General features: G+C 49.6%; 227 protein-coding genes, 10 tRNA genes, 1 other RNA gene and 2 pseudogenes (1 of these 240 running past the window's edge). 155 read left to right on the top strand and 85 right to left on the bottom strand.

Features of this window, described 5'->3' with window-relative positions; translation table 11 throughout:
- Positions 1 to 40 precede the first annotated feature (40 nt).
- Both KQY15_RS04495 and KQY15_RS04490 read left to right on the top strand, forming a co-directional pair.
- Positions 41 to 295: a type II toxin-antitoxin system Phd/YefM family antitoxin gene (locus KQY15_RS04495; RefSeq protein WP_217667570.1), complete on the top strand. Its 255-nt coding sequence runs from the start codon at positions 41 to 43 to the stop codon at positions 293 to 295.
- Entirely contained in the window at positions 288 to 551 is a 264-nt protein-coding gene (locus KQY15_RS04490; RefSeq protein ID WP_217667568.1) for a Txe/YoeB family addiction module toxin, read from the top strand. The genes KQY15_RS04495 and KQY15_RS04490 overlap by 8 nt, the downstream gene beginning before the upstream one ends.
- A gap of 86 nt (positions 552 to 637) precedes the next feature.
- Here KQY15_RS04490 and KQY15_RS04485 read toward each other — a convergent pair whose 3' ends face one another.
- Complete coding sequence (locus KQY15_RS04485; protein ID WP_217667566.1) at positions 638 to 937, bottom strand: type II toxin-antitoxin system RelE/ParE family toxin; 300 nt, start codon at positions 935 to 937, stop codon at positions 638 to 640.
- A complete protein-coding gene (locus KQY15_RS04480; RefSeq protein WP_217667564.1) occupies positions 934 to 1,176 on the bottom strand; it encodes a type II toxin-antitoxin system ParD family antitoxin in 243 nt (80 codons plus the stop codon). Before KQY15_RS04480 ends, KQY15_RS04485 begins: the two co-directional genes overlap by 4 nt.
- 294 nt (positions 1,177 to 1,470) lie before the next feature.
- Between KQY15_RS04480 and KQY15_RS04475 the strand changes: the two genes are divergently transcribed.
- The 4 genes from KQY15_RS04475 (at position 1,471) to eno (ending at position 5,880) form a co-directional block, all read left to right on the top strand.
- Positions 1,471 to 1,641, top strand: a complete 171-nt coding sequence (locus tag KQY15_RS04475; protein WP_217667562.1) for a hypothetical protein — start codon at positions 1,471 to 1,473, stop codon at positions 1,639 to 1,641.
- An 82-nt stretch (positions 1,642 to 1,723) separates the two neighbouring features.
- Positions 1,724 to 2,665, top strand: a complete 942-nt coding sequence (locus tag KQY15_RS04470) for a YihY/virulence factor BrkB family protein (protein ID WP_217667560.1) — start codon at positions 1,724 to 1,726, stop codon at positions 2,663 to 2,665.
- Positions 2,666 to 2,890: 225 nt separating this feature from the next.
- On the top strand, positions 2,891 to 4,528 hold the full coding sequence (pyrG, locus tag KQY15_RS04465) for a CTP synthase (protein ID WP_217667558.1): 1,638 nt from the start codon (positions 2,891 to 2,893) through the stop codon (positions 4,526 to 4,528).
- A 59-nt stretch (positions 4,529 to 4,587) separates the two neighbouring features.
- Positions 4,588 to 5,880, top strand: a complete 1,293-nt coding sequence (eno, locus tag KQY15_RS04460) for a phosphopyruvate hydratase (RefSeq protein ID WP_217667556.1) — start codon at positions 4,588 to 4,590, stop codon at positions 5,878 to 5,880.
- Between the two features lie 79 nt (positions 5,881 to 5,959).
- On the opposite strand, the gene KQY15_RS04455 is transcribed toward eno, so the two are convergent.
- A complete protein-coding gene (locus tag KQY15_RS04455; RefSeq protein WP_217667554.1) occupies positions 5,960 to 6,478 on the bottom strand; it encodes a DUF1569 domain-containing protein in 519 nt (172 codons plus the stop codon).
- A 103-nt stretch (positions 6,479 to 6,581) separates the two neighbouring features.
- On the opposite strand from KQY15_RS04455, the gene KQY15_RS04450 reads away from it, so the two are divergent.
- The 11 genes from KQY15_RS04450 (at position 6,582) to KQY15_RS04400 (ending at position 17,234) form a co-directional block, all read left to right on the top strand.
- Positions 6,582 to 7,247, top strand: a complete 666-nt coding sequence (locus tag KQY15_RS04450) for a hypothetical protein (protein WP_217667552.1) — start codon at positions 6,582 to 6,584, stop codon at positions 7,245 to 7,247.
- Positions 7,248 to 7,342: 95 nt separating this feature from the next.
- Entirely contained in the window at positions 7,343 to 7,648 is a 306-nt protein-coding gene (ftsB, locus tag KQY15_RS04445) for a cell division protein FtsB (protein WP_217667550.1), read from the top strand.
- Positions 7,648 to 8,400, top strand: a complete 753-nt coding sequence (gene ispD / locus KQY15_RS04440) for a 2-C-methyl-D-erythritol 4-phosphate cytidylyltransferase (RefSeq protein ID WP_217667548.1) — start codon at positions 7,648 to 7,650, stop codon at positions 8,398 to 8,400. Before ftsB ends, ispD begins: the two co-directional genes overlap by 1 nt.
- A complete protein-coding gene (gene ispF, locus KQY15_RS04435; protein WP_217667546.1) occupies positions 8,397 to 8,879 on the top strand; it encodes a 2-C-methyl-D-erythritol 2,4-cyclodiphosphate synthase in 483 nt (160 codons plus the stop codon). Before ispD ends, ispF begins: the two co-directional genes overlap by 4 nt.
- The gene (gene truD / locus KQY15_RS04430) at positions 8,876 to 9,931 is read left to right on the top strand and encodes a tRNA pseudouridine(13) synthase TruD (protein WP_217667544.1); all 1,056 of its coding nucleotides are present in this window, start codon (positions 8,876 to 8,878) and stop codon (positions 9,929 to 9,931) included. The genes ispF and truD overlap by 4 nt, the downstream gene beginning before the upstream one ends.
- Positions 9,932 to 9,946: 15 nt before the next feature.
- Positions 9,947 to 10,699, top strand: a complete 753-nt coding sequence (gene surE / locus KQY15_RS04425) for a 5'/3'-nucleotidase SurE (protein WP_217667542.1) — start codon at positions 9,947 to 9,949, stop codon at positions 10,697 to 10,699.
- Positions 10,700 to 10,701: 2 nt separating this feature from the next.
- Positions 10,702 to 11,340 carry a protein-L-isoaspartate(D-aspartate) O-methyltransferase gene (locus KQY15_RS04420; RefSeq protein WP_217667540.1) on the top strand — a complete coding sequence of 213 codons (639 nt, stop codon included), beginning with the start codon at positions 10,702 to 10,704 and terminating at the stop codon, positions 11,338 to 11,340.
- Between the two features lie 22 nt (positions 11,341 to 11,362).
- Positions 11,363 to 12,256 carry a DUF368 domain-containing protein gene (locus KQY15_RS04415; RefSeq protein ID WP_254795404.1) on the top strand — a complete coding sequence of 298 codons (894 nt, stop codon included), beginning with the start codon at positions 11,363 to 11,365 and terminating at the stop codon, positions 12,254 to 12,256.
- 72 nt (positions 12,257 to 12,328) lie between these two features.
- Positions 12,329 to 13,210, top strand: a complete 882-nt coding sequence (locus KQY15_RS04410; RefSeq protein ID WP_217667538.1) for a peptidoglycan DD-metalloendopeptidase family protein — start codon at positions 12,329 to 12,331, stop codon at positions 13,208 to 13,210.
- Positions 13,211 to 13,359: 149 nt separating this feature from the next.
- The gene (gene rpoS / locus KQY15_RS04405; RefSeq protein WP_217667536.1) at positions 13,360 to 14,361 is read left to right on the top strand and encodes an RNA polymerase sigma factor RpoS; all 1,002 of its coding nucleotides are present in this window, start codon (positions 13,360 to 13,362) and stop codon (positions 14,359 to 14,361) included.
- 53 nt (positions 14,362 to 14,414) lie between these two features.
- The gene (locus KQY15_RS04400; RefSeq protein ID WP_308160223.1) at positions 14,415 to 17,234 is read left to right on the top strand and encodes a M14 family metallopeptidase; all 2,820 of its coding nucleotides are present in this window, start codon (positions 14,415 to 14,417) and stop codon (positions 17,232 to 17,234) included.
- Positions 17,235 to 17,260: 26 nt separating this feature from the next.
- On the opposite strand, the gene KQY15_RS04395 is transcribed toward KQY15_RS04400, so the two are convergent.
- Both KQY15_RS04395 and mutS read right to left on the bottom strand, forming a co-directional pair.
- The gene (locus tag KQY15_RS04395) at positions 17,261 to 18,427 is read right to left on the bottom strand and encodes a benzoate/H(+) symporter BenE family transporter (protein WP_217667534.1); all 1,167 of its coding nucleotides are present in this window, start codon (positions 18,425 to 18,427) and stop codon (positions 17,261 to 17,263) included.
- Positions 18,424 to 21,033 (bottom strand): DNA mismatch repair protein MutS, encoded by a 2,610-nt coding sequence (gene mutS, locus KQY15_RS04390; protein ID WP_217667532.1) that lies wholly within the window; start codon positions 21,031 to 21,033, stop codon positions 18,424 to 18,426. Before mutS ends, KQY15_RS04395 begins: the two co-directional genes overlap by 4 nt.
- Before the next feature lie 32 nt (positions 21,034 to 21,065).
- Between mutS and KQY15_RS04385 the strand changes: the two genes are divergently transcribed.
- From KQY15_RS04385 to KQY15_RS04290, 20 genes are all read left to right on the top strand, one after another.
- Positions 21,066 to 21,566 carry a nicotinamide-nucleotide amidohydrolase family protein gene (locus tag KQY15_RS04385; protein WP_217667530.1) on the top strand — a complete coding sequence of 167 codons (501 nt, stop codon included), beginning with the start codon at positions 21,066 to 21,068 and terminating at the stop codon, positions 21,564 to 21,566.
- A gap of 53 nt (positions 21,567 to 21,619) precedes the next feature.
- Complete coding sequence (gene recA, locus KQY15_RS04380; protein ID WP_217667528.1) at positions 21,620 to 22,663, top strand: recombinase RecA; 1,044 nt, start codon at positions 21,620 to 21,622, stop codon at positions 22,661 to 22,663.
- Positions 22,664 to 23,004: 341 nt separating this feature from the next.
- Positions 23,005 to 25,611 (top strand): HzsA-related protein, encoded by a 2,607-nt coding sequence (locus KQY15_RS04375; protein ID WP_217667526.1) that lies wholly within the window; start codon positions 23,005 to 23,007, stop codon positions 25,609 to 25,611.
- Positions 25,612 to 26,343 carry an SH3 domain-containing protein gene (locus KQY15_RS04370; protein ID WP_217667524.1) on the top strand — a complete coding sequence of 244 codons (732 nt, stop codon included), beginning with the start codon at positions 25,612 to 25,614 and terminating at the stop codon, positions 26,341 to 26,343. It begins immediately after the preceding gene.
- Positions 26,313 to 26,954: an outer membrane beta-barrel domain-containing protein gene (locus tag KQY15_RS04365; protein ID WP_217667522.1), complete on the top strand. Its 642-nt coding sequence runs from the start codon at positions 26,313 to 26,315 to the stop codon at positions 26,952 to 26,954. Before KQY15_RS04370 ends, KQY15_RS04365 begins: the two co-directional genes overlap by 31 nt.
- A 16-nt stretch (positions 26,955 to 26,970) precedes the next feature.
- On the top strand, positions 26,971 to 27,462 hold the full coding sequence (locus tag KQY15_RS04360) for a TlpA family protein disulfide reductase (RefSeq protein WP_217667520.1): 492 nt from the start codon (positions 26,971 to 26,973) through the stop codon (positions 27,460 to 27,462).
- Positions 27,428 to 27,676: a DUF4266 domain-containing protein gene (locus KQY15_RS04355; protein WP_217667518.1), complete on the top strand. Its 249-nt coding sequence runs from the start codon at positions 27,428 to 27,430 to the stop codon at positions 27,674 to 27,676. The genes KQY15_RS04360 and KQY15_RS04355 overlap by 35 nt, the downstream gene beginning before the upstream one ends.
- Positions 27,663 to 28,802 (top strand): DUF3570 domain-containing protein, encoded by a 1,140-nt coding sequence (locus tag KQY15_RS04350; RefSeq protein WP_308160222.1) that lies wholly within the window; start codon positions 27,663 to 27,665, stop codon positions 28,800 to 28,802. Before KQY15_RS04355 ends, KQY15_RS04350 begins: the two co-directional genes overlap by 14 nt.
- 12 nt (positions 28,803 to 28,814) lie before the next feature.
- Complete coding sequence (locus KQY15_RS04345; RefSeq protein WP_217667514.1) at positions 28,815 to 29,348, top strand: AraC family transcriptional regulator; 534 nt, start codon at positions 28,815 to 28,817, stop codon at positions 29,346 to 29,348.
- The gene (locus KQY15_RS04340; RefSeq protein WP_217667512.1) at positions 29,333 to 31,201 is read left to right on the top strand and encodes a hypothetical protein; all 1,869 of its coding nucleotides are present in this window, start codon (positions 29,333 to 29,335) and stop codon (positions 31,199 to 31,201) included. The genes KQY15_RS04345 and KQY15_RS04340 overlap by 16 nt, the downstream gene beginning before the upstream one ends.
- Entirely contained in the window at positions 31,201 to 34,089 is a 2,889-nt protein-coding gene (locus KQY15_RS04335; RefSeq protein WP_217667510.1) for a tetratricopeptide repeat protein, read from the top strand. The genes KQY15_RS04340 and KQY15_RS04335 overlap by 1 nt, the downstream gene beginning before the upstream one ends.
- Positions 34,076 to 34,780, top strand: a complete 705-nt coding sequence (locus tag KQY15_RS04330) for a tetratricopeptide repeat protein (protein ID WP_217667508.1) — start codon at positions 34,076 to 34,078, stop codon at positions 34,778 to 34,780. The genes KQY15_RS04335 and KQY15_RS04330 overlap by 14 nt, the downstream gene beginning before the upstream one ends.
- 2 nt (positions 34,781 to 34,782) lie before the next feature.
- Complete coding sequence (locus tag KQY15_RS04325) at positions 34,783 to 35,172, top strand: hypothetical protein (RefSeq protein ID WP_217667506.1); 390 nt, start codon at positions 34,783 to 34,785, stop codon at positions 35,170 to 35,172.
- 12 nt (positions 35,173 to 35,184) lie between these two features.
- On the top strand, positions 35,185 to 35,844 hold the full coding sequence (locus tag KQY15_RS04320; protein WP_217667504.1) for a MotA/TolQ/ExbB proton channel family protein: 660 nt from the start codon (positions 35,185 to 35,187) through the stop codon (positions 35,842 to 35,844).
- Entirely contained in the window at positions 35,828 to 36,352 is a 525-nt protein-coding gene (locus tag KQY15_RS04315) for a biopolymer transporter ExbD (RefSeq protein ID WP_217667502.1), read from the top strand. The genes KQY15_RS04320 and KQY15_RS04315 overlap by 17 nt, the downstream gene beginning before the upstream one ends.
- Entirely contained in the window at positions 36,349 to 36,873 is a 525-nt protein-coding gene (locus KQY15_RS04310; RefSeq protein WP_217667500.1) for an ExbD/TolR family protein, read from the top strand. Before KQY15_RS04315 ends, KQY15_RS04310 begins: the two co-directional genes overlap by 4 nt.
- Complete coding sequence (locus tag KQY15_RS04305) at positions 36,870 to 37,799, top strand: AgmX/PglI C-terminal domain-containing protein (protein WP_217667498.1); 930 nt, start codon at positions 36,870 to 36,872, stop codon at positions 37,797 to 37,799. The genes KQY15_RS04310 and KQY15_RS04305 overlap by 4 nt, the downstream gene beginning before the upstream one ends.
- A gap of 17 nt (positions 37,800 to 37,816) precedes the next feature.
- Entirely contained in the window at positions 37,817 to 39,025 is a 1,209-nt protein-coding gene (locus KQY15_RS04300; protein ID WP_217667496.1) for a hypothetical protein, read from the top strand.
- Positions 39,026 to 39,027: 2 nt separating this feature from the next.
- On the top strand, positions 39,028 to 41,448 hold the full coding sequence (locus KQY15_RS04295; RefSeq protein WP_217667494.1) for a LamG domain-containing protein: 2,421 nt from the start codon (positions 39,028 to 39,030) through the stop codon (positions 41,446 to 41,448).
- Positions 41,449 to 41,471: 23 nt separating this feature from the next.
- A complete protein-coding gene (locus KQY15_RS04290) occupies positions 41,472 to 43,049 on the top strand; it encodes a general secretion pathway protein GspF (protein ID WP_217667492.1) in 1,578 nt (525 codons plus the stop codon).
- A gap of 21 nt (positions 43,050 to 43,070) precedes the next feature.
- On the opposite strand, the gene KQY15_RS04285 is transcribed toward KQY15_RS04290, so the two are convergent.
- Together KQY15_RS04285 and KQY15_RS04280 are read right to left on the bottom strand one after the other, a co-directional pair.
- Positions 43,071 to 43,883, bottom strand: a complete 813-nt coding sequence (locus KQY15_RS04285; RefSeq protein ID WP_217667490.1) for a substrate-binding periplasmic protein — start codon at positions 43,881 to 43,883, stop codon at positions 43,071 to 43,073.
- Positions 43,884 to 44,024: 141 nt separating this feature from the next.
- A complete protein-coding gene (locus tag KQY15_RS04280; protein ID WP_217667488.1) occupies positions 44,025 to 45,005 on the bottom strand; it encodes an FAD:protein FMN transferase in 981 nt (326 codons plus the stop codon).
- A gap of 132 nt (positions 45,006 to 45,137) precedes the next feature.
- On the opposite strand from KQY15_RS04280, the gene KQY15_RS04275 reads away from it, so the two are divergent.
- Entirely contained in the window at positions 45,138 to 45,611 is a 474-nt protein-coding gene (locus KQY15_RS04275; protein ID WP_217667486.1) for a phage tail protein, read from the top strand.
- A 163-nt stretch (positions 45,612 to 45,774) separates the two neighbouring features.
- On the opposite strand, the gene KQY15_RS04270 is transcribed toward KQY15_RS04275, so the two are convergent.
- Positions 45,775 to 46,062, bottom strand: coding sequence for a hypothetical protein (locus KQY15_RS04270; RefSeq protein WP_217667484.1), 288 nt, complete (start codon positions 46,060 to 46,062; stop codon positions 45,775 to 45,777).
- Between the two features lie 161 nt (positions 46,063 to 46,223).
- The gene (locus tag KQY15_RS04265; RefSeq protein ID WP_217667482.1) at positions 46,224 to 46,709 is read right to left on the bottom strand and encodes a hypothetical protein; all 486 of its coding nucleotides are present in this window, start codon (positions 46,707 to 46,709) and stop codon (positions 46,224 to 46,226) included.
- Between the two features lie 727 nt (positions 46,710 to 47,436).
- Between KQY15_RS04265 and KQY15_RS04260 the strand changes: the two genes are divergently transcribed.
- From KQY15_RS04260 to metH, 4 genes and pseudogenes are all read left to right on the top strand, one after another.
- Positions 47,437 to 47,658, top strand: coding sequence for a TA system antitoxin ParD family protein (locus KQY15_RS04260; RefSeq protein ID WP_012518669.1), 222 nt, complete (start codon positions 47,437 to 47,439; stop codon positions 47,656 to 47,658).
- Entirely contained in the window at positions 47,645 to 47,941 is a 297-nt protein-coding gene (locus tag KQY15_RS04255) for a type II toxin-antitoxin system RelE/ParE family toxin (RefSeq protein WP_217667480.1), read from the top strand. Before KQY15_RS04260 ends, KQY15_RS04255 begins: the two co-directional genes overlap by 14 nt.
- A gap of 139 nt (positions 47,942 to 48,080) precedes the next feature.
- Complete coding sequence (locus KQY15_RS04250) at positions 48,081 to 49,007, top strand: homoserine O-succinyltransferase (protein ID WP_217667478.1); 927 nt, start codon at positions 48,081 to 48,083, stop codon at positions 49,005 to 49,007.
- 42 nt (positions 49,008 to 49,049) lie between these two features.
- Positions 49,050 to 52,735 (top strand): annotated as a pseudogene (gene metH / locus KQY15_RS04245) (methionine synthase).
- Between the two features lie 95 nt (positions 52,736 to 52,830).
- On the opposite strand, the gene KQY15_RS04240 reads toward metH, so the two are convergent.
- On the bottom strand, positions 52,831 to 56,457 hold the full coding sequence (locus tag KQY15_RS04240) for a hybrid sensor histidine kinase/response regulator (RefSeq protein WP_217667476.1): 3,627 nt from the start codon (positions 56,455 to 56,457) through the stop codon (positions 52,831 to 52,833).
- Positions 56,458 to 56,655: 198 nt separating this feature from the next.
- Here KQY15_RS04240 and KQY15_RS04235 point away from each other — a divergent pair, with 198 nt between their 5' ends.
- Positions 56,656 to 57,417 carry a substrate-binding periplasmic protein gene (locus tag KQY15_RS04235; RefSeq protein WP_217667474.1) on the top strand — a complete coding sequence of 254 codons (762 nt, stop codon included), beginning with the start codon at positions 56,656 to 56,658 and terminating at the stop codon, positions 57,415 to 57,417.
- On the opposite strand, the gene KQY15_RS04230 is transcribed toward KQY15_RS04235, so the two are convergent.
- Positions 57,414 to 57,920: a TIGR00645 family protein gene (locus KQY15_RS04230; protein WP_217667472.1), complete on the bottom strand. Its 507-nt coding sequence runs from the start codon at positions 57,918 to 57,920 to the stop codon at positions 57,414 to 57,416. The genes KQY15_RS04235 and KQY15_RS04230 overlap by 4 nt on opposite strands.
- 193 nt (positions 57,921 to 58,113) lie before the next feature.
- On the opposite strand from KQY15_RS04230, the gene KQY15_RS04225 reads away from it, so the two are divergent.
- The 14 genes from KQY15_RS04225 (at position 58,114) to KQY15_RS04160 (ending at position 70,198) form a co-directional block, all read left to right on the top strand.
- The gene (locus KQY15_RS04225) at positions 58,114 to 58,860 is read left to right on the top strand and encodes a hypothetical protein (RefSeq protein WP_302850291.1); all 747 of its coding nucleotides are present in this window, start codon (positions 58,114 to 58,116) and stop codon (positions 58,858 to 58,860) included.
- 2 nt (positions 58,861 to 58,862) lie between these two features.
- On the top strand, positions 58,863 to 59,330 hold the full coding sequence (locus tag KQY15_RS04220; RefSeq protein ID WP_217667470.1) for a regulatory protein RecX: 468 nt from the start codon (positions 58,863 to 58,865) through the stop codon (positions 59,328 to 59,330).
- A 10-nt stretch (positions 59,331 to 59,340) separates the two neighbouring features.
- Positions 59,341 to 61,962 (top strand): alanine--tRNA ligase, encoded by a 2,622-nt coding sequence (alaS, locus tag KQY15_RS04215; RefSeq protein ID WP_372449309.1) that lies wholly within the window; start codon positions 59,341 to 59,343, stop codon positions 61,960 to 61,962.
- A gap of 246 nt (positions 61,963 to 62,208) precedes the next feature.
- The gene (gene csrA / locus KQY15_RS04210; protein ID WP_217667466.1) at positions 62,209 to 62,409 is read left to right on the top strand and encodes a carbon storage regulator CsrA; all 201 of its coding nucleotides are present in this window, start codon (positions 62,209 to 62,211) and stop codon (positions 62,407 to 62,409) included.
- Positions 62,410 to 62,568: 159 nt separating this feature from the next.
- A tRNA-Ser gene (locus KQY15_RS04205) sits at positions 62,569 to 62,658 on the top strand.
- Positions 62,659 to 62,672: 14 nt separating this feature from the next.
- Positions 62,673 to 62,749: transfer RNA gene (locus KQY15_RS04200), tRNA-Arg, on the top strand.
- A 53-nt stretch (positions 62,750 to 62,802) separates the two neighbouring features.
- A tRNA-Arg gene (locus KQY15_RS04195) sits at positions 62,803 to 62,879 on the top strand.
- 53 nt (positions 62,880 to 62,932) lie between these two features.
- A tRNA-Arg gene (locus KQY15_RS04190) sits at positions 62,933 to 63,009 on the top strand.
- Positions 63,010 to 63,211: 202 nt separating this feature from the next.
- Positions 63,212 to 64,543 carry a PqiA/YebS family transporter subunit gene (locus tag KQY15_RS04185; RefSeq protein WP_217667465.1) on the top strand — a complete coding sequence of 444 codons (1,332 nt, stop codon included), beginning with the start codon at positions 63,212 to 63,214 and terminating at the stop codon, positions 64,541 to 64,543.
- Entirely contained in the window at positions 64,540 to 66,213 is a 1,674-nt protein-coding gene (gene pqiB, locus KQY15_RS04180) for an intermembrane transport protein PqiB (protein ID WP_217667463.1), read from the top strand. Before KQY15_RS04185 ends, pqiB begins: the two co-directional genes overlap by 4 nt.
- Positions 66,210 to 66,776 carry a PqiC family protein gene (locus KQY15_RS04175; protein WP_217667461.1) on the top strand — a complete coding sequence of 189 codons (567 nt, stop codon included), beginning with the start codon at positions 66,210 to 66,212 and terminating at the stop codon, positions 66,774 to 66,776. Before pqiB ends, KQY15_RS04175 begins: the two co-directional genes overlap by 4 nt.
- A gap of 225 nt (positions 66,777 to 67,001) precedes the next feature.
- On the top strand, positions 67,002 to 67,250 hold the full coding sequence (locus KQY15_RS04170) for an oxaloacetate decarboxylase subunit gamma (protein ID WP_254795403.1): 249 nt from the start codon (positions 67,002 to 67,004) through the stop codon (positions 67,248 to 67,250).
- 12 nt (positions 67,251 to 67,262) lie between these two features.
- Positions 67,263 to 69,044 carry a sodium-extruding oxaloacetate decarboxylase subunit alpha gene (gene oadA, locus KQY15_RS04165; protein ID WP_217667459.1) on the top strand — a complete coding sequence of 594 codons (1,782 nt, stop codon included), beginning with the start codon at positions 67,263 to 67,265 and terminating at the stop codon, positions 69,042 to 69,044.
- Between the two features lie 23 nt (positions 69,045 to 69,067).
- Complete coding sequence (locus KQY15_RS04160) at positions 69,068 to 70,198, top strand: sodium ion-translocating decarboxylase subunit beta (protein WP_217667457.1); 1,131 nt, start codon at positions 69,068 to 69,070, stop codon at positions 70,196 to 70,198.
- A gap of 34 nt (positions 70,199 to 70,232) precedes the next feature.
- On the opposite strand, the gene KQY15_RS04155 is transcribed toward KQY15_RS04160, so the two are convergent.
- Together KQY15_RS04155 and KQY15_RS04150 are read right to left on the bottom strand one after the other, a co-directional pair.
- On the bottom strand, positions 70,233 to 71,315 hold the full coding sequence (locus tag KQY15_RS04155; protein WP_217667455.1) for an anhydro-N-acetylmuramic acid kinase: 1,083 nt from the start codon (positions 71,313 to 71,315) through the stop codon (positions 70,233 to 70,235).
- 12 nt (positions 71,316 to 71,327) lie between these two features.
- Entirely contained in the window at positions 71,328 to 72,668 is a 1,341-nt protein-coding gene (locus tag KQY15_RS04150; protein WP_217667453.1) for a peptidoglycan DD-metalloendopeptidase family protein, read from the bottom strand.
- Positions 72,669 to 72,815: 147 nt separating this feature from the next.
- On the opposite strand from KQY15_RS04150, the gene tyrS reads away from it, so the two are divergent.
- Both tyrS and acnA read left to right on the top strand, forming a co-directional pair.
- Positions 72,816 to 74,018 carry a tyrosine--tRNA ligase gene (gene tyrS, locus KQY15_RS04145; protein ID WP_217667451.1) on the top strand — a complete coding sequence of 401 codons (1,203 nt, stop codon included), beginning with the start codon at positions 72,816 to 72,818 and terminating at the stop codon, positions 74,016 to 74,018.
- 164 nt (positions 74,019 to 74,182) lie between these two features.
- Positions 74,183 to 76,897, top strand: coding sequence for an aconitate hydratase AcnA (gene acnA, locus KQY15_RS04140; protein ID WP_217667449.1), 2,715 nt, complete (start codon positions 74,183 to 74,185; stop codon positions 76,895 to 76,897).
- 44 nt (positions 76,898 to 76,941) lie between these two features.
- Here acnA and KQY15_RS04135 read toward each other — a convergent pair whose 3' ends face one another.
- The 6 genes from KQY15_RS04135 to KQY15_RS04110 all read right to left on the bottom strand — a co-directional run bounded on the left by KQY15_RS04135 (position 76,942) and on the right by KQY15_RS04110 (position 82,552).
- Positions 76,942 to 77,634: a transporter substrate-binding domain-containing protein gene (locus tag KQY15_RS04135; RefSeq protein WP_217667447.1), complete on the bottom strand. Its 693-nt coding sequence runs from the start codon at positions 77,632 to 77,634 to the stop codon at positions 76,942 to 76,944.
- Positions 77,635 to 77,817: 183 nt separating this feature from the next.
- Entirely contained in the window at positions 77,818 to 79,158 is a 1,341-nt protein-coding gene (locus tag KQY15_RS04130; protein WP_217667445.1) for a DUF4397 domain-containing protein, read from the bottom strand.
- A gap of 119 nt (positions 79,159 to 79,277) precedes the next feature.
- Positions 79,278 to 80,096, bottom strand: a complete 819-nt coding sequence (locus tag KQY15_RS04125; RefSeq protein ID WP_217667443.1) for an NAD-dependent epimerase/dehydratase family protein — start codon at positions 80,094 to 80,096, stop codon at positions 79,278 to 79,280.
- Positions 80,097 to 81,407 carry a mechanosensitive ion channel family protein gene (locus KQY15_RS04120; RefSeq protein WP_217667441.1) on the bottom strand — a complete coding sequence of 437 codons (1,311 nt, stop codon included), beginning with the start codon at positions 81,405 to 81,407 and terminating at the stop codon, positions 80,097 to 80,099. It abuts the gene before it with no gap.
- A gap of 9 nt (positions 81,408 to 81,416) precedes the next feature.
- Positions 81,417 to 82,319, bottom strand: coding sequence for an AEC family transporter (locus KQY15_RS04115; RefSeq protein ID WP_217667439.1), 903 nt, complete (start codon positions 82,317 to 82,319; stop codon positions 81,417 to 81,419).
- Complete coding sequence (locus tag KQY15_RS04110; RefSeq protein ID WP_217667437.1) at positions 82,319 to 82,552, bottom strand: GIY-YIG nuclease family protein; 234 nt, start codon at positions 82,550 to 82,552, stop codon at positions 82,319 to 82,321. The genes KQY15_RS04115 and KQY15_RS04110 overlap by 1 nt, the downstream gene beginning before the upstream one ends.
- Positions 82,553 to 82,669: 117 nt before the next feature.
- Here KQY15_RS04110 and KQY15_RS04105 point away from each other — a divergent pair, with 117 nt between their 5' ends.
- From KQY15_RS04105 to KQY15_RS04095, 3 genes are all read left to right on the top strand, one after another.
- A complete protein-coding gene (locus tag KQY15_RS04105; protein ID WP_217667435.1) occupies positions 82,670 to 83,941 on the top strand; it encodes a DEAD/DEAH box helicase in 1,272 nt (423 codons plus the stop codon).
- Between the two features lie 258 nt (positions 83,942 to 84,199).
- Positions 84,200 to 85,348 (top strand): hypothetical protein, encoded by a 1,149-nt coding sequence (locus KQY15_RS04100; RefSeq protein ID WP_217667433.1) that lies wholly within the window; start codon positions 84,200 to 84,202, stop codon positions 85,346 to 85,348.
- Between the two features lie 70 nt (positions 85,349 to 85,418).
- Complete coding sequence (locus KQY15_RS04095) at positions 85,419 to 85,637, top strand: hypothetical protein (protein ID WP_217667431.1); 219 nt, start codon at positions 85,419 to 85,421, stop codon at positions 85,635 to 85,637.
- Here KQY15_RS04095 and ppiC read toward each other — a convergent pair.
- The 4 genes from ppiC to KQY15_RS04075 form a co-directional block, all read right to left on the bottom strand.
- Complete coding sequence (ppiC, locus tag KQY15_RS04090; protein WP_217667429.1) at positions 85,634 to 85,912, bottom strand: peptidylprolyl isomerase PpiC; 279 nt, start codon at positions 85,910 to 85,912, stop codon at positions 85,634 to 85,636. The genes KQY15_RS04095 and ppiC overlap by 4 nt on opposite strands.
- Before the next feature lie 143 nt (positions 85,913 to 86,055).
- Entirely contained in the window at positions 86,056 to 87,168 is a 1,113-nt protein-coding gene (aguA, locus tag KQY15_RS04085; protein ID WP_217667427.1) for an agmatine deiminase, read from the bottom strand.
- Positions 87,165 to 88,052 (bottom strand): N-carbamoylputrescine amidase, encoded by an 888-nt coding sequence (aguB, locus tag KQY15_RS04080; protein ID WP_217667425.1) that lies wholly within the window; start codon positions 88,050 to 88,052, stop codon positions 87,165 to 87,167. Before aguB ends, aguA begins: the two co-directional genes overlap by 4 nt.
- Before the next feature lie 126 nt (positions 88,053 to 88,178).
- A complete protein-coding gene (locus tag KQY15_RS04075) occupies positions 88,179 to 88,811 on the bottom strand; it encodes a peroxiredoxin-like family protein (protein ID WP_217667423.1) in 633 nt (210 codons plus the stop codon).
- Between the two features lie 154 nt (positions 88,812 to 88,965).
- Here KQY15_RS04075 and KQY15_RS04070 point away from each other — a divergent pair, with 154 nt between their 5' ends.
- Positions 88,966 to 90,147, top strand: coding sequence for an FAD-dependent oxidoreductase (locus tag KQY15_RS04070; protein WP_217667421.1), 1,182 nt, complete (start codon positions 88,966 to 88,968; stop codon positions 90,145 to 90,147).
- A 33-nt stretch (positions 90,148 to 90,180) separates the two neighbouring features.
- Here the strand turns inward: KQY15_RS04070 and KQY15_RS04065 are convergent.
- The 9 genes from KQY15_RS04065 to lolB all read right to left on the bottom strand — a co-directional run bounded on the left by KQY15_RS04065 (position 90,181) and on the right by lolB (position 95,594).
- Positions 90,181 to 90,255 (bottom strand) — tRNA-Gln (locus KQY15_RS04065).
- A 25-nt stretch (positions 90,256 to 90,280) separates the two neighbouring features.
- A tRNA-Leu gene (locus KQY15_RS04060) sits at positions 90,281 to 90,365 on the bottom strand.
- A gap of 18 nt (positions 90,366 to 90,383) precedes the next feature.
- Positions 90,384 to 90,460 (bottom strand) — tRNA-Met (locus tag KQY15_RS04055).
- A 175-nt stretch (positions 90,461 to 90,635) separates the two neighbouring features.
- Complete coding sequence (gene ychF / locus KQY15_RS04050) at positions 90,636 to 91,727, bottom strand: redox-regulated ATPase YchF (RefSeq protein ID WP_217667419.1); 1,092 nt, start codon at positions 91,725 to 91,727, stop codon at positions 90,636 to 90,638.
- A 37-nt stretch (positions 91,728 to 91,764) separates the two neighbouring features.
- Positions 91,765 to 92,367 (bottom strand): aminoacyl-tRNA hydrolase, encoded by a 603-nt coding sequence (pth, locus tag KQY15_RS04045; RefSeq protein WP_217667417.1) that lies wholly within the window; start codon positions 92,365 to 92,367, stop codon positions 91,765 to 91,767.
- Positions 92,367 to 92,984: a 50S ribosomal protein L25/general stress protein Ctc gene (locus tag KQY15_RS04040; RefSeq protein WP_217667674.1), complete on the bottom strand. Its 618-nt coding sequence runs from the start codon at positions 92,982 to 92,984 to the stop codon at positions 92,367 to 92,369. The genes pth and KQY15_RS04040 overlap by 1 nt, the downstream gene beginning before the upstream one ends.
- A 151-nt stretch (positions 92,985 to 93,135) precedes the next feature.
- Positions 93,136 to 94,071 (bottom strand): ribose-phosphate pyrophosphokinase, encoded by a 936-nt coding sequence (locus KQY15_RS04035; RefSeq protein WP_254795434.1) that lies wholly within the window; start codon positions 94,069 to 94,071, stop codon positions 93,136 to 93,138.
- A 69-nt stretch (positions 94,072 to 94,140) separates the two neighbouring features.
- Positions 94,141 to 94,992 (bottom strand): 4-(cytidine 5'-diphospho)-2-C-methyl-D-erythritol kinase, encoded by an 852-nt coding sequence (ispE, locus tag KQY15_RS04030; protein WP_217667413.1) that lies wholly within the window; start codon positions 94,990 to 94,992, stop codon positions 94,141 to 94,143.
- Positions 94,989 to 95,594 (bottom strand): lipoprotein insertase outer membrane protein LolB, encoded by a 606-nt coding sequence (gene lolB / locus KQY15_RS04025; protein WP_217667411.1) that lies wholly within the window; start codon positions 95,592 to 95,594, stop codon positions 94,989 to 94,991. Before lolB ends, ispE begins: the two co-directional genes overlap by 4 nt.
- A gap of 79 nt (positions 95,595 to 95,673) precedes the next feature.
- On the opposite strand from lolB, the gene hemA reads away from it, so the two are divergent.
- The 6 genes from hemA (at position 95,674) to kdsA (ending at position 101,844) form a co-directional block, all read left to right on the top strand.
- Positions 95,674 to 96,921, top strand: coding sequence for a glutamyl-tRNA reductase (hemA, locus tag KQY15_RS04020; protein ID WP_217667672.1), 1,248 nt, complete (start codon positions 95,674 to 95,676; stop codon positions 96,919 to 96,921).
- A gap of 18 nt (positions 96,922 to 96,939) precedes the next feature.
- The gene (gene prfA / locus KQY15_RS04015; RefSeq protein ID WP_217667409.1) at positions 96,940 to 98,031 is read left to right on the top strand and encodes a peptide chain release factor 1; all 1,092 of its coding nucleotides are present in this window, start codon (positions 96,940 to 96,942) and stop codon (positions 98,029 to 98,031) included.
- A gap of 1 nt (position 98,032) precedes the next feature.
- A complete protein-coding gene (prmC, locus tag KQY15_RS04010; protein ID WP_217667407.1) occupies positions 98,033 to 98,863 on the top strand; it encodes a peptide chain release factor N(5)-glutamine methyltransferase in 831 nt (276 codons plus the stop codon).
- 125 nt (positions 98,864 to 98,988) lie between these two features.
- Positions 98,989 to 100,560 (top strand): DUF3369 domain-containing protein, encoded by a 1,572-nt coding sequence (locus KQY15_RS04005; protein WP_217667405.1) that lies wholly within the window; start codon positions 98,989 to 98,991, stop codon positions 100,558 to 100,560.
- Positions 100,561 to 100,594: 34 nt separating this feature from the next.
- Complete coding sequence (locus KQY15_RS04000; RefSeq protein ID WP_217667403.1) at positions 100,595 to 100,972, top strand: SirB2 family protein; 378 nt, start codon at positions 100,595 to 100,597, stop codon at positions 100,970 to 100,972.
- 23 nt (positions 100,973 to 100,995) lie between these two features.
- Positions 100,996 to 101,844 (top strand): 3-deoxy-8-phosphooctulonate synthase, encoded by an 849-nt coding sequence (gene kdsA, locus KQY15_RS03995; RefSeq protein WP_217667401.1) that lies wholly within the window; start codon positions 100,996 to 100,998, stop codon positions 101,842 to 101,844.
- 75 nt (positions 101,845 to 101,919) lie between these two features.
- Here the strand turns inward: kdsA and KQY15_RS03990 are convergent, their stop codons facing one another.
- Positions 101,920 to 104,694 (bottom strand): hybrid sensor histidine kinase/response regulator, encoded by a 2,775-nt coding sequence (locus tag KQY15_RS03990; RefSeq protein WP_254795400.1) that lies wholly within the window; start codon positions 104,692 to 104,694, stop codon positions 101,920 to 101,922.
- Between the two features lie 200 nt (positions 104,695 to 104,894).
- Here KQY15_RS03990 and KQY15_RS03985 point away from each other — a divergent pair.
- The 3 genes from KQY15_RS03985 to KQY15_RS03975 all read left to right on the top strand — a co-directional run bounded on the left by KQY15_RS03985 (position 104,895) and on the right by KQY15_RS03975 (position 105,246).
- Positions 104,895 to 104,970 (top strand) — tRNA-Phe (locus KQY15_RS03985).
- A gap of 62 nt (positions 104,971 to 105,032) precedes the next feature.
- Positions 105,033 to 105,108 (top strand) — tRNA-Phe (locus KQY15_RS03980).
- A 62-nt stretch (positions 105,109 to 105,170) separates the two neighbouring features.
- Positions 105,171 to 105,246 (top strand) — tRNA-Phe (locus tag KQY15_RS03975).
- A gap of 19 nt (positions 105,247 to 105,265) precedes the next feature.
- Here KQY15_RS03975 and KQY15_RS03970 read toward each other — a convergent pair.
- Positions 105,266 to 105,466: a hypothetical protein gene (locus KQY15_RS03970; protein ID WP_217667397.1), complete on the bottom strand. Its 201-nt coding sequence runs from the start codon at positions 105,464 to 105,466 to the stop codon at positions 105,266 to 105,268.
- Between KQY15_RS03970 and KQY15_RS03965 the strand changes: the two genes are divergently transcribed.
- The 5 genes from KQY15_RS03965 (at position 105,465) to KQY15_RS03945 (ending at position 110,855) form a co-directional block, all read left to right on the top strand.
- On the top strand, positions 105,465 to 107,627 hold the full coding sequence (locus tag KQY15_RS03965; RefSeq protein ID WP_217667395.1) for a prolyl oligopeptidase family serine peptidase: 2,163 nt from the start codon (positions 105,465 to 105,467) through the stop codon (positions 107,625 to 107,627). The genes KQY15_RS03970 and KQY15_RS03965 overlap by 2 nt on opposite strands.
- Before the next feature lie 235 nt (positions 107,628 to 107,862).
- Positions 107,863 to 109,071 (top strand): phosphopentomutase, encoded by a 1,209-nt coding sequence (locus KQY15_RS03960; RefSeq protein WP_217667393.1) that lies wholly within the window; start codon positions 107,863 to 107,865, stop codon positions 109,069 to 109,071.
- Between the two features lie 9 nt (positions 109,072 to 109,080).
- Positions 109,081 to 109,782 (top strand): purine-nucleoside phosphorylase, encoded by a 702-nt coding sequence (gene deoD, locus KQY15_RS03955; RefSeq protein WP_217667391.1) that lies wholly within the window; start codon positions 109,081 to 109,083, stop codon positions 109,780 to 109,782.
- Between the two features lie 28 nt (positions 109,783 to 109,810).
- Positions 109,811 to 110,281, top strand: coding sequence for a xanthine phosphoribosyltransferase (gene gpt / locus KQY15_RS03950; RefSeq protein ID WP_217667389.1), 471 nt, complete (start codon positions 109,811 to 109,813; stop codon positions 110,279 to 110,281).
- Positions 110,282 to 110,285: 4 nt separating this feature from the next.
- Positions 110,286 to 110,855, top strand: a complete 570-nt coding sequence (locus KQY15_RS03945) for a nucleoside deaminase (RefSeq protein ID WP_217667387.1) — start codon at positions 110,286 to 110,288, stop codon at positions 110,853 to 110,855.
- 20 nt (positions 110,856 to 110,875) lie between these two features.
- Here the strand turns inward: KQY15_RS03945 and KQY15_RS03940 are convergent, their stop codons facing one another.
- From KQY15_RS03940 to queF, 11 genes are all read right to left on the bottom strand, one after another.
- On the bottom strand, positions 110,876 to 111,799 hold the full coding sequence (locus tag KQY15_RS03940; protein WP_217667385.1) for a tetratricopeptide repeat protein: 924 nt from the start codon (positions 111,797 to 111,799) through the stop codon (positions 110,876 to 110,878).
- Positions 111,800 to 112,026: 227 nt separating this feature from the next.
- Complete coding sequence (locus tag KQY15_RS03935) at positions 112,027 to 112,575, bottom strand: PEP-CTERM sorting domain-containing protein (protein WP_217667383.1); 549 nt, start codon at positions 112,573 to 112,575, stop codon at positions 112,027 to 112,029.
- A gap of 61 nt (positions 112,576 to 112,636) precedes the next feature.
- The gene (locus tag KQY15_RS03930; RefSeq protein WP_217667381.1) at positions 112,637 to 115,855 is read right to left on the bottom strand and encodes a S8 family serine peptidase; all 3,219 of its coding nucleotides are present in this window, start codon (positions 115,853 to 115,855) and stop codon (positions 112,637 to 112,639) included.
- A gap of 506 nt (positions 115,856 to 116,361) precedes the next feature.
- Positions 116,362 to 116,580 (bottom strand): VF530 family protein, encoded by a 219-nt coding sequence (locus KQY15_RS03925; protein ID WP_217667379.1) that lies wholly within the window; start codon positions 116,578 to 116,580, stop codon positions 116,362 to 116,364.
- Between the two features lie 70 nt (positions 116,581 to 116,650).
- Positions 116,651 to 117,658 (bottom strand): isocitrate dehydrogenase, encoded by a 1,008-nt coding sequence (locus KQY15_RS03920; protein WP_217667377.1) that lies wholly within the window; start codon positions 117,656 to 117,658, stop codon positions 116,651 to 116,653.
- A gap of 158 nt (positions 117,659 to 117,816) precedes the next feature.
- Positions 117,817 to 119,505 (bottom strand): hypothetical protein, encoded by a 1,689-nt coding sequence (locus KQY15_RS03915; protein ID WP_217667375.1) that lies wholly within the window; start codon positions 119,503 to 119,505, stop codon positions 117,817 to 117,819.
- Positions 119,492 to 119,890 carry a DUF3192 domain-containing protein gene (locus KQY15_RS03910; protein ID WP_217667373.1) on the bottom strand — a complete coding sequence of 133 codons (399 nt, stop codon included), beginning with the start codon at positions 119,888 to 119,890 and terminating at the stop codon, positions 119,492 to 119,494. Before KQY15_RS03910 ends, KQY15_RS03915 begins: the two co-directional genes overlap by 14 nt.
- Positions 119,890 to 120,705 (bottom strand): flap endonuclease Xni, encoded by an 816-nt coding sequence (xni, locus tag KQY15_RS03905; protein WP_217667371.1) that lies wholly within the window; start codon positions 120,703 to 120,705, stop codon positions 119,890 to 119,892. The genes KQY15_RS03910 and xni overlap by 1 nt, the downstream gene beginning before the upstream one ends.
- Positions 120,706 to 120,707: 2 nt before the next feature.
- A complete protein-coding gene (ppnN, locus tag KQY15_RS03900; RefSeq protein WP_217667369.1) occupies positions 120,708 to 122,066 on the bottom strand; it encodes a nucleotide 5'-monophosphate nucleosidase PpnN in 1,359 nt (452 codons plus the stop codon).
- 36 nt (positions 122,067 to 122,102) lie between these two features.
- On the bottom strand, positions 122,103 to 123,656 hold the full coding sequence (locus KQY15_RS03895; protein WP_308160225.1) for a diguanylate cyclase: 1,554 nt from the start codon (positions 123,654 to 123,656) through the stop codon (positions 122,103 to 122,105).
- 422 nt (positions 123,657 to 124,078) lie between these two features.
- Complete coding sequence (queF, locus tag KQY15_RS03890) at positions 124,079 to 124,924, bottom strand: NADPH-dependent 7-cyano-7-deazaguanine reductase QueF (protein WP_217667366.1); 846 nt, start codon at positions 124,922 to 124,924, stop codon at positions 124,079 to 124,081.
- Positions 124,925 to 124,993: 69 nt separating this feature from the next.
- On the opposite strand from queF, the gene syd reads away from it, so the two are divergent.
- A complete protein-coding gene (gene syd / locus KQY15_RS03885) occupies positions 124,994 to 125,551 on the top strand; it encodes a SecY-interacting protein (RefSeq protein ID WP_217667364.1) in 558 nt (185 codons plus the stop codon).
- Here syd and KQY15_RS03880 read toward each other — a convergent pair.
- The gene (locus KQY15_RS03880) at positions 125,539 to 126,315 is read right to left on the bottom strand and encodes a DUF2310 family Zn-ribbon-containing protein (RefSeq protein ID WP_217667362.1); all 777 of its coding nucleotides are present in this window, start codon (positions 126,313 to 126,315) and stop codon (positions 125,539 to 125,541) included. The two genes, syd and KQY15_RS03880, sit on opposite strands and share 13 nt — an antisense overlap.
- On the bottom strand, positions 126,302 to 126,601 hold the full coding sequence (locus tag KQY15_RS03875; RefSeq protein WP_217667360.1) for a hypothetical protein: 300 nt from the start codon (positions 126,599 to 126,601) through the stop codon (positions 126,302 to 126,304). The genes KQY15_RS03880 and KQY15_RS03875 overlap by 14 nt, the downstream gene beginning before the upstream one ends.
- A 198-nt stretch (positions 126,602 to 126,799) precedes the next feature.
- Here KQY15_RS03875 and KQY15_RS03870 point away from each other — a divergent pair, with 198 nt between their 5' ends.
- Positions 126,800 to 127,168 carry a DUF3192 domain-containing protein gene (locus KQY15_RS03870; protein ID WP_217667358.1) on the top strand — a complete coding sequence of 123 codons (369 nt, stop codon included), beginning with the start codon at positions 126,800 to 126,802 and terminating at the stop codon, positions 127,166 to 127,168.
- 43 nt (positions 127,169 to 127,211) lie between these two features.
- On the opposite strand, the gene KQY15_RS03865 is transcribed toward KQY15_RS03870, so the two are convergent.
- Positions 127,212 to 127,439 carry a DUF2789 domain-containing protein gene (locus KQY15_RS03865; RefSeq protein ID WP_217667356.1) on the bottom strand — a complete coding sequence of 76 codons (228 nt, stop codon included), beginning with the start codon at positions 127,437 to 127,439 and terminating at the stop codon, positions 127,212 to 127,214.
- Positions 127,440 to 127,608: 169 nt separating this feature from the next.
- Here KQY15_RS03865 and KQY15_RS03860 point away from each other — a divergent pair, with 169 nt between their 5' ends.
- Both KQY15_RS03860 and KQY15_RS03855 read left to right on the top strand, forming a co-directional pair.
- The gene (locus tag KQY15_RS03860; protein ID WP_217667354.1) at positions 127,609 to 128,265 is read left to right on the top strand and encodes a GNAT family N-acetyltransferase; all 657 of its coding nucleotides are present in this window, start codon (positions 127,609 to 127,611) and stop codon (positions 128,263 to 128,265) included.
- A 17-nt stretch (positions 128,266 to 128,282) separates the two neighbouring features.
- Positions 128,283 to 128,600: an Mpo1-like protein gene (locus tag KQY15_RS03855; protein WP_217667352.1), complete on the top strand. Its 318-nt coding sequence runs from the start codon at positions 128,283 to 128,285 to the stop codon at positions 128,598 to 128,600.
- On the opposite strand, the gene KQY15_RS03850 is transcribed toward KQY15_RS03855, so the two are convergent.
- Positions 128,597 to 128,893: a DUF3301 domain-containing protein gene (locus KQY15_RS03850; protein WP_217667350.1), complete on the bottom strand. Its 297-nt coding sequence runs from the start codon at positions 128,891 to 128,893 to the stop codon at positions 128,597 to 128,599. The two genes, KQY15_RS03855 and KQY15_RS03850, sit on opposite strands and share 4 nt — an antisense overlap.
- Positions 128,894 to 129,002: 109 nt before the next feature.
- On the opposite strand from KQY15_RS03850, the gene KQY15_RS03845 reads away from it, so the two are divergent.
- From KQY15_RS03845 to KQY15_RS03835, 3 genes are read left to right on the top strand one after another with little or no spacing between them, the layout of a single operon-like run.
- The gene (locus KQY15_RS03845; RefSeq protein ID WP_217667348.1) at positions 129,003 to 129,323 is read left to right on the top strand and encodes a YqcC family protein; all 321 of its coding nucleotides are present in this window, start codon (positions 129,003 to 129,005) and stop codon (positions 129,321 to 129,323) included.
- A complete protein-coding gene (gene truC / locus KQY15_RS03840) occupies positions 129,320 to 130,132 on the top strand; it encodes a tRNA pseudouridine(65) synthase TruC (protein WP_217667346.1) in 813 nt (270 codons plus the stop codon). Before KQY15_RS03845 ends, truC begins: the two co-directional genes overlap by 4 nt.
- Positions 130,114 to 130,560 (top strand): flavodoxin, encoded by a 447-nt coding sequence (locus tag KQY15_RS03835; RefSeq protein ID WP_217667344.1) that lies wholly within the window; start codon positions 130,114 to 130,116, stop codon positions 130,558 to 130,560. Before truC ends, KQY15_RS03835 begins: the two co-directional genes overlap by 19 nt.
- Here the strand turns inward: KQY15_RS03835 and KQY15_RS03830 are convergent.
- Together KQY15_RS03830 and cysZ are read right to left on the bottom strand one after the other, a co-directional pair.
- Positions 130,547 to 131,839, bottom strand: coding sequence for an MgtC/SapB family protein (locus tag KQY15_RS03830; RefSeq protein ID WP_217667342.1), 1,293 nt, complete (start codon positions 131,837 to 131,839; stop codon positions 130,547 to 130,549). The two genes, KQY15_RS03835 and KQY15_RS03830, sit on opposite strands and share 14 nt — an antisense overlap.
- Positions 131,840 to 131,853: 14 nt before the next feature.
- A complete protein-coding gene (gene cysZ / locus KQY15_RS03825; protein WP_217667340.1) occupies positions 131,854 to 132,615 on the bottom strand; it encodes a sulfate transporter CysZ in 762 nt (253 codons plus the stop codon).
- A 234-nt stretch (positions 132,616 to 132,849) separates the two neighbouring features.
- Between cysZ and KQY15_RS03820 the strand changes: the two genes are divergently transcribed.
- The gene (locus tag KQY15_RS03820) at positions 132,850 to 133,044 is read left to right on the top strand and encodes a hypothetical protein (protein ID WP_217667338.1); all 195 of its coding nucleotides are present in this window, start codon (positions 132,850 to 132,852) and stop codon (positions 133,042 to 133,044) included.
- A gap of 62 nt (positions 133,045 to 133,106) precedes the next feature.
- Here the strand turns inward: KQY15_RS03820 and dapD are convergent, their stop codons facing one another.
- The 3 genes from dapD to map are packed head-to-tail and all read right to left on the bottom strand — an operon-like array spanning position 133,107 to position 137,384.
- Positions 133,107 to 133,931, bottom strand: coding sequence for a 2,3,4,5-tetrahydropyridine-2,6-dicarboxylate N-succinyltransferase (gene dapD, locus KQY15_RS03815; RefSeq protein WP_217667336.1), 825 nt, complete (start codon positions 133,929 to 133,931; stop codon positions 133,107 to 133,109).
- A gap of 9 nt (positions 133,932 to 133,940) precedes the next feature.
- Positions 133,941 to 136,565 carry a bifunctional uridylyltransferase/uridylyl-removing protein GlnD gene (gene glnD, locus KQY15_RS03810; RefSeq protein ID WP_217667334.1) on the bottom strand — a complete coding sequence of 875 codons (2,625 nt, stop codon included), beginning with the start codon at positions 136,563 to 136,565 and terminating at the stop codon, positions 133,941 to 133,943.
- Positions 136,566 to 136,595: 30 nt separating this feature from the next.
- Positions 136,596 to 137,384, bottom strand: coding sequence for a type I methionyl aminopeptidase (gene map, locus KQY15_RS03805; protein ID WP_217667670.1), 789 nt, complete (start codon positions 137,382 to 137,384; stop codon positions 136,596 to 136,598).
- 322 nt (positions 137,385 to 137,706) lie between these two features.
- Here map and rpsB point away from each other — a divergent pair, with 322 nt between their 5' ends.
- The 14 genes from rpsB to KQY15_RS03735 all read left to right on the top strand — a co-directional run bounded on the left by rpsB (position 137,707) and on the right by KQY15_RS03735 (position 152,181).
- Positions 137,707 to 138,435, top strand: a complete 729-nt coding sequence (gene rpsB, locus KQY15_RS03800) for a 30S ribosomal protein S2 (protein ID WP_019674885.1) — start codon at positions 137,707 to 137,709, stop codon at positions 138,433 to 138,435.
- A gap of 103 nt (positions 138,436 to 138,538) precedes the next feature.
- Positions 138,539 to 139,411, top strand: coding sequence for a translation elongation factor Ts (gene tsf / locus KQY15_RS03795; RefSeq protein WP_217667332.1), 873 nt, complete (start codon positions 138,539 to 138,541; stop codon positions 139,409 to 139,411).
- Between the two features lie 104 nt (positions 139,412 to 139,515).
- Positions 139,516 to 140,256: a UMP kinase gene (gene pyrH / locus KQY15_RS03790; RefSeq protein ID WP_217667330.1), complete on the top strand. Its 741-nt coding sequence runs from the start codon at positions 139,516 to 139,518 to the stop codon at positions 140,254 to 140,256.
- A gap of 49 nt (positions 140,257 to 140,305) precedes the next feature.
- On the top strand, positions 140,306 to 140,863 hold the full coding sequence (gene frr, locus KQY15_RS03785) for a ribosome recycling factor (protein ID WP_217667328.1): 558 nt from the start codon (positions 140,306 to 140,308) through the stop codon (positions 140,861 to 140,863).
- Positions 140,864 to 140,990: 127 nt separating this feature from the next.
- The gene (gene uppS / locus KQY15_RS03780; protein WP_217667326.1) at positions 140,991 to 141,752 is read left to right on the top strand and encodes a polyprenyl diphosphate synthase; all 762 of its coding nucleotides are present in this window, start codon (positions 140,991 to 140,993) and stop codon (positions 141,750 to 141,752) included.
- 5 nt (positions 141,753 to 141,757) lie between these two features.
- Positions 141,758 to 142,618: a phosphatidate cytidylyltransferase gene (locus KQY15_RS03775; protein ID WP_217667324.1), complete on the top strand. Its 861-nt coding sequence runs from the start codon at positions 141,758 to 141,760 to the stop codon at positions 142,616 to 142,618.
- Positions 142,618 to 143,811 (top strand): 1-deoxy-D-xylulose-5-phosphate reductoisomerase, encoded by a 1,194-nt coding sequence (ispC, locus tag KQY15_RS03770; RefSeq protein WP_217667322.1) that lies wholly within the window; start codon positions 142,618 to 142,620, stop codon positions 143,809 to 143,811. Before KQY15_RS03775 ends, ispC begins: the two co-directional genes overlap by 1 nt.
- A complete protein-coding gene (rseP, locus tag KQY15_RS03765; RefSeq protein ID WP_217667320.1) occupies positions 143,811 to 145,166 on the top strand; it encodes a sigma E protease regulator RseP in 1,356 nt (451 codons plus the stop codon). Before ispC ends, rseP begins: the two co-directional genes overlap by 1 nt.
- A gap of 26 nt (positions 145,167 to 145,192) precedes the next feature.
- The gene (gene bamA, locus KQY15_RS03760) at positions 145,193 to 147,694 is read left to right on the top strand and encodes an outer membrane protein assembly factor BamA (RefSeq protein ID WP_254795398.1); all 2,502 of its coding nucleotides are present in this window, start codon (positions 145,193 to 145,195) and stop codon (positions 147,692 to 147,694) included.
- A 16-nt stretch (positions 147,695 to 147,710) separates the two neighbouring features.
- Positions 147,711 to 148,232 (top strand): OmpH/Skp family outer membrane protein, encoded by a 522-nt coding sequence (locus tag KQY15_RS03755; protein WP_217667318.1) that lies wholly within the window; start codon positions 147,711 to 147,713, stop codon positions 148,230 to 148,232.
- Between the two features lie 4 nt (positions 148,233 to 148,236).
- The gene (lpxD, locus tag KQY15_RS03750) at positions 148,237 to 149,292 is read left to right on the top strand and encodes a UDP-3-O-(3-hydroxymyristoyl)glucosamine N-acyltransferase (RefSeq protein ID WP_217667316.1); all 1,056 of its coding nucleotides are present in this window, start codon (positions 148,237 to 148,239) and stop codon (positions 149,290 to 149,292) included.
- 2 nt (positions 149,293 to 149,294) lie between these two features.
- Complete coding sequence (gene fabZ / locus KQY15_RS03745; RefSeq protein WP_217667315.1) at positions 149,295 to 149,747, top strand: 3-hydroxyacyl-ACP dehydratase FabZ; 453 nt, start codon at positions 149,295 to 149,297, stop codon at positions 149,745 to 149,747.
- Positions 149,728 to 150,519, top strand: a complete 792-nt coding sequence (gene lpxA / locus KQY15_RS03740; protein WP_308160221.1) for an acyl-ACP--UDP-N-acetylglucosamine O-acyltransferase — start codon at positions 149,728 to 149,730, stop codon at positions 150,517 to 150,519. The genes fabZ and lpxA overlap by 20 nt, the downstream gene beginning before the upstream one ends.
- A gap of 417 nt (positions 150,520 to 150,936) precedes the next feature.
- Positions 150,937 to 152,181 carry a tyrosine-type recombinase/integrase gene (locus KQY15_RS03735; RefSeq protein WP_217667313.1) on the top strand — a complete coding sequence of 415 codons (1,245 nt, stop codon included), beginning with the start codon at positions 150,937 to 150,939 and terminating at the stop codon, positions 152,179 to 152,181.
- Between the two features lie 12 nt (positions 152,182 to 152,193).
- Here KQY15_RS03735 and KQY15_RS03730 read toward each other — a convergent pair whose 3' ends face one another.
- The 20 genes from KQY15_RS03730 to KQY15_RS03635 form a co-directional block, all read right to left on the bottom strand.
- On the bottom strand, positions 152,194 to 152,760 hold the full coding sequence (locus KQY15_RS03730; protein WP_217667312.1) for a hypothetical protein: 567 nt from the start codon (positions 152,758 to 152,760) through the stop codon (positions 152,194 to 152,196).
- 14 nt (positions 152,761 to 152,774) lie between these two features.
- Positions 152,775 to 153,266 (bottom strand): single-stranded DNA-binding protein, encoded by a 492-nt coding sequence (gene ssb / locus KQY15_RS03725; protein WP_217667310.1) that lies wholly within the window; start codon positions 153,264 to 153,266, stop codon positions 152,775 to 152,777.
- 413 nt (positions 153,267 to 153,679) lie between these two features.
- A complete protein-coding gene (locus KQY15_RS03720; RefSeq protein ID WP_217667308.1) occupies positions 153,680 to 153,970 on the bottom strand; it encodes a hypothetical protein in 291 nt (96 codons plus the stop codon).
- Between the two features lie 2 nt (positions 153,971 to 153,972).
- The gene (locus tag KQY15_RS03715) at positions 153,973 to 154,434 is read right to left on the bottom strand and encodes a hypothetical protein (protein ID WP_217667306.1); all 462 of its coding nucleotides are present in this window, start codon (positions 154,432 to 154,434) and stop codon (positions 153,973 to 153,975) included.
- Positions 154,431 to 155,159 (bottom strand): hypothetical protein, encoded by a 729-nt coding sequence (locus KQY15_RS03710; RefSeq protein WP_217667304.1) that lies wholly within the window; start codon positions 155,157 to 155,159, stop codon positions 154,431 to 154,433. The genes KQY15_RS03715 and KQY15_RS03710 overlap by 4 nt, the downstream gene beginning before the upstream one ends.
- The gene (locus tag KQY15_RS03705) at positions 155,156 to 155,953 is read right to left on the bottom strand and encodes an HNH endonuclease signature motif containing protein (RefSeq protein WP_217667302.1); all 798 of its coding nucleotides are present in this window, start codon (positions 155,951 to 155,953) and stop codon (positions 155,156 to 155,158) included. The genes KQY15_RS03710 and KQY15_RS03705 overlap by 4 nt, the downstream gene beginning before the upstream one ends.
- Positions 155,950 to 156,183 (bottom strand): hypothetical protein, encoded by a 234-nt coding sequence (locus KQY15_RS03700; protein WP_217667300.1) that lies wholly within the window; start codon positions 156,181 to 156,183, stop codon positions 155,950 to 155,952. The genes KQY15_RS03705 and KQY15_RS03700 overlap by 4 nt, the downstream gene beginning before the upstream one ends.
- Entirely contained in the window at positions 156,180 to 157,247 is a 1,068-nt protein-coding gene (locus tag KQY15_RS03695; RefSeq protein ID WP_217667298.1) for an MT-A70 family methyltransferase, read from the bottom strand. The genes KQY15_RS03700 and KQY15_RS03695 overlap by 4 nt, the downstream gene beginning before the upstream one ends.
- Complete coding sequence (locus KQY15_RS03690) at positions 157,244 to 157,387, bottom strand: hypothetical protein (RefSeq protein WP_217667296.1); 144 nt, start codon at positions 157,385 to 157,387, stop codon at positions 157,244 to 157,246. The genes KQY15_RS03695 and KQY15_RS03690 overlap by 4 nt, the downstream gene beginning before the upstream one ends.
- Positions 157,384 to 157,716 (bottom strand): hypothetical protein, encoded by a 333-nt coding sequence (locus KQY15_RS03685; RefSeq protein ID WP_217667294.1) that lies wholly within the window; start codon positions 157,714 to 157,716, stop codon positions 157,384 to 157,386. Before KQY15_RS03685 ends, KQY15_RS03690 begins: the two co-directional genes overlap by 4 nt.
- Positions 157,713 to 157,970 (bottom strand): DUF1317 family protein, encoded by a 258-nt coding sequence (locus KQY15_RS03680; protein ID WP_217667292.1) that lies wholly within the window; start codon positions 157,968 to 157,970, stop codon positions 157,713 to 157,715. Before KQY15_RS03680 ends, KQY15_RS03685 begins: the two co-directional genes overlap by 4 nt.
- A gap of 160 nt (positions 157,971 to 158,130) precedes the next feature.
- Positions 158,131 to 158,667, bottom strand: coding sequence for a hypothetical protein (locus KQY15_RS03675; RefSeq protein ID WP_217667290.1), 537 nt, complete (start codon positions 158,665 to 158,667; stop codon positions 158,131 to 158,133).
- An 8-nt stretch (positions 158,668 to 158,675) separates the two neighbouring features.
- Complete coding sequence (locus KQY15_RS03670; protein WP_217667288.1) at positions 158,676 to 158,858, bottom strand: helix-turn-helix transcriptional regulator; 183 nt, start codon at positions 158,856 to 158,858, stop codon at positions 158,676 to 158,678.
- A 21-nt stretch (positions 158,859 to 158,879) separates the two neighbouring features.
- Positions 158,880 to 160,007: a DUF1351 domain-containing protein gene (locus KQY15_RS03665; RefSeq protein ID WP_217667286.1), complete on the bottom strand. Its 1,128-nt coding sequence runs from the start codon at positions 160,005 to 160,007 to the stop codon at positions 158,880 to 158,882.
- A 2-nt stretch (positions 160,008 to 160,009) separates the two neighbouring features.
- The gene (locus KQY15_RS03660; RefSeq protein WP_217667285.1) at positions 160,010 to 160,912 is read right to left on the bottom strand and encodes a RecT family recombinase; all 903 of its coding nucleotides are present in this window, start codon (positions 160,910 to 160,912) and stop codon (positions 160,010 to 160,012) included.
- A 14-nt stretch (positions 160,913 to 160,926) separates the two neighbouring features.
- On the bottom strand, positions 160,927 to 162,006 hold the full coding sequence (locus tag KQY15_RS03655) for a PD-(D/E)XK nuclease-like domain-containing protein (protein ID WP_217667283.1): 1,080 nt from the start codon (positions 162,004 to 162,006) through the stop codon (positions 160,927 to 160,929).
- Positions 162,003 to 162,614, bottom strand: coding sequence for a hypothetical protein (locus KQY15_RS03650; RefSeq protein WP_217667281.1), 612 nt, complete (start codon positions 162,612 to 162,614; stop codon positions 162,003 to 162,005). Before KQY15_RS03650 ends, KQY15_RS03655 begins: the two co-directional genes overlap by 4 nt.
- Positions 162,611 to 162,994: a hypothetical protein gene (locus KQY15_RS03645; RefSeq protein WP_217667279.1), complete on the bottom strand. Its 384-nt coding sequence runs from the start codon at positions 162,992 to 162,994 to the stop codon at positions 162,611 to 162,613. The genes KQY15_RS03650 and KQY15_RS03645 overlap by 4 nt, the downstream gene beginning before the upstream one ends.
- Positions 162,995 to 163,140: 146 nt before the next feature.
- Positions 163,141 to 163,530: a hypothetical protein gene (locus KQY15_RS03640; protein WP_217667277.1), complete on the bottom strand. Its 390-nt coding sequence runs from the start codon at positions 163,528 to 163,530 to the stop codon at positions 163,141 to 163,143.
- Between the two features lie 9 nt (positions 163,531 to 163,539).
- The gene (locus KQY15_RS03635; RefSeq protein ID WP_217667275.1) at positions 163,540 to 164,190 is read right to left on the bottom strand and encodes a LexA family protein; all 651 of its coding nucleotides are present in this window, start codon (positions 164,188 to 164,190) and stop codon (positions 163,540 to 163,542) included.
- A gap of 83 nt (positions 164,191 to 164,273) precedes the next feature.
- Here KQY15_RS03635 and KQY15_RS03630 point away from each other — a divergent pair, with 83 nt between their 5' ends.
- From KQY15_RS03630 to KQY15_RS03430, 42 genes are all read left to right on the top strand, one after another.
- Positions 164,274 to 164,468 carry a Cro/CI family transcriptional regulator gene (locus KQY15_RS03630; protein ID WP_217667273.1) on the top strand — a complete coding sequence of 65 codons (195 nt, stop codon included), beginning with the start codon at positions 164,274 to 164,276 and terminating at the stop codon, positions 164,466 to 164,468.
- Between the two features lie 11 nt (positions 164,469 to 164,479).
- Entirely contained in the window at positions 164,480 to 164,983 is a 504-nt protein-coding gene (locus KQY15_RS03625; RefSeq protein WP_217667271.1) for a phage regulatory CII family protein, read from the top strand.
- A 710-nt stretch (positions 164,984 to 165,693) separates the two neighbouring features.
- Entirely contained in the window at positions 165,694 to 166,632 is a 939-nt protein-coding gene (locus KQY15_RS03620; RefSeq protein ID WP_217667269.1) for a hypothetical protein, read from the top strand.
- Positions 166,604 to 167,221: a replication protein P gene (locus KQY15_RS03615; RefSeq protein ID WP_217667267.1), complete on the top strand. Its 618-nt coding sequence runs from the start codon at positions 166,604 to 166,606 to the stop codon at positions 167,219 to 167,221. Before KQY15_RS03620 ends, KQY15_RS03615 begins: the two co-directional genes overlap by 29 nt.
- Positions 167,222 to 167,312: 91 nt before the next feature.
- A complete protein-coding gene (locus tag KQY15_RS03610; RefSeq protein ID WP_217667266.1) occupies positions 167,313 to 167,717 on the top strand; it encodes a hypothetical protein in 405 nt (134 codons plus the stop codon).
- The gene (locus KQY15_RS03605) at positions 167,714 to 168,013 is read left to right on the top strand and encodes a hypothetical protein (RefSeq protein WP_217667264.1); all 300 of its coding nucleotides are present in this window, start codon (positions 167,714 to 167,716) and stop codon (positions 168,011 to 168,013) included. Before KQY15_RS03610 ends, KQY15_RS03605 begins: the two co-directional genes overlap by 4 nt.
- A 17-nt stretch (positions 168,014 to 168,030) precedes the next feature.
- The gene (locus KQY15_RS03600) at positions 168,031 to 168,252 is read left to right on the top strand and encodes a hypothetical protein (RefSeq protein ID WP_217667262.1); all 222 of its coding nucleotides are present in this window, start codon (positions 168,031 to 168,033) and stop codon (positions 168,250 to 168,252) included.
- Positions 168,249 to 168,863 carry a hypothetical protein gene (locus KQY15_RS03595; RefSeq protein WP_217667260.1) on the top strand — a complete coding sequence of 205 codons (615 nt, stop codon included), beginning with the start codon at positions 168,249 to 168,251 and terminating at the stop codon, positions 168,861 to 168,863. The genes KQY15_RS03600 and KQY15_RS03595 overlap by 4 nt, the downstream gene beginning before the upstream one ends.
- Positions 168,860 to 169,297, top strand: a complete 438-nt coding sequence (locus KQY15_RS03590) for a hypothetical protein (protein ID WP_217667258.1) — start codon at positions 168,860 to 168,862, stop codon at positions 169,295 to 169,297. Before KQY15_RS03595 ends, KQY15_RS03590 begins: the two co-directional genes overlap by 4 nt.
- Before the next feature lie 2 nt (positions 169,298 to 169,299).
- Positions 169,300 to 169,893, top strand: a complete 594-nt coding sequence (locus KQY15_RS03585) for a hypothetical protein (RefSeq protein WP_217667256.1) — start codon at positions 169,300 to 169,302, stop codon at positions 169,891 to 169,893.
- Positions 169,894 to 169,901: 8 nt separating this feature from the next.
- Positions 169,902 to 170,459 (top strand): hypothetical protein, encoded by a 558-nt coding sequence (locus KQY15_RS03580; RefSeq protein WP_217667254.1) that lies wholly within the window; start codon positions 169,902 to 169,904, stop codon positions 170,457 to 170,459.
- A complete protein-coding gene (locus KQY15_RS03575) occupies positions 170,456 to 170,788 on the top strand; it encodes a hypothetical protein (protein ID WP_217667252.1) in 333 nt (110 codons plus the stop codon). The genes KQY15_RS03580 and KQY15_RS03575 overlap by 4 nt, the downstream gene beginning before the upstream one ends.
- Positions 170,772 to 171,167, top strand: a complete 396-nt coding sequence (locus KQY15_RS03570; RefSeq protein ID WP_217667250.1) for a hypothetical protein — start codon at positions 170,772 to 170,774, stop codon at positions 171,165 to 171,167. The genes KQY15_RS03575 and KQY15_RS03570 overlap by 17 nt, the downstream gene beginning before the upstream one ends.
- Positions 171,168 to 171,349: 182 nt before the next feature.
- Complete coding sequence (locus KQY15_RS03565) at positions 171,350 to 171,778, top strand: crAss001_48 related protein (protein WP_217667248.1); 429 nt, start codon at positions 171,350 to 171,352, stop codon at positions 171,776 to 171,778.
- Positions 171,775 to 172,131 (top strand): Gp49 family protein, encoded by a 357-nt coding sequence (locus KQY15_RS03560; RefSeq protein ID WP_217667246.1) that lies wholly within the window; start codon positions 171,775 to 171,777, stop codon positions 172,129 to 172,131. Before KQY15_RS03565 ends, KQY15_RS03560 begins: the two co-directional genes overlap by 4 nt.
- A 27-nt stretch (positions 172,132 to 172,158) precedes the next feature.
- Positions 172,159 to 172,647 (top strand): lysozyme, encoded by a 489-nt coding sequence (locus KQY15_RS03555; RefSeq protein ID WP_217667244.1) that lies wholly within the window; start codon positions 172,159 to 172,161, stop codon positions 172,645 to 172,647.
- A complete protein-coding gene (locus KQY15_RS03550) occupies positions 172,634 to 173,128 on the top strand; it encodes a hypothetical protein (protein ID WP_217667242.1) in 495 nt (164 codons plus the stop codon). Before KQY15_RS03555 ends, KQY15_RS03550 begins: the two co-directional genes overlap by 14 nt.
- A complete protein-coding gene (gene lysC / locus KQY15_RS19325) occupies positions 173,025 to 173,270 on the top strand; it encodes an Rz1-like lysis system protein LysC (RefSeq protein ID WP_443627105.1) in 246 nt (81 codons plus the stop codon). Before KQY15_RS03550 ends, lysC begins: the two co-directional genes overlap by 104 nt.
- Before the next feature lie 7 nt (positions 173,271 to 173,277).
- On the top strand, positions 173,278 to 173,592 hold the full coding sequence (locus KQY15_RS03545; RefSeq protein WP_217667240.1) for a phage holin family protein: 315 nt from the start codon (positions 173,278 to 173,280) through the stop codon (positions 173,590 to 173,592).
- Positions 173,592 to 174,125, top strand: a complete 534-nt coding sequence (locus KQY15_RS03540; RefSeq protein ID WP_217667238.1) for a terminase small subunit — start codon at positions 173,592 to 173,594, stop codon at positions 174,123 to 174,125. Before KQY15_RS03545 ends, KQY15_RS03540 begins: the two co-directional genes overlap by 1 nt.
- 84 nt (positions 174,126 to 174,209) lie before the next feature.
- Positions 174,210 to 175,610 carry a hypothetical protein gene (locus KQY15_RS03535; protein ID WP_217667236.1) on the top strand — a complete coding sequence of 467 codons (1,401 nt, stop codon included), beginning with the start codon at positions 174,210 to 174,212 and terminating at the stop codon, positions 175,608 to 175,610.
- A gap of 5 nt (positions 175,611 to 175,615) precedes the next feature.
- Complete coding sequence (locus KQY15_RS03530; RefSeq protein ID WP_217667234.1) at positions 175,616 to 177,841, top strand: hypothetical protein; 2,226 nt, start codon at positions 175,616 to 175,618, stop codon at positions 177,839 to 177,841.
- A complete protein-coding gene (locus tag KQY15_RS03525) occupies positions 177,838 to 178,011 on the top strand; it encodes a hypothetical protein (RefSeq protein ID WP_217667232.1) in 174 nt (57 codons plus the stop codon). The genes KQY15_RS03530 and KQY15_RS03525 overlap by 4 nt, the downstream gene beginning before the upstream one ends.
- Positions 178,012 to 178,111: 100 nt before the next feature.
- Positions 178,112 to 179,014 carry a hypothetical protein gene (locus KQY15_RS03520; protein WP_217667231.1) on the top strand — a complete coding sequence of 301 codons (903 nt, stop codon included), beginning with the start codon at positions 178,112 to 178,114 and terminating at the stop codon, positions 179,012 to 179,014.
- 2 nt (positions 179,015 to 179,016) lie between these two features.
- On the top strand, positions 179,017 to 180,036 hold the full coding sequence (locus tag KQY15_RS03515; protein WP_217667229.1) for a N4-gp56 family major capsid protein: 1,020 nt from the start codon (positions 179,017 to 179,019) through the stop codon (positions 180,034 to 180,036).
- A 64-nt stretch (positions 180,037 to 180,100) separates the two neighbouring features.
- Positions 180,101 to 180,625, top strand: a complete 525-nt coding sequence (locus tag KQY15_RS03510; RefSeq protein ID WP_217667227.1) for a hypothetical protein — start codon at positions 180,101 to 180,103, stop codon at positions 180,623 to 180,625.
- Positions 180,626 to 180,639: 14 nt separating this feature from the next.
- A complete protein-coding gene (locus tag KQY15_RS03505) occupies positions 180,640 to 181,290 on the top strand; it encodes a phage adaptor protein (protein ID WP_217667225.1) in 651 nt (216 codons plus the stop codon).
- A gap of 1 nt (position 181,291) precedes the next feature.
- Complete coding sequence (locus tag KQY15_RS03500; RefSeq protein WP_217667223.1) at positions 181,292 to 182,890, top strand: hypothetical protein; 1,599 nt, start codon at positions 181,292 to 181,294, stop codon at positions 182,888 to 182,890.
- Between the two features lie 2 nt (positions 182,891 to 182,892).
- Positions 182,893 to 183,525 (top strand): hypothetical protein, encoded by a 633-nt coding sequence (locus KQY15_RS03495; protein ID WP_217667221.1) that lies wholly within the window; start codon positions 182,893 to 182,895, stop codon positions 183,523 to 183,525.
- Positions 183,526 to 183,617: 92 nt separating this feature from the next.
- Positions 183,618 to 183,992 carry a hypothetical protein gene (locus KQY15_RS03490; protein ID WP_217667219.1) on the top strand — a complete coding sequence of 125 codons (375 nt, stop codon included), beginning with the start codon at positions 183,618 to 183,620 and terminating at the stop codon, positions 183,990 to 183,992.
- Positions 183,993 to 184,931: a hypothetical protein gene (locus tag KQY15_RS03485; RefSeq protein ID WP_217667217.1), complete on the top strand. Its 939-nt coding sequence runs from the start codon at positions 183,993 to 183,995 to the stop codon at positions 184,929 to 184,931.
- A 2-nt stretch (positions 184,932 to 184,933) separates the two neighbouring features.
- Positions 184,934 to 185,146: a hypothetical protein gene (locus KQY15_RS03480; RefSeq protein ID WP_217667215.1), complete on the top strand. Its 213-nt coding sequence runs from the start codon at positions 184,934 to 184,936 to the stop codon at positions 185,144 to 185,146.
- A gap of 24 nt (positions 185,147 to 185,170) precedes the next feature.
- The gene (locus KQY15_RS03475) at positions 185,171 to 185,542 is read left to right on the top strand and encodes a hypothetical protein (RefSeq protein ID WP_217667213.1); all 372 of its coding nucleotides are present in this window, start codon (positions 185,171 to 185,173) and stop codon (positions 185,540 to 185,542) included.
- 54 nt (positions 185,543 to 185,596) lie between these two features.
- Complete coding sequence (locus KQY15_RS03470) at positions 185,597 to 186,040, top strand: hypothetical protein (protein ID WP_217667211.1); 444 nt, start codon at positions 185,597 to 185,599, stop codon at positions 186,038 to 186,040.
- A gap of 492 nt (positions 186,041 to 186,532) precedes the next feature.
- Positions 186,533 to 188,737, top strand: coding sequence for a fibronectin type III domain-containing protein (locus KQY15_RS03465; RefSeq protein ID WP_217667209.1), 2,205 nt, complete (start codon positions 186,533 to 186,535; stop codon positions 188,735 to 188,737).
- The gene (locus tag KQY15_RS03460; protein WP_217667207.1) at positions 188,730 to 190,385 is read left to right on the top strand and encodes a hypothetical protein; all 1,656 of its coding nucleotides are present in this window, start codon (positions 188,730 to 188,732) and stop codon (positions 190,383 to 190,385) included. Before KQY15_RS03465 ends, KQY15_RS03460 begins: the two co-directional genes overlap by 8 nt.
- An 87-nt stretch (positions 190,386 to 190,472) precedes the next feature.
- Complete coding sequence (locus KQY15_RS03455; RefSeq protein ID WP_217667205.1) at positions 190,473 to 191,891, top strand: hypothetical protein; 1,419 nt, start codon at positions 190,473 to 190,475, stop codon at positions 191,889 to 191,891.
- A complete protein-coding gene (locus KQY15_RS03450; protein WP_372449308.1) occupies positions 191,891 to 192,343 on the top strand; it encodes a GNAT family N-acetyltransferase in 453 nt (150 codons plus the stop codon). The genes KQY15_RS03455 and KQY15_RS03450 overlap by 1 nt, the downstream gene beginning before the upstream one ends.
- Before the next feature lie 2 nt (positions 192,344 to 192,345).
- The gene (locus KQY15_RS03445; RefSeq protein ID WP_217667201.1) at positions 192,346 to 193,182 is read left to right on the top strand and encodes a hypothetical protein; all 837 of its coding nucleotides are present in this window, start codon (positions 192,346 to 192,348) and stop codon (positions 193,180 to 193,182) included.
- Positions 193,182 to 193,709, top strand: a complete 528-nt coding sequence (locus KQY15_RS03440; RefSeq protein ID WP_217667200.1) for a hypothetical protein — start codon at positions 193,182 to 193,184, stop codon at positions 193,707 to 193,709. Before KQY15_RS03445 ends, KQY15_RS03440 begins: the two co-directional genes overlap by 1 nt.
- A gap of 11 nt (positions 193,710 to 193,720) precedes the next feature.
- Positions 193,721 to 194,680, top strand: a complete 960-nt coding sequence (locus KQY15_RS03435; RefSeq protein WP_217667198.1) for a hypothetical protein — start codon at positions 193,721 to 193,723, stop codon at positions 194,678 to 194,680.
- A gap of 61 nt (positions 194,681 to 194,741) precedes the next feature.
- Positions 194,742 to 202,124, top strand: coding sequence for an LPD38 domain-containing protein (locus KQY15_RS03430; protein ID WP_217667196.1), 7,383 nt, complete (start codon positions 194,742 to 194,744; stop codon positions 202,122 to 202,124).
- A gap of 4 nt (positions 202,125 to 202,128) precedes the next feature.
- Here the strand turns inward: KQY15_RS03430 and KQY15_RS03425 are convergent, their stop codons facing one another.
- Both KQY15_RS03425 and KQY15_RS03420 read right to left on the bottom strand, forming a co-directional pair.
- Complete coding sequence (locus tag KQY15_RS03425) at positions 202,129 to 202,488, bottom strand: Rap1a/Tai family immunity protein (protein WP_217667194.1); 360 nt, start codon at positions 202,486 to 202,488, stop codon at positions 202,129 to 202,131.
- 10 nt (positions 202,489 to 202,498) lie between these two features.
- On the bottom strand, positions 202,499 to 202,936 hold the full coding sequence (locus tag KQY15_RS03420) for an Arc family DNA-binding protein (RefSeq protein WP_217667193.1): 438 nt from the start codon (positions 202,934 to 202,936) through the stop codon (positions 202,499 to 202,501).
- Between the two features lie 53 nt (positions 202,937 to 202,989).
- On the opposite strand from KQY15_RS03420, the gene KQY15_RS03415 reads away from it, so the two are divergent.
- The 3 genes from KQY15_RS03415 to KQY15_RS03405 all read left to right on the top strand — a co-directional run bounded on the left by KQY15_RS03415 (position 202,990) and on the right by KQY15_RS03405 (position 204,494).
- A complete protein-coding gene (locus KQY15_RS03415) occupies positions 202,990 to 203,190 on the top strand; it encodes an Arc family DNA-binding protein (RefSeq protein ID WP_302850295.1) in 201 nt (66 codons plus the stop codon).
- A gap of 74 nt (positions 203,191 to 203,264) precedes the next feature.
- Positions 203,265 to 204,185 carry a phage antirepressor N-terminal domain-containing protein gene (locus KQY15_RS03410; RefSeq protein ID WP_217667189.1) on the top strand — a complete coding sequence of 307 codons (921 nt, stop codon included), beginning with the start codon at positions 203,265 to 203,267 and terminating at the stop codon, positions 204,183 to 204,185.
- Between the two features lie 9 nt (positions 204,186 to 204,194).
- Positions 204,195 to 204,494: a hypothetical protein gene (locus KQY15_RS03405; protein ID WP_217667187.1), complete on the top strand. Its 300-nt coding sequence runs from the start codon at positions 204,195 to 204,197 to the stop codon at positions 204,492 to 204,494.
- Positions 204,495 to 204,543: 49 nt separating this feature from the next.
- Here KQY15_RS03405 and KQY15_RS03400 read toward each other — a convergent pair whose 3' ends face one another.
- Positions 204,544 to 204,765 (bottom strand): hypothetical protein, encoded by a 222-nt coding sequence (locus KQY15_RS03400; RefSeq protein ID WP_217667185.1) that lies wholly within the window; start codon positions 204,763 to 204,765, stop codon positions 204,544 to 204,546.
- Positions 204,766 to 204,888: 123 nt separating this feature from the next.
- Here KQY15_RS03400 and lpxB point away from each other — a divergent pair, with 123 nt between their 5' ends.
- From lpxB to tilS, 5 genes are all read left to right on the top strand, one after another.
- On the top strand, positions 204,889 to 206,064 hold the full coding sequence (lpxB, locus tag KQY15_RS03395) for a lipid-A-disaccharide synthase (RefSeq protein ID WP_217667183.1): 1,176 nt from the start codon (positions 204,889 to 204,891) through the stop codon (positions 206,062 to 206,064).
- Positions 206,051 to 206,644 carry a ribonuclease HII gene (gene rnhB / locus KQY15_RS03390; protein WP_217667181.1) on the top strand — a complete coding sequence of 198 codons (594 nt, stop codon included), beginning with the start codon at positions 206,051 to 206,053 and terminating at the stop codon, positions 206,642 to 206,644. The genes lpxB and rnhB overlap by 14 nt, the downstream gene beginning before the upstream one ends.
- Positions 206,644 to 210,114 carry a DNA polymerase III subunit alpha gene (dnaE, locus tag KQY15_RS03385; protein WP_217667179.1) on the top strand — a complete coding sequence of 1,157 codons (3,471 nt, stop codon included), beginning with the start codon at positions 206,644 to 206,646 and terminating at the stop codon, positions 210,112 to 210,114. Before rnhB ends, dnaE begins: the two co-directional genes overlap by 1 nt.
- A 17-nt stretch (positions 210,115 to 210,131) precedes the next feature.
- Positions 210,132 to 211,088, top strand: a complete 957-nt coding sequence (gene accA, locus KQY15_RS03380; protein ID WP_217667177.1) for an acetyl-CoA carboxylase carboxyl transferase subunit alpha — start codon at positions 210,132 to 210,134, stop codon at positions 211,086 to 211,088.
- Between the two features lie 118 nt (positions 211,089 to 211,206).
- The gene (gene tilS / locus KQY15_RS03375) at positions 211,207 to 212,523 is read left to right on the top strand and encodes a tRNA lysidine(34) synthetase TilS (RefSeq protein ID WP_217667175.1); all 1,317 of its coding nucleotides are present in this window, start codon (positions 211,207 to 211,209) and stop codon (positions 212,521 to 212,523) included.
- Here the strand turns inward: tilS and KQY15_RS03370 are convergent.
- Both KQY15_RS03370 and KQY15_RS03365 read right to left on the bottom strand, forming a co-directional pair.
- Positions 212,477 to 213,448, bottom strand: coding sequence for a GGDEF domain-containing protein (locus tag KQY15_RS03370; RefSeq protein ID WP_217667173.1), 972 nt, complete (start codon positions 213,446 to 213,448; stop codon positions 212,477 to 212,479). The two genes, tilS and KQY15_RS03370, sit on opposite strands and share 47 nt — an antisense overlap.
- A gap of 121 nt (positions 213,449 to 213,569) precedes the next feature.
- A complete protein-coding gene (locus KQY15_RS03365) occupies positions 213,570 to 214,718 on the bottom strand; it encodes a patatin-like phospholipase family protein (protein WP_217667171.1) in 1,149 nt (382 codons plus the stop codon).
- An 81-nt stretch (positions 214,719 to 214,799) separates the two neighbouring features.
- Between KQY15_RS03365 and KQY15_RS03360 the strand changes: the two genes are divergently transcribed.
- Together KQY15_RS03360 and ffs are read left to right on the top strand one after the other, a co-directional pair.
- On the top strand, positions 214,800 to 215,687 hold the full coding sequence (locus KQY15_RS03360; RefSeq protein WP_217667170.1) for a DUF3014 domain-containing protein: 888 nt from the start codon (positions 214,800 to 214,802) through the stop codon (positions 215,685 to 215,687).
- 173 nt (positions 215,688 to 215,860) lie between these two features.
- Positions 215,861 to 215,957: signal recognition particle sRNA small type (ffs, locus tag KQY15_RS03355), an RNA gene on the top strand.
- A gap of 29 nt (positions 215,958 to 215,986) precedes the next feature.
- Here ffs and KQY15_RS19145 read toward each other — a convergent pair.
- Positions 215,987 to 216,142 (bottom strand): annotated as a pseudogene (locus KQY15_RS19145) (DUF2496 domain-containing protein); the annotation flags it as partial.
- Positions 216,139 to 216,399, bottom strand: coding sequence for a late competence development ComFB family protein (locus tag KQY15_RS03345; protein ID WP_217667168.1), 261 nt, complete (start codon positions 216,397 to 216,399; stop codon positions 216,139 to 216,141). The gene KQY15_RS03345 and the pseudogene KQY15_RS19145, both read right to left, overlap by 4 nt.
- A 127-nt stretch (positions 216,400 to 216,526) precedes the next feature.
- Here KQY15_RS03345 and KQY15_RS03340 point away from each other — a divergent pair, with 127 nt between their 5' ends.
- Positions 216,527 to 217,624, top strand: a complete 1,098-nt coding sequence (locus tag KQY15_RS03340) for a tryptophan 2,3-dioxygenase family protein (RefSeq protein ID WP_217667166.1) — start codon at positions 216,527 to 216,529, stop codon at positions 217,622 to 217,624.
- Here KQY15_RS03340 and KQY15_RS03335 read toward each other — a convergent pair.
- From KQY15_RS03335 to dinG, 4 genes are read right to left on the bottom strand one after another with little or no spacing between them, the layout of a single operon-like run.
- Entirely contained in the window at positions 217,595 to 218,533 is a 939-nt protein-coding gene (locus KQY15_RS03335; RefSeq protein WP_217667164.1) for a histone deacetylase family protein, read from the bottom strand. The genes KQY15_RS03340 and KQY15_RS03335 overlap by 30 nt on opposite strands.
- Entirely contained in the window at positions 218,533 to 219,087 is a 555-nt protein-coding gene (gene priC, locus KQY15_RS03330) for a primosomal replication protein PriC (RefSeq protein WP_217667162.1), read from the bottom strand. Before priC ends, KQY15_RS03335 begins: the two co-directional genes overlap by 1 nt.
- Positions 219,084 to 219,869: a sulfite exporter TauE/SafE family protein gene (locus KQY15_RS03325; protein ID WP_217667160.1), complete on the bottom strand. Its 786-nt coding sequence runs from the start codon at positions 219,867 to 219,869 to the stop codon at positions 219,084 to 219,086. Before KQY15_RS03325 ends, priC begins: the two co-directional genes overlap by 4 nt.
- 29 nt (positions 219,870 to 219,898) lie before the next feature.
- Positions 219,899 to 221,956, bottom strand: a complete 2,058-nt coding sequence (gene dinG, locus KQY15_RS03320; RefSeq protein WP_217667158.1) for an ATP-dependent DNA helicase DinG — start codon at positions 221,954 to 221,956, stop codon at positions 219,899 to 219,901.
- Positions 221,957 to 222,502: 546 nt separating this feature from the next.
- Between dinG and KQY15_RS03315 the strand changes: the two genes are divergently transcribed.
- The 3 genes from KQY15_RS03315 to KQY15_RS19220 all read left to right on the top strand — a co-directional run.
- Positions 222,503 to 225,166 carry a TonB-dependent receptor plug domain-containing protein gene (locus KQY15_RS03315; protein ID WP_217667156.1) on the top strand — a complete coding sequence of 888 codons (2,664 nt, stop codon included), beginning with the start codon at positions 222,503 to 222,505 and terminating at the stop codon, positions 225,164 to 225,166.
- 61 nt (positions 225,167 to 225,227) lie between these two features.
- Positions 225,228 to 226,190, top strand: a complete 963-nt coding sequence (locus tag KQY15_RS03310) for a class I SAM-dependent methyltransferase (protein ID WP_217667154.1) — start codon at positions 225,228 to 225,230, stop codon at positions 226,188 to 226,190.
- Between the two features lie 74 nt (positions 226,191 to 226,264).
- A protein-coding gene (locus KQY15_RS19220; protein ID WP_217667152.1) for an alpha/beta hydrolase family protein crosses the window boundary here: on the top strand, positions 226,265 to 227,355 show its 5' portion. The gene runs 841 nt beyond the window's last position; only the first 1,091 of its 1,932 coding nucleotides appear in the window; its start codon is at positions 226,265 to 226,267; its stop codon lies off the right edge, out of view.

The raw sequence follows: 227,355 nt of genomic DNA, 5'->3' as shown, positions 1-227,355 counted from the left end.
AGGCTATACTTGTCCCGTGAAACGTACATGTGGAGGTTGTATGAGAATTGTGTCTTTTACAGAAGCAAGAAATAGCCTGAAAGCGGTTTTAGATTCCGTTGTTAATGACGCAGATACAGCAATCATTACCCGGCGTGATTCGGAAGATGCTGTTGTTATGTCGCTAGACTACTACAACAGTCTGATGGAAACGGTGCACTTACTGCGCTCACCTGCCAATGCTGAGCATTTGAATCGCTCAATTAAACAATTCAAGGCAGGCAAGGTAAGCTGCAGAGACTTGATTGATGAGTAGTCGTTTATTGTCATGGACTGACGAATCCTGGAACGATTACCTGTATTGGCAAACTCAGGACAAAAAAACACTCAAACGAATAAACAAGCTTATAAACGATGTTAAACGCTCACCATTTGAAGGCATTGGTAAGCCAGAGCCGTTAAAGGAAAACCTAGCTGGTTTTTGGTCCCGACGTATAGATGATACGAACAGGTTGGTGTACGCAGTTGATGATAATGCGATTACGATAATCTCGTGCCGTTATCACTATTAGATTCGACCCTTGGACAAGGCAGCTAACAAGTTACTACACCGGAAAAATAACTCGCTGGCGCTCGTCATTTTCTGGTAAGCAAAGCGTTATGCGCCAAGTATCGGATTAACATCCATACTCTTATGAAGAATACGGATGATTTTAATTTGTTGACTGCCAATCTGTTGAAAAAAGATGACGTGGCTACCTTGAGGGAATTTACGATATCCGATTCTGATTTCATCGCATGTTTTACCGATGTCGGGGTTTTCTGCTAAAAGCCAAAATGAATCATCAAATTGTTTTAAATAGATATTTCGTTGCTCTTTTCCCCAGCGACGCTGGGTGAACAATGCGATATCTCGCAAATCGGTTTTAGCAGCAACGGTGAGATTAAATGGCTTCATCGAGAGTTTTCACTATCAAGTTCATTGATAAAGCTATCGAGGTCATATTCTGCGTCACCGCTTTGTTCGCCTTCGACAAGTAGTTGACGAAGTGAGTTAAGTTTGGTTTCTTGGTTTTCGAGTAAGCGTAGTGCTGAGCGAATGACTTCACTCGCTGAGCCGTAACGCCCATTTTTGATCTGGCTTGCAATAAAGCCCTCAAAGTGTTCCCCAATAGTTATACTTGTGTTCTTGGCCATGTGTAGCTCTCCGGATACCAAAAGATACCTAATTATGGTATTGAGTGGAATTTTGAGCAAGGCGTATAACAAACAAATTTTATCGCCAGTAAAAACGCTGGCGGCGTGGCTCAACTCGCAACAGGTTGCTCGCATCTGGGGCGGGCTCTAACTAAGCCGTATACCGGCTGCCAAATCCTTTTTGCTGTGGCTTAGTCATCGGTGATAGCGGGTGCTCGCTGGCCTTCTGCTATGCTTTAGCAGAGCGCTTCCTGACGAAGGCCTTAGCATACTTTTTAAGAACAGGAGCACAACATGGACCCTTTTGTACAGGCCGCTATCATACTGGCGGTGCTTGCCGTGGCTTCGGCAATGATCGGTTACATTGTCGTTGGTAAAGCGATTACTATGCTATTTTTTATAATAGCGTCAGGTATTTATCTATATCTCAGCTATGACGAAATTATAGCGGGGCTGCAGCAATAGCAACCGGTGCTTGTCTTCGGTATACATACATCAGGTACAAACGCCAAGAAAAAGCCAGAGTTGACGTTAATCGGAGAGTTGTGTGAAGAGCTTTATCAAAAATATCTACAACAAACTGCCGGCGCCGGTGCGTCACTGGCTTAGCATTCTGGGGGCCGCTATTCAGAACTGGCTTGGCAGTCAGGCCTTCATTTATGCCGCAGCACTGGCATTTTTTACCGTGTTTTCAATTGCCCCGATTCTGGTTGTGGTGGTGGCGCTGGTGGGGTTGATTATCGGTGAGAGTGCTGTGCAGGGGCAACTGTTTGCTCAGCTTGAGGGCACACTTGGCCCGCAGGCCGCAGGCGTTGTGCAAACAGCGGTAGTTAACTCGCAAATTGACCAGAGCGGCATCTGGCCAGCATTAATCGGGATTATCGCCACGATAGTTGGTGCAACTACAGTGTTTGCTCAGATGCAGCAGTCATTAAATCAGATCTGGGACGTTGCGCCGCGGCCTTCAAAAAATAACCTGTGGATTTTTATTAAAAGCCGGCTGTTGTCATTGACTATTATTCTGGCGATAGGCTTTATTATGCTGGTGTCACTGCTGTTGTCGGTGGCGCTGCGCAGCGTAATGGCCTATGCCGAGGGCTGGCTGCCGATACCAGGCTGGATGATGGTAGGCATGGAACTGGCGCTGTCGTTACTTGTTATCACCCTGCTGTTTGCCGCTATGTTTAAAATATTACCAGACGTGTTGTTATCCTGGCGTGACGTGTTACTGGGCGCGTTTATTACCGCGTTATTGTTTACGGTTGGCCGGTCGTTAATCTCGATGTATCTGGCTTATACCGCCACTGCCTCGGCCTACGGTGCCGCAGGTTCACTGGCCCTGCTGCTGCTTTGGGTAAATTATTCGTCGATGATTCTGTTGTTCGGGGCAGCTTTTACCCGGGCGCACCTTGAGGGCAGAGGCAAGCCGATCCGTCCCAAAAGCACCGCGGTATGCGTGCACCGGCAATTAATTGATGAGGTAAAATAGCAATGCTGGCTACGCCAGGTTAAAGCGCTGGCGCCAGCCCTGACTGAATAAATTACATTCGCCTGCAGCTTTGCATTGAGTGGCTGGCAAGCCTTTGCTATACTTTCCGCCCGTCCTGATACCAATTCTTGCACACCCGTAGTCGCCCGGCATTTACCTGCTGGCAGCCTGGTGTTGTTGCACTGTTGGTATTTATCTATTGATTAACATTGTCTCAGGGGTCTCATGACTACAAGATATATCTTTGTGACGGGTGGTGTGGTTTCCTCCTTAGGTAAAGGCATTGCGGCAGCATCGCTGGCGGCAATTCTGGAAGCGCGTGGCTTAAAGGTTACCATCCTCAAACTTGACCCCTATATTAACGTCGACCCGGGCACCATGAGCCCCATTCAGCACGGTGAAGTGTTTGTTACCGAAGACGGCGCTGAAACTGATCTGGACCTTGGCCATTACGAGCGGTTTATCCGCACCAAAATGACCAGACTGAACAACTTTACCCAGGGCCGTATTTACGCCGAAGTGTTACGTAAAGAACGCCGTGGCGATTACCTTGGTGCCACAATTCAGGTTATTCCACATATTACCAATGAAATTAAAAACCGGGTGGTGCGCGGCGCAGAAGGTTACGATATTGCAATCGTTGAAATTGGCGGCACCGTTGGTGATATTGAATCGCTGCCATTTTTGGAAGCCATTCGCCAGCTGGGTACTGAAGTAGGCCGCGAGCGCACCTTATTTATGCATTTGACGCTGGTGCCATACCTGGGCACGGCCGGTGAAATTAAAACCAAGCCCACTCAGCATTCAGTTAAAGAGCTACGCTCTATTGGTATTCAGCCTGATATTCTGGTGTGTCGCTCAGACCGCGCTATTCCGGCCAACGAACGGGCGAAAATTGCCTTGTTTACCAACGTCGAAGAAAAAGCCGTTATTTCTTTAAAAGACGTCTCAAGTATTTATCAGATACCGGCGTTGTTAAAATCGCAAAGCCTGGATGATTTAGTCTGCCGCCGTTTTTATATCGAAGCCCCTGAAGCCAACCTGGTAGAGTGGGAGCAGGTGCTGTATCAGGAATCGAACCCGATGGGCGAGATTACCATTGGTATGGTAGGTAAATATGTTGAATTACCTGATGCCTATAAGTCAGTAAACGAAGCTTTGGGCCATGCCGGCCTGAAAAACCGGGTAAGTGTTAATATTAAATACATTGATTCGCAGGATGTGGAAAGCAAAGGCGTGGCAATTCTGGCGGGCTTAGATGGTATTCTGGTACCAGGCGGTTTTGGCGAACGTGGTGTAGAAGGCAAGATCCAGGCGGCGCAACATGCCCGTGAGCAGGGCGTGCCTTACCTGGGTATTTGTTTAGGTATGCAGGTGGCATTGATTGATTATGCCCGCAATGTTGCGGGCATGACCGGCGCGCACTCTACCGAATTTAATAAAGAAACGCCTTACCCGGTTGTCGGGTTAATAACGGAATGGCTGGATGCAGCCGGTTCTGTGGAAACCCGCTCTGATGACTCAGACTTAGGCGGCACCATGCGCCTGGGCAGTCAGAACTGTAACCTTATTGAAAATACCAAAGCCCGTGAGATTTATGGCAAAGCAGTTATTCAGGAGCGGCATCGTCATCGCTATGAAGTGAATAACAACTTACGGCCAAAACTAGAAGAGGCGGGGTTAGTGGTGTCTGGCTTGTCGGCTGATAACCAGCTGGTAGAGATGATTGAAATACCGTCTCACCCGTTTTTTGTTGCCGGTCAGTTCCACCCGGAATTTAATTCGACCCCACGTGATGGTCACCCGCTGTTTCAGGCGTTTGTCGCTGCGGCGTACAAATTCCAGAAAAAGCAACGCGTATAACTTTTGCTAAGCCGGGACAATATCCCGGCTTTTTCGTTTTCGAACAGGGGATTGATAGCATGTCTGAGATAGTAAAAATTATTGCCCGTGAAATTATGGACTCACGCGGTAACCCAACAGTAGAAGCCGATGTGTATCTGGCCAGCGGCGCCATGGGCCGCGGCTGTGCGCCGTCAGGGGCCTCTACCGGTTCGCGTGAAGCATTAGAGCTGCGCGACGGTGATAAAAGCCGTTACCTGGGCAAAGGCGTCACCAAAGCGGTCGCCAATATTGATGGCGCTATTCAGAATGCACTAAAAGGCAAAAATGCCTACCAGCAAGCTGAAATTGACCAGATCATGATTGATCTGGACGGTACCGAAACCAAAAGCAAACTGGGCGCCAATGCAATACTGGCGGTGTCTCTGGCGGTGGCCCGCGCTGCCGCTGCCGATAAAAAAATCCCGTTGTACCAGCACATTGCCGAGTTAAATGGTACGCCTGGCGTGTATAGCATGCCGGTACCAATGATGAATATCATCAACGGTGGCGAGCATGCCGATAACAACGTCGATATTCAGGAATTTATGGTACAGCCGGTTGGCGCTAAAACCTTTGCTGAAGCGCTTAGAATGGGTGCCGAGATTTTCCACAGCCTGAAAAAAGAGCTGCAAAAGCGCGGCCTGAATACGGCAGTAGGCGATGAAGGTGGCTTTGCGCCGGATTTAAAGTCAAACGAAGAAGCGCTGACGGTAATTGTTGAAGCGGTAAAAGCCGCTGGCTATGAAATGGATAAAGATGTCACGTTAGCGCTGGACTGTGCGGCGACTGAGTTTTATAAAGACGGTAAATATGTGTTAGGTGGCGAGAACAAGAGCTTTGATTCATTTGGCTTTAACGACTACCTGGCCGGCTTAACCCAGCGCTACCCAATAGTATCGATTGAAGATGGCCTGGACGAAAGCGACTGGGACGGCTGGCAGGATTTGACCAATAAAATTGGCAGCAAGGTACAGCTGGTCGGTGACGATTTATTCGTTACCAACACCAAAATTCTAAGCCGCGGTATTGAGCAGGGCATTGGTAACTCTATCCTGATTAAGTTTAACCAGATTGGTTCGTTAACCGAAACCCTGGCCGCGATTAAAATGGCTAAAGATGCTGGCTTTACTGCCGTTATCTCGCACCGCAGTGGCGAAACAGAAGATGCCTTTATTGCTGATTTAGCAGTAGGCACCGCCGCCGGCCAGATTAAAACCGGTTCGCTGTGCCGCTCGGATCGGGTTGCGAAATATAACCAGTTACTGCGTATCGAGCAGGAGTTGGGCAGCAAAGCACCATACAAAGGCCGCAGCGAAATTAAAGGTCAGTAATAACAGCTTGTTGCTATGTAGTGCTTGAATTAATAAAGCCACCTCAAGGTGGCTTTATTGTTTTTTGCTGGCGACAGCATCAGCTGATGCTGATTTCATTTAAATGGCTTTGCAGGTGCAGGTAATGCACGCTGTAATACTGAGCTTTGGTCAGGCTGCCAAAGGCAAAATGCGGCTGCATCGCCCCTTGCCAGTCCATAAACTGCTGTACCGTGTAAATCAGTTCCCGCAGTGCCACGTCGTTAGGCAGGGCCGGCTCCAGCGCCGGTGCGCCTGGAATGGCTTCATCCAGCGGGTGATGCAGTTTACCGGTTGCGGCAAAAGCGTTAACAGCCAGCTTGCCAATCGTGTACTGGAATAATGGCGAGCGGGCTTCTGGATAACCATAAATGGAATAACGGATACTTTGGCTGCAGTGTTGCAATATCTGACTGACATTCCAGCTGCCACTGCTGGTTAAGCGCTCTGGCGGCAGGGCTTTCAGCTGTACCAGAATATCAGCCAGCGGATAAGGTCGCAGCGTTGCCACCAGCTTGCTGGTTAAAATAAGCGCTATCGGTGTCAGGACACTGGCTTTTATAAATTGTCGTCGGTTCATCGGTTATCGCTGTTGCATTGTAAAGCGTTAAACTAGCATTTTTTATCTGTTTGCTGCCACTTTTTACTTTTACAAGCGCCGGCCGATTGGCTAACATCAGCGAATGATTGAGCCCCTGAGCAACCAGCCACATTTCTGGCAGGTATCCAGCGATAACCAGACTTATACCGAGCTTTGTAATGCTTTGTATGAGCGCGAGCTGCTGCGCCTGGCAAAAATGAGTCAGGATCAACTGCCGTTGTTGCAAAAGCGGCTGGCGGCGCTGCCTTTTTATATCCGCCGGGCCGCGGCTAATATCGTGACTTACCGCAGCGAGCTACAGCTGGACAGTCAGAATGCTTCCTGGTTTCACAAGCAACTGGGCCGCTGCCCGGCGCGCAAACAGCAGGCTGATCCGATTGCTAATTTTTACCAGAAAGCAGCCAGGCCTGGCTTAATTGTGCCGGTGTATATTGAACAGCTGACCCTGGAGAAAATTGTACTGGACAGTGTCGACGAGGTTGACGCTGTTGGTGAGCGCTTACACTGCAACGAGCATGGCTGGTTCAGTTTTAATGGCACGCCTCTGCAAAACGACAATGCCAGTATGTTTTTGTTAAAGCCAAATAAAGCCATCATTACTGCCGCCAGCTGTGGTCATCAGTGGTTAAACAATGAGAAAAAGGCTCCCAGGGTATTGAGTTTGCGGGAATTATTGTTAACCAGTCGTTTAAACTGGCAGAACTTTGCCAGGCCATACCAGGCCAGCGTTGAGCGTAAAACACCATAAATCACCAAATTTTTCGTGCTGGTGCGACAATTAAGGCTTTGCAGCGCGGTTGCAAGCCAGCATAATATCGTCATGTTAGTAACAGACCCTGGCCTATGCGACCGCTTATTGGAATACTGCTGATCCTGTTTTGCCTGCTGCAATACCGTTTGTGGTTTGGTCAGTATAGTGTGACCGACTACCTGCAGCGGCTGGATGAGATCGCCACCCAGCGAGCCAGCAATCAGGAATTGCAAAAACGCAACCGGATGCTGATGGCCGACGTAACCGACTTGCAGCAGGGATTGGAGGCGATTGAAGAGCGGGCACGCAACGAGCTTGGTTTAATCGCTGAAGACGAAGTGTTTTTCCGGATAGTGCAAACTGACTCGCAGCAGGTTCCGGCAAAGGACAACCCCTGATGGCCCGGCCCAAGCCGGCAATTGCCGCTGTTATCCCCGCCGCCGGCGTTGGTAAACGAATGCAGGCAGCTATTCCTAAACAGTATTTAACCCTGCACGGCAAAACTATTCTCGAACACAGTGTCGGCCGCATTCTTGGTCACCATCAGGTTGCTGCGCTCTGGTTGGCGCTGGATAAGGTCGATCCTTATTTTTCCTCGTCGTCACTTAACTCTTCACCACTGAGCGATAGCGCGGTAAAACGGGTTGACGGTGGCAGCGAGCGGGCGCACTCGGTATTAAATGCCCTGCAGCAGATAGACGCAACAGCTTACCCCTGGGTATTAGTGCATGATGCCGCCAGGCCCCTGATCCGCGATGCTGATATCACATTATTAATTGATAGCTGTTTGCAAGCAGGGTATGGCGGCATTCTGGCCAGCCCGGTGCGCGATACGATGAAGCGCGGAAAGGCAACAACGGCTGCGGTTCAGGTTGCAGGTACCGTCGATCGGGAGCAGCTATGGCATGCCCTTACCCCGCAGTTTTTTCCAACCAGGCAACTTTGTCAGGCCCTGGCCGATGCGCTGGCAGCAGGCGTTAATGTTACCGATGAAGCATCGGCAATGGAGTGGGCCGGCCAGCAGGTGCTGCTGGTAGAGGGGCAGGCAGACAATATTAAAATTACCCGGCCGGCTGATTTAGCACTGGCGGCCTATTTTCTTGATCAACAACGTCTTGAGCAGCAACATCTGGAGCAGACAGGCAGATGAATTTTCGGATAGGCCATGGCTTTGATGTCCATGCATTTGGCGGGCCCGGCCCGGTCACCCTGGCGGGTGTTAAAATTGAGTACCCGTTGGGTTTAGTGGCGCACTCTGATGGCGATGTGGTGCTGCACGCTGTTGCTGATGCCTTGTTAGGCGCACTGGCGCTGGGTGATATTGGCCATCACTTTCCGGATAACGACCCGGCTTATAAAGGAATTGATAGCCGGTTTTTATTACGCAAAGTATTTGCCGATGTCAGCAAAGCTGGTTATCAGCTGAATAACCTGGATGTGACTATTATGGCACAGGCGCCGAAAATGGCGCCCCATATCAGTAGCATGCGTCAGCATCTGGCAACTGACTTAGCGGCAGACATCAGCCAGATTAATGTTAAGGCGACTACCACCGAACAACTGGGCTTTGTTGGTCGCAAGGAAGGCATTGCCGCCGAAGCGGTTGTCTTACTGGTTAAGCCGCAATGAGTGCGGCAAACCCCGGCTTACCACAATGGCATTATTTGTATGGCAAACCTGAAATTACTGCCACAATTCGCGGTACACCAGAAGATTTTATTGTTGACGAACAGCTGAACTTTACGCCAAGTGGCAGTGGCGAGCATGTGTTGCTGCAAATTGAAAAGCGGGGTCAGAACACCCAGTATATTGCCCGCCAGCTGGCCAGGCTTACCGGCTTGCGGATGCGTGATATCAGTTATGCCGGTTTAAAAGACCGTCATGCCCTGACCCGGCAGTGGTTTTGCTTTAAGTGGCCAATTAAGCAAGAGCTGGGCTGGCAGCAATGGCAAATTGAAGACAGCCGCATTTTGCAGGTGGTACGGCATTACCGCAAACTGCGGCTGGGGGCATTAAAAGCCAACCATTTTCAGTTAACGCTGACAGATGTCAGCGAGCCAAAGGAGTTAATAAAACGGCTGCAACTGATTCAAAACGGCGTGCCAAATTATTATGGTGAGCAGCGCTTTGGCCGGGCAGGTGCAAACCTGGCTTTGGCCGACAGTTTGTTTGCCGGCGAAAAAATAGCCGACCGCCAGATCCGCGGCCTGGCATTGTCGGCCAGTCGCTCTTATTTATTTAATACGGTGTTATCTGAACGGATAGCCCGCGGCTTATTTAATCAGGTGCTGGACGGTGATATTCTGCAACTGGATGGCAGCGGCTCAATTTTTCAGGTAGAAACCGCTGACAGTACCTTGCAGCAGCGCCTGCTTGCCGGTGACGTGCACCCGACTGCGCCGTTAGTCGGGATAGAGGGGGCACAGGTAAGCCTGCAGGCGGCAGCACTGGAGCACCAGGCACTGCTACCCCACCGGCAGTGGTGTGAAGGCCTTAATGAGTACCGGTTGCAAGGGGCCCGGCGCAGTATCCGCCTGCAGCCACAGCAGCTGAATGCGGTAACAACAGCCAACAGAGTGACCTTAAGTTTTGCCTTGCCAGCGGGTTGTTTTGCAACCAGTGTGCTGCGAGAATTAGCCTGCTACCGGGATGGCAGCCGGCCACTGAGCGAATTAGAGTAACAATACGGAGTCGCTATGCGAATTTTACTCAGCAATGATGACGGCGTATACGCCAAAGGCATCCAGGTTTTGCAGCAGGCCCTGAGCCAGATAGCAGATGTTATTACGGTTGGCCCCGACCGCAATTGCAGTGGTGCCAGCAATTCGTTAACGTTACTTAATCCGCTGCGTACCCAAACGCTCGATAACGGTTTTATTGCCGTTAATGGCACGCCGACCGATTGTGTGCATCTGGCAATAAGCCAATTGCTGGACCATACGCCAGATCTGGTTGTCGCTGGCATTAATCATGGTGCTAACCTCGGTGATGATGTGTTGTATTCGGGTACCGTTGCAGCAGCTACCGAGGGGCGTCATCTGGGGTTGCCGGCGATTGCGGTATCGCTCGCTGGCAGGGAAGAAGCACACTTTGCAACCGCAGCCCATGTCACAGTAGAAGTGATAAAAAAGCTTAAGTCGCACCCGCTGCCGGCCGATCAGATTTTAAATATCAATGTGCCTGCTATTGCCCTGAGTGAATTAAAAGGCATTATGGTTACCCGGCTTGGCCGACGACATAAAGCGGAAACCATGAGCAGTGATACTGACCCATGGGGCAGGAAAATATACTGGTATGGTTCGTTAGGGCCTGAGCTGGATGCCGGCGAGGGTACCGATTTTTACGCAATTGCGAATGGCTATGCGTCAATTACGCCGCTGCATGTCGATATGTCAGCGTATAAAAGTATGGATACATTAGAACAGTGGTTAGCGGGGATCAGGTTGTAATTATGGCAGTAGCAACAGCCCGCAGTGCAGCGGTATTAGCACAGAAGTTACGTAGTGAAGGGATCAGCGATAACGCGGTATTGCAGGCGGTATCGCAAGTGCCCCGGCATTTATTTGTAGAAGCTGTGCTGGCCCATAAAGCCTATGAAAATACTGCACTGCCAATTGGTCAGGGCCAGACGATTTCTCAGCCCTACATAGTTGCGCGGATGACTCAGCTGTTGCTGCAGGATAAAGCGCCGGGCAAGCTACTGGAAATTGGCACCGGCTCGGGCTATCAGACCGCTATCCTGGCACATTTATTCAGCCACGTATGCTCGGTGGAAAGAATAAAAGCTCTGCAATTTCAGGCTAAACGCCGGCTACAGCAACTTGATTTACATAACGTATCAATGAAACATGGTGATGGCTGGCTTGGCTGGCCCAGCAAAGCCCCTTTTGACAGTATTATTGTCACCGCGGCGGCAGCTGAAGTACCGGCAGCCTTGCTGCAGCAGTTAACGGATGGCGGCCGGCTGGTTATTCCGGTTGGTGCCAAAGAGCAAGTGTTGCGGGTATATCAGCGTAATGCTGACACGTTCAGCAGTCAGGACATTGAAGCCGTGCGGTTTGTGCCGCTGGTGCCAGGTGCATTAGGGTAAACAGGCCGGAGCCTTAAAACGGATGATAAAAACATACCTGCAATGGATAATTAAAGGCCTGGCAATGGGTGCCGCTGATGTGGTGCCAGGGGTGTCAGGTGGTACGCTGGCGTTTATTCTGGGAATTTACGAGCGTTTGCTGGCAGCGATTAGTTCAGTCAATATGGCTGCAGTAAAACTGCTGTTACAAGGGCGTTTCAGGGCGTTATGGCTGCATATCGACGGCACCTTTCTGTTGTGTTTATTCGCTGGCATTTTACTCAGTGTTTTCTCCCTTGCCAATGTTATCAGTTATCTGCTGGTACACCGGCCGGTGCCACTATGGGCTTTTTTTAATGGGTTAATTCTGGCGTCGTTACCGGTGTTATTGCGTAGTGTCAGCTGGACCGCGCTGCGGGCATTGTTGTTTCTGGTTGGGATAATGTTTGCCGTATTTATTGGCATGTTGGCACCCGTGCAGCTGGAGCCTGCGGCTTACATGTTTTTTCTGGCTGGTGCTGTTGCTATTTGTGCGATGATTCTACCGGGCATTTCAGGTAGCTTTATTTTGCTTATCCTGGGTATGTATGGTCCGGTGATGCTGGCAGTAACAGAGCTGCAGCTTGGGGTAATCGCGTTGTTTGCCACAGGTTGTATTGTTGGTTTATTGTGTTTTTCACGGTTTTTAAACTGGTTGCTGCAGCATTTTCATGATGCTGCGCTAGCGCTGTTAACCGGGGTGGTGGTTGGCGCGCTTTACCGGATCTGGCCCTGGCAGCATAACCAGCAAATGATTAGCCCCTGGCACTATCAGCAGCAGGTAGCAAACGCCGACATTCTGCCGGCAGTGGTTGCAGTGGTGGCCGGTATTGTAATGATGACCCTGTTACTTAACTTAGAACGCTTGTTTAGCGGCAGTAGCCAGGGTAACGGGTAAAACGACTGGCAAGATAAGGAGTGGCATATTAATCGGATAACCGGGCTGGCGTTAAATGCAGTATTGCTAACCATGTTATTGATGGTACTTGCTGCGTGCACCTCAAGTTCAGGCCCGGCACCGGTAACGACCCTGGAACTGAGAGAAAACCCTTACCGGGAACGAAACCGCGGTAGTCTGGCAGCCAGTCAGTATGTGGTGCAACGCGGTGATACTCTTTACTCTATTGCATTTCGGGCCGGGTTAGATGTCCGCACCCTGGCCAGTCGCAACAATATAAAAAGCCCCTATATTATTTACCCCGGGCAAGTTTTGCAGCTGGTCGCTTCTTCTACGGGGCAGGTTGCAGCGAAAAAATCACAGCCAACCAGCAAATCGGCAACTAATACCAGCGCCAGGCCACAGCCTGGACAAGTCAGTAAAGCAACCGGCACGGCGAAAACAGCAACGACCAATTCAAAACAAGCAAAATCAAATAGTTCAGCAAATGCCACTAAACCTGTTGCGTCGTCAAATCAAACACGTTATGTTCAGACAGTACCCGCAGCTGAAGACAAAAAAACCGCGAATAATACCTCAGTTGGAAACAAGGTGCAATGGCGCTGGCCGGTGAAAGGTAAAATAGTTTCGCGTTTTTCAGCCAGCGAGCATGGCAACAAAGGCGTGGATATCGCCGGGCAGGAAGGCAGCAGAATAAATGCCGCCGCCGATGGTCAGGTGGTATACGCCGGAAGTGCCTTACGCGGCTATGGCAACCTGATTATCATTAAACACAATGACGATTATTTAAGTGCTTACGCCCATAACAAACGAATTTTAGTTGCGGAGCGGCAACAGGTCAGGGCCGGCCAGCAGATTGCAGAAATGGGCAGTACCGATGCAACGGACAGCCGGTTGCATTTTGAAATACGTTTCCGGGGTAAGTCAGTTGACCCGTTGCGATATTTGCCCTAGCAATCTGATGCCATGGTGATAATTAAGGCCAAAACAAAGAATTACAGTGACAACGAGATCAACCAGCAAGGTTGGCATTTTTACACAAGCACGAAGGCAGGAAGGTAGCTGAGTCAGGCCCGATACCCGGCAGACGTGGGAGAAAGGATATGGGACTTAAAAGTGATGACGTTGTAGAGTCAGATGTTGATTTGAAAGATGACGAGCTGGCGGAGGATGTCGCCACGCTCGACGAAGAAATGGAGCCGGATGTCAGCGACCTGGCCGGTGAAGAAATTATTGCTGACGAAGTGTTTGCCAAAGACGATAGTCAGAAGTCGATGGACGCCACCCAAATCTATTTGGGAGAAATTGGTTTTTCACCGCTGTTAAGCGCTGAAGAAGAGGTGTATTTTTCCCGGTTGTCACTTAAAGGTGACGCCGCCGCCCGCAAGAGAATGATTGAAAGTAACCTGCGGTTAGTGGTTAAAATTGCCCGTCGTTATATTAACCGCGGTTTAGCGCTGCTGGATTTAATTGAAGAGGGAAACCTTGGCTTAATCCGGGCGGTAGAAAAGTTTGACCCTGAGCGTGGCTTCAGGTTTTCTACTTATGCCACCTGGTGGATCCGCCAGACAATTGAACGTGCCATTATGAATCAGACCCGCACCATCCGGTTGCCTATTCATGTGGTTAAAGAACTGAATATCTATTTGCGGGCAGCCCGCGAATTATCGCAAAAGCTTGATCATGAACCTACTCCGGAAGAAATTGCGGCAGCACTTGACAGGCCAGTAGCCGAAGTGCGCAAAATGCTAAAATTGAATGAGAAAATAACATCAGTTGATATGCCCGTTGCCGGCGCCTCTGAAAAGCAGTTGCTGGATGTTATTGCCGATGAAAAAGAACAGGGACCGGAAGGCGAGTTACAGGATGAAGATATCCGTCAGCATCTGGTGTTGTGGCTTGACGAGCTGAACCCGAAACAGCGTGAAGTGTTAGCCCGCCGCTTCGGTTTATTAGGTTACGAGCCTTCTACCCTGGAAGATGTTGGCCACGAAATTGGCTTAACCCGCGAGCGGGTCAGGCAAATTCAGGTCGAAGCGCTGCGCCGTTTAAAGGAAATTGTTACCCATCAGGGTTTGAATATTGAAACCCTGTTTCAGGAGTAAGTTGATATTAAACCGGGTAATCAGGAAAAACGGGCGCTCAGGCGCCTTTTTTTGTGTCACTAACCCTGCTGGCAATGGCTGACAACCGCCTTATCAGGCAACCTGCTGGTCGCAACTGGCCGCTGCAACGGTTGCATCTTTTTGCAGGCCCGCTTAGCGTAAGGTTATTAGCATACCGTAATATTAAAACAGGGTTTTTCATGTCGATACTAAAAGTTTCCGCACTGACTGCTGCATTAAGTTTGTCAGCCTTGCCCAGCCAGGCCGTGCCTGTGTTCCCAAACAGCGATTACAGCAACAGTGTGGCATCTGTTGAACAAATACTGGGTTATCCACTGGGCAGCCGGATCTCTGAGCCAGCGGCGATAAAACAATATTTCGAGCAGCTGGCGGCAGCACACCCTAAGCGGATAAAGCTGGTACCCTATGCCCAAAGCTGGCAGGGCCGGCCACTGTTTTATGTGGTAATAGGCAGCGAGCAGCATATTAGTCAGCTACCTGATATTCAGCAGCAAATGCAACAACTGGCAAACCCGCAAAACATCAGCGACGGGCAGGCCGAACAATTGATTGAGCAGCTGCCAGCCAGTGTCTGGATAGCCAACAGTTTGCACGGCAATGAAATAAGCCCGGCGGAATCTTCGATGGCGCTGGCCTATCATTTGCTGGCCGATCAAAGCCCGCAAACGGCTAAGCTGCTTGCAAATACCCTGGTGTATATTGACCCGCTGCAAAACCCGGATGGCCACAATCGTTTTGTCAGCCGTTATTATGCCACGGTTGGCCTCGCCCATTCGGCTGACCGCCTGTCGGCTGAACACAATGAGCCATGGCCGAATGGCCGCACCAATCACTATTTATTTGATATGAACCGTGACTGGATTTCGTTGACCCAACCGGAAACCCGCGGCCGGGTAAAGGCGCTGCAGCAGGTGTATCCGCTGGTGTTTGTCGACTCGCACGAAATGGGCGGCGATATGGGCTATTACTTCAGCCCGGAGGCTGAGCCGTATAACCCCCACATTCAGGCCAACCAGCGCCAGAGTCTGCAGTGGCTGGGTGAAAACAATGCCCGTTGGTTTGACAAATTTGGTTACGACTATTTTACCCGGGAAATATTTGATGCGTTTTACCCGGGTTATGGTGCCAGCTGGCCTTTGTATCATGGCAGTATTGCCATGACTTATGAGATGGCATCGGCCCGTGGCCACAACTATCGTAAGGCCGACGGCGAAATATTAACTTTTGCCGATGGTGTGCAGCGTAATTTTGTCGCCTTTATGGCCACCATTGAAACTGCCAGTCAGCGGGCGCCCCAATTACTGAAAAATTTTTATCAGTATCGCAAAGACGCCATTAAGCAAGGCAGCTCCGGGGCGGTGCGTAGTTTTATTTTTCCGGCGGAGCGTGACAGTGCCGGCCATACCAAACTCAGCGCAATTTTAACTGAGCACGGCATTACTGTGGCTAAGGCAAACGAGGCGTTTAAAGCCTGTGGTCAGAGCTATCAGGCGGGCAGTTATGTTATCAACACCGCCCAGCCAACCTACCATTTAATTCGCACGCTGCTGGATGACACCGTGCCAATGGACAAAGACTTTATCGCTAAACAGGAGCAGCGGCGGGCCAATAATCTGCCAGATCAGATATATGATGTGACGGCCTGGTCATTACCACTGATGTATAACCTGCCGGTCGACAGCTGTAACCGCGCGGTGAGTGTCGCCAGCACAGTTGTCAGCAGTGAACGGGTGCTGGCGGGTAGCGTCACTAATCTGCAGGCCGAATTTGGCTATATAGTGCCGTGGGGTGATATGGCAGCGGCCAGGTTTGTCAGTGCGGCATTACAGCAGGGCTTAAAAGTGAAGAGCAGCGATTTGCCGTTTACCCATCAGAACGGTAAGCAGTATCCTTCAGGTAGCCTGATTATCAGCAAAGCCGATAACGGGCCGCAACTGGCTGAGCAGATGCAGCAACTTGCGACATTAAGCGGCGCCGCAGTAACCGGTATAAACAGCAGCTGGGTAACTGATGGCCCCAATTTTGGCTCTTTTAACGTTAAAACCCTGCATAAGCCGAACATTGCCATGTTGTGGGACGAGCCGGCCAATCCGCTGAGCGCTGGCAGTGCCCGTTTTATTGTGGAACGCAACCTGAACTATCCGGTAACGGCTATCCGACCGGCGCAGTTAACCGGGGCAGATCTAAGTCATTATCAGGTATTGGTGGTGCCGGCCAGCAGCCGCGGCAGTTATCAGCAAGCATTGGGTAGCAGAGGCCTGGCTAACCTGCGTAGCTTTGTTGAGCGCGGCGGGGTACTGATAACACTGGGCAATGCTACCGATATGTTGCTGGCAGGCGATAGCCCGTTGTTAAGCAGCAAGCGGGAATATAAAGTGCGTGAAGGCGACGCGAAAAAAGCAGAAACTGACAGCAAAGTTGCCGGTAGCATTATCAAAACTCCACAAGAGTATCAGCAGTGGCTGGTGCCGGAAAAAGCTGATCCGGACTGGGTGCCCGGCTTTATTGCCCGGGCTGAGGTGGACCAGCAGCACTGGCTGACGGCCGGTGTGCCAGCATCTGTTAATAGCCTGTATGTAGGTAATCAGGTGTATCAGCCACTGACCATCGCTGACGGCCGCAATGTGGTCAGGTTCGCGCCGGCAGAGCAGCTGCTGGCTGGCGGCTTTGTCTGGGATGAAAACCGGCAGCAAATTGCCAATAAACCATTAGTGATGGTGCAGGAAGTAGGCAGAGGACAAGTGATCAGCTTTACCCAGGAGCCTAATTTCCGTGCCTACGTTGACGGGATGCACTTACTATACATTAACGCGATATTCCGTGGCGCTGCTCATGCTAACCCACTGCGTTAATTAACTGCCGTCAGCCAGCGCCGGCATTAGCTGGCGCTTTCTCGTTTTTGGATCAATACCGTTACTGCGCCGGCAATTAAACCCCAGAATGCCGAGGCGAGATCAAAAAAGCTGGCGCCAGATGCTGTAACCAGCAAGGTAATGACCGCCGCATCGCGGTATTTTGGCTCGCTGGTAGCGGTGGCCAGGTTCGCAGCGATAGTGCTGATCAACGCCAGGCCGGCCAGCGCGGCCACCATTTCTATTGGGAAGGCGGCGAAAAGAGCCACAACGGTGGCACCGGCCAACCCGGCCAGCAAATAGCAGACTCCGGCAGCAATACCGGCAATATAGCGTTTTTGTGGCTCTGGGTGCGCCTCAGTGCCGGTACAAATGGCCGCAGTAATTGCCGCCAGGTTAATTGAAAAGGCGCCCCAGGGGGCCAGCAGCAAAGTACTGAGCGCCGTGCTGCTAATCAGCGGTGACACCGGCGTGTTATAACCACTTGCTCTTAGTACCGCAACACCAGGGATATTTTGTGAGGCCATGGTTACCAGCAACAGCGGTAAGCCGACGCCAATTAAGGCACTGACTGAAAACTCCGGGGTAACCCACACCGGCTGTGCCAGGCTAAGGGTTACCGCCGATAAATCGAGGCTGCCACCCAACACTACGGTAATAATACCGCTTAACAGCACCAGTAAAATGGCGTAGCGGGGTAAATACACCTTGGCGATTAAATACACCAGACACATGCTGCCGACCAGCAGCCACTGGCTTTGCATAGAGCTGAAAATAGCAAAACCAAACTGCAGTAAAATACCGGCCAGCATGGCACTGGCCAGAGGCAGCGGAATAAGCTTTGTCAGCTTTTCAAACCAGCCGCTAATGCCAATGAAAAGCCCCAGCACTGCGGTGAAGATAAACACGCCGGTAGCCTGCTCAATACTCAGCCCCTGCAAGCTGGTCGCCAGTAAGGCGGCGCCAGGGGTTGACCAGGCCGTGATAACCGGAGCTTTGTAATACCACGACAACCCAATACAGGTGGCTGCCATACCAATACCCAGCGCTAATAGCCACGAAGCCATCACCTCGTTGCTGGCACCGGCGGCGCAGGCGGCCTGAAACACAATAGCTACCGAGCTGGCAAAACCAACCAGTACCGCAACAAAACCAGCTACAACAGCCGATAGACTTAAATCTTTTAGTATCATTCAGCGTCCTTCGCATCCCGGCTAAGTTGGTACAGTAAGTCCAGGGCCTGGCGGGCACTGAGCTCATCCGGGTTAATGGCTGCCAGCTGCTTTAGTAACGGATGTTCGGCTGGCATTAAGTGGAGTTGTTGCTGAACCCCGGCTTCGCGTTGGTTGTGCACGTGGCTGGCAGCTGTTACGTTTAGCTGGGCCCGGCCTTGCTGCTCTAACTGGCTGAGCTTTTGTTTGGCTTGATTAATCACCGCCTTAGGTACCCCGGCCAGCTGGGCGACCTGTAAGCCAAAGCTTTTACTGGCTGCACCGTCCTGTACATGGTGCATAAATACAATATCATCACCGTGCTCTACCGCATCCAGATGCACATTGACTACGCCATCCAGGGTATCGGCCAGTTCGGTTAGTTCAAAGTAGTGGGTGGCGAACAGGGTCAGGGCTTTAATTTTGCTTGCCAGGTAATCGGCACAGGCCCAGGCCAGACTTAAGCCATCATAAGTACTGGTGCCACGGCCAATCTCATCCATCAATACCAGGCTATGCTCGGTGGCGTGGTGCAAAATGGTTGCTGTTTCACTCATTTCCACCATAAAGGTTGAGCGACCCGAGGCCAGATCATCAGAGGCACCAATCCGGGTGAAAATCCGGTCAACCGGCCCCAGGCTGGCTTTTTCGGCTGGAACAAAACAACCGATATACGCCATTAACGCAATCAGTGCTGTCTGGCGCATATAGGTTGATTTACCGCCCATGTTCGGCCCGGTAACCATCAGCATCCGCCGGCTGGCATTCAGGCTTAACGGGTTAGCAATAAAGGGTTCACTCAACACCTGTTCCACCACCGGATGGCGGCCTTGTGTTAATTCAATCCCACTGTCGCTGCGCAGTACAGGCCGGCAGTAGTGAAGGCTCACCGCGCGCTCGGCAAAGGTGCAAAGCACATCCAGTTCTGCCAGAGCCTGAGCCAGTTGCTGCAACTGGCTTAAAAACGGGCTTACCTGTTCAAATAATTGCTCGTACAGTTGTTTTTCCAGCGCCAGTGCCTGGCTCTGGCTGCCTAGCACTTTATCTTCATACTCTTTTAGTTCAGGTATAATGTAGCGCTCATTGTTTTTCAGGGTCTGGCGGCGGACATACTCCGGCGGTACCCTGGTGTCACTGCTGCGGCCGGTTTCAATGTAATATCCGTGTACCCGGTTAAAGCCAACTTTCAGTGAGGCAATACCGGTGCGTTCACGTTCGCGCAATTCCAGCTGCTGTAAATAGTCAGTGGCGCCGGTTGCCAGCGCCCGCCAGTGATCTAACTCGCTGTTATAGCCATCAGCAATCACGCCGCCATCACGGATCAATACCGGCGGCGCTTCTACAATCGCCTCGGTTAACAGCTGTTGTAATTCTGGCAGTGGCTGGCTGTCGCGGCCGATCCGTTGCAGTAAGCTGGTACTGGCGAAGCTTAAGTCCTGCTGCAGGGCCGGCAGCTGCGCCAGTGCCTGACGTAGTCTGGCAAAATCCCGCGGCCGCGCGCTGCGCAAGGCAAGGCGGGCAATAACCCGTTCAATATCGCCGATATTCTTTAAAACCGGTTGTAACGTTTCGACATCGTCGGTCAGTTCCTGCACGGCGTCCAGCCTGGCATTAACATCGGCCTGATTACGCAGCGGCGCATGGATCCAGCGTTTCAGTAAGCGCGAGCCCATTGCGGTCTGGTTTGTATCCAGCACCGAGGCCAGGGTATTGTCATAACCGCCACTGAGGTTCTGGGTCAGCTCTAAATTCCGCCTTGTGGCAGCATCGAGCACAATATAATCGTCAGCCCGCTCCAGCGCGATCGCGCGGATATGCGGCAGGCTGGCGCGTTGGGTATCTTTTACGTATTGCATCAGACAACCGGCAGCCATCAGCGCAACCGGCGCGTCATCCACGCCAAAGCTGAGTAAGTCTTTGGTACCAAATTGCTGGCATAACAGGCGCTTGGCGGTGGCCAGTTCAAACTCCCACTCAGGCCTGCGGCGGGCGCCTTTGCGATGCTCGCACAGCTGCTCACTGCTGAACAATTCCGGGTAAAGGATTTCAGCCGGATTAAGCCGTTGCAGTAATGCCGCTAAATCGCTGCTGTTGGCTACCTGGTTAATCAGAAAACGGCCGGCGCTTAAGTCCAGCTGGGCCAGGCCATACCGGCCGCGCTGCTCATAAACAGCGCAGAGTAAATTGTCCTGGCGCTCATTTAGTAACGCTTCGTCCGTAACAGTACCGGGGGTGACAATCCGTACAACTTTGCGCTCTACCGGGCCTTTGCTGGTTGCCGGATCACCAATTTGCTCACATATTGCCACCGATTCACCCAGTTGCACCAGCCTGGCAAGATAGCCTTCAACGGCATGGTAGGGCACCCCGGCCATCGGGATTGGCTGGCCGGCGCTCTGGCCCCGTTTGGTCAGCGAAATATCCAGCAGCGCCGCCGCCTTCTTTGCATCATCAAAAAACAATTCGTAAAAATCACCCATCCGGTAAAACAGTAATATCGACGGATGTTCACTTTTCAGTGCCAGATATTGCTGCATCATTGGGGTGTGACTGCTTAGGGCTTGCTCCGGTTTCTGGTCTGACGGCATAATGTAACTCTGTTTTCCCTGTTGGATTGGCTATGGTACCTGCAACTGATACTCTGCAGCTGGCTGCCGAGCTTGGTGCGTTATTATCACGGAAAAAATGGTTCGTCACCACTGCTGAATCCTGCACCGGCGGCGGCATTGCTTATTACTTAACCGCTATTGCCGGCAGCTCTGCCTATCTGGACCGCAGTTTTGTTACCTACAGCAACAAAGCAAAACAGCAGCTGCTCGGAGTGCGCAGTGCCACTTTATTACAATTTGGCGCGGTAAGCGATGAAACGGTTAAAGAAATGGCCACTGGCGCGGCTGCGGCTGCGAATGCCCAGTTGGCAATAGCGGTATCTGGCATTGCCGGGCCCTCTGGCGGTTCATCCGCTAAGCCGGTAGGCACTGTCTGGTTTAGTTTCTGGCTCAATGGCCAGCTTAGCAGCCAGTTGCAGCAGTTTAACGGCAACCGCGAACAGGTACGCCAGCAAGCGATTGATTATGCGCTTAGCCACAGCATCTTATTATTGACAGCCTTGCCAAACTAGACTACTGTACGAGCATACAGTATTTATGCAAGCCGAATTTTCTGGAGTGAACAATGGACGACAATAAGCAAAAAGCCCTGGGCGCCGCCCTGACTCAAATCGAGCGTCAGTTTGGTAAAGGTTCTATTATGCGCCTGGGTGACAGCACGGCGCTGGATATTGCCTCAGTATCAACCGGCTCACTGGGTCTGGATATTGCCCTTGGTATAGGCGGCTTGCCGTACGGCCGGATTGTCGAAATTTATGGCCCTGAGTCATCAGGTAAAACCACACTAACGTTGCAGGTTATTGCTGAAGCACAAAAAGCCGGTAAAACCTGTGCTTTTATTGACGCTGAACACGCGCTGGATCCGGTTTATGCCAAAAAGCTGGGCGTAAAAGTAGAAGATTTGCTGGTATCACAACCGGATACTGGTGAACAGGCGCTGGAAATCTGTGACATGCTGGTGCGCTCGGCCGCAGTAGATATCGTAGTCGTCGACTCAGTAGCAGCGTTAACGCCTAAAGCGGAAATTGAAGGTGACATGGGTGACAGCCACATGGGCTTGCAGGCCCGGTTAATGTCACAGGCGCTGCGTAAGCTTACCGGTAATATTAAGCGCTCTAACACCTTATGTATTTTTATTAACCAGATCCGGATGAAAATCGGCGTGATGTTTGGTAACCCGGAAACGACTACCGGTGGTAATGCTCTGAAGTTTTATGCGTCAGTGCGACTGGATATCCGCCGGATTGGCTCGGTAAAAGAAGGCGATGAAATTACCGGTAATGAAACCCGGGTAAAAGTTGTGAAGAACAAAGTGGCACCACCGTTTAAACAAGCTGAGTTTATTATTCAGTATGGTGCCGGTATCAATAAAAATGGCGAGCTGATTGATTTAGGCGTAGCCCAGGGGCTGGTAGATAAATCAGGTGCCTGGTATGCCTATCAGGGCAATAAAATTGGCCAGGGTAAAGCAAACGCAATGAAGTTTCTGACCGAAAACCCGGCAGTGGCAGATGAAATTGAAACAGAATTACGTAGCCGTTTGCTGTTAAAGCCGGGCGAAAAGGTGATTGAAGAGGCCATCCCGGCCGATTTTGAGAATGACTTGTAATACTTTTGTACTAGAAAAAAGCCAGCAAATTTGCTGGCTTTTCTGCTTTTTCAGCCGGCTGAAAATGGCACAAGTAAGCAAAAGCTGCAATGGATGCTTCACGTTAAATCATTGAGACAGCGGATAAAGCGTAAATCCGCCGGTAAAACGGTGTTGATATAACCGCAACAACAATCTGAACCGTTTGCTGAACCGGAAAATTTTGTCTTGCCCTGCCATATAGCGACCGGTAATCTGGTACGCCTGAATTTACTAAAACACTTAATTTGTTAACATTTACCAATTAACATTTATGTAATTAATATTGTTGTCATCGCTGTCGGTGGCGGGTACTGCTCATAATGATTAAACACACCTTACTGTTGCTGGCCGGCATACTGAGTCTGCTGGGTTGCGATGCCGACATCAGTGTCCAGGATGAACCTAACGACCCGGTAGCTCAGGAATACCCACTAGCCTATGTCGCCAGGCCATTGCTGGATGAACAGGGTGAACCTTATCAAATCACGCTGACGACACCAGAGCAGTTTAATCCCGGTGCGCGGCTTATGCTTAAGCAAAATGCGTTTGCCCAGTCGGCTGAACGCGAGCTGCTGACGGAACGCTTTGCCGGTATGCTATACGATGTTAAAGATTTAGTGGTGTCACCAGACGGCGATACCCTGCTTTTCGCGTTGCGACCGCCTGAACTGGCGGATGTGCCGGAAGAGTTGCAGCCCAAATGGAGTATCTGGCGATACAGCCGCAGTACCGATACGGTAGAGCCGGTCATTAGCGACCCGCTACGCGCCGAGCAAGGGCATGATATTAGTCCGGCTTTTCTGGCCGATGGCCGGATTGTATTCAGTTCCAGCCGGCAGCAAAAAGCCCGGCAAATTCTCCTCGATGAATTTAAACCACAATACAGTGGTTTACATGAAGATTTGCAGGGGCCGGCGTTTAATTTGCATGTAATGAATGCCGATGGCACTGAGATTGAACAAATCAGTTTTAACCTTAGCCACGATCTGTATCCGGTTGTCAGGCCTGATGGTCATATTTTGTATAGCCGCTGGGATAACCAGAGTGATCGGAATATGTTTAACTGGTATCAGATGCGCCCGGACGGATCTGCTAATCAGTTAGTTTACGGCTGGCACTCCCATCAGACCGGACCGGCTAACAGCCAGGTCGAATTTACAAAACCCCTGTTGCTGGCAAATGACAGTGTTGCGGCGTTATTACAGAGCAGACAGCAACAGGCTTTGAATGTAATGCCAGTGCAAATTGCGTTATCGCTGGCCAGCGACAATGAGCAACCGCTGTATCAGGAAGTGCTGAATTTGCCGGCGCAGACACCATTGCTGCCGTGGAATTTTGATAACTCCAGCCGACCCGAGCCAGCGGGGCTGGTGCAGAATGTCTTTGCGTTACAGGATGGCTCTGAACGGTTTCTGGTTAGCTGGGCACCCTGTCAGGTTGTTGTTGATGAACAGCTGACAAGTTGCACCCTGGTTGCTGATCCGACAGAGTATCCGCTGGCCGAGCCCAGGTTTGGCTTATGGTTATTTGATCTGGCAAAGCAAACTCAGATACCGGTTAAGCTGGGGACTGAGCAGCAATTATTAAGCGAAGCTGTGGTGCTGCAGGACTATCCGCGACCGGCATTTTTGCCTGCAAACCCCGAGGCCGACCCTGCGCTGGCCGGGGCAGGCGAAGCGATTCTGGATATTCGCAGTGTTTACGATATCGGCGGCGAGCCTGTGCGGCCAATTAGTCAGTTAGCAGATCCGATGCAAACCAGCGCCAGTCAGCGTCCGGTCCGCTACCTGAGCCTGATCAGAGGGGTACCGATCCCGCCTGAAGAGCTGCGCGAAGTACCGAATTTTGCGTTTGGGGTAAACCGGCGGCAATTAATGCGCGAGCTAGTAGGTATTACCCCGGTGCAGCCAGATGGTTCAGTGCGGGTGAAAGTGCCGGCTAATGTGCCGCTGGCATTGAGTTTACTGAATGCTGATGGCCAGGCTGTGTCAGCACAGCACCAGCAATGGATAACCCTGGCGGCTGGCGAAACCCTTAGCTGCAATGGCTGCCACACACCCAGTAATACCCGGCCCCATGGCAGGTTAAGTGGCGAGTGGCCAACCATTAACCCCGGGCCTGCCAGCGCCATGGGGTCTTTTACCAATGCTAATCCGTTGCTACCGCCAAATGCCGGCGAGACGATGGCCCAAACCATGGCCCGTTTACTGGGCGAACAAACCTTAACAGCGGATTTGGAATTTGAAGATATCTGGACTGATCCGGCGTTACGCCAGCCTGATCCGGCTGAACTGAATCAGTTTGCAGCGCTTGCAACCACTAATCCGGTAGGCCTTGATTGTTATACCAGCTGGCAGGCGGCCTGTCGTCTGCGAATTGATTATCCGACCCATATTCAGCCATTGTGGCAGCTGGACCGGCGCCAGTTCGACCCGGTAACCAATGAACTCGTTCGCGACAACACCTGTGTCAGTTGTCATAGCCGAACCGATGCAGCTGCCGCCACCATAGTACCGGCGGCGCAGCTGGAACTGACCGAACAGGCATCTGACCTGCAGCCAGAGCATATGACCAGCTACCGTGAACTCCTTACTAATGACAATGAACAGGAAGTAATAGGCGGTGTACTGGTCGATCGCCTGGTGCAGCAAGTGGATGGTGCAGGCAACCCGGTGTTTTTACGGGATGGCGACGGCAACCTTATTCTCGATGAGAACGGTAACCCGATACCAGTGATGGTCGCGGTACCTGTACCGGCAAGTATGCGGGCAGGCAGTGCGCTGGGCAGTCAGCGCTTTTTCGATCTGTTCAGGCAAGGCGGCAGCCATCAGGGCTATTTGTCAGCGACTGAATTGCGATTAATCAGCCAGTGGCTGGACATGGGAGCACAGTATTATAACTCACCTTTTTCCGTGGAGTTTGATTAGATGCGTTGGTTCGGTTTGCTTTTGGTATTGCTGGTTACGCCTGCTCTGGCCCAGCAAAATGCGGTGGACGGACAGCAGGTTATTGTTCAGAAAGATTTTGTTGATCTTCGAACCGGGCCTGGTCGCGGTTACCCGGTGGTCCAGGTTGCCCTGAAAAACGACAGTCTGCAATTGTTAAAGCAGCGAACGGCCTGGGTGAAAGTGCAATACCGGCAGCAGCAGTTATGGTTGGCCGCCTCAGATTTGGTGCATCTGAACCCGGTTGGCGCAGCGCAAAGTGTTGCCGACTTATGGCTGGCAGAAAGTACGCCGGCAAGCTGGCAACTTGGATTGGCTGCCGGTGACTTTGCTGGCACCAGTTATTACCAGCTAAGTGGTAGTTACCTGTTTTCAGATGTTGTGGCACTGGAGCTGAGTGCGGGCCAGGGCAGTGGTCAGCAAGCCAGCAGTCAGCAATATTTATTGCAACTGAGTATCAGCCCATGGCCGCAATGGCGGCTGTCGCCTTATCTTGCGTTGGGTGGCGGGGTGCTGCTGACCCGGCCAAGAACAGTACTGGTGCAGACGCCGGAGCGCAGCAGCCCGCTGGCCACTATGGAGCTGGGATTAAATTATCCGCTTACCCGGCGGGTTCAGGCTAACCTGCGCTATCGCAGATCGCTGGTCAGTACCGACCGCGATGTAAATGAAGAGACGAATACATGGTTAATTGGATTGCGCCTGGCGTTCTAGCCAGTGTTTTACTGGTGATTAGCTCAACCGCTGTTGCCCGTCAGAACAGTGACAGTAACAGCCGGATTGAGCCGGATATTACTCAGTCAGAGGTGATACCGGCCAGACTGGACACCGAGAACTTTGCGGTTGGCCTGCGTGGCGGCGCCCTGGCAATTGAGGATTTCGGCACCAGTGGCCTGGCGGCGTTGCAGCTCAGTTATCATATTAATGAAGATTTTTATATCAGTGCTGAATATGCCATGGCAAAAGCCGGCCTGACTTCATATGAGCGGCTGAGCGGCGCGGCGCCGCTGTTAACGGACGATGAGCGGCAATGGCACTATTATGGCGCTGAGCTGGGGTATGTGCTGCTGCCTGGCCAGGTATACCTGGGCCGTGATTATGCAATTAATACTGGCTGGTCAGTGTTTGGCGGCGCCGGCAACGTTGATTTTGCCGGTGACACCGTTTTTGCCTTTAAGTTTGGCAGTCAGTTCAGGTTGTACCTGACCGACTGGGCAGCACTGGATTTGGTGGTTACAGACTACGTGTTTGAAACCACGATTTTGGCGGAAAACAAAACGACCCATAACCTGAGTATGGCGCTGGGCCTTGCAGTCTATTTTTAATAAACGGGAAAGTTGTATGAAACCACTGTTATTAAGTTTGTTGTTAACTGTGCTGTCATTAAGTGCCCTGGGTGTCAAAGCTGACTCACGGGCAACCGCACCTGATTTCACCCTTAAAGCATTATCGGGTGTAAATTTGCGGCTGGCGGAGCAACGGGGTGACATCATTGTCCTGAACTTCTGGGCCAGTTGGTGTGGTCCGTGTCTGCAGGAGATGCCGGCGCTGGATAAACTTGCCAGCAAGTACCAGCCACTTGGGGTACAGATCTGGGGGGTAAATGTCGAAGCAGACAGTAGTGCAGCCCAGAAATATCTGAGCAAGACCCGGGTTGAGTTTCCTATCTTGTTTGATACTGAAAATAGTGTCTCAGAAAGCTATCAGGTGCAGGCAATGCCTACCACCGTGATCATTAATAAAGATGGTAACGTGCACAGTGTGCATCGCGGCTATAAGCCTGGTTACGAGCAGAAATATGAAAATGATATTAAAACCCTGCTGCGCAACTAAGCTACTGACAGCCATGCTGATGTTATTCAGCCTGGCTGGCTGCGCCAGCATAGAACCCTGGGTAAAACCCTATGAGCGGGCCGAACTCGCTGATCCGATAATGGCGTTTGGCCGTCATCCGGTTGCTATTCAGCACAGTGCCCATGTGCGCGACTCGCGGGAAGCGGCCAAAGGCGCTGATGGCAGTGGCGGAGGCGGTTGTGGCTGTAACTAACGCTAAGCTCATTGCAGTATCAGCTTTGCTGTTCAGCGGCTCATTGTTTGCTGCGGTATTGCCAGACAACCGGATAGATCTGATGCAGCACAGTTATCAGGGCGGTGGGGTGTCAATTGACGGCCCGGCACTGATGCTGCGCAGCAAAATTGGTCAGCAGGTTTCTGTTTCTGGTTTCTATTATGTTGATACCGTTTCCGGTGCCTCAATTGATGTGCTGGCCACCGCCTCTGCTTACAGTGAAACCCGGATAGAAAGCCGGCTTGGTGTTGATTACCTGACCGGCAACAGTATTTTGTCGCTTAATTATGCGCAAAGCGATGAAGACGACTACAACGCCAAATCGGTTTCGCTGGGCGTGGCCCACGATACGTTTGGTGGCATGACCACTTTAAGTCTGAATGCCGCTCTGGGCGATGACGAGATTGGCCGAAATGGCGATGAAAGTTTCAGTGAGCAGTTGCGCCGTTACAGTTACAGCCTTGGGGTAACGCAAGTACTGACCACCCGTTGGATCAGTGCACTGAATGCCGAAGTGGATATGGAACAGGGCTTTCTGAATAATCCTTATCGCAGTGTCCGTTTTCGCGACCCGTTGTCGGAGCTGGGCTACGGTTATCAGTTTGAGCGCTACCCCAATACCCGTAACAGCTTTGCCCTGGGGCTGGTAAATAAGTTTTATCTGCCTTACCGGGCAGCGTTAACGGCATCGCTGCGTCATTATCAGGACAGCTGGGATATCAGAGCTTTTGATGCCGAACTTGAATATGTTCATCCGCTGGGTGAGCGCTGGATACTGGACAGCCACGTGCGCTGGTATCAGCAAGGTCAGGCGTCATTTTACGCTGACTTATTTGAATTTGCTGATCAGCAGAATTTTATGGCCAGAGATAAAGAGTTAAGTGAGTTTAATAACCTGAGTATCGGCGTTGGTGCCAGTTACCGCTTTGCCAGCTGGTCATGGTGGCCGGCAGCCAAGCCGGAGTTAAATCTGGAATGGGACCATATCCGCTTCAATTACCATAATTTTCGTAACGTTACCGTTGCTGGGGCTGAAGCGGGTGCTGAACCGCTGTACCGGTTAACAGCAAACGTCTATCGGGCTTTTTTCAGTATTTATTTTTAGTGGGGTTGCAGCATGAATTGTTATTTTGTCAGATCGGTACTGCTGAGCATAATGTTGCTGGCCATGCCTTCATTATCCGCCGCAGCCACTACTGAACCGCCGGCAGAGCAGCAGCTGGAGCAATTAAAGCAGCAGGCAATCGCGCTTAACCGGGAACTGTTTATCCTGGAGGAGGAGTTATTGTTTCCGCCGCAAACCCAGTTGGCGGTATTTGTGTCTGTTGACGCCGGCAGCTTTTTTCAGCTAGACAGTATTCAGCTGAAGTTAAATGACGAAGCTGTTGACGCTCATCTGTATACCGCAAGTGAGCTGGAAGGCTTGGCACGTGGTGCCATTCAACCGTTATACAAAGGTAATATCCGCGCCGGTGAGCATACCTTAACTGCAGTATTTGTTGGCATAGGCCCGGAAGAACGTGACTACCGGCGGGCAATCAGCCACCGCTTTACCAAAGCAGATGAAGCCGTGCTGCTGGAACTGAAAATTACCGACAGCAGTGCCAATTACCAACCTGATTTCAGTGTGGAAGTATGGTCCGGCAACTAAGTATTATGCTTAGCGGCCGGCTGCTGCTGTTAGTGCTGGTCGCTGCGCTGTCACAAACCGCGATGGCTGAATCGTTACTGCGCACGGAAAAGCAATACCGGCTGGCAGCCTGGCACTTTTATCAGGATGATTACTATCAGGCGCTTTTGCAGTTGTCGATGACAGCAGAAAGCCCGGCAAAAACCAGTTTGTTGCAAGCCGGGCTGCTGTTGCAACTGGATATGCCCGCAGCCACTGCGCGTTTGCTGCAACAGCTGTTGGATGATCAAACGTTAAGTGGCAAATTGCCCCGGCAGCTGAGAAATGTCGCGTTGCTGCAATACAGCCGTTTCTTGTTTGAGCAGCAGCAAAGCGATCAGGCTGAGCACTATCTGGGCCAGCTAAGCGGACCGCTTGACGATCTCTCTGGTGAAGCCGAACTGCTTAAACAGTTACTTAACTGGCCGGCTATTAACACTGCGGATAGCGGGGTATTTGATCGCTTAGCAGGCCACAATGAATTACCGTATGTGGTCATTAACCAGATCCTCGCGTTGCGCCAGCAGCAACAACCCCAGCCGGCACTGGTCATGCTTGAACAGCTGAACAACCGGTTACAGCCTGAAACAGCAACCGGGTTCTGGCGCCAGTTATTTCGCTGGCGCTGGTCCGATCCTTTAATAAGTAGCGACAGTGAGCGTCAGGCGCTGGCTGATTATCTGCAGTTATTGCAGGCGGGTTTGCTGGTAGACCAACTGCAATGGGCGGATGCGCAGCAGGTGTTAAGTCAGTTTGCCAGCAACAGTGTTCTGACATTGCCGGCCATGATCCTGTATCGCGACGTGCTGACTGAAAACCGGCAAATACCCAGCCTGTTAAGTGTGTTGCAACAACTGATCGACCGCTACCCTTATGCAGATGCCAGCTGGCTGGCTGCGCACCAGCTGGGTAACCAGTTTGAGCGCGCTCTGGCGCAGCAGGATGCGCTGGCTGCTTACCGTTGGGCTGATCAGTATTATCAGCAACAATTAACCATCAACAGCGGGCATGCCAGGCCGCTGACATTATCACAACTGGCAGAAAGCTCTGGTCTTAGCGGCTGGCAAAGCTACCAGTTACGCCAACAGCCAGGTCTGTTTCAGCTTAATAGTCAGCTTAACGCTTTGCAGCAGTTGCAACAGCTGCAGCAGCAGCGGTTAGACCGGCTGAAAAAACTCGGTGAGGTTATCGACTTTAAACTGGCACAACAGCAGCAATTATTAACCAGTGCGTTGCCCGACTTATCCGCCAGACAACAAGCGCTGCAGTTACAGGCAGAGCAACTGGCTGCCAGTATTGCTTCGGCTAAAGCAGAGCCAATGGCGATGCAGTTATGGCTTGGCGACAGTGAACAAAACTACGCCCAGCTCCACGTTATGTTAAGCAAAGCACGCGGGCGGGCCGACGCGCTGAGCGCGGCCGGGCGTGATGTGGCTGATGCCAAACAGCGCTTAAGCCGGTTAGAGGGTATTTTACAGTGGCATTACCAGTACAACAGGGCGCAGCGGCACTGGCAGCTGGATAAACAACAGCAGCAACTGACAGCAGAACTGGCCAGGATCGGCCAGGCCCTTGAGCGGTTAAGCCGGCTTGATGGTAAAACGGAACGTTTACTGCTGCAGCAGCAACAGCTTGCCGCAATGACAGTACAGGAAAGTCAGTTTGGCGCTGCCCTTTTTGTCCAGCAACAGCAGCTGTTGGCCGGGCTGAACAGTGGCCTTGAACAAATACGACTGGCCGAGCGGGAGAAATTGCTGGAAATGCGCCGCTTCAATACCCAGGCTATTGCCCGGGTCATGGAGCAATTATTACTCACCTCACAGGAGGAGCAATAATGCGCGCCATATCTGGTAAATTAACGATTAACACCCTGGCAGTTTTGCTGCTTACTTCACTGTTGGCTGCATGCAGCAGCGCGCCTGACAAAACAGTACGCCGGCCAACGCTGGCAGAGCTGGCAGCGTTTGACAAGGCCGCCCTGGCTGAACCACAGCGGGTTACCGCAGCGCAGTTGCAACAGGTATATCAGGATTTACTGGCATTGGCACCCGCCGCTGCAGTCAGACAAAAGGTGTTGTACCGCTTATCGCAGCTAAATACCCGCCAGCTTGAATTAAGCGAACTGGAGCCGGCGGCTGAACAACAGGCACTGCTGACACTGATTGCTGAGTACCGGGCTTTGCTGGCGCAGTTTCCGGCGGATCCGAATAATGAGTTAATCCATTATCAGCTGGCCAGGGCACTTGATCTGACCGGTAACAGCCAGGCTGCCCAGCAGCAAATGCAGCTATTGTTAAAGCAATATCCACAAAGTGAGTTTGCCGCTGAGCTTTGGTTCCGGATTGGCGATATTTACTATAGCCAGGGCAGCTATGCCGAGGCGTTGACGGCGTTTGCACAGGTGTTGGCACTTGCCGGGCCTGAACTGACGCAGCACGCGCTCTACATGAGCGGCTGGAGTCATTTTCAGCTGCAGCATTATGCCGCGGCTGATGATGCCTTTTTACAAGCTCTGGATTTAACCTATCATCAGCGACTGGCGGCAGACGAGCAGCAAAGCCTGCGTCAGGAATTGCAGCGTATCTTAAGCATTTCACTTAGTTATCAGCAGCAGGCAGCAAGCTTACTGGCTTTACTCAAACGGGCGCCATTTCGCGATGGCCCGGCAGAGCAGCGGCCGGTTGCCTATCAGGCCGCGTTATATCAGGCGCTGGCCGACTTTTTGTTTGAAAAAGAGCTGAATCAGGCTGCACTTGACAGCTATCGGGTATTTATCGCCGATCAGCCACTGGCTATTGAAGCGGCCCGCATGCAATTACAGTTGGTGCAATATCATCTGGATTATGCCGAGGCTGACGCTGCAGAGCAGGCGCAGCAGAGCTTTATCAACCGGTTTGGCCCGGCCAGCGCTTTCTGGCAGCAGGCACGGCCAAACGAACAGGCAGAACTGGCGCCGCGCTTAGCTCAGTATCTGGACTATTTTGGCCGCAATAAGCATCAGCAGGCCTTGCAAGCCAGTGCTGCAGCAAAGCCGCAGCAGTTTGCCAGCCTGGTTAGCTACTGGCAGCAATTACTGCAGGTACACCCGTTGTTAGCGGCAGAGCAAGGTGATGACAGCCTGTTGTGGCCGGACGACATCCGCTACTTGCTGGCCGAAGCGCTGGCAGAAAGCGGCGAGCGTGAGGCCGCGCTGGCAGCTTACCAGCAACTGGGCTATCCGACGACCGAACTCGATGCACAGAGCTTTACCGCCGAGCAGGCCGCCTACCGGGCGTTGCTTCTGAGCGAAGCGTTGGCAAAAGCAGCGCCGGCCGACCCTGCTGCGGCTGATATCTGGTGGCAGCAACAACAGCAGTTTGTTCGCTGGCACAGCCGTCATCCGGCCGCTCAGCAAGTTGCCCTGAATCAGCTTACTGATATTTATCAGCAACAGGCCTATAGCAGCGTAGCAGAATATGCCAGACGGGTAACAGACTGGCCGCATCCTGAGCTGAGCAACCGGCAGCTGGTAAATGAGGCATTATTTATTGTCAGCCAGACGGAGCTGGCGCAGGACGACTATACCAGTGCTGAGCAAAGCATTACCCAGTTACTGAAAGTTTATGCCGCAGAAGCCAGCGCAACTGCAGCCAGCAGTGTTGTCGCCCAGCGCTACCAGTTGCTGACTGAGCAACTGGCGTCAGCGGTTTATCAGCAGGCACAGCAACCCGGCATAACAATTACGCAGCAGCTGCAGCATATCGAGCGGTTATTGCAACTACCGGTATCGGAATACCATCAGAGTGCAGCCTATCAGCAGATCAGTTTACTGCTGGAGCAGCAGGCGTTGCCTGAAGCGATCAGCCTGATGCAGGCTTATCAGCAGCGTTACCCCAACAGTGCTGAGCTACCCGCAATTAGCAAGGCAATGTTAAACAGCTACGAGCAATTGCAGGATTGGCAAAGTGCGGCCGATTTGCTTAGCCAGCAGGTTGCCGCGCTGACCAGTGGCACAGAACAGCAGGCGCTGTTGTACAAAGCCGCGGGCTATTACTGGCAGGCCGGTAACAGCGAAGCTGCGCGGCTGGCTTACCGCAGCTATGCCAATCAGTATCCGGAACCTCATATCCAGGCGCAGGAAGCCCGGGCCAGGCTGGTTCAGCTTTATCAGGCACAAAATGACACCAGCCGGCAAAACTTCTGGTATCAGCGTATTGTTAATGCTGAACAGCAATATGCCAATAAGGAGGGCAGTGGCAACGAGCGCAGCCGGTATCTGGCCGCTGAAGCCGCCTTGCAACTGGGGCTGCATAACAGTGCGTTGTTCAGCGGTGTTAGTTTACGCCAGCCACTGCGGGATAACCTGAAGAAAAAGCAGGGCCATATGACAGCAGCGATCAAATTACTGCAAACCAGTATGAGCTGGCAGGTGGCCGATTTTTACAGCCAGGCCCAGTATCAGATTGGCGAGCTGTACCAGCAAATGGCCGCGGCACTGCTTAATTCTGAACGACCAAAAGGCCTGGATGCCATGGCGCTGGAGCAATATGACTTACTGCTGGAAGAGCAGGCTTATCCGTTTGAAGAGTTAGCGATTGAAATATACCAGCAAAATACCGCGCTGGTCAGCCAGCCGCTGTACGACAAATGGATTGCGGCCAGCTTCAGCAAGCTGGCTGAGTTATCGCCGGCCCGTTATCGTAAACCCGCGGTTTACCTGGAGCTTGCTGATGAAGCTTACTGACACCTTTATCCGTGGCCGCTGTCAGTGGTCAGGCAAAATACCCCGGTTGGTATTGCCACTGTTATTACTGTTGTCGCTAAGCAATTGTGCCCAGTTGTCTGGCGGTGAAGAAGCGCCGGACCAGGCGACAACTGAGCAGTCAGCAGGGCAGCCGTCGCAAACCGTGCCGGCAGCACAGAGCGCGGCTGCAGAGGTTGCGCAAACACCTGCTAAAGCCAGGCCTATGCTCGAATCCGGCCAGCAGCAACAGTTTGCAACGGCAAAGCAATACCTGAGGGAGCAGGAGTATCAGGCAGCGCTTAGTCTGCTGCAACCGCTGGCGCAGGCACTGCCAGACGCCGCTGGTATTCATTATAATCTGGCCTTGTGTTACTGGCAGTTGCAGCAGACAGAACAGGCCCGGGCGCAACTGACTGCGTTGCTTGAGCATCAGCCTGAATATGTTGAAGCGGCAAATTTACTGGGGGTTATCGCCCGCGAGGCAGGCGATTTTAACCAGGCCCGGCGCTATTGGCTGGATGCACTGGCCCAACAAAGTGACTTTGCTAAAGCCCACAAAAATCTGGGTTTTTTATATGAGCTTTATCTGGCCCAGCCTGAGCAGGCCCGTTATCACTATCAGCAGTATCAGCAGCTTAGTGGTGATCCGATGGCAGAAGCCTGGCTCAGTTTGCTGGAGCAACAGGAGTAAGGATGAAAACGTTCAGCATAGTAGTGTTTAGCCTGAGTATGCTGTTGCTAAGCAGCCTGACGCCGGCTCAACAAACCGCGCAAACCCAGCAAGCCGAGCCGATAGCACAAGCCGGCAGTACGGCGCAAAACAACACGGCGGTGAAGCCACGCTCAACTGAAACGGTGCAGGTTAATATCAGCACCACCATCAGTGGCAATCAGGAGCAACCGCGCACCTTGTATGTGCTGCCATGGCAGCACAGCATTGCCCAGATCCGGATTGCCGCCCCCGACATTAACGTGCCGGCGCAACCGATACAGCCGCTGGATCGCCGGCAGTTTTTACGTTTTATTGAGGCTCAGTCGCTCCAGCAGCAACCGGGCAGTACCGCATCAACAGATAATAATTAAGAGGTTTACAGCATGGATTTCGTCAACAGCATAGTGCGTTTTCTGCAGGAAGGTGGTTACTTTATTTTCCCAATCGCTTTTATCCTGATTTTAGGTATTGCCATTACCATTGAGCGCTGGTGGTTTTTGCGCTCGGTTTATGCCAGTAATCAGCGGGCATACCGGCAGCTGCAACCGGCTATAGCGGCGGCTGATACCAAAGCCATTTTACAGCAGGCTGACAGTAACCAGACGCCACTTAGCTTAATGCTGGCCAGCGGGGTTAACCGCTTAGCGTCGTCGCACCGGCGCGAAGACATGGAATATGCAATGGAAGAAGTGGTGCTGGAATACAGCCTGCGTCTGCAAAAGCGCACGCCATTTCTGGCTACGCTGGCAAACGTTGCCACTCTGCTGGGGCTGCTGGGCACCATTGTCGGTTTAATCGCGGCCTTCTCAGCCGTGGCCAACGCCGACCCGTCGGAAAAAGCCAGTTTGTTGTCGTCCAGTATTTCTGTGGCCATGAATACCACCGCCTTTGGTCTGATGACGGCTATTCCACTGGTGTTTGTCCATGCGCTGCTGCAAAGCAAAACCGCCAGCATTGTCGATACCATGGAAATGGCGGGCATTAAATTAATGAACAGTATCGGACAACGTTTCACGGGTGGCCGGGATGATCAGAAAGCATAAAGTCAGCCAGGCCGAGGCTGAACTTGACATTACCTCTTTTATGAATCTGATGATCGTATTGGTGCCGGTATTGTTACTTAGCCTGGTGTTTACTCAGATCCGGGTGCTGAATATTCAGCTGCCGCCGCAAACCGAGCAGTTGCTGCAGCAGGAGCAGGACAACCCGCAAATTCTTGAGCTGGAACTGCGCAGCGACCGGCTGCGGCTGAACTATCCGGCCGGCCAGTTGCTGCGTGAGTTTAGCCATAGCGAGCAGGGCCAGCCAGATTTTGCCGCACTGTCGGCTTTTTTGCAGGATTTAAAGCTAACCTGGCAACAGCAAAATATCAGTAAACGCGATATCAGTATTCTGGCGCCGGAAACCCTTGATTACCAAACCCTGGTCAGTGCTATGGACACGGTGCGGGCCTTTAAAACAGTGGTTGCCGCTTCGGTGGTAGACGCTGAGTTATTCCCGGTAATTTCGCTTGGCCAGTTACCGGCCGATGCTAGCGGGGGCCCTGAATGAAACAGTCATTTCGTGCCAAACGAATGTTTAAGCAAAACCAGCGGTTGGCGCAAAGCTCAAAGTTGAATCTGGTGGCGCTGATGGATATTTTTACCATTCTGGTATTTTTCCTGATGGTGAATCAGTCTGATGTGGTGGTGCTGCCCAGCAATAAAGAGATGCGCTTACCGCAATCGGTGTCAGAGCAATTACCGCGCGAGCAGGTTTTATTAACCGTTACCGCTAATGGTGTATTAATCCAGGGTAAACCAGTATGGCGCGGTGACTGGCAGCAACCAGCTGAGGAATGGCAGGAACCGCTGGCAGCAGCGGTTAAGCAGGAACTGCAGTATCTGGCGGGCCGCGCTGCGCCATTGCCCGCTGAGCAACAGCCGCTGGGCCGGCCGCTGACGATTCTGGCTGATGCGGCTACCCCTTATGCAGTGTTGCGCCGGCTGATGGCGATTAGTGCGGCCACCGAATACCGCGATGTTTCGCTGGCAGTAGAGCAGCGTAGCACTGCGCTGGAGGCTTCGCCATGACGACACTAAGCTGGCAGGCTGGCCCGGGTTGGCAACAGGAAGATCAGTTTTTCACCAAAACAGTAATTGGCGGTTTGATCGTGCTGTTGCTGTTGTCGATAGCGGTGCCACTGTACCAGGTTCCTGAGCGCAGCCGCCAGCAGCTGGAACAATTGCCGCCGCAGTTGGCGCGGGTAATGCTGGAACAGCGGGAAATTGTGCCGCCAGAACCGATTGAACTGCCGGAACCTGAGCCTGTAACGGAGCCCGAGCCTGAACCCGAGCAGCAAGTGGTCGAGGCCAGCCCGGTTACTCCTGAAACGGCCAGAGCGCAGGCGCAGCAAGCGGGGCTGCTGGCCATGCAGGATGAACTGGCCGCATTGCGGCAAACCTTTACCGTGAATCAGCAGGCACCCCAATTGCAGCGTGATGGCCAGCAAGCGGCGGTTACCACCGAGCCGGAGCGTATTACTAACCCTGAGCTGGCCAAAACAGCGGCCAAAGCTGCGGCAGCAGTCAGTGCTGATGTTGCCAGAGCCGAGCTGAACCGGGCTGAGAATACCACGCTGACAGAAGGTGAACTGCGGGGGTTGGCCGCATCGGCGCCCATATCAGCGAATAGCGGCAGCAATGCCAGCAACGACGCTGCCACGGCCGGCGGCCGGTCAGAGGCCAGTATCCGCCAGACCCTGGAAGCGAATAAAAGCAGTTTATATACCCTGTATAACCGGGCATTACGAGCTAATCCACTGCTTAAAGGCAAGGTGGTGTTTGAGCTGATTATTAACCCCGACGGCAGCCTGCAACAGGTTAACATCGTGGAAAGTGAATTGAATGATGAACGGCTGGAGCGACAGTTAACGTTGCGCCTGCAGGCAGTAAACTTCGGTGCGGCCGACGTTAAGCCAACCCGTTCTAAGTGGACCATAGCGTTTTTACCCGGCTAACCGGGCAGGAGAGAGATATGCAAAGCGATGTAAAGCTGTTGGCTGCACGCCTGCTGGTTACGGTAGCTGCATTAGGGTTTAGTGGTATGCTCGCCGCCGGGCCGCTGGAGCAGGCCAAAAGATTGCATGACCGGCTGACGGGAGTGCCGGCAGATGCGGCGACACTTGAGCAAATGGCCGATTTAATTGGCCAGGGTAATGCCGGGGCCGCAGCAGAGCTGGCAATGGCACATCCGGATTTTTACCGGACCACCCTGAAGCTGTTTGCCACCCCAGCCACCAACCGCGACTTAGATATTTTTGAGCCGTTAAATGACTACAGTGCCACTATTATCGGCCTGGTACGGGACAATGCCGATTTTCGGCAAATTCTGCAAACTGACGTGCTGTACGTGGGCGCCGATAGTTTAGGCCTGCCGCCCTATACTGCTGATAATAATGCCCATTATCTGGCGCTTGATCAGCAGGGAATCGATTTACAGCAACATCTGGAGCCGCGTTCGCAAAGCAGCCTGCTGGGGATCCCGTCTGAGGCCAGTGCCGGGGTAATGACCAGCCGGGCCGGTGCCAAAGCGTTTTTCTATCTGGGGACTAATCGCGCCATGCTGCGCTTTACCTTAATGAGCCAGCTTTGTACTGATCTGGAACCGTTAAAAGACACCAGCACCCCGGCCGACAGGATCCGGCAGGATGTCAGCCGCAGCCCGGGTGGTGACAGCCGGATATTTCATAACCGCTGTATTGGCTGCCACGCCGGGATGGACCCGCTGGCCCAGGCATTTGCGTATTACGATTACCAGTTTACCGACGAGAATGGCGATAATGGCCGGCTGTTTTACCAGCAAAGTGGTAGCAGCAACAGCCAGACCGGTAGCCGGGTACAACCGAAGTATCATATCAATGCCGGTAACTTTCCGTTTGGCTATAAAACGGAAGATGATCACTGGCAAAACTACTGGCGCGAGGGCCGTAACCAGGCATTGGGCTGGGACAGCAGTTTACCCGGCGAGGGCTATGGCGCGAAAAGTTTAGGCCAGGAGCTGGCGCACTCGGTGGCTTTTGCACAGTGCCAGGTTAAAAAAGCCTTTGAAACAACATGTTTGCGTCCGCCGGAAACGTTGGCAGACGTTAACCTTATTCAGCAAACCAGCGAGCGGTTCAGTCAGAGCGGTTATAACTTAAAACAGGTGTTCGCCGACACTGCCACTTACTGTATGGGAGACTAACCATGAGAATATTACTTTTGGTTTTGCTGAGTATCTTACTAACAGCATGTGGTGGTGCTGAGGTTGAACAAAACCCGCCACCGCCGGTGCAGGATAACTCTAATAATTATACCGGGCCGGCCCCGCAAACCGCCGACGTACAGCAGTTTAAATTAAACCTGTGGGATAACCTGGTGGCCGATAATCGCTGTGGCAGTTGTCATCAGCAGGGCAACACGTCACCGTTTTTTGTCCGGCGGGATGATATTAATCTGGCCTATGCCGCGGTATTACCGCTGGTTAATCTGGCGGATCCGGCCCAGTCGGCCATGGTGCAAAAAGTGGCCGGTGGCCATAACTGCTGGCTAAGCAGCAATACCGCCTGTGCCGATACCATTACTCAGTGGCTGCGCAACTGGGGCAATACCACTGGTGCAGAGCAAGCCGCCGTAACCCTGGTGGCGCCGGTTATTCGTGATCCGGGTGCCAGTAAGGCATTGCCGGAAAGCTCAGCACTGTTTGCCAACGAAGTGTACCCGCTGGTGCGCCAGCATTGTGCCGGCTGTCATGCCCCCGATGCTGCGGTCGCCCAGGCGCCATTTTTTGCTGCAGCCGATACCGAGGCGGCTTATCAGGCCAGCCGTAGCTTAATAAACCTGGACCGGCCTGAGTTATCCAGGCTGGTTGCCCGCTTAGGCGGCGAGTTTCATAACTGCTGGTCAGATTGCAGCAGTGATGCCGCCGTTATGCTGGCCGCCGTGGTGGCAATAAGTGATGCCGTACCGGTAACAGAGCTTGATCCGCAGCTGGTACCATCAAAAGCACTACGGCTGGCCGATGGCGTCGTGGCCTCCAGTGGTGGACGCTACGAGAGCAATCAGATTGCGTTTTACCAGTTTAAAGAAGGCGAGGGTAATCAGGCTTTCGATACCTCCGGGGTAGAGCCTGCGGCGAACTTAACCTTGCAGGGCGACTTTGCCTGGCTGACTGGCTGGGGCCTGCAGATTAACCGTGGCCGGGCTCAGGCATCGACCCAGAGCAGCGCCAAGCTGGCCCAACTTATTGCTGCCACCGGCGAGATGACCATTGAAGCCTGGGTGATCCCGGCCAATGTAATACAGGAAGGGCCGGCGGCCATCGTCAGTTATGCCGGCAGCGCTATCAGCCGTAACTTTACCCTGGGCCAGACCCAGTATAATTACGACTTTTTACTGCGCAGCGCCAACAGTGATTTCGCCGGTATGCCGGCGTTGAGCACCGCAGATGCCGATGAATTACTGCAAGCCAGCCTGCAGCATGTGGTGCTGACCCAGGATCCGGTAAACGGCCAGCGTATTTATGTAAATGGTCAGGACAGCGGGGTGCAGGGCGAGCCCGAGGCTATCAGCAACTGGGATAACAGTTTTGCGCTGATGCTGGGTAACGAAGCCGATGGCAGCCGGCAATGGCAGGGCAGTATCCGCTTACTGGCAATTCATAACCGGGCGCTTACCGCTGAGCAAATTGCCCAGAATTTCAGTATTGGCGTCGGGCAAAAATTCTACCTGCCGTTTGCCATTGGTCATTTGATTGACCTGCCAGAGAGCTATATCGTGTTTGAAGTGGCGCAGTTTGATAATTACTCGTATTTATTCAGTCAGCCGTACCTGATCAACCTGAATGGCGCAGCCTTGCCAGTCAATTTGAATATCAGCGAAATGGCACTGGCGATTAATGGTCGCGAAGTAAACTCGGGCCAGGCCTGGATCAAGCAAGACTTCAGTTTTGACAGTGGCACTGATCTGAGCGAAGCGGTAACAATGTCTGAACTGGGTACCATTATTGCAGCTGAAGCCGGTGCTGCCAGCGACGAGTTTTTCCTGTCGTTTGGCCAGATTGGCCAGTACAGTAATGTCCGGACCCAGCCGACATTCCCGCTGCAGCAAATCAGCCAGGCTAATTCGACCAGCAGCGATATCGGCATCCGGCCTTTTGCTGCTATTCATGCCAGTATGAGCCGGCTTACCGGTATATCGCAGGCAACACCTGCGGTAGCCAACACCTACCAGACCATTAGCCGGCAGTTACCGGCACTGAGCAATATTGAAACCTTTATTTCTGCCCAGCAAATGGCGATTACCCAACTGGGTATTGCCTATTGCAACGCGGCAATCAGTAATTCAGCACTGCGTAGTGACTGGTTTCCGGGTGTTAATTTTAATGCCAGCCCGGCCGAATCGCTGAGCCCGGCTAACCGGGACGCCCTGATTAACCCGCTGCTGGCCAGGTTTGCCCCACTGCAACCAGCAACAGCGCTGGAGAACAGTGCTGCCCGGGCTGAACTGAACAACCTGATAGACCGCTTAAGCCAGTGCGACGGTAATTGCGATAGCCAGCGTACTCAAACGATTGCCAAAGCAGCCTGCACCGCTGTGCTGGCCAGCGCCCAGATGCTGGTGTACTGAACCGTGTACCAAGGAGCCAACTAATGAAACTGAAAAAAGCGTTACACCCGGATGCGCCCCTGTTACACGCCTGCCATAGCCGGCCGGTAAGCCGGCGCGATTTTATCGCCTGTGGCCTGAGTGTCGGCGCCGGCATTCTGACTACCGGTTCGGTATTCAGTTTATTTGCTAATCCAACCAAAGCCTTTGCTGACTTGTCACCTGATCTGGAGTTACTGAAAAACCAGTGCGGCATTAATGTTGAAGGCGCCGGTAAAATTCCGTTTATTTGCTTTGATTTGGCCGGTGGTGCCAATATTGCCGGCTCCAATGTGCTGGTGGGTGGTGCTGGTGGTCAGCTCGATTTTCTGTCTACTCAGGGTTACAGCAAGCTGGGCTTACCGGCAGATATGGTGCCAACCGCAGTAAATGCCGCTAATCCGGCAGGCGGCTTTGTCAACGATCAGCTGGGGCTGGCGTTTCACAGCGACTCGCAAATGCTGGCTGGTATTCTGGAGCGAACCAGCATGGCCACTCAGGCGATGACTAACGGGGCGGTGATCCCGTCGCGTTCAGAAAATGATACCGGCAACAACCCGCATAACCCGATGTTTGCGATTGCCAAAGCCGGTGCCAATGGCTCGTTAATGCCGCTGATTGGCTCACGCAATTCTGATTCCGGTGCCAATTCGATGGCGCCGGCTGAGTTTTATAACCCGGAGTGGCGGCCAACTAAAATTGACCGCCCCAGTGATGTTACCGGCTTAGTTGATGTCGGTGATTTATTCGGCCTGCTGGATCAGAACGACGCCGTAGCGGTAATGGAATCTATTCAGCGCTTAAGCGACAACAAGCTGGCTCGGGTTAACAGTGGTATCAGCCGTGACGCAGTAATAAAAGATCTGGTGCGCTGTGGCTACGTGAAAAGTGCCGATTTAGCTGATCGCTTTGGTAACCCGGCTACGCTCGACCCGGCAGCGGATCCGGATATTGTCGGCGATGGCGGTATTTTCAGCAGTGCTGAATTTAACGGCGATGCGGAGTTTCGTAAAACGGCCTCGGTAATGAAGCTGGTGGTAAACGGTTTTGCCGGTGCCGGCACAGTAACTATTGGCGGCTATGATTATCATACCGGTGAGCGCGGTACCGGCGAGCTGCGCGATTTACGGGCTGGCCGCTGTATTGGCGCCTGCCTGGAATACGCGGCCAGGCGGAATCAGCCGCTAATGATTTACGTTTATTCCGATGGCTCGGTGGCCAGCAATGGCCGGATTGACGACAGTGAAAATGGCCGGGGCAAAGGTGAGTGGACCGGCGATAACTCGTCCACCGCCGCCTCAGCTATACTGGTGTACAGCCCGAATGGCCGGCCGTCGTTATTGGGTGGCAGTACCACCGAACAGGCCCGCCATCAGCAAATTGGCTTTATGCGCCCCGACGCCTCGGTAGAAACCGGCTCGTCAATGGCTGCCAACAACGTTAATTTGCTGGTGCAAACTGTAATGCTGAATTATCTGGCATTACATGGCGAGCAGGGCCGGTTGAGTGAAGTAGCACCGTTTCATGGCCTTGGCAATGCCGCCAGTCAGGACCGGCTGACTGCCTTTGCGCCTATTGTGTAGCCGGTTATAGTGTGTAGCCGGTTATAGCTGTGGCTGGGGAGGCGGTACCTGTAGCGCATTGTCACGTTGCTGATAATGGGCCACAATTGCCGCCAGCTCGCCATTGCTGTGCAGTTTTTGCCAGGCGGCATTAAGTTCTTTAAGTTTTTCTTTTGAAACGGTTTTTCTGTTGAACCCATAATAAACAGGGCCTTTATGAATAGCCAGTAGTGGCTGGTAACGGTTGGACGTGGTGCTGTCCGTTTCCTGCCAGTAACGAAGTACAGCTAAATCTTCCAGCACGGCATTTACTCTGCCGGCGTTAAGCAAAGCGATTTTATCCAGATTATTACTGATATACACCAGCTGTCTTTTCAGGCCAGGCCGGGTTTGCAGCCTGGCAAAGTCTTCACCATAGTACGCACCATCCAGCATCGCAATGGCGGTTAGATCAACCTCTTCAGTCAGTTGCTCAACCGAGGTTAAGGCAGGAATAACAGCAGGGTCGGCGACCAGATAGATTTGCTCCAGATGATGAGGGCCAATAAAGGCAAAGCGCTGCTGCCGCTCGGGGCTGAAGGTCAGGTGGCTGACAACATCGAGCTCGCCTTGTTCAATCTGACGCATGGCGCGCAGCCAGGGGCTTTCAATCAGCATCAGCTCACACTTTACTTCACTGGCCAGACGTTGCATTAACTCAATGTTAAGGCCGCTCCAGCCTTGCTCTGTCTGAATAATATGCGGTGGGTAATGGGTTTCAACGCCAAGCCTTAGCTTACAGGCTGCTGCCTGCGGCAGCCAGATAGCTGGCAGCGCCAGAATAGCAGCAATGAAGTGTGACACTGTTTTGCGCATTGGATGTCCAGTTATTATTATATTTACCAAGACAACAACGCCGGAACTGCTGTACTTCTCCAGGCTGTTTGAATGTTACGCAATAATGCCAGTAAACCGTAGGATTTGACAATAAAACAGCGCTTATTCTGCGTGACAGCGTTACTGCTCCAGTCCGGACGAGAAATAAAGCTGGTGTTCACTGCTGATAAAAATAGCTTCAAATTTGCTCTGCTGTTCAATAAATACCATGCCCCGCTCAAGCCCCATCACAAATAAGGTGGTCGACATCGCATCGGTGCTGGTGCTATCAGGGCCAATAACGGTTACGCTCATCAACCCGGACGGGCTCTGGCCACTTTTCGGGTCTAGAATGTGGTGGTAGCGCATACCGTCTTCAATAAAAAACCGCTCATAATCACCCGAGGTACTGATGGCGCTGTCGGTTAACGGCAGCTGGGCGACAATACCGTCTTCCTTGCGTGGGTGCTTAATGGCGACCAGCCAGGGCCGGCCACGTTTATCGCCCAACAAGCGGGTATCACCGCCAGCAGTCACCAGCGCATGCTTAATACCGGCTTTTGCCAGCAGGCCAATGGCTTGCTCAACCGCATAACCTTTGGCGATGCCACCTAAATCAATTTTAACGCCAGCTTTAGCAAACGTTACCTGATTATCTGGCAGCAGTTTTATATGCTGGTAATTTATAAGTGGCCGTTGGGTATCCAGTTGCTTCGCGCTGGGTTTAATATGCTGCCGATAGTCATAACTAAGCCCAACTGACGCAAAGCTGATATCAAAAGCGCCGTCACTAAGCCTGGCTAACTGCTCTGCCTGCTGCAATAACTGGTAAAGTTCGCTACTAATGGTAACCGGGTGGCTGGCGGCGTCGCGGTTTAGCAGGCTCAGTTCACTGCTGTCGATATAGGGGCTCATCAGCTGGTTAATCCGCTCAAACTCATTCTGCACGGCAATAAGCAAAGCTTTGCCCTGATTATCGTCTTCCGTCCACAGCTCAACATAAGCCTGGGTACCCATCGTCTGAAACGGCAGCCGGTGCCACTGGGCCAGGGCACTGTTGCATAAAACACCACTAATAATCAGTAAAAATGAGATGAAGGCGGTGAATCGGATAATCTGCATGGAAATAAGCCACTGCATATAGCGAATACAGCTATTGTTACAGAGCTGCTTAACTTACTCAATGTTTACGGCCGGAACAGGCGACACAATATTGAAGCAACGGTCAACGCGCTTTTACAGAGGATCTTAACCATGGCTGATAACGGTTCAAGCCAGGCCACATCGGCCTGGCCCTTACCAACGTTCTGTTTTGAGGTGAAATGGGATTCAGCAGTAATGGCATTTCAGGAGGTGTCCGGCCTGGATGTTGAAGCGCAAATAATTGAATACCGTGCCGGCCAGCCCGGTCAGGAAAGTAGCCCGCTGTTTTCTACCCCCAAAATGCCGGGGCTGAATAAGTCCGGCAATGTGACGCTGAAAAACGGCGTGTACAAGTCGGATAACAAGTTCAGGGACTGGTTTAGCCAGATCAAGATGAACACCATTAAACGCCAGCCTGTTACCATTAGTTTGTTGGATGAAGCCGGCAATGCAACAATGGTATGGACGCTAACTAATGCCTGGCCCAGCAAAATCACCGGCACCGATCTGAAGTCTGATGATATGGAGGTGGTGATAGAAGCTCTCGAAGTTGTGCATGAGGGGATCAGCATAGATAACCGATAACTGCTAACGTGCCAGGAATTAACGGGGTAATTACCAGCAATTGTCGCCGGCGGCTTTGAGCGAGACGCGGAAGTAACGCATATTGTAGCGGCAGTTTTCGGGATAGCGTATGAAATAAGAACAAAAAAACGCCCGACGAATGCTGTCTGACTGACACGTATTGTCAGTTCATGGCCCCTTTCAAATGACCCAACACAATTTTCAGGTACTCAGTTTTGAACTCATCGGATCCAGGTAAATTAGGTAATGTGTAGAAATCACTAAGGTTTCCATTGTCCAATGCCTTTTGTATCGCATTAACCACCTTTTCTTGCGTATCTTTATTAAATTCACGAGTAAATTGGCCGTAAATATTGTACATATATTTATTAGCACGCACATCGTCTAGGCTTCTCACATGAAACAATGCGTACATCACTAAGTTTAAGTCACGTTTAGTGTGGTTATTCATTTGCAATCCAGTTCTTTATTCCAATAAACAAAGTAAGTCCGAACAAATGGCTTCTATTTACACTAAGCTGTACTGAGTATCGGGCAGCTATGAGCGAATTGCGGACATTAAAACAGCAATTAACTGTCGGAACTAAGGTGAAAGTCAATTGGAACAAAGTGTTAGCGTCTCGCGACAGTAGTAGCGGCCACAAATTGATTGAAATGATCAACCGAATCGAAGTTTGAACTAGCTACAGAAAGTCTGGAATCTGTGGTTTTAATTTCAAATAATTGATTGCCATATATTGTAATTGTCTTACTTGAAACTACCTTGCTAAGATCATGTACTCGATGCTTAGGAGACCATATTGGGCCCGGAACAGAAACGTAATTGCTATCCAGCGTAATTTTCGGTTCTATTGTAAATCTTGAAACAATACCAGCAACACCTAAAGAGCCAATGAGAAACAATGCAACTGCTAAAACCCAGATATAGAGATGTCCGGTAGTTCCAGACAAAGTTGAATTTTTTAATTCTATAACCCCAGAACAATTCACAGCTTCGTTGAAAGCAAAAGCGGACAACCCAAAACCTATTATCATTATGAATACAATCGACGTCCATTTGGGCTTGTAGTTAAATTCCATTTTCTCGTGAGTACTCATTCTATTCTACTTTTTAAGTGCTATCGCCCGCAACAAACGCGAGCAACTTGTTGCGAGTCGAGCCCTAAAAGGGCGCGTGTTAGATTACAGAAAGATTCGTATTTAAACACCGACTCTTACACAATTGTAAATATTATGTAGATATAGCTGCATTCTATTTGGCTTATTTACAATAACTTATGAGTATAAAAAATTTTAATAGATGTGACAAATAAGAAAAATTCGGTCTTACATCACAAGAATGACTTGTGGTAACAAATTTTCGTAATTCCCACTAATATCTTCTGGTTAATATCGTATAAGAATGACCGCTATTGGTACCAAGTAGACAGTCAGATTTGAAGATGCCTTCTAAAAAAACAAAGCACCAAGTGGCCGCTGGTGTTATGGCTGAACGAACAGTGCTGGTTTTTAAATGAGTACTGATTAAAACAACACCCATTAGCTGATTATAACCATTGCCAGTAGCAAGCTGGGCCAGTAGAGCAGTTTGGGTAGTATAAAGTTATGCCTTACCAGCTTACGCTGCAGGCTTGCCGGCGCGTAAAATACCAGGCTGATCTCAGGGTCAGGTCTTGTTTTTTTGCCACACACCCCGAAGTTAAAAGACAAGACCTGACCATAAGGGCAATAGCGCGCGCAGCGAGTGGTAAACCGTTTGTTGTGCGCAACTTGCTACGATTGTAGCGCCTTGCTACAATTGGCCTGTTTTTACAGGAGAGATATTATGGCAACTGCAAGTGTAAGGCTAGACCAGGATCTGGTAGAAAAAGCGACCATTATGGGAAAAGCGTTGAACCGCACGATGCCTAAGCAGATAGAGCATTGGGCAAAAATTGGTGAAATGATGGAAGACAACCCGGACTTACCTTATGAATTTGTAAAACAAGCGATTATATCGAAGGCAGAAAAAGAAGCCGGAAAGTTGGAGCCATATGACTTTGGCTAAAATAACCAGTGTTTTACAGACAACAAGTTTTAAAAAGGCGGTGAAAAAGCTGCACCAGAACCAAAAGAAGGATTTAGACAAAGCCGTCAAAGAACTAATTGAAAATCCGCTGCTGGGTGAACAAAAGAAAGGTGATTTGTCATTTTTACGGGTTCACAAGTTTAATATGGTAAAGCAACTTACGCTTCTCGGTTATAGCTATGAAGATGGCACCGTTACATTAGAATTGATTGCACTTGGTTCTCATGAGAACTTTTATCGCGATATAAAAAAGGCATTTTGAGTAATTGCGGTTAACGCCCAAAAGCATGCTTAGCAACGACACAACCAACTGCATTATTTAGCCATCTAAACGTATAGAAGTTGACATTGCCGGATGTTTTGCGCAACATAGCCGCTATGTCAGTTAACCGGGTGTAGCTATGCCTATTAAAGTGATCGATCAGTTGCCGGCGGTGGAAGCGCTGTCGGCCGAAAACGTGTTTGTGATGACCGAGAGCCGGGCGCAGTCGCAGGACATCCGGCCGCTGAAAATCGCTATCTTAAACCTGATGCCCAATAAAATAGCCACCGAAGTGCAGCTACTGCGCTTGCTGGCCAACAGCCCGTTGCAGGTAGATGTCGATTTGCTGCGTATTGATGACCATGTCAGCAAAAATACCCCGCCAAGCCATTTAAACTGTTTTTATCGTTACTTTTCTGAAGTACAGCAGCAAAAATACGATGGCTTAATTATTACCGGCGCGCCGCTGGGTTTAGTCGACTATGAAGATGTAACCTACTGGGCCCAGTTTGGCGATATTCTGCGCTGGGCTGATAACAATGTTACCTCAACCTTGTTTTTATGCTGGGCGGCGCATGCGGCGCTGTATCAGTATTATGGCTTACAGCGGGAAATTCGTGGTGAGAAACTCTCCGGCGTGTACTGGCAGCAGGTAATCCAGCCACTGTGCCCTTTGGTGCGCGGTTTTGATGATGAATTTTTAGTGCCGCACTCGCGCTATGCCCAGGTGCCGAAGCAAAAGTACCAGCAGCATGACGATTTACATATTCTGGCTGAGGCGGACGTTACCGGGGCCTATTTGCTGCAAAACAGCAGTGGCAGCCGGGTGTTTGTTACCGGCCACCCGGAGTATGATTTAACTACGCTGGATGAAGAATATCAGCGTGATCTGGCCGCTGGCGCGGCGCCTAAGTTACCGGAAAACTATTACCGCAATAATAACCCGTTGCAGGGGCCGCAAAAGCTGTGGCAAAGCCATGCCTTTTTACTGTTCAGCAACTGGCTGAACTATTATGTGTACCAGGCTACACCGTTTGAATTAAACCAGATTGGCAGCCGTACTTAAGAACTGACTCTTATAAGTACAGATTAATATAATGAGCATTTTATGACAGCAAGACTGACGCCTGACCATTTTCGCGAGCTGCTTTCACAGCGCATTTTTATCCTCGATGGCGCCATGGGCACGATGATCCAGCAGCACCGGTTAGAAGAAGCTGACTATCGCGGTAGCGAATTTGCTAACTGGCCGTGCGACGTAAAGGGCAATAACGACTTACTGGTGCTGACTCAGCCAGATATTATTGCTGATATTCACCGCCAGTACCTGCTGGCCGGTGCTGATATTGTTGAAACCAACAGTTTTAATGCGACCAGCATAGCGATGGCGGATTATCAGATGGAAGGCTTGTCTGCCCGGATTAACCGCGAGTCGGCAGCGCTGGCCCGTAAAGTGTGTGATGAGATAACCGCGCTTGAGCCAGATAAACCGCGCTTTGTTGCCGGCGTGCTTGGGCCAACTAACCGCACCGCGTCGATATCGCCGGATGTAAACGATCCGGGTTTTCGTAACGTTAGCTTTGATGAGCTAGTGAACGCTTACACTGAATCAACCCATGCGCTAATTGCAGGTGGTGCTGACATTATTATGCTGGAAACCATTTTTGATACCCTTAACGCCAAGGCGGCTGCTTTTGCCGTGCTGCAGGTATTTGATGAAGTGGGCTTTAAACTGCCGGTAATGATCTCCGGTACTATTACCGATGCCTCTGGCCGCACTTTGTCCGGCCAGACTACTGAAGCCTTTTATCACAGCCTGGCCCATATCGAGCCAGTCTGTTTTGGCCTGAACTGTGCCTTAGGTCCGGATTTACTGCGCCCTTATGTTGAAACACTGTCTGGCGTGTCAGAAGCTTATGTGTCGGTGCACCCGAATGCCGGTTTACCGAATGAGTTTGGCGAATACGATTTAGGCGCCGCAGAGATGGCAAAAGAAATAGCCGATTGGGCCAAGCAGGGCTTTTTAAATATTGTCGGTGGCTGTTGTGGCACCACGCCCGAGCACATTAAAGCCATCGCACAGGCGGTAAAAGATGCACCAGCACGCCAACCGAAAGCGCCTGATCATAGTTTTAACTTAGCCGGCCTTGAAGCCTTTTCTCTGGAGTGGTAATGCAGCAACAGGCCAGATTTATTAATGTCGGCGAGCGGACTAACGTTACCGGCTCGGCAAAATTTAAAAAACTGATCTTAAACGGCGATTTTGAAGCGGCGCTCGATGTGGCGCGGCAGCAGGTAGAAAACGGTGCGCAAATTATCGATATCAACATGGATGAGGCGATGCTCGATAGCAAGGCTGCCATGGTGCGTTACCTGCAACTGCTGGCCTCTGAGCCGGATATTTCGCGGGTGCCGATTATGGTCGACTCGTCGAAGTGGGAGGTGATAGAAGCGGCGCTGAAATGCATTCAGGGCAAGGCGGTGGTGAACTCTATTTCGCTAAAAGAAGGCGAAGCGCCGTTTTTACAGCAGGCGCGGTTGTTACGACGCTATGGTGCGGCCGTGGTGGTAATGGCGTTTGATGAACAGGGCCAGGCCGATACCAAAGAACGCAAGGTCGAAATTTGCCAGCGTGCTTATCACATTCTGACTGAGCAAATTGGCTTTCCGCCACAGGATATTATTTTTGACCCGAACATCTTTGCCGTTGCCACCGGTATTGAAGAGCACAACAACTACGCGGTCGATTTTATCGAAGCCACCCGCGAGATAAAACGCTTATGCCCGCATGCGAAAATTTCTGGCGGCGTATCCAATGTGTCGTTCTCGTTTCGCGGTAATAACGCTGTTCGTGAAGCTATTCATTCGGTATTTTTATACCATGCCATCGCCGCCGGCATGGATATGGGCATTGTTAACGCCGGCCAGCTTACCGTATACGATGATATTCCAGCGCTGTTAAAAGAGCGGGTAGAGGATGTGATTTTAAACCGCCGTGATGATGCCACCGAGCGCTTGCTGGACATTGCTGCCCAGTTTAAAGGCGATGGCAGCGTGGCGGAGAAGCAGGATGATGCCTGGCGCAGCCTGCCGGTTAACAAACGCTTAGAGCATGCGCTGGTTAAAGGCATTACCGACTTTATTGATAGCGACACCGAAGAAGCGCGTAAGCAAGCGGAAAAACCGCTGCATGTGATTGAAGGGCCGCTGATGGACGGCATGAACGTGGTGGGCGACTTGTTTGGTGAGGGTAAGATGTTTTTACCACAGGTAGTAAAGTCGGCCCGGGTAATGAAAAAGGCCGTCGCCTATTTGCAGCCTTTTATCGAGCAGGAAAAAGAAGGTGGCCAGGCACAGGGTAAGGTGCTGCTGGCTACCGTTAAGGGCGATGTGCACGATATCGGCAAAAACATTGTTGGTGTGGTGCTGCAGTGCAATAATTTTGAAGTAATCGATTTGGGCGTGATGGTGCCGTGCGCGGAATTGCTGCGCGTAGCGAAAGAGCAAAATGTTGATGTGATTGGTTTATCCGGCCTGATTACGCCATCGTTAGATGAAATGGTGCACGTCGCCAAAGAAATGACCCGCTTAGGCTTTACCCAGCCGTTGCTGATTGGTGGCGCCACCACCTCCAAAGCGCATACGGCAGTGAAAATTGAGCCGAATTACGCCAACGGCGTGGTGTATGTACCCAATGCCTCGCGCAGCGTGTCGGTGGTGCAATCCTTAATTGGCAAAGACAGCAAAGCCGATTATTTAGCCCGTATTAAACAGGAATACGTCGTCGCGCGTGAGCAACATGCCCGCTCGCGCCCGGGGGAAAAACTGCTGAGTTTCGCTGAGGCTAAAGCCAATAAATTTCAGCTTGATTTAAGCAAGGTGGCACCGGCGCCCAAGCAGCCCGGTGTGCACCTGTGGCAGGACATTGATTTAAATATCTTGCGCGATTACATCGACTGGACACCGTTCTTTTTAACCTGGCAGTTATCCGGTAAGTATCCGGCGATATTAAACCATGCTGAAGTGGGCATAGAGGCGCGTAAGCTGTTTAAAGACGCCAATGCCATGCTGGATCGGATGATTAACGAAGGCCATGTTAAAGGCAAAGCGGTGTTTGGTCTGTTCCCGGCTAATAGCGCTGGGGAAGATATTATCGTGTATACCGACGAGAGCCGGACGATTGAAAAAGTTCGCTTATATAACCTGCGCCAGCAACTGCAGCTTAGAAACAACGCGGCTAATTGTAGCCTGGCCGATTTTATCGCGCCGGTGGAAAGCGGCGTAAAAGATTATATTGGCGGCTTTGCCGTCAGCACCGGTTTTGGTGCTGATGAGTTCGCCGCCAAATTTGCCGCCGAGCATGACGATTACAACAGCATTATGGTTAAAGCGCTGGCTGATCGTTTAGCCGAAGCCTTAGCCGAATACCTGCACTTAAAAGTGCGGCGTGAGTATTGGGGTTATGCCAGCGATGAAACACTGGATAATGAGCAGTTAATTCGCGAGTTGTATCAGGGTATCCGGCCGGCACCGGGTTATCCGGCCTGCCCGGAGCACACCGAAAAAGGCACACTATGGCAGTTGCTGGATGTTGAAGCGCAAACGGGCATCGTATTAACCGAAAGCTACGCCATGTGGCCGGGTGCTGCTGTTAGTGGCTGGTATTTTGCTCACCCGGACAGCAAGTATTTTGCGGTAAGTAAAATTGCTGAGGATCAGTTAAACGACTATGCCACCAAAAAGGGCTGGAGCCAGAGCGAAGCAGAAAGCTGGCTGGCCCCCAATATTCGTTAATAATTTATCACTTACAACCTGATATCGGTAGCATGATGCCGGCCGCACATTGCAATAAGCCGCACATTGCAATAATACGTGCAGCCGGCCTGGCTTTAACGCAATGCCTGCGCCAGGGTGGTTGCCAGGCCAGTAAGCTCTATCGGTTTGGTCAGAGTACTGCTAAAGCCGCTTTGCCTGATCTGATTTAGCAGTTCTGCCGAATTATGGGCAGTAAGGGCAATGACCGGCACCGCATCCAGCTCTGCTCTTTGCCGGATTGCTGCAAGCGTAGCGAAGCCATTCATACCCGGCATTTCAATATCCAGTAAAATAGCTGCCGGGTGATGCTGTTGCAGCCAGTCCAGCGCTTGCTGGCCGCCACTGACCAGATGCACCTGATAGCTAAGTTTCTCCAGCATCAGTTTTAGCAGGTTCTGATTAAAATAATTATCATCGACCACCAGGATCTGCCGTGGTTGCCGCTCCGGCTGACTGGCACTGCTGTTTTCCGGTTCCGTCTTTGGTTCTGCTTCTGACTCTGGCAGAGATGCGTCTGTTCCAGCCTGCTGTGGATGTTTGGCAACTGGCAGCAGCAGACTGAAGCTGAATGTGCTGCCAACCCCGGGCTGGCTGCGCAACTGCAATTCTGATCCCATCAGGCTAACCAGGCGCTGGCAGATTGTCAGGCCAAGGCCAGTACCGCCATATTTGCGGCTGACAGAATTGTCTGCTTGCTGAAAAGGCTGAAAGAGTTGGGCCTGGGTTGCGGTATCGATACCAATACCGGTATCGCTGATTGAAAACAGCAGCTGATCAGGGCTTTGTGCGCTGATCTGCAATTTAACATCGCCTTTTTCAGTAAATTTGATGGCATTGCTTAGCAGGTTCATCAGAACCTGACTTAACCGCAGCGGATCGCCGCTGCGCCAGTCGGCAACATCATCAGCTAACTGGCGCTGATAGTTGAGGCCTTTAGCCGCCAGCTGATTGCTGAATAAATCTTCTACCTGACTGAGCGTTTCGCGCAACGAAAAAGCGGTATGTTCTAATTCCAGTTTGCCGGCCTCAATTTTAGAAAAATCCAGAATGTCATTGATAATACTCAGTAAAATTTTGCCGGCTGAACGGATTTTTTGCAGATAATGCTGCTTCTGAGTAAGGGCAGGAGTGGTTTCTGCCAGTTCGGCAAAGCCCAGCACTGCATTAAGGGGCGTGCGTAATTCGTGGCTCATATTCGCCAGAAACTGCGCTTTGGCCAGGGTGGCATTTTCTGCTGTCTCGCGGGCTTGTTGCAGTTGCCGCATGGCCTGCTCTAGGTGCTCAGTGCGCAACGTCACCTGCTGGCTTAACCGGCGTTGTTCGATAATAGCGCTGTGCATCCGCCAGCGGTGCAATAAATACAGTAAGGTCATCGCCAGTAGCAGGTAAGTGAATAGCATGCTCCAATGCCAGTACCATGGGCTGGCTATCTGAAAACTAACGCTTTGCCCCTCGCTGATCTGGCCGGTAACACTTTTTGCCCGTAACTGAAACTGATAATGGCCACTGTTAAGATTAGTGTAATCGCGGTAATGCTCATGGCGCCAGCTACTCCACTGCTCATCGTGGCCAAGCAGCCGTACCTGCAACTGATCGGGTTGCAGTGGATTATAGTTTGGGCTACTGAACTGAAAACGCAGATTTTTTTGCTTGCTGCCAAGCTGAATTAATTCCGGTAAGTCACCACCAGTGTATATCGCTTGTTGCTGATCAACCAGTAGCTTACGCAGTAGCGGGGGTTTTGGCTGATGTTGCTGATATTGATCATCGGCAAAGCGGAAAATGCCCTCAGCACCGCCAAACCAGATCAGTGGCAATTCAACCAGCATGGTGTCCAGTGGAATATCGGCCAGCGGCTGCAAAGCGTTGCCCTGCCATTGATACTGGCCACTGGCATCGGGTTGAGCGACGCCGGCAAAGCGTTTGCCGCTGACATTATCCCAAAGCAGCATCCAGACCCGGCCTTGCTGGTCCATCGTCGGGTTGCGAACCCAGGGCTGTTCGCCGCTAAACAGCGTTTCAAAAGCCGTGGCTGGTTCAAACAGTTGTAATGCACTGTTGAAGCTGATGATGCCGCGGACCGAAGCGACAACCAGTTGCTGGTCGAACAGGTGCACCGAGTTTCTGTTCAGGCTGGGCAAGCCGTGTTCTTTGGTAAAACGGGTTATTGCCAGAGGCACTGACGCGCCGCCTTGCCAGGAAGCAGGCAATTGCAGCCGGTACACACCATGGGCCAGGGTGCCGAGCCAAAGCTGGCCATCAGCCAGCTCGATAATACTGTTTAAGTTGCCTTCAACACCAGGTACCAGGCCCTCGTCCTGCCACTGCCCATCAACGTAGCGCATGGTGGCCAGGCCATCCTGCAGCCCGACATAAACCCGGTTTGGGTCAAGACCGGATACCTGCAAAATTTTGCTGGCCTGGGTAGAGGGGCGGATCAGATTGGCCTGCTCCTGTTCCAGCTGATAGACACCGTCATTATTGGCTATCAGTAAGCGACCTTTGAAGTCAGCAAAACCCCAGGTTTGTTTTTGCAGTGGTGCAACCCGGACAAACTGGCCGCTGCCATCATCGCGGGGTTGTAATCTGAATAAACCCAGACTGGTGCCGGCATACAATTGTTGCTGGTAACGGGTCAGCGACAGCACATTGCCGGCCAGGCCACTGGCACCATGGTGGGCAGTAATGGCTGAGTTTAATGCAATGCGCGACAAGCCATGGTCCAGGCCGAGCCAGAGCCCTCCCTGATGATCCTGATACATGGCTCTGACATTCTGATCCAGTAAGCCTGAATTGCGGTTGTAGTGGCCAACCAGCTTGCCTTGCTTACTAAGGATAAACACGCCGTTCTGAACGGTACCCAGGGCGATATCGCCGTTATTCAGGGTCAGGCCACTGTACAGCACGGCTTGCTTTATTTGTTGATCATAGGCGGTGGCAAAACGCTTAACACCATTTTGGTTAAGCAGATATAAACCGGCTTCCCGGCTGCCGGCCAGTAAGGTGTTGTCATCGAAGGGCTCCAGCACAAACAGGCTTTCAGCGGCGAAATGATCACCACCTGGCACTAATTGAAAATTATCCTGCTCTAACACCAGCAAGCCGGTGCCTTCTTCCCGGATGTACAGGCGCTGGTTAACCAGGAATGCTTTTAAAAAGCTGCTGTTGCTTTGCCAGACGTCGACTTTGCCATTTTTAAGCCGGAAAACGTAGTCGCGGCTGGCAAAGTAAACACTGTCGCCGCTGACAAAGGTTTGTCTGACATCACGAAAATCACGGAAACTACTCGGGATAAGGTGCAGTAAAGATTGAAAGCGGGAATGGCCGTCACTGTGGTCGATATAGCCTAAATCGCCTTTCGCCCCAACATACACTATGCCCTGTGCGGACAGGGCCAGTGAACGGGCAACTGATTTATTGCTGGTTTGCAGGGTACGCCAGCTCTGGCCATCATATTCCAGCACGCCGACATTGTTGCCGACATACAGCACACCACGCTGATCCTGCAGCAAAGCCCAGTTTTGCGTACCCGCATGGTAGTCTTTCGGTTTCAGGTTATGCAACAGCGGCATGCCATGCTCAAAGGTGGCGGCCAGCGCAGGCAGTTGTATTGCCAGAACAGCAACAAGTAACAGCATGATGCGCGCTAACCAATACCTTTGGTGGCGAAGCAGAATAATGTCGGGCACTGTGAACTCCATTTCTTTGCCGGCAAACCGCCAGACCCACTATATTAACCGCTGTAGTTAAACTAGCCAAGTACAGTGCCACTCCCCACCAGCGCTGGCACGCCGATAGCCAGGGTGTGGAAGGCTGACGATTAAAAAGGTTAATAATATTTTCTGCTAATTTGCAAAAAAGCCGTTTTGCTAAGTAAAAACCGGTTAAGGAATAGACACATGCGTCGCCTTTGGCTATTGAATATGCTGTTGCTGGTAATAAGTGCTGGCCTGATGGCTGCGCCCCTGACTGTGTTGGTTGGTCAACATAAGCCGCCTTATATTAATACGGCCAATATCTCGGGCTATGAAATTGAGTTGCTGGCTGAAGTCGTCAGCAGAATGGGTTATGAGCCGGTGTTTGTATTTGTACCCATTGCCAGAATTAAACTGTTACTGGAGCAGGGGCAGGGCGACATTGCCAGTTTGCAGCCGGTGTCGGCTGATGAAACCGGCCTGTTTTACTCTAACCCCTATATTCGCTATCAGAATATTGCGGTCAGCCTGGCAGATGACGAATTGGTTATCAGCCATAGCAGTGATCTGGGGCGGTATTCTGTGCTGGCGTTTCAAAACGCCAGAACCGTTCTGGGGCCTGACTATACCGATATGGCCCGGATTTCAGCCGACTACCGGGAAACCGTTGATCAGCAGGCGCAATTAAAAATGTTACTGTCGCGCCGGGTTCAGGTAGTGGTGATGGACCGCAATATATTTAACCATTACCGCTTGCAGCACGATAGCACTGACGGCCTGACTGTTCACCCGTTATTTGATACTACTGTTTATCGTGCTGCTTTTCGGGATGCTTCAGTACAACGGGCTTTTGACCGGGCCCTGTTAAGTGTGATGCTTGATAGCTGGTATCTGCGGTTACAACGTAAATATTTTGGTGAAGAAAACCAGACTTTGCGTCATAACCTATTGTGTACAGAAAATTAAAGCGATTTCGCTTTTTCGTCGCGTAGCAACTTGTCCAGATAACCCATTGCAAAGGCTGACAACACAAACGTAATATGGATCAGCAGATACCACTTTATTTTATCGTTATCGATGACTTCAGTATTCATAAACACTTTTAGTAAATGAATGGATGAAATTGCCACGATTGAAGCCGCAACTTTGTTTTTAAGAGAGCCCGAATCCAGTTTGCCCAGCCAGCTCAGTTTATCTTCATTACCTTCCAGATCGAGCCGCGACACAAAGTTTTCATAGCCGGAAAACATCACCATGACTAACAGGCCACCAACCAGCGCAATATCGATTAACGACAACACCACTAAGATCAGCTCAACTTCTTTCATGCTGAAAATGATTGGCACAATATGGATAATTTCCTGAAAAAATTTAATAGCCAGGGCGATTAACGCAAGGCTAAGCCCAAGATAAATTGGCGCCATAATCCAGCGGGCAGAATAAATAAGATTTTCAACGAACTTTTCCATAGTACAACCTCACAATAATAATGAGGCTATTATGCGGCCCGCCTGCAGCAAAGCAAGCCTGAATCCCGGCTTTCGTTTGATTTTTGTCCAAGTTGCTGAAGTTTTACCTTAGCTCTCTTATTTTCATTGGTTTTGCAGTATGATAGCGGGCTTTAACAGCGGCGATGGCTGCAAGCGCGGGCAAGAGGTAACTGTGGAAAAGCCATTTCAACTGAAACTGATTATCAGGCGGGTCAGCACCACGGCCTCATTGCGTTGGATCAGTGGCGCCTGGCAAGTGTTTAAACGTGTACCGCTGTTGTTTATTGCCATGTTTTGTCTGACTGCAATTATCAGCTTTTTATTACAACAGCATCAGCTGACAACACTTATCTGGGTATTTGTTGGTCCGTTTTTAACAGCGGGTTTTTATAAAACCATCGTGGGTGTGCAACAAGAGCGGAAGGTCGCAATTGACTGGCTGTTTCAGCCACTTACCGAGCCTTCCTGCCGATTGATTCTGATGACGATTGGCGCTGTTAAATTTGTTATGTTTACCCCACTTATTGCCTTCTTTGAGAGGCTGCAAACGACTATGTCAGCAGCGGTAGAGGCGCAAAGTGGTATGGAAACGGTCGTTCTGCTGCAACTGCTGGCGCTGGTAGCATTGTTTACCCTGGTGTTGATGTTGTTTGCCTATGCCGTGGCCATTGCGTACTTTTTAAAAGAGCATCGCTTTCTGGTAGTGTTACAAACCAGTTTTATTGCCTGCTGGCGCAATGTTGGCGCGTTGCTGCTGTATGGCCTGTTCAGTATGGCACTTTTATTATTAACCTTGCCGACCTTTGGTCTGGGGATCATTGTGGTGGCTCCGCTGTTACAAATTGCATTTTTTCTGTCGTTTAACGACGTGTTTGCTCTGCAGGTAAACGCATCAGAAGACGGGGTGTTAGAGGTGTAATGATGGCGCAGCTGAGCGAACTGAAAAAGAACGCGTTAAACTGGCTTAGCCGGCGCGATTACAGTGAAGCACAGTTAAGCCAAAAGCTAAGGCACAAAGGTGCTTTGCCTGAGCAGTTAGCAGAGGTTATTAATTGGTGTAAAGCTAAGCAGTACCTTGATGAAGATCGTTTTTTAAGTATGCTGGTACGAAACAGGGCGCGCCAGGGCTATGGTTATCATTACCTGTTACAGGAGTGCCGGGCACAGCAAATTAATGCTGAGCAACTGAATGCGTGCATTGCCAGGTTGCAGCTTAACTGGTGGGCTTTAGCCGCCGCTGCATATCAGAAGAAATATGGCGACAGCCCGATAACTGATTTTAAAGAAAAAACGAAACGGATGGCCTTTTTGCAACGACGCGGTTTCAGTGCCGAGCAAATTAAGGCGGTCTTTACTGAATTAACGAACCAACCCAACCGGACAGGATAGTTTCATGACGATGACTTCGGCCAAGATCAGACAGGCTTTTTTTGATTATTTTGCCAGTAAACAACATCAGGTAGTTGCCAGTAGTTCACTCATTCCGGGTAATGATGCCACCTTGTTGTTTACCAATGCGGGTATGGTGCAGTTTAAAGACGTTTTTTTAGGGCAGGATAAGCGTAGTTACAGCCGGGCAGTGTCGGCCCAGCGCTGTGTGCGTGCCGGCGGCAAACATAACGATCTGGAAAATGTTGGCTACACGGCCCGCCATCATACTTTTTTCGAAATGTTAGGTAACTTCAGTTTCGGCGATTATTTTAAGCGTGAAGCGATTGGCTATGCCTGGCAGTTTTTAACTGAAGTGGTAGGTCTGCCAAAAGAAAAGTTACTGGTTACCGTGTATGCCACCGATGATGAAGCTTACGATATCTGGTTGAAAGAAATTGGCGTGCCGGCTGAGCGCATTGTCCGGATAGGCGATAATAAAGGTGCGCCTTATGCGTCTGATAATTTCTGGGCGATGGGTGATACTGGCCCTTGCGGCCCCTGCACTGAAATTTTCTACGACCATGGCGAGCATATCTGGGGTGGACCGCCGGGTTCAGCAGAAGAGGATGGCGATCGTTTTATCGAAATCTGGAACATTGTTTTTATGCAGTTTAACCGCCAGGCTAATGGCGATATGCAGCCGCTTGCAAAACCCAGCATTGATACCGGCATGGGGCTGGAGCGGATCGCTGCTATTTTGCAGGGTGTGCACAGCAACTACGAAATAGATACTTTTGTTGCTCTGATTAAAGCGGCTGCTGAGATTACCGGCGCCAGTGATTTAACCGATAAATCGCTGCGGGTTGTCAGTGATCATATTCGCAGTTGTGCCTTTTTAATTGTTGACGGGGTGTTACCTGCCAATGAAGGCCGTGGTTATGTATTACGCCGGATCATTCGCCGGGCGGTGCGTCACGGTAATAAACTGGGTGCAAAAGGGGCATTTTTCTATAAGCTGGTCAGCGCCCTGGTAACCCAGATGGGCGAGGCCTACCCCGAGCTGGCAGAAAAGCAGGCCGTGATTGAAAAAGCCCTGCGATTAGAGGAAGAACAGTTTGGCAAAACCCTGGAGCGCGGCCTGACCATTCTGGATGACGAGCTGGCTAATTTAACCGGCTCTGTGATCCCGGGCGACTTAGTATTTAAACTATATGATACCTATGGTTTCCCGGTTGATTTAACCAATGATGTGGCCCGCGAGCGCAATTTAACCATTGATCAGCAAGGTTTTGATGCCGCAATGGCGGCTCAGCGTAAAAGGGCACAGCAGGCCTCTAATTTTGGCGCAGACTACAATGCAACGCTAAGCTCGCATCAACAAACGGCTTTTACCGGTTATGAGCATGAGTTTGGTGATGCCACTGTGGTTGAAATTTTCAGTGATGGTAAAGCAGTCGAGAGCCTTGCTGCAGGTGTCAGCGGTTTGGTGGTACTGGACGAAACTCCGTTTTATGCTGAGTCTGGAGGCCAGATGGGTGACAGTGGTAAGTTGCTGCTGGCCAAAGGGGGCGAGTTTAATGTTGCCGACACCATTAAGCTGGGTAAAGCGTTTGCTCATCAGGGCCAGGCCACAGCTGAGTTAAGAGTGGGCGATAAGGTGGCCGCCCGGATTGACAGTGAGCGCCGCGCGGCCATTAAACAAAATCATTCTGCTACGCATTTATTGCATGCTGCGCTGCGCCAGGTATTAGGTGAACACGTTACTCAGAAAGGCTCTTTAGTTGGCCCGGATCGGCTGCGCTTCGATTTCAGTCATTTTGAAGCGGTTAACGCCAGTGAATTGCGGCAAATTGAACAGTTAGTGAACCAGCAAATTCAGCTGAATAACCCGCTGCAAACCCGGGTAATGCCAATTGAGCAGGCCAGAGAGGCCGGTGCCATTGCATTGTTTGGCGAGAAATACGATGAAGAGGTTCGGGTACTGTCCATGGGAGACTTCTCCATAGAACTGTGCGGCGGCACTCATGTTAACCGCACCGGTGATATCGGCTTATTTAAAATAGCGACTGAAGCGGGGATTGCCTCCGGAGTTCGCCGGATAGAAGCGCTGAGCGGTCAGGGGGCTTTGCAGTACATTCAGCAGTTAGAGCAGCAGGCCGCGCAGGCTGCTGGATTACTGCGGGGCGATATGTTCAGCCTGGCAGATAAAGTGCAGCAGGCGCTGGATAAAAACCGTGGCCTGGAGAAAGATATTGAGCAATTGAAGGCGAAGATGGCCAGCCAGGCCGGGTCGTCGCTGGAAAATCAAGTTCAGCAGATAGCCGGAGTTAATGTGTTAATCAGCGCAGTGGAACAAGCTGATCCGAAAAGTTTGCGGACCATGCTGGATGAATTAAAAAATAAACTCAGCCCGGCGGTTATTCTGCTGGCCACGGTGAATGATGCTAAAGTTAGCTTAATTGCTGGCGTCAGCAACGAGCTTACCGGTAAGGTTCATGCCGGACAGTTGGTTGCCTGGGCTGCGCAGCAGCTTGGTGGTAAAGGTGGTGGCCGGCCAGATATGGCTCAGGCTGGCGGCACTGATGCCAGCGCGTTACCTGCTGTACTAAACAGTGCCCGGCAATATATCAGCGATAAGCTGAACGGCTGATCGCAGCCGATACGACGGGCGTATAGCCAGCATAGCCGCCGGTTTGCCGTTTTAAAACCGGCTTACATCGCGAAACAGCCCGGCTAGCCGGTAAAGTTGCTACAATGGGATGGTAAATCGCCCGGGCTGTTTGATAAATATCAGATGCTGGCTTTTCAAGCAGGGGCCAGCTGAGTTACTATACGGCGTTTTATCGTAAATAACGGTGAAAGGTCACTGTAATTGCAAGGAAAAAGGAGCAAGCGAATGCTAATTCTTACCCGTCGGGTTGGTGAGACTCTGATGATCGGTGACGAAGTCACCGTGACCGTATTAGGGGTAAAAGGAAATCAGGTTCGGATTGGTGTTAATGCACCGAAAGAAGTGTCTGTTCATCGTGAAGAAATTTACATGCGGATCCAGGCTGAAAAAGATACCTCTGGTGGCGGTTACAACGAGGCCGACTAAAACAACCGGCAGGATGCTGGTTACCAAATTGCCCTTTTTGAACAACAGCTGGTAAATATTGCACGAATTGTTTAAAAGGTCGGCAAACAGACTTTACTGTCCTAAAAATTGTTTGACTTATTTTCCTGAGACATTAATATACACGCCGCAACACAGAGCGGAGAAATGGCCGAGTGGCTGAAGGCGCACCCCTGCTAAGGGTGTATAGGGGAAACTCTATCGAGGGTTCGAATCCCTCTTTCTCCGCCATTTTTTTATAGAGCGGACGCATAGCTCAGCTGGATAGAGTACTCGGCTACGAACCGAGCGGTCGGAGGTTCGAATCCTCCTGCGTCCGCCATTTATAAAATGCGCGATAAATCTTATAAAGTTTCACTTTAAGTAGTACCCCATGGACGCATAGCTCAGCTGGATAGAGTACTCGGCTACGAACCGAGCGGTCGGAGGTTCGAATCCTCCTGCGTCCGCCATTTATAAAATGCGCGATAAATCTTATAAAGTTTCACTTTAAGTAGTACCCCATGGACGCATAGCTCAGCTGGATAGAGTACTCGGCTACGAACCGAGCGGTCGGAGGTTCGAATCCTCCTGCGTCCGCCATATACGAAGAACCCGCTACGGCTAACGCCTTAGCGGGTTTTTGCTTTTGCAACAATTTTTTCTTTGCTGTTCAGCCGCGGCTTATCTTCAAAGTGATATATACTACTGATTATATAAGGTAACTTAATTTTATCGGGCATAATTTATGCAAAAAGGTCGCAAAGCGAAACCTTTTACCTGTAACGGGTACTTAGGGTGATCAGTGAAAACTTCTGCTGACACCGCAGCACGGCAAGTTCAATACTCCGGTCGCACTGATAGTCGCGATAATGCTGAAATAGTATTGTGTCCGCATTGTGATCTACTGCAGCAATTGCCTGCACTGGCACCCGGTGAGGAGGCCCATTGCCTGCGTTGTCATTATCAGCTTGATGCCCGACAGCACAACCCGGTTGCCCGGCCAGCGCTATATGCAGCTTCTGCTCTACTGATGCTGGTGCTTGCCAATTTGTTTCCTTTTGTCAGTATGGCGATTGCCGGCAACCGCAGTGAAATTCATTTTTTTGATACATCCGCAGTACTATTTACTGAATATCATCAGGTACTGGCTATTCTGACTTGGCTTTTTATTCAGGCAGTACCGGCGTTTTGCATGATGGCAGTGATATATTTGAAAGCCGGTATGCGTTATAACTTGCCCGCGCGGATTTGGGTAGCCCGGGTACTATACATGTTGAAGCCCTGGAGTATGGTCGATATATTCCTTATGGGTTTATTAATTAGCTTCGTGAAGCTGGTTGCCACAGCAGAAATTTCACTGGGCATGAGTTTCTGGGCCTTTTGCCTGTTTTGCCTGTTACATCTGCGAACCTTTCAGGTTCTTGACCGCCATGCGCTATGGGCCAGTATTGCGCCAAATCCGCAACCATTAACAAAGATAAGTGCCGGGTGCAGCGGCCTGGAGCAGCAACTGAAGTTATGTCAGTGTTGTACTGCGGTGCTGCCAATCCAGCAGCGTCACTGCAGTCGTTGTCATACCAAAGTAACCAGCCGGATACCCGCCAGTTTGCAAAAAACGCTGGCTCTGCTGGTGACTGCCTGTGTGCTTTATATACCTGCCAATATCCTGCCGATTATGCGTACGGTGTCTTTTGGTGAGGTGACTGACTCAACCATCATCAGTGGTTTTATTCTGATGTGGCAAGATGGCGAGTACCCGGTCGCCATCGTTATTTTTCTTGCCAGCGTCGTTATTCCGATTGTTAAAATTGTTGTAATGTTCTGGTTATGTTATCTGGCGATGAGGCCCAGACAGCTGACCGGCAAGTATAGTGGTAACATATACCGGTTAGTAGACTGGGTGGGCCGCTGGTCGATGGTGGATGTGCTGGTGGTTGCCTTTATGGCGGCTTTGGTGCGCTTTGGATTACTGGCCAGTGTGTATCCGGGGATTGCTGCGGTATTGTTTGCTGCGGTCGTAATAACGACGATGCTGGCGGCAGTCAGTTTCGATCCAAGGTTGCTATGGGACAATCAGCAACCCTGTAAAAATACCAGCTGTCAGTACCAGACAGCAAAAGGAGTAACAACGTGACAGAGTCGGCGCCGCTTCAAGCAAATGTCAGGGTTATCAAACAGTGGTCACCAATCTGGGTGGTGCCGATAGCGGCCGTGTTAATTGGCCTGTGGATGTTGTTCAGCCATTTTCAGAACCAGGGCGTGATGTTGCTGTTGGTGGCCGAAGATGCCGAGGGTATTGTTGCCGGTAAAACCCAGATTAAAAATCGTAGTGTTGATGTCGGCCAGGTGGTATCCGTTGAGCTGAGTGAAGATCTGACTGAGGTGTTAATCCAAGCCAGGATGAAACCCAATATGACACCTTTGCTTAATGCCGGCTCGCAATTCTGGGTGGTGAAACCTCAGATTGGCCGGGGCGGGGTAACCGGGCTCGATACCTTATTATCAGGGGTGTATATTGAGTTGCAGCCTGGTGACAAGGGCGAGACCCAGCTTAGCCATCCGTTGTTAAATTCGCCACCTGTGGCCCCGGCTGATGCGCCAGGCGTTCGGGTAGAATTGAATTCAGCCGACACTACCGGCCTGGCAGTTGGTGATCCGGTGTTATACCGCGGTTATGAGGTAGGAACCGTAGAGCTGAGCGATTTTAGTGTGGCAGACCGGCGTACCCGCTTTCAGTTGTATATCCGTGAGCCATACGACGAGCTGGTCACAGACAATGTCCGTTTCTGGCTAAGCAGCGGTCTGGCTTTCGATTTTTCAGCTGAAGGCCTGAGTGTTGATATCGGCTCGGCTACCACGTTATTAACCGGTGGCGTCAGTTTCGATTTAATGGACGGTTGGCCAGCAGGGGAGCAGGTGGCCGACGGCACTGAGTTCCAGTTGTTCCCGGATAAACAAAGTATTCAGGAAGGGTTATATAGCCAGTATATTGAGTATCTGGTGTTTTTTGATGAGTCAGTGCGTGGTCTGAAAGCGGGCGCGCCGGTTGAATACCGCGGGGTACGGGTCGGTACGGTAGCGACGGTGCCATTTTTCTTTGCGATAGAGAAACCGTTTGAAGTGTCGGTGCAGCAAGGTGTTCCGGTGCTAATCCGGATTGAATCGGCCCGGTTGTATGAAAAATTAAATTTAAGCCAGTTAGATACGGAATTACAACAAGCTATTGATGACGGCTTGCACGCCGTTCTGAAAACCAGCAATTTAATTACCGGTGCCCTGTACATTGACCTCGACATTAACAGTAGCTGGCGTGAAGACAGCGACTTACAGCAGCTGTTTAATGAACAGCGCCAGGTAAGCGCAACGGTTGGTTATCCGACACTGCCTTCAGCACGAAGCGGCTTCAGTAATATGGAGCAAAAGCTGCTGATGGCGCTGGATAAAATTAATAATTTACCTGTTGAATCGATGCTGGCGCAGGGGGAACAAACCCTGGCTGCGACCAATGAGGTGATGCAGAACGCACAGCAGCTGGTTCAGAGCATGCAAACCTTGCTGGATCAGCCTCAGTTGCAGCAGTTACCTGCAGATATTCAGCTTAGCCTGCAACAGCTTCGGACCACGTTACAAGGGTTGAGCCCTGATGGCGCCGCATATAGCGGTATTAATGATAATTTGCAGGCGCTGGAGCAGGTGTTACGGGAATTGCAGCCCGTTATTAAAACCCTGAATCAGCAAAGCAATTCATTAATTTTCAATGCCAGCGATCAACCGGAACCTGAACCAAGGAAAGCCAGACTATGAAGCTAATTTTAATGCTAGCAATCTGTATTGGTGTAACTGCCTGCAGCAGCCCGGCGCCGGTAAGATATTACCAGCTTGCAATACCATTGCCGGAGCAGGCAGAAAAAGCGCAGCAGACAGCGCAATTAAAAGCACTTTATTTGCAGCCGGTAAGGGTTGCTAACTATCTGAATGGGGCTGGGTTGGTTATGCAGCGCTCGGATGTTGAGCTGATTATTGCCAGTCGCCACTTATGGGCTGATGCGCTGGACAAGCAGCTTTATCGACTGGTTGGTGAACACTTGCACGCCAGGCTGCCTGCTTTTCAGCGGGTAACGGCGGGCACAGCTAACGGGCTTTCATTGCAGCTTACTATTGACCGTTTTTATGCCCAGGCTAATGGGGTGGCCATTATCAGTGGTCATTACACATTAAGTTCAGGCGATGAACAGTTCAGCCGGGCCTTCAGTTACCAGCAACCGCTGGCCGCGGATGGTTATCCGGCGCTGGTAAGCGCCTTAAGCGCCGGCGGACAGCAATTAATCAACGCACTGATTGCCGATATTCAGCAGAAGGACTTGTAATTGCCACCACTACACGTTATCTTTCTGGACGGCTAGACGTTGATAAGTCTTTGGTGATTCGCTGTCGAAATGGCTGGCATCACGCAGTTTTATTATTCAGCCGGTGCAGTACCCTCCATAATGCCCTAATTAATACGGCAACGCCGCGATGGGTAAACTAAGCTGTTTGCATTGGTTTAATTGTCATGAAACACTGAATGCTTAAGTAAGCAGGATAGGGAGAACATGCTGATGGTTTCTGATTTATTGTTAGAGTCGGCAACATTAATGCTGATTGGCATGGTAAGTGTGTTTACGTTTTTATTATTGCTGGTGTTGTTAATGACGATAATGAGTCGTGTGTTGCGACGTTATTCACCAGTCAAAGTTGCAGAGAAATCCAGTAAAACTGATACCGTTTCTAACGGTCTGTCGCCTGCCGTTGTTGCAGCAATCAGTGCGGCTGTGCATCAGTATCGCCAACAACATAAATAAGAGGAAGCTGGCATGACGAAGCCTTTGTTATTAACTGAATTAGTTTTACGTGATGCGCACCAGTCATTACTGGCTACCCGCCTGCGACTGGAAGACATGCTTCCGATCGCATCGAAGCTTGATCAGGTTGGCTACTGGTCTATGGAATCCTGGGGGGGCGCAACCTTTGATTCCTGCATTCGTTATCTGGGCGAAGACCCGTGGCACCGGATCCGTGAGCTTAAGAAAGCCATGCCCAATACCAGGCAGCAAATGTTACTGCGTGGTCAGAATTTACTGGGTTATCGTCATTATGCCGATGATGTGGTGAAGGCTTTTGTCGAGCGGGCACACGCCAATGGGGTAGATGTGTTCCGTATTTTTGATGCAATGAACGATATCCGTAATCTGCAAACCGCGGTTCAGGCTGCTATCAGTGTCGGCGCTCATGCCCAGGGTACCATTTCATACACCGTCAGCCCGGTACACACTATTGATATGTGGGTTGATTTGGCCCGGCAACTGGAAGATATGGGCTGCGATTCAATCTTTATTAAAGATATGGCCGGTTTGCTCAAACCTTATGTGGCAGAAGAGTTGGTTACCCGAATTAAAGAGGCCACCAATATTCCTCTGGCGATGCAATGTCACGCAACCACGGGCCTGAGCACTGCCACCTACCAGAAGTCGATTGATGCCGGCATAGACATGCTCGATACCGCCATTTCATCAATGAGTATGACTTATGGTCATAGTGCTACCGAAACTATGGTAGCGATTACCGAAGGCACCGAGCGCGATACCGGTCTTAATATGGAGTTATTGGCCGAAATTGCTGCGTACTTCCGTGATGTTCGGAAAAAATATGCCCGGTTTGAGGGCTCGCTGAAAGGAGTCGACGCCCGGATCTTGCTGGCACAGGTGCCCGGCGGCATGCTGACTAACATGGAAAGCCAGTTAAAAGAGCAAGGTGCGTTAGATAAGCTGGATGACGTTTTACAGGAAATACCGCGGGTTAGGGAAGATCTTGGCTTTTTACCGCTGGTTACGCCTACTTCACAAATTGTTGGTACCCAGGCAGTGCTTAATGTATTAACCGGCGAGCGCTACAAAAGTATTACCAAAGAAACTGCCGGTGTTTTAAAAGGCGAATATGGCGCGACACCAGCAGCTGTGAACACTGAGCTACAGCAAAAAGTGCTGGCCGGTGCAGAGCCGATAACCTGTCGCCCTGCCGATTTGCTGGAACCTGAGATGGAAAAGTTAAACAGTGAATTGCTGGATATCGCCAAGGCAGAATCAATAGATTTAGCCAAAGATACCATTGACGATGTGCTGACTTACGCATTATTTCCGCAGGTTGGGCTTAAATTTTTGAAAAACCGTAATAATCCGGCAGCGTTTGAACCTGCTCCTGATGACAACGAGGATGAAAGCTCAACGGCGAAAACTAAAGTCAGAACAACCACCAGCGGCCCTGTTGCTTACAGTGTGCGGGTAGATGGCAAAGCATATGAAGTTGAAGTGGCGCCAAGCGGCGAGCTAAATAGTATAAAACCGGTTGTTTCAGAAAATATTCCCGGCAGTGCCTCAGTAACTGGCGGCGCGACGCTAAACGCGCCACTGGCTGGTAATATCTGGAAAATTACCACCAAGGTAGGTGCGACGGTAAAACGGGGTGACGTGGTGATTATTATGGAAGCCATGAAAATGGAAACTGAAGTGCGGGCAGTGGCTGACGGTACTATTGCCAACATCCATATTGCAGCGGGTGATGCGGTCAGTACCGGTGATGTACTGATTAGTTTTGAGTAGTACGACCGGCTTAAGGAAATTACATGGACGCGCTTAATACCCTGATTGCTTCAACCGGCATAGTGCATTTTACTGTTGGTCAGGTGGTGATGATGCTGGTGGGCTTTCTGCTGCTATATCTGGCCATTGCCCGAGGGTTCGAACCGCTGCTACTGCTGCCCATTGGCTTTGGTGCTATTTTAACCAATATTCCGCTGGCAGGAATGGGCGAGCCGGGCGGTTTGCTCTATATGATTTACGAGGTAGGCATTGGTACCGGTATCTTCCCCCTGTTAATTTTTATGGGGGTTGGCGCAATGACTGATTTCAGTGCGCTGATTGCTAATCCCAGAATGCTGTTGCTGGGGGCCGCTGCGCAATTCGGAATTTTTGCTACCTTATTTGGTGCCATAGCTCTGAACTGGGTACCGGGGTTAAGTTTTACCCTGAAAGAAGCGTCGGCAATCGCCATTATTGGCGGTGCTGATGGTCCGACTGCTATTTTCCTTGCGTCAAAGCTGGCGCCGGATTTACTCGGTGCCATAGCCGTTGCTGCATACTCCTATATGGCGCTTGTTCCTATTATTCAGCCGCCTATTATGAAAGCGCTGACCAGCAAAGCTGAGCGGGAAATTCAGATGTCCCAGCTACGTTCAGTGGGCAAGCGGGAAAAAGTATTGTTTCCGCTAATGCTGGTGCTGCTGACCATTTTGTTGTTACCGACTGCGGCACCGCTAATTGGCATGTTTTGCCTGGGGAATCTGATGCGGGAAGCCGGGGTGGTAGAGCGATTAAGCAAAACGGCTCAAAACGAGCTGATTAATATTGTAACCATTTTCCTTGGTTTGGCTGTGGGTTCCAGGCTCAGTGCTGACAAGTTTTTAACCACTCAAACGCTGGGCATTCTGGTATTAGGGGCAATAGCATTCGCTATAGGCACCGCGACTGGTGTGTTAATGGCTAAGCTGATGTCAAAACTATCGAAACAGCCAATTAACCCGCTAATTGGAGCTGCCGGGGTATCTGCAGTGCCAATGGCTGCCCGGGTAGTGAATAAAGTGGGGCTGCAAGCAAATCCGCACAACTTCCTGTTAATGCATGCCATGGGGCCAAATGTGGCGGGCGTCATTGGCTCAGCTGTTGCGGCTGGTATTTTACTGGCGCTGGTTGGTTAGCTTTACCGTAGTGGCTATGTCAACCTGGATGGGCTCAGGGCAGGTATGGCACGCCTAACACGCAAGCTTTACTGGCACCGGTAACCTCTGGCAGGTTACCGGTTACCTGATGCTGATAGGCCCATGCCAGCCAGGCAAAGGCCATGGCCTCGACCCAATCTGCATCAACGCCCAGGGTATTAGTCTGGTTTACACTACAGTCTGGCATCAGCAGGGCTAAGTCTTGCATTAACACCGGGTTATGGACACCACCGCCACAAACATACAGCTGCTCTACCTTATATTTGCTCAGCGAATCTGCAATGGATTGCGCTGTTAAGCGGCACAGCGTGCGTTGTACATCTTCTGCTGTATAGTGCTCAGGTTGAAATTGCTGCAGCCACTGCAGGTTGAAGTACTCACGGCCGGTACTTTTTGGCGGGGGTTTAAAAAAATAGGGATCGGCCAGCAGTTGGCTCAGCAGTTCAGGTAACAATTGACCCTGGCTGCTAAACCAGCCGTTATCATCATAAGGCCTGGCATGGCATAACATTATCCAGTTATCCAGCAGCGCATTGCCGGGGCCGGTATCAAAGCCTGTTACCTGCGCATTGCTGGCAAGCACAGTAACATTAGCAATACCGCCAATATTGACAATGGCCCGTTGCTGCGAGGGCTTTTGAAAAATCGCCTGGTGAAATGCCGGTACCAGCGGGGCACCCTGGCCACCATAAGCCATATCTTTGCGCCTAAAGTCAGCGATAACCGGAATTTGACACAGCATAGCCAGTTTATGCATGTCGCCTATTTGCATAGTAAACGGATAACGACTATCAGGCCGGTGGCGGATAGTCTGGCCATGACATCCTATAACCGCAACCGAACTGGCTGCTATACCAGCCTTTGCCAATAATGCCGCTACGCCTTCTGCATAACAATATGCCAGTTGTTGCTCGGTCGGACCAAGTAATTCAATTTCATTGTCACCGCACTGGCAGAGCTGTTGCAGTTGTTGCTTCAGATCAGCAGGGAAAGGGTGTAACTGACTGCAGATTAGTTTGGGCTGGGGGCTGAAGCTGGCCAGTACCAGATCTATGCCATCGAGACTGGTACCAGACATGATGCCAATGTAATACATCAGATTGCTGCCTCAGGGCGCTATCTTAGCTAACAACACCCGTTCTTTTGTTTGCAGTTCGGCTAGCACAGGGGTGGCGTTGGCGATAAATATATCGCGCTCTTCACCTTGCAGCGGTGTAGCCTGTGGTAATTTTACCGTTCGCGGGTTGCGGTGCACGCCGTTTAATAAAAACTCGTAGTGCAGGTGAGCACCGGTTACCCGACCGGTAGCACCCAGCCGACCAATGGTCTCACCTTGTTTTACTCGTTCGCCAACCTTAACATTGCGTCGGGACAAGTGCAGATATTTAGTGACAATATTATTTGCATGCTTAATAAACACATAGTTGCCATTCAGGTTGTTGTAGCCTGAGTGCGTAACCTTACCATCACCGGCAGCCATAACAGGGGTACCAACAGGCGCCACATAGTCTACGCCATTATGAGCCCGCACTTTACCAAGCACCGGATGCAAACGCCTTGGATTAAAGTTAGAGCTGACATACTGAAAACTAACCGGCGCCCGCAAAAAGGCCTGTCGCATACTGGCACCATCGGGTTTGTAGTAGTTACCATCAGTATGGCGAACGGCTTGAATAATCTGGCCCTGGTTCTGAAATTGAGCGGCGATAATGGTGCCGTAACCAACAAAGTCGCCATCAACATAATTTGCCTGATAAAGCACACTGAAACTGTCACCAGCGCGTAAATCAAGACCAAAATCGATATCCCAGCCAAAAATGCCTGCCAGATTCATTATCTGCGCCTCGGATAAACCGGCTTCAATACCGGCACTCCAGAAGCTGGATTTAATTTCTGCACTGGCAAATTGCTGACGATGTTCTACTGTTTTTTCCAGCTCTTCGGCGACAAAGTTGCCTGTCTCGTCGCGGCTGATTTTCAGTGTTTTTAATTTATTGATGGCGTAACGTAATTCTGTAAGTTCACCCTGTGCGTCAAGACCAAACTCCAGGGTTTCGCCCGGAAAGAGTTTGGTCAGGGTTTTAGTGCTGTCACCCAAAGCCAGAATAGCCAACATCGTTTGCTGGCTGACGTTGGCTTTTTTAAACAGATTAGACAGGACATCACCGCGTTGGACCTGCAGGCTTGACCACTGCAGATTATCATCAGTCGCAAATTCATCGTCGAATTCGGGATCATAACCTTCGCTGGCTAAATCTTCACTAAGCTGTTGTTCGTTCTGGGGAATATCAAGACTGTAACGTTTGCCTACTTCCAATGCATTGCTGTTGCTGCTTTTCGATGCCGCTGCCTGCTCGGAAGGAAGTAACAAAATAATGGCTAAACATACCGACACTGCAAGAATTAATGCCCGGTGTTGAGAAGGAATTTTTGCTACCAGTTGCCGCATAAGCCCCGTCATCTGTTGGAAACGCACAAAAACCGAGCATAAACGTTTTTTTTCGAAGATACCAGAGTTTTGTGCGTTTCCCCTGGCTGGAACATGCTATAGAATGGCGGTTGTTTACACAAATTTGCACTAAGTCAGGAGTTTAAAATGGCCGATTGGGCACAGGCGTTAGCTGAATTAAAACGCGGCTGCGAGGAAATCTTGCTGGAAGATGAGCTAATTGCCAAATTAAAAACCGGCAAGCCACTGAAAGTGAAGGCTGGCTTCGATCCAACCGCACCTGATTTGCATTTAGGCCATACCGTACTGATAAACAAATTACGCACTTTTCAGCAGCTCGGGCATGAGGTGATTTTTCTGATTGGTGATTTTACCGGCATGATTGGTGATCCCAGTGGTAAGAATGTTACCCGTAAACCTCTTAGCCGCGAAGATGTACTGGCCAATGCCGAAACATATAAAGAGCAGGTATTTAAAATTCTTGATCCGGCCAAAACCACTGTGGCATTTAATTCTCAGTGGATGGGTGAGCTTGGCGCTGCCGGCATGATTAAGCTGGCCTCACGTCAGACTGTCGCACGGATGCTGGAGCGGGATGACTTCAAAAAGCGCTTTGCTAATAATCAGTCAATTGCCATTCATGAGTTTCTATATCCGCTGGTGCAGGGCTGGGATTCGGTTGCACTAGAGGCTGACATTGAAATGGGTGGTACCGATCAGCGGTTTAATCTGCTGATGGGACGTGAGCTGCAAAAAGATGAAGGCCAGCGGCCACAAACGGTAATGATGGTACCGTTGCTTGAAGGGCTTGACGGTGTGCAGAAAATGTCAAAGTCATTGGGTAACTATGTTGGTATTACCGACGCCCCGACTGAAATGTTTGGCAAAATCATGTCAATTTCAGATGAGTTAATGTGGCGCTACTACGACTTACTCAGCTTCAGACCACTGGCTGAGATTGCAGAATTAAAACAGCAGATGGCCGCGGGCGCTAACCCGCGCGATATTAAGATAAGTCTGGCCAAAGAAATTATTGGCCGCTTTCATGACGATGCTGCAGCAGAAGCGGCACATCAGGATTTTATTCAGCGCTTTAGCAAAAATGCCCTGCCCGATGACATCCCTGAGTTGACGCTAAGTTGTGACGGCAATGCAATGCCTATTGCTAACCTGTTAAAGGAAGCCGGGTTGGTCGCCAGTACTTCAGAGGCACTGCGGATGATTAAACAAGGCGCAGTAAAGTTAAACGGCGAAAGCAAAATTGATGATAGCAAGCTTGAAGTTATCAAAGGCAGTACCGGGATTTATCAGGTGGGCAAAAGGAAATTCGCCAGAGTGACCCTCAATTAGTTATTTTTGCACGCTGATTAAAATCAACAGGAAGGCCGCCATTAAGCGGCCTTTCTTGTTTTAACATGTAATAACGATGATTTTGCTGAAAGTCCTGCCTTGCATTTTCGCATCTGCGCCCCGATGCACTACACTTGGAGAATACGTATTCAACGAGGAATGTTATGAGCCAGAACAACCCCTACGCAGATAAACTGAATGTTGCAGATAAGGATTATCAAATCTTTAGTTTAACGAAAGCTGCAACCCGGCATGGCACCGTTGACCGCCTTCCATTCTGTTTAAAAGTGCTACTGGAAAATCTGCTGCGCAATCTTGATGGCGACACGGTAACCGAACAAGACATTCAGGCATTGGTCGACTGGCAGAAACATGGCCACGCTGACCGCGAAATTGCTTTTCGACCGGCGCGGGTGCTGATGCAGGACTTTACCGGCGTACCGGCAGTGGTTGATCTTGCTGCCATGCGGGCAGCGGTTGCTGAGTTGGGTGAAGATCCGCAAAAAATCAATCCATTATCACCGGTCGACCTGGTGATTGACCATTCAGTAATGGTTGACCATTTTGCCACTGACGACGCTTTTGAGCAGAACGTCGCAATAGAAATGGAACGTAATTTTGAACGTTACACCTTTTTACGTTGGGGCCAGCAGGCGTTTGCCAATTTTAAAGTGGTGCCACCGGGAACCGGGATCTGCCATCAGGTAAATCTTGAATATCTGGGGCAAAGTGTCTGGGCCAGAGAGACCAATACTGGCACCCAGGCTTACCCTGATACGCTGGTTGGCACCGACTCTCATACCACCATGATCAATGCCCTGGGTGTGTTGGGCTGGGGGGTTGGCGGCATTGAAGCTGAAGCCGCAATGTTAGGGCAACCGGTGTCCATGCTGATCCCGGAAGTGGTTGGGCTGGAATTTACCGGTAAGATGGCTGCCGGCATTACCGCAACTGATTTAGTGTTAACTGTTACCGAATTATTGCGTAAGCATGGGGTGGTAGGTAAGTTTGTCGAGTTCTTTGGTGACGGCCTCGATTATCTTAGCCTGGCTGATCGGGCAACTATCGCCAATATGGCGCCCGAATATGGTGCCACCTGTGGGTTTTTCCCGGTCGATCAGGTTACCCTGGATTATATGGCGTTAACCGGTCGGGATGACAGTATTATTGCCAGAGTAAAAGCGTATTGCCAGGCGCAGGGGCTGTGGCGCAAACCCGGCCATAAGGCGACCTACACCGATGTGTTGCATCTGGATTTAAGTAAAGTGGTGCCATCACTGGCGGGCCCGAAAAGACCTCAGGACAAAGTCAGCTTACCTGCCCTGAAACAACATTGTGATGATATTCTGGCGTTACAGCTTAAAGCTGCTGAAGAGCGCAAAGCCGTGATGGATGATGAGGGGGGGGCCCAGCCGCAGCCGGAAGATGAAGGGCATTTAGAGCTGAATGGCCAGAAAATTAAACTTGATCATCACGCCGTGGTGATTGCTGCTATTACCTCCTGCACTAATACCTCTAACCCCAGTGTGCTGATGGCCGCCGGCTTACTGGCCAAAAACGCACTGCAAAAAGGCCTGGCCCGCAAGCCCTGGGTGAAAAGCTCATTAGCGCCGGGGTCCAAGGTAGTGACCCGTTATCTGGAAAAAGCCGGGCTGATGGACCCGCTGGAAAAACTGGGTTTTCATTTGGTGGGCTACGGTTGCACTACCTGTATTGGTAATTCCGGGCCGCTGGCCAAGGAGCTGGAGCAGGCCATCACCGACAATAATCTGAATGTATCAGCAGTACTGTCGGGCAACCGTAATTTTGAAGGCCGGATCCACCCGTTTGTTCAATCGAACTGGCTGGCGTCACCGCCACTGGTGGTGGCTTTTGCCCTGGCCGGTACGGTAAATATTGATTTGAGTAAAGAGCCTATAGGTGATGATAAAGACGGCAATCCGGTTTATCTGCATGATATCTGGCCCAGCAACCAGGATATAGCCGATGAAGTTGCCAAGGTTCAGAGCGATATGTTTAAAAGTGAATATGCTGATGTCTTCAGTGGTGATAAGACATGGCAGAACATTGAGGTACCAAAAGACAAAACCTATACCTGGCCGGAGTCGAGCTATATCCGCCAGCCCAGTTTTTTCCAGGGCATGGGAAGGGAGCCAGAGCCGGTACAGGATATTAAAGAGGCCAGAGTGCTGGCGTTATTGGGCGATTCAGTAACCACTGACCATATTTCGCCAGCCGGCAGTATTAAAGCCAGCAGCCCGGCAGGACGTTATTTAAAGGAGCTGGGGGTAAGTCAGGCTGATTTTAATTCCTATGGTTCTCGTCGTGGTAACCATGAGGTGATGGTGCGCGGCACTTTTGCCAATGTTCGAATTCGGAACGAAATGGTGCCGGGTACCGAAGGTGGGGTGACTTTGCATCAACCTTCTGCAGAGCAAATGGATATTTATGATGCAGCTGAGCGTTATCGCCAGCAAAAAACGCCGCTGGTGGTCGTTGCCGGTAAGGAGTATGGCACCGGGTCATCGCGGGACTGGGCAGCCAAGGGCACATTGTTGCTTGGGGTGCGGGCAGTACTGGCTGAATCGTATGAGCGGATCCACCGCTCGAATCTGATTGGTATGGGCGTACTGCCGCTGCAATTTCTGGCCGGGGTTGATCGTAAGCATTTGCAACTGACAGGTGCCGAGACATTTACAATAAGCGGCCTGAACAATTTGAAACCGAAGCAAAAGGTGTCGGTGATGATTACCTATGCCGATGGTGACCAGCAGAAAATAGAGATGCTGTGCCGGATAGACACCGGCAACGAGCTGGCGTACTACCAGCACGGTGGTATTCTGCATTATGTGTTAAGAAGAATGATTGGTAGTGCCTGAGCCCGGGTGCTTAACGTTGTGTGACCAGAAAAGCTGACATTTTGTCAGCTTTTTTGCTTAATGCCGGTTGCAGATTTAGTATGCTGGCGACAGGCTATGACGGCTTGATTCATCTGCTCCAGCCTGGTGCTGGCGAAGACTGGCGACAGGTAAAAACCGGCATCGCGGGTAAAGTAATTATAGAGCTGCAAACTGCCTGACATCGGATCTGCTTGCATTTCTAATTGCAACTGTTCTGCCAATGGCTGCGGCACGGCCAGCATCTCAACCCTGTCCATATTAAGTAATGGCAATAACTGTTGATAGTCATATACCTGATGAACATGCTGATAGCCATTGTTTTGCAGGTAATCAAGTTGCGGCGAGCCCCGTTTTACCCCTACCAGCTTGCTTTTAAGGTGTTCGTGCTCAGGCATTGCTGCGGGCTCAGTTGTGGTTTTAAACACAAAATAGTCATCGTCTTTGGTTAACCAGACGCTGGCTTGCAGAGAGCGATTTCGTTCTTCGGTGTAACCCATGGGGTAGATTAAATCTAACTGATTCTCGCGGGTTAATTTAAGTAGTCGATCGGTTGGCAAACTTTGCCATACTATGCTGGCATCCAATGCAGATTCAATACAGCTGATTACTTCGGCATGGCCATATAACGGTTCTGGTTGTATTTTGCCATTAACAACACTGATCCCGGGGAAGGACTGAACAACACCACCTTGCAATTGCAAAGGTGTGTCCGCCATAAGCAGAGCAGAAAAGCCAAGACTGCTTGCAATGGCAAAGCAAGTAAGTGAACGAAATAACAGCATATGTCCTGAGTATACCTTCAACATCGCAAAGCACGGTAAGACCCCCAGTATTTACTAAAAAAGAGCATTTGTCAGCTTTTTAGAGACGCCCCCGGTATACGGCCGGGGGCAACCGGATCAAAATGTCAGGTTCAGGTGGTAGCCAGAAGGCGCTGCGTCATCTTTTTCGGCGGTTAGCAGGTAGCGCTCTCCGGGTTGCAGCATCAGACTGTCGGTTTTATCAAGTAACGTTGCACTGCCGTTTTCAGCGGTATGTACCAGGGTAATAGCATAGTACCCTTTTGGTAAGTTCAGGCTTTGCTGCTTCTTAAACTCCAGGTTTTTAATATGGTGTCTGGCAGTAGCAATAGTCTCATCCTGACGGACAAAATAAATACTCAAGCGGGAAAAATCAGCCACCAGATTACTGACAATCACATCGTTGGTCTGAAGTTGTGGTTTGTCACTTTCTTTAATGGCTAATGCTTCCAGCAGATTATGCTCATTCTGGTAAAGCAACACCAGCTGGCTCTCTCCGGCTGTGGCGGTCAGCAGGGCGCTGTTAAGCAACAGCTGGTCAGCGGCATCGCGCACCGACAAACTATAATCACCGTTATTTAGCATAGTGTAATTGCCCATACTACCGGCCGTCAGGTTGGCAATATGGCTGTTATCCAGTGCCACCTTAACCGGTTGTGCCAGGCTGTTATACAAACGAAATTGAGCTTGTGCATCCTGATGCGTGTAGCGGGCAACACTGCTGGAATTTAAAATAACATCAACAGCCAACTGGTCGGCAATCGGGCCATACTGGTCACGCACCACCAACACATAGGTGTTTTCGAAAGCAAAGTCGAGGTTTTTGCCGGTAAACAGCGGGGCATCTGCACCGGCTTCAGCCAGATACAGGTTGTACTTGCCTGTGGCACGGCGGACAGCATCGCTGGTGATTTCATGCAAGGCTAAGCTGTCGAGCAGGGTGGCATCGGCAAAGGTTTCAGTAGCGTCGCTAAGATAAATATCCAGTAATGGCTGGCTAGCCGCCAGATTAGTCAGATGCAAATCAAACTCATCGTCCAGCTCTTTTTCGCGTGCAAAGCTCAGGCTCAGATATTCAAACTGTTCGTCAGCGCTGGTGATAATAAACAGGTGTTTCTGATCCTGATTAAGCGTTATATCGTCTGTGACCAGCGGGCTGCTGCCGGTTTCTTTAATCTGCAGGCTGTAGCTGGCAGTTTCTACACTGGTGACATTAGTGGCATCGGCGAAGCGGGCACTGAAAAGGCTTGTATCATCTAAACTGAAAGTCGGATTGGCTGTTGCCGGCGCACCGTTGTAAAACTGAACATAGCTGTTATTTTCCTGTGGCTCGTCACTGCTGCTGCCACAAGCGCTGAGGCAAAGTGCTGCGCCAAGTAGCAGGCTGCGGCTAATAACCGCCGTATTTGATGCTAACCATTTTGATAGAGATGTTTTCATTTCAGGTTCCATGCTGGTGATTTAAACCGGCACAGCCTAAGGAATAACTGGTGGGATAGCCATGGTGTTTTACTAATGCAAACAGTTGGTTACGCTTAATTACATAATTCAGTAAGCTATTACAACATGGCCAGATAACCAGTGGTGTAATCTGGGTATTGCCAGCGGAAACCTGTTTGCTGTAAACGCCTGGCACTGACTCGTTTACTGGCGCGTTCTATAACTTGCTGATCATTAGTCGTTATATTCATTTTTTGTTGCAGAAACTGGATCACTTCGCAGTAACGTGCAGGAGTCAGGTCGGTCAGATTGTAGGCAGTTTCAATCGTATACCCCTGCTGGCGGCGTTGGATTAAATGAACAACAGCCCGGGCACAATCTGATATGTGGATCCGGTTGGTGTAAACTGGCTTAGTTTCGATAATTTGCCGGCCGTTGCGGGCAACCCGTAACATCATTTCCCGGCCGGGGCCGTACAACCCGGATGGTCGCAACATGGTGCAGGCTTGGCCGCTTTGCAGCCAGAGTTCTTCAGCGGCAACCAGAATTTTTGCTGAGCTGCGCTCTGGTAAACGGGGACTATTTTCATTGACCCATTCACCCTCCTGCTGACCATAAACCCCGGTTGATGATACCAGCCAGACATGCGGTGGCGCAGGCTGTTGCCTGAGCCAGCATATTGCGCGCTCAGCCACTTGCAGATAGGCCTGACGGTAGGCCTCATCGCTGCTGTTATCAGGCGAAACACAAAGTACCAAATCAGTTATGCCGTTAGTTAGCACTGGCCAGGGCGTAGCCGCATCGTGCTGGACCAGGGTAACGCCAGCCGGGCATTTAGCCTGCCGGCGCATAGCGAAAACCGTCATATCATGTTGCAGCGCTTCAGTTGCAACCAGTGAACCCAGTTCGCCAAGACCTATTATTAAGATTGTTGTCATTTAATCCTGATCTTTTGCTGGTTGTTCCATTGCAGGCGGCCAGCCTGATTTTATATGTAAATCGCGCTGCGGATAGGGAATGGTAATGTTGTTTTCTTTAAACGTTCGCCAGATAGCCAGATTGATGGCTGAACGAATTTCACCGGTGCCTTTTTCCATATCAGCTATCCATACCCTTAATTGCAGTTCAATTCCGCTATCGGCAAAGTCCATCAGCCGCACTGTTGGTGGTGGTTCGTCCAACACCCTGGGAGATACATGGGCGCATTTAAGCATTAAGGCTAGTGCCTGTTCCGGATCATCGTCGTAACTGATTTGAACTTTAATAATCATCCGCACATTGGTATCGGCGTAGCTCCAGTTGATGACTTCAGAAGTGATCAGATTCTCGTTTGGGATTAACGTATCAACCCCTTCCCGGTTGCGTACCACCACATAGCGGGCATTTAGCTGTTCTACCCAGCCGAACTTGTCGCCAACCGTAATAATGTCACCTGGCTTAATTGAGCGGTCAAATACCAGAATAAAACCACTGATAAAGTTTGAAGCAATCCGTTGCAAACCAAATCCCAGGCCAACACCCAGCGCGCCACCAAATACCGCCAGTGAGCTTAAATTGATGCCAACGGCATTCAACGCAACCAAAAATGCGACGGTAATTAACAGAAACTTACTGAACTTGGCAAAACCGACCTGCATACTGGGGCTGATATGGGTAGAGTGTTGCACCCGCTGGCTGATAAATTCAGCCAGCCAGATAGCCAGGGTAAATGCCAGTGCTACCATCAAAATCAGTTTTAATACGGCCAGTACTGAAATTCGGGTTTCTCCGACTGTCATGGCCAGGCTTTCCAGTACGGCAAGTAATCCGGGTAACCAACCAGCCAGATGCAGCAACACACCGAACCAGATAATGCCTGCCAACAGGTTCTCTGAAGATTTTAACAGTGGGCTGACATTGAACGCTTTGCGCAGGATATACACAACTAAACGGATAACTGCTAAGGCCAGTAAAACGGGTATTGAAACTTCCAGAATTTGCACCGGCAATGCGTTCATTTCAAAAATGATCTTAACGGGCACTAACACCGCCAGTGCGGTTAGCGGCCAAAGCAAACGCTGAATACTGCGCACTGCCACATGGCGCAAGCCGGAATCAAGAGTATGTTGCTTTTCTACCAGTGTCTGTAAACGTTGATTGGCCAGAGTGGCTAGCAATAATGCCGCTGCCAACGCCAAGAGCTGCCACCAGAAATCAAATTGTTGTATGCTCGTTAGCAGTGACATTCCTATTTCGTTCAGCTTTTCCATACCTATCCTTTAACGCAGTAACCAAAAAACCACGGGTAAACTTATTAACCCGATTAAAATACCAAAGCCAATGATGCCACTGACCAAACGTGGTGCCAGACCAGCCATAATGGCAATGGCTCCGGCCGAAATCATTGGCGGCATTGCCGCCTGAAATACGCTGATGTCTACTGCCAGGCCACTTTGGCCCAGGCTTCGCCAGATAGTCCAGGCTAACAGTGGCATCATCAACAATTTTAGTGTTAACGCACAGATCAGGGGCGTTATTTCATTTTTACTAAACCGAAAGCTTAGCTGAAAACCGACGGCAATCATCACAACCGGTACCAGCGTCGCGGCCAGGTTATTAATTAATGCATCAGCCAGCGGCGGGAAAGCAGCATTGCGCAAAAGCAAGCCAGCAACAAGCGCGATAAAAGACGGGAAACTGATAATTTTAATGATGATGCTTTTCGCGGTTGGCTTGCTGACTTGCGGGCTGTAAATTGCAGCAATAATAGTGACATAGGTCGCCAGTGCAATAAAAGATCCTACCTGGTCATATACCACTGCATAGGGCATTGCTTCACTACCAAACAATGCCTGGGTCATTGGAAAACCTAAAAACGACGTGTTACCCAGCGGCAGTATTATCAGCAAGGCGCCGGTGATCTCCCGTGACCAGCCGAAAATTTTACTTAACAGCAATACTGCTGCAACCACGGCAAGTAATAGGATCCAGGGTGTTAAGGCCGGAATGAGCAAGGCCGCAGAAAATTGCAGCAACGGCACGTTTTTTAAGATAAGGGCTGGTAAGGCGACATACAGCACATAAATATTTAGCACGATGCCACTGTTTTCAGGCATCGCTGGCACCCGACGTAAGCCAAAGCCTATAACCAGATAGGCCAGTACCAGGTAGAAATTATCCATTACTGCTCGCTTATCCGCTGCTCTTTTGCAGCCTTTGAAAGTTGTTTTAGCTGATACTCAGCTTGACTGGCTGCGGCCCGGTCCGGCATGCCCTGAACAAACACCAGCTGCAGCGGCCCCTTGCCACGCAGCGCTTTAGCACCGCCTTTCAGCTCGCCATTGTGCTGGCGCAACCGGCGCTGCGGATCGGTGCTGATACCGGTGTAAAGCTGGCCACCAGCGGTGCGAATCATATATAAAAACCAGGGTGCTGCTGTCATGCTGCTGAATATCTTGTTTTGGGCGTATCTGTTATAATCACGCTTTATTAAGCCAGTACCGGCCTGGTGCTGGCGCAGTCAGGATCATCAATGTCGTTTCAATCATTAGGGCTGGCAGAGCCTATTTTACAGGCACTCACCGAGCAGGGTTATACCGAGGCCACGCCGGTGCAGCAACGTAGTATTCCGCTTATTCGTTCCGGTAAAGACCTGTTAGCCGGCGCCCAGACCGGCACCGGCAAAACAGCCGCCTTTACTTTACCACTGCTGCAGCACTTGCTCAATGCGCCAAAGCAGCTAACTGCCGGCCAGGTAAGGATTCTGGTGCTTACGCCTACCCGGGAACTGGCGCAGCAGGTGCATGACAGTGTGCTGACTTACAGCCGCCATGTTAATTGCCGCAGTGCGGTGTTTTATGGCGGAGTGTCTATCCGGCCGCAATATGATGATGCTGAACAGGGACTCGATATTCTGGTTGCCACGCCGGGCCGCCTGATCGACCACTTACATCAGCAAACCGTAGATTTAAGCCAGCTTGAAGTGCTGGTGCTGGATGAAGCCGATCGCATGCTGGATATGGGCTTTGTGGTTGATATTAAACGTATTATGGCAAAATTGCCGGCAAAGCGGCAAACCTTGCTGTTTTCGGCTACTTATTCTAATGACATTAAAAAGCTGGCAGACGAGTTATTGGATAATCCGCTACTGGTAGAGGTGGCGGCCACCAACGCCACGGCAGACCGTGTTAGCCAGCAGGTGTATCTGGTTGATAAACATCGTAAGCGTGAAATGCTGTCGCATTTAATTGGTGCCCGCAACTGGCCGCAAGTGCTGGTGTTCGTTCGTACCAAACATGGCGCAGACCGGTTAGCCAAACAATTACAGAAAGATGGTTTAAAAACTGCGGCCATTCATGGTGATAAAAGTCAGGGTGCCCGCACTAAGGCGTTAGCAGATTTCAAAGCCGGGATGGTCAGAGTGTTAGTTGCCACCGACATTGCCGCCCGTGGTCTGGATATCAGTGAGTTACCTTATGTGGTTAATTACGATTTACCGCAGGTAGCGGAGGATTACGTGCACCGGATAGGCCGCACCGGCCGCGCCGGTATGAGTGGGATTGCGGTTACCCTGGTTACACCGGAAGATTTGGGCGCCTTACAGGATATTGAAAAACTGACCCAGCAGGTGCTAAGCACTGAAGTGATTCCGGGCTATGAGCACGATCCCAGCTATCAGCCACCTAACGAAGCGGTTGCCCGGACACCAGGCCAGCGGCCCGGACGCAATGAAGGCCCGGCTAAACGCCAGGCGCACGGTAAACTTAAAGCAAAACTCAGAGCCAAAGCACTGGGTAAAACTTAAAACCCAGTTTGGTTATCTCCGCTCCTTACTCTTGATGTCTAGAGCGACTTGACATTCCACACTACCCTGATATTCAGGCAATATGCGGCATATATTTACAAATGCATATAACAATTAACAGTGTGAGACCTTAAAAACCGAGGGGATAGCCACAAATCGATGCAATTTAATATTAATTTTTAATAAATTGTTTATATGTGAGGTTGATTTTGTGATTTGTTTCCATTTAACATCCTGAAGCAACTTAGGAGGGTTATAGTGAAAAGAAACAGATTAATGTCGACAGTTGGTTTTCTTGTGTTGACCTACGCAGGGTCAGTGTCAGCGTTAACGCCAATTAAAGGCTATACCTGCGAAAACTGTTCATTGCAGCAAGCAGAGAACATTGCTCGGTCACGGGGAGCACCTTTGCTTAATTGCGTTCCGATAAACAATAATGAAGTCATAAGTATCGATGAACATGCGTGTTACAGCACACCTCATAAATTTATTATTTTTGACGTCGCCACTAAAACTACTTACCCATTTCAAATGTCTCATAGCAACCAAGGTGGCTCGAACTGGGATATGATTTTAAATTCAAATCCGACAAACCTTACTTCAGTAGAATCAGAAATATCTCAGGATTTTTTCGACTTTTTAGAGATGCAAGAGCAAACTTTACAAGCGATAGCTCTGTCTGAAGAGGAGAATCTACAACTATCTTTTGCATCACCTAGTTCAATGTCTGCAAGTAGTTATAGTTCAACCTCAGATGATGGATGTGAATCTGATACATCCGCAACAGTTCTTAGAATGGCACTGTCTCCAACATACAGAAATAACTTACGCAATTCAGTTAACCATGAACTTAGTCAAAGAAATCCCTCTTCATATAAGAGTGAGTTTGAAGAAATACAATTTACTCAATTTGGCTTTGAGGCTCAGAAAGCTGGTGTTGGTCTATCTGTTGGCTGGGAATATTTAAAAAAGTCTAAGTTAGTAATAAAAAATGTTTTTGAACCGGGTCAGCAAGTCGTACCCGATGGTGAGCCATATTTTCCTGCTCGAGCTGCATTCAAATTGTCATGGAACAATACTTTAGATTCGATTTCTGTGGAAGTAGAACGGGAGTTTACCAGAGTAACTGAAGATTTGACTTTGGCAGACGTTTTAGAGGACAGCTCTTGGAATATGACTTTAAGCGCTTGTGCAATTGTTGAATTGCAAAATCACTACACTGCAAGTAATGCTGTGGGTTCAGGTGGGGGAGGTGGTACTCCGGGTGGTGGAAGCCCTGGTGGTGGCGACCCAGGTGGTATAATTAATTTTCCTGCGCCTAATCCTGCATCTCAAGAACAATGTAAATGGCATTTTTATGGTAAAGAAGGGCAATTATTAGTAACGTTGATGGGCCCATGTCCCTAGTATAATTCGTCAAACAATTGTTTTGCTATGATATTTTATCCTTGGAAAGTTGTGCCGGCGAAGCGGCACAATGTTTGATGATCGGCACAGAGTCAGCCTGATAGACAGTGAGCAGTATTTACTGCAATGCCAGCTCTACGTAGAGCTAAATCCGGTTCGTGCCAAGATGGTGTTGTATCCGGCGCAGTATGATTGGTCAAGCTACCAGCATAATGGCTTAGGCAAACCCATTAGCTGTCTGACACCGCACCCGTTATATCATGGGTCAGGCTTAACCAACGGGGCTTAATTGCGATACAAGGTTTTAATCAGATGAAAACCAAACTGGGTTTTCACCGGGCCATGTACTTCCAGTACTGGCAGTTTAAACACGACATCGTCGAAGGCTTTAACCATCTGGCCTTTGCGAAACTCGCCTAAATCACCGCCTTTTTTACCTGACGGGCATAGCGAATGCTGTTTGGCTAGTTTGCCGAAATCGGCGCCTTTAGCTAATTGCTGCTTCAGTTTTTCGGCCTCTTCCCGGGTTTTAACCAGAATATGTAATGCGCAGGCTTTGGACATAAAACTCTCTTGATATTAAAACGCGAAGATTGGAACCCCGTTCCGGTCGACACAGAGTGTCTGAGCGAGTGCGCTGACACTCGCGAGTTGCTGTGGCGAGCCGGGGCGGGTGTTGCAATCGCAGCTACACCCTTTCCGCATAGTTAACCAGTAGGCTGCTGCTGGGTAATACAGTGAATATTACCACCACCCAGTAAAATTTCCCGGCCAGGTACTTTCACGACCTGATGATCAGGATACAGTCGCTGCAATATCTCAGCCGCAACATCGTCGTTCGGGTCATCAAAAGTTGGCATAATCAGGCCGCCATTACATAAATAAAAGTTAATGTAAGAGCCGGCCAGCCTGGCATTTGCTTCACGCGGAATAGCACTTAAGGTGGCATCTACTGTCGCATATTCATCGGCGTTGGCAATAATCGGCTTAGGCAGTGGTAACTTATGCACTTTAATTTTGCGGCCTTTGGCGTCAGTGCTGGCTTCTAAATAATCCAGTGCCGCTTTGCTGCGGGCATACTGCGGATCGTTTTGATCGTCAGTCCAGGCTAATACCACTTCGCCGGGTTTTACAAAACAGGCCATGTTATCAACGTGACCGTCAGTTTCGTCGTTAAAAATACCTTCTTTTAACCACAATACTTTGCTGATCCCCAGGTACTCGGCCAGTATTTCTTCAATCTGCTCGCGGTTTAAATGCGGATTACGGTTGCTGTTAAGTAAACACTCTTCGGTGGTTAGTAAGGTGCCTTCGCCATCAACATGAATAGCGCCACCTTCGAGCACAAAACCTTCGGTACGGTAGCGGGGTAACTGCTCAATTCCCAGAATTTTACTTGCAACCTGATCATCAAACTGCCATGGGAAGTATAAACCGCCATTCAGGCCACCCCAGGCATTAAACGTCCAGTCGATGCCACGTACCTCACCTTTGCCATTAGTAACAAAAGTCGGGCCGGTATCACGGCACCAGGCGTCATTGTTCGATATTTCAACCACCCGCACCGGATACAGGGCGCCGGCTTTACTCAGCTGTGCTTCGGCGTTGGCATACTGAGCGGCTGAAACCCCTACCGTGACCGGTTCAAAGCGGGCAATGGCAGCGATAACCGCACAAAAAGCCTGCTGAGCGGGTTTAGCACCCATGCGCCAGCTATCTGTGCGTTCCGGCCATACCATCCAGGTTTGTTTATGCTCTGCCCATTCGGCAGGCATTGAAAAACCATCGTGTTGTGGTGTGGTAGGGAGTAAGCGGCTCACTTGCTGTTCTCCGGGTTAACTTTGCCATCTTTGGTCAGTACCGTGTCATAAATGTCGATACGACGATCGCGGAACAGACCCCAGGCTCTGCGGTCAGCGGCCACTTTATCTAAATCGAAGGTATGCACCAGTACCGCTTCTTCTGTTTCACCGGCTTCCTGCACCTTGGCACCGGTTGCATCTGCAATAAATGAACTACCATAAAAAGTGATGTGGAAGTCACCTTCGGTTTCTGTACCAATCCGGTTTGATGCGATAAGCGGCATTAAATTCGCTGCGGCATGGCCTTGCTGAGTGCGTTGCCAGTGGTCACGTGAATTAATACTGGCATCATGCGGCTCGCTGCCAATGGCGGTGGGGTAAAACAACAGTTCAGCACCCATCAGTGCCATGCTGCGGGCACACTCCGGAAACCACTGGTCCCAACAAATACCAACGCCAATTTTGGCATAACGGGTTTGCCACACCTTGAAGCCGGTATCGCCCGGCGTGAAGTAATATTTTTCGCTGTACCCCGGGCCATCCGGAATATGGCTTTTACGATAGGTACCCAGGTTTTCACCGTCTGCGTCAATGATTACTACGCTGTTATACAGGCAGTTGCCAGCACGCTCGTAAATGCTGATGGGTAGTACCACATTCAGTTCTTTAGCAATTTTGCTAAAGTGGTTGACCGCCGGGTTTTCCTCTACTGTGGTAGCAAATTCAAGGTAAGCCGGCTTTTGCTTTTGACAAAAATAATTACGCTCAAACAACTCCTGCAGCAGAATAATCTGGGCGCCTTTAGCAGCAGCGTCACGTACCAGCTTTTCACCACGGGCGATGTTTTCTTCAACATTCCAGCCACCCACCATTTGAGTAGCAGCAACGGTTACATTACGCATCAGTTATCTCCAGCAGAAGGTTAAAACCAACAGGCTAGCATCCATTAGAATACTTGCCAAACAGGGCGCGCAAAATGCCGTATTTTTGTGCTGTCGTCAACGCTTTTTAGCAGAAAAAAGTCCAGATTATTGCAGGGCCAGTTCTGCCGCTTTAAGCAGCAATTCACTTTCCAGCCGGGTTTTATAATTTATATGCACATAATTGAAGACAACGTCGCCTGCGGTATTCAGAATATAGACGGCGGGTACTGGCAGCACGACTTTCTCGGTACCTGTTTCAGTGGTAATTAAGCTGCCTAATTTGCCCTTATAAATGGCTGCGGTTTTATCATCCAGGTAGTAGGCCAGGCCAAAAGCACTGCTGGCCACAAACTGGTGATCTGATAACAATGTGTAGTTAAGCTGTTGCCCTTCGGTATCATTCAGGCTTTTGTTGACAGAACTGACACTGTCCGGCGTGATGGCGATGATCTGGTAACCCAGTTTGGTTAGCTCTGGTTCAATGGTGCGCAATGCCGCTAACTGAGCGTTGCAATAGGGACACCAGCCACCACGATAAAATACCAGCACACTGGGCTGTTTTTTAACCAGGGTGGGTAGCACCACTGTCGTATTGTCGGCTGCAGTCAGGGTAACATCGGGAACAGGCAGACCATTCAGCAGCGGGGTTACCTGCTCCGGGCTATTGGCAATGTTGGTTGCTGCCAGCAAGTTAATACTGAACAAGGTTGCAAAAGCAGTGATAAGATAGCGTTTCATTAGGTCGTCCTGTATGTCATGTTAGTTGTTAGTGATGATTGGTTAACCAGCAGCTCTTCACAAAACACAGACCGGCACTGCAACCGTTTACTTTCAGACTGACGTAAAATTAATAGTACTATAAAAATTATTCGTAAAGAGAAGGCTACTGGCAATGGGTAGTAACACAGCACAGCAATTTGATATCACTATTGTTGGCGGCGGTATGGTTGGTGCTGCGATAGCGTTGGCGTTAAGTCAGGCAGGTTTGCAGGTGGCATTAATTGAAAGACAGGCTCCCGCTGAATTCAACCCTGACCAGGCACCGGATCTGCGCGTGTCATCGATTAATCTGGCCAGCGAAGCCTGGTTAACCCGGCTTGGTGCCTGGTCTTCACTGCAACAAATGCGGCTTTGTCCCTACCAGCGTTTACAGGCATTTGAGCACCCCGACAGCGTGGTGTGCTTTGACGCTGCTGATATTAAGCGCAGCCATCTTGGCCATATTATTGAAAATAATTTACTGCAGTTAGCGTTATGGCAGCAATTCCCGGCTAATTTAACCCTATTTTGCCCGGCCATGGTGACAGCACTGCAGCAAACTGCGGACAGCGCATTGTTGACAATTGACAGTGGCGAGCAGCTACAAAGTACCTTGGTGATTGCCGCTGATGGTGGCAACTCACAGTTACGCCAGCTGGCCGGTATTGGCACCAATGGCTGGCAGTATCAACAGGCTTGCCTTGTAGCATTGGTGAACACCCCTTACCCGCAACAGGATGTCACCTGGCAGCAATTTACCCCAACTGGCCCCAAAGCATTTTTACCGTTACCGGGCCAGCAAGGGAACATTGTCTGGTATGACGATGCAGCCAGGGTGAAACAATTGGCGGTGCTTAAGCCTGCGCAACTTACTGCAGAGCTGCAAAAGGTTTTTCCGGAGCAGCTTGGCAAGGTTGAGGTAGTTAACAGCAGCTGGTTTCCGTTAGCGCGAATGGACGCTAACCATTATTATGCAGGCAGGGTAGTGCTGGCGGGCGATGCTGCCCATACCATTAATCCGTTAGCGGGGCAGGGCGTAAACCTGGGCTTTGCTGATGCAAAACTGCTGACGGAGTTAATTATTAGTGCGCACCAGCAACAGCGCGATATTGGCAATGAAGATTTACTGAAAACATATCAGCGAAAGCGTAAACCAGCTAATTTATTGATGATGAGTACCATGGATGGCTTTTATCAGCTATTTGGCAATGATATCGGCCCGCTGCGTAACCTGCGGCAGTTGGCCCTGACGATTGCATCACGCAGCAGCATGCTGAAAACGCTGGTTGCCCGTTATGCTGTTGGGTCTGAATAGCAAAAACCCAGCCTCGGCTGGGTTTTCTAAATATGGCAGGGGCGCCAGGATTCGAACCTGGGCATGGCGGGATCAAAACCCGCTGCCTTACCGCTTGGCTACGCCCCTGCAGAAACTGCTTACTTGCTAAATATGGTGCGGAGAGAGAGACTCGAACTCTCACGCCTCGCGGCGCTGGAACCTAAATCCAGTGCGTCTACCAATTCCGCCATCCCCGCATACATAGGAAAATTAAGTGGTGGCTACAGCGGGAATCGAACCTGCGACCCCAGCATTATGAGTGCTGTGCTCTAACCAGCTGAGCTATGTAGCCACGCTAACTTGTCCTAAGCAAGTGGCGCGTATTATGCTGATCTGACATATTAGCGTCAACCGTTTTTTTACGAATAGTGCGTTGGATGGGTGTGTTTGCTGTTTTTATACGCAAAACATGGCCAGATAAAAAAAGCCGCTGCGATGGCAGCGGCTTTTTAAATGCTAAAACGGTTTTAAACGTTAAAGCGGAAATGCATTACATCGCCGTCTTTTACAATGTAATCTTTGCCTTCAAGACGCCACTTACCGGCCTCCTTAGCACCGGCTTCGCCGTTAAAGCTAACAAAATCATCATAACCTACCACTTCGGCGCGGATAAAACCTTTTTCAAAGTCGGTATGAATCACTCCGGCGGCCTGCGGTGCAGTAGCGCCAATTTTCACGGTCCAGGCCCGGACTTCTTTCACGCCGGCGGTAAAGTAGGTGTGCAAACTTAACAGTGAGTAACCACCACGGATCACCCGGTTCAGGCCGGGCTCTTCCAGGCCCATATCGGCCATAAATTCAGCTTTTTCATCATCTTCCAGCTCAGCAATTTCAGACTCAATTGCCGCACACACCGGAACAACAATGGCACCTTCTTTATCGGCAATGGCCTGCACGATATCTAAGTAAGGGTTATTTTCAAAGCCATCGTCAGTAACGTTGGCAATGTACATAGTGGGTTTAATGGTTAAAAAGTTCATGTAGGCAATCAAGGCTTTTTCTTCCTTGTCCAGCTCCAGCTGGCGCAGGGTATTGCCTTGCTCTAAATGTGCTTTAACTTTTTCCAGCACCAGTAATTCGGCTTTGGCATCTTTATCGCCGCCTTTGGCTTTTTTACTGACCCGCAGAATAGCCCGCTCGGCACTGTCCATGTCTGACAGCACCAGCTCCATGTTAATGGTATCGATGTCATCGGCCGGGTCTATTTTACCGGCAACGTGGATGATGTTTTCATCGTCAAAGCAGCGCACAACATGGCCTATCGCATCGGTTTCCCGGATATTGGCCAGAAATTTGTTGCCAAGACCCTCGCCGCGGGATGCGCCTTTTACCAGACCGGCAATATCGACAAATTCCATGGTGGTGGGGATCAGCCGTTGTGGTTTAACAATTTCTGCCAGTTTATCCAGCCGTAAATCAGGTACCGGTACCACGCCGGTATTAGGCTCTATGGTACAAAACGGGAAGTTGGCCGCTTCAATACCTGCCTTGGTTAACGCATTAAACAAGGTAGACTTACCAACGTTAGGCAGGCCGACAATACCACATTTGAAACCCATAATAATTTTCCTTCAGGCTGTGTTGCTGGCCGCAGGGCTAGCTGGCTTTAAAACTGTGTAGACGGTGCTGGGCTTTGATTAAGCCGTCGCGCGCCAGAATATCAAAGCAACTGACAGCTTCATCAATGCTGGCATCTATTAATTTTTGTTCACTGGCCGGGGCTTTGCCCAGCACAAAACCGGTTACCTTATCTTTATGGCCGGGATGACCGATGCCGAGGCGTAACCGGTAAAAATTCGGATTATTACTCAACCTCGCCATAATATCGCGTAAACCGTTATGGCCGGCATGGCCGCCACCGAGTTTAAACTTTGCAATACCGGGTTCCAGTGCCAGCTCATCATGTGCTACCAGAATATTCTCTGGTGCCAGTTTGTAAAACTGGGCCATGGCTAATACGGCTTTGCCGCTGAGGTTCATAAAGGTAGAGGGGATCAGTAACTTAAATTCCTGGCCGGCACAAATAAATTTTCCGGTATAGCCAAAGAACTTAGTGTCATTTTTCAGGCTGACATTAAAGGCATAAGCCAGCTTCTCAACAAACCAGGCCCCGGCGTTATGCCGGGTATGCTGGTATTCGGGGCCCGGATTTCCCAGGCCCACGATTAACTGAACATTGGCAGGTAATGCGTCAGACATTACTCAGCAGTTTCAGTTTCTTCTTCTGTATCAACGGCTTTACCAGCTGGTTTGTTCACAGACACTACTGGCAGGTCATGGCCTTCACCCTTAGTTAACTGAACAAACTTAACACCTTTAGGTGCTTTAATGTCAGTCAGGTGCAAGGTAGTACCTACTTCGACATCAGCCAGGTCAACTTCGATAAACTCTGGTAAGTCTTTTGGTAATACACTGATTTCAATTTCGTTCAGGGCGTGCACAACAACACCGCCTTTTTTGATTGGTTTATCTTCGTTTAAGAAGTGAACCGGAACGATAGTGGTCAGCTCGTGGCCAGCTTCAACGCGCTGGAAGTCAACGTGCATGATTTTTGGCTTGTACGGGTGACGTTGCATATCTTTAACGATAGCCTGGATTTTCTCTTTACCGACAGTAATGGTCAGGATGTGAGAATAAAACGCTTCAAAGCTCTGAGCTTTTAACAGCTTAGAGTGCTCTAAAGTTACAGATAAGGCATCTTTGTGTCCGCCATAAATAATGGCTGGCACTTTGTCTTCGTGACGCAGGCGGCGGCTCGCACCTTTCCCCAGGTCAGTACGGACTTCTGCATTTAATGTGAAAATTGCATCAGACATGATGTACTCCAATAAAGTGATTGTTGTTGCGACTTGCGACCAGCCCCAACCTGTTTGCCCTTTCAAAAGGCGCGACATATTACCACCAGGCCAACCCAGCTGCAAATGAAAAAGGCGCCAACAGGCGCCTTAATAAAACAGTCAGCAGATTTTAGTCAAACATCGAAGAGATTGATTCTTCGTTACTGATACGGCGGATGCACTCTGCCATCAGTTCACTTAAGGTTAGCTGTCGAACTTTGCTAACGCCTTTCATCGCGTCAGACAGCGGAATGGTATCGGTAATAATCAGTTCATCAATAACGGAATTACTGATAATTTCTGGTGCATTACCTGAGAACACCGCATGGGTGGCATATGCAAATACCCGTTTTGCGCCTTGCTCTTTCAATGCTTCTGCCGCCTTACATAAGGTGCCGCCGGTATCAATCATGTCGTCAACGATAATACAGTCGCGGTCTTTGACATCACCGATAATATGCATAACCTGTGACACATTGGCTTTTGGCCGGCGCTTATCAATAATAGCCAGATCGGCGTCGTTGAGCAGTTTCGCCACGGCGCGAGCCCTTACAACACCACCGATATCCGGTGATACCACAACAGGAGAGTGCAGCGTTTTCTTGCGCATGTCGTCCAGTAACACCGGGCTGGCAAATACGTTGTCTACCGGTACGTCGAAGAAACCCTGAATTTGCTCAGCGTGCAAATCCACGGTTAACACCCGATCCACACCTACACTGGACAGGAAATCAGCGACAACTTTAGCAGTAATAGGTACCCGGGCTGAACGGACCCGGCGGTCCTGACGGGCATAGCCAAAATAAGGGATAACGGCAGTGATCCGGCCTGCTGATGCACGCCGTAATGCATCCACCATAACGATTAATTCCATTAAATTGTCGTTGGTGGGGGCGCAGGTTGACTGAATGATAAACACATCAGAACCACGAACATTCTCATTGATTTGTACGCTAACTTCGCCATCACTGAAACGGCCAACATCGGCATCTCCCAGTTTGATATACAGACGGCTGGCGATTTTGTTAGCTAGTTCTGGTATGGCGTTACCAGCGAAAACCTTCATGTCGGGCACAGTAGGATCCTCAGGGCGGTGGTGAGTCCGGTTAAATCATTAAATGCCGGTATAAAGGCATCAGTTGTTGAATTCCGTATCTGCCAACGCCGCCATTACTGGCGACTGGTTGACTCCCTTAGCAATAAATCCGCGACAGTTTGACGGGAGTTTGCTTAGGGCTTGCTGAGCACTGGCCGTGTCCGGAAATTCGGCGAACACACTGGCGCCAGTACCCGTCATTCGACACGGCCCATATTCTACCAACCACTGTAAGGTTAATGCAACAATCGGCTGCAGCTGTTCGACCAGCGGCTGGCAATCATTGCGCCATGGGCTGTTAAACAGGGATTCGAGGCTCAGCGTTGGGCTGTTTCTGGTTAAATCAGGGTGCTGGAAGATTTCTGCGGTGCTGACGTGGCATGGTGGTGTTACCACTAAATAGACTTTCTCCGGCAGATTTACCGGCACTAGTTTTTCACCGACGCCTTCAGCAAAAGCACTGTAGCCTGTGACAAACAGCGGTACATCGGCGCCCAGTTTTAGCGCCAGGGCAGCTAATTGCTGATTGCTTAACTTAAGTTGCCACAAGGCATTTAACGCCAGCAAAGTGGTGGCAGCATCTGATGAACCGCCGCCCAGGCCGCCGCCCATTGGCAGCTTTTTATCCAGCACAATGTCACAGCCGAGCTGGCAACCAGAATGTTGTTGTAACAGCCGGCCTGCTTTTTTGATGAGGTTGTCCTGGCCCTGCAAGGTTGGATCATTGCACTGCAAATTTAGCTGGCTGTCTTTACGTGGTGTAAAATGCAGCTGGTCACCATAATCCAGCAACTGGAATAAAGTTTGCAGGTTATGGTAACCGTCAGGCCGACGGCCAGTGATATGTAAAAATAAATTAAGCTTGGCCACCGCCGGCAGCGTTAAGGTCATAATTGCCAGCTCCGGATATAAAAACTAATGGTGGTGTCGTCGCTTATTAAACTAATTTTTTTGGGTAAGGCCAGTTCATCAGCAAAAAAGCTCTGATAGCGAAGTTGCCAGATAATACCGGTGCTATCTACCAGCTGAAAAGCGTTGACCCGACCGAGTTCGTCATACTCAATGGCAGTTGCGGCTTGCCCGGGAATGCCCTTAAGCCATAGCGGCATATCGGCAAGCGGCATCGACCAGCCGGCCAGCTGCCATAATAAACTACTGGTATCGGCGGCCTGATAGCGTTCGCCACGTAACATAATGCTGCTGCCTTGTTCGCTATTGGTTAGCTCAAATAAACTGATGCCTAAGAAATTAGCCAGCCGCGCTTTGTAGTGTTCAGTGTTAAGCTGTTGCCAGGTCAGATTACCTGAAACAGACTCGTCCGGGGTTTTTATACCTACTGAAGCTTGCACGGTGTATTCGTTAATAGCGTTTATCTGAGCCAGCCGGCTTTTGTTGTCCAGCGCCTGCACCGGGGCCGGTTTTGAAATCAGGCTGCAACCGCTGGTTAATAGCAGTAATCCGGCCAGGGTAAACCACTTAATTGTTGCTGACACGCTGAAAGTCCTTAATACGCTTTTCTTAATATGGGGTTTTTCGTACAATTCGCCCCTGACAAACACGATGATACAGGTGATGGCCATCTTTGCACTAGGCATTAATCATAAAACAGCACCGGTTAGTTTACGGGAAAAAGTGGCATTTGCCCCGGAACAGGTGCATGAAGCCTTGCGTGAACTGGCGACTGCAACAGCGGTAACTGATGCGATTATTCTGTCGACCTGCAACCGTACCGAATTATATTTTAACGGCACAAACAACCAGGCGGAACAGGTTATTACCTGGCTGGCGCAGTTTCATCAGCTGAATGTTAACGACTTACAACCCCATTTGTATCTGCACCACGATCGTCAGGCTGCCGAACATCTGATGCGGGTGGCTGCCGGTCTGGATTCGCTGGTATTAGGTGAGCCGCAAATTTTAGGTCAGGTAAAGCAGGCCTATAATCAGTCACGGCAGGCCGGTACTATTAATCCACAATTTGAGCGGCTGTTTCAGAAAACCTTCGCTGTGGCGAAAGACGTTCGTACTAATACTGATATCGGTGCCAATGCGGTATCGGTGGCGTTTGCGGCAGTCAGTTTAGCCAGGCAAATCTTTGGTAAGCTGGAAAAGGTCAGGGTACTGCTGATAGGCGCCGGTGAAACCATTGAGCTGGTTGCCCGTCATCTGGCCGAGCAGGGCGCGCGGGAGCTTACCGTGGCTAATCGTACATACGAGCGGGCGGTGCAGCTGGCAGAGCAGTTTGCTGCCAAAGTGATTACGCTGTCCCAGGTACCTGCGCAATTGCCGCAGGCCGATATTGTCATCAGCTCTACTGCCAGCACCCTGCCCATCGTCGGTAAAGGTATGGTTGAGCAAGCCTTGAAAAAGCGCCGGCATAAGCCAATGTTTCTGGTCGACCTGGCTGTTCCAAGAGACATTGAGCAGCAGGTTGGCGAACTGGAAGATGCGTATTTATATACGGTAGACGACTTGCAAAGTATAGTGGCGCAAAATGTCAGTTCGCGGCAGCAGGCCGCTGAACAGGCCAGCGATATGATCAGGCTTGGCGCAGAAGATTTTCTGCAATGGCTGCAATTGCAGGGCAGTGTTGACTGGGTGCGGGATTACCGCCAACGCTGTGAACAGGTTAAAACCGAATTGTTGGGCCGGGCTTTGAACCAGCTGGCTGCCGGTCAGGAAGCAGAAAAAGTGCTGGCGGAACTGGCCAACAAGCTTAGCAACCGGCTGATACACAGCCCAACTAAAACCATTCGTCAGTTGCTGCAACAAGAGGCCAGTGAGCCGCAGGCACTGATCAATACATTATTAGATATTTAATCAGGTAACAGACCTAACATGAAAGAATCGGTATACCGCAAGCTGGAAGGCCTGGTGGAGCGGCACGAAGAAGTCCAGGCATTATTGAGCGACCCGGGCGTTATTGGCGATCAAAAGCGTTTTCGCGAGCTGTCGAAAGAATACAGTCAGCTCGAAGACGTTAGCAAGGCGTTTAACCGCTTCAGGCAGGCACAGCAGGATTTAGCTGCTGCTGAGGAAATGCAGAAAGACAGTGACCCTGATATGCGGGAAATGGCCCAGGAGGAATACAAAAGTGCCCGTGCGGCCATTGAGCTGCTGGAAAAAGAGCTGCAACTGTTGCTACTGCCCAAAGATCCGAACGACAGCAATAACTGCTTCTTAGAAATCCGCGCTGGCGCAGGTGGCGATGAAGCCGCCATTTTTGCCGGTGATGTGTTTCGGATGTACAGTCGTTTCGCCGAGCGTCAGCGCTGGAAACTGGAAGTGATCAGTGCCAGTGACGGTGAGCATGGTGGCTTCAAAGAAGTGATTGCCAGTGTGCAGGGTGACGGAGCTTACGGTGTGTTAAAGTTTGAATCCGGTGGTCACCGGGTGCAAAGGGTACCGGCAACAGAGTCGCAGGGCAGGGTGCATACCTCTGCCTGTACGGTAGCAATTATGCCGGAAATTCCGGAAAGTGAAGCTATTGAAATTAACCCTGCGGATTTAAAAGTTGATACCTACCGGGCGTCAGGTGCCGGTGGACAGCATGTCAACCGAACTGACTCTGCTATCAGGATCACTCACCTTCCTACCGGCATCATTGTTGAATGCCAGGACGAGCGCTCGCAACATAAAAACCGCGCCAGGGCGATGAGCGTGCTGCAATCGCGCATTCAGGCAGCTGAAGATGAAAAACGCCGGCTAACCGAAGAGTCGACCCGTCGTTCACTGGTTGGCAGCGGTGATCGCTCAGAGCGGATCCGTACTTATAATTTTCCGCAAGGGCGCTTAACAGACCACCGGATTAACCTGACCATTTACCGCTTAAATGAAGTGATGGAAGGTGATCTGGAGCTGGTGCTGGAGCCGCTTAATCAGGAACATCAGGCCGACCTGCTGGCAGCGCTGGCAGACGAAAACCGCTGATATGACCCTGACGCACTGGCTCAGGCAAGCCACCTCGCAGCTTAGCGCTGTGTCGCCGCTGGCGGCTGATGATGCCAGATTGTTGCTTTGTCATCAGTTAAATGTCAGTAGCAGCTACCTGTATAGCCATGCCGACGAGCCGCTCAGCGCACCGGATCTGCAGGCATTAAATCAGCTACTGCACCGGGCGCTGCAGGACGAGCCTATTGCCTATATTATTGGCCGCTGGCCGTTCTGGAATATTGAACTCGATGTTGCGCCCTGCACCCTGATCCCGAGGCCTGATACCGAACTATTGGTTGAGCAGGCGCTATCGTTAACCTTGCCCCAACATGCCAGAGTACTTGATTTAGGCACTGGTACCGGTGCTCTGGCGCTGGCCTTAGCATGTAACCGGCCAGATTGGCAGGTTACCGCAGCAGAAAAAATCAGTGCTGCTGTTGAACTGGCAAGGCAAAACGCAAAACGGTTAGCGGCAGTTAACTGCATCGTATTGCAAAGTGATTGGTTCAGTGCTGTCGCTGGCCAGCGTTTTGATCTGATTGTCAGCAATCCCCCTTACATTGAACCCGATGACCCGCATTTAGCCGCACTGCACTTCGAGCCCGCCAGCGCCTTAATTGCCCCTGAGCATGGTCTGGCCGATTTAGCCGCTATTTGCCAGCAGGCACCAGCTTATCTGGTTGATAATGGCTGGCTATGGCTGGAGCATGGTTATAATCAGGCTGATGCTGTCCGGCAGTTATTAAGCGCTGCAGGCTTCAGTCAGGTGCAGTCGCGCCGGGATTATGGCGGCAACTGGCGGATCAGCGGTGGTTGCCTTAAGCGCTGATATATTCAGCAACAAAGTTTTGACCAGCAGGCTATTAGCGCATATAACTAGTTATAGTTGCTGCTTATCATAGTTACAGCTGATTGTTTCTTCTGACTTGTTGCCTGAACTGCGGAGCCCACCTTATGAATGACACTTTTCTGTTTGCTGAGGAGTCTGAACCGACAGAAATGGTTAATCACGGCCATTGGAAAGTGTTGATCGTTGATGATGAACCGGAAGTCCATACCGTAACCAAGCTGGCGCTGAGTGATTTCAGCTTTAACAATAAAAGTCTGCAGTTTATCAGTGCTTATTCCGGTGCCGAAGCCCGGGAGCTCATAGCCGCTAACCCTGATACGGCAATCATTCTGCTAGACGTAGTTATGGAAACAGATGATGCCGGCTTACTGGTAGCCCGTCATGTGCGGGAAGAGCTGAAAAACGATCACGTGCGGATTATTCTGCGCACCGGTCAGCCAGGTCAGGCGCCGGAGCGTCAGGTTATTGTTAATTACGATATTAACGATTACAAATCAAAAACTGAACTGACTGCCCAAAAACTGTTTACCGTTATTATGTCCAGTCTGCGCTCATACCGGGATATTTTATCGCTGGAACAAAGCCGTGAAGGCCTGGAAAAAATTATTAATGCGTCGATAGACTTATTTTCGTCGCACTCGATGGAACAATTTATCGATGGCGTGCTGCAGCAACTGACCTCAATACTGGGTTGTCATGAAAATGCTTTACTGGCCAGTTCATCACTGGTCGCTGGCAATGTGCGCTCTGATGCTGATCCGCACGATTTAGTGGTGTTTGCCGGCCAGGGCCAGTTTGCCAAAAAAGAAGGTAAACCGGTGCAGGAGGTGCTTAATACTGATTTATTACAGGCATTTGAAAGTGCCCTTGATAGTCGGAGCATTGTCTATCGTGATAATTATCTGGTTGCTTACTGTTGCAGTAAATTTACCCATGGTTCACTGCTTTACATTTCAGGTTTACCGGGCCAGATCACTGACAATCAGAAAAAGCTGATTGAACTGTTCGCCCAAAATGTACAAATAGCCTACGAAAACGTGCAGTTGCAGCATGAAATAGAGGACACGCAGCGGGAAATTGTTTACCGGCTCAGCGAAGCCGTCGAGCATCGTTCTGTAGAAACCGGTAACCATGTCAGACGAGTCGCATTTATTTGCTATGACCTGGCCAAAGCTTATGGTCTGAATGAAGAGGAAGCAGAACGATTGATGTACGCCTCACCGTTGCATGATGTCGGAAAAGTGGGTATTCCGGATGGTATTTTAAATAAGCCAGCCCGGCTTAACGGTGGCGAATGGGAGGTAATGAAAACCCATACCAGTATTGGTTATGATATTTTGAAAGACTCAAAACGTGTTATTATTCAGGCCGGTGCCATTATAGCGCAGGATCATCACGAAAAGTGGGATGGCAGCGGTTATCCGGCCGGAAAGAAGGGTGAAGAAATTCACATTTATGGCCGGATAGCGGCGCTGGCAGATGTATACGATGCACTGCGTCACCGTCGCTGTTATAAACAGGCCTGGAGTGTGGAGGATGTTGTGGCTCAGATCGTTTCCGAGTCTGGTAAGCAGTTTGAGCCCAAACTGGTAGAACTGTTTGTACAGCGGGTAGAAAAGCTGGAAGCCATTTTACAGAAATATCCTGATATTGAAGATGATTCAGCCGCATATTAGTGCGCGATAAAATAATGAATAAGGATCCTGTTGTATGTATATGGCCTTTAAACATCTGCATCTGCTGATGGTGGTTTTAAGTGTGAGTTTGTTATTTATCCGGTTTGGCATGATGCTTAAAAGCTCAGCATTACTTAACAACAAGCTTATCAGAATTGCTCCTCATGTAGTTGATACCCTGTTAATTCTATCGGCCGTTGCGCTGATGCTGATCATTAATCAATATCCCTTTACTAATAGCTGGCTGACCGAAAAATTTATCGCCTTGCTGGCCTACATAGCCCTGGCGGTAATGGCATTAAAGGGCCGTACTCTCGCTATCCGCTGGTTATGCTTTTTAGGTGCACTGGGCTGGCTTGGGTTAATGGTTCGGGTGGCGCTTAACAAACAACCGGTTTTTTTACCGCTTTAATATAACGAAATTGCTGGAATACTATGAATCAGAAAACCGTCAGGGTCGGTAACCTTGCCGTAAATAATCAGAACCAATTCGTGTTGTTTGGCGGCATGAATGTGCTTGAGTCCCGCGACATGGCAATGCGGATTGCCGAACATTACGTTACTGTGTGCGGCAAACTTAATATACCTTATGTATTTAAAGCGTCTTTTGATAAAGCTAACCGCTCGTCAGTGCATTCGTACCGTGGGCCCGGTATAGACGAAGGTTTAAAAATCTTTGCTGAAATTAAAAGTACTTTTAACGTACCGCTTATTACTGATGTGCATGAACCCTGGCAGGCTGCACCCGTGGCAGAAGTGGTTGATGTTATTCAGTTGCCGGCATTCCTGGCCCGTCAGACGGATTTAGTGGTGGCCATGGCTAAAACCGGTGCGGTAATTAACGTTAAGAAACCGCAGTTTCTGGCGCCGCATGAAATGCGTCATATTATTACCAAGTTTAGCGAAGCAGGTAACGACAACGTTATTCTGTGCGAGCGGGGCAGCTGTTTTGGCTATAACAATCTGGTTGTTGATATGCTGGGTATGGATGAAATGAAGCAGTATGGCCCGGTTATTTTCGACGCCACCCATGCTCTGCAGAAACCCGGCGGCCGGGCTGACTCTGCCGATGGCCGACGGGCGCAGGCCGCGCAACTTGCCCGCTCAGGTATGGCGTTAGGATTGGCTGGTTTATTTATTGAGGCGCATCCTGATCCTGATAAAGCTTTATGTGACGGCCCTTGTGCTTTGCCTCTGGCCAGGCTGGAAGCTTATCTGAACCAGATGCAACAGCTTGACCAATTAATAAAAAGTCTGCCCCCGCTGGATACATCTGCCAGCTAGTATTCCGGCGGTGTCTGAACAATAAAAAACCGGTAAGTGTTACCGGTTTTTTATTGTTCACAGATTTTGTATTGGTTAGTAACGCTGGCGTACGTAGTTAACAATGTCCTGATATTTATCTGTCATCAACCGGACATACTCATTGATCACCGACCAGTCACTCTGTTCTGCTGCCTGCTCAAGCTTCAGCGCCTCTGCCGACAGGCTGAGTGCGCCAATACTTTTAGCCACCGACTTAAACTGATGAGTAACGGCTCGCACACCGCTGCGGTTTTGTGCCTGAGCCTCAGTGGTTAGCTGGGTCAGCAACTCTTTACCATGCTTAACAAAGTAGTTCAGATATTCTTCATGTTTAGCCGGATCGTTACCCAGAAAATTAGCAATAGTGGTAAAGCATATCGGTGAGGGTTGTTGTGCCGGCTCTGGATTATTACCTGTTGTGCTGCCACTGCCGGTAACAGACTTTTGTACCTTGGCCGGCAGCCAGCGTTTTAGCATCGTTTCCAGGGTAACCAGTTCCAACGGTTTGGTAATATAACCATCCATGCCAATGCTGATACATTTTTGCTCTTCCCCTTTTAATGCATTGGCTGTAACAGCGACAATCCTGCTGAAATTACTGTCATCCTGGCGATGCAGGCTTTCTTTGCGAATAGCGATGGCTAAATCATAGCCGCTCATATTAGGCATGTGTAAGTCAGTCAGTACCAGCGGGTAGTGATACCGACGCCACATGTCCAGCGCAATTGCGCCGTCGTCGGCAACTTCCACCGCATAGCCCAAAGCATTCAGCTGATCAACAATGACCCGCTGATTCATTATATTATCTTCAGCCAGCAGAATAAGCTGGTGGTTGCGCCGCGCAGTTTCGATATCCGGTGCACCTTTGCTCAGGTTCAGATTAGAAGTTTGCTGCGGTTTCGGTTTATCTTTACGTTTTGCCGCCACCAGAATGGCATCATACAAGTGGCTGCGGCATATCGGGGAGCTGTGCAGGTAGTAAGTGCGCTCGTCACTGTGCTCAGATAATTCAACCTGATTGGTAATTACAATAAATTTAACCCGTTCTAACGCTGGTACTTGTTGTAAGCGGCTGATATGTTCCGCTGAAATTTGCTCATAAGTAGCGTCAAGCACCCATACTGCTGCCTGTTTTGGCGGTAATGGTTTTTGTCGTTCTGCCCGCTTAAACAGGGCCTCTGTGCTGTTTACTACCTCAACTTCAGCATGGGTGTGGTTAAAGTAGCTGGTTAAATGTTCCTGATTGTCACTGTCCTGAGTAAATAGGCAAATATGCACATCCCGCAGCAACTCGGTACTGACATAGTCGATTTCATCAGAGCGCCGCATTGGGATCCTGACCGTAAACTCGGTGCCTTTGCCAACTTCACTTTGTACATCAATATCGCCATACATCAGAGAGGTCAGGCGCTGACAAATCGACAGGCCCAGACCCGTGCCACCAAATTTTCGGGTAATCGAGCCCTCGGCCTGATTAAACGGATGAAACACATAGTTGATTTGACGTTGGGTCATACCGCGGCCATTATCGACAACGCTAAACCGGATTTGACTGAACTCCATGTTCTCTTCCAGCAGGTCGGCACGAATTATCACAACCCCGGTTTTCTGCGGGGTGGTTTCGGTGAATTTAATCGCGTTGCCAGCCAGGTTATATAATATTTGCCGCAACCGCACCGGGTCGCCAAATAAACCGTCGGGGATCTTAGGGTCAATATACAGCTTTAAATCGATTTGGCGCTGATAGGCAACCGATACCAAAATGCGGCCAACAGCTTCGATAATATCAACCAGAGAAACCGGAATATTCTCCAGTTCAAGTTTTCCCGCTTCGATTTTTGAGAAATCCAGAATATCATCCAGAATCCGCAGCAATGAAAATGACGACTCACGAATAGTGTCGGTCATCCTGAATTGTGAGGTCGATAACTGGGTTTTACGAAGTAAATCGATAGTGCCAATAATGCCGTTCATCGGAGTGCGGATTTCATGGCTCATGGTTGCCAGAAAGGTTGATTTAGCCTCATTGGCCCGCTCAGCGGTAAGCTTTGCTGTCTCCAGGGCGTCAGTACGCTCTTTAATCCGTGCATCTACTTCCTGCTTAAGCTGGGCAATGTCGGTTTCTGAGCTTTTTAGTGCCTGCTGGCCTTGCTCGATACGACGAAACAACTGATTGATATAGCTGCCCAGTACCCCGAAATTATCATGCGCGTGGCTCTCAACACTGCCATCAAACTGGTTTTTATCCAGCGCTGTTTTGGTATTAGCAACTAATGGTGTTAACTTGCGGCCAAAATAAACTGAGATGGTATAGGCAAAGCTTAAACTCAGTAAAACTCCGGCTACCAGACTACAAATAAATGCCAACAGCAATGGTAACTGACTGGTGGGGGGAAGAAAATGCACATTAACCAGCAGGCTGGCTGCCTCGTTATTGACAATTCTGCTGACAATTAAATAATCCCCTTGCTGTATTTCTTTGTTGGCCAGTTCAGGCTGGGGTACAAAATTAGCCAGATTAACGGTATTGGCAATCAGCTCCAGCTGCTGGTTTGTCTGACGGTATAAATAAATTGCCCGGTTGCTATCGGCATTTCGGGCCTGTAGCAGCAATTGCTCTGCTGCCTGAGTATTGTCATTGCGCAAAGGAATGCTCAGTGCGCTGGCCAGCACTGTAGTTTCGGCTGCTAAACGGGCAAGTTGATGTTCTTCCCGGTTTTGCTCGGGCAAGGTTAACAAGATAAACAAAGCGGCCTGTAGCAGTAAAACCAGCAGGGCCATAAGTGCCAGCCGGCGAAACATCGGTTTGGTATAGGAGGTTTTTTCCATCAGCTGTCCATTTAAATGCATTGTACGGCGTACCAGATAACTGAATATAGTGTAACAAGTTTTTAGGCGCTGGCGCAGTGTTAATTTTAACAGTTGGCGAACAAAGCAGCTGTGGTTGGTTAATCGCTGTTCGCTTACACTGCTTTTATAAAATATCTGTTGACTTAGCTTGGCAAAATCCGTTTAATACGACCCGCATTGCCCAGATAGCTCAGTCGGTAGAGCAGCGGATTGAAAATCCGCGTGTCGGTGGTTCGATTCCGCCTCTGGGCACCATTTTTTGGTGTCTTGTTCAGTTACTGCCACTGGCAGCCTACTTTAACCAGCACGACGTTTTTGCCCAGATAGCTCAGTCGGTAGAGCAGCGGATTGAAAATCCGCGTGTCGGTGGTTCGATTCCGCCTCTGGGCACCATTTTTTGGTGTCTTGTTCAGTTACTGCCACTGGCAGCCTACTTTAACCAGCACGACGTTTTTGCCCAGATAGCTCAGTCGGTAGAGCAGCGGATTGAAAATCCGCGTGTCGGTGGTTCGATTCCGCCTCTGGGCACCATTAAAGTGAAAACGCCAGCTTAATGCTGGCGTTTTGCTTTTTCAGCCTGTGGCATCTCTGCTGTGATATCTTCGATTACGCTGCCGTAAATTCGCTTTGAGTCTACATAAATTCCAGCCAGGTGAAATAGGCAAAAGCAACCTTCTTTGTTAAGCTCAAACGCGTTTTTTAAAATATGCCCAACAACAATTACAAAAACATCAACATCGGAGTTTTTCATGAAACATGCTATTACCCTGTTAGCTGCTGCCATGCTAAGTGCGTGCGGCGGGGCTAAACAAGATGTAAATACCAGTCAGGACGTTACCGTGAGTGCAGAGCAACAGCAGCAAGTTACTTACCCTGTTACACGCAAGGGTGATACCGTAGATAACTACTTTGGTACTGACGTGGCAGATCCGTATCGCTGGCTGGAAGACGATCGCAGTAGCGAGACTGAAGCATGGGTTAAAGCGCAGAACGAGGTAACATTTTCGTATCTGGCTCAAATTCCGTTTCGGGATGAAGTGCGGGCGAAATTGGAAAAATCATGGAATTTTGAACGGGTTGGTGCACCGTTTAAAGAAGGAGAGTATCACTATTTCTATAAAAATGACGGTTTGCAAAACCAGTTTGTATTGTACCGGCAGAAAGATGGTGGCGAAGCTGAAGTATTTTTAGACCCAAACACTTTTAGCGAAGACGGTACCACCTCGCTGGCTGATATTGAGTTTTCCAAAGACGGCAGCCTGGCAGCTTATGCTATTTCTGAAGGCGGCAGCGACTGGCGTAAAATTATTATCATTGACGCAAAAACCAAAGAGCAGCTGGAACCCACTCTGGTTGACGTAAAATTCAGTGGTATTTCATGGGTGGGAAATGATGGTTTCTTCTACTCCAGCTATGACAAGCCAGAGGGCAGTGAACTATCGGCCATGACCGATCAGCACAAGCTTTACTATCACAAACTGGGTACAGCTCAGGCCAATGATCAGGTTGTGTTTGGTGGTACAGCTGAACAAAAACACCGTTATGTTGGCGCTTCAGTAACTGAAGATGATAAATACCTGCTGGTGTCGGCAGCTGTATCCACTTCTGGTAATAAACTGTTTTTGAAAGATTTAACCAAAGAAGATAGCAAGTTTGTCACCATTTTAGACCACACTGATTCTGATACCGATTTACTGGATAATGACGGTGACAAGCTGTATCTGGTAACCAACCTCAATGCACCAAACCGCAAAGTAGTAATGACGTCTGCCGCCAAGCCTACCCCTGACAACTGGCAGGAACTGATCCCGGAAACAGACAACGTGCTGCGGATAAGTAAAGGTGCCGGTTACCTGTTTGCCAACTACATGGTGGACGCTATTGCGCAGGTTAAACAATACGACTACAGCGGTAAACTGGTCAGAGAGATTGAATTACCGGGTATCGGCAGTGCCGGCGGATTCAGCGGCAAGAAAGACGCTGAAACCCTGTATTATTCGTTCGCCAATTACACTACGCCGTCCAGCATTTATGCGTTTAAGCCGGACAGTGGCAAATCTGAATTGTATAACAGCCCGAAAATTGATTTTAACCCTGAAAATTACACGTCTGAGCAGGTGTTCTACACCTCAAAAGACGGTACCAAGGTACCAATGATCATCAGCTATAAAAAGGGCCTGAAAAAAGATGGCACTAACCCGACTATTTTGTATGGTTATGGTGGTTTTAATGTCAGCCTGACACCGTCATTCAGTGTCGCTAATGCCGTGTGGATGGAAATGGGTGGCGTCTATGCTGTGGCTAACTTACGTGGCGGCGGCGAGTACGGTAAAGCCTGGCATAACGCCGGCGTACAACAGAAAAAGCAGAATGTGTTCGATGACTTTATTGCTGCGGCAGAATATCTGCAGCAGCAAAACTATACCAGCGCCGGCAAGCTGGCGATTCGTGGTGGCTCAAATGGTGGTTTATTGGTGGGTGCGGCAATGACCCAGCGTCCTGAACTATTTAAAGTGGCGTTACCGGCAGTTGGTGTACTGGATATGCTGCGTTACCATACCTTTACCGCGGGTGCTGGCTGGGCTTACGATTACGGTACTTCTGAGCAGTCAGCCGATATGTTTCAGTATTTAAAAGCTTATTCTCCGGTGCATAACGTTAAAGAGGGGGTGACGTATCCGGCGACGATGGTAACCACCGCGGATCATGATGATCGGGTTGTGCCGGCGCACTCCTTTAAATTTGCTGCAGAATTGCAGGCAAAAGCAACCAAGGTTAATCCGCAGTTAATCCGGATTGACGTCAATGCCGGTCACGGTGCTGGCATGCCGGTGTCGATGGTTATTGATCAGGCAGCTGATATTTTCAGTTTTACCCTGTACAGCATGGGCTATCAGCAATTGCCACAGTGATCTGGTGAGCTGCATGATAAAAACGGCGCTTCGGCGCCGTTTTTGTTTGCGGACAAACGGCAAGAAAGCTTGATAAAAGCCGCGGCAAACGCCAAATAAACAGTTAAACTTGTAAAACAGCGGGTAGCATATTAAAGTGCGTGCCCTTTTTATTTTTTCAGGATCTGGGCGGCACGGATTGACAATATCGCCGTTCAGATTTGGCTGGTGCATTTTTACAGTGGGAGCCCACAGTATGGCAAAGGCAGTAATCCTGGTTCTGGATAGTTTTGGTATTGGCAGCGCGCCTGATGCCGACCGTTTTGGTGACGTTGGTGCCAATACTTTTGGCAGTATCGCCCGTGAGTTTGTTAAGCAGAAAGGCCGTAAGCTGGCATTACCTAACCTGGCGCGTCTTGGCCTGGTTAAGGCGGCTACTGCTGCCGCTAAAAGCGCGCCAGATACAGATGACAGTGCCGAGCCGGTTGGCGCCTACGGTTACGCCCGTGAGCTTAGCAGTGGCAAAGACACGCCAAGTGGCCACTGGGAAATGGCCGGCGTACCGGTGCTGTTTGACTGGGGCTACTTTGAACAGAAAACTGACAGTTTTCCGGCTGAATTAATTGCTGAGCTGTGCCAGCGTACCGGGGTAAGTGGCATTTTAGGTAATTGCCATGCCTCTGGCACCGATATTTTACGTAAGCTGGGCGACGAACACGTAAAAACCGGTAAACCAATCTGTTATACCTCAGCTGACAGTGTATTTCAGGTAGCCGCCCATGAACAACATTTCGGCCTGGAAAAGCTGCTGAGCTTTTGCCGGGTAGCCCGCGAGCTACTCGACAACTACAACATTGGCAGGGTAATCGCCAGGCCTTTTACCGGCGATAGTGCAGATAATTATGCCCGAACCGGTAATCGCCGCGATTACTCGGTGCTGCCGCCGGCCCCCACGGTACTTGATAAGCTGACTGGAGCGGGAGGTAAGGTTATCAGTATTGGTAAAATTGCTGATATTTATGCCCATCAGGGGATCAGTGAAAATATTAAAGCCACCGGACTGGAGGCGTTAATTGATACCACGCTTGAGCAGATGAAAAAGCAGCCAGACCGCAGCCTGGTGTTTACCAATCTGGTTGATTTTGATCAGAATTATGGCCACCGGCGCGACGCAATTGGTTACGGTGAGGCGTTAGAGTACTTTGACAGCCGCCTGCCTGAGCTACTCGCTGCCTGCGATGATGATACCCTGTTGCTGATGACAGCAGATCATGGTTGTGACCCAACCTGGCCGGGCACTGAGCACACCCGGGAATACATCCCGGTGCTGGCGTACCAGCCCGGCCTCGCCAGCACTGATTTGGGCGAGCGGATGACTTTTGCTGACATAGGCCAGACCCTGGCCGACTACTTTAAGCTGGACGCGATGGCGCACGGCGATTCCTTTATTGCTAAATTACATTAAGAGAGAATTATGGCTACTCCACATATTAACGCCGCTGATGATGCGTTTGCGCAAACTGTACTGATGCCGGGAGATCCACTGCGGGCAAAGCATATTGCTGATACTTTTTTAACTGATGCCGTTTGTGTCAATACCGTTCGAAATATGTTTGGTTATACCGGCACTTATCAGGGCAAGCCGGTCAGTGTGCTGGGCTCGGGTATGGGCGTGCCGTCTATGTCATTGTATGCAACAGAGCTTGCTAAATTCTATGGGGTTAAAAATATTATTCGCATTGGCTCCTGCGGTGCTTTACCGCTTGAGGTAAAAGTGCGGGATGTGGTTATTGCTATGGGTGCCAGCACCGACTCTGCGGTTAACCGTAACCGCCTGGCAGGTATGGATTTCGCGGCAATCGCCAATTACGATTTGCTGGAAAAGGCCGTGCATGCCGCCCGCGCTAAGCAAATTAATGTTAAAGTTGGCAATGTTTTTACCTCAGATTTATTTTACAACCCAAGCGAAACCCTGTTCGATACCCTGGAAAAATACGGCGTGCTGGCAGTAGAAATGGAAGCAGCCGGTTTATACGGCGTGGCGGCCGAATATGGGATTAATGCATTGGCTATCTTAACGGTTAGCGATCATATCCGTACCGGTGAGGCGCTGGATGCTGATTTACGCCAGACCAGCTTCAATGAAATGGTTGAAATTGCCCTGTCATTAATTTAGTTATTTATCTGATTAAGCCGGAACTATTATGTCTTTAACCACCAATAAAATGTTTTATGTGTCCTGGGAAGCGTTTCACCGGGCCAGCAAAGAGCTGGCCCAGCAGCTGCTGGGCCGTGATTTCACTGCCATAGTAGCAGTAAGCCGCGGTGGCCTGGTGCCGGCAGCCATTCTGGCGCGCGAGCTGAATATCAGGGTAGTCGACAGTATTTGTGTGGCCAGTTATGACCACGATAAACAGGGCAGTTTACGCATTTTAAAAGATGCCAGCCTGGAAGATAATGCCAAACTGCTAATTGTTGACGATTTAGTCGATACCGGGGAAACCGCCAGGGCTCTGCGCGAGCATTTCCCAAAAGCCTGTTTTGTTACTGTTTATGCCAAGCCACAGGGTAAACCATTGGTAGACCACTATATTACTGATATTGAGCAGGATACCTGGATCCAGCTGCCATGGGATATGGAGCTGGCCTACAGTAAACCTCTGGCGGAGCATTAATCTGATGGTAGCAGGACAACAGGTAACAATAACCTTACCCGACTGGATTAATGAGGTGGTCGACTGGCAGAAAACCTACACCAGTGATAATGAGAAAATGGCGCTTGCAGTTGAGTTATCAAAACAAAATGTGCTGCGCGGTACCGGCGGCCCGTTTGGCAGTGCTATTTTTGATTGTGATAGCGGTAAGCTACTCAGCGTTGGGGTAAACCGGGTAATGCCAATGCATAACCCGGCAGCCCATGGCGAAATGGTGGCGATAATGCTGGCCGGCCAGCAACTGCAAAGTTTCAGCCTGAATGCTGATGGCGTAAAACGTGAATTGTTTACCTCCTGTGAGCCCTGTGCCATGTGCTTAGGTGGCACACTGTGGAGTGGAGTAAAGCGTTTAGTCTGTGCTGCTACTGCAGACGATGCCCGCGCTATAGGCTTTGACGAAGGCCCGGTAGAGGCCAGTAGCTACCAGTATTTAACCGACGCCGGTATTGAAGTTGTGCGCCTGGTGCAGCGAGATGAAGCTAATGCAGTACTGCAGCAATATGTCACTGGCGGCGGTGCAATATACAATGGCTAAAATGAAGCCTTTGAGCATGGTTAAAAACTGTCTGTTGCTGTAACCAGCAGTATGCTGCCAAATTGTTGATAAAGCTGTTTGTGTGATGTCCCCAGTAATTCAGGATCAATCAGCCTGTAGAAAGTAAGTGCATGCACTGGTTGTTGTTGTTGCAGGCAAATCTCTGTCAGTCGGACAAGATGGATGGCATGTTGTACCTGATACTCCGGGCCTGAGGTATAAACCAGTGACTGCTCGTAAAGCTCAAAAGCGGCTGACAATTGCCCCAGCAATTGTTTGGTTCTTGCCAGATTACCCATCGCCACAATAATTTTATTGGTATGTCCCAGGCTAAGTGCGGCCTTTAATGCTTCAGCACGATACTCTGCCGCTTCATCAAGTTTATCGCGCTGGTGGCTGACTAGCGCTTTGTTCGAGTAAAGTTCGAACAAAAAAAGTGCATCTTTACTTTTCTGATATTTCCACTGAACCTGGTGCAGGAGTTGCTCGGCCTGGTCCACCTCGCCCAGCGAGTATTGTAAGTTCGCTAATTCGATTATGCGCAGCGGGTTACCAAAGGCACTATAAACCTCCTGCAGCATCTGGATCGCCTTGCTGGAATAGCGTTTAGCAGCTTCCGACTGGCCGCTGACAAATAGCGCTTTAGCGTAATAAAAATACACCTGCACCTTTAGCATATCTGGTAATGATTGCTGTTGCAGCAACAGTTCCGCCTCTGTTTGCAATGGCTGAAACTGATGTTGATCGAACAGGTAGTCGAGTTGAAAACCCTTCACCCGGTACCAGCCATTACTAAAAGGGGGCAGGGCAGAGAGCTTTTGCTGCAGATAGTTGGCACAGCTTACGGTAGTATCCTGTTGACAAAATTGCTCGTGATCGCTCAGATTCTCAGAGGCGCTAAGGTTAAAAGCCATTAACATCGTAAAAAAAGCAGCACTTCGCATAACAGCACAACTACCGGTAACAATACACACGTATCAGCAATCTACTATGCCGCTGGGGCACGTCTTCGTCAATTAACAACTTGTCGTTATAACCCTTGGTTTCTATCAGGAACAATCGGTGACAGCACACAAGACTGAATGGTAGTAAAGCTTTTGCCATTTTATCGTTGTAACGCCGTGGAATAAAAAAAGCCCGGCAGCGCCAGGCTTTAAGTCAACGAAAAGGCTTAAACTATGCGCCGGCGACGGATCAGTAAAGCACCCATTGCCAGGGTAAACAACGCCAGAGTTGAAGGTGCTGATACCACCTGAGCCGCGCCAAGGCTTAGAGTATCAAACTCAACTAAATTGCCTCCAAGATCATACACTTCCAGGAAACTGAACCCAAATGCATCATAAACCATTTGGTAGCTCCAGGTCAGTGGACCAAAACCAACATCATCGCCGTCGAATTCAAAAAACTCAATGCCGGCATAGATATTGTCGCTATCGATTGCTACTTCAAACAGGAAAATATCAAACACGTCACCCCACGAATAAAGGTCACTCAGGTTAATATTTACCAGGGTAATTTCATCGCCAAATGCGGTATCCAGAATACCAGTGTTTAGCTGATTTTTATTTATCTGAATTTCTATAGAACCAATCTTGCCAAGAGTATCACCGATAATATCTTGCGTTATATTGATGAGCGTAGCATTGGCGGTAAAGGATGTTGCAAAAATAAAGGTTAACGCTAACAATGATTTAGTTATTAATTGTTTGAATGATTTCATTATTTACTTCCTTATTTTAAATAATTACCGGGATAGCCTCGCTATCCCGGCGTTTTCTTGCTTACGGCTGAACCACTTCCAGCGCCGTTGTGCCTTGTACTTCACCATTACCATCTGTAAAGGTAACGGTGCCCATGTATAAACCGGGTGTTAAGCCACGTGTTCTGAGGCTGATGTTTTGCAAGCGATTCTCCACTGCGCGAGGTGACGCTGAAACGACAGTAGACGATTCAGCACCATCCAGGATCCAGATAAGCGAAGTGTAATCAACCGTCGCATTACCCAGTAAATCTACACCCTGGACAAACAACAGATAGAAGCTAAGACCACTGTTCACGGTATTTACCGGGTTAACAATGATCATGTCTTCGTTGGCATCCGGACCTGTTGAGCTCTGCAGAGGTGAGCAACTATTTCCGGTTGGAGTTGGCACGCAGGTGTATAGCACCAAGTCTAAGTTGGTACCCGGTACACTTACCAGAGCATCACGGGTGCTTATTCTTAGTAAAGTTGCACCTTCAGGTACACCAAATGCAGTGTAATAAGTTGGCGAACTTACGTTTATACCAAAGTTAAATGCGCCAGGGTTGCTGGGCGAGGTTTTGTTTACACCAAAGGGTAAAGTTAAACCCTGATGTTCGACGCCAAAGCTACCTGAATACAAGGTTTCAACAAAGAACAACGCGCGGCCGCGGTTTAACTCTAACGACAGTAGTTCAGGTACAATAATCGTTTGCGTCGGTACCTGATTCACGGCAATAGGGCTACGAACCGTTAAACCGTCAGTACGTTCAAGGGTTACATCACCAAACACCCATTCATTAACCGGGAAGCCTGGCACCGAGTTAAAGGTTAAGCTGTAGCTTGCTGTACCGCCTGGTGCTACTTCCAACAGTCCGCTTGGGATAGGGTTGCCGGCAGCATCAAAGGTTGCCACTGAAACAGTTGTACCTTCAGGCGCATTAACCACGACATTGTAAGTACCACCATTACCCGATACGTCGGTTACCGTACGGGAAATGGTTTCAGTGCCCGCAAGTTCGGCAATTGCAATTGAAGGGTAGTTCAACTGACTTGCGTCGGTTGCAAAACCCGCGTCAGCGATTTCGTTACAATCAGCACCAAACCGGGCAGAGGACACTAAGCCTGCTTCGCCTTGCCCACAAAGGAAGCCAAGGTAATCACCTAAGTTAGCACTATAAACTAAGCCAGGATTTAATGACTGCGCCGGAGCCACATGGCCGGCACCGAAATCAAACGGATCAGCAGGCGTGATACCATTTTCTTTGACAAGGTTCTGGCGAGCCGTAGTCATTATCGCTGATTTAATTTGCGCTGGGGTCCAGGTTGGATACTGACCTGCTAACAATGCCGCCATACCGGCAATATGTGGGCTGGACATTGACGTGCCTTGCAGGTACTCGAAGTTCTCTCCTTGCGGATTGCCACCAAATTGTAATTGCTCTGGACTGGAAGCTGCTAAAATCCGCACGCCCGGAGCGGTAATATCAGGCTTAAGGATATCGCCAGTTTGGGTATTTACGCCGCGTGACGAGAAGCTCGCCATGATGTTACCCACTTCAATTGCATCGGTAGCAGCACCGTACTGTGACATTGTCACATTGGTAGTGCCTGCATTTACGCTATCAACAAGCGCTAAGCCATCTGCATTGAATACCATTACCCCCGGAATTCCAATACCCGGATCAGTGCCACCCATCGGAATAGGTGTGCCACTGAGGGTATAGACAACAACCCCAATTGCGCCTGCTGCTTCTGCATTCGCCATTTTGACAGTGAAGTTACATTCACCGCGGGAAATAAGGGCAATTTTGCCTGTTAAGTCATTGCTTAGCGGTCCGCAAGCAAGCACTGGGTCTGCAACACCTAAATCGGCAGTCAAACCACCCTCAGGTAATGCTGTACCTATGACTGCAGGAACTGAAAAGAAAGAAGTCGGTGCTAATACACCACTGTTAACATTGAGCTGTTTACCAATTGCGGCAGATACACCGTCATAAGTGGATGCTGCAACTGTTGCAATCCAGGGGGCAATGTTACTTACCGTCGCTGCTGTCGGGCCGCTGTTACCAGCAGAGGCTGAGAAGAACACACCTGCATTGGCGGCACTAAGAGAAGCATTATAGACCGGACTGTTTATCGCCTGCGAGTTACCTATTGAGTAATTCAACACGTCGACGCCATCTACTACAGCCTGATCTATCGCGGCAAGGCTGTCACCGAAGAAACAACCTCGTTCGTTAACTCCTGCCGGACTGACATAGTTGGCATTCCAGCATACTTTGTATGCAGCAACGCGCGCCCGCGGCGCAATACCGGAAACTGAACCTACTTCGGTGCCGCTTAAAACAGCGGTTACACCAGCATTACCTGCTGCTGTTGATGCTGTATGACTACCGTGGCCATCGGCGTCTCTGGCAGAAGCAAACTCGCCTAAACCAAATTGCATTTCGTACACGCTTGAGAAAGTGCTACCGAAATAACGCGCACCAATCAGCTTATTATTACATGTAAACTCGTCCTCAGGTGCAGTGGAGTCGTCATAGATAACTACACCATCACGAACAAAAGAGCCAACGCTACCCACGTTACATTTGTCTTCCCATCCCGCGGGAGCCGGCCCATAAGTATTGGCTGCGCTGGTTGCCGCGTCACTGAATGAGGGGTTTTCAGGCCAGATACCGGAATCCAGAATACCAACAATAACGTCTTCACCTAAAATGCCGCTATCGTGCAAGCCATCGCCGGCATCACTGACTAACCCCAAAAACTTTGGGGTATTAGCGGTTTGCAGAAAATGTACTTCGTCTGGATAAACTGCTGCAACATCGGGGTGACTGCTGATGGCTTTTAATTGGGCTGGTGTTAAGCGGGCAGAGAAGCCGTTAAATGTATGAGCGTAATTGTGCAGCACTTCTGGAGCGCCTACTTCCGCTGCAACTGAAGCCTGCTTAGCTTTTACAGCAGCAACATAGGCCTTAATTTTCGGCGAGTTGGCATTGTAATTATTGCCTATAGTGGCAACCAACTGGTTGCTGGGAATAAGCTCACCCAGTTGGGTGGCCATGTTAATTGCCGTTGGGCCTTTCAACTCAACGATATACATGCCAGACACTGCCGGAACAACCGGGACGGTTTCTGCTGCGCTGAGTTGACTGGAATCTACCTGGATAATATGTGGCGATGCGTTCGCATTTGCGTAGGTACTCGCCAGGGCCGCTGATAATGCAACACCTAACAGGTATTTTTTTGTTTTCATTTGCTTCTCCCATTTACATCATTACGATCTTTAGGTTACGCAGACAAATTATCTTTCAATCCCAACTGTACAACACAGCTCAGTTAGCAATCAGAAGCAGCAAGTTCTGCATAGCTAAAAGTTTTGATGGTTGTTAATAATTGTTTAATTTTATTGTTTTACACTTCATTTAGTTTGGGGGGGTGCTGGCGGGAAATGACGCAATATTTGCGCCAACTAATTAAGTGATTGTTTTTCAGAATTTGTTTAAATTTTAACCATGGAAAAAGTTTAAACATGTAAAAATGTTTGACAGTTTATCTGGCGGGTAACAGGCAAGACACCGATATTAAAACTGCAAATATGCGATAGTTAAAACAGGATAATTTTGTGAAAATGAAACATTGTGAATTACAGGTAATAAATATGAATTTTATATGTATTAAATTGGCGCGTTAGCGAAGTAAACTGCTAAGTTAGCCTGTCATATTGTTGAAAGTTACTTATAAAATTTTTGCTGAAACTTATTATGAAAAGTTGGTGGCAATAAACAATGCTTCGGTCTTTTCACGGGCCCAGGGGGTGCGGCGTAAAAACTTCAGGCTGCTTTTTACTGATGGGTCGGTTTTAAAGCAGTTGATATCTATACGTTTCGCCAGTTCAGGCCAGCCGTAATGGTCAACCAGAGCGGTGACAATTTGCTCCAGCTTAATGCCGTGTAACGGGTTATTTTGTTGCTGGCTCATATTTGCTCCTGTGCGACAATAGTTAAAAAAAATAGCCACCAAAAGGTGGCTATTTTTTGTGGTATGACGATTATAACCTTTCTAACATTGCAGCGGTAAAATCAGTAGTACCAAAGCTGCCGCCTAAGTCGCGGGTCGTGCGATCACCACTGGCAATCACATCAGCCAGGGCCGAGCGGATTTTCTCTGCTTTGTCCTGCATCTGCAGGTATTCGAGCATCTGAATCGACGCCAGAATAACCGAGCTGGGGTTAGCCAGGTTTTTGCCGGCAATATCCGGAGCACTGCCGTGTACTGCTTCAAAAATAGCGCAGTCTTTACCTATATTAGCACCGGGTGCCATACCTAAGCCGCCTACTAAACCAGCGCACAAGTCTGATAAAATATCACCAAACAAGTTGGTAGTAACGATAACATCGAACTGTTGCGGGTTCATCACCAACTGCATACAGGCGTTATCAACAATCATTTCCTGGGCTTCAATATCCGGGTAACGGGCTGCAACTTCCCTTGCTGTTTTCAAAAATAAGCCCGAAGTTGATTTCAAGATATTGGCTTTGTGAACAATGGTGACTTTTTTACGGTTCTCACGCAGCGCGGTTTCAAAAGCAAATACGGCAATTCGCTCAGCCCCTTCCCGGGTAATGATGCTGCTGGCTTCGGCTATCAGACCATCTTCTGATACCTGCTGCCGGTGGCCAGAGTACATTCCTTCGGTGTTTTCACGGATCGTTATAATATCAATATTTTCATAGCGGGCTTTGGTGCCTTTAAATGAAATGACCGGCCGTACATTGGCATACAGGCTGAATTTTTTTCTAAGCGTTACATTGATTGAGGTAAAGCCTTCACCTACCGGTGTGGTAAGTGGACCCTTTAAAGTGATCTTATTGCGGGCTATGGCATCTAAGGTAGTCTGTGGCAACAGCTCGCCAGTCTGCTCCAGTGCCGTCAGGCCGGCATCAACATACTCGTAGTCAAAATCACAACCGGCTTTGGTCAATACTTCAATGGCAGCCTCAACAATACTCGGGCCTATGCCATCACCTTTAATGACAGTAATGGTTTGCTTACTCATGGGTTCCTCAGGGTGTTAAAGGGGGAATACTGGCAGACGCTTTCCGTCTGGAATCGCGGAAATATAGCATTTTCAGGGTTATTTCGCCAGTTTGGAGGAAACTTACGGTAGAAGCAGGCGTTATTCCCACTATAACCTTGCTGAATGATGTAATTAAACTACATTTCTGGTAATGGATAGTAACATTGACTTGCTGCAATTAACTGCTGTTGCCAGTACGTTACAGGTTGCTTTGGTAATGCAAGCTGACCAGCTGCTGCGGGCAATAATGCAGTAAGCCGCTGCTCGCTGACCTCATCGGCAATAAACACAGCCATAGTGAGTTGCCAGCTAAGACGAAGCAACAATGCTAATGTACCAGGACGCTGGCTGTGCCAGCCCTGGATTGCCAGGGCCCAGTCAGGATGCTGATAGTGTTCCAACAGTTGCCGGGTTAGCTCAGGGTAGCTTGCTGAACGCCAGATATGCTGCTGAATATAGATACCCAGTAACGGTTGCTGCCGGACTTGTCGTGCCAGTGCAGTTTGAAAAAGAGCAGGCTCTTGCCAGATACTGACACTGGCGCAACGAGCGATAACACCAGCCTTACTCAATGCAATTGGCCGGGGCGTGGCAGAACTTAGCAGATGCAGCGCCTGAATCAGGCAGTGTTGTAATTGCTCCAGCCAGCTTTGATGGGGATGCCCCTGCTGCTGACAATACTGATATACCTCGGCCTGAGCTACCCAACTTTGTAAAGCGTCTTGCCCCAGCATTGTAATGGCATGCCGCAGTCGGTTAACGGGCAGTTGTTGCCGGCTGATGCTGGCTGCGTTCCGCTGTAAAAACTGGCTTATCAGCGGTCGCTGTTCCAGCATCTGTACTTGTTTACTGACGCTCAGCCCGGTAAGCCTGGCAAACAATGATTGGTTAACGCAGTTGCTGAGAGAATTGTCTGCAATGGCAGGCAGCAAGGTGTTATCCCGTTCAATGAACCCCAGCCAGTTAAAATCTTTAAAATATTGCGGGCTTAGCAGAGCGAGTTCAGCCAGCGGCATCTGGTGTACCTCGTGGCCAATCGACTTGCTGGCAGGGTCGAACTGTCTGACATAAACCTGAGCTGTCTGCTCAGCTTGCTTAGCCGTATCAATGTTCTCAACCTGGCCAATGATAAACCAGTAGTGCGTTAAGTTGCGGGAGGTTTTGTTCCTGGCAAAACGGCCGGGCAGGGCGTTGGTTTGTGAGAGCTGCAGCAGCAGGCAATACCATTTACTTTTGTCGACGCCAGCCTGGTGGCTAAGGTATTGGTTTAGTAGTTGCGACAGGCCGGGTTGACTGCCGGTTTCCGGTAGCATCTTTTCGGCCAGTTGGCTTACCAGCGCCAGCAGGGGGCCATCGGGGTGGAGTTGCCAGGGCGGTTGCCGTTGACTGTTGCATGCGCCAATAAGCAGTGGTAACTGCGGATGTTGCTGATCGTACTGCTGCAGTGCTTTTGCTGTGCGGACCCAGGCCTGCTGCGAGGTTACACTATCATCAGCAAACACTGCAGTATTCAGCAATGTCTGCAACAACTGCTCAGTGCGTTGGCGTTGCCAGCTATAACATCTGCTCAGAATTAGCGCCAGGGCCAGCATTTTTACTATTCTGGCAAGATAAAGTGGTAGCGGACGCGGGCTTAGATTAAGCTGCGCCATGATACCGGCAGCATTATCATTAGCTAATTCAATAAATAATGAACATAGCTCTGCAGTGCGTTGCAGCAGAGCAGGCATCGCTTCTGATGCCGCAACAGTGGGCTTGGGACGCAGCTGTTTAAGCTGCTGTATACCCAAGTAGAACTGAGGCCATTGTCTGTCAGCTGTTGCCATTGTTCACATATTGCTGATATTGGCTTACCGCAATATCGCCGATGGCGACTAACCGTCGGTTTACGAATAGCAGGGCCGTGCATTCATCTTCGGTGGTAATACCATCGGGTAGTTTGCGTTGTGTGCGGTAGAACATTAACTGATATACCTGGCCATTCAGCTGCACCGCTTCAGTAATATCGGGGCCGCCGAGGCGAGCTGTTACATCGTCCTGAGTATGGTTGTCAGATAGCTTATAACGACCTATGACTTTGGCATTAAAACTATCACGGTGTTGCCAGGTCATTTGCGCCGGGTCATCTTTATAAAACAACAGCACGCTGACGGTAAGCAACGCATATACCGCGAACCCACCAAAAAATAACAATACAGGCTTTATATTCATCACTGTTCCTGTACCTGCTCTGGCAACCTTAATGCCTGCAAATTCAGGCCTAGCTCCAGAGTTGTCTGCAAACTTAAAACCTGCATGTAGCTGACGATAGCATCTTTGTGACTAAGTATTTTGTCGCGAAGTTTTCTGGGGCAATCGGGGTGGGCCAGTGCCTCAGTCAGGGTTTCCCCCAATGCCATCAGCTCTAATGCCGTTTTAGGGCCCACACCGCTGACACCTGCAATGTTGTTGGTGCTGTCACCAGTCAGACTCCAGAGTCGGACCAGTTGCTCTGGTGCTACACCAAATTTTTTTTCTACATCTGCCGGGGTGAGTTGCTGCCGGGCAAAAGGATCGTAAACCCGGATGCCCTGGTTTAGCAGGGGTAGAAAGCCTTTATCAGTAGATACAATAGTTACCTGCTGCTGATGCTGGTTTAACTTACTGGCAATACTGGCGATAACATCATCTGCTTCAAGGGTTGCGTCGGTAAAGCAGCGAAAACCATGCTGCTCAGCAGCCTGCTCCAACGCAGGTAGAGCTTCTGCCAATATTGTCGGCATTGGCTTGCGATTCGCTTTGTATTCTGGACAGCGTTGCTGACGCCACTGACTGTCACGGCCGTCAAATACCAGTAACGCATGGCTTGGTGCTAACTCAAGCCGTAGTCTTTGCAGCGCCTGTACTACCATGTTTCTGGTATTATTTATTATTTGTTGTCGGGTACCGTCCGTCACTTGCTCTGGTAACGGCAGATAGGGCCTTTCCTGCACGGCATACAAGCGTCGGATCAGGTTTAACGCATCAATTAATACCAGGTGCATCATAGCTAGCGAATGATCCTGTAACACGGCACATAAGCCGTACCGGGCAGTTTCATTCTGCCCTGATCAACAAAGGCCTGGAGTAGAGTGTCCATCATTTGCATCAGTACCGGTTCTCCTGATAATTGAAAAGGCCCGTGCTGGCGAATTGCCCGGATCCCTTCGTCTTTTACATTGCCGGCAACAATACCCGAGAATGCGCGTCGTAAATTAGCAGCAAGTTTCGCTTTGTCTTGCTCCAGGTGCAAGTCGAGTGCGGCCATATTCTGGTGATTCGGGATAAAAGGCTGCTGAAACTGAGGGTCAATATCTAAGGTCCAGTTAAAGTGATAGGCGTCGCCAACCGACTTACGGTACTGGCGTACATCAGCACAGCCCTGTTTTAACTTTCGGGCCACGCCAGCCGGGTCGTCAATAATAATGTCAACTAGACGTAGTGCTTCTTCACCCAGAGTGTTTTGAATAAAACTAGCGATTTCATTAAAATAGGCTTCTGACTGGCGGGGCCCGGTCAGAATAATTGGAAGTTGTTGTTCCTCATTGGTTTTTTTAAGCATAATCCCCAGCAGGTAAAGGAGCTCTTCTGCCGTGCCTGCACCACCGGGAAACACAATAATGCCATGAGCTACCCGAACGAAGGCTTCCAGACGTTTTTCAATATCAGGCAGAATTACCAGCTCGTTAACGATAGGGTTGGGGGGCTCAGCGGCAATAATACTCGGTTCAGTTAAGCCCAGATAACGGCCGTTGCGGATCCTTTGCTTATTGTGGCCGATGGTTGCACCTTTCATCGGGCCCTTCATGGCTCCGGGACCACATCCGGTACAAATATCCAGACCGCGCAGGCCAAGCTGATAACCGACTTCTTTGGTATAGTCGTATTCCACTTCATTAATGGAATGGCCACCCCAGCAGACAATCATACTGGGCACTTGGGTGGCATCAACCACTCTGGCGTTACGCAAAATATCAAATACGGTATGGGTTAGCTGTCGGGGCTCCAGCAGTTCACGCGCTTTCGTCTCGGCTGAGCGACGGGTATGGTAAAACAAAATATCTCTGAGCACGGCAAAAAGATGCTCATGAATACCTTTAATAATTACCCCATCGACAAAGGCACTTTCAGGGGGGTTGGTCAGCTCTATTTTAATGCCACGTTCACGAGCAAGTAAATTAACGCTGAAGTCTTTGTATTGTTCGTATATTTCTGCTGAACTGTCGGTGTGGCTGCCGACATTCAGCACTGCCAGGCAGCAATTACGAAACAACGCGAAGGCTTCTGATTCGGTGTTGTTTTTTAAGCGTTCAACTTCAAGCTGAGACAGTAAATCCATGGCACCTAACGGGTTTAAATGCACCTGCATCGGTTACTCCAATACTGATTGTGTGCTGAACCTGGGTCAGGTTTTCAAAATGACCCGATCGCGGCCGGCTTTTTTAGCTTCATACAGTGCTTCGTCTGCCCGATCAAAAACCTGACGGCTGGTATCTTCAGCGGTTAATTGGCTAGCCCCAAAGGAAATGGTGATAGGGACTTTCTGACTTTTAAAGGTAAATACAATACTTTTAATCTTTTCTCGTAGTTTGTTCAGCGGTGCGTCAAGCTCATCCAGCGCTGTTTCAGGAAACAGTAAAACAAACTCTTCACCACCATAACGGGCAATAAAATCAGTTTCACGTAAACCTTGCTGTAAAGCTTTTGCTATAACTTTCAAAGTTTTATCACCTGCACTATGGCCGTAGTTGTCATTAATGCTTTTAAAATTGTCAACATCGGCCAGCGCAATACATAACGGTTTTTTGTAACGTTGCCAGCGTTTAATTTCCAGTGCCAGTCGCTCGTCAAATGCTGCCCGGTTGGGGATTTCTGTTAGTGAGTCCTGTAAACTACGGAAGTTTTGTTCTGCCAGTCTGGTTCTGAACGTCTGAGCTTCGGCTTCCAGCTCTTTTAGTCTTGCTTCCATTCCATTTAATGTTAACAGGATGGCCTGGCGCTCTTCTGTTTCCAGCTTCTCTTTTGACTTGAGCGCATCACTGATACTGCCTAAGCGCTGAGTAACCAGATCTTTTAGCTGTTCCAGTGAGGTAGCGCTTTTAGTGCTTTGGCCCAGCTGGGTAATTTGTCGTTCAATTTGCTGGTTAAGAATATCCAGTTTCTGGTGCAGCTTATCAGCATTTTTTAACGAAAGGCTTACCGCTTGCTGTACTGATGATAAGGCATCATTTAGTTTTAGCAAAAAATGCTCGGCAGACAGGCGTTCTTCATTGATGCTGGCGACAATAACGGTAATGGTTTGCAAGCAGGCGTCGAGTAGCGCCTCTATCGACAGGTTATCAAGCAAGCTTTGTCTGATAAGAGTAATTTGCGGTGCACTTTTTTCAGCAAATGCCAGCTCACTTAATAAATTTGTCAGCTCGACACTGATTTGACGGCAGATATGGCCATAGCGTACATCATCCTGCTCAGCGTTACCTTCAATTTGCTGTTTAGATTGCAACGCACTTTGGTACAGGTTGGTCAGGCTGGTTAAGTGGGGTAGAAAAGCCTGAACAGTGGACGGCGGCTCAGCAACTTTGGTTAACAATAACCGCAGGTCTCGGCGCAACTGATCGGGTAAGCCTTTTTGTTGCTGCAATAACTTGCCAGCCTGGTTCAGCTGCTGCTGTACCTCTTTAATTTCGCGTTGTTGTTTGGCGTCTAGTAATTGCAGGCTTTGGTTTGTATCGGCTATAAAAGGGATCAATTTTTCAAGATCGGTACCTTTTGCTAACTCCGTGCGTAGTTTAGCCAACCGGTTGTCCAGTTCCAGATCTGCGCCTTTACATACCAACGATAGCCGAAGTACAAACTGAGCCAGGATTTTAAACTGACTTTCGTAAGCGTCTTCCAATGTTTTACGCGCTTTGATTGCATTGGCCAGTTGCTGCTTCAGATCATCTTGCAAAGGCTGCACCTTAAACATTTAAATGTTAAAAAAGCTGTTTAGATTTAAGTATATCCGTAAAAAAAGGAAATGCGATCTCTGTTTCAGTATTTTATTGCAGGTATCGGGAATAAAAACAGCGAGCCGCAGCTCGCTGGAGGTAGGGGACTATTATTTTTTTACTGGCTCAACTTATTTATACAAGTAATAAGGTAACCAGGTTGTTTCTTCTTCAGAGGTAAGATATTGCATAATTGGCGGTCCTTCCTGCTACCACTGTGAGTTAGTCCGTCTAACTCACCGCGTTATTAAAGCAGAATTCAGCTGTTAATGAAAGTCACCATGTAATATTTCATGATGACTTTCATTAATCTCTACTGTAATAGCTTATTTACAGCAATAATATGCATTTATTTGCTTTTTATCTGAAAGTGCTGCTGAAAGTTTTCAGGCTACTGTCGGCTAAGCCGTAAATTTGGCAGCTGATAACTGGCACTGGCCCGAACCGGGTTGATATCCAAACCGCCACGACGGGTATACCGGGCATAGACCACTAGAAACTCTGGCTGACAGCGTTGCCAGATATCGAGAAAAATCCGCTCAATGCACTGCTCGTGAAACTCATTGTGGTTTCGGAAGCTGATGAGGTAACGCAGCAAGGCAGCATGATCAATAGCCTGCCCCTTATAATGAATGTAAATGCTGGCCCAGTCTGGTTGTGACGTGATCAGGCAGTTGGACTTCAATAAATGGGAGTGAACTTTCTCTTCAATCAGCGTTGCGCCGTCAACCCGTTGCAGCAGTTCCGGATTATAGTTGTAACTGTCAATACTGATATCCAGGTCATCAATACAATGGCCGGGGATCCAGGTTGGTTGAAATACCATAATTTCATTTACGTTGTGCAGTGTTACCCGCACAGGGCTACCGGCACATGCCGTCAGATCACGTTGCAGGGCCTGATATACCTGACGTAAGTCAGCAAAACGGCTTTGGTTGAAACTATTTAAATACAGTTTGAATGACTTCGACTCAATTAGATTTGCCGAGGTCACCGGCACCACGAAGGTAGCCAGTGCCACCATAGGCTTACCTTTAGCGTTGAGCCAGGACAACTCATAACCGTGCCAGATATCCTCGCCAACAAATGGTAAAGTTTCTGAACTGTTAAGCCCAAGATTATCTCTGCCCAGGGTGCGGGGAACAGGCTGCAGCAGGCTGGGATCATAATGTTCGGCGTAAGCTGTATTTTTGCCAAGGCTTAACCCGGCCATAATTTCTGAGTGGCTTTTTGTCATCTGGCTACTAATCCGGTTAGAATGCGTCCGATCTTAGCATAACTTCATGTCAGAGTAGAGAGGGTGTCCGTGTCGTCATTAGCTGAAAGCTACCAGAATTTTCTTGCCCAGACCCAGAGCTGGTACCTGCAACACAACCTGACGTTGCAGGCATGGTCGGCCGATCCAACCCACCCGGCACCTGGCCAGTTGGCAGTGCTTGAAGACAATCAGGTAAGCTGGCAGCCGGTCAGGCAGCAACCGCCGGCTGATTTCAGTAACGTAGAGCAGGCACTGGAGCTTACCTTACACCCTGATATTAAACAGTATTACAGTTTATATTATGGTGCAGGCCTTGGCGCTAGCCATAGTCGTGGCCCGTTGCAACTTTTAATGGTTTGGGATCAGGCTGATGTTGCAAGGTTGCAGGAAAATATTATTGGTCACATCTTGATGAAACGTCGCCTAAAGCAACCTGAGACGGTGTTTTTCGCGATAACCGATGACGACAGTATCGTTCTGTCAGTACTAAACAGTACCGGCGAAGTGTATCTTGAAACGGTCGGTAAAGATGTGAAAGAAAAACTGGCCAGTTCTTTAAGTGATTTTTTCAGCCAGCTTTCTCCGGCGGCTTATCAGGGAGGCTGACATTCCCAGGCAATATTGCTAAGCAAAGAACAGCGGTCACATTTAAAATCAAAAATCTCCAGTAGCGGCGTTGTCAGTCGCCAGTTTTCACCACAACCCGGGCAAGGCTTATCAGCCTCGGTTGTGCAGTTTTTGCTGCTGCCACTGTACAATGCATAATAAACAGGTAGCTTGTTTTGTCTCGCAAGGTTTTTTGCCAGCTTCCGCCCTTGCTGATTAAGACTGCTGTTTAACTGTTGCAGGCTGTTTTCTGCGGCTTTTCGCAGCACCCTTTGCTCTTGCTGCTGAATTTCATCCAGCGCCTGAAACTGAATCTGCCAGCGGATTAGCGTCTCGTGATCCTGTCCTGCGGCTGGTTGTAGCTGATACAACGGCAGTGGCGCCAGATCTGCCAGGTTTCGCAGAGGTGAGCACATATCACTGAAGGTCGTAAATAATACTAATGCATCTGCCATTGAGTTGCTGTTGTGCTGCGACATAATATCCATGCCCAGCACTTTTAATTGCGGATAGGCCAAACCGGCCGCTACTAACTGTTGCTCTGCCTGTCGTGCCCGCGGGCTAATGTTAGCACGCTGCAATGCATCGGTGGTCGGAATGACCAGCCGGCAGCAAAAACTATCCTGCTGCCAGGCAGTTGGGAACTCCCGGCCAATAACATTGCCATTGAAAATCAATGCCTCATGAAATTGGCGGATAGCTTTTTCGGCACGGCTGAAATCAGTGTCAGCGATAACTTTATAAGTTAATTCAGCCAGATACATTTTGCTGTTCCAACAGGGCAAGGATCCTGTCCAGTTTGGTTTCAATGCGCTGTAACTGCTCAGTAATATCGGTGGTAGCAGGCGCTTCAGTACTGTGCTCCGGTACCGATTGCTGCTCCGGTATATCAGCCGGGGCTTGTTGGCGCCAAAGCTGATAGGCTGCAAATAGTGCCGGTGCGGTCACCTGGCCGCTTAAGCGTGCTTTAAACAACGCCAGGCTTGGGGTTTTGCCCTCCTGGCGCAGGCGGGCAGCAGTTTGGTGTAACAGATCGATTGTCGAGCTCATTAATTTTGCTTAATTTCACTAATAATTGGTTAAATTTAGCATCAGCCTTAAATGATAGATAGAGTGTTTTGGTTAAATTATTGATTTTTATAGAAAATAAAGTTGGTATTGAATTTGCAAAACTTGCTGCCGTAGCGGGCGCGAGCCTGTGCTTATTAAAACTTTTTAACAGAAAATAATAACGAACGGAGTATTAGAATGATTATCAGAACCCTGAGCTTGCTGGCACTGAGTGGCTTACTTACAGGTTGTGTGGTAGCGATTGGCGATAAAGATTATGACGGTTCGGATGACGCAGACAAAGAGTGGCGAAAGACACAGCGGGAAAATCTGGCTCAGATTAATCAGTTACAACCCGGCATTGCATTTAATGACGTGATATCGCGTCTGGGTAACCCGGATTTTACTGAGTTTCTGGTAAAAGATGGCGAGCAGATACAGGTACTGTTTTACCGCACCCAGCACAAACGCAGTGATGGCAAAACCACCAAAGATGAATGTACTCCGCTGGTTTTCATTAATAATCAGCTGCACAGCTGGGGCGACAAAGCATACAAGCAATTATAATTGCTGGCAGGTGGGACTTTTACCCGGTTAGCGCTGATTAGTATCAGCGCAGCTGGGTATTAAGCTCATCAATTATTTCTGCCCAGTCAGCATCCTCTTTCAGAGATTCCCGGATAAAACTGGCCTGAGCCGCACTCCAGAACGGTGCGTCCGCCAGTGCTACATGGCCAGGCAGCTTGTGCCGGCTGATAAAGCTTTTAATCGCGTCAGGTTTATTGTCCAGCCCCAATTGCATAAATAAATTGGCCATATTGTGGTTTGATGTGTCCATTACTATCTCCTTATCTGAGCCGTTAAGCAGTTTAATAGTCAGTATTCTTAAGCATAGTCAGTACTGAAAAATTCACCTAACAGATAGCTGCGCAAAGCCTGAAAAGACACTTGGCAACAAGTAAACCGGCTGTTATTGTGGTTGAAAAAACAACAATAAGAGACAGCTGATGACAGCAATACTGAATACCTTTAATCCGGACCAGTTAAAAGCCGCGCTGCTAAATGGCGAAGAGTTGAAATTGGCTGCATCACTTTTATATCAGTCTTATCACGATGATCCGTTGTTTTTAACTATTTTCAGAGGCGACACAGCAGATTACGAACAACGCTTAAGGTCTGCTATCCGCGAAGAGTTGAATACGTTCTGGCAGGCACGGCAGCCAATTGTCGGCCTGTTTCACGCGCAACAATTGCTTGGCGTTGCCTGTGTGGTAGGGCCTGACTCTGGAATTGGCAGTAACCGGTTGTGGCACTGGCGCCTGAAGATGCTGTTGACAGCCGGTTTTGTCTCTACCCGGCAAATGCTGGAGAAAGAACAGCGTATCCATTCTGCCATGCCCTATCAGCGTTACCACATGCTGGCTTTTATTGCAGTATCACCTAAATATCAGCATTTAGGGCTGGGCCATTACCTGATCCACGCCGTCGACAGCATCGTTGATGAAGATAAAAGCTCCAGCGGCATTGGTGTCTTTGTCACCCTTGCCAAGTATCTGCCTTTTTTTGCTGATGATCAGTATCAAAAAGTGACTGAACTTGCGTTTGGTTCGGTGAGTGGCAGCCTGATGTTCCGGCCCCGGCAAAGTAAGGCTGAGCCGGCGTAAACAGGAGAGCAATGATTATGTCAGGCTTTAACAGCTTTCAGGAGTTTTACCCGTATTATCTGAGCGAACATCGCCATCCTGTTTGCCGCGCAATGCATTACACAGGCAGTAGTCTGGTTATTGGGGTGCTGCTGTATGCCTTAATAACCCGGCAATGGCACTGGCTATGGTTACTGCCGTTTATTGGTTATGGCTTTGCCTGGTTAGGTCATTTTGTGTTTGAACATAACAAGCCAGCGACCTTTAAATACCCGTTATACAGTCTGGCTGCTGACTGGGTTATGTTGAAAGACTTTTTGACAGGCCAGCTTAAACGAAAAATGCCACCGCCTTAAATCCGGTGTGCTGGCAAATTAAACGCGGCCAGCCGCATGCCACTTAATACCAGTTCTGCCGGATACCGGCTTTCGCCATCGGCACTGAAATCGACCTGATACAGGGTTGTGAAACGAAGCCTGCCGTTAATTTTGCGGAAGCTGTGACCATTACGGCCGCAATCGAGCATTTGCAATTGCTGCTGCTGACAAAGCTGTTTTGCCAGCAGGCGGGCGCGCTCATCCTGCTTGCGCTGCAACCAGAACAGATAACAAACTGTGCTGATAAACAGCAGTAATAACACCGGACCCATATTTTTCTCCTGGAATGACTAACGGATAATGCTGGCGAAATTGGCCATTTACAAGTGCTGGCCGTTGTTTATGCTTATGGTAAACTACCTGGCATACAATGAGGTAGTTATGTCAGAAGTGGTTAAATCTCTACTTATTCAGCTTGAAACCGAATTAAAACAACAGCAGTTATGGAGCAATGCCGCGCCGGCCGAGGCCGCTTTGGCCAGTACCTACCCCTTTTGCTGTGATACCTTACGCCCGGAGCAATGGCTGCAATTTGTGTTTTTGCCAAAGCTCTGGTGTTTACTTGAGGCGGGGCAGCCTTTACCGGCTAAAGTCAGGGTGCTGCCATATGCTGAAGAAGCGTTTAAAAGCCGGGGGCTAAGCGTACAACCGCTGTTAACGCTTATCGGGAGAATTGATAACACCCTGACAGGACCATCATGAGTTCAGCTGAGCCTTTTAAGCTGTCGGCGCCGTTGTCCGTGATATATCAGGATCAGTATCTTGTCGCGGTGGATAAACCCAGTGGCATGCTGGTGCATCGCTCATTTTTGGACAAGCATGAAACCGTTTTTGTCATGCAAACATTGCGCGATATGCTCGGTCAGCATGTGTTCCCGGTACACCGGCTGGATCGGCCAACGTCAGGTGTGCTGGTGTTTGCCTTATCTGCTGACGTAGCAAGGCTGCTTGGTCAGCAGCAGGAACAACAATTGTGGCGTAAATATTATCTGGCTGTGGTCCGGGGGTTTTTACCCGCAGCAGGCCAGTTAGATTATCCGTTAAAGGAAGAGCTGGATAAAATTGCTGATAAATTCAGCCGCAGCGATAAAGCGCCACAACAAGCTATTACCCGTTACCAGCCATTACAACAGGTTGAATTGCCCATTCCGGTCAGTAAATATCCGGCAGCGCGTTATTCGCTGGTAGCTTTACAGCCGCTGACGGGACGAAAACATCAGCTACGCCGGCATCTGGCTCATTTGCGCCATCCGATTGTTGGCGATACCAGCCATGGCGATGGCAAGCATAACGCGCTGTTTAAGCGGCATTTTAATTGCCGGCGTTTACTGCTGTTGGCAAAACAGCTGCAGTTGCCCCATCCGGTAACAGGCGAAACTTTACGATTTTCTGCCGGTCTGAACGAACTTGAACCGCTGTTTAATCATTTTGGTTGGCCGCTGGATGAACGCTATTATCAGCAGCAATTTGCTGCACACTTTCTGGAGGAAAAATGGCAAAAATCGCCCTGATTGTGGGTTCTGTGTATGGTGGTGCCCAGTATGTTGCTGAGCAGGCCGAATCGATGCTATCCGGTGCCGGCCATCAGGTGCTTCTTTTTGAGGAGCCAAAGCTTGATGAGGTTATGGCAGCTGATGCCAAAGCCTGGCTGGTCATAACCTCGACTACCGGGCAGGGGGATATACCTGATAATTTGCAGCCGTTTTATCTCGATCTTAAAAACCGCTTTCCTTTGTTAAGTGGCAAGCCGTTTGCCGTGGTGGCGCTCGGAGACAGTAGCTATGATACTTACTGCGGTGCCGGAGAGCAGATGCGCGAACTGCTGACAGAGATTCAGGGTAACGAGCTGGCGCCAATGTTAAAGATTGACGCCTGTGAAACGCTGGAGCCTGAAAACGTTGCGCTGCCCTGGATAGAGCAGCAGATTAAAAAAATCTGAGTAAAGCAATGCTGACACCGCCTGTCAGGCAGATAAGCACTGTGGCGATTATCATACTTCTGGCCAGCGGTTTGCTGCCTAAAACTATCACCATACCGCATTTAACCAAGGTATTGCTTAACGCTGCTACGGTAATAGCACCAGCAGCAAGTGTCAGGCTGCCAGTAGTGGAGCGTGCGTAATCGGCCATTGATAGGGTAATGGCATCCACATCAGTAAGCCCGGCAACGGCCGCTAGTAAATACAGGGTTTCACTGGGCGTATACAGCTGGGCAAATTTTACCAGTAGCAGGATGACGGCAAAGAAAAGTCCGAATTTTATTGCCGCAATCAGGCTGAAAGGGTTTTTGACCGACACTTCACTTTGCTCTGGCCGGGCCATTTGTTGTTTACTGCCCCGCCAGTAAAACATGCCTGCCAGTCCCGCTGTCGTTGCTGCCATGGCACCAAAGGGAATAAGCAGCAAGGGTAGCAACGGTTTGAATACGATAGTAATAGTTACCAGCACCCGGATAAACATCACCAGCCAGGCAAGCAGGATGCCGGTTGCCTGGGTATCCGCTGCCATGTTATTGCCTTGTGTTTTACTATTTCTGGCAAAGCTGAGCGTGGTGGCGGTGGACGACGCCAGACCGCCAGTAATGCCGGTAACCACAGTACCATGTGCTTCTCCGAGCCAGCGAACTGCAACATAGCCCAGCAGCGACATCGCTGAAATTAATACTACCAGTAACCAGAGACGGTACAGGTTTAACGCCTGCCACGGGTCTACCGGTTCATTTGGCAGTAAAGGCAGCACAATAAAGCTGGCAATTAATAACTTCATAATCGCGTATAAGTCATCATTGCCAACTTTATCTACCAGACCGTGCAGTGGTTGCTTAAACGTCAGAATGGCAGATGTTAAAATGCCCAGCATAACGGCAAGTTCAGTGTAACCATACATTACAGCACCGCCCAGCAAGCACACGGTAATGGCGCTTATTTCACTGGTTAAACCTCCGAATTCGCGGCGATGGCGGTTTTCCACAATGAATGCCACGCTGGCCACTATCCCGACAATAAGCACCACCATAATAAATAACCAGGCCGATTGCAGATGCAATGATAACCAGGCAGACACTGCGCCTGCCTGGGCAACCAGAATAAAGGTTCTTAAGCCACCAAAGCTGCCGGGTTGTTCATTGCGTCTGTGTTTTTCGCGCTCCATTCCTACCAGGGCACCCAGTAACAGGGCAATTAAAAACTTCTGAACCAGTTCAAAATCAAATGCATTCATATTGTTCGATACTCTTAACAGTACTTATCCAGTTTACGATACTGAGCGTGGCCGGGGCGCTGTTGCTCGGGATCATTTTGCAGGGCCAGTTTATCAACCCACATTGCCGTTGCGCCGCAAACCGCAATGGGCATAACAAACAAGTTAAATAACGGTATCATGCAAGCGAAATTTACCATAATGCCAAAACTGAAACTGCTGGCAGGCTGACGGCGCAGTTGAGCGCGCATCAGATTAAAGTCGATTCGGTGGTTATCAAAGGGGTAGTCAAGATACTGGATTGCCAGCAACCAGCTGGTAAACAGAAACCACAACAGCGGGCCAAGTACCGGTAAGAATAAAAGTAGCAAAAATACAATAATCGCCCTGGGCAATGCGTAGCGCAATTTTTGCCATTCCCGGCCGAGCATACGGGGGATATCTTTTACAAAACCATTAAAACCGGGCTCAGGTAACGTTTTTCCCGTTAAATGTGCTTCAACCTTTTCACTTAACAGACCGTTAAATGGCGCGGCAATAAAATTGGCTACCATGGTAAAGCTGTAAGCCAGACCAATTACCAGTGACAGTACGCCAAGAGGGATAAGCAGATACTCCAGCCAGTGCAGCCAGGCGGGCAGGTAGTGTTGCATAGCCGCAATCATTGCCTGAACCTGTTGCATCAGCAGGTAAAATGCGGCTGAAAAAAGTAGCAGATTTATCAACAATGGGATAAGTACGAAGCGTTTCAGGCCTTTAGTGCCCATCAATACTGCACCCTGAAAAAAATAATGCATGCTTGCTCCACTTTAAGCTCTATCAGACGGTTGCTGGCAGTATAAGATGCCGCAGGCAAATTGTGGCTGAATGAGCGAGGTTTTTAGTAACAGAATATATCGGGGCAGCAAACAGTGCTGGCCTAACTGTGTTTTTTTTATGCTAGAATGCGCGCTGTTTTTGTCATATGGGTTGTTATATCCCGGCACACTATGACAGCACTGTCGGTTAGTTTGATAAACAAAGGGTGAAAAATGGCAATGTTTGGCTCAGCGCTGGTATTTGGTTTAACCACACTTTTTTTTCTGGCAGGCCTGACCTGTCTGATTTCAGCATTGTTAGTGCCCGCTGACGGCGGCGCAGAAAAACGCTTTGAAAAGCGGCTCGAATACAGCATCTTTGCTGTTGCCGGACTGGTTGGTTTTACAGTGCTGATGATATTTGGTTAGGGTTGTGCTGGTTGCTCCTGAAGGGCAGCGGCTGCAGCCTTTCAGGAGCAGTGCGGTCAGTGTTACTCTACGCTGCGAAGCAGGGCATTGATTCCCACTTTAGCCCGGGTCTGGGCATCGACTTTTTTAACAATAATGGCTGCATATAAACTGTGGCTGCCATCTTTGGCTGGCAGGGTGCCAGGCACGACTACAGCACCTGCTGGTACCCGACCGTAACTTATTTCGCCGGTTTCACGATCATAAATCCGGGTGCTCTGGCTGATATATACGCCCATAGATAACACCGCGCCTTCTTCAACGATAACGCCTTCAACTACTTCAGATCGGGCACCGATAAAACAGTTATCTTCAATAATTGTTGGGTTTGCCTGCAGCGGCTCCAGCACGCCACCGATACCCACACCGCCGGACAGATGCACGTTCTTGCCAATCTGGGCGCAACTGCCAACAGTAGCCCAGGTATCTACCATGGTGCCGTCGCCCACATATGCGCCAATATTAACGTAGCTTGGCATTAGTACAACGTTTTTGCCGATATAGCTGCCCTGACGGGCCGCAGCAGGTGGCACAACCCGTACCCCATCGGCACGAAACATGGCATCAGTATAATTGGCATATTTCATTGGCACCTTATCAAAAAAACGGTTTTCAGCGCCATCCATTACCGTGTTGTCGTTAATCCGGAATGATAGCAGTACCGCCTTTTTCAGCCACTGGTGGACAACCCATTCACCAGCAATCTTTTCGGCAACCCGCGCCTGGCCGCTGTCGAGCAGTGCTATGGCCTGTTGCACGGCCTGCTTAACGTCAGCAGCTACAGAGCCAGGGGTAATGTCGGCGCGAAGCTCGAACGCATTTTCGATAATGCTTTTTAAATCTGACATGGTGTTATTTTAGCCTTCTGTTTCCTGTGAGAGTTGTGATATCAGAACCCGTCTAAGCTGGCTTTGCTCGTCGCTGCTCAGCGCCTGATCCTGTGCATTTGATAACATAAAAAAGTCTTCAGCCCGCTCACCAATGGTGGTGATTTTGGCGGCATGAATATTGACGCCACAGCGCTGGAATACCTGACCGATATCGGCCAGTAAGCCAGGCGTATCCAGGGCCGCAATTTCAACCATGGTGCGCTGTTTAATATTGCCGGGTAAAAATACCACTTTAGGCGGCACGTTAAACTGACGCATCTGGCGCGATAGCCGTGGCTTTTGTCTGGATAAATCGGGCTTGCCGGCAATATAAAGCTCAAGTGCCCGTTTTATGCTGGTTAATCTTGACGGTGAACTAACCGGCTCGCCATTTTGCTCCAGAACAACGAAGGTATCCATGGCATACCCATCTTTATTGGTCATTATCTGAGCATCAAAAATATTGACTTTTTTACTGTCGAGCGCAGCCACCAACCGGGCAAACAAACCTGGTTGATCCGGGGTATAAATAAATACCTGGGTACCACCGCGAATTGGTGTTTTACTTATCAGAACCAAAGGTTCGCTGCGGTTCTTATGCCGCAGAATATGCTCGCAGTGCCAGACAATTTGTTTGGGGCTGTAACGGGCAAAGTAGTCGGCTTTTATCCGGCTCCAAAGATGCAGGATTTCAGATTCAGTAAAGGTTTGCTTTATCAGCAGCGGCAGGGCTTCGCTCTGGTTTTCACGAATTAAGTCGCGTAAATCCATTGGTTTTTCCAGACCCCGGCGAAAGGCTTTCTGGGTAGCCAGAAACAATTCACGCAGTAACGACCCCTTCCAGTCATTCCATAAATTGTCATTGGTGGCGCGGATATCCGCCAAAGTTAAACAATACAGATAATTAAGCCGGGTTTCATCGCGTACTTTTTCCGCAAATTCAGTGACTACAGCCGGATCATGAATATCCCTGCGCTGCGCAGTAACCGACATCAGTAAATGGCTTTCAACCAGCCAGGCCACCAGTTTACTGTCAAACTCACTTAATTTATGCAGTTTGGCAAATTCGCGCACGTCCATCGCGCCCAGCTCCGAGTGATCGCCACCACGGCCCTTGGCAATATCATGAAAAATGCCGGCAAGGTAAAGCAGTTCGGGCTTTTCCATGCGTTTAACGATATCGGTACAAAGCGGGAATTCACTTTCATGTTCCGGTTGGGTGTACTTATACAGGTTTTTCAGCAGACGGTGAGTATGTTCATCTACCGTATATGCATGAAACAAATCAAACTGCATTTGGCCAACAATATTGCGCCACTGTGGTAAATAAGCAGCCAGCACGCCATAGCGGTGCATTAAAGTAATGGCCTTGTCCATGCCGCGCGGATGACGCAGCAGCGCCAGAAATAACTGACGACAGGCTTCATAGTCCTGTAAATCGCCCATCAACCGCCGGCGAACCTGGCGCAGTAAGCGCAGGGTAGTGGAATGAATACCGGTAATATTAGAGTTATTGGCGATATGCCAGAACAGCCGAAGCAGGTTGTCGCGACGAGCGAAAATCGCGTTGTCACGGGCTTTAATTAAATGACCACTCAGCTCAAAATAGTCGTCCAGCTGTTGTACTTTTACTTTGCTGCCCTGATTTAAAATACTGCCTTCAAAATGTTGCAGCAGCATTTCATTAAGCTCACTGACCCGTTGTACGGTCCGGAAAAAACGCTTCATCATCCGCTCGACTGACGCTTTACCATCGGCACCAAAGCCTAGTCGCTGCGCCGCAGCAGGCTGGTAGTCAAATAAAATCCGGTTTTCATTGCGGCCTGCTTCAATATGTAAGGCAAAACGCATTTGCCACAGGTAGGCTTCGCATTCCATCAGTTCCTGATATTCATCCTCTGTCAGGTACTGATAAGCCACCAGTTCGCGCATGGTCCGGGTATTAAAATGCTTTTTGGCCACCCAGCCAATCGTCTGTATATCACGCAAACCACCCGGATTCGCTTTCAGGTTAGGCTCGAGGTTATACGCGGTGCCATGATACTGGGCATGGCGTTGTTGCTGTTCATGCCGTTTGGCCTGAAAGAACTGCTGACTGCTCCAGAAATTATCACCATTAATTTCCTGCTGTAACTGCTCAAAAAGCGGTTTGTTACCGGTTAGCAGCCGCATTTCCAGTAAATTGGTAGCAATGGTAATGTCGTCTTTACCGAGCTTTATGGTTTCTTTCAGGGTGCGGACACTGTGGCCGACCTCTAAACGCAGGTCCCATAAACTGGTAATAAAGCTGGCAACGGCGTCTTGTTGGCTGCTGGTTAAACGCCGATCAGATAAGATCAGTAAATCGATGTCGGAATAAGGATGCAGCTCGCCGCGGCCATAGCCACCTACGGCAATTAAGCTTAGATTATGTTCTTTACTCAGCTCATAGTGCTGCCAAAGCTGGCTTAATACGGTATCAATAAAACGGGCGCGGGCTTTAACCAGACCGTTGATTGGCTGGTGCTCAAAGCTACGCACCAGCCAGTCATGAAACTCACTGAAATGTTTTTTATAGTTTTCCAGCGAAAAACTGGTAGGCAGTGACCGGTTAAATTGCAATGTTTGCGTCATGCGACTCCCTGCTGAGCGAATAGTAAGCGGTTACTCTGCCGTTAAGTGGCGTTCCAGCGTCTCATCACTGCGAAGTGTCAGAATTTCACAGCCGTCGTCGGTAACCAGCAAAGTATGTTCAAATTGGGCTGATAAACTGCGATCTTTGGTCACAACGGTCCAGCCGTCTTTCAACATTTTGCTTTGGCGGGCGCCGGCATTAATCATCGGTTCTATCGTTAAACACATGCCGGTTTTTAATACTTCGCCAGTACCGGGCTTGCCATAATGCAATACTTGAGGGTCTTCATGAAAAACCGCACCTATACCATGACCGCAGTATTCGCGAACCACAGAGTAGCTATGTTTTTCAGCGTGTTGCTGAATTATATGGCCAATATCGCCCAGTCGTACGCCATTCTTTACCTGCTTTAACGCCAGATATAAACACTCCTGGGTTACCCGGATCAGGCGCTCTGCCATGATGCTGGGCTTTCCTACCACAAACATTTTAGAAGTATCGCCATGATAGCCATCTTTAATAACAGTGATATCAATATTGATAATATCGCCGTCTTTTAACGCTTTATCATTTGGAATGCCATGACAAATAACCTGATTTACCGAGGTGCAGATTGATTTAGGAAAACCATGGTAATTAAGTGGGGCAGGAATGGCTTGCTGCTCATTAACAATGTAGTCATGGCAGATGGTATTTAGCTCATCGGTGGTTATGCCAGCTTTAACATGAGGCCCGATCATTTCCAGCACTTCAGCTGCCAGACGGCCAGCTACACGCATTTTCTCAATTTCGGCGGCGGTTTTAATATTTGCTGTCATCAACACTCTCTCTGTTACTGCAGTTACGGACATTATGACTGCTGGAAAAACACACATTTCGTTGTGTTTGGCAGCTTACTATGGTATAAAGCGCGCCGCAAATTAGCAAATTGCATTGTACTTTTCTTTTCCGGGCGCCGAAGCTTATTTTTGATAACTTCTGGTTCTTAGTTATAAAAAGCCGATGCGCCGGTTTGCGAAAACCAAACTTAAATTTTAAATAACACACATGCATCGACACATAGTCCGGGGTGCCTGCGCAATAGCAAAGGTCGGGATATGGGATGCATGGAGGCCTAACCCCTAAACAGGAAAATTAATCATGGCAAAAGTTTCTATGCGCGACATGCTCCAGGCGGGCGTGCACTTCGGTCACCAAACCCGTTACTGGAACCCAAAAATGAAGCCGTTCATTTTTGGTGCCCGTAATAAAGTTCATATCATTAACCTTGAGCAAACCGTACCGATGATGAATGACGCGTTAGCGTTTATTCAACAGGTATCTGCCAAGAAAGGTAAAATTTTATTCGTTGGTACCAAGCGTGCCGCGTCTGAAGCCATCAAAGAAGCGGCAGCGAAAGTTGACCAATTCTATGTTAACCACCGCTGGTTAGGTGGCATGCTGACTAACTGGAAAACCGTTCGTCAGTCAATTAAACGTTTAAAAGACCTGGAATCGCAAAGCCAGGACGGTACTTTTGACAAGCTGACTAAAAAAGAAGCTTTAGACCGTACCCGTGAAATGGACAAGCTGGAAAAAAGCTTGGGCGGTATCAAGGACATGGGCGGCTTACCAGACGTATTGTTTGTGATCGACGCTGACCATGAACATATCGCGATCAAAGAAGCCAACAACCTGGGTATTCCGGTAGTATCAGTAGTTGATACTAACTCAGATCCTAAAGGTGTTGACTATGTGATCCCAGGTAACGACGACGCTATCCGCGCTATCCAGTTATATCTGGCGGCGGTAGGTCAGGCTATCCAGGAAGGTCGTGACAAAAACATCGAAGTTCAGGCGGAAGCTGAAAGCTTCGTTGAAGCAGAATAATTTTTCTGTCATTTAAGCCTGTCAGGCTTAAGACAGAAGACCTTTGCAACAGGGGCAATATTGCCCCTGTTTGTCCAACCGGAATTAACACGAGGAAGCTCCCATGGCTGTAACTGCGGCTTTAGTAAAAGAACTTCGCGAGCGCACTGGCGCTGGCATGATGGATTGTAAAAAAGCATTGGAAGAGACTGGTGGCGATATCGAAGCGGCCATTGATGCGATGCGTAAAAGTGGTTTAGCGAAAGCAGCCAAAAAAGCCGGCCGTATTGCTGCTGAAGGTGTAATTATTACCCGCGTTGCTGACGGTTATGGTTTAGCAGTTGAATTTAACTGTGAAACTGATTTCGTTGCCCGCGATGCTAACTTCCTGGCCTTTGCTAACAGCGTTGCTGATTTAGCTCATGCCAACAAGTTATTCACTGCTGAAGCTATTTTAGCTGCTGACTTAAATGGTACTTCAGTTGAAGATACCCGCGCTACTCTGGTTGCTAAAATTGGTGAAAACATCAATGTACGCCGCGCTGCTGTTGTTGAAGGTGACGTAATTGGTCAGTATGTTCACTCTGGCCGTATCGGTGTATTAGCGGTGCTGGAAGGTGGCAATGAAGACGTAGCGAAAGATGTTGCTATGCATGTTGCAGCAAACAACCCAAGCTATGTTAACCCTGAAGATGTGTCAGCTGAAGTGGTTGAGCGTGAGCGCCAAATCCAGATCGATATCGCAGTAAACAGTGGTAAGCCAAAAGAAATCGCTGAGAAAATGGTTGCCGGTCGTATGAGTAAATTCACTGGTGAAGTGAGCTTAACGGGCCAGCCATTTGTTAAAGACCCGTCGATCAGCACTGGCGAGTTTTTAAAGCAAAACAGCGCTAAGGCTTTGTCTTTCATTCGTTTAGAAGTAGGCGAAGGTATTGAAAAGAAAGAAGAAGACTTTGCTGCTGAAGTAGCTGCACAAATCGCTGCGGCGAAAAAGTAATTTGCGCTTTAGCAATTTACTAAAAACCGCTAGAATAACCGCGACCTGAAGTCGCGGTTTTTTTTTGTCTTTTATCCAGCACGTTTTCAGCACTAGGGGCACCTATGAGTATCAATCCGAAACCAACCTACCGACGCATCCTGTTAAAATTAAGCGGTGAGGCCCTGATGGGCGATGAAGGCTTTGGCATTGATCCAAAAGTACTGGACCGGATGGCGCAGGAAATTAAAGAACTGGTTGAATTAGGTGTGCAGGTTGGCATCGTTATCGGCGGCGGTAATATATTTCGTGGTGAAGGTCTGGCCAAAGCCGGCATGAACCGGGTAGTGGGCGACCATATGGGTATGCTGGCAACAGTGATGAATGGCCTGGCAATGCGCGATGCACTGCACCGGGCTTATGTTAATGCCCGGATGATGAGTGCTATTCCGTTAAATGGCGTTTGCGACAACTACAGTTGGGCTGAAGCGATCAGCTACCTGAAATCAGGCCGGGTTGTCATTTTTTCTGCAGGTACCGGTAACCCGTTTTTTACCACCGATTCTGCAGCATGCTTAAGAGGCATTGAAATTGAAGCCGATGCGGTGTTAAAAGCCACTAAAGTAGAAGGAGTTTATTCCGCCGACCCGGTAAAAGATCCGGCGGCTACACTATACTCCCAGCTAACCTATACCGAAGTACTGGATAAAGAATTAAAAGTAATGGATTTGGCAGCATTTACCCTGGCAAGGGATCACAATTTACAAATCCGGGTGTTTAATATGAATAAACCCGGTGCACTGAAGCGGGTAATAATGGGAGAGCAGGAAGGCACTGTTATCGACCACGCAGAAAATTTACAGTAAACTAGCGGCTCTTCTGGCCGTGGCGACATGATATAAAAGGATAACGATCGTGATAAACGACATTATTAAAGACAGTAAAGTAAGAATGGAAAAAAGCGTGGATGCGCTTAAATCACAATTAAATAAAGTGCGCACTGGCCGTGCTCACCCCAGCTTACTGGACGGAATTCAGGTTTCTTACTACGGTGCAGACACGCCATTACGGCAGGTTGCAAATGTCTCGATTGAAGATGCCCGGACCCTGAGCATCAGTGTGTTTGACAAAAGCCTTGTGCAAGCGGTTGAGAAGGCCATAATGGCCTCAGATCTGGGGTTAAATCCGATGTCTGCCGGCACCAGTATCCGGGTACCCTTACCTGCGTTAACTGAAGAACGGCGCAAAGATTTAGTAAAAGTAGTGCGGGCTGAAGCTGAAGGTGGCCGGGTTGCGGTGCGCAATATTCGCCGTGATGCCAATGCTGAATTAAAAGCGCTGTTAAAAGATAAAGAGATCAGCGAAGACGACGAGCGCCGTGCAGCAGATGAAGTGCAGAAAGTTACCGATACTTATGTAAAAAAAATTGACGAAGTGCTGGCTGACAAAGAAAAGGAACTGATGGAAGTTTAATCTGGTCAACCATTAGCAGATAATGGCGCCGTATCGGCTAGGCTGTGCGGCGCTTTTTATTATGGTTTGATAACAACAGAAACCATAATGCAGTGTTAAAGTAATACAAAAGGACAGGTCTAATTCTATGACTGCAGAGTCGCAGATCGGGCAGCAGACGTTACCACGCCATGTCGCCATAATAATGGATGGCAATGGTCGCTGGGCGCAACGTCAAGGGAAGCCAAGGGTATGGGGCCACAAAAAGGGCGCGGAAGCCGTTCGCCGGGCAGTCAGTTTTTGCCGGCAATTAGGTATTCCATCGCTGACACTTTTCGCTTTTAGCAGCGAAAACTGGCGACGTCCGCAAGCAGAAGTTGAGACCCTGATGCAACTGTTTATGCTGGTGCTAAAAAAAGAAGTTAAAAGCCTGCACAAACATAACGTAAAGTTGCAGATAGTTGGCGACATATCAGCATTTGATCAGAAACTGCGGGCCAGCATTTCTGCTGCCGAAGCATTAACTGCTGATAATACCGCTATGACATTAAATATTGCAGCAAACTATGGTGGCCGCTGGGATATGCTCAATGCTGCACGCCAGCTGGCTGTTAAAGTGCAAAGCGATGCGCTGTTGCCCGAAGCCATTACTGAGCAATTGCTCGCTGAACATATGCAGTTGCACGATCAGCCTGAACTGGATTTGCTGATCCGCACCGGTGGCGATTTACGGATCAGCAACTTTTTATTATGGCAGGCTGCTTATGCAGAATTGTGGTTCACTGAAACCCTGTGGCCTGATTTTGATAAAAGCGTATTTGCTGATGCCATCGCCGCTTTTGTTAACCGCGAGCGCCGTTTTGGCTGTACCGGTGAACAAATTCAGGCCATGCTGCACAATAAAGGATAACGAGATTGTTTAAACAACGAGTATTAACTGCCTTATTGCTGGCACCTCTGGCTTTACTGGCGGTATTTTATTTACCGCTGGCTGGATTTGCGTTGTTTGTGTCTGTTGTATTTACCCTGGGCGCCTGGGAATGGAGTGGCTTCTGCGGGCTGGCAAACCGGACAATGCGTGCTGTTTATACTGGTTTAACGGCCATACTGTTTGGGCTGCTCTATATTTTACAGCCAATAGCACTGCAATATCTGTTCGCCGACACCTTTACCCTTACCCTGATTGTTGCCGGTATTGTCTGGTGGTTACTGGCCGTTGCGCTGGTATTAACTTACCCTCGAAGTCAGGGATACTGGGCAGGCCGCGACTGGTTAAAAGCATTGCTGGGCTGGCTTACTTTGTTACCAGCCTGGAGTGCAATTGTTTTTGTGCGGGGCCTGGATTATCCGCAGGATACCTTTACCGGTGGCTGGTTGTTATTTGGTTTGCTGGGTCTGGTATGGGCAGCTGATATCGGTGGCTATGTTATCGGTAAGCCGTTTGGTAAAACTAAGTTATTGCCTAAAGTCAGCCCGGGAAAAACGCTGGAAGGAATGCTTGGCGGCATGCTGTTCGTGCTGTTGCTGGTTAGCGCAGTGGGTTACTGGCAAAACTGGCCCGCCGTCATGCCATACTGGTACCTGGCAGCCATAGTGTTGGCAGCGCTTTCGGTATTTGGTGATTTAACTGAAAGTATGTTTAAACGTGCTGCGGGCAAAAAAGACAGTGGCGTCTTCCTACCGGGGCATGGCGGCATTCTTGACCGGATAGATAGCCTTACTGCCACTGCACCGCTTTACGCCATACTACTTGCTTTATTCGGTGGTTTTAATTGATGCGACAGGTGGTTATTTTAGGTGCTACCGGTTCAATTGGCTGCAGTACTTTATCAGTGCTGGCCATGCACCCAGAGCAATTCAGGGTGTTGGCGCTAACGGCTGCCAGCCAGACTAATAAGTTATTAGCGCAGTGTCTTGAGTTTAAACCGCGCTTTGCGGCAATGCTCTGTCCAGACGCAGCTGCTGAACTTAAAGCAGCGCTGAAAAGCCATGGCAGTGTTACCGAAGTGTTGGCCGGGCCAGATGCTATTACGGCACTGGCGGCCCACCCTGATGCTGATATTGTCATGGCGGCTATTGTAGGGGCAGCGGGTTTATTGCCAACCCTGGCGGCAGTTGAGCAGGGTAAAACAGTATTGCTGGCAAACAAAGAGGCATTGGTGATGTCAGGCGAGCTGTTTATGGACAAAGTGGAGCAGCACGGCGCGACACTTCTGCCAATTGACAGCGAGCATAACGCCATTTTTCAATGCCTGCCGCTGGCTGCTCAGCAAGCGAAGCCAAGGCCCGGGCTTGTTCAGATGGGGATCTCAAAATTATTACTGACAGGCAGTGGCGGCCCTTTTCTGACCAGGCAACTCAATACCCTGGATACGGTCACAGTGGCTGAAGCGGTTGCTCATCCAAACTGGAGTATGGGCCAGAAAATATCGGTCGACAGTGCGACAATGATGAACAAAGGGCTGGAGTTCATCGAAGCCCGTTGGCTGTTTAATTGCGCACCGGATGATATCGAAGTGGTAATTCATCCGCAGAGTATTATCCATTCCATGGTGCAGTATACTGACGGTTCAGTGCTGGCCCAGCTTGGCCAGCCTGATATGCGCACCCCAATTGCCCACGCTCTGGCGTTTCCGAAGCGGATTAGCAGCCCTGTCAAACCACTTGATTTCAGCCAGTTAGCTAATTTTAGTTTTAGCAAACCTGATCCTGAGCGCTACCCCAATTTATATCTGGCAATCGCTGCCTGCGCCGCCGGACAGGGGGCAACCACTGCACTGAATGCCGCGAATGAGATAGCGGTAGCGGCATTTATTAACGAACAGATCCGTTTTACTGACATTGTACGTCTGAATGAAAAGTCTCTGGCACATTTCCTTAACTATGCTGCCCGCTCACTGGATGATATAGTAGCGCTCGATTTTGAAGCCCGCGCTTACGCGCAGCAGCTGGTAAGGACGTTTAATTAATGACGGTTTTTTTGTGGAATGCCTTTACCTTTGTGGTTGCGTTAGGGTTATTGGTTACCGTGCATGAGTTTGGTCACTTCTGGGTTGCCCGCAAAAACGGCGTACTGGTAAAGCGTTTCTCAATTGGTTTTGGTAAAGCACTGTTCAGCTGGCGGGACCGTCAGGGTACGGAATTTGTTATTGCGGCTATTCCGCTGGGCGGCTATGTAAGAATGCTGGATGAGCGGATTGACCCGGTATTACCGCAGTTTGCAGATCTGGCGTTTAATCATAAAACGGTATGGCAGCGAATGGCTATTATTGCTGCCGGGCCAGCGGCGAATTTTATTTTTGCCATTTTTATCCTGTGGCTGATGTACTTAATTGGCGTGCAGGAAGCAAAGCCGGTTATTGCAGCCGTCCAGCCGCAGTCAATTGTTGCCGAGGCGGGTGTGCATGACAATGAGCAAATTGTCAGTGTTAACGGCCACAATGCCAGAGATTTGCGCAGTACTAATTTGTTGTTGGTGGAGCAGTTAGGCCGGCCCCGGATGACGTTAGGCTTGCAAGATGTTGGCTCTGGCCGGCAGCGACAAGTTGAGCTTGACCTCAGCGACTGGCAATTTGATCCCGAGCAGCAAACGGTTTTTGCCAGCTTAGGCATTAAGCTGATGCAGCCAGAAGCAACCACCGAGTTAGCCCTGGTGGTGCCTGAGTCGGCTGCAGAGCGGGCCGGTTTGCAAAAGGGTGATATTATCAGGCGAATTGACGGCCAGCAGATCACAGACTGGCCAATGCTGGAGAGGCTAATCCAGCAAAATGCTGAACAGACTTTGTTACTTGAAATCAGCAGATCAGGCCAGAGCCTTGAACTTGAAGCAACGCCCGAGCTCTTAACGCGGGAGGATGGCTTTACTCAGGGCATGTTAGGTATCCAACCTGTGGTTACACCCTGGCCTGAAGGGATTGTGTACACCCAGCGCTATGGTGTTATTGGGGCAATAAGCGAGGGGGTTAGCCAAACCTGGCAACTAACCCGGCTCAGTTTTGCTATGGTTGCCAAACTGCTGACCGGCGATGTGTCTGTTAAGCACTTAAGCGGGCCTATCTCAATTGCCCAGGGGGCAGGAGATACTGCCAGTATGGGCCTGATAGCCTTTTTAGCGTTTCTGGCGCTGATTAGTGTCAATCTGGCCGTTATTAATTTATTGCCATTACCCATTTTGGATGGTGGCCATTTAATGTATCTTGTGGTGGAACTAATACGCGGTAAACCTGTCTCTGAGAAGGCGCAGGAAATAGGTTTTCGCTGTGGAGCTTTAGTCCTGCTGATGTTAATGGGAATTGCGCTGCTCAACGATATTTCTCGTTTGTAATAAACTAATCATAAGTAGTTCAAATAATGACAATTAAACGATTAGTAGCTGCGATGTTACTTGCCACTGGCAGTAGCTCCGTGCTCGCTGAAGAATCATTTACCGTACAGGATATCCAGGTTGAAGGCCTGCAGCGCGTTGCGCTCGGTGCCGCCCTGAATAATCTGCCGTTTACTATTGGCGACACTGTGACCGAGTACAGTTTGTCCCGTAGTATTAAAACGCTTTACAGTGCCGGACACTTTGACGATATCAGGGTGTTCCGTGATGGTAATACTATTATTTACCGGCTTAAAGAGCGGCCAACCATCAACAGCATTGAGTTTGATGGCAATAAAGATATTAAAGAAGAGCAGCTGAATGAAAGCCTGGCCGGTAACCGGGTGCAGGTTGGTGAGCCGCTTGATAAAACGATTCTGAAAAGCATTGAAAATGGCTTAACCGAGTTTTACCACGGTGTCGGTAAATATCAGGCTAAGGTAGAAGCGAAAGTAACTTATTTACCCCGCAACAGAGTTAACCTGAAACTTGAATTCGATGAAGGTGACGCGGCCTCTGTCCGACAAATTAATATCGTGGGTAATACGATTTTCTCTAATGAAGAGTTACTGAATCAAATCGAATCAAAACAAGATTTACCCTGGTGGCGCTTTTTATCATCAGATCGTTACCAGAAACAAACCCTGCAGGGCGATTTTGAAACGATAAACAGCTACTACCTGGACCGCGGTTATCTGCAATTTGATATAACGTCATCACAGGTATCTGTTAGCCCGGACAAAACAGCCGTTTATGTTACCCTTAATGTTGATGAAGGCGAGCAGTATAATATTCGCGATGTCAGTTTTGTTGGTGATCTGATTGGCCAGGACGCGGTAATTGAAGCAATTTTACCGTTACAAAAAGGCCAGTTGTATAACGGTGCGCTGGTTACTTATACCGAAGAAAGTATCGCTAAGCTGTTAGCCCGTTTTGGTTATGCTAACTCGAAAGTGCGGACAATTCCTCAGGTTGATGAAGAAACGAAGGAAGTCGATCTAACAATCAGTGTCGATCCGGGTAAACGGGTTTATGTACGCCGGATTGAGGTTAAGGGTAACGCCAATACCCGCGACGAAGTTATTCGTCGAGAGCTGCGGCAGATGGAAGGTGCCTGGCTGTCAAATGATTACCTTGAACTCTCTAAAAACCGGATCCAGCGCCTGCCCTATATTGAAGATATCAGCTTTGAGACCATGCCCGTAACCGGTAGTGATGATCAGGTTGATGTGCTTTTTACCATGAAAGAGCAGCCATCAGGCAGTTTTAATGCCGGTATTTCCTATGGTAGCTATCAGGGTTTGTCATTTGAAGTTGGCGTACAGCAATCAAACTTCTTCGGTACCGGTAACAGTGCCGGCATCAGCTTAAGCACGAATAAGTATCAGAAAAGTATCAACCTCAGTTACACCGATCCTTATTACACATTGGATGGTGTAAGCCTTGGCGGTCAGCTGTTTTACTCAGATATCGATTACAGTAGTGCGTCATCTAACCTTGAAGCTTATAACCAGCGGCGTTACGGTTTTGGCGCCAATGTGGGCTACCCGGTTAATGAATTTAACCGCTTAAATTTTGGTGCAAATTACGTTGTAAATAAAATTAACTCTATCCAGGAATATGATCAGCTGCGGCATTTCCGTGCCGTGTTGCTTGATGAGCAAAACCCGGATGGCGGCTATAATTTTACCAACTACGAATTCAGCACCGGCTGGACTCACAGTACCTTAAACCGTGGTTTGTTCCCTACTGCCGGTCGCATGTTAAATCTGGTGCTCAGAGCCACTACGCCAAATTCAGATTTACAGTATTACAAAGTGCAGTTCGAAGCTCAGAATTATATTCCACTTAGCAACGATCATCGCTGGTCGTTTCGCAGCAAGCTTGAGCTTGGCTATGGCAATGGTTACGGCGATAAAAATGGTTATGACTATACGTTACCATTTACCGAAAATTTCTATGCGGGTGGTTCAAACCTACGCGGTTTTGAAAACCGGATTATCGGACCTCATGCTATTTTCCGTTATCCGGGCGTAATACCAGGTATTCCTGACCCGGTAAACGGTGGTGTTATTTTTCCTGAAGATCCGGCTGGCGACAACTATATTGTGTCGGCCCGGTCTATAGGTGGTAATGCGATGGGTGTGTTGACGTTAGAGCTAATTACACCCACGCCATTTATCAGTGATGAGAACCGCAACTCTGTCCGGACCAGCTTATTTGTTGATGCAGGAAATGTCTGGGATACTGAATTTGATATTAACCGATATGCTAATTTAGTGCAGGACAGGTCTGCGTCCACTGGTCGTGGGGTGCAACCTTTCCTGATTGATTATGCCGACCCTAGTTTGATTCGGGCCTCAGCTGGTGTATCTTTACAATGGATTTCACCAATGGGCCCGCTAACGTTCAGTCTTGCCAAAATCATCAAGAAGCAGGAAGGTGATTTGCAGGAAAACTTCAGTTTTAATATTGGTACAACTTTCTAAAAAAGGTATAGGGAAAATGATGTTGAATAATAAAGTAGCTAAAACCGCAATTATGTTAGTCGCCACATTGTTGATGGCAGGTACAGCCGTAGCAAAAGAAATGAAAATTGCGTTTGTCGACATTCAGGCAGTAGCGGCTCAGATCCCGCAGTCAGCAACTATTCAGGAAAATATCCGCACTGAATTTGCAGCAAAAATTGATGAAATGAGCAAACTGGAAAAAGACATTAATTTTAATATTGAGAAGCTGCGCCGCGACGGACCGACTATGAGCGAAGCGCAGCAACAAGAGCTGGCAGCGAAGGTGCAAGAGCAACGTCAACAGTATGAAGCAACTGCCCGGCCGTTAGATGAGCAAATTCGGGCCCGTCAGAACGAAGAGCGCAACAAGATTTTAGCGATGATTAAAACTGCTATTGATGTGGTTGCAGAGCGTGAAAAGTTCGATGTGGTACTGAATGCCGGCGCTGCAGTTTACGCCAAGCCAGAATATGATATTTCTGATGCCGTAGCGGCACAGGTTAGCAAAGCGAAGTAAGCTGGTGAAATCATTAGCTGAACTCGCCGGGTATCTTGATGCTCAGCTTATCGGAGACGCCGCTTGCGGCGTTTCTGCCGTTGCGACTCTGGAACATGCCGGTGCCGGCACTATCAGCTTTCTGGCCAATAGTAAGTACCGTAAGTATCTCAGTCAGACAAAAGCGACAGCGGTGTTAATAAAAGCAGATGACGTGCCTTTTCTGGCTCCTGGCGTAAGTGCGTTAGTCGTAAACGATCCCTATGTTGCATTCGCGCTGATTGCGCAGATGCTGGACAATACACCTGCTGTTGCCACTGCTATTGCGCCGTCTGCTATAATTGACGCCACGGCAGTATTGGGTGAAAACTGCGCAGTGGGGCCTAACGCCGTAATCAGTGCTGGCGCAGTGCTGGGTGATAACGTTCAAATCGGTGCAGGCACCGTCGTCGGGCAGGGCGCGAATGTTGGCTCGGGAAGTCGGTTGTGGGCTAACGTAACGGTTTATCATAATGTCATTATTGGTAAAAACTGTTTGGTTCATAGCGGCGCAGTGTTAGGCTCAGATGGTTTTGGCTTTGCCAACAAAGCTGGCAACTGGTTAAAAATACCCCAGACTGGGACGGTGCTGATTGGCGACAACTGTGAGATTGGTGCCAATACCACCATTGATCGTGGTGCAATAGAAGATACCGTAATCGGTAACAACGTGATTATTGATAACCAATGCCAGATAGCTCATAACGTTTGTATCGGTGATCACACAGCTATCGCAGGCTCAGCCAGCATCGCTGGCAGTACCACAGTAGGCCGCTACTGTGTAATAGGTGGCGGCGTGGGGGTAAATGGTCATATCGAAATAACAGACGGTGTTCAGATCACAGGTATGTCGATGGTAACCCGTTCGTTGACAGAGAAAGGGGTTTACTCGTCAGGCATGCCGGTAGCAGCCAACGCTGAGTGGCGTCGGAACACAGCTCGTCTGCGCCAGATGGAACAGTTGTTTCAGCGGGTAAAACAACTGGAACAACAATTACAGCAATTAAGTCGTGATGGACAACAACCATCGACAGAGGATTAATTTTGGCCAATCAACTTAATAGCCTGCAAGTTCAGGAAATTATGGCGTTATTGCCGCATCGTTACCCTTTTCTGTTAATTGACCGGGTGCTTGACTATACGCCAGGTGAATCGCTGACTGCACTGAAGAATGTCACTATCAACGAGCCTATTTTTACTGGTCATTTTCCGGGTATGCCAATATTTCCCGGCGTTTTAATACTTGAAGCGTTAGCCCAGGCAACCGGGATCCTTGGTTTTAAAACCGTTACTGAACGCTCTGAAAACGAATTGTACCTGTTTGCAGCAATTGACGAGGCACGTTTTAAAAAGCCGGTTGTGCCGGGTGACACCATGATCCTGGAAGTGAAATTTTTAAAAGAACGTCGTAATATGTGGAAATTTTACGGAGAGGCCAAAGTGGATGGCGCTATTGTATGCACGGCTGAATTAATGTGTGCCAGAAGAGAGCTATAACGTGATCCATCCATCAGCGGTAATAGAAAGTAGTGCCAGACTTGGCCAGAATGTAACAGTTGGTCCTTTTAGCTATATTGGACATAATGTGGTTCTTGGTGACGACTGTGTGGTAGAACCTCATGTCGTGATAAAAGGTCCTGCTACTATTGGTAAAGGAAATCATTTTTTCCAGTTTTCCAGTATTGGGGAAGCCTGCCAGGACAAAAAATATAAAGGCGAAGCGACAGAACTTATCATCGGCGACTTTAATGTGTTTCGGGAAGGATGCTCCGTGCACCGTGGCACCGTGCAGGATCAGGGTAAAACCATTATTGGTAACCATAATCTGTTTATGAACACCACCCATATTGCCCATGATTGTGTTATTGGTAGTCATACCATTTTTGCCAGTGGTGCTCAGGCCGCAGGCCATGTTCACGTTGGTGACTGGGCTATTCTGGGCGGCATGACTGGTGTCCATCAGTTTGTGCACATAGGTGCCCATAGTTTCTGTGGTGGTGGCTCTATTGTGTTAAAGGATGTGCCGCCTTACGTTATGGTTCATGGTGCGCCTTGTCAGCCGGCTGGCATTAATGTCGAGGGCCTGAAACGGCGTGGTTTCAGCAGCGATGCCTTGCTGGAAATACGCCGGGCTTACAAAGAGGTTTACCGCAAGGGGCAGACTGTTGCCGAAGCGTTGGCAGTACTTGAAACAAAAGCTGCAGAGTACCCGGAATTAAAGGCCTTTACCGACTTTATCGCTGCTGCGAGTCGCGGCATAGTGCGTTAAACAACGCCGCTAACCATTATAGTATTAACAAGGAGCCGGCGGCTCCTTTTTTATAGCGGATTGGGCTATGTTACGGCGTCGCGTTGTGGCGTCATTTATGCGAATCATTTATAAGGCTTGAAGTAAGCGCTATGCCCTGTGGTAGAATCAGGTCATTATAAGAAATTCAGATAATAAATGAGTCCGGCTTTGTCACATTTGAATATTGCCATTATTGCTGGCGAAGATAATTGCGTATAAGAAACGCTGAGAAATTACCGGAATTAGGTGGAAAGGAAAGCCACCAAGGCCGCGTTTTTACTGCTATTATAATGAACAATCCGGAAAGCAAACGAAAAACCGGAACCAAAAAGAAAGCAGTTTTGAGTACATAGCTGAGACATAGAATCCCGGCATGTACTCACCCCGGAGAATAATATGGCACTATCTGACACCTGGCTTAAGGGCCAACTTAACAAGGTGATCCCCAAGCCGATTGAAAAAGCAGATAGGGATGGCCTGTCTGTTCGCATTTCCTTAAAAGGTAAAGTTACCTTTCAAATGCGCTTCCGGCTTCCCGGTCATTCAAACCAGCAGCGACTTGACCTTGGCACTTACCCTGAGCTTACTCTGTCACAGGCCCGCAGCCAGTGCATGAAGTACCGGGCCGAACTGCAGTTAGGTAATGATCCCAGGGTTGCCCGCAGGATGGAGCAGCTGGCTATTGGTGGTGCCGCTACATTGGTCATGCTATTTAATGAGTGGTATGAAAAATATTGCTCAGTAAGGAAAGTAGAACATAAAGAAATAAAGCGCAGGTTTGAAATTCACGTATTCCCCAGGATTGGCAACCTGCCAGTTGAGTCGATAACACTGCATGAATGGCTGAAAGAATTAGAGATACTGGCCTCGACATACTCCGGCACAACGATGAGCATTTTAACTAACGCTAAGCAGATGCTGAAATGGGCCGTTAAGCGGAGACTGATCCAGCACAACGTGCTACAGGAGATAACTGCGCATGCTGACCTGAATTTAAAAAAGCAAGCCAGGCTGCGCTCATTGTCTGACAAAGAAATAGTATGGTTATTCGATGCTGCCAGAAATAGCAGGCTGGATCCCAAAAATGCACTATTGCTGGAATTACTATTGTTTACCGGCTGTCGAGTTGGCGAGTTGCGCCAAGCTAAGAAGTCAGACTTTGATTTTGAAAATATGATATGGACCGTCCCGGCCGCTAATCACAAGATGGGCGATAAAACAGGCCAGCCATTAATTAGGCCGATAATAGAGCAGTGGATCCCGACTATAAAAATGCTGTTCGCAATGTGCCCCGGTGAACTTGTTATAACTAGCGCTAAAGGCTCAATGCTGCAGAAAAGCTTTCACACATCGATACCGGATCGCGTTGTTGCATGGCTCAAGCGTTACCGCAAGGTAGATATGGAGAGTTGGGCCATTCATGATCTGCGAAAAACCTGCCGGACAAACTTAAGTACAATAACTGAACCACACATTGCGGAGATTATGCTGGGCCACTCACTGCCCGGCGTCTGGCAAACCTATGACAGGCATAACTACCTGCAGGAACAAGCTAAAGCTTATACGCTGTGGTGGCAGCGACTGCAGCGGATATTAGGCAATGAAGCGGCGGGCAACGTAGTGGAAATGAAAAGGGGCTGATGCCCCTTTGGTTTAAGCTGAGAGGGTTTCTTTCTCAATAAGTGATGCAAAGAATGGCTCTATATCTTCTTTACTCACTTCATAATCCCACCATTTGCCTTTTCTGGAAATTGACAGGCTGATGGTGCCGTGGTTACGCGCGATTTCACCAGGTATTAGCAGGTAGAAGCATGGCTTGCCTGCTTCGTCATAACCAATACACACAATGAAATCTGCAACGAGCCTTTGCTTTTTAACACTAAAAGCCCATGACTTGTTCTTGCAGGTAGCCTGCTTTATTGCCGGCCTTGCGCACTTCACATCAACCTTAAACCCTCTAACCAAGAAGTCACACTTGCTTTGGAATTTGGTTTTGTTTTGATCTTCTGCGTATGGCACTAACTCAGCAAAATGCGCCTCACCAAGTCTCGCAAACTTATCGCTTTCGCTACCATAGCGTTCTTTGTCGCCCATTACCGGTTCGTTAGCAGCAACTAATACCCGATATAGCGCCTGCCACTTTATCCCTAATTCATCAGCTGCATTTTTTAAGTGCTTATGCTTCCGATAAGCTTTGATGCAATTTTCTGTATTAGTCATAGTGATACCTCACGTTAAAACGGGATGTCCTGGTCAAAATCCAACGGCGGCGCGTTGTTGATAGATGCCTGTTGCCGCTGATTGCTTGACTGGTAACCTCCTGTTTGCTGCGCCGGCCTTTGCTGCTGCGGCTTAGATGGTTGACTGGTTGTTGACTGGCCATCTTGTTTGCCATCCAGCATCTGCAGTTCATTGGCCACTATCTCAGTGGTAAATCTCTCAATACCATCTTTGTCGGTCCATTTTCTCGTCTTTAATTTACCCTCCAGATAAACCTTGCTGCCTTTGCGCAGGTAGTCGCCGGCTATCTCAGCCAGGCGCTGGTAAATAACAACCCGGTGCCATTCGGTCTGCTCCTTCTTCTCGTTGGTGTTTTTGTCCGTCCAGCTTTCACTGGTGGCCACCGTCATATTGCAGATTGCTGCACCACTGGTTGCGTACCGAACCTCCGGATCCGCGCCCAGGTTGCCGATGATAATAACTTTGTTCACCGTGCCCTTACTCATATTTACCCGCCTTATTGTTGATTAATAACTCGCCGCATTGACTGCAGTATTTTCCAGACTCTCTACGATGCTGACATTTTGATAAATCCCACCCGCAGATAATGCAAAGTTCTGGTCCATCAGGGTTGTAGGTGCGACCACCATCATGCTTACAGTAAGATTGAAACCTGCGCTCTAATTCTTCGTACGTTGGCTTTTCCATTACAATGCACCTGCCTTTGTCTGCTTGCGTAACTCCTGCTGAGCATCCAGGTGCTGATCAATGAATTCCTGTTCAAACTGAGACTGCCAGCCGCAGCCGCACTCAAACTGCGAACCATTAAAGTTGGCTCTTGGCATCCCACGGCTGCAGTTAACATTCCCGCAGTAGGGTCGGTAATCGAGCTGAGTTAAAAGGTTATGCCTGACTATGCTCATGCTGCACCTGCCTTTCCCTGATACTGCTCGTCTCCATAGGCTTCACAGGCGAATGTTGCCGGAAATGCTCCACGAGTACCTTGCTTGACGAATACATAAATGTGGCTGTAATCACCTGTTGAATCTGGAACGCACTTCACCCACTTATGTACTGGATTACCAAGCGGCCAGTCATACCCTTGTGCTCGAACTGCGGCCATAAACTCGTCCGGATCGTGATGACCTTTTGACATTACAATGTATTCATCATGTCCGGCGTTATAAACTTCTAATGGATAATGTTTCATACTCACCCCACATGCGGCAGCAGAGGCGGCAGTTTGCCGGTGCGCTGCGCTTCTTTGATTTCAGGCAACAGGCGCTGGCTAACGGTTTCACCGCTGGGCAGTACCAGGTGCGCCATAAATTCTTCTTCAAAGGTTGTTATGCCGGCTTCTACCGCTTCCAGCTTGGCTTTAACCACCAGTGCCAGTGCGCGGTACCGCTGGCGGCAGGCCTGATCCCACTCTTTAAGCGCTGCTGTTTCGCTGCGGTCGCGGCCGGTGTCGGTAAGCCAGAACTGCTTATCTGTTTTGGCGGGCAGTGGAACGACAATGCGAACCTGCCGGCCGCTCATTACAAACCCGACAGCAACGCTGCCAGGCTTGGTGCCATACATGAACTGGTCAGCTCCGTATTTGGTTAACGTGCGCTCGATTTCCATAACGCTTTGGCTGGTGGCCACTGATGTTTTTTCTGCGTAGGCCATCATTCGCCTGCCTTAGCCGGCTGGCCTAGTTCGGTTTTAATATAAAACTCAGCATTGTCTACAAACTCTGCAAATTCAGGGTCTACTTTCCTAATGCCCCATTGAATAAAGTCTCGCACCGCCAGCGCTTTGATTTCACTCGTATCTGCAGTGGACTGATGCACATACATCTTGGCAACGTGGTTGGCCAGTGCAATGAATAGCAACTTTGGATCTTCATCGCGCTGGTGCAGCATCATGGCGAAGTTGGCTATATCCTCGAATGTGCCGGCATTAGCTTTGCTCAGGTGATCAACCAGCAGCTGCGCTAAATGCTCACCACTGCAACCGGCTTTATCCTCCCATCCAGCGCGGCCTTTAGCTCTGGCTGCAGCAAGTTTTACTTTCATAGCCGCAGCGAAGCGGTCAACGGCTTGATCGTCTGGATGCTGATCAGCTAAGACGGCGTTGCTTTCTGGTTGGTTTTTATCATAGAGCAATACAAATTGCTCGTCCGCAGGGATGCTGTACAGGTACCAGTCGTCAGCGCCTTGGTACTCAACCCAAAGCACGCCGGTATCATCTTCATCAATTTGGCAGCTGTCAGGGTCGGCAATAACACCTATCTGCATAACGCTGTGGCCCAAGCCGTTTAGCTCGGTTGTTACGGCAACACGACATTCAATCAGTTTTTTCAGGCCGAATTGCTCAATGGCTTCTTGGCCTGTAAGGATTTGAGGTAAGTTCATGCTGCAGCTCCTGCTTTAACCAGTTTGCTGATTTTCATTTTGATATCGGCAATAACCACAACGGCCGCTTTATGCTCGCTGGCAACTTTCCCCAGGCCTTGCTTATTAATCACAGCACCCTGCGCCCGGGTTATCAGCATCAGGTTATCGATATGCCAGTTAGTGCGATCGTTGTCTTTAAACCAAAGGCGGTGGTTTGGTGGTATTGGCCCGTAATGCTTTTCCCACTCAACAACGTGCATCAGCCGCCATTTGTTTGGCATTTCCACCTTGACCATCAGATAACCGTCTTTGCGGTCTGCTCTTATCGCGCCAACCTGCTGAGTATCGCTGCGTTGGTGGCCAGGCTTGAAACGTGTTTCAGCTGAACGTCCTCCAGCGGTCCAACCTTTTTTACCTGTATTCCAAGGTTGCTGGCCTTTTTCGAAGTGACCGGATCTATTGCAGCGGATGCCTTGCTGGAAAATAAAGTTTTTAATTTGCTGTTTGGACTTATCTGCACTGAATTTAGAATTAAACTGCTTCGTCAATTCAGGCACTGTCAGGTTCTGATATTCAGATCTAATGAATGCCACTTGTTCATTGGTAAAAGTCCTGAGCTTGCCCTTGTTAGCTTCGCCTGGTGCGCGACCGCAAACTATGCCGTGATTAGTGATCGTCGACTTTATCTGGCCCGGCGTTTTGTTAGTACCAAACTTCTTATTAAAGGCAGCAGTAACTTCACGAACCTCATGCTTTTTGAATTGCGCGGCAATAAATTTAAGCATTTCTTTTGTGTAAATAAACCTACTCATTTTTTCTGCACCTCAAGCATCGGGCTGGGCATATGCAGATTTCCGCTGTCATACTGCCTTTGTGCATCCAGAACTAACCGACCATTGTTGATAATTTCCTTTGCAACAGTGGTAACTGCATTACTGCGATGTATTTCTGCACTAAGCGCTTCACCAGATAACTTTTCATCAGAAAGCCGCTCTAACTGGGCAAACAGGTGGTTATTTAAGTCTGATAATTTGTTTTTCATGCTGCTTGCTCCTGCTTGTTTAGTTTGCGGATTCGCACTTCAATGGCTTTAATCACGGTTGATTGCAGCCCATTTACTTTTAGTGCTGTATGGCATTGCTCCAGGGTAAAATGCTGCACCTTGGCAACACGATCCTTTGCGTCGACAGTGTAGAAAGGCTTCTCGTTGTGAAAGCCTGAAAAGAACGGGTTAAGGGGGCCAGATGGTGATGGCTCTTTATCTACAAGCGAGTTTTTGCTAATCATGTCCGGATCATCAAACGCAATAATTGCCGCCTTAACCTGTTTGCTGGTGAATTTGGCTTTTTTGCCAAACATTTTTTCCAGCTGCAGTATTAGATCCAATGCGTCACCGCTAAATGGCAGCTTGCCACTTTCTATCTGGGCTTCCAGTTCGTCCCGGGTGAATTCCAGTGTGATCAGTTCGGGTGCTTTGGTTTGTGTTTCACTTTCAGCAGTCAAAGCTGGTTGAGTCTCACTTTCAGCGGTTTCTGAGTGGCAAGTTTGCTCGCTGCCATTAATATGCACCGAGTTATCAACTTCATTGCCGAATACGTCCCATCCTGGCGCTGCTACTCGAGCAAACATTTCCAGCCTTGGTACGTCACCGCACAATTTAACTATGTCGTCGCGGAATATGGCTGGCTTTTCTGAGTGCTCGCCCACCACTTCATCGCGCACCTGGCGAATGCTGCGGCACTCTGCTTTAGGCTTACCGCGTACTGCAATTAAGGCGCACTCTGCACCGGCCCGGGTCCAGTAACCCATACCAAAGTGCGGGATCAGGTTGGTGGACAGCTTGCGCCAGATAAACGCATTCATGTTTTTCAGGGTAAAGCCCCAAGCCTTAACCAGATCCAGCGCCTCTTGCGGCTGGCTGCTGACGTACCACATAACCAGCACGCAGTCTTTTTCGCACAGTGCCGGAACGTCCAGAGCCTTAAGTTGGTCCAGCGTCATAACGTCATACTTAGCCGCAGCGCCTGACTTCATGCTGCCGCCAGATTTAACGCTGTTGAACTGCCATGGTGGATCGCTATAAATAATTGAATATTTCTTGCTCACAATCTCACTCCACTAAACAAATGCACTGGCTGAACGGTGCCGCCTTGCTCTTTAGCTTCGCCATTGGCGCCAGGCTGGCTGTGATAAGCGGCCACCGGCTTGCCGTTTACCATGACTATGTAGATGGTTTGGACGCTCATACTGCACCGCCTGACTTATTAATGCGCGATACCGTCAATCTGCGGTTGTGATAAGTGTTCCGCATGTATCGATTTATTACTTTCATTGAGATTCCGTTTTCAATGGCGTAGCTTTTCCAGTCAAATAACTGCTTCTTTGCTTGGCCCTCACGTACTACTCGATAATTTTCAGAGCGGTAACCTTTACCCTCAGCAAGTAGCGCGTGCGCCAATTTCAATCTTGCTGCATGGTATTCTTTAGATGCTTCCAAAAAATCTTGCTCGGCTCGCATAACTGTTTTTTCGAGTTCCTTAACATCTGATGATTTGCTTATTGTCAAACGCTTCATGCCGCCACCTCGACATGCTTAGCCGACCACTTAGGCAGGCCACCATGGTCCTGAATATACTGGTTCATCCGCTCAGCTACTGCCTTGGCGGTAAAAGGGCAGGTTGTGAACTTGCAGCCGGGTAGCGCCCAGCCGCGAACAGTGCGGCGGGTATCGGCTTTAACCGTGGCCAGGCCAACGGTAATATCCTGACCAAACACAGATTGCTCGGCTGGCTTAGCCGTGCGGTCGTAGCGGTATTTTGTTTTGCTCATTTTGGTTGCTCCCGGCGCTCAAACTCAGTGCAGCGCACTTGCTTAACGCCATCTTTGTAAATTCTGATAACTGGCATGGTGCTAAAGGCCAGCTTGCCGCAGTCGCTGTCGCGGTGCTTGCAGTTGGCGCACATGCCTGCTTTTGGTTGGTGCTGGTTAATCAAGATTCTTTAAGCTCTGCGTACTGGCTACCCGTGAGTTCAAGAAAACCATCAGGAATAGTTGATTTATCAACGCTGCCACCATCTGAAACAGGGCGCATCATTACAACCCTGCCACCCATAAAGCCGAATGATGTTTCAGAAATAGAGAACCCGCCCCCGGAACCTGACCTACCAAGAACTGACGTAATAGAAGTTGGCCATTGCTCTTTGCAATAGTCCTGGAACTTAATCGCCGCCCGGGCTATCTTTTCAGCTTCGGCAACTATCTCATTCCACTCTGTCTTTGTTTTGGTGCAGTAAAGGTATTGACCATCATGCTGATGCGCTGGGCGCTTGTGCAGCATTGGGTTATCCTGACGGCGCCTAAAGCCTAAATAGATTGCCCTGCTGCCTGTAATGAAAACGCCATCGCATTCGATGCGCTCAGTTACATAATTCTTTGCAGCTTCGCTTGCATTAATGTGGGCATCAGCAGCGTGCTTGTGCTTTGCTGATTCTTCGGCGCTTAACGCCCAAAATGTATGAATTGTCATAAGGAACCCTAAGCGGCCTGGCCGCTGCTATTAATCAAGTTTTCAACGGCTGCCCGGGCAAATCGTGGTTTGCCAAAGCCGGGTATCGGGGTCAGCACATTGCGCTCGCGCAGATTGAACACCGTTCTGGTGGTGCAACCGAGCATCGCTGCTACTTCTTTTTGGGTTAATACTTGCTTTTGCTCTACCATGATTCGCTCCGGTGAAGCGGCCTAAGCCGCCCGGTTAAACACGTTGCCTTTGTGAATGATGGCGATAAGGCCACCGGCTTGGGTCCAGATACCGTAAGTGGTAACCGTCTGCGGTTGGTCAGCTACGGCGCTTATTGCATCTTCAAATAAGCCGGTAACAAACTGCGCTGCTTTTGGGGTTTCCAGTGGCGCATAGGCGAACTTAGTACCCGGCGATTGCGTTGCTGCTGGTTGCTGGACTGCAGCTGGTTGCTGTGCTGCCTGCTCAGCCTGCTGCGCCCGCAGTGCTGCCATTTCAGCATCGTGCTTTTCTTTCTGCTCAGCCTGTAAGCGCTGCGCTTCTTTGCGGTCGGCTTCGGCCTTGGCTGCGCGCTGTTCGGATTCAATCTGGCGCTGCTGGTCTTGCTCGGCTTCTATGCGCATAGCTGCCTGCGCCCGCTGCTCTCGCTGAATTTCAGCCTCAAACAGTGATGCTAAGCGCGTGCTATATTCCTGCTCATTAGCAAATAGGAATGTTTCAACGTGCCGGCGCTCCAATGCGACGGTTAACCCGGCTTTGTGGCTTTCGTTCTCCAGCTTAAGCAGGCGCATTTCTGTCTGCTGCTGCAGGTTTAAATCATCCTGGATCCGCGCATCAATGGCGGCCTTTGACTTAACGGTCAGTTTGCCGGTACTGGTAATGGCACCCAGGGTAACCAGGCCATCAATGGTGGCGCGCTGGAACTCTGGTTGAATGCCTTTAGCTTCACCTTGCTCAACCAGATAAGCCTGCAGTGCTTCCGTAACTTTCGCCCGTGTTTCATCTTCAAACTTGGCTATCTGGTCGGTGATGCGCTTGCGACCATCCAGTAACAGCTGCGCCAGTTCTTTTACCTGAAGCTTAATTTCATCAATCGGTGCGCTGGCTTCATCGATAACCGCCTTGCCGCGGGCCTTAACTTCGGTAGCGGTTTTATTTAAATCAGTGGCCAGTTTTTTTGCATCGGCCAATGTGTCGGCGGTAACCACCAGATCGTACTTTTTAAGTTCTTCAACGAAATAAGCGCGCACCTGGCTAAAGTTGCCGGTGATCACCACTGGCGTTTTAATTTTGGCTACCAACTCAGTTGGCTGCGCTTGTTCAAAGTCGATTTTCTCTGCTGCTGACATGTTTATGCTTCCTTAGTTAGTTTCAGTTCGCGCTTACGGCTGGTGTAGGCGGCAACCATAGCGATGTATTCAGGGGAGTTTTTAGCCAGCTTTAATGCAGCGGCGGCATCTTCCCACTCGGTAAAGTGTTCAGGCTCGTAGCAGTCAACTAAGGAGTTGATCATGGACTCTACTTCTGACGAAAATTGCTGCTCGGGTTCATCTCCAAAACTCGGCGCATCTTCCTGCTCTGGATCTGGCTTATGCTCAGCCTTAACATCAGCAACCGGTTCTGGCTTGGCTGCTTTGCGGTTTTTCAGGCTGCTTTTAACCGGCGCGCTGGCAGTGGCAGGGCTTGGGTTTATCTCGCGCTCTGGTATTTCCTGTAATTCGTCTGCGGTATAAACACCCAGGATGGCACCCGGCGCATAAGAGCGGCCCCAGTTTTTAACTTGCAGGTAACCCAGTTGCTGCTTAGGGTTGGTTTTCCATAAAGGGCTGTTTTTGGTGGTTACATCGCTAACGCAAAGCCACTGGCCCCATACCACTTCGTTTTCACCATGGGGGATAGCGCCAACACGACAAGTCAACTTAGGGCCATCGCCCTCGTACTCGTAGTGGAAGCGACCAGTGATGGATCCTGACGTTTGCAATACTGCATTGACTAACTGCGCTTCATAGCCCAGCACGCCGTTAACCAGGTGAGTCTTTTGCGCTACAGCGAAAGGGTTCAGCCCCCACTGTGCTGCTTGCATGGCAACCGCCAGGCAGTCGGCTGTGTTCTTGTGAAAGTGCTTTGGTACCGTGACATTGCCATTAGCCATGACTTCGGCAAATTTATACAGGCTTTGCATGGTCTGCTGGTTCATCAGCATATTTGCAGTGCCGGTACTTACATCGTTTTCAACGACAGCTAAATTACTCATAACGTTCTCCGGGTTTACTTATTAGCCCAGCGTGGGCGGCTTAATGTGTTTATGTGCAGCCAGTCATCTTCACGGCGGCACTGGTGATAGGTTTCTAAATCACGGCGGTACAGGTCATAGCCGGCTTGCTGCCACTCGGCATCCAGATCCACAACATCAACCTGATAGCGGCCGGCACTGACGTTGCAGTCAACGACTAAAAACCAGAAATCAGGCTTAATGCCGGTCAGGTTTTCATAGCCATCGCGGTACATGGCGTCCTGAACGTGGTAGCGGAATTCCTCAACGTGGCGGGCAAAGCGGCTCATGTCGGCGCACTTCTTCACATCAACCAGGGTATGAATGTCGTTAATGATGATCTTGCGGTCAGGCCGGCAACGGCACAGTTCGCCAGTTTCTTTATCATTCCAGTAAATGCTGGATTCGTTCTGGCCCTCAGCTTCAAAAATCATGCGGGCAACCGGGTGCGCCATCACGCTTTCTTTCATCAACTTAAGGCAGCGATGATCGGCGGCAGCCAAAATGGTTTTGCCCTCGCCAGCAGCTTCACTGACAAAGCTGTCACGGCTGGCCTGGCCTTTAGTCGTGCGCAGGTTGTAATCCGGCATGATGATAAAGCGCTTTTCAAACTCGTCAGGTTCAAGCAGCGCACAGTGCAGGGCGGTACCCATGTCCATAGCGTCCAGCTTTTCAACATCAACCGGGGCGCGCTTGCTCCAGGGTAAAAAGCTAGGGTTATGCGCAATGTAGTCCAGTCCGGATTTACTGATCCCGGGGCCGGAGTGGTATTCTTCGTTGCTTAAGTCGTAGTAAATGCCTGGGCCAACAATGCGGCCGCATTCACGTTCAATGATTTTTTCGTTGTCGTGCCAATCCCAGTCAACTTCGTTACTGGCTTCATCATCAGCAAGCAAAGCAAACGGGTTATCATCGTTCTGCGCTTCGAGCTCGGCTTTCATTGCGGCAAGGCGTGAACGCATCTGGCTTACATAAGCCATTTCCTCACCGTAAGCCCGGCCACTGGCACGCTGGGCCGCTTCATAAGCCTGGCTGATGCGCTGCTCGTATTCGGCTATTTGCTGGGCCGTGCTCATGCTGCGACTCCCATTAATTGGCTGCTCTTTTGAATTAGCGCAAATCTTTCACGTAAGGCGTTCGCAACACGAGGATCGGATTGGGTATTAGCAAGCTGGCAGGCGAACTCATGCTTGCGCCGGCGCCAGGCGGCGTGGGCTTCATCAGGACAAATGAAGTAACCAAGGTGCTCGCATTTACCAGTAACTGGGTTTTTACAGTAAGACTGAAAGTTATTATCTCGTTTGAAAAAATGAACCCCCACAGGCCAATCACCTCTACTTGCGGCTCTGTCTAAAACAAACTTATTTATATGGCCATCAACAAAAACGCATGAATGTGGTGAATAAATTTTATTACCGGGCACTAAAATATCTTTGTCCAGTTGCTTGCCTTGCCAGTCCTGCTGCTCCATCCAAGATTTAAAGCATGCAAAGCTAAGCCAGTCTTTTGAAACTGAGCAGCCTTTGTAAGTCAGGTTTTTTTTCTGGTAAGAAGCGCAGTAGCAACGTTTAAGCATATTTGCCCAAACCATATAAAATGAGCACATAACTTTTTTGCCGTTAATCTTTGGTCTTACCGGGTAACCGGCATCATTTACCCCTATACCAAACACAAGCGTTTTCATGCTGAAGCCTCCATATAAACAACGTTGTCTGCCTGCTCTCGATAAAGAACTGCATCAGTCGCCGAATGGTTAACCTTCAGGTAAACGCCCGGGATAAGCTGGCCTGCTTTGATGATGTAACCACTAACGAAAGTCATGCTGGGAATTTTCTTGCGTAATAACTCGAGTAACTCATCTAACCGCAAGCGGACCCGAGCATCGTCAAGAATTTCATCGTCAGAACTGGTTAGAACCGACAGGTAAACGGCCATGCGCAGACGCATTATCATTTTAAACTCGCGCTGGACCTTTTCACGAACGTGCTTAGGTTCAACAAAGGTGTAAATCACATCGTCCATATCGAACGGTGTAGTGTGGTTTGAATTGAATGCGAGGTTCATTGTAGTTCCCGTTATTTCCGTTTTCTTAAACGCAAATGTAGGATAACTTAAAAGCTGATGCAAGAAATATTTAGGAAAACTTAAAGAATATATAGAGCATTTGCTCTAATTTCGGATGTTAAAAAGCCCGGAGAACCGGGCTGGATTTAGTTTGCGGGGAATCTTCGCCTGCATTCTCGGGCAACAAGCGGCGTCATGTTATGTGGCTGGCCTTTCATTTCTTTAAGCATGCACTGCTCAAATGTTTGTGGGCCCAGGTTTAATGAAACGCCGTTCTGCCCCAGGATGCTAACCGTTGTGATAATAGCCAGCGAGGCGATATAAACCGCTTTCTGGTATTTTATTTTAAAGTAAGACGCAAAACCCAGCGGAATAAGCGCAACCAAAGAGACTGCAAACACGCCGCCAAACGCGAACGCACCGTTATCACCAGCCTGGTATATCTCATTAGGCGTAAACATGAAAAACGCGAACAGTGAAACAACCAATGCGCCAATTACATGCTTACCGTTTAAATCACTGTCTTTGATCTGCATCCTGCCGCCTTAAAATTCCTGTATTACCTGTCTGACCACCCCGATGATGGTGCAGTTTCCGTTTACTTGCATAATAGGATATGTCGGATTGAAAGGTTTTAAGTATTTCTGCCCGCCATCTTCTATGTACTGTTTAAGAGTGCTTTCACCACTACCATCAAGCCTGGCCACTACGACCTTGCCTGACGTTACTGCAATGTCAGGGTCAACCACGACTATAGATCCCTCTGGTATAGTCTTTCCTCCAGTGAAGCTTGTCATGCTATCGCCAAGCACTCTTAGCGCAAATCCCCTCGGCCCTACATTGGCTGTTGTTGCGTACTGCTGATAATCGCCTGCCATTTCTCTGACTTCCGTTTCTAACCACTTCCCGGCCTGGATCCATGAAATGAGCGGAACAGTTCCACGCAAGTCTGGTCCTTGCTCTACGTTTTTATCAATACCATGTAATAGGTACTCCAGACTAACCTTTAATGATTTGCTGAGCGATGTCAAGTATTTAGCTTTTGGGGTGGTGGCTTCACTCTCCCATTGCGAAATAGTGACATGACTCACCCCAACAGCTTTTCCAAGCTGCTCTTGATTGTAACCAAGTCTCGTTCTGAGTTGCTTGATTCTGTGACTGATATTTTCTTTTTCCATGTAGGAGATCTTAAACATACTTGACTTCCGTTTCCTTTCGGTTATTCTTTTAAGAAAACCTAAATCGACAGCCAGAATTTAAGAAATCTTAAGGCGACATTATGAAAAAACAAACTGTTTTAGACCACTTCGGTGGAACAAGCGCAACCGCAAAGGCACTGGGTATTACACCAGCGTCTGTGTCTCTTTGGGTCGATCTAGTCCCAAAGGTCCGTGCTTACCAGTTAGAGCGAATGACCAAAGGCAAATTGCGCTTTAATGAATCGCTTTACCAAAAACCAGCTAATGCAGCTTGAGGATAACTGTAATGGATTTATCCAGAGCTAACCTGCGCCAACCGAGTAAGGTTTCTCAGTGTCCGATGGCTGCAGCTGCAAGCCTGACGGATGATCATAACCTGACTGAGCTGGCAAAGCTGATGGGGAAAAACAAAAAGACCCTGGCTGCAAAGCTTAATAACGATGATGCCTATGAGCAGCACAACTTACACCTGATTGAAGCTGTTGCCATCACCGAGCTAACCAATGACGAGCGGATCCTGAAAGCTTGGGCGACCAGTCGGGGTAAAGCCTTAGTTTCACTGCCAACCACCGGCCTGACCGATGATGAATTCTCAGATGTTCTGCTGACCGTGCAAAGCACTCAGGGCGAATTAGCCGGCGCCATCAAGAAAGCCCGTGCTGACGGTGTAATCACCGAAGCCGACTATTCCAGCATAAACAAAGCCACCTTAAGCGCGATTGAACAGCTGCTGCAGTTAGATGCAGAACTGAAAGCGCAAGTGCGCGATTGGGGCGAGCGTGAGTTTTGATTTTAAGTCACCGCCAAGCCGGCAAGTGGCGGTAGTAACACCGGCAGGTGCTGATGTGGTCGCCTCCATAAAAAATTGACTGCATGTGGTACCGGACTGCTGGAGAGACAGCGTTAAGGCAGTAGCCGCAGCCGCGGCGATTAAACATAAGGCCCAGGGATTGGGCAGTTTAATCAGTTTATTGGGTTGGTGTTTGAGTCATGCCCCAGCGCTCGCATGCAGAGTTAGCGAAAGACCAAGGCGGTAAGGTAATCCGCAACAAACACCAACGCCAATGAGCTGAACAATCGCAGTTATCAACTGGCGTTAAAGCCGTAGCGTGACAGCTCAGACAATTTATGCAGTGCGGCGTGGATAATCGGAGACACGCTAGGCGTCCGGGAGCCAATAAAGATTAGCCCGAGACTTAAGGCAGGAAGGTGGCCTTTTGACCGCTCTACAGCGCATCGGTGCTGGTGAAGTCAGAACACATCGCCGGGGTAACGTCCGGCCACTGCACCCAACAACAACGAGGTAGTAATGGACCAACTAGACAGAGCCCAGCAGGAAAACGAACTGCACCTAAGCCTGCAGCTTAAGCACCGGCATCCGACTTTGGAAGTCACAGGCTATTGCCACTGGTGCAGCGAAAAGGCCCCGGCAGATGCGCGCTTTTGCGATACCGATTGCCGGGATGACTTCGATAAGAATCAAAGGCGCAGGGGTTAATAATGCGTGACTACGCAAAGATAGGTCCACAGTTCTGGATAGGGCGCACCGGCAAGGAATTGCGCAAGCGTGGCCCTGAATGCCAAGTTGTTGCCATGTATCTAATCAGTAGCCCTCATTCCAATATGTTGGGGCTCTATTATTTGCCAAAAATGTTTATTGCGCATGAAACAGGCTTGTCAATGGATGGGGCTTGTAAGGGGCTTCTAAGTGCCATTGAAGCAGGGTTTTGCCAGTATGACGATGACTCTGAAATGGTATGGGTGCCTGAAATGGCCCGGTACCAGATTGCTGATGCGTTAAAGCCTGCTGATAAGCGTTGTGCCGGTGTGCAAAATGAGTATAACGCACTACCTACAAACCCTTTCTTATCAGCGTTTTACGATAAATACGCAACTGCCTTTTGTATGACGGTAAAGCGAAATTGTGACACCCAAAATGTAAGGGGCTTGCAAGGGGCTTCCAAGCCCCATCGAAGCCAAGAGCAAGAACAAGAGCAAGAACAAGATATAGCTCTCTCTAACGCGCAAGAACAAAATTCACCACCTGCCGATAAATCCGGCCAACCAAGCACCGTGGATAACTCCCACAACCCAGCAGATAACTCCTGCACTGGTGAACAATTGGCGTTTGACGAGCAGCACCTACGGCTGGCCAGAACCACTGGCATCAACAGCGACTACAGCGATGACGACATTGGCGATATTTTCGACTTGTTCCGATGTTACAAGGCCAACGCTAACACCCTGAAAACTCAATCTGATTGGTTAAACGCCTGGCGAACCTGGTGCCAGCGGGAGAAAGTCAATTATGCGAAATCTAACAAAAAATCTAACACTGGTGGCCGAGCAGCAAGACCTGAAAACAACACCCAGCTCGCCATGCGACTTGCTCGAGAGGCAGCAGAAAGAATTGCAGCTTCGGGTAGCGGAAGTCACTGAGAAATTGACAGCTGAATTGCTGCCAGTGCTGACGTTGTATTACCCGATATTTGCAGCGCAACACTGCAACAACCCGGTGAATATTCAGGCGGTGTTAGGCCAGTTCGCTGAGCGCATGGTTATCGAGGGGGTAACGCGAAAAGGGTTTTATGCCGGCATTGAGCAGCTGAAAAAACGCGCAGGTGCATCGGCATTCATTCTGAACCCGCAGGCATTCGCTGAGCTTTGCAAAACAGCCTTGACCGCAAACCTACCATCGCTGCAAGACGTTATGTTTGAAATCATCCAGCGCCGCGGTGTTGAGCGTTACAACACGCAGTATCAATTCAGCCATGAGTTAAGCCGGCTAATCAATGAGCGTAAGGGCGCCATGATTTACCAGCTGACCAGCATCGAATTCGAGAAAGCAATCAAAAGCGAGTACGACAGCTGGGCTAAGCGCATAGCAGCAGGCGAGCAATTGCCAGAGGCAAGGGCATGTTTGGCTGACCATACAAAACCAGACTTGCCGGAGTATTTGAAGAATCCGGTTGAGCCTACGTGTCGGATTGCAAAATTAGCTGCCCAGCGCTCACAGGGTAAGGCTTAACCATGCTGGGTAATGCGATGGCACAGGGTCGGGTTGAGATAGCGCAGCAGGGGTGTTCAGAGCGCGTTTTAAATTTAACGGAGTTTGCACAATGAGAAAGCCGGATTTTGTAATTGGCGATAACTACATGCACCGCTGGTGGCTGATACCGCGCAACAGGTATTTCAATATCTATCTGCACAAGATAATGCGCAATGACGATGACAGAGCCTTACACGATCATCCTTGGTGGTCGCTTAGCGTTTTACTGAAAGGCAAGCTGCGTGAGGTTCTGCATAACCGGATCCGTTACCCGCTGCGGTTTATTCCGTTACTTCGTTCAGCGAAGTTAGCTCACCGGCTTGAAGTTGTTGAAGGTCCGGTGTGGACGCTGTTTATCACAGGGCCAGTTATTCGAAGCTGGGGTTTTCATTGCCCTAAAGGCTTTGTTCCATGGAAAGATTTTGTTGACGACCGTGACGCTGGCAAAACAGGCCGCGGGTGTGGTGAGCAATGAATTACAACTTGTGCCAGCTAACAGACGAACAGCGCCAGCTCGCAGCCATCGACACTGAGGTTTGCTACTGGCTGTGGCTTGCACTGGCTGGCCGAGTGCTGCGCACGGATATTGAAAAGGCTTTACGTGCCATGGATGAAGCCAAGTCGAAGCTTTATCGTGACCGGTTAAACCACTGGCGCGGATCGTTTAAGCCAACCCCAGCCAATGCAAAGCGGTTTGCTGATATCAGTGAAAGCACCTGGGGCCGGCTAATTAACTCATTCAAAAAACAAACAGCCCGTTTTGGCGGGTAGATAACCCGGAGAAGATTATGACCAACGAAGAAATCCACGAAGCGGCCGCAAGGTTCATGGAGGCTGCCAGCCGGCAGTTTGATACGAACGCCGAATTACTGCACTTCTCTGCCGCTGTTGCAGCACTCAGCCTTGGCGTGATGGAAAGTATTGGTGGAGAAGCGTATCTGAAACAGTTTTGTGCTGATGCAACAGGCCCAAACCGTCAACGGATAGCAATTGAGCGGAGTGGCAAATGAATAAACCTAACCCAGCATTGATCCGTGGTTGCCCGGCAGAAGTGCGGCGGTACATTGCCGATTTAGAGCAGCAGGTTAAAACCGCAGATGAAAGAACCATTGCAGCTATCCAATATGAGCGATCAATACGCCATCACCCTGATGTTGCTGCATTCAAAGCGCAGCTTGAGGGCTTGACAGCAGAGCAGATAAAAAAACTACGGCAATCCATGCTGAAAAAAGCCGAAGCCATGCAAGCCGAGTCGCAAAAGCGGCATGCTAAGCGGCAAGATGAACGTCAGCAGAGGATAAACCACGCGCTAAGAGCAATGAAGAATGCAACTCCATGCACAAGAGTCCTTGTTGCGGACGACATACTTGATGATGTTATCCAGCAGCACGCTGCAATAACAGCACTCGAACAGGCTGAAACCCAGCGCCAAGTTGTAACCATTATGGCATCTGACGCATACGGTGAGGAAAAGCACCGCCAGCCAGTCACCTCGCTCGACTGGGAGCTGTTGCAAGCCATTAACCACTTACAGAACGCCATCAGTGTTACCGATAGCAAGCGCGGGCATCTGCTGCAGGCGGCGATGATGATAGCTAAAGGGGTTAGGGAGTCAGAATGATAACCATAGGCATTGATCCTGACATGATAGCGAGCGGTTTAGCTGTTGTTGAGGCTAAAGGAATTCTCAAATTGCAGAGCGTCAAACTTCCAGACTTGATCTCTACCATTCAGGCAGTTGGTAAGCCGGGCGAGGTGGTTATCAAGCTGGAGAATCCGGAGGCGAACAAAGGACTGTTTGCCAGCCGGGCTAATAAAAACAAAGGCGTCAGTATCGCAATTGCCATGTCAGTTGGGAAGTGCCAGGCCACAGCGCATCATGTGCAGGAACTACTGATTGCTGCTGGCTACACGGTGAAGATGGTCACGCCACTTAAGGGACCGCTTAAGCGCCAGGCGAAAGACGATGCAGCCTATTTCAATAAAGTAACCGGCTGGACTGGCCGGAGTAATCAAGACCAGCGGGATGCTGCATTAATAGCACTTTGGGGGTAGGCATGATCAGTATCGAGAGACTATACAGCCGGCAGTGTCCGAAAAGCCTTAACGCTGAACAAACACCCAAAGGCGCTAAGCCGCTAACGCTGGACGACATACTAAACATCATCGGCCAGGTGCAGCATAAGCACATGATCGGCAGCTTTGTGCTTGAGGTTCGCATTGCTCTGGATATGGCGATTCGGAAAAAGTTAGTCAGAGCCCTGACAACTGGTTTTATGCAGTATGATGGAGTGTCGGATGGTTTGGCTGCATCAATGGCTGAGCAGGCGGTTAGCGAGGCGTGCGATACGAATATCTGCAAGAAGTGCAAAGGCAATGGCCATTTATTTAGTAAGCTGCAAAGCAGGTATAACGAATGTAAACCGTGTGACGGAATAGGCCGCATTGTCAGAACTTCAGCCAATCTACATAAGACTATTATGAAGCCTCTTGAGTCTTATGACAGAATGAAACAGGTGGACTGGTTCAAGGCGTACTACTTAATTTACCGCGATGCAGTTAACGAACTAAACTACGCGGCAGGCGATGCGTCACGCTACGCTAAAGAATTACTGCGCCGCATTGATGGCAACTGGAGTGGGGTGGATTGATGGACTACATGAACCCGAATACAGAAGAACTGCTACGCATAATTGATGAAGAACTTAGGCATAGCAATATTTTCGTGAATAGATTGCTGGATTGCGCAAAAGCTTATGGCTGGGGCCATCAACAGAAGCTGGCGCAAATGGTTGTGATTCTTGCTAGAGAGAATAACCGACTGCAGGATGATTTGCTTAAGGCTGCTTATGCCAAGGCTTTCCCTGAGCCGATCGTTATCCCAGTGGTTAACGCCGACAACGTGAAACCATTGCTGGAAGCTGCGTATTACTACGGCGAAAGAACAGGCGATTACGGTATGCAGGATATTAACGGCGATGATCACATCATGCAGCTTATCGCTGATATTAATCATCCGATGACTAAAGGTGTGGTGATGGATGAAGCCAGGGCGCGGGAGATACTGGGTGATGCCATTACACCTGATGGTCGGATAGTCTTAGTTTCTGACTGGTATGAATTTAATGACAACCATAAGCCGCCACTGATTATTGAGGGGGAGTTAAGCTTGGAGCAATTGGAGGCAATAACCTGGTGGATGAGGAATAAGCAATGAGCCAATACGGCAAAAGCTTTCCACAGTCGATAGCTGAACACCTTCGGCTGGTGGATATTTCTTGGCAGCACAAAATGGTTGATCAGATGATTAAATTTGGTCACGGGTTAGCTTCTTGTGATGATAGCGGGAAGATAGTCGGCCATAACTATACCGAAGTGTTTATTGACGAAGCGCCAGATATTGGCAGTGGTATTGCAGGAATATTGTTGCCAAACGATACAGTTTCCTACTTCAGTTATGCAGCACCACGGCTAAGCTTTCTGGCCAAGTGCTTGCGGCAGTGCTTTACCCTACAGCAGGAAAATACTTATGTTCAAAATGCATGACTTTAAAGTCGAAAGAGACGCCTTAGCCAACTGCGATATGAGCGACATAGCCGGCAATACAGTAAAGCAGATGGCCAAGGACACCCAGCGCATGAAAGATGAAATTATTAAGCAGGTTATATCAGCCCACCTTGGCAGGACCAATTGGGAACTGAGTGAGTTGGAGGGCCGCTGCGAATGCAAGGTTGCCGCTGACGCTCATCCTGATAAGCGCACAGAAACATTCAGCGTTGATGGCGTCGACCTGATTACATTCTTTCCGCAAAAAGTAACAACAGCTAACAATGGACACTCAGTAAACATGCACGTTGAAATAAAATATCAGCTGCATATTGCGTGCGAGATAGATTTGTCTGGACTTGACAAAAGCAACCAATAGCTTATTCTTGCACTAACTCTGGACAAATCTGCTCAGAGCCAACCAAACCCGCATCTTGCGGGTTTTTGTTTTTAACCCCAGTGGTTATTAACGACACCTTAAGCGCACGGTCAGAACCCTCTCCGGGTTCAAACTTTCGCCCCGGTCTGTTTATTCAGCCGGGGCTTTTTTATTGGTGGATTATGAGCACATATATCGGCACTAAATTAATCAACGCAGTAGCAATGACCCGGCTGGCATATAACGAATTGCGCGGCTGGAAGCTGCCGGAAGATGAAAATGGCGATGATGCTGGCTACCTGGTTGAGTACCTTGATGGCGGTAAGCCAAACACAGAGCACTATGCTGGTTATGTTAGCTGGTCGCCTGCTGAACAGTTTGAAAAGGCTTATATCCCGATTGGTGATGTAAGCGAACAGCCTGCGCATATGGTTCGCGTTGCTGGTGAGCGGGCAGAGTTGGCTGACAGACTCAATAAGCTCAATAACTTCATTGGTGGTGATGCTTTTACATCGCTTTCATTTGATCAGCAAAGCCTGCTTCGCAAGCAATCTGATGCAATGCAGACTTACCTGGCCATTCTGAATAGCCGGCTGGGAGCTAATCAATGAACGATAACCAGATTGAGCAAGAAATTCAGGATAAGGGCTTAACTGCTCCGCGCATTACTCCTGCCGATTTAGAAGCGAACATTGCCAGCGAGCATTATTTCACTGCTGCACAAGGTGACGCGAAAAGCCTTGAAGATGCCGCCTTTGCGACTGGCGCTTTAAATTGCTGCGCATCCAGGGCGGTACCAGAAGCTTTAAAACTTCTTACTTTCTGCGTGCTGGTCTTACGCAACGGCTTCACTGTTACCGGCGAAAGCGCCTGCGCTTCACCAGAAAACTTTGACGCTGAACTGGGCCGCAAGATAGCCCGGCAGAATGCCATTGCCAAAGTGTGGCCGCTTATGGGCTACTAACTGCGCAGCAAGTTGGCTAATCAGTAATTGAAAAACGTAGCCGCCAAACTGTCAGCTATGGGCCTTGCGGCCGCACTGGCATTAACTGGCGGCACGATTGCAGTACATGAGGGCTATGTGCCTGGTACGTATTACGACCCGGTAGGCATCCTGACGGCTTGCTTTGGTCACGTCAGTCCGACACTTCGGCCAGGCCAGAAAATGTCAGACGATGAATGTCTGAGACTACTGGCTGATGATCTGGTTAAGCACAACGACCAGCTGCTTGCTGCTGTGCGGGTGCCGCTGTCAGAGCAAGAGCATGCAGCTTATCTATCATTCCACTACAACGTGGGCAGTGGTAACTTCCGCAGTAGCACCTTACTGCGCCATCTTAACGCCGGGTTCAGGGTTGAAGCCTGCAACGAATTATCACGCTGGGTATTTGCAAAAGGCATTAAGTTGCCCGGCTTGATAACACGCCGCGCCAATGAGCGCGATCTATGTCTACAGGGAGCAATCCATGTTCAAAAGTAAAATCTTACTCGCAATAGGCGCAGCCTTAATGGTTGCGTTTTCGGTAATGGCGGTGCAGTTGCATAGCGCCAAGACTGATACCGAACTACTTACTGCACAGGTAACCGGCTTGCATGCTGTCGTTGCCACAAAGCAGGCCGAGGTTACTAGCCTGGCTGGTGCGGTTGAAACCGCCAACGCCACAACCAAGCAACTGCTGGCTGAGCGTGAGTTGGTGGCCGCAGTACGTGCAAAGGCTGCAGAGAATGAGGCTCGATTACGAACCGAGCTGCATCAGCTAAATGCCAAAGTCGATGAACTGAGGGTATCGAGCAATGATCATGTTAAAGAATGGGCTAATACTCTTGTGCCTGCTGATGCTGTGCGCTTGCTCAAGTATGCAACCCAAAGTCGAAACCCGGACGGTGACGGTAACCGAAGTGGTTTACCTGAGCCCACCGGCAGACTTACTGCGCAGCTGTCTGCCAACCACCGCTTTTAAAGTCGCTACAAACGCTGACGGTATCGATTACAGCAACTGGCTCGAGTCGTTACTGCAGCGTTGTAATAGTCAGATTAACTTAATTGAACAATGGGCCAGCGGAATCAGCGAGGGCCAGAACAATGAACCACCAGATAAGTAAGGCAGTTATGGACAAGACAACATCAATAATTAGCTATGCAACTCAGGGCACTATTGGCCTGGGCGGTTTACTTTCATCTGAATGGATCATGGTTTATGTCGCAGCGTTCTTTGCTGCCCTCACGTTTTGTATTAACTGGTGGTATCAGCACCGCAAAGAGCTGCGTGAAGAAATCCACCGTCAGGCGTTAGCAAGGCTTGATGCTGAGTTCAGAGCAGCACAGAACGAGAGGGAGCACGAACACCACGTTGCCCGCATGGAGCGAATAAGGCTGGAGCATGTTGAGCCCTACAGCCCGCCAGATGATGCGAGTGGCGATTAATGGCAGAACTTAAGCCATACGATAACTGGACAGATAAAGAAAAGCTGTTCGTACACGAATACCTGGTTGATCAGAATAAGACTGCAGCCGCTATTCGTGCAGGATATAGCGCAAAGAGTGCCAAAGACCAAGGCTGCAAACTATCGCAAAAGCCCCACATTAAGGCATGGATAGATGAGCGCATAGTTGATAAGTGCGAAGAGTTAGATATCACGGTTGAGCGGGTACTGAAAGAAGTCGCCAAGATGGCGTTTATGGATCCGCGCAAGTTCTTTAATGCTGATGGCTCGCTTAAGGATATTACACAGCTGGACGATGACAGCGCAGCTTGCCTTGGTGGTTTGGATATCACCACCCGCACTGATGAAAATGGCATTGACCATAAGCTTACAAAGGTAAAACTGACCAGCAAGAAAGATAACCTTGAGTTGCTGGGTAAGCATCTGAAGATGTGGACTGACAAGGTTGAGGTTAGCGAGGTTCCGCTGGTTGAAATCGACCGTACCGGCAAAAAGACACGGGACGACGAGTAGAGTGTGTCAATCAAATACAGCTTTCGTTTCTCACCTCAGGGGCAGGTACTCCAGGACTACATAGAGTCACGCGAAGAAGTTTGCATGATTATGGGGCCACTTGGCTCCGGTAAGACAACCGGTTCTGTTCAGCGCGTCTTTGACCAGATGTGTGAGCAGGAGCCGGACAAGTTTGGCGTCAGGGCTAGCAGATGGGTTGCCGTGCGCAACACCTACAACCAGCTGTTCAGCTCGACGATTAAAGACTGGTGCGAGTTACTGCACAACGAAAAGGTACGGCTTGGAAAGTTTGTTAAGAGCCCGCTACCAACACACTACTTGCATTTCAGGTTGCCTGATGGCACAACCGTTAAATCTGAAATGATGTTCATCGCTCTGGATAGGCCAGACGATGCGAACAAAATGCGCGGTACGCAGATCACCGGCTTCTGGCTCAACGAAGTTAAAGAGCTAAGCAAAGAAGTAATCGATATGTGTGACGGCCGGCATGGTCGTTACCCGGATAACTGTAGCTGGTCGGGTATGATAGGCGACACCAACGCGCCAGATACTGACCATTGGTACTATCAATTTGCTGAGGAACTAAAGCCAAAAGGCTGGAAGTTCTTCAGGCAGCCTGGTGGCGTGATCAGGAAGAAGCTGCCAGGCGGTGGCCATGAATGGGTGGAAAACCCGAACGCAGAGAACCTGCACAACCTGAGAAAGCGTTACTACATCAGGCAGGTGCCGTCTAAAAAAGATTCGTGGATCAAGGTCAACTTAGCGAACGAATACGGCAGTGTCAGTACCGGCAAGCCGATATATGAAGAAAACTGGGATGATGTAAAGCACGTTTCAAAATACCCACTGGCCGCTATACCGAGCTTTGGCCGGTTGATGCTGGGCTTTGACTTTGGCCGAACGCCGGCTTGCATCATTGGCCAGCTGATGCCAAACGGCAAGCTGCGGGTAGTTAAAGAGCTTATCGCTACCGGGATGGGTATTCGCAAGTTCATGGATGAAATTGTGATGCCATCCTTGAAAAAGGATTTTAAGAAGTTTCCGATTAAAGACATTGAGGCTTACGGCGATCCATCAGGTACTGCCAAGAGCGGCAATGATGAGAACAGCCCGCTTGGCATTCTCAATGATGAGTACAACTTAACTGCATACCCAACAGCAACCAATACCCCGCTAAGGCGGTGGGAAAGTGTTGGCTGGTTCCTTGATAACGACATAGACGGACACCCGGCTTTCGAGCTTGGTGCGGATTGTCATGTGCTGAAAAAAGGATTTAACGGCGGTTATCAGTTCAGGCGGCTCAATGTCAGTGGTGAGAAGTATTCAGAGGCCGCTGACAAGAACAGTTACAGCCACCCGCATGATGCGCTGCAGTATCTCTGCCAGGGCGCCCAGGGCGAGATTAATTACAGCTGGCGAGATCAGCACATCGATGCGTCAGCTTACAAACAAACAGTCGTTGCAGACTCCGTAACAGGATATTAAACCGAATGAAAGTGACAGTTGAACCAAAAGACTACGGCCACACCTATGACAGCGACAGCAAGCTGGATATGTTGGCTGTTGATTTGGAACACAAACTTGCAGAGGTTATGACGGACCGCGGCTGCATTGACAACCAGATGGTGCAGGACTTACGCAACTATCATGGCCAGTATTCGCCGGAAGAAGAAACTGCGCTTAAGGAAGCGAAGCGGGCCCGGCCTTTTATCAATTTGACCCGGGCTAAGACCAATGCTGCCGAGGCGCAGTTAGTCGACCTGCTATTCCCCAATGATGATAAGAACTGGGGCATTGACCCTACACCAGTGCCAGAGCTTTCAACCCAGCTAGATGATGAAACCCCGGCTGTTATTGATGGCGAGCAGTACGAAGATGATGAGGGTAACCCGATTACTCAAGGCCAGTTGGCTGCGCGTGAACTGGAAATAATCAAAGAACGCTGCGGTAAAATGGAAGATGAGATTGAAGATCAGCTTGTCGAATGCCAGTACAATGCAGTTGCACGTATGGCCATCCATGACGGCTGCGTAACCGGCACCGGCATTCTGAAAGGCCCGGTCGTTATTGGTAAGCAGGATAAGGCATTCACCAAACAAGGTGATGCCTGGGTAATGACCCTGAAAGACAGTGTTACACCAGCCGTTGAAGTGGTGCGCCCTTGGGATTTCTACCCGGATATGTCAGCCAGTTGCATTGAAGAAGCTGAATTTGTGTTTGAACGCCGGCACATGAGTAAGGCGCAAGTGCGCGATCTGGTATCACGCCGCGGCTTTAGTGAAGAACAGATTAAGAAAGTGTTGCGCATGACACCACAAGGCACGCAGCATACCAGCAGCTACATGGATGATGTGCGTACCATGGCCGGCTTATCTGACACGTTGAACGATACCCGCTATGAAACGTGGGAATATCACGGCCCGATTAAGTTCCAGGTGTTGCTGGATCTGGAAGCCGTTGACCTGCCAAAAGACGAAGAAGAAAAAGCCGCTTACCTCGAAAAGATGGCCGATGAAGAAGTGATCGGCATGGTGTTCTACTGTGGCGGCATTGTGCTTGGCGCAAAGCTGCACATGATGCGCTATGAGGGTTACTTACCTTACCGGGTATGGAACTGGGAGCCGGACGATAGCTGCATCTTTGGCTTTGGCTTGCCCCGCATTGTTCGTGATACGCAGCGGGTGGTTAACAGCACCTGGCGCATGATCCTCGATAATGGCGCCATTACCGCTGGCCCGCAGATTGTTTATAACCCGAAATATATCCGGCCTGCAGATAACGACTCTGTTATCACGCCGTTCAAGCAATGGCACGTAGTTAAAGAGACTGATGATATTCGCAAGGTGTTTAACGCCGTTGAGTTCAACAGCCATCTGCCAGAGCTGCAGGCGATTTACGAAATGTCACGGGTAATGATGGACGAAGTATCAGGCCTGCCAATGCTGAACCAAGGCGAGCAGGGCCAGGCTTCACCAACGCTGGGCGGCATGTCTATGCTGATGAATGCGGCCAATGCTGTACGCCGCCGTCAGGTTAAGGCATGGGATGATGATGTTACCAGCCCGATGATTAAAGATTTCTACGCATGGAATATGGAATACGGCCAGGACGAAGATATTAAAGGCGATTACCAGGTAGATGCCCGCGGTACCAGTTCGCTGTTAGTGCGCGAGACTCAGGCAGTCGCGCTTACCAATTACCTGCAGATGGCCGGCAGTAACCCGGTGTTCGCGCCCGTTATCCAGATTAAAGCCATTAACAACCTGCGCCAGTGGGTGAAGCTGCAAGGCTTGCCGGCTGACTTGGTGCCGACTGATGAAGAATTACAGCAGTATCAGAAACAGCAGGCAGAGCAGGAGCAGCCACAAGACCCAGCCATTATGGTTGAGCAGCTGCGCCAGCAACAGCTGCAGGCTAAGCAGGAATTTGACCGCGAAATGTTTGAGCGTAAAGCCCAGCAGGACGCACAGGAGGCCGAAGCTAACCGGCAGATGAAACTGCAGCAAATGCAATCTGAATTAATGACCTCTGCAAGCAAAGAGCGCATTGAACTGATGAAGCTGGAACAGAACGGCAAGCTGGGTAACGAAAAGCTGATCACTGAACTGCGCAAAGTGCAGATGAATATCGAGAAAGAACAAACCCAATTCATCGCTGAACTGCAGCTGAAAAAGAATACCGGCAACTACCGGGCTAATGATGGGTTAGCACAATGAGCCACCCGCATAGCTACACCTGGTCAGTCGTTGCTGAACTACTTAAGAAAGAGCGCCAGGATAATATCGACCTCCTTATTCAGAAAGAGGATCACGGCGTCAGGTCCGTTATTAAGTTTATCGATGAAGTGCTTGATCGCTTCCCGCATGAACTGGCCAAAAAAGAGTAACCCCGCTCGGTGCATAGCACGGACCGGAAACCAGAACCCACGCATTGCCGTGGGTTTTTTTATGACTGCGATTTAATCGCACTCAATCAGAGAGAAACCCATGAGCATTGATAACGAAACCCACAACATCGACGGCAACGAAGATGATGCGGTCAGCTTGTTTAATCAGTTAACCGATAGCGAGGACTCCGAACAGGACTCCGAGCGGGATGATAAACAGCTGGATCAAGAGCAGGACGACACTGGCACGGATGATGACGAAGAACAGGACGAGCAGGACGAGGAAAAGCCGGACGCCGACCCTTGGGCCTCAGCACCTGAACCACTTCGCCAACAGTATCACCAGCTCCAACAAAGTCACCAAAAGCTTGAATCAGATCACCGGGCCAATGCAGGCAGAGTTGCAGCGTTAAATCGCAAGACTGAGGAACTGCAAAAGGCACTCGCTGAACGTGAAAAGCAAAACGGTGGCGAAAAACAAGACGGCGTTCCGAGTGCTGACGACCTTAAAGGCAAATCGTTTGCCGAGGTTGAGCAGGAGTTTCCGGAGATTGCCGACTTTCTGCGTCACCACGTAGAGCAAGTTAAAAGCGAGTTTACCAAGCAGCTGACGCCATTGCAGGAAAGCTACCAGCAGCAGCAGGAGCGCATGCAAGAGCAGCAGCAGCTTGAGGCTAAACAACAGGAATACGGGCGCTTACAGCAAGCTCACCCGGATTTTATGGATATTGTTGCGGATCCCGAGTTTTCGAACTGGGTGAAGAAACAACCTGCACAGTTACAGGCCATCGCGGCCAGTGACAACGCTGATGATGCAGCCTATGTGCTAACGCAATTCAAGCGCGACAAGGGCGTAACCAAGCCTCAGTCAGCGCGAAATAACCTGTCAGACCACGTTACGACCCCGCGCAAAGGCACGGGGCGAGCGTCTGCGTCTGCCATTACCGATGACACTGATCCAGTCGAACTATTTAACCGCTTGAGTGCAAGTGAAAGGAGTTAGCTATGTCTAACAAATATGGTGATATATCAGTCGCTGCTGGCGTAAAAGCCGAAATGACTGCGTTAAAACATGCCGCACCTATCCTGGTGTGGAATAAATTCGGCAAGCATGCCGGTATGGGTAAGAACGAGTCTGATACGCTGAAATTCCGGCGCATCATTCCATTGCCACTGGCAACTACCCCAATGACTGAGGGCGTTACCCCAACCGGTACCGACTTCCGTTATGAAAACGTTTCATCTGTGCTGAAACAGTACGGTGATTTCATGCCATCAACTGACGTGCTGTTAGATTTGCACGATAACCCAGTTGGCAAAGACATGCTGATCGCAGCGTCTGAGCAGGCAGCGCAAACCATCGAGCAGGTTACCTACGGTAAAGTTATCGCCGGTACCAGCGTAATTTTTGCAAACGGCGCCAGCCGTGCTGCTGTAAATACCTTTTTAACGAAAGGCTTGCAGCAGAAAGTTACCCGGACGTTGCACCGCAACAAGGGTAAGAAAATGCGCAGCATGCTGTCAGGCTCAACCATGATTGGCACCTCGCCAATTGAAGCGGCCTACATTGCAATTTGTCATACCGACTGCGCGCCATCCATTCGTAAGATGGAAGGCTTTGTACCGGTTGCCAAGTACGGTTCACGCCAGGCGCTGTGTGATGAAGAACTGGGCTCGGTTGATGATGTTCGTTACATCTGTACGCCATGGGCTCTGCCATTCGCTGATGCTGGTGGCGCAAAAGGTACTACTGGTGCAGCGGACGAAGCAATGTCAACTACTGGCACTGCTGCTGACGTTTACCCGGTTATTTACCTGGCAGAAGAAGCTTACGGCTTAGTAGCACTTAAGGGTACCAAAGCTTACGGTGGCGCGATTAAGCCTACCGTGGTTAACCCTAAGCCTACGCAGAGCGACCCGTTAGGCCAGCGTGGTTCAGTGGGTTGGAAGTGTTACTTCGATGCGCTGATCCTGAACGACTTATGGATGGTTCGTGCCGAAGTGGCCGCACCGCAAAACCCTTAAGCAGTAATCGTTAACCCCTTAAGGGCTGCACTTAGCAGCCCTTTTTTTATTCAGGAATCAGAACATGAATACTGTTAACTCAACAGCAAGCAAGGCCACTCTAAAAGAGTTTGCGCAGGAAAACTTTGGCGTTGTTCTGCCAGATGAAATGACGCAAAAAGACATGTATGCCGAAGTAAAAGTGCTGATGGAAAAAGCGGGTGTTAAAAGCACGCTGAAACCTAAAGGCAATGAGAGCGATGATGACATTGACGCTGATGGCGGAAATGAAGAAAACACCGGTGACAAAGGTGATCAGGAGTCGACCGAAGAAAAAGCCGCTGCCGCTGCAACTAAAGAGCCTGTTGCTTACACCATTGAAATTCAAAAGCCGCATGACACTAAGTTTGACGAATACGTGTGTTGTGTAAATACCCGTAACTTCCAGGTGCGCTTTAACGAACTGGTGCGCGTTAAACCAGAAGTCGTTGAGTCACTGCGCTTAGCAGTAAATGAAATCCCCGCTTATAAAAATCCGGATGGCAAAGTCGAGCCAGCACGCAAGCAGGCCCGCTTTATTTGGGCTATTCACCAGAAGCACTATAGCTAAGCGGTGGGCTGATCATGACTTTACTAGAGTTGTGCAACCGGGTGCGCCAGGAGTCTGGCGTGTCGGGCCCTGAAATTATCAGTGTATCTGGCCAGCAAGGGATGATTGCCAAAATTGTTGCATGGGTTAAGCAGGCAGACACTGACATTGTGGGTATGCGGCCTGACTGGAATTTTCTCTGGCGCACTGCGGATGCCACTCTGGTAACTGATCAGCAAAACTATTCTGTTGCTGACTTAAGCCTGTTCAATATGGATAAAATGCTGTCGTTCCAGATTGGCACGCGCCTGCTAAAAGAAGTTAGTTGGGAGCAGTTTAAGTATTACGGCTACAACACCGATGGCAAAAAAGGGATGCCCCAGGGCTTTACCTATCGGCCTGATGGTGTCATCGCGTTTTACCCGACGCCAGATCAAGCGTATGTCGGCACAGTTGAGTTTTCAGCCATTGTTGAGCCGCTGCTACTGAATAACGATGAGTCGCTGATCCCGGTTAAACACCGTGATGTTATCGTGCAAAAAGCACTGATGTACTACTCAAGTCACGAAGAAGATAACTCGCTTTATAGTGTGGCAAGCCAGCGCTATGAAGAATATTTGACCCGGCTGGCAGTCGACTGCACAAAGCCGATTGTATTCCCGCACGGCAATGGCGGGCTCTACTAATATGGCCAGCAACACTAACCCGATTGTCATACCGCTTGCGGGCGGGCTGAATGTGGCGGTATCAGATCAGATGATGCCACCTGGCGAATGCACTGAACTGCTGAACTACGAGATAACTACTACTGGGCGCTATCAGCGCATGCAGGGTTATGAGCGCTTTGATGGCCAAGACTCGCCGGCAGAGGTTGCTGTAATCGACCTGCCTGGCTTCCCATTCGATACGATTGAGGAAACCATAGCGGCAGTAAGGGCTGCGCAGGAAGCGCGCAGAGCGCTTATTACAGCCGTTCCTGGCAGTGGCCCTGTGCTTGGCGTGTTTATGTTTGCCGGTATTAAGTATGCGTTTCGCAATACTGTGGATGGCACTGGCGCAAAGCTTTACCGGGCAACGGCAATTGGCTGGGTTGAAGTGGTTACGCCGGCACTTAGCCCGGGTGGCCGTTATCAGGTTATTGAAACCAACTTTTCTGGTGCAGCGGATGAGCAGGAGATTATTGGCGTAGATGGTCGCAACCCGGCATTCCGGTTTGATGGCACGACCTTTACGCAGATAACCGGGCCGATAACGCCGGATCAGCCCACTTACTGCGAGGCGCTGGCCAGTAACAAGCTGCTGCTATCGTATCGTGGTGGCAGCCTGGTGTACTCGCAAGTGGGTGACCCTGCTGGCTGGGATGGTGCACTGGGCGCTGGGGAAATTGCAGTTGGCCAGGAGATAGTTGGCATTGAAGCGCAGGCTGATGATGCCACTGCCATACATTGCCGCAACCGCACTTACATGCTTTACGGGCGCAGTGAGGTTGATTTTCAGCTTAAAGAGATATCGCGCAATTCAGGTGCTATTCCCTGGTCCATTCAGAACATGGGGCAGTCACTTTATTTAGATGACCGTGGCCTTACCCGGCTGGACCGGGTGCAGTCGTTTGGTAACTTTGAGTCATCCACCTTAAGCCAAAAGATCCAGCCGATTTTAACCAGCCGATTGCAGTCTGTTGCCGCCAGCTGTTTGGTGCGAACCAAAAACCAGTACCGGCTTTTCTTTACTGATAGCACCGGCATCACCATGACAATGTACGGTGGTGAAGTAATGGGCTTTAGCGAGTTCCGTTTGGGCTTCGTTCCCAGCTGCTTATTCTCTGGTGAAGATACAGCCGGGCGTGAGCTGGTGTTTGCCGGTGGCGTTGATGGCTTTGTCTATCAGCTTGATAAAGGCAACAATCAGGATGGCGCAGCGTACACCAGTCGCTTTCAAACCAGCTTTATGAGTATGGGCCGACCGGAAGATAAAAAGCGCTGGCGCAAGCTGGTGATTGAATGCGATAGCGTGACCCGGGTGTTTGGTCAGTTCCGCTGCTTTTATGACTATGCGGATCCGAACATTCCCATGGCCGATATTATTGTGGGCTCTGGCAGCAAGTGGGATTTATCCGACTGGGACGATGCTACGTGGGATGGTTCAAGCACATCATGGACCGACCAATACATTGACGGCGTAAGCCGTAACATTGCCATTCAGATGGCAAGTGAATCCGATTACTACCCGCCGCACATTGTTTCCCAACTGTTCTTACATGCGAGCCCACGCGGGCGCAGGAGATAGATTTGGCTACTGTATTTAACCCGTGGCAGTTCATCAGCCCGTACCTGCCGGGTACGCCTATTCGCGCAGCGGAAGTTAACCCGAACTTTGGCGGCATCAGTGCCAGCTTTACCTATGTTGCTGACGAGCTTAATCAGTACATACCGCGATTGCCGGATAACTTTACCGGTAACCGGGCAATACCTGCCGGCCCTTACCATAACAGCCTGTTAGGTATTGACGTTGAGGGCAACATGGAACTGGTTAGCCGGGCGGCGTTTTCGCTGCTTGCTGGCCGGGATTTGACAATTGTAAAAACGCCAGCTGCAGCCTTTACGGTTAACGGTGACAGCCATGCCAATTTCTACTACTGCGAAAATGATAACGAAACGCCAGAGGCTGTTACTGCAATAACGGTAAGTGAGGCCATTGCATTGGTTGAGGGCGAGCCCGCTGTTGCACCGGGTACGGTGATCTTCTTCTTTCAGCTAAGCGATACGCCACTGGTATTCCTTGAAGCTCCTGGAGTCACAGTTAGAGGTTCTGGCCTGCTAAAAGCCTTTGGTGCCGGAAGCACCGTTGCGCTGGTATCAATTGACCAATTTACGTGGGTGCTGGTCGGTGACGTTTATCCGGACACTGTGGTCGTGCCTTAATGGCTAAATCGTCCAACTACATGATGGCGCTGTTCGGCGTCTTAGCAGGCGGCAGGCGCAGGGGTAAAGTTTACATACGGCAGCAGGCGTTGGTGTCTAAGGTATACCCATATTTTTTTGAGGACTCCATCAGCGGAAGCGCCAGCTTTGGTGGTTTAAGCAGCTTTGATATACCGCTTTTCTCAGACGAAACAATTGGAACTACCAACTTTGGCGGTGGCTCCATGCAAACCGTGATTATTAACTACAACGACTGGATCCCCGAACAGGTTAATGGCTTAACCAGCTTCGGTGGCGGCGTTATGACGGTGGTTGTTATTAACTATAACGATTGGACACCAGAGCAAATTAATGGGATAGCGTCATTCGGAGGGTTAAATTCTCCATCACTTTATTACGGTAATTGGCCGGATGAACAAATCAATGGCAGCGCTACCTTTGGCGGCGGCTCAATGGGGTTAATTTAAATGAATATAAATTTTAAGTGCGGCGTTAGTGGCTACTATGAAATAGGCGTAAGGCGCAATGCAGCGTCAAATCCTGACGCAGAAATAGAGTGGTCAGGGAAGCACCATAACTTGATATTGGATAATTTCTTTACTCGATGGTTAAGCGGCAACACTCGGTTCAGTGCTTATATGTATGTAGGCACAGGCGCTACCGCGACAGCCAACGAGCAAACCGCGTTAGTTTCCCCAATTGGCGGGCCGTCCAATCTCGCCTCTGCCGTTCAAAATAACACAATCTTTGATGGCACTGATTACATATCATCAACTACATTTACTTCTCAATGGAATTTAGGGGCCGTAGTTGGAAATTTAAATGAAATAGGCGTCAGGTTAAGTAATATATACTCCGTGGATGCTACCAATTTAGATAGCAGGGCTTTAACAGTGAACCCTGTTGGTGAGCAAACATCAATACCAGTTTTGGTCACCGACCAACTTGTTGCTAAGTACACCTTAAAATACAGAATACCAATAGCTGTAGAGGCTGGCGCAACAGTATTTAACTCAGTCCCTACTAATTATACCTTGGAAACTTTGAACGTATTTTCAACGCAATCTTGGGGTACAACTGCGGTTCTAAACAGCCAGCCATTTGGTATCTCAACGGGCCCTCGTATTTCAAACACGCAAGAAGTTATCAATAACGTTGAATTTACCGCTGGTGCTGTAGGTGTTCAGTCTATAACAAATATAGGTTATAGCATTGCATCCGGCAAAATAAGAGCAACTTACTCGGTGGATGCAGACGACTGGAATAATGTTGGCCCTATAAAATATCTTGTCATATTAGGTGTATCAGGCCAAGCAAGGCAGGGTATTCATTTCGACCCACCGCTAGCCAAAGACAACACTAAAACTCTAGTGTTGAATTTTGATTATGGCTTAGAGCGGGCATAACAATGGCCATCCCCGACAGCCCGAACTGGTCGCCATTAACTGACGTCAAGCCCTACCCACAACCTGATTTTGAAAAGCCGGGCGAGGTTACGGTTATTAGTTCCATATCACTGGGCCCGCTGGCCCTTAATGACTCCAAAGGCAAACTAAACACCCGGTACTGGACTGTGAGCCAGGAAGCCGGCCAAGTTGTTATTCGCGGTTCAAACCTTTAACACCACTCCCAAGGAAGTACCACCATGAGAAATCAATACGGTTTGGCAAATCCGTTTGCCGTGACGCAATTTTCCCTGCACGTAACAAACCCCGGTGTTGGCGCTACGCCAGCGGTTGATAGTGAAGTAACTGGCGCGCCTTACGCCCGGCAGAACAGTAACTTTGGCGCACCGACTAACGTAGCCGGCGTGGCCACTGCGGTGACCACTGATGATATTCCGGTACCGCTGCCATTAGACGGCACCTTTAACACGCCGTTTATCGGCCTGTGGGATGGCACGACCTACGCCGGCTACTTAGATGCTGACCCGGTTGGTGTGTTCTCTGGCACTGCCACAGCGCGCAGCTACACCATTGAAGCCGGTACCACAATCGAGTCAGAAAACACCCCTTAAGCGACCGATTAACCTAACACCCTAAAACAGCACGCTCACTTAAGGGGCTATGCCATGGCCGATCAACTGCCGGTTATCTATGGGCGCAGCAATACCAGAGCCATTAGCTTAATCATTCAGGCAAAGACAGTTTGCTGGTGGTCGCACATTGGCAGCCCAACACCCGGCAGAACGGTGCTTGAGGCAGTGGGTGGCATAGGTGTAGTTGAAACCCCATGGCATGACTTTTTAAACCGCTACGACCAGGTAATAACCGGCTGGATTTACTGCCGCGATTTAGCTGAGGCATACCGGTTTATGTACGACAAGAAAGGTGCGCTTTACGACAAAAAAGCCATTAAAGGCATTTTGATCGGCCGGGCCTGGGATGACTTAGCAGCCTGGCACTGCAGCGAACTTATCGGCGGTGCAACTCACATCTGGCCACTGGCCGGCATAAGCCAGATATGGCCGAAGCACCTTTTGAAATTAACGCATGATATAGAGCGGGTTAAATAGATGAAATATCCAGATTTTATTGCAGGGTTGACAATAGGCAATTACGGCAGTGCTGGGCCTGCTGATTTCACTAACAGCTGGGATGGCCCGTTTTCTGAGCAGAACCTTGATGTTATTGCTGATGCTGAATCACCGTCTGGTAAAGCATTGCGGCTTTGGATGACGTCATCAAGCAGATGTTTTTTTAGATGGGACGGCATTAACGCAGACCCTGACCGCGGAACGTCTACAACAATAGCTTTAATTGTTCCTCAAAGCAGGGATAGCGGTGCTGGAGCTTCTTTTGGTGGTCCAGTTGCAAGGGGTAGCGGTAATGGCACATCTGAAACTGGTGCTGTGGCTGTGCACGGTGTCGCAACCTCATCTAGTGAATCAGTATTCAGGGCTATAACATACACTAATGCGGCAAGCGCTTTGACAGATTCAACAGCCGCCAGTGTGTGGACTACAGGTGTTCCATTTTGGTTAAAGCTTTCTGTCAGCGGAACAACAATGACAGTAACAGCTTATGCCGAAAATGATTTAAACGGTACGCCTTTAGCACCGGTTATAACAAGAAGCTGTCCTGCATCTAATGCAAATAACTGGCACGGGTTATTCGGTTTTGCAATCGATACTGACTACTTAGTCAGATATATGGCAATTGGCACAGGTGCAGATTTACCCGACCCGCCACCGAGCGCAGCCGAGCCTGTTTTAACTTTACCAACTGGCGCAGCTACTGGCGAAACAACAGCGAGCGGCTCAGTAACCACTGACACCGCAAGCGGTACGTTATACGCAGCTGTAACAACAAGCGCAATGCCGCCAAGTAAGCCTGATATTATTGCTGGCACTGGCGCAGCTTATGCAACCAACCAAGCTGTTACAGCAACTGGCGTGCAGAACGTTAATGCTACAGGCTTAACCGCTGAAACAACTTACTATTGGCACTTCCTGCACAATGATTCTAACGTTGCCACCAGCGATAGTTTCACCACTGACTCTGTGCCAGTAACACCGCCAGCTACAGCACCAACTGGATTAGCCGCTGCCGCTCAGTCTGATAGCGTTATCCGGCTAACATGGAATGCGTTAAGCGGTGCAACTGGTTATAAAATTAGAGTTGATGGAGTAGACGTTACTGATGTTGGGAATGTACTGACTTTTGATGTTACTGATTTAGCCGAGTTAACACAGTATGGCTTTGAGGTGCTTGGCTATAACGGCGCAGGCGATGGTCCATACTCAGAGCCGCCAGTTTTAGAAACTACACAAGCAACGCCTGACTTATTAACTTTAATAACCGACTTTGACGCAGGTAACGTAAGCCAGACCCTGACAACTATTACAAACCCTGAGTCAGCTTCGCCGCGTGTTGACGTTGCATTCAGGCCAGAAATGATAACTGGCACAAACGGCACAGGCTGGACTATCGCAGCTTTAGCTGTTAACAGTTCAGGCGGGAAATCACCTGTATTTGCTCTGCCTCGTTTGAATATGTTCAACAGGTTTAATACGCCAGCCGCAACGTTTCTGCCGTCATATACGCAGGACTTTGTTAACTTAACTCAGGCACCAAGCCGAAGCCTTGTTGGTGGCACAGATGGAACTATCGAGTTTCAGTTCGCTGACCCGCTGCCGGCTGGTACTGTTTACATTCTGACTCATCCAATTGGTCAGCAAGCTGCTGCTGCGCCTTATGCCGCATCTTTACTTGCTAACCACCCCGGCGTTGTTTCGCCATTACCGTCTGCTGATGTTAATGGTGTTTACTTTACCAGCCCAGCTGAGCTTGACGAGAATGGCAGGCAGTGTGGCGGTCACGATATGTACGCACTTAAGTTCGAGTTCGGTGGTTCGACAACTGACGGCGGCCCCAAACGCAAAGCGGTTATAAGTTACGGCCAGCATGCTATGGGTGAATCTCAAGCATGGTGGGCGTTCAAGTCATTCATTGATTACATTCTAAATTCTACTGACGCAGAAGCAATTAGAGATAGAGCCAACTTTGACTACTATGTTTATTTTAATATCACTCCGAACGGTATTTTTGCTGGTCATAGACGACACAATCCTACTCGGACACAAGACCCAAACAGACAGTGGCTTGCTTCGCCCATCTTGGTTGAAATTGCAGCCACTAAAAATGCAATTATTGCTGACACCGGTGGTTCAATTAATGTTTGTTTTGACTTTCATGGCGCGGCGTCAAGGACTGAAAACTTTATTGTGTTTGCTCCACCTTCTGCCAAAACTACAAGGTTCGTAGAGCTTGGTGAGTTGGTTTTTGGTGAAACAGCTTATACTGACATAACGAACATAACCGGCTCAATGGCTGACTTTTGTGTAAATGAGCTAAGCGCAGATTTTGCCAGCGCCACAGAAATGCAAGGCCGTGGCGATACGTCATTGGCCAACTATCAAAACATCGGCGTTAATTGGGCCAAAACCCTAGCCGCAGCCGATGCTGATGGTATGTTTTATACGCCGGCAGCAACTTACTTACCACTAAATATTAGCGGATTGCCAGACGGCACGTACGCGGTAAACCTGTGTGCGCGCACAACCGGCGTGCAGATAGCGCAAGCCGATATTTCTTTTGTGGGCGGCCAGGCTCAGTACGAAATAGATATGCCAGTCGGCACTGAAATAGCCGGCTACATTGTAGCGCCACCAGATGGGGCGGCAATCTACGGAGTGCTGACCAATGCTTAACACCTGGGGGCCACTGAATCAGTGGCTGGCAGAATCAGGCGAACAAAACCAATCCGGCACCGGCACTTCATCGGTCAGAATATCCGGCACGGCTATTGGCGCGTTCATTAACGCGCAGGAGCAATCTGGCAGCGGCACTGTAAGGTCTTTAATTGGCGGCAGTGCAGTTGGCAGCTATATCAACGAACAGCATCAGGCCGGCTTTGGCGTTGTTACAAGCCGGGTGTCTGGCGCAGTCATTGGTTCATTCGTCAATAACACTGGCAGCGAGCAGCACTACGCCGGCATTGGCGCAGTAACCAGCCGCGTTGGTGGCGTTGCCATCGGCAGCTTTATCAATGAGCAGAACTTTGCCGGTACCGGCCAAAGCACGGTAACCGTATCGGGCGAGGTGGTTGGCAGCTACTCCAACTTGCAACGCCAGGCTGGTGGCGGCACTGTTACTGTCAGAGTTACCGGCACCGTTATCGGTTCGTTTATTAATGAAGTTGCGCCACCACCAGAGCCGGAATTAGGTTGGGGCAATCCGATATCGCTATTTGCCGAAGCCGAAGCGATTGAGCAGATAAGCCTGACGTTTGACCAGCTCGGCCGGCCATTGGTGTTCTACCGGACTGGCGCCGACACGCTTAAGTTGTACTGGTATGACCCGGTATTGCAAGAGTCGGTTAACGTGCAAATTGCCACCGGCATTGACCCGCAAGCCGGGTTTGATTTTCCGCAAGACACTGGCCAGAGCTTTACCGATGCGCTGCTTTTCTACGTGCGCGACGATACTGTTTATATGCGTATTCAGCGTGACAGGTTTTCTATTGAATATCCATGCCCGGCTAACCAGCCAGGCTTGCGCATTACCAGCAATGGCTTGCGGGTAGACAACCGTTACCAGGTAGTTTATGAGTACCTTGATGATGGCTATACGCCGCCAGTGGTGCCAGTTCCGCCGGTTGTGGTAATACCGCCAGGAGAGCCAGCCCCAACACCAGATCCTAGCGAGCCGCCACCAATAGTAATAGTTGGTGAATATTGTTATCTGAATAGCTGGGGAAGTTGCTTTGTTACAAATTACAGGCTGGATGTCGTGAATGACCCATTTAAAATTGGCTTTACTGTAAAAGAAGCATTCTTTCCCCGGTACACAGAAAAAAGCTCAGCCGCATTTCCATTCAAGCAAGGCCAGGTTATGTTTGGCTCTGATGGCAGGAAGCAGCTCTACTGCTATATATCTCGTGACACTCGAAACAACAGAGCAGTAGCTAATATCTGGCGTGGTGGCAACGAATACAGCCAGGCATTTACACTCAATGATTTCAATGGCGTGTGGGAGTTTGAATTCAGAGGGTTAGACAGCCGGGTAACGATAACCAAAGATGGCGTTGTCTTATTTGATGACATATTCCGCAGGCCTCGCCCTGACAGATCAGCCCCTACACTCTTAACTTTTGCGGGCGGCCTTTACGAAACAAACACATCAGACACTTATGCGTTTCATGGAATTCAGCACAACTGCTGGGTTGAACACGGCGGCAACCGCATTGACTGGGCTGTTAAGACCAAAGGCGAGCAACAGCAGCCATCCGTGCCAGCCGGCACCGATATGACTATATTTAATCACCGCCCACAAAACTGGCGATTTATTCAACCGTAAGTTGTTAGTCTGGCGTTATTGGCTTATTATTCACCAATAATGCCTGCCTTACGCCCTTATCTGTAATACGCCCTCTGAGGTAATAACATGATCAATCAAGTTCCCAAACCGACTGCGGTTAAGCAGCCGGTGGCTAACTATGTGCCTACAAATACCAAAATAGGCAATAAGCAGGTTAAGCCAATCACCATGCCAAAAGAAAATCTGGACCCCACTACTGGCCGCCCGATGGACACTATAAATACAACGGCGGTTCAGCCTACAGCGTATTCAACAACAGCTGCCAGCGGCAATCCTCGAACTGCTGCGAGCTCAACAGGTGGGTTACTGGGAATTAATGTAACGCAGCCAGTGAAGCCTGCCAGCCCTGAGTTTAACTACGAGCCTGCCGAATACACCAAGGTTGGCAATGTGAGTAATGCTGAATTAAATAAACCTTATCAATCTAACGGATATTCGGGGGTTCAAGGAGTAACCAACAGGCAGTATGACCCGCGCAGTGAATCCCTTGTTGAAAATAGGCTATCCGGACTTTTAGACCCAAACAGTGCACTGATGAATCGTGTTGTATCACAAACCCAAGAGCAAGCGGCAAGCCGCGGGCTACAGTCGTCAAGCCTTGCAGCTGGCGCCGGCATGGGTGCGATGATTGATCGGGCAACACCAATAGCTCAGCAGGACGCGCAAACCTACAGCAATGCCGATCAGCTTGGTTGGCAGCAGAATTTCCAGGCCGAGCAAAACAACTTAAGCCGCACGCATGACGCCAGCATGTTTGATAAGCAAGGGCAATTACAAACAGAATTGCAGCAGCTGCAGTATAAACAAAACCTGGGTATGCTTGACGCGCAAGGCGCGCAGCGCATGCAAGAGCTTAATGCGCAGCAGGGGTTTCAGGCGTCAATGGCTGATCTGCAATACCGGCAGCAGCTTGGCACGCTGGACTATCAAGGCCAGCAGCAGTTGCAGCAGATGGAGCGTGGCGCGCAGCTGCAGGACCGGCGTGATCAGATCATGCAGAAATTTGACCTGGATAAAATGGATAAAGGGTTTTTGCAAGACTTGGAGAAAACCAAAGCCCAGTTCGAGTTTGAAGATTCACGGTTTGAAAAGCAGGTTGATGCACAGGCAGCAATGGACTATCGCAATAGCAGTGCTAACGCCTACAACAATTATCTTGAGCAGGTGGCATTGGTTTACAGCAACCCGAACATGACGCCAGAGCAGCAGGCAGCAGGCGTTGCACAGCTGCAGCAAATGTTTCAACAACAGCAGTCAGCACTGCAGGCAATATATGGCTTTGCAGCACCGGCTCAGCCTGGCGTTGATACTGGACCAGGCACAGGCCCGGCAACGGGTGGTGGTGGCAATCAATATAACCCGCCAGTAATGCAGCCCGGCACCGGTGGCGGCACAACCAACCCTAATCCCGGCTCATTGATCCCGAATCGCCCGGGTGGCGGTGGAGGCGGTGTAATTGAGCGGCCAACGGAAATGATACGCTAATGATCCGCAACGGCACGCATTCAGACATACCAGACATTATAAAAATAGGCCAGCAGGTTATTGACCGCAGCAAAACGTATGATGCAACGGTGGACCCCGCTAAGGGTGCGTACATGCTCAGGCGAGCAATAACAGATCGAAAGATGGCGCTATTCGTAGCGGAGAAAGCCGGCCAATGTGTCGGCTTTTTTATTGCCATGAAAGATGAACACTGGTTTGCCAAGAGCTACTACGCAACTGACATTGCATTTTGTGTATTACCAGAACATGCAGATCAAGGCGTCTGGTTATTGCGCCGGTTTATACGCTGGTGCAAAGCCGACGGTATTAAACAGATCCAGCTGGGCTTGAGCACCGGACTGGATGAGTCGGGCCGCACAGGAAAACTGTACGAAGCCCACGGATTAACCTTAGTTGGTGGCATTTACGCCACAGTAAAACAGGTGGTGTAACCATGAGCGGAATAGTTAAAGGCGTAAAAAAGGTTTTCAAACCGATCACTAAAGTCATTAAAAAAGTTGGTAGTGCCATCAATAATGTCAGGAAGAAGATCACCAGCAGCAAGATATTCAAAGTAGTTGCAGCAGCGGCCACAATTTACTTTGGTGGCGCGGCGTTAATGTCTGTTATGGGAGGTGGAACTGCCGCCGCTGGCTTAGGCTCAGCATGGGGCGGCATTACCAGCGCAGGCTCTGCTGTAATGACGGGCAACTTCTCCGGCGCATTATCAGCCCTTGGTACTGGCTTTACTGGCGCAGGCGCAGCGGGCGCATCTACCGCAGCACTAACTGCAGCCGGTGAAGTTGGCGCAGGCTTTGGCGCGCAGGCTGCCGCTGGCGCGCAGTATACCGCTGGCGCGGTAGCGAACAATGCTGCCATTGCTAAAACAGCCGGAACACTGGCCGCCGGTGCGGGCTCTGTACCAACAGCAGTTTCCGGTGGTTCAGGCGGTACAGGCGGTGGCTTAGTAACTGACACAGCTGCAAAGAAAGCATCAGGCGGTTTACTTGGTGGCTTAGGCGATGCCGGCAAAGCAGCCCTTATCACTGGCGGCATTAATATGGCCGGCTCGATGATATCAGGCAAAGCAGAAGCCGATGCAGCCGAAGAAGAACGCAAGCGCCGCACTTACTGGGGTGTTGATGGCGAGGGGAAAACCGCCGCCAATGGTTTGCCGCAGTTTGGCCTGCTTAATGTGCAGAATGCGAAGAACATGGCGCCGCCAAAACCCGACAGCTGGCGCACTACGCTGGATGACCTGATTAACCGCCAAAAAGCAGGGGGCGCATAATGCAAGATATGAATATGGATGCAGGCCAAGAAGTTCAGGCCACCGAAGAAGAACAGGCCATGCTCGAGCAAATGTTTGGTATGGCGCTTGAAATGATCCACGGCGAGGGCCAAAGCGGTGATGCTATTGCCAATATGGTAATGCAGGCACAGGACATTACCCAGGGTATCGGCCAAGCCACAGCTACAGTGTTAATTGGCGTTGAAAAGAAAGCCGGCCAGATCCCGGATGATATAAAGCTGCCGCTGGGGCAAGAGATTGTTGCCGAACTATCAGAACTGGCAGTTGCCGCTGGCGCACTGGCTGAGGATGAAGTTAATGACGGCTTTATCGATGCCGTGGTTAGCCAGGCTTACAGTGAATACATTACCTTGAAAGAACAAATGGGTACGTTAGACCCTGACGAGCTTGAGGCAAGCGTATCAGAAGCTGAGCAGTTAATGGGCACCAGCGCCCGGGGTGGCGGCCAGCAACAGCCGCAGCAGCAACCACAACAGCAGAAGCCTCGCGGCCTGCTGGGCGTATAGGGGTAAGTGTTATGTCTCTACTATTAGGGTTTGGCCGAGGGCTACAACAAGCCAGCGGTATGTTAGCTGCCGGAATGCAGGAAGACCGTGCGGTTAAACGCGCCGAAGAAATTGAACGCATGCGAGAAGCCAGCTTTGAACGCCGCTGGCAGCGTGATGCGCAGCGGCAAGATCAGATGCGGGCAGAGGACCGTGAGTTCAGAAGTAGTGAGCGGGCAGAAGATCGGGCACTACGCTCTGGCGAACGAGCAGAAGATATGGCTTTCCGTCAGTCTGAAAGCAACCGGCAGGCTGGCCAGTTTGACCGGCAAATGTCTGTGCGTGAACAGCAGGTTATTGAAAATAATCTGGCAGGGGTTATGGACCAACAGCTTAAAGCCGAAACAGCTATCCAGAAGAAGTATGAAAAGCTGGGGGAAATGGGCGCTAGTGATGAATTACAAAATCAGATGGCTGCTGAAATAAAAGAGGTACGGGATTATTACGGCGGCGAGGTTCATCGAATGGTGCAAAGCTATGGCCCTGAAAGGCTAAAAGGAACCAGCTATGAATATTTGCTAACAGTTAAGCCGGAACCCAATGGCGGTGATGGCGACAATACATCTGCTGGTAGCGGCAACACAGATACAAACGCACCGCCAAAGCGTGACTTGAGCGGTTTTGTCTCTGACATCATTCAGCCACTGCAAACCATTGACCCGCTTGCCAATGCAGCCAATGCCAGAACTGGCAGGCTTGAACAGTCTAATCAGCGGCAGCAGCAGGTGTTGCAGCAAGGGCTGTTAAGTTTAACGCCTGCACAAGTTGAGCAGGCAAATGCACGGATTTCAGGGAATGAAGCTGAGATCCAGCGAATCAGGCAGTTGCAGCAAAACTGGGAAGCCAATAAGCCTACCAATACCTTTATGCCGCAAAAGCAGGACTGGCGGCAAGACCCTTATTATCTAGCCAGAAAGAATACATTCCGATAAACACAGCCGCTTAACAGCGGCTTTTTTAATCCCCGCACATTATTAAATCAAAGGGTAGATCATGGCTTCCACTCCAAACTATTTTAACCGGCCAATGCCGAAGCTTTATATTCCAAGCTCGACTCAGCAGCCTAAACAGCAAGGCCGTTTTGGTGATACAGTTGACGCCTTTCAGGCGGGTGGCTTATCAGCTATCGGCGGTATATTTGACTTTGTTGGCGCTGATGGTATTGCGCAGCAGTTCTATTCCCGGTCAGATGCGCAGCAAGATACTATGTCTGATCGCGGCAAGCAGGCCATGGGTAAGTCATTCTTTGATCAGAATGAGCAGGGCGATATTCAGATGGGCGATGGCCTGACTGATATCGATACCTGGTTGCTAACACTCGCTAATGTTGCAGGCCAGTTTGTGCCAACTGCAATACCTGGTGCGGGCCTTGCGGGCGGCGCAGCAAAAGTGGCAAGTCTTGGAGCTAAAGGTAAAGCTGCTGCCAATATAGTCGGGATGGGTGCTACTGGTGGCGCAGCTGCTACTGGTCAGGGTATGGAGCAAGCCCGGCAGGAAATCCAGAATATGCCGGATGCCGTGCTGGCCCAGTCGCCTATTTTCCGCGATGTGTTCAAAGGGATTTATGCCAGTAAGACAGACTGGACGGACGAACAAAAGTGGGATGCGGCTAAAGATGCCATTGCTGCCCGGGTGGCTGATGAAGTGCGTTCAGATCCAAAGGTGCTACTGGCGAACTTTGGCGCATCTGCTATTGGTGATCCGATAATCGGCAAGGCCTTAATGGGCGCCCGACTGGCTAAATCTGGCGCTATGCGCTCAGCAGTTAAAGGCTTTGCGGTCGAGGGTAGCACAGAGGCGGCGCAAGCCGGCGTGCAGGAGTATGCGATTAATCAGGCAGTGCAACCTATTGATGGTCGGGATCCGGCTGATGGCGTTGCAGTAGCCGCACTTAATGAGGGTATTGCCGGTGGTGGCTTTGGTGCCGGTGCCGGGCTATTGGGTGGTATTGCTAATCGTAACCAGGCGCAGACACCTCCGCCAGCAGCTGAACAACCTAAAGCAGATCCCGTTGCTGACTCCATACGCGAAAGCAATCCGGACTTAGCTGGCGCAATGGACTCGCTTAACGAAACTATGACCAGCAGTAAGGCTGCTATTGACGAGATCATAAACTATGACCAACCAACAGCGGCAAGGCAGGCAGGTTTTAATACTGGGGCTGGCGCAGGTAAGTTTGGCGACTTCATTACCAGCCCTGTTCAGCAATCACTTGATGAAATGCGCGCCAAAACCGTTGCTGATCTGGTTAACGCGGCAGCAAACTTTCAATCACCAACAGAGCAGGACCGTTTTAGCCCGGCTCGCTATCAGTTCCAGGGCGAAGTGTTGCCGGCACAAAAGCAACAAACAGCGGGCTTACTCGCGGGCGCCACGATGGACGGTGAGCAGGCACAGTTCCTGCCAGACAATCGCTTAACCGGTGAGTACCAGCAGCCTATCCGTACGCAGCCGCGGCCACAGGGTATTACTGATAAGGGCATTATCTTTGGTGAAGATGGCCGACCAGCGCAGCAGGCGCAGGAACGTGCCGATAATTTGCAGCGAGACACGCAGCGCTTTGCTGACAATGCCCGCAATAATGCACAGCCGCGCATTCCGCAAAAAGATATTGTATTCGCCAGCAATGAAACCGGTGCAACCGTTAAGCAATCAGGCCAGCCGTTCCAGTCACCTAAGGAAGCACTGGCCAGTAAGACTGCCCGCGCTGCCCGTAAAGCAGGTAACGAAATTGAAGCAGTACCATTTGCTGATGGCTTTGGCTGGCGGGCTGTGCAGGACTCAAAAAACAAAACCACACCCGCTGCTGATTTGGCCGGGCAAGTTATTGACAAAGAGTGGACTGCATTCGCTGACGAAACCGGTACCAAAAAAGTGCCGCGGGCAGAAATGCCGCAGATAAAAGCCGAGCACCGCGGCGCACTAACCCAATTCATGAAAGGCCGGGGCATTACCCATGAATCGCAAACCGTTCCAGCTGCTGATTTAAAACCCACCCAAGAAGAATTCAGCCCAGCCAAAGTTAAGAAAGCCATGGAGTTTGACGGCGGCAACCGCTCGATACTGGTATCGTCTGATGGCTACGTTCTGGATGGTCACCACCAGTGGCTTGCTGCGCGGGAGAAAGCAGAGGCTGTTGACATTATCCGGCTCGACGCGCCAATAGATGAGCTGATCCCCCTGGCCAAAGAGTTCCCCAGTTCTACGGTTGCAGATGGACAGGCTGATACTGATGCAACCCAAACTGATACCGAAGCAACTTCAGAGCAGGAGCCCGCAGCAGCAAATGAAAGCGAAGCTGAAACCACAGCAACGCCCACTGACGTTACCGAAGATACGCAAGCCGTTGCGGATCCGGAGCCAGATAGCGAACCAAATATAACCAACCAGACCCCGGCCGATGCCGGGGTTTCTGTTTCTGAGATTGAGCCATCAGAACCGATTGACGACTTTGGTGAAAAGATAGGTGGCGCCCGTAAGGACGTATGGGGCGGGTTCTCTGATGCCATTAACAGTGATGCCAGTACCGCAGAACTGCCGCTATCTAAAGCATTCCCTGAACCTGACTATGTGAAAATGGCAGCTGATGGCGTGCCTAGGGAAACGCTAGCATTAATTGCTGCTATGCGTGCAGAGATACCAACTAAACCCCGTGACACATATAAGGTGCGGCGCTGGGCTGAAAAGGTGGATGTGCTGCGTGGCTTTGCAGCAGATATTATTTCTGGTGATGTGCCGTTAGAGAATGTGCTTGCCGCTATGCGCAAAGGTGGTGGCGATTTGGCTGCTATTGCTGACGCCATTCCTGCCATTGCCAAGGCTAACCCTGAAACATTAAAGCTTGCTGCAAAGTACCGACTGGACTCTGGCGCCTTTACCATGTTTAAAGGCCAAGAGTATCGCCCGGCAAAGGTGTTTTACTTCCCTAAAAATGGTCGCACAGACATTCTTGATCTGGCCAGCGACAATCAGCAAACCGCACTCGACAATCTCAGCAAACTGATTGAGGCAGAGGCAAGCGCTAATCCTGATTCCCCAGGCAAAAAACAAAGCAACATTGGTATTTATACCAGTCGTGCTACCAAGCAAGTATACCTTGGCTGGAAAGGTGGATCGGGAGTGCTACGCATTCAGGATTTTGGCTCTGTAAATGCTGCTCGTGATTACCTGAAAAATAACAGGGCCGATATCGAGGCTAAGTTGCAGCGCCTAAAAGATACACCGGGCATGCGCCGGGCTGAAAACCGCGACCGCATAGGGCCAGCTCGTTTCTCTGGAAACGTAACCCCAGCTATCTTTGCTGATACCTTTGGTTTCCGTGGTGTTGAGTTCGGCAACTGGGTGGAGCAGGGCCGCAGGCAGAAAGATTTAAACGAGGCATACGATGCGTTAATGGATCTTGCCGAGGTTATTGGTGTACCACCAAAAGCTATTGCTCTAAATGGTGAGCTTGGTATGGCGTTCGGAGCCAGAGGCAAGGGCGGTAAGCGCGGCTTTAAAGCACACTATGAGCGTGACTATGTTGTTATCAATATGACCAAGGAAAAAGGCGCAGGATCTCTTGCGCATGAATGGTGGCACGCGGTTGATAATTACTTTGCCAGAATGGTCGGCAAGCCTGCTGCATTTGCTACAGACGGATCAGGTGTCCGAGGCAGCGATATGCGCCCGGAAGTTCGTCAGGCTTTTGATGGTGTAATGTCAGCAATAAGACAGTCCGGGTTAATTAAGCGGTCAGCCAACCTTGATCATCGCCGCAGTAAACCTTATTGGTCAACTACACAAGAAGCATCAGCCCGTTCGTTTGAGGCTTTTGTTATTGATGAACTGGCTGCCAAAGAATTCAGCAATGACTATCTGGCCAACATCATTGAGCCAGAGGCATGGAATGCACTGGAAGAAATGCAGGGCAACTTGCCAGATCAAACCTACCCATATCCAACTAAAGCTGAGCAGGCAACGATAAACCCAGCATATCGCAAGCTGTTTGATACGCTGCAGACCAAAGAAACCGATAAAGGCACGATGCTTTTTAGCAGGGAAGCTAATGAGGATGCGGGCATTCAATTCGCCGCAGCCAACTACGACACCATGCGTAACCAGAAAGCCAAGGGCGTTTCCCCTGGCACGCTGGAGGTAATGGTTAAGCAGTTTATGAAGAAGCTGAACAACGCAGCCGGCATTAAGGTTGAAGTGCTACGCAACCAGCAGGAAGCGGAACTTAAGTGGAATATGTCATTGTCTGGCAGCATTGTGCGCGGCGCTTATGACGACACAACTAAAACCGCTTACCTTATCGCCGGCAACTTTGACAGCATTGAGCATGCCCGCCGCACCCTGGCGCATGAAGTGATTGCGCACGGTGGCTTGCAGTCAGTGATTGGCCCGGTGACTTACAAGCAGTTTCTGGACCGCATTAATACCACCCGCACTAAGCCGTCATTCCGGCAGCGCTGGGCTGGCATAATGAACGACTATAGCGACCTGACACCAGAGAAGCAGGCCGAAGAATTCTTTGCCCGGTTTGTCGAAGATCAGCCCGATAGCGGCAGCCTGAAATATTGGTACCAGGCTATGATGCGCTGGCTGAATAACCAGCTGGCCAAAGTCGGAATTACCCGCCCAAGTGATACTGATATGGATTTCATGCGCGACATGATGGATAGTATTGTGCAGGGATTCAAAAGCGGCCGTGCGCCGCGCAGGCAAGCAGGTAAAGCTGTTGCCTTTGATAGTAATACCGATGCTGATGCAGATCAGGACTTACAATTCAGCCGCACCGCAGAGCCCGACACCCGCACCGCAAAAGAAAAACTGGGCCTTGGCGAGCAAGCTGACGAAACCCTGAAAGAAAAAGCCACTGCCCGGTACCACGAAACCGCCGACACACTGAAAAGCAGTAAGTTTTGGCAGCGGTTAAACGAGGGGATCTTTGATGGCATGTCTGGCATTAAGCAGGCAGAGGAATCGGTGGGCGTTACCGACCCCAATAGGCAAGGCTACGTGTCTGCCCGGTTAGCCTCTGGTTTAGCTGACGTTCTGCATGGCGTATTCCACTATGGCGCGCCTGAATGGAAGAACGGCGTAGTAGCTCGCAAGGCTGACACCAAAGGCTTATTGGAGGTGTTCAGCACCCTGGGTGATGAGCTTAACAACTGGCTGGCATGGATGGGCGCCAACCGGGCAGAGCAGCTTATGGCTGAGGGCCGCGAGAACAATTTAACCGCGGCTGACATTGCCGAACTAAAAGCACTGGCAGCCGGCAAAGAAGAACAGTTTGAAGCGGTGCGCCAGGAATATAACAAGATTAACTCTGCCATTATTGACCTGGCGCAGCAGGCTGGCTTGATCAGTGAAGCCCAGCGCAGCGGGTTTGATGAAGAATGGTACGTGCCGTTTTTCCGTGATATGGACGTTGACCCGGAAATGCAGGGCATTGCCTCAATGGTACACGGTCCAAAGTCAAAGAACGGCATCGCCAATCAGAATGCACAGCTTAAGGAGCTTAAGGGCGGCAAGCAGTCAACTAAGGACTTGTTGGAGAATATCATTCAGCGCCATAGCACACTGATTGATGCGTCACTTAAAAACAATGCCATGCTTGAAATTGTTGCCAACCTGTCCGGCACTGACTACATGCAACCGGTTACCAGCCCTGACATAGTTGCGCTAAGCCAGGCAGAACTTAGGCAAATAAGCCGGGTTAAAGTTATGCGCGATGGCAAGCCAGAGGCTTATGCGGTATCAGATCCGGCACTGCTGCGCGGCTTACTGCAAATCAGTGACCCGGGCAGCAAGTCATTGTTCAACCGGTTAGGCCGCAGCGCTAAGCGCTTCCTGACGGCGGGCATAACACTGAGCCCGGACTTTATTGCAAAGAACTTCGTGCGCGATGCGGCGCATGCCTGGATGGTAAACAAAGACGACTTCAAGTTTGGCTCTGACAGCATCAAGGGTTTACGCAAAGCGTTTAAAGAGGATGAAGCCTACCGCGATCTGATATTCAGTGGCGCAGCATTCCAGGGCGGTTATGTGCATGGCGCAGATCCAGAGGCAGCAAGCCAGCAGGTTCGCCGGGCGCTCAAGTCAAAAGGCCTGACGGTTAATCAGGTTAACAGCTACATGGATTCACTGGTAACCAAAGGCGGTCAGTTGCTGGAGAAGTACCGCAACGCCAGCGACAAGGTAGAGAACGCTAACCGGTTAATGACGTATGAAGCATCGCTTAAGAGTGGAAAATCTGCAAGAGAATCAGCATATTATGCGAAAGATTTAATGGATTATTCACTTAAAGGTAACTTTAAGCTAATCGGCACGATGATTGATTTTCTGCCGTTCTTCAACGCCAGGCTGCAGGGTATGAGCAAACTGATCCGGGCTGCCAGAGCGGGTGACGGTGACCGGGTAGCCAAAGTATTGTCAGCTAAACTTGCTATGAAAGGCATGAAAGTGGCTGCATTCTCGCTGGCGCTGGCTGCATTGAATGACGAGGACGAGCGCTATCAGGAGCTGGCCGACTGGGATAAAGATGCTAATTGGCATTTCTGGTTAGGTGATCAGCACCTGCGGATCCCGAAACCATTCGAGCTTGGTATTATCTTCGGCACCTTTCCTGAGCGCATGCTGCATTACGGAAGCGGCAGCCAGCCTGCCAGCGACTTAGGCAAAGCGGTTAGCCATGCAGTGTTTAATACCCTGGCGCTTAACCCGATCCCACAGCTGGCATTACCGCTGGCAGAAATGGCATTTAATAAATCTTTCTTCCGTGGCACTGACATTGAAAATATGTCGGATGAAAACAAGCTTAAAGAAGATCGGTATAACGCCTACACCAGCGACACGGCCAAGCTTATTGGTAAAATATCAAAGCACTTTGGTGTATCACCTAAGCAAGTAGAACATCTGGTTGTAGGTTACACCGGTACCATCGGCGGGTATGTGCTTTCTATGAGTGATGCAGTAGCAAGGCAAATGCTCGGTATAGAGGCAGCTGATGCGCCTATTAGCCGGTACCCGGTTATTAAAGCGTTTTATCAGGGCGACAGCCCGAAAGGGAATACCAAATTCCAGCAGGAATTTTACGATTCACTTAAAGCGGCCACCCAGGCCTATGGTAGTTATAAGCGGGCAACGGAAGAAGGTAATACCGAACGACAACAAAAACTGCTGGAAGATAACAGCAAGCAGCTGCGTTCACGCATCCAGCTTAATCGGGTGCAGCGTCAGGTATCAGCGCTTAATAAGCAGGCAGAGAGGGTTAACCTGAATAAATCGCTCAGCGGTACGCAGAAGCGCGAACAACTGGACGACATAGCCCGGCGCAAAAATGCGTTGTACCAGGCGGCTTATGTTCGGTTTAATTTAGGAGAGTGGTAGCCGGCTAATCCGGCTTTTCACAGGGATAGTGTTCGTTAAGAGCCTCTGCAACTAACCTAGCGCCGGAGAAGTGGCGGCGTTCAGGGTTATCTGTAAGGTATTTACCTATAGTATCTGCTGCTTGCTTTGCTGAAATATTGGATGGCAAACAGAATAACTTCCCACGACCTACATCCATTGCTCCGAGTATGAATCCCAAAAAAATGCCACGCTCAAAATAATCTGTTGACTTGCTTTTTTCATGCGAGTAACTGGCAAATAACTCGTTGCCACTCATAAAATGAGGGAATGATTCAGAATCACTTGAAGCTGGTTTTGCACTAACCATAACCGGCAATGCCAATAACAAAATTAAATATTTCATATCTGCTCCATCAGAACTTGCCAATAATTTCTGTCGAGTCAGCCTCGGCAGAGTAACCTGCTTTTCTCAGTGTATCGATCACCTCGTTAACCAGATCGATAGGTGCGAACTCAAAGTTTTTGTAGAAGTGTTGAACCATTGGATCTATATCTACTGAGAATTCCCGTTCGCCTCTGAATATCGCTTTCTTTAATGCCGGCGCAATAGAGTCCTCGATGATTGTCATTACCGCAGAGTTAAAGTCGTTCACTCTTGCTTGATTGGATAGGAACTCTGCAAATTCCGCGCTGGGTAGAATTTCCATACCAACATCGCCCATAAAACTAGCTTGCAGCCTAAGCGCTATTTCTGAATTCACTGAACGGCCAGACGCACCTGCAGATTGGTGTAACTTGTCTTTTAGCCAAAGAGGAACTCTTATATTAATTTTTGGATCTTCTCTAGACATAAGAACCTCAAAAAAAAACAATTGACAGGGTAGCATTGTGCCACTATATTTCAATGGTGGCACGGTGCCGCATTGAAGGGAGAAATAAAATGCCAAGAAAAGTAACGAAAGGTCTAATGTTGCGTATGCCGCCAGAAATGCATCAGGTGGTAAAAGATATCGCTAAAGAGCAGGGTCGTTCTTTAAACGCTGAAATGGTTTACCGCTTAAAGCAGGCTTACGCGGCTGATGGTGTGAAACTGGCGGCAGCATGAGCTGCAAAAAAGAGAAAGCCCCAACTGCTGGAACAGTTGAGGCCGGATTTACTAACTAACTCAGGAAAGTAAACATGAATACTATAGCAAAACGCGATCAAAATACCAAAGCCATGACCATAAATTTTCATGGTACCGACTTAATCACAGTAAAAGATGGTGATGCAGTATTTGTTGCAATGATGCCTATCTGTAAAGCGGTCGGTGTTGCATGGAACGCTCAACTCGAGAGAATCAAGCGCCACCCTGTTCTAAATTCAACCATTCGTATCATACGCATGGTTGCTGCAGATGGTAAAACTAGGCCGTTTAGCTGCTTACCATTAGATATGCTAAACGGATGGTTGTTCAGTATTGATGCAAGCCGTGTTAAGGACGGCATTAGAGAAAAGCTAGTAAGATATCAAGCTGAGTGTTTCAAAGCATTATCTGACTACTGGGTTAAAGGAAAAGCCGAACGCCCTTCAAAATCAGAACTTACAACCACAATGGAACGCACCCCACTTAAAGACGCTGTTAACATGCTGGTGGCTAAACGTGGCCTGCCTTACCCTGATGCTTATAAATTTATTCATCACCGTTTTGGCGTTGATCATTTGGATGAATTGACAAAAGAGCAGTTGCCACAGGCTATTGAATATGTACACCGGCTTTGCATGGAAGGGGAATTGCTGCCAAAGCAAGCCGAAGTGAGCGCCCAGGGCATAATGGTGGCCATACCAAACAACAGCAGCTACAGCCGCTGGCTGGTAAGTGTTGAAGATGGTAAGCCCACGCTGATTGATGCCAGCAACAAAGCGTTGATCGATGTGCATGTGGCCAGGCAACTTGCCAATGAAGCTGGCGCAGTAGCTGCTTATATAGAGTCAAAAGCAGAGCAGCGCGACTTAGAGGCGAAGCTGTTACGCGAAGAAAGCCGCAGGTTGCGGATCTTCATGGGTGAGGAAAACAAGAGCCGGTTAGATAAACCGATTTCTGAAATATTTATGGCTTAAGGAATTAACATGAGCAATACAGTAAAGTTTGTTGATGTGGGGCGTTTTGATATTAGCATCGACGGCCTGCTTGCTATAAGGGTCCTCCAAGCGGAGGATTTGAACGAGCGCAAAAGCGGCGCTATGGTAATGATTGGTGACGAAATACTTGAGACAGATGTTAAGGCGAAGGATGTATCGTTCCAACCGGGGCAATGGAATAAAAACAGTATGTGTATTCACTTTAGAGACTACGCATTCCCGATTGACGATGATGCAATACCAGCTATTAAGGCTATGTTCTCAATAACCGACTTAAAAGCTGTTTAATAAAACAGTTAACACCAAACAAACCCGGCCGTTAACAGCGCGCCGGGTTTTACCATCCCATGATGTTAGCCAGGATAATAGCCGGCACAGCCAGCAGACCAAGCAGAATAAACATATCCTCCTGCCGTTGTCGCCATGCCCTACCTTTCTTACCTCCAAGTTCAAAACAATAAAGCCCAGCGCAAATAAGTGGCAACCCAAGAAGCCAGCTGACACTATCACCAAGCCCCCACCCCACGATAACCAAACCCAGCATTAAAATGATGTGCATTGTTAAACCCGGCAATTAAATTTCCAACAGCATAACAAAGCGGGTTAATATTGCCATTAGCAGATGCGAGCCAATTTCTCATTGAGTACATAATAGAGTACATGGGTTTAAAAATAACAGTAAATGAGCGATAAAATAATTAATAAAAACAATGCTGTATTTAATATTGCCATTATTGCTGGCGAACACTCCGGCGACATTCTTGGCGCCGATTTAATCGAAGCATTACGTCAGCTTCACCCCGATGCAAATTTTTATGGCATTGGTGGCCCGCGTATGCAGGCACTTGGTTTTAACGCACTGTTCGATATGGAAGAGCTGGCTGTTATGGGCCTGGTTGAAGTGCTGGGCCGGTTACCGCGGCTAATCCAGGTAAAACGTGAAATAGTAGCGACAATGCTGAAAAACCCACCGGATGTTTTTGTCGGCATCGACGCCCCGGATTTCAATTTGCGGGTTGAGCTGGAGTTAAAGCAAGCCGGTATCAAAACCGTCCATTATGTCAGCCCGTCGGTTTGGGCCTGGCGCCATAAACGTATTTTCAAAATCGCCAGGGCAACCAATATGGTGTTGTCATTGTTACCTTTTGAAAAAGCATTTTACGACAAATATCAGGTACCTTGTACTTTTGTTGGCCACACCATGGCCGATACTATGCCCATAGTCGTCGATAAAGCAGAGCACAAAACGGCACTGGGTCTGGACCCAGCCCGGCCAGTGCTGGCAATAATGCCTGGCAGTCGCAGTAATGAGATTAAACTATTGGCGCCGGATTTTCTGGAAGCTGCCCGTATGTTGCAGCTTCAGCAACCAGAATTACAACTTGTTGCTAATATGGTTACTGAACAAAAAGCAGCACTGTTTGCCGGAATAAAACAGCAATGTGCGCCAGAACTGGCTGTCACCGTGTTCACCGGTCAGGCCCGGCAAGTATTGCTGGCGGCAGATGCAACCTTTATTACCTCGGGAACGGCAACCCTTGAAGCAATGCTAGCCAAGTGTTTGATGGTGGTTGGCTACCGGGCGAACTGGTTAACCTATCAGATTGGCCGGCGCCTGGTTAAGCTGGCTCATTTCAGTTTACCTAATTTGCTGGCTGGCAGGGCCATGGTGCCGGAGCTGTTACAACATCAGGTTACACCTGCGGCTCTGGTGGCGGCGATGGCGCCGATGCTGCAAGCTGATAATAAAAAGCTGGTTGCAGATTACCAGACTATTCATCAGCAAATTAAATGTAATGCCAGCGCACGGGCTGCTGAAGCAATACTGGAGGTAGTGCGTTCTGATGTTGTGGCATAGACCTGAAGTACAATTATTATGTGGTGTGGATGAAGTCGGCCGCGGGCCACTGGTTGGTGCCGTTGTGACTGCTGCCGTGATACTTGACCCGGCACGGCCGATTGCCGGGCTGACAGACTCAAAAAAGCTCAGCGCTGCTAAACGTGAAGCACTTGCACAGCAGATAAAAGAACGCGCACTCTGCTGGGCGCTCGGCAGGGCCGAACCGGCTGAAATTGACCGGCTGAATATCTTGCATGCCACCATGCTTGCCATGCAACGCGCGGTGGCTGCTTTAACAATTCAGCCTGAGTGGGCGATGATTGATGGCAACCGATGCCCTGAGCTGCCCATGCCCGCTACTGCAGTTGTCAAAGGCGATAGTCTGGTGCCGGAAATCAGTGCCGCTTCAATTTTAGCGAAAGTGGCAAGGGATGCGGAGATGGCCGGGCTAGACGAGCGCTACCCCCATTTTGGTTTTGCCGCGCACAAAGGTTACCCGACAGCGCAACATCTGGCAGCGATAGGCGAATACGGTATTCTGGCCGAACACCGCCGCAGTTTTAAGCCGGTGCGCCTGATTGCTGAGCGGAATTCCTGATGAAGAATCCGGCATTTATTCATTTACGGGTGCATAGCGATTTCTCAATGATCGACGGTGTGGCCAAGGTTAAACCGATTGTCAAAGCTGCGGCTGCAGCAAAAATGCCTGCCCTTGCGCTGACTGATCAGATGAATTTTTGCGGGTTAGTCCGGTTCTACAGCGCGGCACACGATGCCGGTATTAAGCCGCTGGTTGGAGTGGATTGCTGGGTGCAGCACCCACTGTTAGGCAACGAAAGTGCCCGGCTACTGCTGCTGGCTATGGATAATGTCGGTTATCAAAATCTGACGATGCTGATTTCCAAAGCCTATTTGCGGGGGCATGTCGCGGGCAAGCCACAGCTTGATCACCAATGGCTTGCCGAACACAACAGTGGTCTGATTGTGCTATCAGGTGGTAAAGATGGTCCGCTGGGTAAGGCCCTGGTAAAAGAAAACCCGCAAACGGTAACCGAACTGGTCAGTTTTTATCAGCAATACTTTGCAGACAGGTTTTATCTGGAGTTAATTCGGACAAACCGGCCTGACGAAGAGCGTTATATTCAAAAAGCAGTGCTGCTGGCTGAACAACAGCAGCTACCGGTTGTGGCGACCAACGAAGTGGTGTTTTTGCAGGCCAGCGACTATCCGGCTCACGAAATCCGGGTGGCTATTCATGATGGTTTTACCCTCGATGATAAACGCCGGCCAAAAAACTATTCTGAGCAGCAGTACCTGCGTACCGAGCAGGAAATGCAGGAACTATTTGCTGATATTCCGGAAGCGCTGGAAAATAGCGTAGAAATTGCCCGACGCTGCAATGTAACTATTCGCCTCGGGGAATATTTTTTACCTGCGTTCCCGACAGGTGGCATGACCGACGGTGACTTTCTGGTACTGAAATCACAGGAAGGACTGGAACAGCGGCTGCTGCAATTATTTCCGGACGAAGCTGAGCGCATTGCCAAACGACCACCCTATGACGAGCGGTTACAGATAGAACTGGACGTTATTAACCAAATGGGTTTTCCGGGCTACTTCCTGGTAGTAATGGAGTTTATTCAGTGGAGTAAAGACAACGACATTCCGGTAGGGCCGGGGCGGGGATCGGGTGCTGGTTCTCTGGTAGCCTATGCCCTTAAAATTACCGATTTAGACCCGCTGGAATTTGACCTGCTGTTTGAAAGGTTTTTAAATCCGGAACGGGTATCAATGCCCGATTTTGATGTCGATTTCTGTATGGATCGGCGTGACGAGGTTATTGATCACGTTGCCGAAATGTATGGCCGCGAAGCGGTATCCCAAATCATTACCTTTGGTACTATGGCGGCCAAAGCCGTTATCCGGGATGTTGGCCGGGTACTCGGTCATCCGTATGGGTTTGTTGACCGGATTTCCAAACTGATCCCGCCGACGCCCGGCATGACTCTGGAACAGGCTTTTAAAGAGGAACCCCGTTTACCTGAGCTATATGCCCAGGATCAGGAAGTTAAAGATCTTATCGATATGGCCCGCCAGCTGGAAGGTGTGACTCGTAATGCCGGTAAACACGCCGGTGGTGTGGTGATAGCCCCCACTAAAATTACTGATTTCTCGCCATTATATTGCGACGACGAAGGCAATAATCCGGTTACCCAGTTTGATAAAAACGATGTCGAGTACGCCGGCTTGGTTAAGTTCGATTTCCTCGGTTTGCGCACCCTTACCATATTGCAGTGGGCAGTCAATATGGCGAACAGCCGGCTGCAGAAAGAGGGCCGCAAGCCGATTGACATCAACAGTATTCCACTGGTTGATAAGCGCAGTTTTGATTTGCTGCAACGAGCAGATACAACAGCGGTATTTCAGCTTGAATCACGCGGCATGAAAGACTTAATCCGCCGCCTGCAGCCTGACTGTTTCGAGGATATGATCGCTTTGGTGGCGCTGTTTCGGCCAGGCCCATTGCAATCAGGCATGGTTGATAACTTTATTGACCGAAAACGCGGCCGGGAAGAAATATCATACCCTGATGCGACCTGGCAGCATGACTCATTAAAGCCTATTTTAGAGCCAACCTACGGCATTATCCTGTACCAGGAACAGGTTATGCAAATTGCTCAGGTATTGTCTGGTTACTCGCTTGGTGGTGCAGACTTGTTACGCCGGGCCATGGGTAAGAAAAAGCCGGAAGAAATGGCCAAGCAGCGTGATACTTTTCAGGAAGGCGCTGCCAAAAATGGCATCGATCCGGAACTGGCGATCAAAATATTCGATTTGGTGGAAAAGTTTGCCGGCTATGGCTTTAACAAGTCACACTCTGCCGCGTATGCCCTGGTGTCATACCAAACCCTTTGGATGAAAGCCCATTTCCCGGCCGAATTTATGGCTGCGGTAATGTCGGCGGATATGGATAACACCGATAAAATTGTCACGCTGGTTGATGAGTGCGAGCGGATGAAGCTTAAACTTAATCCACCTGATGTAAACAGTGGTCAGTATAAGTTCACCGTTAACGAGCAAGGCCATATTGTCTACGGTATTGGCGCCATAAAAGGCGTCGGTGAGAGCCCGATAGACGCTATTATTGAGGCGCGAAACCAGTATGGCAGCTTTCATGATTTATTTGATTTCTGTGCAAAAGTCGATTTAAAACGGCTAAACCGGCGGGTAATGGAGAAACTGATTTTATCAGGCGCCATGGATCAACTCGGCCCTCATCGGGCGGCGTTAATGGCGAGCCTCGAAGAAGCGATGAAAAAGGCTGAGCAACATGCCAAAGCACAGGCCGTTGGCCAGGATGACTTATTTGGCTTGTTAAGCCCAGAGCCAGAGCAATCGGCAACGGCATTTAAGCAGGTGCCAGAGTGGCCCGATGAAATCTGGCTGGAAGGTGAGCGGGAAACGCTGGGGTTATATTTAACCGGCCATCCGATTAACCGTTACGCGGACGAAATTCGCCACTATGTATCGTGCCGCTTGGTTGAGCTGCAGCCGACCAAGAAAGACCAGAGCGTGCAGGTCGCCGGCTTAGTGGTGTCAGTGCGGGTAATGATCAACAAGAAAGGTCGGCGCTGGGCAATCGTTACCCTGGATGATAAATCGGCCCGGTTAGATGTACGTTTTTTCCCGGAACAGTTAGAAACATTTGAGGAATTGCTGCAAAAAGACCGTATTCTGGTGATAACCGGACAGGTCAGCTTTGATGATTTTAATGGTGGCCTTACAATGTCGGGCCGTGATGTCAGTGAAATAACCGCAGTGCGGGAAAAATCGCTGAAATCTTTGAATATCACTGTACAATCGCCGCAAATAGACCACAATTACCTGCAAAGATTGCAGCAGGTACTAAATGAATTTAAGGCGGGTACGGTACCCGTTACTATCAGGTACCAACGACAGGAAGGGCAGGTAACACTGCAGTTAGGGACAGCCTGGTGGGTGACGCCCGCCGACGCTTTGTTGCATCAGTTAAGACAATTAGCAACAATAGAACTGGAATTTAATTAATTAGGTAGTGATAGTCGATGATGCTGAATTATTTAGAGTTTGAGCAGCCGATTGCTGAACTTGAAGCAAAAATAGACGAATTGCGTAACGTCAGTCGCAACGGCGACTACGATCTTGGTTTAGAAGAAGAGATCAACAAACTAAAAGAAAAAAGTCTGGGTTTAACCAAGAAGATATTCTCTGAGCTGGGTGCCTGGCAAGTGGCGCAAATGGCCCGTCATCCCCGCCGCCCTTATACCCTGGATTATTTGAAACTGATTTTTACTGACTTTGACGAACTGGCCGGTGATCGCACTTATGCCAACGACAACGCTATTGTCGCGGGCACCGCGCGGATCGGCGAACATGCCGTAATGGTTATCGGCCACCAGAAAGGCCGGGATACCCGGGAGAAAATCCGGCGTAACTTTGGCATGCCACGCCCGGAAGGCTACCGTAAAGCGTTGCGGTTGATGGAAATGGCCGAGCGTTTTAACATGCCGATCATTACCTTTATCGATACACCAGGGGCCTATCCTGGCATTGGTGCGGAGGAACGTGGCCAGTCAGAAGCGATAGCGCGCAACCTGAAAGTAATGGCGGGTTTAAAAGTGCCGGTTATCTGTACTGTTATTGGTGAGGGCGGCTCAGGTGGCGCCCTGGCAATTGGCGTTGGGGACAAGGTTAACATGCTGCAGTTCAGTACCTATTCGGTGATTTCACCGGAGGGCTGTGCCTCAATTCTTTGGAAAAGTGCAGAAAAAGCGCCGCTGGCAGCAGATGCGATGGGCATTACTGCAGAGCGTTTGAAAGAGCTTGATTTAATTGATGCGGTTATTCCTGAGCCATTGGGTGGCGCGCATCGCTCGCCGGAACAAATGGCGCAAACCCTGAAAAAAACCTTACTGAAAGATTTGGAGAAGTTACAGCAGTTGGATACGAAAACCCTGCTGGATAATCGCTACAAGCGACTGATGTCATTTGGCTATTGTTGACTTGTAAAGCATTATCAGAAAACCAGCGCTTGTCGCTGGTTTTTTTATCCGGATAATAGCCATACAGGGCGAACAGCCACCGGGAACCAGGCGAGATTACGAGGTATGGTAACTTTTAATGGCAATCATTAATGCAACTGAACTTGCCGCAATGCTTGAGAAATGTGGCGCGACCAAAGTGGTGCTGGCGCTCAGCGGCGGCCTGGACTCTATGGTGTTGCTTGAATTATTGCATCAGGTCAGGCAAATCAGAGCGTATCAGCTGCAAGCCATTTATGTTAATCATGGCTTAAGTGCCGATGCGCCGCGCTGGGCTGAGCATTGCGCCAACGCCTGTGCGGAACGCAATATTGATTTTGTCAGCCTGAAAATCAATATCGACGCAGCTGCCAATGTTGAAGCTGCCGCCCGGGATGGCCGCTATCAGGCGCTGGCGCCATATATTGATTCTGCTCATACCGTATTACTGACAGGTCATCATGCTGACGATCAGCTGGAAACGTTATTGCTGGCGCTAAAACGGGGTGCCGGTGTATCTGGTTTAAGCGGCATGGCCCGGCAACGGCCTTTTGCCCGCGGCAGCCTGCTGCGGCCCCTCTTGCATTGTGAACGCCGGCATATTCTGGCTTTTGCCCAGCAAAATCAGTTGCAATGGGTGGAAGACAGCAGTAACAGAGATAACCGGTTTGACCGAAATTACATTCGGAACGAAGTAGCGCCGTTACTTATAAACCGCTGGCCGGCCTTTACCGACACGACACTGCGCAGCATGCAGCATCTGGCAGACCATCAGCAACTGCTCAATCACTACACTGAACAGGCGTTGCTTAACTGCGCTAATGGTAAACAACTAAATTTAACTGCACTGGAGCAATACCTGCCTTTACAACAGGATTTAGTTATCCGCAGCTGGCTGGCGCAGTTTAAGTTAAACCCCTCCAGCCAGTGGTTGCTAACTTTAAAACAACAGGTAATTGAGGCCCGCGAAGATGCCGTGCCCGAGTTAGTGCTGGCAGGTTACCAGCTAAGACGTTTTCAGAAGCGGTTGTACCTGTTACATGCTGCAACTGAATTGCAAGGTGAAAGCGAGGCGGCAATTTCCTGCCAGTTGTCGTGGCCAATGCAAAGTAAGCTGCAGTTACCAGCCGGGCTTGGTGAGCTGGCGGTATGTCACGAGCAAGCGGCAGAGCGTCTGGCGATGACCAGAGGGCAGGTAACAGTGGTGTTTGGCCAGCTAAGCTTGCCATTTAAGCCGGCGGAACAGGTTCAGCACAAGCCCCTTAAACAGTGGTTTAAACTCTGGCAGGTCCCACCATGGCAACGCAGCCAGATACCGTTGTTGCTAGACAACGAGAAACTGGTCGCGGTAGCCGGATATGCATCTGCAATCAGCACGTTACAGGCGGATTGCTGGCTTGACTGGTTGCGAAATTAACGGTTGTACCGCTCAGTGTTTCCCGGGCAGATTGCCGCAAGTTTGCTTTGCCAGCTGCTTTGGCTTCGTACAACGCGCGATCCGCTGTGGCAAAAAGCTGCTCAGCAGACTGCATTGGTTGCAGATAAGCTAACCCCGCGCTGGCACTGATACCGTATTGCTGACATTTATAGTGTTGATTAATGGCTTTTAACAAGCGACGGGCGACTAAGTCGGCGCTGTCAGCGTCTTCGTCCGCCAATATTATCGCAAATTCATCACCACCAAACCGAAACAGACTGTCGGTTTGGCGTAACGCGTCGCGCATGCAATCTGCAACAACAACAAGCAACTCGTCGCCCATGGCATGGCCGTAGTTGTCGTTAAGCTGCTTAAAGTTATCCAAATCCAGTAATAACAGGGCGCAGGTTTGCTGGCGCCGACGTGATAACTGAATAGCTTTAGCGAAACTGTCGTCGAAAAAGCGGCGGTTACCAAGCGCGGTCAGCGGATCTTTTAACGCCATTTGCTGCAGACGGGCTACGACTAACGCATTACGTAGTGCAAACAGCCACTCGCTTTCAAGTAATAGCAGATCCCGCTGCTGCATGGGGCTGAAAGGCTGGTTGCTATGATAGTGAACTTCTGCCAGGCATTGCTGATTCAGCACCAGCAAGCTTTTGTATGTATGGGCGCTGTTAGTCGAGCCGGCGGCACTATGTTCACCAAAAGCAGTATTTAGCCTGATCCCACTGATATTAAGTACCCGCCCGACATACATTGAAAAAATGTCCAGCTGCTGCTGAATATCGAGACTGGTTTGCAGTTGGCTGGTTAGCGTCTGTTCGCTGCAATCGGGCAAGCTGTCGGTTTGCTGACAACGATTAAGTGCCGCATAGCTGGGGGCCACGTCAAGTGCTAATTCCCGGGTCATTATACAGTCCATTACCAGTCCTTATTAAACGGTGATGCCTGTATAAAGCAAAATTCAAGCCAAATGTTAATTGTTAATAAAATCAGTGTTTTAATTGTATGCTTCGTTGTTGAGTCAAGCTATTGACGGCGTGCTAATCGTTGTCTGCGGCAAGGAACTGCACTATCTTATCCATTTGCTTACAGCCGTCGTCAAAACCCAGCTCAATTAAGCGGCGGGTGTATTTCTGTTCAAACAGTAAATAACTGGCCAGGCTTGAATCGGAATGCTGACGGATCCCAAGACCTCGCAGCAAAGTGCGAACGGCTAGTGGTAAACACAAATAGTATTCGCTGGCCAGCAAATTAAAGTTCTGACTGGGATTTATCAGCATGCTTTGCACTGGCTTCAGTTCAGTTTCGATGTTATTTGCACGTAGAGTTTCAACCGTTTTGTTGACCCGTTCCATCCGTTCCAAATCAGAGTTTAGCGTATCGGTAAAGATGGTATCCAGCAAATGGCCTGCGACGGTAGCGAGATCAGGATGATGCAGGTTGCGCCGGCTGATTTCTTCTTTACGCGGGTCTTCAACGCCAATTATAAGAATTTTGTCAGCGCCCAGATGAATGGGCGCACTTAACGGTGCTAACTGATTAACAGAACCATCACCAAAATATTGCTGATGGATCCGTACCGACGGGAAGATAATTGGAATGGCAGCAGAGGCCATTAAATGATGCACGCCCAGCAGGGTCCGCTGACCGCAACGCTTTGCCCGGCGCCATTCTTCCGCATGATCTGACTGGAAAAAAGTAATGGAATCGCCGTTGTTGTAACACGATGAGGTAACCGAAAAGCTGGACAGATAGCCCCCCATAATATTACGGTCAATCCGTTGTAAATCGAGGATCCGGCCCAGTAATTGTTTCAGCGGCTTGTTATCGAACACACTTACTGGCTTTTTATTGGCATAATCTGCCTGAAAAGCACCAAATACGTTTTGCAGTAAATGCCAGAATACCCTCGGATAGTCAGAGTAATACACCTGATTGGTGTGAAAATGCCGCCAGACAGATTCAATTTTTTTAACACCCAGGTGAAAACATGATGCATAACAGGCGATACCTGCACCATTAATAGCGCCAGCCGATGTACCGCTGATAATATCAAAAGGCGCCGGACTGGTTCTGGGATAGTGCTGGGCGATTGCTTTAAGCACCCCAACCTGATAGGCCGCACGTGCGCCGCCTCCGGTTAATAACAAGGCGGTTTTTTTTCCGTCAAGCGGTCGTTGTCGTACCATAGTTATATTGAACTTTTCTGCAATGTTGCGCTCTCTGTTGCTATATTGCAGTATATCTAAGCCACTAACAAGGAGACACTTATGACCGCGCAACCATCTGGTAGCGGACAACAGCTTTACTATGCAGGTATTGCAGCAGTCGTTATTGTTATATTGCTGGCATTGTGGCTGCTGGTTAAACCAGCCAGCGAGCCAGATCCAGACTCTGTCGGCGAAAACCCGGTACCAGCGCGGGTAGAAATTATTGATGAGCAACCTGTCCCGCCTGCGCTGCAAGAACCTGCAGCAGAAATGGCAGCTGAAACTGACTCAGTTACAGAACCTGCAGAGACAGAGCCTGAGGTAACGTTGCCTGAACCTGCGCCGGAGCCATTGCCAGCGTTAGAGAATTCTGACCCGGTGTTAAAGCAGGAAGTACTGAAGCTAAACTGGCAGCCGGGGTTAGCTGGTTTGATTAATACCGAGCAGATGATCCGTAATCTGGTGGTAACGGTGGATAATCTGGCGCAGAGGCAACTGGTTGCCAAACACCCGGTTGTTAAGCCACTGGACCAGCCATTTGTGGCAATTCCGGCAGAAGATAATCAAACCTATCAACTGGACCCTTCCGGATATCAACGGTACGAGCCTTACATCCGGCTACTGGAAAACGCCGAGCCAGCGCAAATAGTTGGCCTTTTAAAGCAATATCAACCGCTATTTGAGCAGGCATTTGGTGAGCTGGGGTATCCAGAACTGAGCTTTAATCAAAGGTTACAACAGGCCTTACAGCAGTTTTTAGCTATTGAGCCTGTAAACGCAGACACAACTCTGGTTCGTAAGTCTGTGGCATATACCTACGCTGATCCACAAGTGGAAGCGCTGAGCGATCTTGAAAAACAGGTTATTCGTCTGGGGCCGGCTAATCACCAGCGTTTACGTGTGGTTGCCCAGAAATATCTGGCGTTGCTGCAGAATGCAGACTTATAAACACCTTGCTCAGGCGACATACTAATCGGCGACTTACTGTCAGTTATTCACAGCGGTTAAAGTTTAAGCAGTAAAACGCCGTTGCGGCTAAATCACTTGAAACCTGGCAGGCCATTGCGCATAATGCGGGCCTGCAGGATTGGTGTACCCTCTCAGGCAGTCAATGGTAACTCCATTGGTCCTCTCGCAATGCTAGTAGGTTAACCTGGTCAGGTCCGGAAGGAAGCAGCCACAGCTTATGATGCAGGTGCCGGGATGTGGCTGGTGGAGTTGCCACCCACTCCAAGCTTTTTACGATAATCTGCCACCACAATTTCTAACGCTGCCATAATATCGCTGTCAGCGATCTGTTGTTGCTCCAGCAACATAATTAAATCTACGGCCAGTTTGATATGGACCGGCGCATTCGCCAGGCCGCTGTTTTCGCTCTGACCGACTGTAGAATCACTGCTCACTTATTTTCATCCAGAAATTGTCTGGCCCGGCTAACTGCTTCTTTCACTTTCATCTGCATTTCAAAACGTTCGCTCTGTGGCAGGTAAAACGACATATCTACCTCGTAACGAATGTAGCGTGGTGGCAACAAATTAAGTGATATACAACATAAATCAGCCAGGTACTCGCTGTCTTTGCTATTGTCGAGCTCTAATTCAACGATATGATCCAGTAACAGTTTTTCATAATAATTATGAATGTCATCGTCAAGTTTCATTATTGCCTCGTTAGTTTTAGGGGGTTACTAATCAGCATAATCAGCTTGGCGGCAAAAGGCCATAGAAAGATTGAGTTAACTAAGCGGACTGTTACAATGCCCGGGTCAGAATTAGTGGAACCTTGCGATGCAAAAAAATACCACCCCCTGTTACTACGGTGATTATCTGCAGCTGGATAAAATACTCACTGCCCAGGCACCTGAAAGCGCCCGTTATGCTAATGAAGCACATGATGAAACCTTGTTTATTGTGGTGCACCAGGTTTACGAACTGTGGTTCAAACAAATTCTGCACGAATTAAAAGCCGTAATGGCGGTATTTGCAGAAGCCGAGGTTAAAGACCAGCAGTTAACCGGCATTGTTCATAAGCTGAAAAGAGTCATCAGTATCCAGCAACTGCTTAATCAGCAAATTGCGGTAATGGAAACCATGACGCCGCAGGATTTTATGTCGTTCCGCGATTATCTGGTGCCGGCGTCTGGCTTTCAGAGTGTCCAGTTCAAAATGCTGGAAATAGGTCTGGGCCTGAAAAGTGAGTACCGGATCGATTTTGATAAAAACTCGTTTTACAGCCGTTTAAATGAGAAAGACCGTATTTTTCTGGAAGGGCTGGAAACCGAACCCAGTTTGTTTGAGCGAATTGAAAAATGGCTGGAGCGGATGCCGTTTTTACAACTTGATGATTTCAGCTTCTGGCAAATGTACCAAAATGCTACCGAGCAAATGCTGAATGAAGATGCCCGTACCGTAGCCGGCATCGAGCAGATTGCCGAGCCCGAGCGTGAGTTACAGTTGGCAGAGATTGAGCGGACCCGGGCTAAGTTTGCGGCCCTTTTACATGCAGAAAAATATCAGGAGTTGCAGCAGCAGGGCAGTTTCCGGTTAAGCCAGCGTGCCATGTTATCGGCGTTGTTTATCAGCCTGTATCAGGAAGAGCCGGTGTTTAATTTACCGTTTCAGCTGCTTACTTGTCTGACTGAAATAGATGAGAATCTGACAATCTGGCGGTACAAGCATGCGATGATGGTACAGCGGATGCTTGGAACCAAAATAGGAACCGGTGGTTCATCCGGCCATGATTACTTAAAGCGGACGACGGAAAAAAACCGAATTTTTACCGATTTATTTAACATGGCCACTTTTTTACTGCCAAAATCTGACTTGCCGGTATTACCAGAGCAAGTTAAACGTAAATTAGGTTTTTATTTCGGCCCCGAACGGTAAACCAGAAACCGTAAATGCCGCCTTAAACAATTGTAAATGCAGTTGGGTCAAGGCGGCAACATCCCGCTGGTAACCGCCGCCAATGACTGCAGCCACCGGAATATCCCTGCTGCGGCAAGCATTAAGTACCAGCAGGTCCCGCTGATATAGCGCGCTGGTTGAGATTTGTAGTAATCCTAATTCATCTTGCTGGTGTATATCTACACCGGCATCGTAGAGGACCAGTTCAGGCTGATGCCAGTTGAGTAAGCTTTCCAGGCTTTGGTGCACCGCTTCTAAGTATTCAGCATCAGCACACTGTTTGGCCAGACCAATATCCCAATCTGAGCCGATTTTACGGGCTGGAAAGTTTTTCTCGCAATGGACAGAGGCAGTAATAACAGCGGGATCGTCGCTGAAAATGCCGGCCGTGCCATCGCCCTGATGCACATCCAGATCAAAAATCAGAATTTTAGCCAGGCCGCGGGCCAACATGCTGCGGGCTGCAAATGCTAAATCATTGAAGACACAAAAGCCGGCGCCCTCTGCATGTCTGGCATGGTGATAGCCGCCACTCAGATGTAGACCAATACCGCGCTGCAGGGCTAACTCCGCACAAAGACGGGTGCCGGCTACGGATACCAGGGAACGTTCGACCAGCGTCTGTGACCAAGGAAAACCTATCCGGCGCATTGCCTGGGGGGGAATAGTACCATTGCAGATACTGTCGATATAATCACTGTTGTGGATGCAATTAAGTTCGGTAGCAGCAATTGGTTGCGGGGTGCTGAAAGCGTCGGGGGTTATGCCCGAAGCAAGCAATGCCTGATAAAGTGCCTGATATTTGGCAATCGGGTAGCGATGCCGCTCAGGCAGGCTAAGCGCACTGTAGCACGGGTGATACACCAGACCGGGTAAGACCGCCGGCATCAGGGTACCTGACGCTCATGTAGCAAAATTGCCTGCTCAACTTCTGTTATCGCTTTGCGGCAGCGCCCTAGCCGGCCATGCAGTGCTAAAATACGGTTTGCATTCTGGTTATCATAACGCTCGGCCTGTTCAATCATATCCAGTAACCGCCGTTCAAACTGCTGAAACTCAGCTAGCTGCTGATATAAGTTGGTAGCAGGGGCTTTGCCGGGTAGTGACTTTTGTGCGCGTTCATGGCTGATTTTTACCGTGCTTTGAAATTTACTCCGGGTTTGCTGGTTACTAAATGCCCGGGTAAGTGCATTAACCTGAGCAGCAACATGCTCTGCCAGGCGCTGCCGGCTGGCTGCTGAAAGCGCTGGCCGGTCGGCGCTAAGCCGCGCCAGGTTGCGTCTTGCGTCAGCAACGTAGTCAGCTAAATCAGGAGAGTGACAACTAAATAGCCCGCTTTCAAACCAATCCTGAGGTTTGCCAGCCTGGCGCTTGCTGTCAATGTCACAAGCCCACTTATACAGCTCGTTAAGTTGGCTGGCCAATAATTGTATCGGGGTCATGCTGTGCTCCAGGCCTGCCAGGCTAAACGCAGTGCTATGGCGATAACCACACTGATGAAAACCGGCCGGATAAATTTGCTGCCAAAGCGAATAGCGCTATGAGCACCAAGAAAAGCACCCAGCATCAGACATAACCCCATGGCAATGCCAAGTACATAGTCTACGTGGCCCAGCGCCATAAATGCCACCAGCGAAAAGCCATTACTGATAAAGTTCATTGTTCTGGCAACTCCACTGGTCAGCAGCAGGTTTATTTTGTACATCGCCATGCTGGATACCATCCAGAAGGCGCCTGCCCCTGGTCCGGCAACCCCGTCATAAAAGCCCAGCGTTAAGCCTTGTAAGCGTTGCTGCCAATGTAACTTGCTGTTTTCAGGAGGAAGTTGCAGCCGGTCGTCCGGTTGGATCCGGTTAAATAAGGTATAAATGGCAGCCAGTAAAATTAACAATGGCAACAGCTTTTCCAGCAGGTCGGTACTGAGCTGATCTACCACCAGCGTGCCGATCAATGCGCCAACTGCGGTATAAATCAGGCTGCGCCGCCAGTAACGCGGGTTAAAAAGCCTTTTACGATAATAGGTTACTGAGGCGGTAAATGAGCCAAAGGTTGCTGCCAGTTTATTGGTGCCCAGCACCAGATGAGGGGGCAAACCAGCCGTCAGCAAAGCCGGCACGGTTAGCAGGCCGCCACCGCCGGCAATAGCATCGATATAACCGGCAGTAAATGCCACTGCACAGAGAATAAACAATAAATCAGATGTAGGAAGCAGATCAGTTAACACCGGGTTTATCCTGTTGATGCTTACAATTGTCAGTAGTCAATCTGGCGTTGAAAAGGAGGCAGGCTATCTAACATTGCCTTGCCATATGATTTAGTTACCAGACGCCGGTCAAGGATAACGATGCGGCCCTGATCCTGCTCCTGGCGCAGCAGTCTACCACAAGCCTGCACCAGTTTCCTCGCCGTTGCCGGGATTGCCAGTTGTACAAAAGGGTTACCGCCCTTGCGGCTCACAGCTTCACTCATTGCAGCCTCCAGCGGCGACGTTGGTACGGCAAAAGGTAGCTTGGTTATAACCAGATTGGTTAACAACTTGCCAGGTAAATCCAGCCCTTCGGAGAAGCTCTGCGTACCAAACAGAATACTGGTTTTGCTATGCTGGCATTGATGCTGATGCAGACTTAGCAGTGACTGGCGCGATGCTTCGCCTTGCACCAGTAATGACATTCCTTGCTTTCTGAGTGCCTCAGCGACCTGCTGCATTTGCCAATACGAGGCAAACAACACCAGGCTACCCTGTTGTTTCGGCAAGTAATGGGGCAACAAACTTATCAGCTCTTCTGTGTAACCACTGGCTGTGGGCTCGTTATGCATTTTGGGTAAAACAATGACCCCGTTTTGCTGGTATGCAAACGGCGAGTCAACCCGCAGGGTTTGCAGTCCGGGGTGAGCCATCAGCCCTAGTTCATACTTTATATGGTCAAACGAATTTAACACAGTAAGGGTAGCTGAGCACAAAATACAGGCATACGCCTGCGAGAACAGCAGCTGCTCCAGCGTATTGGCGACACTAAGCGGGCAGGCATGGGCTGTAACTTGTTGTTGGTTGTCCCTTACCACCCAGCGGGCCTGAAAAGCTGGCTCTGGCTGGGGCTGAGCATATAATTGCCAGAGCGTTTGCTGTTGCTCCAGCTTTTGCGCCAGCTGGCTTAGCTCCTGCAGCAATTTACTCTGGCTTTTCCGTTTTGCCGGTGTTATCGCGACATCCGCAACTGCGGTACTGATCTTATCCAGCAGGGCCAGGGTTTTCTGAGCACAATTGGCAATAGCTTCAGCTTGCTGCTGCCACAATTTGGGCAGGGCAGCGTGCTCAAAGCGGTGATCTGTCTGCTCGGGCGTACTGAACCAGCGGGCTTGCCATTCACTGAGGCTGCGCTCAATCGGTTTTAGCAGGCTGAGCAACTCGTTACGATAATCGTCCAGTTTCAATAAATCTTTTAAGCTGGTTTCAGGCAGGCTCTGAATTAACTGATTGGCCAGCAAGCCAAGTTTATCCAGCCATAGCTGAGGCTGACTGAGCTGGGCAAAACCAGCGAAGTAATCGCGGCCGCAAGCAGGCAGATGATGCGCCTCGTCAATGACATAAATACACTCTTCCGGTGGTGGCAAAATAGCATTACCTGCGGCTAAATCAGCCAGCAGCAGACTATGGTTTACCACCAGTACCTGAGCGTCAGCTATTTCTGCCCGGGCAAGATGAAACGGGCAATGATGATGCCGTTTATCATTTTTACTGCAATGATATGGGTCAGCGCTGATACTCTGCCACAGCACGTCGTCTATCACTGCGGGCAGGGTGTCTTTATCGCCCAGCCACTGGCGTTTTTGCCAGGACTCATAAAGGGTCTCCAGCAATGCTGACTGGCTTCGTTCGGCACTGGTCAGTAGATCCGGTTGCACCAGCTGATGTTTTAAACGCTCGATACAGGCATAGCGGGAGCGGCCTTTTACCAGATTATATTCAAACTCAATAGCGCTGTGCTGCCGGAAAAAAGGAATGTCTTTATTAATCAGCTGTTCCTGTAAGGCTACTGTCGCCGTGGCAATTACCAGGGTTTTCTGGCGGGCCAGCGCAACGGGTAAAGTTGCAAGTAAATAAGCCAGTGATTTGCCCGTACCTGTGCCTGCTTCAATTAAACCTATGCGGTCGTGCCGGTGATACTGGCCGGCGACAATGTTGGCCATTTCTGCAATAAGTTTATTCTGGCCCGGCCGGTTATGGTAATTAGGTAAAGCGGCTTTTAACTGCTGCTGCGCATCACGAATTTGTTGCTTCAGCTTTTCACTAAGCATGGGTTCAGTTGACATAAGGGCTCATATTGCCTGTATAGACGTACAGTTTGTTAATTCTACCCAGCAAATATTGATTTAGCAAAGCGCTTATAACGCTAAATACGACACTAGATACCGCAGAATGACCCGACTAAGCACGAGATCACCAATTTAGTTCGACAGGCATTTAAAATGACGTTTTTTTAAAATGGTCTTAGTGTAAATAATAAATTACAAATTAAAGGAGGTTATACGCCATGCTCTGTCGCAAAATACCGGTTTTATTGCTTCTGTGGGCCATTTTTGGCAGCTTTAAGTCACATTTAACAGGGATTAGTGCCATTTTGGGGTAAAAAAGGGGTGAAGTTCAAATCGTCTGAATTATGTTCAAAACAACTGGCGGACAGTTATCAGGCGAAATTGTTCAATAAAAGCTGTTGACCCTACCGAAAAATACCGTTTATTATCAGGAAGCGACAAATCGGAGAATATCCGAGATAAATGGAGTGCCAATTGCCTTTAAAGATTGGTAACTGTTAAAAAATAGAATCACTAGCGAGATAGTGGTCCAGGGAGAAATACATGTATACAAATAATAAATTAAATAAAGCTGTGCGCTTAGCTATCGCCTTTGGCGCGGCTTCAGCAACCGCTTTCACTGCGTCAGTAACTGCAGCGGAAGAAGATGAATCGGCTAAGGTTGAGCGGATCGAAGTTACCGGTTCACGTATTAAGCGTACTGATTTAGAAGGTGCTCTGCCTGTAACCGTTATTGACCGTGAGGCCATCGAGTTATCAGGTGAGATTTCTGTAGCTGACTTAATTCGTAACACCACCTTTAACAGTGCCGGTTCGTTCCGTCCACAATCAGGTAGCTCTGCTCAGGGTGTTAGCCAGGTTAACATGCGTGGTCTGGGTGCAAGCCGTACTCTGGTTCTGGTAGATGGCCGTCGTTTAACTATGTCTCCTTCAACCGGTTCATCACAGGATTTAAACTCTATCCCGATGGCGGCCGTTGAGCGTATCGAAATTCTGTCTGATGGTGCATCAGCAGTTTACGGTTCAGACGCAATCGGTGGTGTAATCAACGTTATTACCCGTAAAGACTTCAGCGGTGTGGAACTGAGTGTTGGTGCCGCAGAAGTAAGCATTCCGCGTGAAGGCGGCGAGCGTGAAAATGGTTCAGTAGTATTTGGATCTGCTAACGACACTACTCAGGTAATCGGTGGTGTTTCATGGAACAAACGTGACATTATTTTCGAAAACGCGTTCCCATGGGTTCAGCCAGGCAGCTCTATTTATGGTAATAACTGGCGTCCGGCCAGTGCTGCTGTATTCAGCGCCGTACCTGGCGGCTGTAATGAAGAAAACTTTATTCCTGGCCCTATCGCTGGTAGAGAGCGTTGCCAGTTTAACTTTAACGCGACTAACGCTAACGAAGCATCAATCGGCAACGAGTCGCTGTTTGTTAAGTTAAATCATCAAATTAATGATGACTGGTCATTGTATGCAAACGCCAGTGTTGCTAAAACGTCTTCTTTCGGCCGTTATGCGCCAGCTCCGGACTCAAACATTTTTTACGCTGGTCTGGCTACTCCAGCTGACAGCTACAATAACCCAACCAACCCAGATGCGTGGATGTATGATGCAAACAACCCAAATGCGGTTGCATATGATCCTGCGTTTGTCGGTGCAAACGAAGAAGTATTCTTCTACCACCGTTTTGCTGCCATGGGTAACCGTGACAACACTATCGACAACGAAAACGTTGATTTCCTGATTGGATCTATGGGCCGGATTGGTGAAATTGATATCGATTTCGGTGCCCGTCGTGTTCGTAACCAAACTGTTGGCTTAGGTGATGGCTACCTGGCTGCATCAACTGCCTGGGGTAACGTTAATAACTTTAACCCTGGTTACTGTGATGATGGTTCTTTCAACCCTACTGCTTGTCGTTTTGGTTATGACATTCAGAACCCAGGTTCAAACCCATCAAACGTTTTACAGGCTGGTGTAGTAACCACTGCCCGTAAATCACAGTTTGATATCAATGAGTACTACGGTAGTGCGTCTTTCGATTTATTTGAAATGGCCGGTGGTATTGCTCAGGGTTCAGTTGGTTTTGAGCGCCGTGAAGAAGTTTATTCAGACAAATACGACTCACAATCTGCTGCCGGTTTAGTTGGTGGTTCGTCAGGTAGTTCTGCTGGTGGTGATCGTTCAGTAAACGCAGCGTACTTTGAAGCATTATTACCAGCTACTGATGATTTAGAAGTGTCATTAGCAGGTCGTTTCGATAACTACTCTGATTACGGTTCAGATTTCTCACCAAAAATCGGTTTACGTTATGAAGCAGCCGAAGGCTTGCTGTTACGTGCCTCTTACGGTTTAGGTTTCCGTGCTCCGTCACTGGATATCTTAACTCAGGCTACATCATTCTCAGCTGATTCAGTTGGTGACGCCAGAACGTGTGAAGCGCTTACTGGTGACCCGGATGACCCGTGTCAGATCAACGCTTACTACATCGCTAACCCGGGCTTAAGCTCTGAGTCGTCAACTCAGTATGCGTTCGGTGCAGCATATCAGCTTGATGACTGGTTCTTCATCAAGGCCGATTACTACAACATCGAGATTGAAGATCGGATCCGTTCATTCACGTCTCAGGATCTGGTTAACTTTGAAAATGAAGGTCGGACTCCGCCTCCAGGTTTAGGTGTAACTCGTGATGCTGCTGGTGTTATCACCCGGATCGATGCTGGTTTCGGTAACGAAGGTACTCTGGAAACTTCAGGTGTGGACTTAAATGTCCGTACAAACTTTGATTTCGGTAATGCTGGCCGGTTTATCACTAACCTGTATGTGTCTCACATCCTTGATTACTCTACTGACGGTGGCCGTAATTTAGTGGAAGACCCAGGTTTACCACAACAGCGGATTAACCTGAACAACCAGTACGTAATTGGTGATTTCGACTTCGCGTGGAACATCAACATGATCGGTTCTCAGTACAACACTAACACTGGTGGTGTGCAGGCAGGTCATATCGGCACCTGGACTACCCATGACCTGCAATTAACTTACAGTGCTCCATGGAACGGTAAAATTTCAATCGGCGCCCAGAACGCCTTTGAAAAGATTCCACAGTTCGGTACTTCAGTTGCGGCACGTGGTTCTCGTGACTACAACTTCAACTTATACAACGCTTTCGGTCGTATCACTTACATCCGGTACACTCAGAGCTTCTGATAAGTTAGCAAGTTAATAATAAAGGCAGGCTAACCCCTGCCTTTTTTTTTGGAAAAATATAATGAAATCAACGACGCATTGGGACAGTTACTGGCAGGCAAGCAACAGTCTGAACAGCTTCGGTGAGGGAGAAGCCGCCAGTGGTTACAACGGCGAGTTATTAGCGTTCTGGAACAGCTGCTTTGCGTTGTTACCGGCTAACGCTACAGTAGTTGACATCGGAACCGGCAACGGCGCTATTGCGGTTGCTGCCAGACGATACTCTGATAAAAAGCAATGCAATTACACCATTTTTGGTACCGACGCAGCGCAGATTAATCCACAGCAAGCGTTTACGGCCAATCCGGAAATTGCAGGCTTGTTAAAGACTATTCAGTTTTACCCTGAATGTAAGACAGAACAACTGCCGTTTGCAGACTTATCGGTTGAGCTGGTTACCAGTCAGTTTGCATTTGAATATGCCGAGCGCAAACCGGCGCTGGCTGAATGTCTGCGGATCCTAAAACCGGCAGGGCTCTTTACCGCTATTATGCATCATTCCGGGTCGGAAATTGCCAGAGACAGTGCGGCAGGTTTGGCGATCCTGACCGGGTTTTTACAAAACACCGCCTTTTTTCAGGCGGCACGCACGTTATTAACCTGTATGGCTGAGCAAAGGCAAATGCCTGAGAAACCAGAGTTAGCGGATAATGTGCAGCGGGCAAATCACGCGCTGTTAGCGATTGCTCAGCAAATAAAACTTACAGTAACTGATACGGATATGCACTGGTACAGCGATGTAATGGCCAGAGTGGCAAAGCTGATTATTAACTTTTCAGAAGCCAGTATAAGCAAGCTGGATGCTGAACAGCGAAATTTAACTGCATTTCAGCAGCGTTTAGCTGACCAGCAGCAAGCATCAATGTCGGTTTCTGCTGCGGAGGAATTCAGACAGTACCTATCTGCCCTGGCAGTTAATTTTACGCTGATTGAGTTTAAAATTGACGAGCAGCTATTTGGCTGGATATTAAAAATTAAGAAATAAATTGTAATGATTTTGCAGTTATCGTCAGAATCTATGTGTAGTATTATTCAGGAAAATAAATACAGGAGTGTAGTGTGAAAAGGTTTTTAGCTGTTTTTTTTATCGTGGTCCTCGCTGGTATGCCCGTTGCGGCAAACGAGTTAATTCCGGTGCGGCATTTCTTCGAGCATGCCAAATTTAACAATATGAAAATATCGCCCGATGGTAAGCATATTGCGTTTACCTATCAGGAAGATACTGAAGTTAAACTGGCAGTTATGAAGTTAAGCAATATGGCGGTAACGTCCAGTTTTGCCTTTGGCGAGAATATGCATGTGGTTAATTTTCATTGGGGTAATAAAAGCCGGGTGTTAATGGAGGTGGCTGAAGTAACCGGAAACCTGGTAAATATGTATGGCACTCCGGTGAACCTGTATGCAGCCAATATTGATGGCACCCGACGGTTAGAGTTATTTCGCACCGGCATGTCTGGCTACACTATACTGCATTTATTGCCAGACCAGCCTGACCGGATCCTGATTGGAAAGCGTCACTATGCTGAGCGTAATGGCATGCGGGCCTTTACTATTGATATTAACCGGGCGAAAGAGCGCTATCTGGATGACCAGCCACAAGGTGTGATTGCTGGTTTAATTGCCGACAATAGCGGCGCGATTCGTATCGGTATTGAATACATTGAGGGTGACACCTTTGATGAAAATAAAACCGTTATTCACTACAAAAAAAATGATAGCTGGCAAAAGCTTGATTTACCTTCAAAGCGGGCTAATCCTCAGGTAAGGCCGTTAGGGTTTTCAGCTGACAACAGCCGGGCCTATTTTTCATCGAACCATGATATGGCGGAAGACGATGTCGCCGGCGTATTTGTATATGACTTTAACACCTCTGAGGTTAGCCTGATTGCCAGGCATGCTTTTTCTGATGTTGGCCGCGCCTATCATAGCCATAATGGTGATGTGCTGGCAGTAAGTTATATGACCACCAACAACGAGGTGGAGTTTATTAATCGTGAGCACCGGGACGCTAAACTGCTGGCCGGGTTACAAGCAGCGTTTCCAGACCAGGCAGTGTCGATTACTTCTTTTGACCGGGCCGGCAAAACAGCATTGTTTCGGGTAAGCAGCGATGTTAATCCTGGCGAGTTTTATTTATACGATACTGAGAA

The sequence above is a fragment of the Arsukibacterium indicum genome (assembly GCF_019100565.1).
GTDB lineage: Bacteria > Pseudomonadota > Gammaproteobacteria > Enterobacterales > Alteromonadaceae > Alishewanella > Alishewanella indicum.
Note: the sequence above shows the minus strand (reverse complement) of the source record. Positions and strands in the feature narration are given on the sequence as shown.

What these genes read in the sequence shown, in the direction of transcription:
- KQY15_RS04495 (WP_217667570.1), top strand. Translation starts at nt 41, where the DNA reads ATGAGAATTGTGTCTTTTACAGAAGCAAGAAATAGCCTGAAAGCGGTT.
- KQY15_RS04490 (WP_217667568.1), top strand. Translation starts at nt 288, where the DNA reads ATGAGTAGTCGTTTATTGTCATGGACTGACGAATCCTGGAACGATTAC.
- KQY15_RS04485 (WP_217667566.1), bottom strand. Translation starts at nt 937, where the DNA reads ATGAAGCCATTTAATCTCACCGTTGCTGCTAAAACCGATTTGCGAGAT.
- KQY15_RS04480 (WP_217667564.1), bottom strand. Translation starts at nt 1,176, where the DNA reads ATGGCCAAGAACACAAGTATAACTATTGGGGAACACTTTGAGGGCTTT.
- KQY15_RS04475 (WP_217667562.1), top strand. Translation starts at nt 1,471, where the DNA reads ATGGACCCTTTTGTACAGGCCGCTATCATACTGGCGGTGCTTGCCGTG.
- pyrG (WP_217667558.1), top strand. Translation starts at nt 2,891, where the DNA reads ATGACTACAAGATATATCTTTGTGACGGGTGGTGTGGTTTCCTCCTTA.
- eno (WP_217667556.1), top strand. Translation starts at nt 4,588, where the DNA reads ATGTCTGAGATAGTAAAAATTATTGCCCGTGAAATTATGGACTCACGC.
- KQY15_RS04455 (WP_217667554.1), bottom strand. Translation starts at nt 6,478, where the DNA reads ATGAACCGACGACAATTTATAAAAGCCAGTGTCCTGACACCGATAGCG.
- KQY15_RS04450 (WP_217667552.1), top strand. Translation starts at nt 6,582, where the DNA reads ATGATTGAGCCCCTGAGCAACCAGCCACATTTCTGGCAGGTATCCAGC.
- ftsB (WP_217667550.1), top strand. Translation starts at nt 7,343, where the DNA reads ATGCGACCGCTTATTGGAATACTGCTGATCCTGTTTTGCCTGCTGCAA.
- ispD (WP_217667548.1), top strand. Translation starts at nt 7,648, where the DNA reads ATGGCCCGGCCCAAGCCGGCAATTGCCGCTGTTATCCCCGCCGCCGGC.
- ispF (WP_217667546.1), top strand. Translation starts at nt 8,397, where the DNA reads ATGAATTTTCGGATAGGCCATGGCTTTGATGTCCATGCATTTGGCGGG.
- truD (WP_217667544.1), top strand. Translation starts at nt 8,876, where the DNA reads ATGAGTGCGGCAAACCCCGGCTTACCACAATGGCATTATTTGTATGGC.
- surE (WP_217667542.1), top strand. Translation starts at nt 9,947, where the DNA reads ATGCGAATTTTACTCAGCAATGATGACGGCGTATACGCCAAAGGCATC.
- KQY15_RS04420 (WP_217667540.1), top strand. Translation starts at nt 10,702, where the DNA reads ATGGCAGTAGCAACAGCCCGCAGTGCAGCGGTATTAGCACAGAAGTTA.
- KQY15_RS04415 (WP_254795404.1), top strand. Translation starts at nt 11,363, where the DNA reads ATGATAAAAACATACCTGCAATGGATAATTAAAGGCCTGGCAATGGGT.
- KQY15_RS04410 (WP_217667538.1), top strand. Translation starts at nt 12,329, where the DNA reads ATGTTATTGATGGTACTTGCTGCGTGCACCTCAAGTTCAGGCCCGGCA.
- rpoS (WP_217667536.1), top strand. Translation starts at nt 13,360, where the DNA reads ATGGGACTTAAAAGTGATGACGTTGTAGAGTCAGATGTTGATTTGAAA.
- KQY15_RS04395 (WP_217667534.1), bottom strand. Translation starts at nt 18,427, where the DNA reads ATGATACTAAAAGATTTAAGTCTATCGGCTGTTGTAGCTGGTTTTGTT.
- mutS (WP_217667532.1), bottom strand. Translation starts at nt 21,033, where the DNA reads ATGCCGTCAGACCAGAAACCGGAGCAAGCCCTAAGCAGTCACACCCCA.
- KQY15_RS04385 (WP_217667530.1), top strand. Translation starts at nt 21,066, where the DNA reads ATGGTACCTGCAACTGATACTCTGCAGCTGGCTGCCGAGCTTGGTGCG.
- recA (WP_217667528.1), top strand. Translation starts at nt 21,620, where the DNA reads ATGGACGACAATAAGCAAAAAGCCCTGGGCGCCGCCCTGACTCAAATC.
- KQY15_RS04375 (WP_217667526.1), top strand. Translation starts at nt 23,005, where the DNA reads ATGATTAAACACACCTTACTGTTGCTGGCCGGCATACTGAGTCTGCTG.
- KQY15_RS04370 (WP_217667524.1), top strand. Translation starts at nt 25,612, where the DNA reads ATGCGTTGGTTCGGTTTGCTTTTGGTATTGCTGGTTACGCCTGCTCTG.
- KQY15_RS04365 (WP_217667522.1), top strand. Translation starts at nt 26,313, where the DNA reads ATGGTTAATTGGATTGCGCCTGGCGTTCTAGCCAGTGTTTTACTGGTG.
- KQY15_RS04360 (WP_217667520.1), top strand. Translation starts at nt 26,971, where the DNA reads ATGAAACCACTGTTATTAAGTTTGTTGTTAACTGTGCTGTCATTAAGT.
- KQY15_RS04355 (WP_217667518.1), top strand. Translation starts at nt 27,428, where the DNA reads ATGAAAATGATATTAAAACCCTGCTGCGCAACTAAGCTACTGACAGCC.
- KQY15_RS04345 (WP_217667514.1), top strand. Translation starts at nt 28,815, where the DNA reads ATGAATTGTTATTTTGTCAGATCGGTACTGCTGAGCATAATGTTGCTG.
- KQY15_RS04340 (WP_217667512.1), top strand. Translation starts at nt 29,333, where the DNA reads ATGGTCCGGCAACTAAGTATTATGCTTAGCGGCCGGCTGCTGCTGTTA.
- KQY15_RS04335 (WP_217667510.1), top strand. Translation starts at nt 31,201, where the DNA reads ATGCGCGCCATATCTGGTAAATTAACGATTAACACCCTGGCAGTTTTG.
- KQY15_RS04330 (WP_217667508.1), top strand. Translation starts at nt 34,076, where the DNA reads ATGAAGCTTACTGACACCTTTATCCGTGGCCGCTGTCAGTGGTCAGGC.
- KQY15_RS04325 (WP_217667506.1), top strand. Translation starts at nt 34,783, where the DNA reads ATGAAAACGTTCAGCATAGTAGTGTTTAGCCTGAGTATGCTGTTGCTA.
- KQY15_RS04320 (WP_217667504.1), top strand. Translation starts at nt 35,185, where the DNA reads ATGGATTTCGTCAACAGCATAGTGCGTTTTCTGCAGGAAGGTGGTTAC.
- KQY15_RS04315 (WP_217667502.1), top strand. Translation starts at nt 35,828, where the DNA reads ATGATCAGAAAGCATAAAGTCAGCCAGGCCGAGGCTGAACTTGACATT.
- KQY15_RS04310 (WP_217667500.1), top strand. Translation starts at nt 36,349, where the DNA reads ATGAAACAGTCATTTCGTGCCAAACGAATGTTTAAGCAAAACCAGCGG.
- KQY15_RS04305 (WP_217667498.1), top strand. Translation starts at nt 36,870, where the DNA reads ATGACGACACTAAGCTGGCAGGCTGGCCCGGGTTGGCAACAGGAAGAT.
- KQY15_RS04300 (WP_217667496.1), top strand. Translation starts at nt 37,817, where the DNA reads ATGCAAAGCGATGTAAAGCTGTTGGCTGCACGCCTGCTGGTTACGGTA.
- KQY15_RS04295 (WP_217667494.1), top strand. Translation starts at nt 39,028, where the DNA reads ATGAGAATATTACTTTTGGTTTTGCTGAGTATCTTACTAACAGCATGT.
- KQY15_RS04290 (WP_217667492.1), top strand. Translation starts at nt 41,472, where the DNA reads ATGAAACTGAAAAAAGCGTTACACCCGGATGCGCCCCTGTTACACGCC.
- KQY15_RS04285 (WP_217667490.1), bottom strand. Translation starts at nt 43,883, where the DNA reads ATGCGCAAAACAGTGTCACACTTCATTGCTGCTATTCTGGCGCTGCCA.
- KQY15_RS04280 (WP_217667488.1), bottom strand. Translation starts at nt 45,005, where the DNA reads ATGCAGATTATCCGATTCACCGCCTTCATCTCATTTTTACTGATTATT.
- KQY15_RS04275 (WP_217667486.1), top strand. Translation starts at nt 45,138, where the DNA reads ATGGCTGATAACGGTTCAAGCCAGGCCACATCGGCCTGGCCCTTACCA.
- KQY15_RS04270 (WP_217667484.1), bottom strand. Translation starts at nt 46,062, where the DNA reads ATGAATAACCACACTAAACGTGACTTAAACTTAGTGATGTACGCATTG.
- KQY15_RS04265 (WP_217667482.1), bottom strand. Translation starts at nt 46,709, where the DNA reads ATGAGTACTCACGAGAAAATGGAATTTAACTACAAGCCCAAATGGACG.
- KQY15_RS04260 (WP_012518669.1), top strand. Translation starts at nt 47,437, where the DNA reads ATGGCAACTGCAAGTGTAAGGCTAGACCAGGATCTGGTAGAAAAAGCG.
- KQY15_RS04255 (WP_217667480.1), top strand. Translation starts at nt 47,645, where the DNA reads ATGACTTTGGCTAAAATAACCAGTGTTTTACAGACAACAAGTTTTAAA.
- KQY15_RS04250 (WP_217667478.1), top strand. Translation starts at nt 48,081, where the DNA reads ATGCCTATTAAAGTGATCGATCAGTTGCCGGCGGTGGAAGCGCTGTCG.
- KQY15_RS04240 (WP_217667476.1), bottom strand. Translation starts at nt 56,457, where the DNA reads ATGGAGTTCACAGTGCCCGACATTATTCTGCTTCGCCACCAAAGGTAT.
- KQY15_RS04235 (WP_217667474.1), top strand. Translation starts at nt 56,656, where the DNA reads ATGCGTCGCCTTTGGCTATTGAATATGCTGTTGCTGGTAATAAGTGCT.
- KQY15_RS04230 (WP_217667472.1), bottom strand. Translation starts at nt 57,920, where the DNA reads ATGGAAAAGTTCGTTGAAAATCTTATTTATTCTGCCCGCTGGATTATG.
- KQY15_RS04220 (WP_217667470.1), top strand. Translation starts at nt 58,863, where the DNA reads ATGGCGCAGCTGAGCGAACTGAAAAAGAACGCGTTAAACTGGCTTAGC.
- alaS (WP_372449309.1), top strand. Translation starts at nt 59,341, where the DNA reads ATGACTTCGGCCAAGATCAGACAGGCTTTTTTTGATTATTTTGCCAGT.
- csrA (WP_217667466.1), top strand. Translation starts at nt 62,209, where the DNA reads ATGCTAATTCTTACCCGTCGGGTTGGTGAGACTCTGATGATCGGTGAC.
- KQY15_RS04175 (WP_217667461.1), top strand. Translation starts at nt 66,210, where the DNA reads ATGAAGCTAATTTTAATGCTAGCAATCTGTATTGGTGTAACTGCCTGC.
- KQY15_RS04170 (WP_254795403.1), top strand. Translation starts at nt 67,002, where the DNA reads ATGCTGATGGTTTCTGATTTATTGTTAGAGTCGGCAACATTAATGCTG.
- oadA (WP_217667459.1), top strand. Translation starts at nt 67,263, where the DNA reads ATGACGAAGCCTTTGTTATTAACTGAATTAGTTTTACGTGATGCGCAC.
- KQY15_RS04160 (WP_217667457.1), top strand. Translation starts at nt 69,068, where the DNA reads ATGGACGCGCTTAATACCCTGATTGCTTCAACCGGCATAGTGCATTTT.
- KQY15_RS04155 (WP_217667455.1), bottom strand. Translation starts at nt 71,315, where the DNA reads ATGTATTACATTGGCATCATGTCTGGTACCAGTCTCGATGGCATAGAT.
- KQY15_RS04150 (WP_217667453.1), bottom strand. Translation starts at nt 72,668, where the DNA reads ATGCGGCAACTGGTAGCAAAAATTCCTTCTCAACACCGGGCATTAATT.
- tyrS (WP_217667451.1), top strand. Translation starts at nt 72,816, where the DNA reads ATGGCCGATTGGGCACAGGCGTTAGCTGAATTAAAACGCGGCTGCGAG.
- acnA (WP_217667449.1), top strand. Translation starts at nt 74,183, where the DNA reads ATGAGCCAGAACAACCCCTACGCAGATAAACTGAATGTTGCAGATAAG.
- KQY15_RS04135 (WP_217667447.1), bottom strand. Translation starts at nt 77,634, where the DNA reads ATGGCGGACACACCTTTGCAATTGCAAGGTGGTGTTGTTCAGTCCTTC.
- KQY15_RS04130 (WP_217667445.1), bottom strand. Translation starts at nt 79,158, where the DNA reads ATGAAAACATCTCTATCAAAATGGTTAGCATCAAATACGGCGGTTATT.
- KQY15_RS04125 (WP_217667443.1), bottom strand. Translation starts at nt 80,096, where the DNA reads ATGACAACAATCTTAATAATAGGTCTTGGCGAACTGGGTTCACTGGTT.
- KQY15_RS04120 (WP_217667441.1), bottom strand. Translation starts at nt 81,407, where the DNA reads ATGGAAAAGCTGAACGAAATAGGAATGTCACTGCTAACGAGCATACAA.
- KQY15_RS04115 (WP_217667439.1), bottom strand. Translation starts at nt 82,319, where the DNA reads ATGGATAATTTCTACCTGGTACTGGCCTATCTGGTTATAGGCTTTGGC.
- KQY15_RS04110 (WP_217667437.1), bottom strand. Translation starts at nt 82,552, where the DNA reads ATGATTCGCACCGCTGGTGGCCAGCTTTACACCGGTATCAGCACCGAT.
- KQY15_RS04105 (WP_217667435.1), top strand. Translation starts at nt 82,670, where the DNA reads ATGTCGTTTCAATCATTAGGGCTGGCAGAGCCTATTTTACAGGCACTC.
- KQY15_RS04095 (WP_217667431.1), top strand. Translation starts at nt 85,419, where the DNA reads ATGTTTGATGATCGGCACAGAGTCAGCCTGATAGACAGTGAGCAGTAT.
- ppiC (WP_217667429.1), bottom strand. Translation starts at nt 85,912, where the DNA reads ATGTCCAAAGCCTGCGCATTACATATTCTGGTTAAAACCCGGGAAGAG.
- aguB (WP_217667425.1), bottom strand. Translation starts at nt 88,052, where the DNA reads ATGCGTAATGTAACCGTTGCTGCTACTCAAATGGTGGGTGGCTGGAAT.
- KQY15_RS04075 (WP_217667423.1), bottom strand. Translation starts at nt 88,811, where the DNA reads ATGAAACGCTATCTTATCACTGCTTTTGCAACCTTGTTCAGTATTAAC.
- KQY15_RS04070 (WP_217667421.1), top strand. Translation starts at nt 88,966, where the DNA reads ATGGGTAGTAACACAGCACAGCAATTTGATATCACTATTGTTGGCGGC.
- ychF (WP_217667419.1), bottom strand. Translation starts at nt 91,727, where the DNA reads ATGGGTTTCAAATGTGGTATTGTCGGCCTGCCTAACGTTGGTAAGTCT.
- pth (WP_217667417.1), bottom strand. Translation starts at nt 92,367, where the DNA reads ATGTCTGACGCATTACCTGCCAATGTTCAGTTAATCGTGGGCCTGGGA.
- KQY15_RS04040 (WP_217667674.1), bottom strand. Translation starts at nt 92,984, where the DNA reads ATGTCTGATGCAATTTTCACATTAAATGCAGAAGTCCGTACTGACCTG.
- KQY15_RS04035 (WP_254795434.1), bottom strand. Translation starts at nt 94,071, where the DNA reads ATGAAGGTTTTCGCTGGTAACGCCATACCAGAACTAGCTAACAAAATC.
- ispE (WP_217667413.1), bottom strand. Translation starts at nt 94,992, where the DNA reads ATGACCTTAACGCTGCCGGCGGTGGCCAAGCTTAATTTATTTTTACAT.
- hemA (WP_217667672.1), top strand. Translation starts at nt 95,674, where the DNA reads ATGGCCATCTTTGCACTAGGCATTAATCATAAAACAGCACCGGTTAGT.
- prfA (WP_217667409.1), top strand. Translation starts at nt 96,940, where the DNA reads ATGAAAGAATCGGTATACCGCAAGCTGGAAGGCCTGGTGGAGCGGCAC.
- prmC (WP_217667407.1), top strand. Translation starts at nt 98,033, where the DNA reads ATGACCCTGACGCACTGGCTCAGGCAAGCCACCTCGCAGCTTAGCGCT.
- KQY15_RS04005 (WP_217667405.1), top strand. Translation starts at nt 98,989, where the DNA reads ATGAATGACACTTTTCTGTTTGCTGAGGAGTCTGAACCGACAGAAATG.
- KQY15_RS04000 (WP_217667403.1), top strand. Translation starts at nt 100,595, where the DNA reads ATGTATATGGCCTTTAAACATCTGCATCTGCTGATGGTGGTTTTAAGT.
- kdsA (WP_217667401.1), top strand. Translation starts at nt 100,996, where the DNA reads ATGAATCAGAAAACCGTCAGGGTCGGTAACCTTGCCGTAAATAATCAG.
- KQY15_RS03990 (WP_254795400.1), bottom strand. Translation starts at nt 104,694, where the DNA reads ATGGAAAAAACCTCCTATACCAAACCGATGTTTCGCCGGCTGGCACTT.
- KQY15_RS03965 (WP_217667395.1), top strand. Translation starts at nt 105,465, where the DNA reads ATGAAACATGCTATTACCCTGTTAGCTGCTGCCATGCTAAGTGCGTGC.
- KQY15_RS03970 (WP_217667397.1), bottom strand. Translation starts at nt 105,466, where the DNA reads ATGAAAAACTCCGATGTTGATGTTTTTGTAATTGTTGTTGGGCATATT.
- KQY15_RS03960 (WP_217667393.1), top strand. Translation starts at nt 107,863, where the DNA reads ATGGCAAAGGCAGTAATCCTGGTTCTGGATAGTTTTGGTATTGGCAGC.
- deoD (WP_217667391.1), top strand. Translation starts at nt 109,081, where the DNA reads ATGGCTACTCCACATATTAACGCCGCTGATGATGCGTTTGCGCAAACT.
- gpt (WP_217667389.1), top strand. Translation starts at nt 109,811, where the DNA reads ATGTCTTTAACCACCAATAAAATGTTTTATGTGTCCTGGGAAGCGTTT.
- KQY15_RS03945 (WP_217667387.1), top strand. Translation starts at nt 110,286, where the DNA reads ATGGTAGCAGGACAACAGGTAACAATAACCTTACCCGACTGGATTAAT.
- KQY15_RS03940 (WP_217667385.1), bottom strand. Translation starts at nt 111,799, where the DNA reads ATGCGAAGTGCTGCTTTTTTTACGATGTTAATGGCTTTTAACCTTAGC.
- KQY15_RS03935 (WP_217667383.1), bottom strand. Translation starts at nt 112,575, where the DNA reads ATGAAATCATTCAAACAATTAATAACTAAATCATTGTTAGCGTTAACC.
- KQY15_RS03930 (WP_217667381.1), bottom strand. Translation starts at nt 115,855, where the DNA reads ATGAAAACAAAAAAATACCTGTTAGGTGTTGCATTATCAGCGGCCCTG.
- KQY15_RS03925 (WP_217667379.1), bottom strand. Translation starts at nt 116,580, where the DNA reads ATGAGCCAGCAACAAAATAACCCGTTACACGGCATTAAGCTGGAGCAA.
- KQY15_RS03920 (WP_217667377.1), bottom strand. Translation starts at nt 117,658, where the DNA reads ATGAGTAAGCAAACCATTACTGTCATTAAAGGTGATGGCATAGGCCCG.
- KQY15_RS03915 (WP_217667375.1), bottom strand. Translation starts at nt 119,505, where the DNA reads ATGGCAACAGCTGACAGACAATGGCCTCAGTTCTACTTGGGTATACAG.
- KQY15_RS03910 (WP_217667373.1), bottom strand. Translation starts at nt 119,890, where the DNA reads ATGAATATAAAGCCTGTATTGTTATTTTTTGGTGGGTTCGCGGTATAT.
- xni (WP_217667371.1), bottom strand. Translation starts at nt 120,705, where the DNA reads ATGATGCACCTGGTATTAATTGATGCGTTAAACCTGATCCGACGCTTG.
- ppnN (WP_217667369.1), bottom strand. Translation starts at nt 122,066, where the DNA reads ATGCAGGTGCATTTAAACCCGTTAGGTGCCATGGATTTACTGTCTCAG.
- queF (WP_217667366.1), bottom strand. Translation starts at nt 124,924, where the DNA reads ATGACAAAAAGCCACTCAGAAATTATGGCCGGGTTAAGCCTTGGCAAA.
- KQY15_RS03880 (WP_217667362.1), bottom strand. Translation starts at nt 126,315, where the DNA reads ATGTATCTGGCTGAATTAACTTATAAAGTTATCGCTGACACTGATTTC.
- KQY15_RS03875 (WP_217667360.1), bottom strand. Translation starts at nt 126,601, where the DNA reads ATGAGCTCGACAATCGATCTGTTACACCAAACTGCTGCCCGCCTGCGC.
- KQY15_RS03870 (WP_217667358.1), top strand. Translation starts at nt 126,800, where the DNA reads ATGATTATCAGAACCCTGAGCTTGCTGGCACTGAGTGGCTTACTTACA.
- KQY15_RS03865 (WP_217667356.1), bottom strand. Translation starts at nt 127,439, where the DNA reads ATGGACACATCAAACCACAATATGGCCAATTTATTTATGCAATTGGGG.
- KQY15_RS03860 (WP_217667354.1), top strand. Translation starts at nt 127,609, where the DNA reads ATGACAGCAATACTGAATACCTTTAATCCGGACCAGTTAAAAGCCGCG.
- KQY15_RS03855 (WP_217667352.1), top strand. Translation starts at nt 128,283, where the DNA reads ATGTCAGGCTTTAACAGCTTTCAGGAGTTTTACCCGTATTATCTGAGC.
- KQY15_RS03850 (WP_217667350.1), bottom strand. Translation starts at nt 128,893, where the DNA reads ATGGGTCCGGTGTTATTACTGCTGTTTATCAGCACAGTTTGTTATCTG.
- KQY15_RS03845 (WP_217667348.1), top strand. Translation starts at nt 129,003, where the DNA reads ATGTCAGAAGTGGTTAAATCTCTACTTATTCAGCTTGAAACCGAATTA.
- truC (WP_217667346.1), top strand. Translation starts at nt 129,320, where the DNA reads ATGAGTTCAGCTGAGCCTTTTAAGCTGTCGGCGCCGTTGTCCGTGATA.
- KQY15_RS03835 (WP_217667344.1), top strand. Translation starts at nt 130,114, where the DNA reads ATGGCAAAAATCGCCCTGATTGTGGGTTCTGTGTATGGTGGTGCCCAG.
- KQY15_RS03830 (WP_217667342.1), bottom strand. Translation starts at nt 131,839, where the DNA reads ATGAATGCATTTGATTTTGAACTGGTTCAGAAGTTTTTAATTGCCCTG.
- cysZ (WP_217667340.1), bottom strand. Translation starts at nt 132,615, where the DNA reads ATGCATTATTTTTTTCAGGGTGCAGTATTGATGGGCACTAAAGGCCTG.
- KQY15_RS03820 (WP_217667338.1), top strand. Translation starts at nt 132,850, where the DNA reads ATGGCAATGTTTGGCTCAGCGCTGGTATTTGGTTTAACCACACTTTTT.
- dapD (WP_217667336.1), bottom strand. Translation starts at nt 133,931, where the DNA reads ATGTCAGATTTAAAAAGCATTATCGAAAATGCGTTCGAGCTTCGCGCC.
- glnD (WP_217667334.1), bottom strand. Translation starts at nt 136,565, where the DNA reads ATGACGCAAACATTGCAATTTAACCGGTCACTGCCTACCAGTTTTTCG.
- map (WP_217667670.1), bottom strand. Translation starts at nt 137,384, where the DNA reads ATGACAGCAAATATTAAAACCGCCGCCGAAATTGAGAAAATGCGTGTA.
- rpsB (WP_019674885.1), top strand. Translation starts at nt 137,707, where the DNA reads ATGGCAAAAGTTTCTATGCGCGACATGCTCCAGGCGGGCGTGCACTTC.
- tsf (WP_217667332.1), top strand. Translation starts at nt 138,539, where the DNA reads ATGGCTGTAACTGCGGCTTTAGTAAAAGAACTTCGCGAGCGCACTGGC.
- pyrH (WP_217667330.1), top strand. Translation starts at nt 139,516, where the DNA reads ATGAGTATCAATCCGAAACCAACCTACCGACGCATCCTGTTAAAATTA.
- uppS (WP_217667326.1), top strand. Translation starts at nt 140,991, where the DNA reads ATGACTGCAGAGTCGCAGATCGGGCAGCAGACGTTACCACGCCATGTC.
- ispC (WP_217667322.1), top strand. Translation starts at nt 142,618, where the DNA reads ATGCGACAGGTGGTTATTTTAGGTGCTACCGGTTCAATTGGCTGCAGT.
- rseP (WP_217667320.1), top strand. Translation starts at nt 143,811, where the DNA reads ATGACGGTTTTTTTGTGGAATGCCTTTACCTTTGTGGTTGCGTTAGGG.
- bamA (WP_254795398.1), top strand. Translation starts at nt 145,193, where the DNA reads ATGACAATTAAACGATTAGTAGCTGCGATGTTACTTGCCACTGGCAGT.
- KQY15_RS03755 (WP_217667318.1), top strand. Translation starts at nt 147,711, where the DNA reads ATGATGTTGAATAATAAAGTAGCTAAAACCGCAATTATGTTAGTCGCC.
- KQY15_RS03735 (WP_217667313.1), top strand. Translation starts at nt 150,937, where the DNA reads ATGGCACTATCTGACACCTGGCTTAAGGGCCAACTTAACAAGGTGATC.
- KQY15_RS03730 (WP_217667312.1), bottom strand. Translation starts at nt 152,760, where the DNA reads ATGACTAATACAGAAAATTGCATCAAAGCTTATCGGAAGCATAAGCAC.
- ssb (WP_217667310.1), bottom strand. Translation starts at nt 153,266, where the DNA reads ATGAGTAAGGGCACGGTGAACAAAGTTATTATCATCGGCAACCTGGGC.
- KQY15_RS03720 (WP_217667308.1), bottom strand. Translation starts at nt 153,970, where the DNA reads ATGAAACATTATCCATTAGAAGTTTATAACGCCGGACATGATGAATAC.
- KQY15_RS03715 (WP_217667306.1), bottom strand. Translation starts at nt 154,434, where the DNA reads ATGATGGCCTACGCAGAAAAAACATCAGTGGCCACCAGCCAAAGCGTT.
- KQY15_RS03710 (WP_217667304.1), bottom strand. Translation starts at nt 155,159, where the DNA reads ATGAACTTACCTCAAATCCTTACAGGCCAAGAAGCCATTGAGCAATTC.
- KQY15_RS03705 (WP_217667302.1), bottom strand. Translation starts at nt 155,953, where the DNA reads ATGAGTAGGTTTATTTACACAAAAGAAATGCTTAAATTTATTGCCGCG.
- KQY15_RS03700 (WP_217667300.1), bottom strand. Translation starts at nt 156,183, where the DNA reads ATGAAAAACAAATTATCAGACTTAAATAACCACCTGTTTGCCCAGTTA.
- KQY15_RS03690 (WP_217667296.1), bottom strand. Translation starts at nt 157,387, where the DNA reads ATGAGCGTCCAAACCATCTACATAGTCATGGTAAACGGCAAGCCGGTG.
- KQY15_RS03685 (WP_217667294.1), bottom strand. Translation starts at nt 157,716, where the DNA reads ATGAAGCGTTTGACAATAAGCAAATCATCAGATGTTAAGGAACTCGAA.
- KQY15_RS03680 (WP_217667292.1), bottom strand. Translation starts at nt 157,970, where the DNA reads ATGAGCAAAACAAAATACCGCTACGACCGCACGGCTAAGCCAGCCGAG.
- KQY15_RS03675 (WP_217667290.1), bottom strand. Translation starts at nt 158,667, where the DNA reads ATGACAATTCATACATTTTGGGCGTTAAGCGCCGAAGAATCAGCAAAG.
- KQY15_RS03670 (WP_217667288.1), bottom strand. Translation starts at nt 158,858, where the DNA reads ATGGTAGAGCAAAAGCAAGTATTAACCCAAAAAGAAGTAGCAGCGATG.
- KQY15_RS03665 (WP_217667286.1), bottom strand. Translation starts at nt 160,007, where the DNA reads ATGTCAGCAGCAGAGAAAATCGACTTTGAACAAGCGCAGCCAACTGAG.
- KQY15_RS03660 (WP_217667285.1), bottom strand. Translation starts at nt 160,912, where the DNA reads ATGAGTAATTTAGCTGTCGTTGAAAACGATGTAAGTACCGGCACTGCA.
- KQY15_RS03655 (WP_217667283.1), bottom strand. Translation starts at nt 162,006, where the DNA reads ATGAGCACGGCCCAGCAAATAGCCGAATACGAGCAGCGCATCAGCCAG.
- KQY15_RS03650 (WP_217667281.1), bottom strand. Translation starts at nt 162,614, where the DNA reads ATGAAAACGCTTGTGTTTGGTATAGGGGTAAATGATGCCGGTTACCCG.
- KQY15_RS03645 (WP_217667279.1), bottom strand. Translation starts at nt 162,994, where the DNA reads ATGAACCTCGCATTCAATTCAAACCACACTACACCGTTCGATATGGAC.
- KQY15_RS03640 (WP_217667277.1), bottom strand. Translation starts at nt 163,530, where the DNA reads ATGCAGATCAAAGACAGTGATTTAAACGGTAAGCATGTAATTGGCGCA.
- KQY15_RS03635 (WP_217667275.1), bottom strand. Translation starts at nt 164,190, where the DNA reads ATGTTTAAGATCTCCTACATGGAAAAAGAAAATATCAGTCACAGAATC.
- KQY15_RS03630 (WP_217667273.1), top strand. Translation starts at nt 164,274, where the DNA reads ATGAAAAAACAAACTGTTTTAGACCACTTCGGTGGAACAAGCGCAACC.
- KQY15_RS03625 (WP_217667271.1), top strand. Translation starts at nt 164,480, where the DNA reads ATGGATTTATCCAGAGCTAACCTGCGCCAACCGAGTAAGGTTTCTCAG.
- KQY15_RS03620 (WP_217667269.1), top strand. Translation starts at nt 165,694, where the DNA reads ATGCGTGACTACGCAAAGATAGGTCCACAGTTCTGGATAGGGCGCACC.
- KQY15_RS03610 (WP_217667266.1), top strand. Translation starts at nt 167,313, where the DNA reads ATGAGAAAGCCGGATTTTGTAATTGGCGATAACTACATGCACCGCTGG.
- KQY15_RS03605 (WP_217667264.1), top strand. Translation starts at nt 167,714, where the DNA reads ATGAATTACAACTTGTGCCAGCTAACAGACGAACAGCGCCAGCTCGCA.
- KQY15_RS03600 (WP_217667262.1), top strand. Translation starts at nt 168,031, where the DNA reads ATGACCAACGAAGAAATCCACGAAGCGGCCGCAAGGTTCATGGAGGCT.
- KQY15_RS03595 (WP_217667260.1), top strand. Translation starts at nt 168,249, where the DNA reads ATGAATAAACCTAACCCAGCATTGATCCGTGGTTGCCCGGCAGAAGTG.
- KQY15_RS03590 (WP_217667258.1), top strand. Translation starts at nt 168,860, where the DNA reads ATGATAACCATAGGCATTGATCCTGACATGATAGCGAGCGGTTTAGCT.
- KQY15_RS03585 (WP_217667256.1), top strand. Translation starts at nt 169,300, where the DNA reads ATGATCAGTATCGAGAGACTATACAGCCGGCAGTGTCCGAAAAGCCTT.
- KQY15_RS03580 (WP_217667254.1), top strand. Translation starts at nt 169,902, where the DNA reads ATGAACCCGAATACAGAAGAACTGCTACGCATAATTGATGAAGAACTT.
- KQY15_RS03575 (WP_217667252.1), top strand. Translation starts at nt 170,456, where the DNA reads ATGAGCCAATACGGCAAAAGCTTTCCACAGTCGATAGCTGAACACCTT.
- KQY15_RS03570 (WP_217667250.1), top strand. Translation starts at nt 170,772, where the DNA reads ATGTTCAAAATGCATGACTTTAAAGTCGAAAGAGACGCCTTAGCCAAC.
- KQY15_RS03565 (WP_217667248.1), top strand. Translation starts at nt 171,350, where the DNA reads ATGAGCACATATATCGGCACTAAATTAATCAACGCAGTAGCAATGACC.
- KQY15_RS03560 (WP_217667246.1), top strand. Translation starts at nt 171,775, where the DNA reads ATGAACGATAACCAGATTGAGCAAGAAATTCAGGATAAGGGCTTAACT.
- KQY15_RS03550 (WP_217667242.1), top strand. Translation starts at nt 172,634, where the DNA reads ATGTTCAAAAGTAAAATCTTACTCGCAATAGGCGCAGCCTTAATGGTT.
- lysC (WP_443627105.1), top strand. Translation starts at nt 173,025, where the DNA reads ATGCAACCCAAAGTCGAAACCCGGACGGTGACGGTAACCGAAGTGGTT.
- KQY15_RS03545 (WP_217667240.1), top strand. Translation starts at nt 173,278, where the DNA reads ATGGACAAGACAACATCAATAATTAGCTATGCAACTCAGGGCACTATT.
- KQY15_RS03540 (WP_217667238.1), top strand. Translation starts at nt 173,592, where the DNA reads ATGGCAGAACTTAAGCCATACGATAACTGGACAGATAAAGAAAAGCTG.
- KQY15_RS03535 (WP_217667236.1), top strand. Translation starts at nt 174,210, where the DNA reads ATGATTATGGGGCCACTTGGCTCCGGTAAGACAACCGGTTCTGTTCAG.
- KQY15_RS03530 (WP_217667234.1), top strand. Translation starts at nt 175,616, where the DNA reads ATGAAAGTGACAGTTGAACCAAAAGACTACGGCCACACCTATGACAGC.
- KQY15_RS03525 (WP_217667232.1), top strand. Translation starts at nt 177,838, where the DNA reads ATGAGCCACCCGCATAGCTACACCTGGTCAGTCGTTGCTGAACTACTT.
- KQY15_RS03520 (WP_217667231.1), top strand. Translation starts at nt 178,112, where the DNA reads ATGAGCATTGATAACGAAACCCACAACATCGACGGCAACGAAGATGAT.
- KQY15_RS03515 (WP_217667229.1), top strand. Translation starts at nt 179,017, where the DNA reads ATGTCTAACAAATATGGTGATATATCAGTCGCTGCTGGCGTAAAAGCC.
- KQY15_RS03510 (WP_217667227.1), top strand. Translation starts at nt 180,101, where the DNA reads ATGAATACTGTTAACTCAACAGCAAGCAAGGCCACTCTAAAAGAGTTT.
- KQY15_RS03505 (WP_217667225.1), top strand. Translation starts at nt 180,640, where the DNA reads ATGACTTTACTAGAGTTGTGCAACCGGGTGCGCCAGGAGTCTGGCGTG.
- KQY15_RS03500 (WP_217667223.1), top strand. Translation starts at nt 181,292, where the DNA reads ATGGCCAGCAACACTAACCCGATTGTCATACCGCTTGCGGGCGGGCTG.
- KQY15_RS03485 (WP_217667217.1), top strand. Translation starts at nt 183,993, where the DNA reads ATGAATATAAATTTTAAGTGCGGCGTTAGTGGCTACTATGAAATAGGC.
- KQY15_RS03480 (WP_217667215.1), top strand. Translation starts at nt 184,934, where the DNA reads ATGGCCATCCCCGACAGCCCGAACTGGTCGCCATTAACTGACGTCAAG.
- KQY15_RS03475 (WP_217667213.1), top strand. Translation starts at nt 185,171, where the DNA reads ATGAGAAATCAATACGGTTTGGCAAATCCGTTTGCCGTGACGCAATTT.
- KQY15_RS03470 (WP_217667211.1), top strand. Translation starts at nt 185,597, where the DNA reads ATGGCCGATCAACTGCCGGTTATCTATGGGCGCAGCAATACCAGAGCC.
- KQY15_RS03465 (WP_217667209.1), top strand. Translation starts at nt 186,533, where the DNA reads ATGACAGTAACAGCTTATGCCGAAAATGATTTAAACGGTACGCCTTTA.
- KQY15_RS03460 (WP_217667207.1), top strand. Translation starts at nt 188,730, where the DNA reads ATGCTTAACACCTGGGGGCCACTGAATCAGTGGCTGGCAGAATCAGGC.
- KQY15_RS03455 (WP_217667205.1), top strand. Translation starts at nt 190,473, where the DNA reads ATGATCAATCAAGTTCCCAAACCGACTGCGGTTAAGCAGCCGGTGGCT.
- KQY15_RS03450 (WP_372449308.1), top strand. Translation starts at nt 191,891, where the DNA reads ATGATCCGCAACGGCACGCATTCAGACATACCAGACATTATAAAAATA.
- KQY15_RS03445 (WP_217667201.1), top strand. Translation starts at nt 192,346, where the DNA reads ATGAGCGGAATAGTTAAAGGCGTAAAAAAGGTTTTCAAACCGATCACT.
- KQY15_RS03440 (WP_217667200.1), top strand. Translation starts at nt 193,182, where the DNA reads ATGCAAGATATGAATATGGATGCAGGCCAAGAAGTTCAGGCCACCGAA.
- KQY15_RS03435 (WP_217667198.1), top strand. Translation starts at nt 193,721, where the DNA reads ATGTCTCTACTATTAGGGTTTGGCCGAGGGCTACAACAAGCCAGCGGT.
- KQY15_RS03430 (WP_217667196.1), top strand. Translation starts at nt 194,742, where the DNA reads ATGGCTTCCACTCCAAACTATTTTAACCGGCCAATGCCGAAGCTTTAT.
- KQY15_RS03425 (WP_217667194.1), bottom strand. Translation starts at nt 202,488, where the DNA reads ATGAAATATTTAATTTTGTTATTGGCATTGCCGGTTATGGTTAGTGCA.
- KQY15_RS03420 (WP_217667193.1), bottom strand. Translation starts at nt 202,936, where the DNA reads ATGTCTAGAGAAGATCCAAAAATTAATATAAGAGTTCCTCTTTGGCTA.
- KQY15_RS03415 (WP_302850295.1), top strand. Translation starts at nt 202,990, where the DNA reads ATGGTGGCACGGTGCCGCATTGAAGGGAGAAATAAAATGCCAAGAAAA.
- KQY15_RS03410 (WP_217667189.1), top strand. Translation starts at nt 203,265, where the DNA reads ATGAATACTATAGCAAAACGCGATCAAAATACCAAAGCCATGACCATA.
- KQY15_RS03405 (WP_217667187.1), top strand. Translation starts at nt 204,195, where the DNA reads ATGAGCAATACAGTAAAGTTTGTTGATGTGGGGCGTTTTGATATTAGC.
- KQY15_RS03400 (WP_217667185.1), bottom strand. Translation starts at nt 204,765, where the DNA reads ATGCACATCATTTTAATGCTGGGTTTGGTTATCGTGGGGTGGGGGCTT.
- lpxB (WP_217667183.1), top strand. Translation starts at nt 204,889, where the DNA reads ATGAGCGATAAAATAATTAATAAAAACAATGCTGTATTTAATATTGCC.
- rnhB (WP_217667181.1), top strand. Translation starts at nt 206,051, where the DNA reads ATGTTGTGGCATAGACCTGAAGTACAATTATTATGTGGTGTGGATGAA.
- dnaE (WP_217667179.1), top strand. Translation starts at nt 206,644, where the DNA reads ATGAAGAATCCGGCATTTATTCATTTACGGGTGCATAGCGATTTCTCA.
- accA (WP_217667177.1), top strand. Translation starts at nt 210,132, where the DNA reads ATGATGCTGAATTATTTAGAGTTTGAGCAGCCGATTGCTGAACTTGAA.
- tilS (WP_217667175.1), top strand. Translation starts at nt 211,207, where the DNA reads ATGGCAATCATTAATGCAACTGAACTTGCCGCAATGCTTGAGAAATGT.
- KQY15_RS03370 (WP_217667173.1), bottom strand. Translation starts at nt 213,448, where the DNA reads ATGGACTGTATAATGACCCGGGAATTAGCACTTGACGTGGCCCCCAGC.
- KQY15_RS03365 (WP_217667171.1), bottom strand. Translation starts at nt 214,718, where the DNA reads ATGGTACGACAACGACCGCTTGACGGAAAAAAAACCGCCTTGTTATTA.
- KQY15_RS03360 (WP_217667170.1), top strand. Translation starts at nt 214,800, where the DNA reads ATGACCGCGCAACCATCTGGTAGCGGACAACAGCTTTACTATGCAGGT.
- KQY15_RS03345 (WP_217667168.1), bottom strand. Translation starts at nt 216,399, where the DNA reads ATGAAACTTGACGATGACATTCATAATTATTATGAAAAACTGTTACTG.
- KQY15_RS03340 (WP_217667166.1), top strand. Translation starts at nt 216,527, where the DNA reads ATGCAAAAAAATACCACCCCCTGTTACTACGGTGATTATCTGCAGCTG.
- KQY15_RS03335 (WP_217667164.1), bottom strand. Translation starts at nt 218,533, where the DNA reads ATGCCGGCGGTCTTACCCGGTCTGGTGTATCACCCGTGCTACAGTGCG.
- priC (WP_217667162.1), bottom strand. Translation starts at nt 219,087, where the DNA reads ATGACCCCGATACAATTATTGGCCAGCCAACTTAACGAGCTGTATAAG.
- dinG (WP_217667158.1), bottom strand. Translation starts at nt 221,956, where the DNA reads ATGTCAACTGAACCCATGCTTAGTGAAAAGCTGAAGCAACAAATTCGT.
- KQY15_RS03315 (WP_217667156.1), top strand. Translation starts at nt 222,503, where the DNA reads ATGTATACAAATAATAAATTAAATAAAGCTGTGCGCTTAGCTATCGCC.
- KQY15_RS03310 (WP_217667154.1), top strand. Translation starts at nt 225,228, where the DNA reads ATGAAATCAACGACGCATTGGGACAGTTACTGGCAGGCAAGCAACAGT.